This is a genomic window from Enterobacter chinensis, from assembly GCF_034008295.1.
Taxonomy (GTDB): domain Bacteria; phylum Pseudomonadota; class Gammaproteobacteria; order Enterobacterales; family Enterobacteriaceae; genus Enterobacter; species Enterobacter chinensis.
Genome location: NZ_JARDVI010000007.1, coordinates 1 through 230131 on the forward strand (window position 1 = coordinate 1; position 230131 = coordinate 230131).

General features: G+C 54.6%; 225 protein-coding genes, 1 tRNA gene, 1 pseudogene and 1 other annotated feature (1 of these 228 cut by a window edge). Of the genes and pseudogenes, 124 read left to right on the plus strand and 103 right to left on the minus strand.

Annotation, left to right across the window (positions count from 1 at the left end; all coding sequences use genetic code 11):
- The first annotated feature begins 292 nt into the window (after positions 1–292).
- Complete coding sequence (locus tag PYW49_RS19040; RefSeq protein WP_047347397.1) at positions 293–1000, plus strand: FadR/GntR family transcriptional regulator; 708 nt, start codon at positions 293–295, stop codon at positions 998–1000.
- Positions 997–2430 (plus strand): multidrug transporter subunit MdtD, encoded by a 1434-nt coding sequence (mdtD, locus tag PYW49_RS19045; RefSeq protein ID WP_134348221.1) that lies wholly within the window; start codon positions 997–999, stop codon positions 2428–2430. Before PYW49_RS19040 ends, mdtD begins: the two co-directional genes overlap by 4 nt.
- Here mdtD and rbsR read toward each other — a convergent pair.
- From rbsR to kup, 7 genes are all read right to left on the minus strand, one after another.
- Positions 2396–3388 carry a ribose operon transcriptional repressor RbsR gene (rbsR, locus tag PYW49_RS19050; protein WP_320387236.1) on the minus strand — a complete coding sequence of 331 codons (993 nt, stop codon included), beginning with the start codon at positions 3386–3388 and terminating at the stop codon, positions 2396–2398. The two genes, mdtD and rbsR, sit on opposite strands and share 35 nt — an antisense overlap.
- Positions 3389–3391: 3 nt before the next feature.
- The gene (gene rbsK, locus PYW49_RS19055) at positions 3392–4321 is read right to left on the minus strand and encodes a ribokinase (protein ID WP_320387377.1); all 930 of its coding nucleotides are present in this window, start codon (positions 4319–4321) and stop codon (positions 3392–3394) included.
- Positions 4322–4427: 106 nt separating this feature from the next.
- Complete coding sequence (gene rbsB, locus PYW49_RS19060) at positions 4428–5318, minus strand: ribose ABC transporter substrate-binding protein RbsB (RefSeq protein ID WP_047347400.1); 891 nt, start codon at positions 5316–5318, stop codon at positions 4428–4430.
- A gap of 27 nt (positions 5319–5345) precedes the next feature.
- Positions 5346–6311: a ribose ABC transporter permease gene (gene rbsC, locus PYW49_RS19065; protein ID WP_134348223.1), complete on the minus strand. Its 966-nt coding sequence runs from the start codon at positions 6309–6311 to the stop codon at positions 5346–5348.
- Positions 6312–6315: 4 nt separating this feature from the next.
- Positions 6316–7821: a ribose ABC transporter ATP-binding protein RbsA gene (rbsA, locus tag PYW49_RS19070; RefSeq protein ID WP_320387378.1), complete on the minus strand. Its 1506-nt coding sequence runs from the start codon at positions 7819–7821 to the stop codon at positions 6316–6318.
- Between the two features lie 7 nt (positions 7822–7828).
- Entirely contained in the window at positions 7829–8248 is a 420-nt protein-coding gene (gene rbsD / locus PYW49_RS19075; protein WP_320387237.1) for a D-ribose pyranase, read from the minus strand.
- Between the two features lie 194 nt (positions 8249–8442).
- Positions 8443–10311, minus strand: a complete 1869-nt coding sequence (gene kup / locus PYW49_RS19080; protein WP_134348225.1) for a low affinity potassium transporter Kup — start codon at positions 10309–10311, stop codon at positions 8443–8445.
- Positions 10312–10533: 222 nt separating this feature from the next.
- Between kup and ravA the strand changes: the two genes are divergently transcribed.
- Together ravA and viaA are read left to right on the plus strand one after the other, a co-directional pair.
- Positions 10534–12030 (plus strand): ATPase RavA, encoded by a 1497-nt coding sequence (ravA, locus tag PYW49_RS19085; protein WP_320387238.1) that lies wholly within the window; start codon positions 10534–10536, stop codon positions 12028–12030.
- On the plus strand, positions 12024–13475 hold the full coding sequence (gene viaA, locus PYW49_RS19090) for an ATPase RavA stimulator ViaA (RefSeq protein WP_134348227.1): 1452 nt from the start codon (positions 12024–12026) through the stop codon (positions 13473–13475). Before ravA ends, viaA begins: the two co-directional genes overlap by 7 nt.
- On the opposite strand, the gene asnA is transcribed toward viaA, so the two are convergent.
- Positions 13476–14468: an aspartate--ammonia ligase gene (gene asnA, locus PYW49_RS19095; RefSeq protein WP_320387239.1), complete on the minus strand. Its 993-nt coding sequence runs from the start codon at positions 14466–14468 to the stop codon at positions 13476–13478.
- A 151-nt stretch (positions 14469–14619) separates the two neighbouring features.
- On the opposite strand from asnA, the gene asnC reads away from it, so the two are divergent.
- From asnC to phoU, 20 genes are all read left to right on the plus strand, one after another.
- Positions 14620–15078, plus strand: coding sequence for a transcriptional regulator AsnC (gene asnC / locus PYW49_RS19100; protein WP_008500198.1), 459 nt, complete (start codon positions 14620–14622; stop codon positions 15076–15078).
- Positions 15079–15168: 90 nt separating this feature from the next.
- A complete protein-coding gene (gene mioC, locus PYW49_RS19105; RefSeq protein WP_023333917.1) occupies positions 15169–15618 on the plus strand; it encodes an FMN-binding protein MioC in 450 nt (149 codons plus the stop codon).
- Between the two features lie 374 nt (positions 15619–15992).
- Positions 15993–17882 carry a tRNA uridine-5-carboxymethylaminomethyl(34) synthesis enzyme MnmG gene (gene mnmG / locus PYW49_RS19110; protein ID WP_320387240.1) on the plus strand — a complete coding sequence of 630 codons (1890 nt, stop codon included), beginning with the start codon at positions 15993–15995 and terminating at the stop codon, positions 17880–17882.
- A 106-nt stretch (positions 17883–17988) separates the two neighbouring features.
- Complete coding sequence (rsmG, locus tag PYW49_RS19115; protein WP_320387241.1) at positions 17989–18612, plus strand: 16S rRNA (guanine(527)-N(7))-methyltransferase RsmG; 624 nt, start codon at positions 17989–17991, stop codon at positions 18610–18612.
- A 616-nt stretch (positions 18613–19228) separates the two neighbouring features.
- Positions 19229–19609 carry a F0F1 ATP synthase subunit I gene (atpI, locus tag PYW49_RS19120; protein WP_008500194.1) on the plus strand — a complete coding sequence of 127 codons (381 nt, stop codon included), beginning with the start codon at positions 19229–19231 and terminating at the stop codon, positions 19607–19609.
- Between the two features lie 8 nt (positions 19610–19617).
- Positions 19618–20433, plus strand: coding sequence for a F0F1 ATP synthase subunit A (atpB, locus tag PYW49_RS19125; protein WP_023309789.1), 816 nt, complete (start codon positions 19618–19620; stop codon positions 20431–20433).
- A gap of 49 nt (positions 20434–20482) precedes the next feature.
- The gene (atpE, locus tag PYW49_RS19130) at positions 20483–20722 is read left to right on the plus strand and encodes a F0F1 ATP synthase subunit C (protein ID WP_000429386.1); all 240 of its coding nucleotides are present in this window, start codon (positions 20483–20485) and stop codon (positions 20720–20722) included.
- Between the two features lie 48 nt (positions 20723–20770).
- Complete coding sequence (gene atpF, locus PYW49_RS19135; protein WP_014072436.1) at positions 20771–21241, plus strand: F0F1 ATP synthase subunit B; 471 nt, start codon at positions 20771–20773, stop codon at positions 21239–21241.
- A gap of 14 nt (positions 21242–21255) precedes the next feature.
- A complete protein-coding gene (atpH, locus tag PYW49_RS19140; protein ID WP_047347410.1) occupies positions 21256–21789 on the plus strand; it encodes a F0F1 ATP synthase subunit delta in 534 nt (177 codons plus the stop codon).
- 12 nt (positions 21790–21801) lie between these two features.
- Positions 21802–23343, plus strand: a complete 1542-nt coding sequence (gene atpA / locus PYW49_RS19145) for a F0F1 ATP synthase subunit alpha (protein WP_003862367.1) — start codon at positions 21802–21804, stop codon at positions 23341–23343.
- 51 nt (positions 23344–23394) lie between these two features.
- Positions 23395–24258 (plus strand): F0F1 ATP synthase subunit gamma, encoded by an 864-nt coding sequence (gene atpG / locus PYW49_RS19150; protein WP_134348231.1) that lies wholly within the window; start codon positions 23395–23397, stop codon positions 24256–24258.
- A gap of 26 nt (positions 24259–24284) precedes the next feature.
- Positions 24285–25667, plus strand: a complete 1383-nt coding sequence (gene atpD, locus PYW49_RS19155) for a F0F1 ATP synthase subunit beta (protein WP_014072438.1) — start codon at positions 24285–24287, stop codon at positions 25665–25667.
- A 20-nt stretch (positions 25668–25687) separates the two neighbouring features.
- Positions 25688–26107, plus strand: coding sequence for a F0F1 ATP synthase subunit epsilon (locus tag PYW49_RS19160; RefSeq protein WP_006177560.1), 420 nt, complete (start codon positions 25688–25690; stop codon positions 26105–26107).
- A gap of 138 nt (positions 26108–26245) precedes the next feature.
- Positions 26246–27616 carry a bifunctional UDP-N-acetylglucosamine diphosphorylase/glucosamine-1-phosphate N-acetyltransferase GlmU gene (gene glmU, locus PYW49_RS19165; RefSeq protein WP_320387242.1) on the plus strand — a complete coding sequence of 457 codons (1371 nt, stop codon included), beginning with the start codon at positions 26246–26248 and terminating at the stop codon, positions 27614–27616.
- A 225-nt stretch (positions 27617–27841) separates the two neighbouring features.
- Complete coding sequence (gene glmS, locus PYW49_RS19170) at positions 27842–29671, plus strand: glutamine--fructose-6-phosphate transaminase (isomerizing) (RefSeq protein WP_134348233.1); 1830 nt, start codon at positions 27842–27844, stop codon at positions 29669–29671.
- A 321-nt stretch (positions 29672–29992) separates the two neighbouring features.
- Positions 29993–31033: a phosphate ABC transporter substrate-binding protein PstS gene (pstS, locus tag PYW49_RS19175; protein ID WP_008500186.1), complete on the plus strand. Its 1041-nt coding sequence runs from the start codon at positions 29993–29995 to the stop codon at positions 31031–31033.
- Positions 31034–31159: 126 nt separating this feature from the next.
- Positions 31160–32119 (plus strand): phosphate ABC transporter permease PstC, encoded by a 960-nt coding sequence (gene pstC, locus PYW49_RS19180; RefSeq protein ID WP_024907883.1) that lies wholly within the window; start codon positions 31160–31162, stop codon positions 32117–32119.
- Positions 32119–33009 (plus strand): phosphate ABC transporter permease PstA, encoded by an 891-nt coding sequence (gene pstA, locus PYW49_RS19185; RefSeq protein ID WP_134348234.1) that lies wholly within the window; start codon positions 32119–32121, stop codon positions 33007–33009. Before pstC ends, pstA begins: the two co-directional genes overlap by 1 nt.
- A 47-nt stretch (positions 33010–33056) precedes the next feature.
- Positions 33057–33830, plus strand: a complete 774-nt coding sequence (pstB, locus tag PYW49_RS19190) for a phosphate ABC transporter ATP-binding protein PstB (protein ID WP_134348235.1) — start codon at positions 33057–33059, stop codon at positions 33828–33830.
- Between the two features lie 26 nt (positions 33831–33856).
- Positions 33857–34582, plus strand: a complete 726-nt coding sequence (gene phoU, locus PYW49_RS19195; protein WP_008500182.1) for a phosphate signaling complex protein PhoU — start codon at positions 33857–33859, stop codon at positions 34580–34582.
- A gap of 44 nt (positions 34583–34626) precedes the next feature.
- Here phoU and yieH read toward each other — a convergent pair whose 3' ends face one another.
- A complete protein-coding gene (gene yieH / locus PYW49_RS19200) occupies positions 34627–35292 on the minus strand; it encodes a 6-phosphogluconate phosphatase (protein WP_320387243.1) in 666 nt (221 codons plus the stop codon).
- A gap of 165 nt (positions 35293–35457) precedes the next feature.
- Between yieH and adeP the strand changes: the two genes are divergently transcribed.
- Complete coding sequence (gene adeP, locus PYW49_RS19205) at positions 35458–36795, plus strand: adenine permease AdeP (protein ID WP_320387379.1); 1338 nt, start codon at positions 35458–35460, stop codon at positions 36793–36795.
- 90 nt (positions 36796–36885) lie between these two features.
- Here adeP and PYW49_RS19210 read toward each other — a convergent pair whose 3' ends face one another.
- The 9 genes from PYW49_RS19210 to rpmH all read right to left on the minus strand — a co-directional run bounded on the left by PYW49_RS19210 (position 36886) and on the right by rpmH (position 44405).
- Positions 36886–37452, minus strand: a complete 567-nt coding sequence (locus PYW49_RS19210) for an NADPH-dependent FMN reductase (protein ID WP_014833835.1) — start codon at positions 37450–37452, stop codon at positions 36886–36888.
- 36 nt (positions 37453–37488) lie between these two features.
- Positions 37489–38235, minus strand: coding sequence for a 4'-phosphopantetheinyl transferase family protein (locus PYW49_RS19215; RefSeq protein WP_134348238.1), 747 nt, complete (start codon positions 38233–38235; stop codon positions 37489–37491).
- A 122-nt stretch (positions 38236–38357) separates the two neighbouring features.
- On the minus strand, positions 38358–39329 hold the full coding sequence (yidZ, locus tag PYW49_RS19220; RefSeq protein WP_320387244.1) for an HTH-type transcriptional regulator YidZ: 972 nt from the start codon (positions 39327–39329) through the stop codon (positions 38358–38360).
- Complete coding sequence (locus PYW49_RS19225) at positions 39298–40473, minus strand: MFS transporter (RefSeq protein ID WP_320387245.1); 1176 nt, start codon at positions 40471–40473, stop codon at positions 39298–39300. The genes yidZ and PYW49_RS19225 overlap by 32 nt, the downstream gene beginning before the upstream one ends.
- A gap of 111 nt (positions 40474–40584) precedes the next feature.
- On the minus strand, positions 40585–41949 hold the full coding sequence (gene mnmE, locus PYW49_RS19230; RefSeq protein ID WP_032662070.1) for a tRNA uridine-5-carboxymethylaminomethyl(34) synthesis GTPase MnmE: 1365 nt from the start codon (positions 41947–41949) through the stop codon (positions 40585–40587).
- Between the two features lie 72 nt (positions 41950–42021).
- The gene (gene yidC, locus PYW49_RS19235) at positions 42022–43665 is read right to left on the minus strand and encodes a membrane protein insertase YidC (RefSeq protein ID WP_134348241.1); all 1644 of its coding nucleotides are present in this window, start codon (positions 43663–43665) and stop codon (positions 42022–42024) included.
- A gap of 2 nt (positions 43666–43667) precedes the next feature.
- Positions 43668–43925, minus strand: coding sequence for a membrane protein insertion efficiency factor YidD (yidD, locus tag PYW49_RS19240; protein ID WP_001307474.1), 258 nt, complete (start codon positions 43923–43925; stop codon positions 43668–43670).
- Positions 43889–44248, minus strand: coding sequence for a ribonuclease P protein component (gene rnpA / locus PYW49_RS19245; protein WP_014072458.1), 360 nt, complete (start codon positions 44246–44248; stop codon positions 43889–43891). The genes yidD and rnpA overlap by 37 nt, the downstream gene beginning before the upstream one ends.
- Before the next feature lie 16 nt (positions 44249–44264).
- Positions 44265–44405: a 50S ribosomal protein L34 gene (gene rpmH, locus PYW49_RS19250; RefSeq protein ID WP_003849659.1), complete on the minus strand. Its 141-nt coding sequence runs from the start codon at positions 44403–44405 to the stop codon at positions 44265–44267.
- Between the two features lie 637 nt (positions 44406–45042).
- On the opposite strand from rpmH, the gene dnaA reads away from it, so the two are divergent.
- The 6 genes from dnaA to PYW49_RS19280 all read left to right on the plus strand — a co-directional run bounded on the left by dnaA (position 45043) and on the right by PYW49_RS19280 (position 52409).
- On the plus strand, positions 45043–46437 hold the full coding sequence (gene dnaA, locus PYW49_RS19255) for a chromosomal replication initiator protein DnaA (protein ID WP_010426558.1): 1395 nt from the start codon (positions 45043–45045) through the stop codon (positions 46435–46437).
- A 4-nt stretch (positions 46438–46441) separates the two neighbouring features.
- Positions 46442–47542 carry a DNA polymerase III subunit beta gene (gene dnaN, locus PYW49_RS19260; RefSeq protein WP_134348244.1) on the plus strand — a complete coding sequence of 367 codons (1101 nt, stop codon included), beginning with the start codon at positions 46442–46444 and terminating at the stop codon, positions 47540–47542.
- A complete protein-coding gene (gene recF / locus PYW49_RS19265) occupies positions 47542–48615 on the plus strand; it encodes a DNA replication/repair protein RecF (protein WP_134348245.1) in 1074 nt (357 codons plus the stop codon). The genes dnaN and recF overlap by 1 nt, the downstream gene beginning before the upstream one ends.
- A 28-nt stretch (positions 48616–48643) precedes the next feature.
- Positions 48644–51055 carry a DNA topoisomerase (ATP-hydrolyzing) subunit B gene (gyrB, locus tag PYW49_RS19270; RefSeq protein WP_134348246.1) on the plus strand — a complete coding sequence of 804 codons (2412 nt, stop codon included), beginning with the start codon at positions 48644–48646 and terminating at the stop codon, positions 51053–51055.
- Between the two features lie 245 nt (positions 51056–51300).
- Positions 51301–52005 (plus strand): hypothetical protein, encoded by a 705-nt coding sequence (locus PYW49_RS19275; protein WP_320387246.1) that lies wholly within the window; start codon positions 51301–51303, stop codon positions 52003–52005.
- A gap of 2 nt (positions 52006–52007) precedes the next feature.
- Entirely contained in the window at positions 52008–52409 is a 402-nt protein-coding gene (locus tag PYW49_RS19280) for a hypothetical protein (RefSeq protein WP_134348248.1), read from the plus strand.
- A gap of 9 nt (positions 52410–52418) precedes the next feature.
- Here the strand turns inward: PYW49_RS19280 and PYW49_RS19285 are convergent, their stop codons facing one another.
- Entirely contained in the window at positions 52419–53354 is a 936-nt protein-coding gene (locus PYW49_RS19285; protein ID WP_320387247.1) for a LysR family transcriptional regulator, read from the minus strand.
- 110 nt (positions 53355–53464) lie between these two features.
- Between PYW49_RS19285 and PYW49_RS19290 the strand changes: the two genes are divergently transcribed.
- From PYW49_RS19290 to PYW49_RS19325, 8 genes are all read left to right on the plus strand, one after another.
- Complete coding sequence (locus tag PYW49_RS19290) at positions 53465–54490, plus strand: zinc-dependent alcohol dehydrogenase family protein (RefSeq protein ID WP_320387248.1); 1026 nt, start codon at positions 53465–53467, stop codon at positions 54488–54490.
- 114 nt (positions 54491–54604) lie between these two features.
- A complete protein-coding gene (gene yidA / locus PYW49_RS19295) occupies positions 54605–55417 on the plus strand; it encodes a sugar-phosphatase (RefSeq protein ID WP_134348251.1) in 813 nt (270 codons plus the stop codon).
- A gap of 226 nt (positions 55418–55643) precedes the next feature.
- Positions 55644–56333: a D-galactonate utilization transcriptional regulator DgoR gene (gene dgoR, locus PYW49_RS19300; protein WP_003861109.1), complete on the plus strand. Its 690-nt coding sequence runs from the start codon at positions 55644–55646 to the stop codon at positions 56331–56333.
- Entirely contained in the window at positions 56330–57208 is an 879-nt protein-coding gene (locus PYW49_RS19305) for a 2-dehydro-3-deoxygalactonokinase (protein ID WP_320387249.1), read from the plus strand. Before dgoR ends, PYW49_RS19305 begins: the two co-directional genes overlap by 4 nt.
- Positions 57192–57809: a 2-dehydro-3-deoxy-6-phosphogalactonate aldolase gene (locus PYW49_RS19310; protein ID WP_134348253.1), complete on the plus strand. Its 618-nt coding sequence runs from the start codon at positions 57192–57194 to the stop codon at positions 57807–57809. The genes PYW49_RS19305 and PYW49_RS19310 overlap by 17 nt, the downstream gene beginning before the upstream one ends.
- Positions 57806–58954, plus strand: a complete 1149-nt coding sequence (dgoD, locus tag PYW49_RS19315) for a galactonate dehydratase (RefSeq protein WP_320387250.1) — start codon at positions 57806–57808, stop codon at positions 58952–58954. The genes PYW49_RS19310 and dgoD overlap by 4 nt, the downstream gene beginning before the upstream one ends.
- Before the next feature lie 73 nt (positions 58955–59027).
- Positions 59028–60365 carry an MFS transporter gene (locus PYW49_RS19320; RefSeq protein WP_320387251.1) on the plus strand — a complete coding sequence of 446 codons (1338 nt, stop codon included), beginning with the start codon at positions 59028–59030 and terminating at the stop codon, positions 60363–60365.
- A gap of 51 nt (positions 60366–60416) precedes the next feature.
- The gene (locus PYW49_RS19325) at positions 60417–61646 is read left to right on the plus strand and encodes a DUF3748 domain-containing protein (protein ID WP_320387252.1); all 1230 of its coding nucleotides are present in this window, start codon (positions 60417–60419) and stop codon (positions 61644–61646) included.
- Here PYW49_RS19325 and PYW49_RS19330 read toward each other — a convergent pair.
- Positions 61643–61975 carry a YceK/YidQ family lipoprotein gene (locus PYW49_RS19330; protein WP_134348257.1) on the minus strand — a complete coding sequence of 111 codons (333 nt, stop codon included), beginning with the start codon at positions 61973–61975 and terminating at the stop codon, positions 61643–61645. The genes PYW49_RS19325 and PYW49_RS19330 overlap by 4 nt on opposite strands.
- Positions 61976–62223: 248 nt before the next feature.
- Positions 62224–62295 (plus strand) — a sequence feature (ROSE (Repression Of Heat Shock gene Expression) occurs in the 5'-region of heat shock genes and acts as an RNA thermometer to modulate expression.).
- Between PYW49_RS19330 and ibpA the strand changes: the two genes are divergently transcribed.
- From ibpA to PYW49_RS19345, 3 genes are all read left to right on the plus strand, one after another.
- Positions 62289–62699 (plus strand): small heat shock chaperone IbpA, encoded by a 411-nt coding sequence (gene ibpA / locus PYW49_RS19335; protein WP_008500162.1) that lies wholly within the window; start codon positions 62289–62291, stop codon positions 62697–62699. Its footprint overlaps the feature before it by 7 nt.
- Positions 62700–62835: 136 nt before the next feature.
- Complete coding sequence (gene ibpB, locus PYW49_RS19340; RefSeq protein WP_134348258.1) at positions 62836–63264, plus strand: small heat shock chaperone IbpB; 429 nt, start codon at positions 62836–62838, stop codon at positions 63262–63264.
- A 172-nt stretch (positions 63265–63436) separates the two neighbouring features.
- Positions 63437–65098, plus strand: coding sequence for a putative transporter (locus tag PYW49_RS19345; RefSeq protein ID WP_320387253.1), 1662 nt, complete (start codon positions 63437–63439; stop codon positions 65096–65098).
- Here the strand turns inward: PYW49_RS19345 and PYW49_RS19350 are convergent.
- Complete coding sequence (locus PYW49_RS19350; RefSeq protein ID WP_320387254.1) at positions 65066–65812, minus strand: GntR family transcriptional regulator; 747 nt, start codon at positions 65810–65812, stop codon at positions 65066–65068. The two genes, PYW49_RS19345 and PYW49_RS19350, sit on opposite strands and share 33 nt — an antisense overlap.
- Before the next feature lie 222 nt (positions 65813–66034).
- On the opposite strand from PYW49_RS19350, the gene PYW49_RS19355 reads away from it, so the two are divergent.
- The 4 genes from PYW49_RS19355 to PYW49_RS19370 all read left to right on the plus strand — a co-directional run bounded on the left by PYW49_RS19355 (position 66035) and on the right by PYW49_RS19370 (position 69753).
- Positions 66035–67657, plus strand: coding sequence for an alpha-glucoside-specific PTS transporter subunit IIBC (locus PYW49_RS19355; RefSeq protein WP_320387255.1), 1623 nt, complete (start codon positions 66035–66037; stop codon positions 67655–67657).
- Positions 67654–68976 carry a 6-phospho-alpha-glucosidase gene (locus PYW49_RS19360; protein WP_320387256.1) on the plus strand — a complete coding sequence of 441 codons (1323 nt, stop codon included), beginning with the start codon at positions 67654–67656 and terminating at the stop codon, positions 68974–68976. The genes PYW49_RS19355 and PYW49_RS19360 overlap by 4 nt, the downstream gene beginning before the upstream one ends.
- Before the next feature lie 92 nt (positions 68977–69068).
- Positions 69069–69416 carry a YidH family protein gene (locus PYW49_RS19365; RefSeq protein ID WP_024907384.1) on the plus strand — a complete coding sequence of 116 codons (348 nt, stop codon included), beginning with the start codon at positions 69069–69071 and terminating at the stop codon, positions 69414–69416.
- Positions 69406–69753 (plus strand): DUF202 domain-containing protein, encoded by a 348-nt coding sequence (locus tag PYW49_RS19370; RefSeq protein WP_320387257.1) that lies wholly within the window; start codon positions 69406–69408, stop codon positions 69751–69753. Before PYW49_RS19365 ends, PYW49_RS19370 begins: the two co-directional genes overlap by 11 nt.
- Before the next feature lie 32 nt (positions 69754–69785).
- Here PYW49_RS19370 and dsdA read toward each other — a convergent pair whose 3' ends face one another.
- Together dsdA and dsdX are read right to left on the minus strand one after the other, a co-directional pair.
- Positions 69786–71072 carry a D-serine ammonia-lyase gene (dsdA, locus tag PYW49_RS19375; protein WP_320387258.1) on the minus strand — a complete coding sequence of 429 codons (1287 nt, stop codon included), beginning with the start codon at positions 71070–71072 and terminating at the stop codon, positions 69786–69788.
- Between the two features lie 17 nt (positions 71073–71089).
- Positions 71090–72427 (minus strand): D-serine transporter DsdX, encoded by a 1338-nt coding sequence (gene dsdX, locus PYW49_RS19380; RefSeq protein ID WP_320387259.1) that lies wholly within the window; start codon positions 72425–72427, stop codon positions 71090–71092.
- A gap of 204 nt (positions 72428–72631) precedes the next feature.
- On the opposite strand from dsdX, the gene dsdC reads away from it, so the two are divergent.
- Together dsdC and PYW49_RS19390 are read left to right on the plus strand one after the other, a co-directional pair.
- Positions 72632–73558, plus strand: coding sequence for a DNA-binding transcriptional regulator DsdC (gene dsdC / locus PYW49_RS19385; RefSeq protein ID WP_320387380.1), 927 nt, complete (start codon positions 72632–72634; stop codon positions 73556–73558).
- 84 nt (positions 73559–73642) lie between these two features.
- The gene (locus PYW49_RS19390; protein WP_320387260.1) at positions 73643–74731 is read left to right on the plus strand and encodes a cellulase family glycosylhydrolase; all 1089 of its coding nucleotides are present in this window, start codon (positions 73643–73645) and stop codon (positions 74729–74731) included.
- On the opposite strand, the gene emrD is transcribed toward PYW49_RS19390, so the two are convergent.
- The 4 genes from emrD to tisB all read right to left on the minus strand — a co-directional run bounded on the left by emrD (position 74634) and on the right by tisB (position 77490).
- Positions 74634–75818, minus strand: a complete 1185-nt coding sequence (emrD, locus tag PYW49_RS19395) for a multidrug efflux MFS transporter EmrD (protein WP_320387261.1) — start codon at positions 75816–75818, stop codon at positions 74634–74636. The two genes, PYW49_RS19390 and emrD, sit on opposite strands and share 98 nt — an antisense overlap.
- 175 nt (positions 75819–75993) lie before the next feature.
- Positions 75994–76827, minus strand: coding sequence for an EamA family transporter (locus PYW49_RS19400; protein ID WP_320387262.1), 834 nt, complete (start codon positions 76825–76827; stop codon positions 75994–75996).
- Between the two features lie 62 nt (positions 76828–76889).
- Positions 76890–77336, minus strand: coding sequence for a GNAT family N-acetyltransferase (locus PYW49_RS19405; protein ID WP_134348268.1), 447 nt, complete (start codon positions 77334–77336; stop codon positions 76890–76892).
- Between the two features lie 64 nt (positions 77337–77400).
- Positions 77401–77490 (minus strand): type I toxin-antitoxin system toxin TisB, encoded by a 90-nt coding sequence (gene tisB / locus PYW49_RS19410; RefSeq protein WP_047347446.1) that lies wholly within the window; start codon positions 77488–77490, stop codon positions 77401–77403.
- A 522-nt stretch (positions 77491–78012) separates the two neighbouring features.
- Here tisB and ivbL point away from each other — a divergent pair.
- The 7 genes from ivbL to uhpT all read left to right on the plus strand — a co-directional run bounded on the left by ivbL (position 78013) and on the right by uhpT (position 85215).
- On the plus strand, positions 78013–78111 hold the full coding sequence (gene ivbL / locus PYW49_RS19415; protein WP_057979964.1) for an ilvB operon leader peptide IvbL: 99 nt from the start codon (positions 78013–78015) through the stop codon (positions 78109–78111).
- A 102-nt stretch (positions 78112–78213) separates the two neighbouring features.
- Positions 78214–79902 (plus strand): acetolactate synthase large subunit, encoded by a 1689-nt coding sequence (gene ilvB / locus PYW49_RS19420; RefSeq protein ID WP_320387263.1) that lies wholly within the window; start codon positions 78214–78216, stop codon positions 79900–79902.
- A 3-nt stretch (positions 79903–79905) separates the two neighbouring features.
- Entirely contained in the window at positions 79906–80193 is a 288-nt protein-coding gene (gene ilvN / locus PYW49_RS19425) for an acetolactate synthase small subunit (protein WP_134348271.1), read from the plus strand.
- Positions 80194–80275: 82 nt separating this feature from the next.
- Complete coding sequence (gene uhpA / locus PYW49_RS19430; RefSeq protein ID WP_014881931.1) at positions 80276–80869, plus strand: transcriptional regulator UhpA; 594 nt, start codon at positions 80276–80278, stop codon at positions 80867–80869.
- A complete protein-coding gene (gene uhpB, locus PYW49_RS19435) occupies positions 80866–82371 on the plus strand; it encodes a signal transduction histidine-protein kinase/phosphatase UhpB (protein WP_320387264.1) in 1506 nt (501 codons plus the stop codon). Before uhpA ends, uhpB begins: the two co-directional genes overlap by 4 nt.
- The gene (gene uhpC, locus PYW49_RS19440; RefSeq protein ID WP_320387265.1) at positions 82364–83683 is read left to right on the plus strand and encodes an MFS transporter; all 1320 of its coding nucleotides are present in this window, start codon (positions 82364–82366) and stop codon (positions 83681–83683) included. Before uhpB ends, uhpC begins: the two co-directional genes overlap by 8 nt.
- A 140-nt stretch (positions 83684–83823) precedes the next feature.
- Positions 83824–85215 carry a hexose-6-phosphate:phosphate antiporter gene (gene uhpT, locus PYW49_RS19445; protein ID WP_134348274.1) on the plus strand — a complete coding sequence of 464 codons (1392 nt, stop codon included), beginning with the start codon at positions 83824–83826 and terminating at the stop codon, positions 85213–85215.
- Between the two features lie 63 nt (positions 85216–85278).
- Here uhpT and PYW49_RS19450 read toward each other — a convergent pair whose 3' ends face one another.
- Complete coding sequence (locus PYW49_RS19450) at positions 85279–86079, minus strand: MBL fold metallo-hydrolase (protein WP_320387266.1); 801 nt, start codon at positions 86077–86079, stop codon at positions 85279–85281.
- A gap of 197 nt (positions 86080–86276) precedes the next feature.
- Between PYW49_RS19450 and PYW49_RS19455 the strand changes: the two genes are divergently transcribed.
- Positions 86277–86729 (plus strand): DUF1198 domain-containing protein, encoded by a 453-nt coding sequence (locus PYW49_RS19455; RefSeq protein ID WP_320387267.1) that lies wholly within the window; start codon positions 86277–86279, stop codon positions 86727–86729.
- Here the strand turns inward: PYW49_RS19455 and PYW49_RS19460 are convergent.
- Positions 86726–87646, minus strand: coding sequence for a LysR family transcriptional regulator (locus PYW49_RS19460; RefSeq protein WP_134348277.1), 921 nt, complete (start codon positions 87644–87646; stop codon positions 86726–86728). The genes PYW49_RS19455 and PYW49_RS19460 overlap by 4 nt on opposite strands.
- Positions 87647–87983: 337 nt before the next feature.
- Here PYW49_RS19460 and PYW49_RS19465 point away from each other — a divergent pair, with 337 nt between their 5' ends.
- On the plus strand, positions 87984–89204 hold the full coding sequence (locus tag PYW49_RS19465) for an MFS transporter (protein WP_320387268.1): 1221 nt from the start codon (positions 87984–87986) through the stop codon (positions 89202–89204).
- A gap of 96 nt (positions 89205–89300) precedes the next feature.
- Here the strand turns inward: PYW49_RS19465 and PYW49_RS19470 are convergent, their stop codons facing one another.
- Positions 89301–90299, minus strand: coding sequence for an aldo/keto reductase (locus PYW49_RS19470; protein ID WP_320387269.1), 999 nt, complete (start codon positions 90297–90299; stop codon positions 89301–89303).
- Between the two features lie 207 nt (positions 90300–90506).
- Here PYW49_RS19470 and nepI point away from each other — a divergent pair, with 207 nt between their 5' ends.
- Positions 90507–91697, plus strand: coding sequence for a purine ribonucleoside efflux pump NepI (gene nepI, locus PYW49_RS19475; RefSeq protein WP_320387270.1), 1191 nt, complete (start codon positions 90507–90509; stop codon positions 91695–91697).
- A gap of 48 nt (positions 91698–91745) precedes the next feature.
- Here the strand turns inward: nepI and PYW49_RS19480 are convergent, their stop codons facing one another.
- The 6 genes from PYW49_RS19480 to PYW49_RS19505 all read right to left on the minus strand — a co-directional run bounded on the left by PYW49_RS19480 (position 91746) and on the right by PYW49_RS19505 (position 97657).
- Positions 91746–92651, minus strand: coding sequence for a DMT family transporter (locus PYW49_RS19480; protein ID WP_047347463.1), 906 nt, complete (start codon positions 92649–92651; stop codon positions 91746–91748).
- A gap of 134 nt (positions 92652–92785) precedes the next feature.
- On the minus strand, positions 92786–94165 hold the full coding sequence (locus tag PYW49_RS19485; protein WP_320387271.1) for a carbohydrate porin: 1380 nt from the start codon (positions 94163–94165) through the stop codon (positions 92786–92788).
- Positions 94166–94303: 138 nt separating this feature from the next.
- The gene (locus PYW49_RS19490) at positions 94304–94606 is read right to left on the minus strand and encodes a PTS lactose/cellobiose transporter subunit IIA (protein WP_320387381.1); all 303 of its coding nucleotides are present in this window, start codon (positions 94604–94606) and stop codon (positions 94304–94306) included.
- Between the two features lie 5 nt (positions 94607–94611).
- Positions 94612–95988, minus strand: a complete 1377-nt coding sequence (locus PYW49_RS19495) for a glycoside hydrolase family 1 protein (RefSeq protein WP_320387272.1) — start codon at positions 95986–95988, stop codon at positions 94612–94614.
- Between the two features lie 17 nt (positions 95989–96005).
- Positions 96006–97331, minus strand: coding sequence for a PTS sugar transporter subunit IIC (locus tag PYW49_RS19500; RefSeq protein WP_134348288.1), 1326 nt, complete (start codon positions 97329–97331; stop codon positions 96006–96008).
- 11 nt (positions 97332–97342) lie between these two features.
- Positions 97343–97657, minus strand: a complete 315-nt coding sequence (locus PYW49_RS19505) for a PTS sugar transporter subunit IIB (protein ID WP_010426508.1) — start codon at positions 97655–97657, stop codon at positions 97343–97345.
- Positions 97658–97950: 293 nt separating this feature from the next.
- Between PYW49_RS19505 and PYW49_RS19510 the strand changes: the two genes are divergently transcribed.
- A complete protein-coding gene (locus PYW49_RS19510; protein ID WP_320387273.1) occupies positions 97951–98901 on the plus strand; it encodes a LacI family DNA-binding transcriptional regulator in 951 nt (316 codons plus the stop codon).
- Between the two features lie 61 nt (positions 98902–98962).
- On the opposite strand, the gene PYW49_RS19515 is transcribed toward PYW49_RS19510, so the two are convergent.
- Positions 98963–99313: a YicS family protein gene (locus PYW49_RS19515; RefSeq protein WP_346417722.1), complete on the minus strand. Its 351-nt coding sequence runs from the start codon at positions 99311–99313 to the stop codon at positions 98963–98965.
- An 86-nt stretch (positions 99314–99399) separates the two neighbouring features.
- Here PYW49_RS19515 and PYW49_RS19520 point away from each other — a divergent pair, with 86 nt between their 5' ends.
- On the plus strand, positions 99400–99819 hold the full coding sequence (locus tag PYW49_RS19520; protein WP_320387274.1) for a GNAT family N-acetyltransferase: 420 nt from the start codon (positions 99400–99402) through the stop codon (positions 99817–99819).
- Between the two features lie 195 nt (positions 99820–100014).
- On the plus strand, positions 100015–100833 hold the full coding sequence (gene nlpA / locus PYW49_RS19525) for a lipoprotein NlpA (RefSeq protein WP_320387382.1): 819 nt from the start codon (positions 100015–100017) through the stop codon (positions 100831–100833).
- A 12-nt stretch (positions 100834–100845) separates the two neighbouring features.
- On the opposite strand, the gene PYW49_RS19530 is transcribed toward nlpA, so the two are convergent.
- Both PYW49_RS19530 and PYW49_RS19535 read right to left on the minus strand, forming a co-directional pair.
- On the minus strand, positions 100846–101526 hold the full coding sequence (locus tag PYW49_RS19530) for an EAL domain-containing protein (RefSeq protein ID WP_320387275.1): 681 nt from the start codon (positions 101524–101526) through the stop codon (positions 100846–100848).
- Positions 101527–101596: 70 nt separating this feature from the next.
- On the minus strand, positions 101597–102208 hold the full coding sequence (locus PYW49_RS19535) for a helix-turn-helix transcriptional regulator (protein ID WP_134348293.1): 612 nt from the start codon (positions 102206–102208) through the stop codon (positions 101597–101599).
- Between the two features lie 490 nt (positions 102209–102698).
- On the opposite strand from PYW49_RS19535, the gene PYW49_RS19540 reads away from it, so the two are divergent.
- Complete coding sequence (locus PYW49_RS19540) at positions 102699–103331, plus strand: LuxR C-terminal-related transcriptional regulator (protein ID WP_320387276.1); 633 nt, start codon at positions 102699–102701, stop codon at positions 103329–103331.
- Positions 103332–103355: 24 nt separating this feature from the next.
- On the opposite strand, the gene PYW49_RS19545 is transcribed toward PYW49_RS19540, so the two are convergent.
- The 4 genes from PYW49_RS19545 to PYW49_RS19560 are packed head-to-tail and all read right to left on the minus strand — an operon-like array spanning position 103356 to position 108273.
- Positions 103356–104420, minus strand: coding sequence for a fimbrial protein (locus PYW49_RS19545; protein ID WP_320387277.1), 1065 nt, complete (start codon positions 104418–104420; stop codon positions 103356–103358).
- Between the two features lie 12 nt (positions 104421–104432).
- Positions 104433–106928 (minus strand): fimbria/pilus outer membrane usher protein, encoded by a 2496-nt coding sequence (locus tag PYW49_RS19550; RefSeq protein WP_320387278.1) that lies wholly within the window; start codon positions 106926–106928, stop codon positions 104433–104435.
- A gap of 15 nt (positions 106929–106943) precedes the next feature.
- Complete coding sequence (locus PYW49_RS19555; protein ID WP_320387279.1) at positions 106944–107636, minus strand: fimbrial biogenesis chaperone; 693 nt, start codon at positions 107634–107636, stop codon at positions 106944–106946.
- 52 nt (positions 107637–107688) lie between these two features.
- Positions 107689–108273, minus strand: coding sequence for a fimbrial protein (locus PYW49_RS19560; RefSeq protein WP_134348298.1), 585 nt, complete (start codon positions 108271–108273; stop codon positions 107689–107691).
- A 374-nt stretch (positions 108274–108647) separates the two neighbouring features.
- On the opposite strand from PYW49_RS19560, the gene PYW49_RS19565 reads away from it, so the two are divergent.
- The 15 genes from PYW49_RS19565 to PYW49_RS19635 all read left to right on the plus strand — a co-directional run bounded on the left by PYW49_RS19565 (position 108648) and on the right by PYW49_RS19635 (position 123412).
- Positions 108648–109448 carry a winged helix-turn-helix domain-containing protein gene (locus PYW49_RS19565; protein WP_320387280.1) on the plus strand — a complete coding sequence of 267 codons (801 nt, stop codon included), beginning with the start codon at positions 108648–108650 and terminating at the stop codon, positions 109446–109448.
- A gap of 4 nt (positions 109449–109452) precedes the next feature.
- The gene (locus tag PYW49_RS19570; RefSeq protein WP_320387281.1) at positions 109453–109938 is read left to right on the plus strand and encodes a hypothetical protein; all 486 of its coding nucleotides are present in this window, start codon (positions 109453–109455) and stop codon (positions 109936–109938) included.
- Positions 109939–110167: 229 nt separating this feature from the next.
- On the plus strand, positions 110168–110791 hold the full coding sequence (locus PYW49_RS19575; protein ID WP_134348301.1) for a common pilus major fimbrillin subunit EcpA: 624 nt from the start codon (positions 110168–110170) through the stop codon (positions 110789–110791).
- 45 nt (positions 110792–110836) lie between these two features.
- Entirely contained in the window at positions 110837–111514 is a 678-nt protein-coding gene (locus PYW49_RS19580; RefSeq protein ID WP_134348302.1) for an EcpB family pilus assembly chaperone, read from the plus strand.
- A 6-nt stretch (positions 111515–111520) separates the two neighbouring features.
- Positions 111521–114115 (plus strand): CS1-pili formation C-terminal domain-containing protein, encoded by a 2595-nt coding sequence (locus tag PYW49_RS19585; RefSeq protein WP_320387282.1) that lies wholly within the window; start codon positions 111521–111523, stop codon positions 114113–114115.
- Positions 114093–115691 (plus strand): receptor, encoded by a 1599-nt coding sequence (locus tag PYW49_RS19590; protein ID WP_320387283.1) that lies wholly within the window; start codon positions 114093–114095, stop codon positions 115689–115691. Before PYW49_RS19585 ends, PYW49_RS19590 begins: the two co-directional genes overlap by 23 nt.
- Before the next feature lie 3 nt (positions 115692–115694).
- Complete coding sequence (locus tag PYW49_RS19595; RefSeq protein WP_455350761.1) at positions 115695–116351, plus strand: hypothetical protein; 657 nt, start codon at positions 115695–115697, stop codon at positions 116349–116351.
- Between the two features lie 72 nt (positions 116352–116423).
- Complete coding sequence (locus PYW49_RS19600; protein ID WP_134348305.1) at positions 116424–116618, plus strand: hypothetical protein; 195 nt, start codon at positions 116424–116426, stop codon at positions 116616–116618.
- Between the two features lie 23 nt (positions 116619–116641).
- A complete protein-coding gene (locus PYW49_RS19605; protein ID WP_134348306.1) occupies positions 116642–116827 on the plus strand; it encodes a hypothetical protein in 186 nt (61 codons plus the stop codon).
- A 65-nt stretch (positions 116828–116892) separates the two neighbouring features.
- Positions 116893–118989 carry a peptidase domain-containing ABC transporter gene (locus PYW49_RS19610; protein WP_320387284.1) on the plus strand — a complete coding sequence of 699 codons (2097 nt, stop codon included), beginning with the start codon at positions 116893–116895 and terminating at the stop codon, positions 118987–118989.
- Positions 118986–119735 carry a hypothetical protein gene (locus PYW49_RS19615; RefSeq protein ID WP_320387285.1) on the plus strand — a complete coding sequence of 250 codons (750 nt, stop codon included), beginning with the start codon at positions 118986–118988 and terminating at the stop codon, positions 119733–119735. Before PYW49_RS19610 ends, PYW49_RS19615 begins: the two co-directional genes overlap by 4 nt.
- Before the next feature lie 6 nt (positions 119736–119741).
- On the plus strand, positions 119742–120992 hold the full coding sequence (locus PYW49_RS19620; protein ID WP_320387286.1) for an HlyD family secretion protein: 1251 nt from the start codon (positions 119742–119744) through the stop codon (positions 120990–120992).
- Between the two features lie 89 nt (positions 120993–121081).
- Positions 121082–121861, plus strand: a complete 780-nt coding sequence (locus PYW49_RS19625; RefSeq protein WP_320387287.1) for an MBL fold metallo-hydrolase — start codon at positions 121082–121084, stop codon at positions 121859–121861.
- Positions 121862–121887: 26 nt separating this feature from the next.
- Entirely contained in the window at positions 121888–122847 is a 960-nt protein-coding gene (locus PYW49_RS19630) for a GlxA family transcriptional regulator (RefSeq protein ID WP_320387288.1), read from the plus strand.
- 235 nt (positions 122848–123082) lie between these two features.
- Positions 123083–123412, plus strand: a complete 330-nt coding sequence (locus PYW49_RS19635; protein WP_095441453.1) for a hypothetical protein — start codon at positions 123083–123085, stop codon at positions 123410–123412.
- Here the strand turns inward: PYW49_RS19635 and PYW49_RS19640 are convergent.
- From PYW49_RS19640 to PYW49_RS19665, 6 genes are all read right to left on the minus strand, one after another.
- A complete protein-coding gene (locus PYW49_RS19640) occupies positions 123390–124193 on the minus strand; it encodes a DUF4225 domain-containing protein (protein WP_320387289.1) in 804 nt (267 codons plus the stop codon). The genes PYW49_RS19635 and PYW49_RS19640 overlap by 23 nt on opposite strands.
- A gap of 159 nt (positions 124194–124352) precedes the next feature.
- Entirely contained in the window at positions 124353–125084 is a 732-nt protein-coding gene (locus PYW49_RS19645; RefSeq protein ID WP_320387290.1) for a carbonic anhydrase, read from the minus strand.
- Positions 125085–125188: 104 nt separating this feature from the next.
- Positions 125189–126277 carry an AAA family ATPase gene (locus tag PYW49_RS19650; protein ID WP_024906658.1) on the minus strand — a complete coding sequence of 363 codons (1089 nt, stop codon included), beginning with the start codon at positions 126275–126277 and terminating at the stop codon, positions 125189–125191.
- A gap of 145 nt (positions 126278–126422) precedes the next feature.
- Positions 126423–127382 (minus strand): YbgA family protein, encoded by a 960-nt coding sequence (locus PYW49_RS19655; RefSeq protein ID WP_320387291.1) that lies wholly within the window; start codon positions 127380–127382, stop codon positions 126423–126425.
- 102 nt (positions 127383–127484) lie between these two features.
- Positions 127485–127895, minus strand: a complete 411-nt coding sequence (gene uraH, locus PYW49_RS19660) for a hydroxyisourate hydrolase (protein ID WP_320387292.1) — start codon at positions 127893–127895, stop codon at positions 127485–127487.
- Positions 127896–127994: 99 nt separating this feature from the next.
- Complete coding sequence (locus PYW49_RS19665) at positions 127995–128720, minus strand: MerR family transcriptional regulator (RefSeq protein ID WP_320387293.1); 726 nt, start codon at positions 128718–128720, stop codon at positions 127995–127997.
- A gap of 117 nt (positions 128721–128837) precedes the next feature.
- Here PYW49_RS19665 and PYW49_RS19670 point away from each other — a divergent pair, with 117 nt between their 5' ends.
- The gene (locus PYW49_RS19670; protein ID WP_134348316.1) at positions 128838–129362 is read left to right on the plus strand and encodes a lipocalin family protein; all 525 of its coding nucleotides are present in this window, start codon (positions 128838–128840) and stop codon (positions 129360–129362) included.
- Between the two features lie 3 nt (positions 129363–129365).
- Here the strand turns inward: PYW49_RS19670 and PYW49_RS19675 are convergent, their stop codons facing one another.
- The 6 genes from PYW49_RS19675 to PYW49_RS19700 are packed head-to-tail and all read right to left on the minus strand — an operon-like array spanning position 129366 to position 135403.
- On the minus strand, positions 129366–130379 hold the full coding sequence (locus tag PYW49_RS19675; RefSeq protein WP_407057620.1) for a fimbrial protein: 1014 nt from the start codon (positions 130377–130379) through the stop codon (positions 129366–129368).
- Positions 130376–130894, minus strand: a complete 519-nt coding sequence (locus tag PYW49_RS19680; protein WP_134348317.1) for a fimbrial protein — start codon at positions 130892–130894, stop codon at positions 130376–130378. Before PYW49_RS19680 ends, PYW49_RS19675 begins: the two co-directional genes overlap by 4 nt.
- Positions 130885–133410, minus strand: coding sequence for a fimbria/pilus outer membrane usher protein (locus PYW49_RS19685; RefSeq protein ID WP_320387294.1), 2526 nt, complete (start codon positions 133408–133410; stop codon positions 130885–130887). Before PYW49_RS19685 ends, PYW49_RS19680 begins: the two co-directional genes overlap by 10 nt.
- Positions 133411–133433: 23 nt before the next feature.
- Positions 133434–134111, minus strand: coding sequence for a fimbrial biogenesis chaperone (locus PYW49_RS19690; RefSeq protein ID WP_134348319.1), 678 nt, complete (start codon positions 134109–134111; stop codon positions 133434–133436).
- Positions 134112–134164: 53 nt separating this feature from the next.
- A complete protein-coding gene (locus tag PYW49_RS19695; protein WP_320387295.1) occupies positions 134165–134749 on the minus strand; it encodes a fimbrial protein in 585 nt (194 codons plus the stop codon).
- A 51-nt stretch (positions 134750–134800) separates the two neighbouring features.
- Positions 134801–135403: a LuxR C-terminal-related transcriptional regulator gene (locus tag PYW49_RS19700; RefSeq protein ID WP_320387296.1), complete on the minus strand. Its 603-nt coding sequence runs from the start codon at positions 135401–135403 to the stop codon at positions 134801–134803.
- An 808-nt stretch (positions 135404–136211) separates the two neighbouring features.
- Here PYW49_RS19700 and PYW49_RS19705 point away from each other — a divergent pair.
- The 5 genes from PYW49_RS19705 to PYW49_RS19725 all read left to right on the plus strand — a co-directional run bounded on the left by PYW49_RS19705 (position 136212) and on the right by PYW49_RS19725 (position 140246).
- Positions 136212–137018 (plus strand): winged helix-turn-helix domain-containing protein, encoded by an 807-nt coding sequence (locus tag PYW49_RS19705; protein WP_320387297.1) that lies wholly within the window; start codon positions 136212–136214, stop codon positions 137016–137018.
- A gap of 1 nt (position 137019) precedes the next feature.
- Complete coding sequence (locus PYW49_RS19710) at positions 137020–137499, plus strand: hypothetical protein (RefSeq protein ID WP_134348323.1); 480 nt, start codon at positions 137020–137022, stop codon at positions 137497–137499.
- A gap of 241 nt (positions 137500–137740) precedes the next feature.
- A complete protein-coding gene (locus PYW49_RS19715; protein WP_320387384.1) occupies positions 137741–138622 on the plus strand; it encodes a GlxA family transcriptional regulator in 882 nt (293 codons plus the stop codon).
- A gap of 85 nt (positions 138623–138707) precedes the next feature.
- Positions 138708–139706, plus strand: a complete 999-nt coding sequence (locus tag PYW49_RS19720; RefSeq protein ID WP_320387298.1) for a class I SAM-dependent methyltransferase — start codon at positions 138708–138710, stop codon at positions 139704–139706.
- A gap of 102 nt (positions 139707–139808) precedes the next feature.
- Positions 139809–140246: an acetyltransferase gene (locus PYW49_RS19725; protein ID WP_320387299.1), complete on the plus strand. Its 438-nt coding sequence runs from the start codon at positions 139809–139811 to the stop codon at positions 140244–140246.
- A 38-nt stretch (positions 140247–140284) separates the two neighbouring features.
- Here the strand turns inward: PYW49_RS19725 and PYW49_RS19730 are convergent, their stop codons facing one another.
- The 5 genes and pseudogenes from PYW49_RS19730 to PYW49_RS19750 form a co-directional block, all read right to left on the minus strand.
- A complete protein-coding gene (locus tag PYW49_RS19730) occupies positions 140285–140872 on the minus strand; it encodes a hypothetical protein (RefSeq protein ID WP_320387300.1) in 588 nt (195 codons plus the stop codon).
- On the minus strand, positions 140869–141234 hold the full coding sequence (locus tag PYW49_RS19735; RefSeq protein WP_008500111.1) for a tlde1 domain-containing protein: 366 nt from the start codon (positions 141232–141234) through the stop codon (positions 140869–140871). Before PYW49_RS19735 ends, PYW49_RS19730 begins: the two co-directional genes overlap by 4 nt.
- 9 nt (positions 141235–141243) lie before the next feature.
- Positions 141244–141729, minus strand: coding sequence for an Hcp family type VI secretion system effector (locus PYW49_RS19740; protein WP_320387301.1), 486 nt, complete (start codon positions 141727–141729; stop codon positions 141244–141246).
- A 300-nt stretch (positions 141730–142029) separates the two neighbouring features.
- Positions 142030–142332: pseudogene (locus PYW49_RS19745) on the minus strand (hydroxyacid dehydrogenase); the annotation flags it as partial.
- A 58-nt stretch (positions 142333–142390) separates the two neighbouring features.
- A complete protein-coding gene (locus tag PYW49_RS19750) occupies positions 142391–142732 on the minus strand; it encodes a SymE family type I addiction module toxin (protein ID WP_320387302.1) in 342 nt (113 codons plus the stop codon).
- 136 nt (positions 142733–142868) lie between these two features.
- On the opposite strand from PYW49_RS19750, the gene PYW49_RS19755 reads away from it, so the two are divergent.
- A complete protein-coding gene (locus tag PYW49_RS19755; RefSeq protein WP_320387303.1) occupies positions 142869–143066 on the plus strand; it encodes a toxin-antitoxin system HicB family antitoxin in 198 nt (65 codons plus the stop codon).
- Positions 143067–143069: 3 nt separating this feature from the next.
- On the opposite strand, the gene PYW49_RS19760 is transcribed toward PYW49_RS19755, so the two are convergent.
- Together PYW49_RS19760 and PYW49_RS19765 are read right to left on the minus strand one after the other, a co-directional pair.
- Positions 143070–143633 carry a DUF6680 family protein gene (locus PYW49_RS19760; protein WP_320387304.1) on the minus strand — a complete coding sequence of 188 codons (564 nt, stop codon included), beginning with the start codon at positions 143631–143633 and terminating at the stop codon, positions 143070–143072.
- A gap of 75 nt (positions 143634–143708) precedes the next feature.
- A tRNA-Sec gene (locus PYW49_RS19765) sits at positions 143709–143803 on the minus strand.
- Positions 143804–144130: 327 nt separating this feature from the next.
- On the opposite strand from PYW49_RS19765, the gene yicI reads away from it, so the two are divergent.
- A complete protein-coding gene (gene yicI / locus PYW49_RS19770; protein WP_320387305.1) occupies positions 144131–146449 on the plus strand; it encodes an alpha-xylosidase in 2319 nt (772 codons plus the stop codon).
- An 85-nt stretch (positions 146450–146534) separates the two neighbouring features.
- Here the strand turns inward: yicI and PYW49_RS19775 are convergent, their stop codons facing one another.
- Both PYW49_RS19775 and xanP read right to left on the minus strand, forming a co-directional pair.
- On the minus strand, positions 146535–148223 hold the full coding sequence (locus tag PYW49_RS19775) for an AsmA family protein (protein ID WP_320387306.1): 1689 nt from the start codon (positions 148221–148223) through the stop codon (positions 146535–146537).
- Between the two features lie 119 nt (positions 148224–148342).
- Positions 148343–149734, minus strand: coding sequence for a xanthine/proton symporter XanP (gene xanP, locus PYW49_RS19780; RefSeq protein ID WP_014881972.1), 1392 nt, complete (start codon positions 149732–149734; stop codon positions 148343–148345).
- A gap of 225 nt (positions 149735–149959) precedes the next feature.
- On the opposite strand from xanP, the gene gltS reads away from it, so the two are divergent.
- Entirely contained in the window at positions 149960–151162 is a 1203-nt protein-coding gene (gltS, locus tag PYW49_RS19785) for a sodium/glutamate symporter (RefSeq protein WP_134348332.1), read from the plus strand.
- A gap of 2 nt (positions 151163–151164) precedes the next feature.
- Here the strand turns inward: gltS and recG are convergent, their stop codons facing one another.
- From recG to gmk, 5 genes are read right to left on the minus strand one after another with little or no spacing between them, the layout of a single operon-like run.
- Entirely contained in the window at positions 151165–153246 is a 2082-nt protein-coding gene (gene recG, locus PYW49_RS19790; RefSeq protein ID WP_320387307.1) for an ATP-dependent DNA helicase RecG, read from the minus strand.
- A gap of 3 nt (positions 153247–153249) precedes the next feature.
- Positions 153250–153939 (minus strand): tRNA (guanosine(18)-2'-O)-methyltransferase TrmH, encoded by a 690-nt coding sequence (gene trmH, locus PYW49_RS19795; RefSeq protein WP_320387308.1) that lies wholly within the window; start codon positions 153937–153939, stop codon positions 153250–153252.
- A 4-nt stretch (positions 153940–153943) separates the two neighbouring features.
- Complete coding sequence (gene spoT / locus PYW49_RS19800) at positions 153944–156058, minus strand: bifunctional GTP diphosphokinase/guanosine-3',5'-bis pyrophosphate 3'-pyrophosphohydrolase (RefSeq protein WP_134348335.1); 2115 nt, start codon at positions 156056–156058, stop codon at positions 153944–153946.
- A gap of 19 nt (positions 156059–156077) precedes the next feature.
- Positions 156078–156353 (minus strand): DNA-directed RNA polymerase subunit omega, encoded by a 276-nt coding sequence (rpoZ, locus tag PYW49_RS19805; protein WP_000135058.1) that lies wholly within the window; start codon positions 156351–156353, stop codon positions 156078–156080.
- 54 nt (positions 156354–156407) lie between these two features.
- Positions 156408–157031 carry a guanylate kinase gene (gene gmk, locus PYW49_RS19810; protein ID WP_010426438.1) on the minus strand — a complete coding sequence of 208 codons (624 nt, stop codon included), beginning with the start codon at positions 157029–157031 and terminating at the stop codon, positions 156408–156410.
- Positions 157032–157282: 251 nt separating this feature from the next.
- Between gmk and ligB the strand changes: the two genes are divergently transcribed.
- Positions 157283–158953: an NAD-dependent DNA ligase LigB gene (gene ligB, locus PYW49_RS19815; RefSeq protein ID WP_320387309.1), complete on the plus strand. Its 1671-nt coding sequence runs from the start codon at positions 157283–157285 to the stop codon at positions 158951–158953.
- A gap of 2 nt (positions 158954–158955) precedes the next feature.
- On the opposite strand, the gene PYW49_RS19820 is transcribed toward ligB, so the two are convergent.
- On the minus strand, positions 158956–159573 hold the full coding sequence (locus tag PYW49_RS19820; RefSeq protein WP_047347516.1) for a trimeric intracellular cation channel family protein: 618 nt from the start codon (positions 159571–159573) through the stop codon (positions 158956–158958).
- A gap of 203 nt (positions 159574–159776) precedes the next feature.
- Positions 159777–160640: a YicC/YloC family endoribonuclease gene (locus PYW49_RS19825; protein WP_134348337.1), complete on the minus strand. Its 864-nt coding sequence runs from the start codon at positions 160638–160640 to the stop codon at positions 159777–159779.
- Positions 160641–160765: 125 nt separating this feature from the next.
- Here PYW49_RS19825 and rph point away from each other — a divergent pair, with 125 nt between their 5' ends.
- Together rph and pyrE are read left to right on the plus strand one after the other, a co-directional pair.
- Positions 160766–161482, plus strand: coding sequence for a ribonuclease PH (rph, locus tag PYW49_RS19830; RefSeq protein WP_059310368.1), 717 nt, complete (start codon positions 160766–160768; stop codon positions 161480–161482).
- Positions 161483–161549: 67 nt separating this feature from the next.
- A complete protein-coding gene (gene pyrE / locus PYW49_RS19835) occupies positions 161550–162191 on the plus strand; it encodes an orotate phosphoribosyltransferase (protein WP_010426430.1) in 642 nt (213 codons plus the stop codon).
- Positions 162192–162273: 82 nt separating this feature from the next.
- Here the strand turns inward: pyrE and slmA are convergent, their stop codons facing one another.
- The 3 genes from slmA to coaBC form a co-directional block, all read right to left on the minus strand.
- On the minus strand, positions 162274–162870 hold the full coding sequence (slmA, locus tag PYW49_RS19840; protein WP_008502690.1) for a nucleoid occlusion factor SlmA: 597 nt from the start codon (positions 162868–162870) through the stop codon (positions 162274–162276).
- Between the two features lie 120 nt (positions 162871–162990).
- Positions 162991–163449: a dUTP diphosphatase gene (gene dut / locus PYW49_RS19845; protein ID WP_008502691.1), complete on the minus strand. Its 459-nt coding sequence runs from the start codon at positions 163447–163449 to the stop codon at positions 162991–162993.
- Positions 163427–164638: a bifunctional phosphopantothenoylcysteine decarboxylase/phosphopantothenate--cysteine ligase CoaBC gene (gene coaBC / locus PYW49_RS19850; protein ID WP_320387385.1), complete on the minus strand. Its 1212-nt coding sequence runs from the start codon at positions 164636–164638 to the stop codon at positions 163427–163429. The genes dut and coaBC overlap by 23 nt, the downstream gene beginning before the upstream one ends.
- 170 nt (positions 164639–164808) lie before the next feature.
- On the opposite strand from coaBC, the gene radC reads away from it, so the two are divergent.
- From radC to mutM, 4 genes are all read left to right on the plus strand, one after another.
- Positions 164809–165477: a RadC family protein gene (gene radC / locus PYW49_RS19855; RefSeq protein ID WP_134348338.1), complete on the plus strand. Its 669-nt coding sequence runs from the start codon at positions 164809–164811 to the stop codon at positions 165475–165477.
- Positions 165478–165695: 218 nt separating this feature from the next.
- A complete protein-coding gene (gene rpmB / locus PYW49_RS19860; RefSeq protein WP_002436699.1) occupies positions 165696–165932 on the plus strand; it encodes a 50S ribosomal protein L28 in 237 nt (78 codons plus the stop codon).
- Between the two features lie 22 nt (positions 165933–165954).
- A complete protein-coding gene (rpmG, locus tag PYW49_RS19865) occupies positions 165955–166122 on the plus strand; it encodes a 50S ribosomal protein L33 (protein WP_003024094.1) in 168 nt (55 codons plus the stop codon).
- Positions 166123–166194: 72 nt separating this feature from the next.
- Positions 166195–167004: a bifunctional DNA-formamidopyrimidine glycosylase/DNA-(apurinic or apyrimidinic site) lyase gene (mutM, locus tag PYW49_RS19870; protein ID WP_134348339.1), complete on the plus strand. Its 810-nt coding sequence runs from the start codon at positions 166195–166197 to the stop codon at positions 167002–167004.
- Between the two features lie 2 nt (positions 167005–167006).
- On the opposite strand, the gene coaD is transcribed toward mutM, so the two are convergent.
- From coaD to PYW49_RS19890, 4 genes are all read right to left on the minus strand, one after another.
- Positions 167007–167486, minus strand: coding sequence for a pantetheine-phosphate adenylyltransferase (coaD, locus tag PYW49_RS19875; protein ID WP_023334018.1), 480 nt, complete (start codon positions 167484–167486; stop codon positions 167007–167009).
- A gap of 3 nt (positions 167487–167489) precedes the next feature.
- The gene (locus tag PYW49_RS19880; protein WP_134348341.1) at positions 167490–168260 is read right to left on the minus strand and encodes a glycosyltransferase family 2 protein; all 771 of its coding nucleotides are present in this window, start codon (positions 168258–168260) and stop codon (positions 167490–167492) included.
- On the minus strand, positions 168260–169534 hold the full coding sequence (gene waaA, locus PYW49_RS19885) for a lipid IV(A) 3-deoxy-D-manno-octulosonic acid transferase (protein WP_320387310.1): 1275 nt from the start codon (positions 169532–169534) through the stop codon (positions 168260–168262). The genes PYW49_RS19880 and waaA overlap by 1 nt, the downstream gene beginning before the upstream one ends.
- A gap of 66 nt (positions 169535–169600) precedes the next feature.
- A complete protein-coding gene (locus tag PYW49_RS19890) occupies positions 169601–170584 on the minus strand; it encodes a glycosyltransferase (protein WP_320387311.1) in 984 nt (327 codons plus the stop codon).
- A gap of 158 nt (positions 170585–170742) precedes the next feature.
- Here PYW49_RS19890 and PYW49_RS19895 point away from each other — a divergent pair, with 158 nt between their 5' ends.
- Complete coding sequence (locus tag PYW49_RS19895; RefSeq protein WP_320387312.1) at positions 170743–171846, plus strand: glycosyltransferase family 4 protein; 1104 nt, start codon at positions 170743–170745, stop codon at positions 171844–171846.
- On the opposite strand, the gene PYW49_RS19900 is transcribed toward PYW49_RS19895, so the two are convergent.
- The 5 genes from PYW49_RS19900 to rfaD are packed head-to-tail and all read right to left on the minus strand — an operon-like array spanning position 171825 to position 177004.
- Complete coding sequence (locus tag PYW49_RS19900; protein ID WP_320387313.1) at positions 171825–172934, minus strand: glycosyltransferase family 4 protein; 1110 nt, start codon at positions 172932–172934, stop codon at positions 171825–171827. The two genes, PYW49_RS19895 and PYW49_RS19900, sit on opposite strands and share 22 nt — an antisense overlap.
- On the minus strand, positions 172931–174040 hold the full coding sequence (gene rfaQ, locus PYW49_RS19905; protein ID WP_320387314.1) for a putative lipopolysaccharide heptosyltransferase III: 1110 nt from the start codon (positions 174038–174040) through the stop codon (positions 172931–172933). Before rfaQ ends, PYW49_RS19900 begins: the two co-directional genes overlap by 4 nt.
- Positions 174033–175019, minus strand: coding sequence for a lipopolysaccharide heptosyltransferase RfaC (gene rfaC / locus PYW49_RS19910; RefSeq protein ID WP_320387315.1), 987 nt, complete (start codon positions 175017–175019; stop codon positions 174033–174035). The genes rfaQ and rfaC overlap by 8 nt, the downstream gene beginning before the upstream one ends.
- A gap of 3 nt (positions 175020–175022) precedes the next feature.
- Entirely contained in the window at positions 175023–176069 is a 1047-nt protein-coding gene (gene rfaF / locus PYW49_RS19915; protein ID WP_134348347.1) for an ADP-heptose--LPS heptosyltransferase RfaF, read from the minus strand.
- A 2-nt stretch (positions 176070–176071) separates the two neighbouring features.
- The gene (rfaD, locus tag PYW49_RS19920) at positions 176072–177004 is read right to left on the minus strand and encodes an ADP-glyceromanno-heptose 6-epimerase (protein WP_008502707.1); all 933 of its coding nucleotides are present in this window, start codon (positions 177002–177004) and stop codon (positions 176072–176074) included.
- 215 nt (positions 177005–177219) lie between these two features.
- Between rfaD and kbl the strand changes: the two genes are divergently transcribed.
- The 6 genes from kbl (at position 177220) to PYW49_RS19950 (ending at position 184381) form a co-directional block, all read left to right on the plus strand.
- On the plus strand, positions 177220–178416 hold the full coding sequence (gene kbl, locus PYW49_RS19925) for a glycine C-acetyltransferase (protein ID WP_320387316.1): 1197 nt from the start codon (positions 177220–177222) through the stop codon (positions 178414–178416).
- Between the two features lie 9 nt (positions 178417–178425).
- A complete protein-coding gene (tdh, locus tag PYW49_RS19930) occupies positions 178426–179451 on the plus strand; it encodes an L-threonine 3-dehydrogenase (protein ID WP_320387317.1) in 1026 nt (341 codons plus the stop codon).
- Between the two features lie 177 nt (positions 179452–179628).
- The gene (locus PYW49_RS19935) at positions 179629–181209 is read left to right on the plus strand and encodes a phosphoethanolamine transferase (protein ID WP_320387318.1); all 1581 of its coding nucleotides are present in this window, start codon (positions 179629–179631) and stop codon (positions 181207–181209) included.
- A gap of 68 nt (positions 181210–181277) precedes the next feature.
- Positions 181278–182534 (plus strand): O-antigen ligase family protein, encoded by a 1257-nt coding sequence (locus PYW49_RS19940; RefSeq protein WP_320387319.1) that lies wholly within the window; start codon positions 181278–181280, stop codon positions 182532–182534.
- Between the two features lie 71 nt (positions 182535–182605).
- Positions 182606–183454 (plus strand): glycosyltransferase, encoded by an 849-nt coding sequence (locus tag PYW49_RS19945; RefSeq protein WP_320387320.1) that lies wholly within the window; start codon positions 182606–182608, stop codon positions 183452–183454.
- Between the two features lie 15 nt (positions 183455–183469).
- Positions 183470–184381, plus strand: coding sequence for a capsular polysaccharide synthesis protein (locus tag PYW49_RS19950; protein ID WP_320387321.1), 912 nt, complete (start codon positions 183470–183472; stop codon positions 184379–184381).
- 37 nt (positions 184382–184418) lie between these two features.
- On the opposite strand, the gene PYW49_RS19955 is transcribed toward PYW49_RS19950, so the two are convergent.
- From PYW49_RS19955 to gpmM, 3 genes are read right to left on the minus strand one after another with little or no spacing between them, the layout of a single operon-like run.
- The gene (locus PYW49_RS19955; protein WP_320387322.1) at positions 184419–185351 is read right to left on the minus strand and encodes a divergent polysaccharide deacetylase family protein; all 933 of its coding nucleotides are present in this window, start codon (positions 185349–185351) and stop codon (positions 184419–184421) included.
- A gap of 3 nt (positions 185352–185354) precedes the next feature.
- Positions 185355–186614 carry a murein hydrolase activator EnvC gene (envC, locus tag PYW49_RS19960; RefSeq protein ID WP_286164255.1) on the minus strand — a complete coding sequence of 420 codons (1260 nt, stop codon included), beginning with the start codon at positions 186612–186614 and terminating at the stop codon, positions 185355–185357.
- Positions 186615–186647: 33 nt separating this feature from the next.
- Positions 186648–188192 (minus strand): 2,3-bisphosphoglycerate-independent phosphoglycerate mutase, encoded by a 1545-nt coding sequence (gene gpmM / locus PYW49_RS19965; RefSeq protein WP_134348353.1) that lies wholly within the window; start codon positions 188190–188192, stop codon positions 186648–186650.
- Between the two features lie 245 nt (positions 188193–188437).
- On the opposite strand from gpmM, the gene PYW49_RS19970 reads away from it, so the two are divergent.
- The 5 genes from PYW49_RS19970 (at position 188438) to cysE (ending at position 191547) form a co-directional block, all read left to right on the plus strand.
- Entirely contained in the window at positions 188438–188869 is a 432-nt protein-coding gene (locus tag PYW49_RS19970) for a rhodanese-like domain-containing protein (protein WP_023309913.1), read from the plus strand.
- A gap of 11 nt (positions 188870–188880) precedes the next feature.
- Complete coding sequence (gene grxC / locus PYW49_RS19975; protein WP_023309914.1) at positions 188881–189132, plus strand: glutaredoxin 3; 252 nt, start codon at positions 188881–188883, stop codon at positions 189130–189132.
- A 32-nt stretch (positions 189133–189164) separates the two neighbouring features.
- Positions 189165–189632 carry a protein-export chaperone SecB gene (gene secB / locus PYW49_RS19980; protein ID WP_106995460.1) on the plus strand — a complete coding sequence of 156 codons (468 nt, stop codon included), beginning with the start codon at positions 189165–189167 and terminating at the stop codon, positions 189630–189632.
- A complete protein-coding gene (gpsA, locus tag PYW49_RS19985) occupies positions 189632–190651 on the plus strand; it encodes an NAD(P)H-dependent glycerol-3-phosphate dehydrogenase (protein WP_320387323.1) in 1020 nt (339 codons plus the stop codon). Before secB ends, gpsA begins: the two co-directional genes overlap by 1 nt.
- Positions 190652–190725: 74 nt before the next feature.
- Positions 190726–191547: a serine O-acetyltransferase gene (gene cysE, locus PYW49_RS19990; protein WP_008502718.1), complete on the plus strand. Its 822-nt coding sequence runs from the start codon at positions 190726–190728 to the stop codon at positions 191545–191547.
- A gap of 32 nt (positions 191548–191579) precedes the next feature.
- Here the strand turns inward: cysE and trmL are convergent, their stop codons facing one another.
- The 5 genes from trmL to lldP form a co-directional block, all read right to left on the minus strand.
- On the minus strand, positions 191580–192050 hold the full coding sequence (gene trmL / locus PYW49_RS19995; RefSeq protein ID WP_134348355.1) for a tRNA (uridine(34)/cytosine(34)/5-carboxymethylaminomethyluridine(34)-2'-O)-methyltransferase TrmL: 471 nt from the start codon (positions 192048–192050) through the stop codon (positions 191580–191582).
- Positions 192051–192095: 45 nt separating this feature from the next.
- Positions 192096–193436 (minus strand): MFS transporter, encoded by a 1341-nt coding sequence (locus PYW49_RS20000; protein WP_320387324.1) that lies wholly within the window; start codon positions 193434–193436, stop codon positions 192096–192098.
- A gap of 182 nt (positions 193437–193618) precedes the next feature.
- On the minus strand, positions 193619–194806 hold the full coding sequence (lldD, locus tag PYW49_RS20005; protein ID WP_320387325.1) for an FMN-dependent L-lactate dehydrogenase LldD: 1188 nt from the start codon (positions 194804–194806) through the stop codon (positions 193619–193621).
- On the minus strand, positions 194803–195576 hold the full coding sequence (gene lldR / locus PYW49_RS20010; protein ID WP_045400284.1) for a transcriptional regulator LldR: 774 nt from the start codon (positions 195574–195576) through the stop codon (positions 194803–194805). Before lldR ends, lldD begins: the two co-directional genes overlap by 4 nt.
- Positions 195573–197228 (minus strand): L-lactate permease, encoded by a 1656-nt coding sequence (gene lldP, locus PYW49_RS20015; protein ID WP_148243799.1) that lies wholly within the window; start codon positions 197226–197228, stop codon positions 195573–195575. Before lldP ends, lldR begins: the two co-directional genes overlap by 4 nt.
- A gap of 442 nt (positions 197229–197670) precedes the next feature.
- Between lldP and PYW49_RS20020 the strand changes: the two genes are divergently transcribed.
- From PYW49_RS20020 to PYW49_RS20060, 9 genes are all read left to right on the plus strand, one after another.
- Positions 197671–198366 carry a fimbrial biogenesis chaperone gene (locus PYW49_RS20020; RefSeq protein ID WP_320387326.1) on the plus strand — a complete coding sequence of 232 codons (696 nt, stop codon included), beginning with the start codon at positions 197671–197673 and terminating at the stop codon, positions 198364–198366.
- A 26-nt stretch (positions 198367–198392) separates the two neighbouring features.
- Positions 198393–198968 carry a fimbrial protein gene (locus tag PYW49_RS20025; RefSeq protein WP_320387327.1) on the plus strand — a complete coding sequence of 192 codons (576 nt, stop codon included), beginning with the start codon at positions 198393–198395 and terminating at the stop codon, positions 198966–198968.
- A gap of 82 nt (positions 198969–199050) precedes the next feature.
- Positions 199051–201408: a fimbria/pilus outer membrane usher protein gene (locus PYW49_RS20030; RefSeq protein ID WP_320387328.1), complete on the plus strand. Its 2358-nt coding sequence runs from the start codon at positions 199051–199053 to the stop codon at positions 201406–201408.
- A complete protein-coding gene (locus PYW49_RS20035; RefSeq protein ID WP_134348363.1) occupies positions 201387–202223 on the plus strand; it encodes a fimbrial protein in 837 nt (278 codons plus the stop codon). The genes PYW49_RS20030 and PYW49_RS20035 overlap by 22 nt, the downstream gene beginning before the upstream one ends.
- 224 nt (positions 202224–202447) lie before the next feature.
- Positions 202448–202798: a hypothetical protein gene (locus PYW49_RS20040; RefSeq protein WP_134348364.1), complete on the plus strand. Its 351-nt coding sequence runs from the start codon at positions 202448–202450 to the stop codon at positions 202796–202798.
- Positions 202798–203121, plus strand: coding sequence for a hypothetical protein (locus PYW49_RS20045; RefSeq protein WP_320387329.1), 324 nt, complete (start codon positions 202798–202800; stop codon positions 203119–203121). Before PYW49_RS20040 ends, PYW49_RS20045 begins: the two co-directional genes overlap by 1 nt.
- 234 nt (positions 203122–203355) lie before the next feature.
- The gene (locus PYW49_RS20050) at positions 203356–204102 is read left to right on the plus strand and encodes a winged helix-turn-helix domain-containing protein (RefSeq protein WP_320387330.1); all 747 of its coding nucleotides are present in this window, start codon (positions 203356–203358) and stop codon (positions 204100–204102) included.
- A complete protein-coding gene (locus PYW49_RS20055; RefSeq protein ID WP_320387331.1) occupies positions 204095–204574 on the plus strand; it encodes a FidL-like protein in 480 nt (159 codons plus the stop codon). Before PYW49_RS20050 ends, PYW49_RS20055 begins: the two co-directional genes overlap by 8 nt.
- 538 nt (positions 204575–205112) lie before the next feature.
- Positions 205113–205484, plus strand: coding sequence for a hypothetical protein (locus PYW49_RS20060; protein ID WP_320387332.1), 372 nt, complete (start codon positions 205113–205115; stop codon positions 205482–205484).
- A 101-nt stretch (positions 205485–205585) separates the two neighbouring features.
- On the opposite strand, the gene PYW49_RS20065 is transcribed toward PYW49_RS20060, so the two are convergent.
- A complete protein-coding gene (locus PYW49_RS20065; protein WP_320387333.1) occupies positions 205586–206755 on the minus strand; it encodes an HD-GYP domain-containing protein in 1170 nt (389 codons plus the stop codon).
- A 267-nt stretch (positions 206756–207022) separates the two neighbouring features.
- Here PYW49_RS20065 and PYW49_RS20070 point away from each other — a divergent pair, with 267 nt between their 5' ends.
- Positions 207023–207778, plus strand: a complete 756-nt coding sequence (locus tag PYW49_RS20070; protein ID WP_134348370.1) for a winged helix-turn-helix domain-containing protein — start codon at positions 207023–207025, stop codon at positions 207776–207778.
- 194 nt (positions 207779–207972) lie between these two features.
- The gene (locus PYW49_RS20075) at positions 207973–208260 is read left to right on the plus strand and encodes a FidL-like protein (RefSeq protein WP_320387386.1); all 288 of its coding nucleotides are present in this window, start codon (positions 207973–207975) and stop codon (positions 208258–208260) included.
- A gap of 66 nt (positions 208261–208326) precedes the next feature.
- Here the strand turns inward: PYW49_RS20075 and PYW49_RS20080 are convergent, their stop codons facing one another.
- From PYW49_RS20080 to PYW49_RS20095, 4 genes are all read right to left on the minus strand, one after another.
- Complete coding sequence (locus PYW49_RS20080) at positions 208327–208689, minus strand: YibL family ribosome-associated protein (RefSeq protein WP_029742228.1); 363 nt, start codon at positions 208687–208689, stop codon at positions 208327–208329.
- Between the two features lie 58 nt (positions 208690–208747).
- Positions 208748–209338, minus strand: a complete 591-nt coding sequence (gene mtlR, locus PYW49_RS20085) for a mannitol operon repressor MtlR (RefSeq protein WP_134348372.1) — start codon at positions 209336–209338, stop codon at positions 208748–208750.
- Complete coding sequence (gene mtlD / locus PYW49_RS20090) at positions 209335–210483, minus strand: mannitol-1-phosphate 5-dehydrogenase (RefSeq protein WP_320387334.1); 1149 nt, start codon at positions 210481–210483, stop codon at positions 209335–209337. The genes mtlR and mtlD overlap by 4 nt, the downstream gene beginning before the upstream one ends.
- 100 nt (positions 210484–210583) lie before the next feature.
- Complete coding sequence (locus PYW49_RS20095) at positions 210584–212491, minus strand: PTS mannitol transporter subunit IICBA (protein ID WP_320387335.1); 1908 nt, start codon at positions 212489–212491, stop codon at positions 210584–210586.
- 659 nt (positions 212492–213150) lie between these two features.
- Between PYW49_RS20095 and PYW49_RS20100 the strand changes: the two genes are divergently transcribed.
- From PYW49_RS20100 to aldB, 6 genes are all read left to right on the plus strand, one after another.
- Entirely contained in the window at positions 213151–213507 is a 357-nt protein-coding gene (locus PYW49_RS20100) for a DUF3302 domain-containing protein (RefSeq protein ID WP_134348374.1), read from the plus strand.
- A gap of 2 nt (positions 213508–213509) precedes the next feature.
- Complete coding sequence (locus PYW49_RS20105) at positions 213510–214646, plus strand: HlyD family secretion protein (RefSeq protein WP_134348375.1); 1137 nt, start codon at positions 213510–213512, stop codon at positions 214644–214646.
- Between the two features lie 91 nt (positions 214647–214737).
- On the plus strand, positions 214738–215346 hold the full coding sequence (locus PYW49_RS20110; protein WP_134348376.1) for a glutathione S-transferase: 609 nt from the start codon (positions 214738–214740) through the stop codon (positions 215344–215346).
- 103 nt (positions 215347–215449) lie between these two features.
- The gene (selA, locus tag PYW49_RS20115) at positions 215450–216835 is read left to right on the plus strand and encodes an L-seryl-tRNA(Sec) selenium transferase (RefSeq protein ID WP_320387336.1); all 1386 of its coding nucleotides are present in this window, start codon (positions 215450–215452) and stop codon (positions 216833–216835) included.
- Entirely contained in the window at positions 216832–218679 is a 1848-nt protein-coding gene (selB, locus tag PYW49_RS20120; RefSeq protein WP_320387337.1) for a selenocysteine-specific translation elongation factor, read from the plus strand. Before selA ends, selB begins: the two co-directional genes overlap by 4 nt.
- Positions 218680–218765: 86 nt before the next feature.
- Complete coding sequence (gene aldB, locus PYW49_RS20125; RefSeq protein ID WP_134348379.1) at positions 218766–220304, plus strand: aldehyde dehydrogenase AldB; 1539 nt, start codon at positions 218766–218768, stop codon at positions 220302–220304.
- Here aldB and PYW49_RS20130 read toward each other — a convergent pair.
- Positions 220301–221266, minus strand: coding sequence for a LysR family transcriptional regulator (locus PYW49_RS20130; protein ID WP_320387338.1), 966 nt, complete (start codon positions 221264–221266; stop codon positions 220301–220303). The two genes, aldB and PYW49_RS20130, sit on opposite strands and share 4 nt — an antisense overlap.
- A gap of 117 nt (positions 221267–221383) precedes the next feature.
- Here PYW49_RS20130 and PYW49_RS20135 point away from each other — a divergent pair, with 117 nt between their 5' ends.
- Complete coding sequence (locus PYW49_RS20135; protein WP_134348381.1) at positions 221384–222124, plus strand: MipA/OmpV family protein; 741 nt, start codon at positions 221384–221386, stop codon at positions 222122–222124.
- A gap of 85 nt (positions 222125–222209) precedes the next feature.
- Here PYW49_RS20135 and PYW49_RS20140 read toward each other — a convergent pair whose 3' ends face one another.
- Positions 222210–224159: a glycoside hydrolase family 127 protein gene (locus PYW49_RS20140; protein ID WP_320387339.1), complete on the minus strand. Its 1950-nt coding sequence runs from the start codon at positions 224157–224159 to the stop codon at positions 222210–222212.
- A gap of 10 nt (positions 224160–224169) precedes the next feature.
- Positions 224170–225570: an MFS transporter gene (locus PYW49_RS20145; protein WP_320387340.1), complete on the minus strand. Its 1401-nt coding sequence runs from the start codon at positions 225568–225570 to the stop codon at positions 224170–224172.
- 225 nt (positions 225571–225795) lie between these two features.
- Here PYW49_RS20145 and PYW49_RS20150 point away from each other — a divergent pair, with 225 nt between their 5' ends.
- Positions 225796–226614: a helix-turn-helix domain-containing protein gene (locus PYW49_RS20150; protein WP_134348384.1), complete on the plus strand. Its 819-nt coding sequence runs from the start codon at positions 225796–225798 to the stop codon at positions 226612–226614.
- Here PYW49_RS20150 and araD read toward each other — a convergent pair whose 3' ends face one another.
- The 4 genes in view from araD to PYW49_RS20170 are tightly spaced (at most 2 nt apart) and all read right to left on the minus strand, a layout consistent with a single transcriptional unit that may run on beyond the window.
- Positions 226615–227310 (minus strand): L-ribulose-5-phosphate 4-epimerase, encoded by a 696-nt coding sequence (araD, locus tag PYW49_RS20155; RefSeq protein ID WP_134348385.1) that lies wholly within the window; start codon positions 227308–227310, stop codon positions 226615–226617.
- On the minus strand, positions 227304–228164 hold the full coding sequence (locus PYW49_RS20160) for an L-ribulose-5-phosphate 3-epimerase (RefSeq protein ID WP_047347612.1): 861 nt from the start codon (positions 228162–228164) through the stop codon (positions 227304–227306). Before PYW49_RS20160 ends, araD begins: the two co-directional genes overlap by 7 nt.
- A gap of 2 nt (positions 228165–228166) precedes the next feature.
- Entirely contained in the window at positions 228167–228820 is a 654-nt protein-coding gene (gene ulaD, locus PYW49_RS20165) for a 3-keto-L-gulonate-6-phosphate decarboxylase UlaD (RefSeq protein WP_320387341.1), read from the minus strand.
- Positions 228817–230131: the 3' portion of an FGGY-family carbohydrate kinase gene (locus tag PYW49_RS20170; RefSeq protein ID WP_320387342.1), read on the minus strand. 191 nt of this gene lie beyond the right edge of the window; the window shows 1315 of its 1506 coding nt (coding positions 192–1506); the start codon falls outside the window, past its right edge; its stop codon occupies positions 228817–228819. The genes ulaD and PYW49_RS20170 overlap by 4 nt, the downstream gene beginning before the upstream one ends.

The window sequence follows — 230131 nt, forward strand, 5'->3', positions numbered from 1 at the left end:
ACCGTTGCGAGGTCCCGTATATTACGTTTTCCTCATTCAGAGTCAAGCGCTTATTTTCGCTTTTCTCTGCTGACCCGGCGGCGTGTGTGCCGTTGTTCCGTGTCAGTGGAGGCGCATTATAGGGAGTTATTCTTAGGTGACAAGGGGAAATTTAAAAAAAGTTTCTAACCGTGTCTTTTTTCACCAACAGCGGTGAAATCAAGCTACAAATTGTTCTATTTGATGTATCTGCAACCACAATCACATTCGAGATGGCATAATTATCAGCATGAATCATTAAGGAATAAAAGCGATGCCATTAAGCGCACAACAGCTGGCCGCCCAAAAAAACCTGTCGTATGTGCTGGCAGAAAAGCTGGCTCAGCGGATTTTAGCGGGTAAATATGCCCCGGGCAGCATCCTGCCGGGTGAAATGGAGCTGGGTGAGCAGTTTGGGGTAAGCCGAACCGCCGTGCGCGAAGCGGTGAAAACCCTAACGGCAAAAGGTATGGTGCTTCCACGTCCTCGTATTGGCACACGCGTGATGCCTCAGAGTAACTGGAATTTTCTCGATCAGGAGCTGCTCTCCTGGTGGATGACGGAAGACAACTTTCATCAGGTCGTCGATCACTTTCTGGTGATGCGCAGCAGCCTTGAACCCCAGGCATGCCTTCTCGCCGCCACGCTCGGGACGGCAGAGCAGAAAGCGCAGCTTAACGCGTTGATGGAAGAGATGGTGTTCCTGAAAAAACACTTCAACCGCGAACGATGGGTTGAAGTCGATATGGCCTGGCATGAACATATCTATATGATGAGCGCTAATCCGTTCCTCACCTCTTTTGCCTCTTTATTCCATTCGGTGTACCACACCTACTTTACCTCTATTACACAAGACGAAGTGGTAAAACTGGATTTGCATCAGGCGATAGTGGATGCCATTCAGGAAAGCGACGGGCAGCGAGCCCTGAATGCGTGCCAGGCATTGCTGGCTGCGCCAAACCACCAGCAGGTAAATAAATGACAACGAAAAAAGCGCGCAGCATGGCCGGATTGCCGTGGATTGCAGCCATGGCGTTTTTTATGCAGGCACTGGATGCCACCATCCTCAACACAGCGCTTCCCGCTATTGCGCAAAGCCTCAACCGCTCCCCGCTGGCGATGCAGTCCGCCATTATCAGCTACACCCTGACGGTCGCAATGTTAATCCCGGTCAGCGGCTGGCTGGCTGACCGCTTCGGCACCCGCCGAGTTTTCATGTTGGCCGTGGCGCTCTTTACGCTCGGTTCGCTGGCCTGTGCGCTCTCCTCATCCTTAACAGAGCTGGTTATCTTCCGCGTATTACAGGGCATTGGTGGTGCGATGATGATGCCCGTGGCGCGCCTTGCATTGCTGCGAGCCTATCCACGAAGCGAACTGCTTCCCGTGCTCAACTTCGTCACCATGCCGGGTCTGGTCGGCCCGATACTTGGCCCGGTACTCGGTGGCGTGTTTGTCACCTGGGCAAGCTGGCATTGGATCTTCCTGATTAATATTCCGATTGGCGTAGCCGGGCTGCTTTATGCACGTAAATATATGCCGAACTTCACCACGCCAAGGCGCAGCTTCGATATGGGCGGCTTTTTCCTGTTTGGCCTGAGCCTGGTGCTCTTCTCAAGCGGGATGGAGCTGTTTGGTGAGAAGATCGTGGCAACATGGATTGCGCTCTCCGTTATCCTCAGCGGTGTTCTGTTGTTCCTTCTTTATATACGTCACGCACGCCGTCACCCGACGCCGTTAATCTCCCTCGGACTCTTTAACACCCGCACGTTTTCCGTAGGGATTGCGGGCAACATTGCGTCACGCCTGGGGACAGGCTGCGTACCCTTTTTAATGCCGCTCATGCTGCAGGTCGGGTTCGGATACCCAGCGCTGATTGCAGGCTGCATGATGGCCCCTACCGCAATGGGCTCTATTCTGGCCAAATCAACCGTTACGCAAGTGCTGCGCTGGTTTGGCTATCGTAAGACGCTGGTTGGCGTGACGGTATTTATCGGTCTGATGATTGCGCAGTTCTCGCTACAATCTGCCTCGCTTCCCGTCTGGATGCTGATCCTGCCGCTGTTTGTGCTGGGCATGGCGATGTCGACGCAGTTCACATCGATGAACACCATCACCCTCGCCGATCTGACTGACGAAAACGCCAGTAGCGGCAACAGCGTGCTGGCGGTAACGCAACAGCTGTCGATCAGTTTAGGGGTTGCCGTGAGTGCAGCGGTGCTGCGATTTTATGAGGGTTTTGACAGCGCGAATACCGTTGAGCAGTTCCACTATACCTTTATCACCATGGGTGCGCTCACCGTGGTTTCGGCGCTGGTCTTTATGCTGTTAAAACCGAAAGATGGACGCAACCTGATCAAAGAACGCCATAAAGCAAAGTCTAAACCGAACCCCGTTCCATCAGAACAGGAGTAAGCTGCAGACGTTGCTGTTGCAGCGTGGGCTGCGCCATACGGTGGATCAGTACATCGACGGCCAGCTCGCCCAGTTCATCCTTCGGCTGATGAATAGTGGTCAGCGGCGGCGTCATGTAGCTTGCCAGTTCGATATCATCGTAGCCGATCACCGCCATATCGTCCGGCACGCGCAGGCCTGCCTGGTACAACGCCTGATAGGCACCAAACGCCATCGCATCGTTGCCAATAAATACGGCCTGTGGACGCTGCGCTTGCTCCAGTAATGTCTGCATCGCCTCAAAGCCACCGTGAAATTCAAAATCACCGGTAATACGGTAGCCTTCAGGAATGGCAAGCCCCGCCCGCGCCATCGCCGAAAGATATCCCTCCAGACGCAAACGCGCGGGAGTTTTATCCAGCGGACCGGTAATGCAGGCGATACGGGTATAGCCTTTATCGATCAGATACTGGGTTGCCATGTCCCCGCCCAGCAGGGAGTTATCCTGAATCAGATCGCTGGTGCCGTCGAAGGGCGCCCAGTCCATCATCACCGTTGGAATAGAAGGGTAGCGCTGAATAATCTCTTTCGAGGGCTGATGCGTTTCGGTGCAGAGCAGCAGTAACCCGTCGACGCGTTTTTGCATCAGCGTTTCCAGGTTACGATTCATGCGCTGCTCATCCCCTTCGGTATTGCACAGCACCAGGCTGTAGCCGCGCTCGAAGCAGCTGCGCTCTACGCCGCGAACCAGCTCAGAATAAAAGGGGTTGGTACTGGCGGTGATGAGCATGCCGATAGTACGCGTCTGGTTCAGTTTGAGGCTGCGCGCCAGGGCCGACGGCGCATAGTTGAGATTTTTAACTGCCGCTTCGACCTTCTCCCGAATCGCCTCGCTGACGAAGCGGTCGTTATTAATCACGTGAGAGACTGTCGACGTAGAAACACCCGCCAGGCGGGCGACATCTTTCATTGTGGCCAAGCGTTACCCCTGCTGACTTAAGAATTCATCTATCTCTTTACGCCATGGAACGGAAGGCTGGGCACCTTTGCGCGTCACCGCAATCGCTGCAGCAGCATGCGCGAAGCGGATCGCATCATCCATTCTCTTGCCTTCCAGCAGCGCGGTCACCAGAGCACCATTGAAGGTATCTCCCGCCGCGATAGTATCAATCGCCTTCACCTTAAAGCCCGGCACGCGACGGCCTTCACCATTTACGCTTGCCCACACCCCACGGCTGCCCAGGGTGATAATCACGGTACCAATGCCTTTATCGTGCAGTACTTTTGCCGCACGCGCTGCGTCGTCATCATTTTCAACACGAATGCCCGTCAGTTTTTCAGCTTCGGTTTCGTTTGGCGTGATGATGTCCACCAGCGCCAGCAATTCGTCTGATAATACACGGGCAGGCGCAGGATTAAGTACAACAGTGGTATGATTTTCATGCGCAATGCTGGCAGCGGCCAGCACGCTTTCCACTGGCGATTCCAGCTGCATCAGTAACGCTTCGGCATTCGCAATACACTCACGTTGCGCTTCAACACGATCGGTAGTTAATGCGGCGTTAGCGCCTGCATGAATACCGATGACATTCTCACCTTCCGCGTTGACGAAAATCAGCGCTACGCCGGTAGATTCCCCTGCAACAACGCTGACCGGTGCGATATCAATGTTATCGCTGGCGAGCTGTTTGCGCACTCGCTCACCGGTATCGTCATCACCCGTGCAGGCGATAAACGCGATATTCGCCCCGCTGCGCCCGGCGGCAACGGCCTGGTTGGCACCTTTACCGCCGAATGCCACCTGATAATGGTTACCCGTGACGGTTTCGCCCGGCGTCGGGAACGATTCAAGGTTAAGAATGTGATCGGCATTGATACTGCCAAGGACGACGAGGTTGCCTGCGGTTTTCATGGTTGGGTTGTCCATCTGAGAGCGCCACCGGTGTTACCCGGTGGCGTATGCCACACTTTTCTTTATTGGTGTCCCTCAGGCAGCCAGCGACTGCCTGATTCGCCTTTTACTGCTTGATGACCAGCTTCAGGTCAACCGGGTATTTGGCCTGAACTTTTTCGCCCTTCAGCACTTTGTCAGCAGTTTGTACGCCAGTCGCGCCAATCTGCTCAGGCAGCTGAGCGATGGTCGCAGCCAGTTTGCCATCATTTACCGCTTTTTCACCATCTGGCGTGCCGTCAAATCCGACAACCATCACATCAGATTTACCTGCAGTCTGCAGGGCACGCAGCGCGCCCAGCGCCATTTCGTCGTTCTGCGCGAACACAGCCTGCACGTCAGGATGTGCGGTCAGCAGGTTCTGCATAACGTTCAGACCTTTAGTACGGTCGAAGTCTGCTGGCTGGCTCGCCAGCACGTTAAATTTGTGCGCTGCCACAGCCTGCTGGAAGCCTTCGCCACGCTCACGGGCTGCGGAAGTACCGGCAATCCCCTGCAGTTCGATAACTTTCGCGCCTTCACCTGCTTTCTTCGCGATGTAGTCACCGGCAATTTTACCGCCCAGCACGTTATCAGACGCAATGTGGCTTACAACTTCGCCTTTCGTTGCCTGACGGTCCAGGGTGATTACCGGGATCTTCGCCTGGTTTGCCATCTTAACGGCGTTACCGACGGCGTCAGAATCGGTTGGGTTGATCAGCAGAATTTTGGTCCCACGAACGGTTAAGTCCTGAACGTTAGCCAGCTCTTTCGCCGGGTTGTTCTGTGAATCCAGCACCACCAGGTTGTAGCCCAGTTTGTCCGCTTCTTTCTGCGCACCGTCCTTCAGGGAGACAAAGAACGGGTTGTTCAGGGTAGAGACAACCAGCGCGATGGTGTCTTTCGCCATGGCGTTAGCACTTACGGTTGCGCTCAGCGCGACAGCAGAAACCAGGGTAGCCAGTTTTTTCATGTTCATATCTAAGATGTCCTGTAGTGTCGTCAGTTACTGTTTTTTGTTGTCTACCAGTACCGCCAGCAAAATCACCACTGCCTTAACGATCATCTGGTAATAGGAGGAAACACCTAATAAATTCAAACCATTATTCAGGAAACCGAGAATCAGTGCGCCGATCAATGTCCCAACAATGCGACCTTTACCGCCCGCAAGACTCGTACCGCCCAGAACCACTGCCGCAATGGCATCCAGCTCATAACCCGTACCCGCCGTTGGCTGCGCGGAAGAGAGGCGCGCCACTTCGATGATGCCCGCCAGAGACGCCAGCAGACCGCACAGCGAGTAAACGATAATTTTGACTTTATTAACGCTGATGCCAGACAGACGGGTTGCCGCTTCGTTGCCACCCAGCGCATAGATATAACGACCCAGACGGGTGTGATGCAGCATGTACCATGCCGCCAGGAAGACAATAGCCATGATCCAGACCGGCGTCGGGACACCCAGCGGACGACCGATACCGAACCAGCCAAACAGATCGGCGTTATCGGTAAAGCCCGTGTTCACCGGGCTGCCGTTGGTATAAACCATGGTCACACCGCGCAGCAACAGCATCATCACCAGCGTGGCGATGAACGCCTGAACGCGGCCTTTCGCCACAATCACACCGGTAACGGCACCAATCGCCGCGCCCGCTGCCAGTGCAGCTGCAACGGCCACCAGCGCGTTGACTTCAATCCCTACAATCGAAGCGGCAATCGCACCGGTGAGCGCCAGCAGGGAACCGACGGACAGATCGATACCCGAAGTCAAAATCACCAGCGTCATCCCAACCGCCATAATGGCGTTTACGGACGTCTGCTGAAGAATGTTGAACAGGTTATTTACGGTGAAAAAGTTCGGGCTCATGGTGGACACAATCGCGATCAGCACCAGCAGGGCAATCAGCGATTTTTGTTCCAGCAGCCATGCCTTGGTGAAATAACGGCGACCAGAAACAGCCTGGGTAGTCATCTTCTTACTCCTGATTCACGCGATTAAGCTTGCCCACAGCGGCAGCCATCAGAACTTCCTGGGTGGCCTGCTCGCGAGTGAATTCACCGCCGAGATGCCCTTCATGCATGACGATAATGCGATCGCTCATGCCTAATACTTCTGGCATCTCGGAAGAGACCAGAATGATGCTCAGACCGTCGGCCTTGAACTGGTTAATCAGCTGATAAATCTCTTTCTTAGCCCCGACGTCCACGCCGCGGGTTGGCTCATCAAGGATCAACACTTTCGGGCGCGTCATCAAGCCACGTGCAATTGCCACTTTCTGCTGATTACCGCCGGACAACAGGCCAATAGCCTGCTCCATTGACGGGGTTTTGACGTTAAAGAGACGAATAAAATCGCTGACCGCCTGCTGTTCGTCCTTGTGTTTCAGGGTACCGCCGCTATGGCTAAAATAGCGCAGCGCGGTAAGCGACATGTTCTCTTTTACCGACATGCCGAGCACTAAGCCATCGCGCTTGCGGTCTTCGGAGATATAGACGATACCGTTCGCGAGGCCATCCTGCGGCGAGCGAGTCACCACTTCATGACCGTCGAGGGTGACATACCCGCTGGATCGCGGCAGCGCACCGTAAAGCACTTTCATCAGCTCGGTACGGCCGGCGCCCATCAGGCCCGCCACGCCCAGGATCTCGCCCTGGCGCAGGGTAAAGGTCACGTCGTTCACACCCGGACCGCAGAGATTGTCCACCTTCAGGCGGATCTCACCAGGCGCTTTGTTCAGATGCGGATACTGATCTTCGAGCTTACGTCCCACCATCATTTCAATCAGCGAATCTTCGGTCAGCGTCGCCACTTCACGTTCGGCAATAAACTGCCCGTCGCGGAAGACGGTAACGTCGTCGCAGATTTCGAAGATCTCTTTCATGCGGTGAGAGATATAGACAATCCCGCGCCCCTGCGATTTCAGCTCGCGGATGACGCGGAACAGAGATTCGGTTTCGGTATCGGTCAGGGCGTCGGTCGGTTCATCCATAATGATGACCTTCGACTCAAAGCTCAGCACCTTCGCGATTTCCACCATCTGCTGATCGCCAATGGAGAGATCGCCAACCAGGCGGTCGCTCTTAAAGCGCAGGTTCAGCTTCGCCAGCAGCTTGTCTGCTTCGGCATACATGGTTTTCCAGTCGATTTTGCCAAACCGGTTAACAAACTCACGGCCGAGGAAGATGTTCTCCGCAATCGTCAGCTGCGGGATCAGGTTCAGCTCCTGGTGGATAATACCGATGCCCGCTTCCTGAGAAGATTTCGGGCCGTTGAAGGTGGTCTCTTTACCCAGCCAGACGAGTGAACCGGCATCGCGTTGATAGATACCGGTCAGCACTTTCATCATGGTGGATTTGCCGGCGCCGTTCTCACCCACCAGCGCCATCACTCGCCCGGGGTAGACGTTCAGCGCCGCGCCGGAGAGGGCTTTTACGCCCGGGAACGACTTATCGATCCCTTTAAGTTGCAGTAATGCGTCCATGATGGCCTCAGAAGGTGACGCCAGCACAGAGAATAATATTCGCATACGGGGAACACTCCCCGCTGCGAATCACCGCCTGACTGTCTGCGGTTTGTAGTTTGAATTGTTCGTGCGTTGTGTAACGAATTTCTATGGTGTTTCCCTGGTGTTGTTGCAGCTGCTCAAGGTGGCTGAGCAACGTTTCGTGGAGTTGCGGATTATGTTGTTTGATTTCTGCTGCGAGAATGGCCGCCTCAACCTGCATCTCCGCGGTCACCACGTCCAGTACCTGCATAAACGAGGGTACGCCCTGCGTTAATGCCATATCGATACGGGTTGTGCTGCGCGGAACCGGTAAGCCTGCATCGCAAACCACCAGCGTATCGGTATGCCCAAGACGGGAAATAACCGATGAGATTTCTGAGTTAAGTACCGTGCCTTTCTTCATTTTCTTGCTCCACTAGCGAAACGTTTCGCTGACATCAGTTTAATCTCAAGAATGTTCAGAAAACCATCATGACGTAACAGATTTGTGATCGACGTCGAAACGTTTCGCTAAGTGAAATGAAAAGTAAATTTAGGCGGGGGTATTGAGTGTGAGTAGGCCGGGTAAGCGAAGCGCCACCCGGCATTTTAAGGAGCTTAAATCTCGACCTGCGTTCCCAACTCAATGACGCGGTTAGGCGGGATCTCAAACTGGTCCGGCGCGCGCAGGGCGTTACGCTGCAGGATAAGATACAGCTTGCCGCGCAGGCGCAGATACCACGGGCGCTTGCCGATAATCAGCGATTCGTGGGACATAAAGAACGACGTCTCCATCATACGGCAGCTCAGCCCTTCCAGACCGCAGCGGTGGAACACCTCTTCCACGTTCGGCGTTTCACGCCAGCCGTAGCTCGCCACCACACGCCAGAATGTCGGCGAAAGCTGCTCGATTTGTACGCGACGCACGTTGTGAACATACGGCGCATCTTCGGTGCGCAGCGTCAGCAAAATGACGCGTTCGTGCAGCACTTTGTTGTGCTTGAGGTTATGCATCAAAGCAAACGGGATCACGTTCAGGGCACGAGACATATACACCGCGGTGCCAGGCACGCGAACCGGCGGTGATTTCTCCAGCGAGGCAATCATCGCCTCCAGGGAGTTACCGTGCTCATGCATGCGGCGCAGCAGACGGAAACGCTCGCTTTTCCATGTAGTCATGACGATAAACATCACCAGACCCAGCGTCAGCGGCAGCCAGCCACCGGAGACAATTTTGTCGAGGTTCGCAGAGAACAGCGGCACGTCGATGCACAGGAAGCCCACCAGAATCATCGCCACGAGGAATTTATTCCAGTGCCAGTTTCGGTACGCCACCGTGGTGGAGAGAAGCGATGTCAGCACCATCGTACCGGTTACCGCAATGCCGTACGCCGCCGCCAGGTTGCTGGAGTGCTCGAAGCTAACGATGACAATGACAACAGCGAAATAGAGCAGCCAGTTAATGAACGGGATGTAAATCTGGCCCGACTCCATCTCTGAGGTATGGATGATGCGCATCGGTGAGAGATAACCCAGACGCACGGCCTGGCGCGTCAGAGAAAACACGCCGGAAATCACCGCCTGAGAGGCAATAACGGTCGCCAGCGTCGCCAGGATCAGCATCGGCACCAGCGCCCAGTCAGGCGCCAGCAGGAAGAATGGGTTCTTAATCGCTTCCGGGTTTTTGAGCAACAGCGCACCCTGACCGAAGTAGTTCAGCACCAGCGACGGCAGTACCACAATAAACCATGCCACGCGAATAGGCAGTTTGCCGAAGTGACCCATATCAGCATACAGCGCTTCAACCCCGGTGATGGAGAGCACGACCGCCCCCAGCGCCACGAAGGAAACCACTTTGTACTCAAGGAAGAAATGCACCGCCCAGTAGGGGTTCAGCGCGTGCAGCACTTCCGGGTTAGCAATAATGCTGCGTAAACCAAGCGCCGCAAGGATCAGGAACCAGGCCAGCATAATCGGTGCAAACAGTTTGCCCACCAGCCCTGTACCGTGCTTCTGGATCATGAACAGCAGCGTCAGGACAATAATGGCCAGCGGAACCACCCATGAATCAAGTTGCGGAGCAATAATCTCCAGCCCCTCTATCGCCGAGAGCACCGAAATAGCGGGCGTTATCACCACTTCCCCGTAGAAGAAGCTGCCGCCAATCAGGCCAATAATGACCAGCACAGACGTCATTCTGGCTGACGTATTCCGCCCTGCCAGGGACATCAGGGTCAGGATCCCGCCTTCACCTGCGTTATCAGCACGCATCACGAAGGAGAGATATTTAACAGAAACCACCAGGATCAGCAGCCAGAAGATGAGTGACAGGAAGCCAAACACGGCATCGCGCTCAACACCAAAGCCAAACTGGCCAGACAGACATTCACGAAGCGTATAAAGCGGGCTGGTGCCGATATCACCGTAGACAACCCCGATCGCCGCAAGCGTTATTGCGGGTAATGATTGCTTATTATCAGTGCTCATAGACTAGTCTTTTCGTTTAAATAACAAATGTGTGCCTAGTCCCTTGGCCCACAAAAAGCGCACAGTATGCACGATTCATTGCAAAATCGTACCCCTAAATGCAACCGCATTAATGTAGCGCAAAGAAAATTGCGCCGCACTTCAGTCTATTACCAGCCCTAACTGAAACGTCTATACTCGCTTCAATTGGCCGCCACGACGGCGAAAGGATGCAAAACTATTATGGCTCACTCACATTTATTAGCAGAAAGAATTTCCCGCCTCAGCGGCGCGCTGGAGAAAGGTCTATTCGAGCGCAGCCACGCCATTCGCCTCTGTTTACTGGCGGCGTTGAGCGGTGAAAGCGTATTTTTGCTGGGTCCACCGGGCATTGCCAAAAGCCTGATTGCCCGCAGATTAAAGTTTGCGTTTCAGAACGCCCGCGCCTTCGAATACCTCATGACCCGGTTTTCCACTCCAGAAGAAGTTTTTGGCCCGCTCTCCATTCAGGCGCTGAAAGACGAAGGGCGCTACCAGCGTCTGACAGAAGGGTATCTTCCGGAAGCGGAGATTGTTTTTCTCGATGAAATCTGGAAAGCGGGACCGGCTATTCTGAACACCCTGCTCACGGCGATAAACGAACGCCGGTTCCGCAACGGCGCCAGTGAAGAGAAAATCCCGATGCGCCTGCTGGTGGCCGCCTCAAACGAACTGCCTGAAGCCGACAGCAGCCTGGAAGCGCTGTATGACCGCATGCTGATCCGCCTGTGGCTGGAGAAAGTACAGGATAAATCCAACTTCCGCTCCATGCTGGTCAGCCAGCAGGATGAGAGTGAAAACCCGGTATCCGCTTCGCTTCAGGTGACGGATGAGGAGTATCACCAGTGGCAACAGGATATTGGCAAAATCAAACTGCCGGACGCCGTCTTTGAGCTGATCTATCTGCTACGCCAGCAGCTCGATCTCCTTCCTTCTGCGCCCTATGTCTCCGATCGCCGCTGGAAAAAAGCGATCCGCCTGCTGCAGGCCAGCGCCCTGTTTAGCGGGCGGGATGCCGTTGCGCCAATCGATCTGATCCTGCTGAAAGACTGCCTCTGGCACGACGCAGAAGGTATGAATCTGATGCAGCAGCAGCTTGACGTTTTGATGACCGGACACGCCTGGGGACAGCAGGCAATGCTCAACCAGCTGGGGGCGATTGCCCAGCAGCGCATTCAGCTCCAGCAGCAGCAAAGTGACAAAACCGCGCTGAAAGTGAATCGCCTGGGGGGAATGTTCGCCCGCAAACCGCACTATGAGCTACCCGCTGAACTGACCAGCCCAACGCTGACGCTGTTGCTCCAGCAACCGCTCAAACTGCATGATATGCAGGTGGTGCACGTCTCTATTGAGCGCGAGACGCTGGCACAGTGGCTGGATAAGGGCGGGGAGATCCGTGGAAAGCTCAACGGCATCGGTTTCGCGCAGCCGCTGAATATGGAAGTGGACAGCAGCCAGCATCTGGTGATCCGCGACGTAAGCCTGCAGGGCTCGCGTCTTGCCCTTCCAGGAACCGCCTCTGACAGCGTCCCCGACGTGATTAAACAGCAGCTGGAAGCCCTGGATACAGAATGGCACCAGCAGCACACCCGCTTTAGCGAACAGCAAAAATGCCTCTTTATTCATAGCGACTGGTTAGGTCGCATCGAAGCCAGCCTGCAGGATGTAAGCGCACAGATCAAACAGGCGCGTCAATGCTAACTCTGGATACACTTAACGTTATGCTGGCCGTCAGCGAAGAAGGGTTGATCGAAGAAGTGGTCATAACACTTCTGGCTTCGCCGCAGCTGGCGGCCTTTTTTGAAAAATTCCCGAAGCTTAAAAAAGCGATGACGGACGATCTGCCGCGCTGGCGGGAAAACCTGCGCCAGCGGTTCAAAGAGACCGAGGTTCCGCCAGAGTTAACGGACGAGGTGGCCTGCTATCAGCAGTGCCAGCGCCTTTCCACGTCGCAGTTTATCGTCCAGCTCCCGCAAACCCTGACGTTGCTCGATAAAGTACATTCCCCTTTTGCCAGCCAGGCCCGGGCGCTGGTTACGGATAACGCTACCTTTACCCCCGCCCTGCATACCCTCTTTTTACAGCGCTGGCGTCTCAGCCTGGTGGTTCAGGCCACGACCCTAAACCAGCAACTGCTGGATGAAGAGCGTGAACAGCTACTGAGTGAAGTTCAGGAACGCATGACCTTAAGCGGCCAGCTGGAACAGGTGCTGGTGGAAAATGAGAACGCCGCAGGGCGTCTCTGGGATATGAGCGCCGGTCAGCTTCGGCGCGGGGATTATCAGCTGATCGTCAAGTACGGCGATTTTCTGGCGCAGCAGCCCGAGCTGATGAAGCTTGCAGAACAGCTGGGACGTTCAAGGGAGGCAAAGTCGGTCCCAAAGAAAGATGCCCCGATGGAAACTTTCCGCACTCTGGTGCGCGAACCGGCTACCGTGCCCGAACAGGTGGACGGGCTCCAGCAGAGCGATGACATTTTGCGTCTGCTGCCCACGGAGCTGAGCACGCTCGGGATGACCGAGCTGGAGTATGAATTTTACCGTCGGCTGGTGGAAAAGCAGCTCCTCACCTACCGGCTGCACGGCGAAGCCTGGCGCGAGAAGCTCAGCCAGCGGCCGGTCGTTCATCAGGATTTTGATGAACAGCCGCGCGGGCCATTCATTGTTTGTGTGGATACGTCCGGATCGATGGGCGGGTTTAACGAACAGTGTGCAAAGGCGTTCTGTCTGGCTCTGATGCGCGTGGCCCTCGCCGATCGCCGTCGCTGCTTCATTATGCTTTTCTCCAGCGAAGTGGTGGGTTATGAACTGACGAACCAGCAGGGACTCGAACAGGCGATCCGCTTTTTAAGCCAGCGTTTTCGCGGTGGTACCGATCTGGCCAGCTGCTTTCGCAGCATCGTTGAGCGGATGCAGGGGGGCGACTGGTACGACGCTGACGCGGTGGTGATTTCTGATTTTATTGCCCAGCGACTGCCGGATGACGTGGTCAATAAAGTGAAGGAGTTACAGCGGGTGCATCAGCACCGTTTTCATGCAGTGGCAATGTCCTCCCATGGAAAACCCGGCATCATGCGCATCTTCGATCATATATGGCGCTTTGATACCGGGTTGCGTAGCCGCCTGCTCAGACGCTGGCAGCGTTAGTTACAGAAGAGAGCCGACGCTTTCGCGAACCTGCTGCGGCCAGACACCACACTGAACCTGACCGATATGCGGTAACTGAAGCAACAGCATGGTCAGGCGGGACTGGCCGATACCGCCACCTATCGTCTGTGGCATTTCACCGCGCAGCAGCGCCTGGTGCCACTCTAGCTTGAGACGATCTTCATCGCCGGTGACCGCCAGCTGGCGCTTCAGCGCGTCAGCATCCACGCGGATCCCCATAGAAGAAAGCTCGAATGCGTCTTCCAGTATCGGGTTCCAGACCAGAATATCGCCGTTCAGACCGGCAAATTCTCCCTCACCCGCAGTGCTCCAGTCATCATAATCCGGCGCACGAACGTCGTGACGTTTGCCATCAGACAGTTTGCCGCCGATCCCGATCAGGAACACGGCACCTAATTCTTTGGCGATCGCGCGCTCGCGGCCTTTGGCATCCAGATCCGGGAAACGGCTCAGCAGTTCCTGGCTGTGGACAAAGTGGATCGACTCCGGCAGGAACGGTGCCAGGCCAAACTCTTTGCTTACTGCCGCTTCGGTCGCTTTGATCCCGGCGTAGATCGCCTCAACGGTAGATTTCAGCGTACCGACGTGGCGCTCACCGTCACCCATTACGCGCTCCCAGTCCCACTGGTCAACGTAAACGGAATGAATCGGAGACAGGCGGTCTTCATCGGGGCGAAGGGCCTTCATGTGCGTGTAGAGCCCTTCGCCCGCGCTGAAGTCGTGTTGTCCCAGGGTTTGACGCTTCCATTTCGCAAGGGAGTGGACCACTTCGAACTGGGCGTCTGGCAATGTTTTCACTTTTACCTGTACCGCTTTTTCGCATCCAGAGAGGTTATCCTGCGTCCCGTCGCCCACACGGCTGAGAATAGGTGCCTGAACTTCAATCAGACCCAGCTTGTCTTCCAGCTGGCGAGAAAAATGGGATTTAACGAAACTGATCTGGCGTTGTTTTGCGATGTAAGCGGTTTTCATTATTTATACTCCTGCGTCCTGTTGGTATTGATTAAGCAACAGAAATGGCACCTTATTCAATAACCCATCAACAAAAAGCCACCTTCACTTTTGATTCGCTAAAATTAGACGCTAGAATAGAGTGATTCATTAATCTTCATAAGAAAAAGCTATGGAAAATTATCAGATCGACAATCTCGACCGCGGCATTCTGGAGGCGTTAATGGCCAATGCCCGTACCGCCTATGCCGAACTGGCGAAACAGTTTGGCGTCAGCCCGGGAACCATTCACGTTCGCGTAGAGAAGATGAAGCAGGCGGGGATCATTACCGGCGCACGCATTGACGTCAGTCCTAAGCAGTTGGGTTACGACGTCTGCTGCTTCATCGGCATCATCCTAAAAAGCGCTAAAGACTACCCCTCCGCCCTGGCGAAGCTAAACGCGCTGGATGAAGTCACCGAGGCGTACTACACCACCGGGCACTACAGCATCTTTATTAAGGTCATGTGCCGATCCATCGACGCCCTCCAGCAGGTACTTATCAACAAGATCCAAACAATCGATGAAATTCAGTCCACCGAGACACTGATCTCCCTGCAAAACCCGATCATGCGTACCATCCGCCCGTGATCGGGCAAATTCATTCCCACATTTTCCACAGGTAGATCCCAGCTCGTTCACAGCGTACAATGGCCCCCTCTTTATCTGGGCGAGCGATCAATGGCGGACATTACCCTTATCAGCGGCAGCACCCTTGGCGGTGCGGAATACGTAGCGGAACATCTGGCTGAAAAGCTGGAAGATGCGGGCTTTTCCACACAAACCCTGCACGGCCCGTTGCTTGAAGATCTCCCGGCTGACGGGGTCTGGCTGTTGATCACCTCCACGCACGGCGCGGGCGATCTTCCGGATAATCTGCAACCTTTATATGACGAACTGCTTGAACAGCAGCCCGACCTGTCAAACGTCCGTTTTGGCGCAGTAGGGATCGGCAGCCGTGAATATGACACCTTTTGCGGGGCAATAGAGAAAGTCGAAGCCGCTGTCACCTCTTGCGGAGCAAAACAGCTGGGTGAAACGCTCAAGATCAACATCCTCGATCATGACATTCCGGAGGATCCAGCCGAGATCTGGCTCGCGGAATGGAAAAATTTACTCAAAAACGATTAAAGATCGCGCGAACAGATGTGGATAACTCTGGTTAAAAGCTCGTATTAACCCGTAGTTATCCCAAGAACAACTGCCGCTTAGTTTTTGTCCTGTGTATAAAGTCGCGATCTGATCCCAGCTTATACTGTCCAGGATCACCGATCATTCACAGCAAACGATCCTTTCTAACCTCATGATCTTCTTTATGAGATCGGACTTATCCACACAGGTTCGCGATCCTAATAAGAGATCACAATAGAACAGATCTCTAAATAAAAAGATCTTCTTTTTAATAGCCCAGGATCCCAATGCTTTCTCGAAAGACTAAAGTTGAGTAGAATCCACGGCCCGGGCTTCAATCCATTTTCATACCGCTTTATGCGAGGCAGACCACCATGTTTTATCAGGATCCTTTTGACGTCATCATCATTGGCGGGGGTCATGCAGGCACTGAGGCCGCAATGGCCGCAGCGCGTATGGGTCAGCAGACCCTGCTTTTGACACACAATATCGACACGCTGGGACAAATGTCCTGTAATCCGGCGATTGGCGGCATTGGGAAAGGACACCTGGTAAAAGAAGTGGATGCACTTGGCGGCCTGATGGCGAAAGCGATCGATCAGGCGGGCATTCAGTTTAGGATACTAAACGCGAGTAAAGGTCCCGCCGTACGTGCGACCCGTGCTCAGGCAGACCGCGTGCTTTACCGTCAGGCTGTGCGTACCGCCCTGGAGAACCAGCCTAACCTGATGATCTTCCAGCAGGCTGTTGAAGATCTTATCGTTGAGAACGATCGCGTAGTGGGTGCCGTGACCCAGATGGGCCTCAAATTCCGCGCGAAAGCCGTGGTGCTGACTGTGGGCACATTCCTGGACGGTAAAATTCATATCGGTCTGGATAACTACAGCGGTGGCCGTGCTGGCGATCCACCGTCTATTCCACTGTCTCGCCGTCTGCGCGAACTGCCACTGCGCGTTAGCCGCCTGAAAACAGGCACGCCTCCGCGAATTGATGCGCGCACCATTGATTTCAGCGTGCTGGCGCAACAGCACGGTGATAACCCAATGCCGGTCTTCTCGTTTATGGGCAATGCGGCGCAGCATCCGCAGCAGGTTCCGTGCTACATCACGCACACCAACGAGAAAACCCATGATGTGATCCGCAATAACCTCGATCGCAGCCCAATGTACGCAGGAGTGATCGAAGGGATCGGCCCACGATACTGTCCGTCGATCGAAGACAAAGTGATGCGCTTTGCCGATCGTAACCAGCACCAGATCTTCCTGGAGCCTGAAGGGCTGACGTCCAACGAAATTTACCCGAACGGTATCTCCACCAGCCTGCCGTTCGATGTGCAGATGCAAATTGTTCGCTCAATGCAGGGTATGGAGAATGCGAAAATCGTTCGCCCTGGCTACGCTATTGAGTACGATTTCTTCGATCCACGTGACCTGAAGCCGACTCTGGAGAGCAAATTCATCCACGGTCTGTTCTTCGCGGGTCAGATTAATGGCACCACCGGCTACGAAGAAGCGGCTGCACAGGGTCTGCTTGCCGGTTTGAATGCCGCACGTTTCTCAGCCGAGAAAGAGGGCTGGGCACCGGGTCGTTCTCAGGCCTATCTGGGCGTGCTGGTTGACGATCTCTGCACCCTGGGTACCAAAGAACCGTACCGTATGTTTACCTCTCGCGCAGAATATCGCCTGATGCTGCGTGAAGATAACGCCGACCTGCGTCTGACCGAAATGGGACGTGAGCTGGGTCTGGTCGATGACGAGCGCTGGGCGCGCTTCAACGAGAAGCTGGAACGCATTGAACAGGAACGTCAGCGCCTGAAAACGACATGGGTGAATCCACAGGCGGAAACCGCAGCTGAAGTGAACGCTCACTTGACTGCGCCGCTCTCGCGTGAAGCCAGCGGTGAAGATTTGCTGCGTCGCCCTGAAGTCACCTACGAGAATCTGGTAAAACTGAGCGCATTCGCGCCAGGCCTGGAAGACGCTGAAGCGGCAGAGCAGGTTGAGATTCAGGTGAAATACGAAGGTTACATCGCGCGTCAGCAGGATGAGATTGAAAAACAGCAGCGCAACGAAAATACGCTGCTGCCGGAAATGCTGGACTACCGTCAGGTAACAGGCCTTTCCAACGAAGTCATCGCCAAGCTGAACGATCATAAACCGGTATCAATCGGCCAGGCGTCCCGCATCTCGGGCGTTACCCCCGCGGCGATTTCGATCCTGCTGGTATGGCTGAAAAAGCAAGGTATGCTGCGCCGCAGCGCGTAACATGTGTAATTCGCCCGGTGGCGCTGCGCTACCGGGCCTACAGAACTCCGTAGGGCGGGTAAGCGAAGCGCCACCCGCCACTTAAGTCTCTCAACAGGTATTCACCGTGCTTAATAAACTCTCTCGTCTGCTGGATCTGGCAGGTATTTCGCTCACCGATCACCAGAAAAATCAGCTGGTGGCCTATGTCGATATGCTGAACAAATGGAACAAAGCGTACAACCTGACGTCTGTTCGCGACCCCAACGAGATGCTGATTCGCCATATTCTCGATAGCATCGTGGTTGCGCCGTATCTGAAAGGTGAGCGTTTTATCGACGTGGGTACGGGCCCTGGTCTGCCGGGCGTTCCGCTGTCGATTGTTCGACCTGAGAGCCATTTCACACTGCTGGATAGCCTTGGCAAGCGCGTACGCTTTTTACGTCAGGTACAGCATGAATTGAAGCTTGAGAACATCACGCCTGTGCAGAGCAGGGTAGAGGAGTTCCCGGCGGCGCCGCCGTTTGACGGTGTTATCAGCCGCGCGTTTGCTTCACTCAATGATATGGTGAGCTGGTGTAAGCATTTGCCCGCAGAAAATGGCCGCTTCTATGCGCTGAAAGGGCAGTTGCCAGGTGAAGAAATTGAACAGCTTCCGGACGGTTTCGCTGTTGAATCCATCGAGAAATTAAACATTCCTCAGCTCGATGGGGAACGTCATCTGGTGATAATTAAGCCAAACAATTTTTAAAAAATTAATAAAAAATGTGGAATTTGTGCTGTTCTTACCATGTTAAAAAACAGCACAACTACCGGGGACTTACCGGTGAGCTTTTAACCTCTTTTTCACTAAGGTTTTTCTTACGGTTAACGTAGTGGCTATTATTTACCGTGAAGATAGTCATCTGTGAAAATATAAGTCTGCTAAAAGTGGAAGGCAGCAACCAGAACGGAATGTTAATTATTTATTAAGAATGTCAATAAAAGGTTTTTATTGTGTACTGGGCTGTTTTGAAAATAGTTACGACATTTTTCGTTTAATTTCATAAAGATAAATTTATGCGATCTGCGTCTTTGATAAATACAACCTTATCGCAAATGTGTGTTTTGTGATCTCGTGCACGCTTTATCGTCAACGTTTTCGCGCTGTTTGCAGTTTTGGTCGAAGGTTTGCGCTTTCAGCGAAAGTTAAAAAATAGCGGTGGGGAAAAATATTTAAACATTTATTCACCTTTTCGCTACTTAATGTTTGAAATCACGGGTGCGCACCGTATAATTTGACCGCTTTTTGATGCTTGACTCTGAGCCTTAAAGGACGTTTTATACGACACGCGGCATACCTCGAAGGGAGCAGGAGTAAAAACGTGATGTCTGTGTCGCTCTTGAGTAGAAACGTTGCTCGTAAGCTTCTGTTCATTCAGTTTCTGGCTGTGATAGCAAGTGGACTGCTGTTTAGCCTCAAAGACCCCTTCTGGGGCATCTCCGCTGTGTGCGGGGGTTTGGCGGTTGTGCTGCCAAACGTGTTGTTTATGATTTTTGCCTGGCGTCATCAGGCGCATACACCCGCCAAAGGCCGCGTGGCCTGGTCCTTCGCCCTCGGCGAAGTGTGTAAGGTGTTGCTGACCTTTGCTCTACTGGTGATGGCGCTGGCGGTTTTGAAAGTGGTCTTCATGCCGCTGATAGCAACGTGGGTTTTGGTGCTGGTGGTACAAGTTCTGGCTCCAGCTGTAATCAATAACAAAGGGTAAAAGGCATCATGGCTTCAGAAAATATGACGCCGCAGGATTACATAGGTCACCATCTGAATAACCTTCAGCTGGACCTGCGTACATTCTCGCTGGTGGATCCACATAACCCCCCGGCCACCTTCTGGACGATCAACATCGACTCCATGTTCTTCTCGGTGGTTTTGGGTCTTCTGTTCCTGGCCATGTTCCGCGGTGTTGCTAAAAGAGCGACCAGCGGTGTTCCAGGGAAATTCCAGACCTTCATCGAAATGATCATCGGCTTCGTCCATGGCAGCGTCAAAGACATGTACCATGGTAAGAGCAAGCTGATTGCTCCGCTGGCCCTGACCGTATTCGTTTGGGTCTTCCTGATGAACCTGATGGACCTGCTGCCAATCGATCTGCTGCCGTTTATCGGCGAGCACATCTTCGGCCTGCCTGCGCTGCGTGTTGTACCGTCTGCAGACGTGAACATCACCCTGTCGATGGCGCTGGGCGTGTTTATCCTGATTCTTTTCTACAGCATCAAAATGAAAGGCGTAAGCGGCTTTGTGAAAGAGCTTACCTTGCAGCCGTTCAACCACTGGGCGTTTATTCCGGTCAACCTGATCCTGGAAGGCGTTAGCCTGCTGTCCAAACCTGTTTCACTGGGTCTGCGACTGTTCGGCAACATGTATGCGGGTGAGCTGATTTTCATTCTGATCGCGGGTCTTCTGCCGTGGTGGTCACAGTGGATTCTGAATGTGCCATGGGCCATTTTCCACATCCTGATCATTACGCTGCAAGCCTTTATCTTCATGGTTCTGACGATCGTCTATCTGTCGATGGCGTCTGAAGAGCACTGATTTTTTACCAACACTACTACGTTTTAATTGAAACAAACTGGAGACTGTCATGGAAAACCTGAATATGGATCTGCTGTACATGGCTGCCGCTGTGATGATGGGTCTGGCGGCTATCGGTGCTGCGATCGGTATCGGCATCCTCGGGGGCAAATTCCTGGAAGGCGCAGCGCGTCAACCTGATCTGATTCCTCTGCTGCGTACTCAGTTCTTTATCGTTATGGGTCTGGTGGATGCTATCCCAATGATCGCTGTAGGTCTGGGTCTGTACGTGATGTTTGCTGTCGCGTAGTAGTAGTTTTAAAACCCTAAGCCACAGAAATTAAAGAGGTATTGTGCTGTGAACATGAACGCAACAATCCTCGGCCAGGCCATCGCGTTTATTCTCTTTGTCTGGTTCTGCATGAAGTATGTATGGCCGCCTTTAATGGCTGCCATCGAAAAACGTCAGAAAGAAATTGCTGACGGTCTGGCTTCTGCAGAACGCGCTAAGAAAGATTTGGACCTTGCACAGGCCAACGCGACAGACCAGCTGAAAAAAGCGAAAGCGGAAGCTCAGGTAATCATTGAACAGGCTAACAAACGCCGTTCTCAGATCCTGGACGAAGCCAAAGCTGAAGCAGAACAGGAACGTACTAAGATCGTGACACAAGCTCAGGCTGAAATTGATGCAGAGCGTAAACGTGCCCGTGAAGAACTGCGTAAGCAGGTTGCGATTCTGGCTGTTGCTGGCGCCGAGAAGATCATCGAACGTTCCGTGGATGAAGCTGCTAACAGCGACATCGTGGACAAACTTGTCGCTGAACTGTAAGGAGGGAGGGGCTGATGTCTGAATTTGTTACGGTAGCTCGCCCCTACGCCAAAGCAGCTTTTGACTTTGCTGTCGAACACCAAAATGTCGATCGCTGGCAGGATATGCTGGCGTTTGCCGCTGAGGTGACGAAAAACGAACAAATGGCTGAGTTGCTGTCTGGTGCTTTAGCGCCTGATACCCTCGCCGCGTCGTTTATCGCCGTGTGCGGAGAGCAACTGGATGCCAATGGCCAGAACCTGATTAAGGTCATGGCTGAAAATGGTCGTCTGCGTGTGCTCCCGGATGTTCTCGAGCAGTTTGAGCACTTACGTGCGCTGAGTGAAGCTACTGCCGAAGTCGAAGTGACTTCTGCAACTGAACTGAGTAATGAACAGCTTGCGAAAATCACCGCCGCGATGGAAAAACGTCTGTCACGCAAAGTTAAGCTGAATTGCAAAATCGATAAGTCTGTAATGGCAGGCGTAATCATCCGTTCGGGTGATATGGTCATTGATGGCAGCGTACGCGGCCGTCTTGAACGCCTTGCAGACGTCTTGCAGTCTTAAGGGGACTGGAGCATGCAACTGAATTCCACCGAAATCAGCGAACTGATCAAGCAGCGCATTGCTCAGTTCAATGTTGTGAGTGAAGCTCACAATGAAGGTACTATTGTTTCTGTAAGTGACGGTGTTATCCGCATCCACGGCCTGGCCGATTGTATGCAGGGTGAGATGATTTCCCTGCCGGGTAACCGTTACGCTATCGCACTGAACCTGGAGCGCGACTCCGTAGGTGCAGTTGTGATGGGTCCATACGCTGACCTCGCCGAAGGCATGAAGGTTAAGTGTACTGGCCGTATTCTGGAAGTGCCGGTTGGCCGTGGCCTGCTGGGTCGCGTTGTTAACACCCTGGGTGCGCCAATCGACGGTAAAGGTCCGGTTGAGCACGATGGCTTCTCCCCAATCGAAGTTATCGCACCAGGCGTTATCGACCGTCAGTCCGTAGATCAGCCTGTTCAGACAGGTTATAAGTCCGTTGATGCCATGATCCCAATCGGTCGTGGTCAGCGTGAACTGATCATCGGTGACCGTCAGACCGGTAAAACCGCAATGGCTATCGACGCCATCATCAACCAGCGTGACTCCGGTATCAAATGTGTGTACGTGGCCATCGGCCAGAAAGCGTCCACCATTTCTAACGTGGTTCGTAAACTGGAAGAGCACGGTGCACTGTCTAACACCATCGTTGTGGTAGCAACTGCTTCTGAATCTGCTGCACTGCAATACCTGGCTCCATACGCCGGTTGCGCAATGGGCGAATACTTCCGTGACCGCGGTGAAGATGCGCTGATCGTATACGATGACCTGTCTAAACAGGCTGTTGCTTATCGTCAGGTTTCCCTGCTGCTCCGTCGTCCACCAGGACGTGAAGCATTCCCAGGCGACGTATTCTACCTCCACTCTCGTCTGCTGGAGCGTGCATCCCGCGTTAACGCGGAATACGTCGAGAACTTCACCAAAGGTGAAGTGAAGGGCAAAACCGGTTCTCTGACTGCTCTGCCAATCATCGAAACCCAGGCGGGTGACGTTTCTGCGTTCGTTCCGACCAACGTAATCTCTATTACCGATGGTCAGATCTTCCTGGAAACCAACCTGTTTAACTCCGGTATTCGTCCGGCAGTTAACCCAGGTATCTCCGTATCCCGTGTGGGTGGTGCCGCTCAGACCAAGATCATCAAGAAACTGTCCGGTGGTATCCGTACCGCGCTGGCACAGTATCGTGAACTGGCTGCGTTCTCTCAGTTCGCATCCGATCTGGACGAAGCAACCCGTAAACAGCTGAGCCACGGTCAGAAAGTGACCGAGCTGCTGAAGCAGAAACAGTACGCTCCAATGTCTGTTGCTCAGCAGGGCCTGGTGCTGTTCGCGGCTGAACGCGGTTACCTCGAAGATGTGGAACTGGCGAAAATCGGTAGCTTCGAAGCCGCTCTGCTGGCTTACGTCGACCGTGATCACGCTCCGCTGATGCAAGAGATCAACCAGACCGGTGGCTATAACGACGAAATCGAAGGCAAGCTGAAAGCTATCCTCGATTCCTTCAAAGCAACCCAGTCCTGGTAATCGTCCGGCGGCTTGTCTCACGACAAGCCGCCTGGCATTGAGGAGAAGCTCATGGCCGGCGCAAAAGAGATACGTAGTAAGATCGCAAGCGTCCAGAACACGCAGAAGATCACTAAAGCGATGGAGATGGTCGCCGCTTCCAAAATGCGTAAATCGCAGGATCGCATGGCGGCCAGCCGTCCTTATGCAGATACCATGCGCAAAGTGATTGGTCACCTTGCGAACGGTAATCTGGAATATAAGCACCCTTACCTGGAAGAACGCGACGTTAAGCGCGTGGGCTACCTGGTGGTGTCGACCGACCGTGGTCTGTGTGGCGGTTTGAACATTAACCTGTTCAAAAAACTGCTGGCGGATATGAAAGCATGGTCCGAGAAAGGCGTTCAGTGCGATATCGCAATGATCGGCTCTAAGGGCGTGTCTTTCTTTAACTCCGTGGGTGGCAACATTGTTGCCCAGGTGACCGGTATGGGTGATAACCCGTCCCTGTCCGAACTGATCGGTCCGGTTAAAGTGATGTTGCAGGCCTATGATGAAGGCCGTCTGGACAGACTGTACGTTGTCAGCAACAAATTCATTAACACAATGTCTCAGGTTCCAACGCTCACTCAGATGTTGCCTTTACCGGCATCAGAAGATGAAGAGCTGAAGCAAAAAGCCTGGGATTACCTGTATGAACCTGATCCGAAACCGCTGCTGGATACTCTGCTGCGTCGTTACGTTGAATCACAGGTTTATCAGGGTGTTGTAGAAAACCTGGCCAGCGAGCAGGCCGCACGTATGGTGGCGATGAAAGCCGCGACCGACAATGGCGGCAGCCTGATTAAAGAGCTGCAGTTGGTATACAACAAAGCTCGTCAGGCCAGCATTACTCAGGAACTCACCGAGATCGTCGGTGGTGCATCCGCGGTATAACCAGGTTAATTCGTAGAGGATTCAAGATGGCTACTGGAAAAATTGTCCAGGTAATCGGCGCCGTGGTTGACGTCGAGTTCCCTCAGGATGCCGTACCGCGCGTGTACGATGCTCTTGAGGTACAGAATGGTAACGAGAGCCTGGTGCTGGAAGTTCAGCAGCAGCTCGGTGGTGGTATCGTGCGTACCATCGCAATGGGTTCTTCCGACGGTTTGCGTCGTGGTCTGGAAGTGAAAGACCTTGAGCACCCGATCGAAGTCCCGGTAGGTAAAGCAACACTGGGTCGTATCATGAACGTATTGGGTCACCCAATCGACATGAAAGGCGACATCGGTGAAGAAGAGCGTTGGGCTATCCACCGCGCAGCACCTTCCTACGAAGAGCTGTCCAGCTCTCAGGAACTGCTGGAAACCGGTATCAAAGTTATCGACCTGATGTGTCCGTTTGCGAAGGGCGGTAAAGTTGGTCTGTTCGGTGGTGCGGGTGTTGGTAAAACCGTAAACATGATGGAGCTGATCCGTAACATCGCGATCGAGCACTCCGGTTACTCCGTGTTTGCAGGTGTTGGTGAGCGTACTCGTGAGGGTAACGACTTCTACCACGAAATGACCGACTCCAACGTTCTGGACAAAGTATCCCTGGTTTACGGTCAGATGAACGAGCCACCAGGAAACCGTCTGCGCGTTGCGCTGACCGGCCTGACTATGGCTGAGAAGTTCCGTGACGAAGGCCGTGACGTTCTGCTGTTCGTTGATAACATCTACCGTTACACCCTGGCCGGTACGGAAGTATCTGCACTGCTGGGTCGTATGCCTTCTGCGGTAGGTTACCAGCCTACGCTGGCGGAAGAGATGGGTGTTCTTCAGGAACGTATCACCTCTACCAAAACCGGTTCTATCACCTCCGTTCAGGCGGTATACGTACCTGCGGATGACTTGACTGACCCATCTCCAGCAACCACCTTTGCTCACTTAGATGCAACCGTGGTACTGAGCCGTCAGATCGCGTCTCTGGGTATTTACCCAGCCGTTGACCCGCTGGATTCCACCAGCCGTCAGCTGGATCCACTGGTTGTTGGTCAGGAACACTACGACACCGCGCGTGGCGTACAGTCCCTGCTGCAGCGTTACCAGGAACTGAAAGACATCATCGCCATCCTGGGTATGGATGAGTTGTCTGAAGAAGACAAACTGGTGGTAGCACGTGCGCGTAAGATCCAGCGCTTCCTGTCCCAGCCGTTCTTCGTTGCGGAAGTATTCACCGGTTCTCCGGGTAAATACGTTTCCCTGAAAGACACCATCCGTGGCTTTAAAGGCATCATGGAAGGCGAATACGATCACCTGCCAGAGCAGGCGTTCTACATGGTTGGTTCCATCGACGAAGCCGTGGAAAAAGCCAAAAAACTTTAACGCCTTAATCGGAGGGTGATATGGCAATGACTTACCACCTGGACGTCGTCAGCGCAGAGCAACAAATGTTCTCTGGTCTGGTCGAGAAAATCCAGGTAACGGGTAGTGAAGGTGAACTGGGTATTTTCCCGGGTCACGCACCGCTGCTCACCGCCATTAAGCCTGGTATGATCCGCATCGTTAAACAGTTCGGTCACGAAGAGTTTATCTATCTGTCCGGCGGCATTCTTGAAGTGCAGCCTGGCAGTGTGACCGTTCTGGCCGATACCGCTATTCGTGGCCAGGATCTCGACGAAGCGCGAGCCCTGGAATCGAAGCGTAAGGCTGAAGAGCACATTAGCAGCTCTCATGGTGACGTGGATTACGCTCAGGCGTCTGCGGAGCTGGCCAAAGCGATCGCGAAACTGCGCGTTATCGAGTTGACCAAAAAAGCGATGTAACACCGGCTTGAAAAGCACAAAAGCCAGTCTGGATACCAGGCTGGCTTTTTTTTTATGTCTTAATTCATGATGAAAAAGATGTAGAATTTTAGGCATCAAACGTTTTTACTTCTCACTCAAACTACCGTCAGGATGCGTATGTCAAACAGAGCGATGAGCGTGGTGATCCTTGCCGCAGGCAAAGGTACTCGCATGTATTCCGATCTGCCTAAAGTGCTTCACACGCTGGCAGGAAAGCCAATGGTGCAGCATGTCATTGATGCCGCTAATGAATTGGGTGCCCGTCAGGTTCACCTGGTCTACGGCCACGGCGGCGATCTGCTTAAAAAGACGCTGAGCGATGACAAACTCAACTGGGTACTTCAGGCTGAACAGCTGGGTACTGGCCATGCAATGCAGCAGGCAGCGCCATTCTTTGCGGATGACGAAGACATTCTGATGCTCTACGGCGACGTCCCGCTGATTTCCATCGATACGCTGACCCGCCTGCGTGAAGCTAAACCGCAGGGTGGCATCGGTTTGTTAACCGTCGTGCTGGACGATCCTACCGGTTATGGCCGAATCACCCGTGAAAACGGCAACGTAACGGGAATTGTTGAACACAAAGATGCCAGCGACGAACAGCGTCAGATTCAGGAAATCAACACCGGTATCCTGATTGCCAATGGCGCGGACATGAAGCGCTGGCTGTCGAAACTCAACAACAACAACGCGCAGGGTGAGTACTACATCACCGACATCATTGCGATGGCGTACCAGGAAGGGCGTGAGATTGCGGCAGTGCATCCGGCGCGTATCAGCGAAACTGAAGGGGTGAATAACCGTCTTCAGCTCTCCCGCCTGGAGCGCGTTTATCAGTCCGAACAGGCTGAAAAACTGCTTCTGGCTGGCGTGATGCTGCGCGATCCGGCACGTTTCGATCTGCGTGGCTCGTTATCTCACGGGCGTGACGTTGAAATTGATACTAACGTTATCTTCGAAGGTAACGTCACGCTGGGCAATCGCGTCAAAATTGGTACCGGCTGCGTGATTAAAAACAGCATCATCGGTGACGATTGCGAAATCAGCCCATACAGCGTGGTAGAAGATGCCCGTCTGGACGCGGCTTGTACTATCGGTCCGTTTGCGCGTCTGCGCCCGGGTGCTGAGCTGCTGGAAGGTGCTCACGTGGGCAACTTCGTTGAGATGAAAAAAGCGCGTCTGGGTAAAGGTTCCAAAGCGGGCCATTTAACCTATCTGGGCGATGCGGAAATTGGCGACAACGTGAATATTGGTGCAGGGACCATTACCTGTAACTATGACGGCGCGAATAAGTTTAAAACCATTATCGGCGATGATGTGTTCGTCGGTTCCGACACGCAGCTGGTGGCGCCTGTTACCGTGGGTAACGGCGTAACGATTGCCGCCGGGACGACGGTGACACGTGACGTAGCGGATAACGAGCTGGTATTAAGCCGTGTGCCGCAGGTCAGCAAGCAGGGCTGGAAACGCCCGGTGAAGAAAAAGTAATAACAAGGCGGGTGGCGCTACGCTTACCCGCCCTACGATTGAGTAGGCCTGATAAGGCGTAACCGTCATCAGGCAAACCCGGGAGAGGAGATAAATATATATCTCCCCCCACAAGCAGTACCCATAAAAATAACCCCACTCTCTACAAGGCTCGGGGTGCCCGGAAAGGGCAAATACAGGTCAGCGACAACGCAGGCATAATGCCTAAATTCGGAATCTAAAATTATGTGTGGAATTGTTGGCGCAGTTGCGCAGCGTGATATTGCTGAAATCCTTCTCGAAGGTTTACGTCGTCTGGAATACCGTGGTTACGACTCTGCCGGTCTGGCTGTCGTCGATGCAGAAGGTCATATGACCCGTCTGCGTCGTCTCGGTAAAGTACAGATGCTGGCCCAGGCCGCGGAAGAACATCCGCTGCACGGTGGTACCGGTATTGCGCACACCCGCTGGGCGACGCACGGCGAACCGTCTGAAGGCAACGCGCACCCGCATGTGTCTGAACACATCGTGGTGGTACATAACGGCATTATCGAAAACCACGAACCGCTGCGCGAAGAACTGAAAGCGCGCGGCTACACCTTCGTCTCTGAAACTGACACCGAAGTGATTGCTCACCTGGTGCACTGGGAGCTGGAGCAGGGCGGTACACTGCGTGATGCAGTGCTGCGTACTATCCCTCAGTTGCGCGGTGCGTACGGTACGGTGATCATGGATTCCCGCGATCCGTCTACGCTGCTGGCAGCACGTTCCGGTAGCCCGATGGTTATCGGTCTGGGCATGGGTGAAAACTTTATCGCCTCTGACCAGTTGGCTCTCCTGCCGGTTACCCGTCGCTTTATCTTCCTCGAAGAGGGTGATATCGCTGAAGTGACTCGTCGCAGCGTGACCGTATTCGATACCAAAGGCGAGCAGGTGAAGCGTCAGGAGATCGAATCAAACCTGCAGTACGACGCGGGCGACAAAGGCGCTTACCGTCACTACATGCAGAAAGAGATTTACGAGCAGCCAAACGCCATCAAAAACACCCTTACCGGGCGCATCAGCCATGGTGAAGTGGACCTGAGCGAGCTGGGCGCAAACGCGAACGAACTGCTCGGCAAGGTTGAGCATATTCAGATCGTGGCCTGCGGCACCTCCTACAACTCCGGTATGGTCTCTCGCTACTGGTTTGAATCCCTGGCGGGCGTGCCGTGTGATGTGGAAATTGCGTCTGAATTCCGCTATCGCAAATCTGCGGTGCGTCGTAACAGCCTGATGATCACCCTTTCCCAGTCCGGCGAAACGGCGGATACCCTGGCAGCGCTGCGTCTGTCTAAAGAGCTGGGTTACCTGGGCTCTCTGGCCATCTGTAACGTCCCGGGTTCATCGCTGGTGCGTGAGTCCGATCTGGCGCTGATGACCAAAGCGGGCACCGAAATCGGCGTGGCCTCCACCAAAGCGTTTACCACTCAGCTTACCGTTCTGCTGATGCTGGTGGCGAAGCTGGCGCGTCTGAAAGGCGAAGATGCTTCCGTTGAGCATGACATCGTTCATGGTCTGCAGGCGCTGCCGAGCCGTATTGAGCAGATGCTGTCTCAGGACAAACGCATTGAAGCGCTGGCGGAAGATTTCTCTGACAAGCATCACGCCCTGTTCCTGGGTCGTGGCGATCAGTATCCGATTGCGCTGGAAGGCGCGCTGAAGCTGAAAGAGATTTCCTACATTCACGCTGAAGCCTATGCGGCAGGCGAGCTGAAACACGGCCCGCTGGCGCTGATTGACGCGGATATGCCGGTCATCGTTGTGGCTCCTAACAACGAACTGCTGGAAAAACTGAAATCTAATATCGAAGAAGTACGCGCCCGCGGTGGCGTCCTGTACGTCTTCGCCGACAAAGATGCCGGTTTTGTCAGCAACGACAACATGCACATCATCGAGATGCCGCATGTGGAAGAGGTGATTGCACCAATCTTCTACACCGTTCCGCTGCAGTTGCTGGCCTATCACGTTGCGCTGATCAAAGGCACCGACGTTGATCAGCCGCGTAACCTGGCGAAATCGGTTACCGTAGAATAATCCCTTCAGGCTCCGCCTTCGGGTGGAGCTTTTTTATCCCGCCCGGTTTGTTTTTAATCAATCCTTTCTCGTTTTTAATAATGACAATTTGTCATCTTCAGCTACTTTTTTCAGTGTCACATAAAGAAAATATTTCTGAAAACGTCTTGTCATAAAAGTGGCTAACACGATGAAAAATAAGCATTGTTTTGCTGTTTTTTAAGTGAAATTTTCGTTGTCATAAAACTGTCATAATTCGTACATTTATCTGTCACCTGTTTGTCCTATTTTGCTCATCGTAGCCACTAAACAACGATTTACGAAAATCTTGCAGGAGACATTATGAAAGTTATGCGTACCACTGTCGCAACTGTTGTCGCCGCGACCTTATCTCTGAGCGCGTTCTCTGTATTTGCAGAAGCAAGCCTGACTGGCGCTGGTGCAACCTTCCCTGCGCCGGTGTATGCCAAATGGGCGGATACCTACCAGAAAGAAACCGGTAACAAGGTTAACTATCAGGGTATCGGCTCCTCCGGTGGCGTTAAACAAATTACCGCGAACACTGTTGATTTCGGCGCATCAGACGCTCCGCTGTCTGATGACAAACTGGCTCAGGAAGGCCTGTTCCAGTTCCCTACCGTAATCGGTGGTGTGGTTCTGGCTATCAACCTGCCGGGCGTTAAGTCGGGTGAGCTGGTGCTGGACGGCAAAACGCTGGGTGATATCTACCTGGGCAAAATCAAAAAATGGGATGACGAAGCGATCGCTAAACTCAACCCAGGCCTGAAGCTGCCTTCTCAGAACATCGCCGTGGTTCGCCGCGCGGATGGTTCCGGTACCTCTTTCGTGTTCACCAGCTACCTGGCGAAAGTGAACGAAGAGTGGAAATCTAAAGTCGGCTCCGGCTCTACCGTTAACTGGCCAACCGGTCTGGGCGGTAAAGGTAACGACGGTATCGCTGCGTTCGTACAGCGTCTGCCAGGCTCAATTGGCTACGTAGAGTATGCGTACGCTAAGCAGAACAACCTGTCCTACACCAAACTGGTTTCAGCCGATGGCAAACCGGTTAGCCCGACCGAAGAAAACTTTGCTAACGCCGCGAAAGGCGCTGACTGGAGCAAATCGTTCGCGCAGGATCTGACTAACCAGAAGGGCGAAGGTGCATGGCCAATCACCTCTACCACCTTCATCCTGGTTCACAAAGAGCAGAAGAAACCTGAGCAGGGCGCTGAAGTGCTGAAGTTCTTCGACTGGGCGTACAAAAACGGCGGCAAACAGGCTAACGCCCTGGATTACGCCACCCTGCCGGACAACGTGGTTGAGCAGATTCGTGCTGCATGGAAAACCAACGTGAAAGACAGCAGCGGTAAAGCATTGTATTAATTTAGCATTCTGACGAAAATGGCGGGTGGCGCTTACGCTTACCCGCCCTACGGTTCCGACTGTAGGCCGGGTAAGCGTAAGCGCCACCCGGCGATTTCGTAAACGCGTTTAACAGAAGAGTAATTTATGGCTGCAACCAAGCCTGCATTTAACCCTCCGGGTAAAAAAGGTGACATGATTTTCAGCGCGCTGGTAAAACTGGCTGCGCTGATTGTGCTATTGCTGCTGGGCGGCATTATCGTGTCTCTGATTTTCTCCTCCTGGCCGAGCATCCAGAAATTCGGTTTCTCCTTCCTGTGGACCAAAGAGTGGGATGCACCGAACGATATCTACGGTGCGCTGGTGCCGATTTACGGCACGCTGATGACATCGTTCATCGCCCTGCTGATTGCGGTTCCGGTAAGCTTTGGTATTGCCCTGTTCCTGACGGAGCTGGCGCCGGGCTGGCTGCGTCGTCCGCTGGGGATCGCCATCGAGCTGCTGGCGGCTATTCCGAGTATCGTATACGGCATGTGGGGCCTGTTTATCTTTGCGCCGCTGTTCGCAACGTACTTCCAGGAGCCTGTAGGTAATGTTCTCTCCGCCATTCCGTTTGTGGGTGCCCTGTTCTCTGGCCCGGCTTTCGGTATCGGTATTCTGGCGGCAGGTGTGATCCTCGCCATCATGATTATTCCGTACATTGCGGCGGTCATGCGCGATGTCTTCGAACAAACACCGGTGATGATGAAAGAGTCGGCCTACGGCATCGGCTGCACCACCTGGGAAGTTATCTGGCGCATTGTCCTTCCGTTCACCAAAAATGGGGTGATTGGGGGCGTGATGCTGGGATTAGGTCGTGCGCTGGGTGAAACCATGGCGGTGACCTTTATTATCGGTAACACCTATCAGCTCGACAGCGCATCGCTCTACATGCCGGGTAACAGTATTACCTCTGCGCTGGCGAATGAATTTGCGGAAGCGGAATCGGGACTGCACGTCGCGGCACTGATGGAACTGGGGCTGATTCTGTTCGTTATCACCTTCATTGTTCTGGCGATTTCCAAGCTGATGATTATGCGCCTCGCTAAAAATGAGGGGGCACGCTAATGGCAACTCTCGAAATGCAAAACACCGCTGAGCTGGCGGAATCCCGCCGCAAAATGCAGGCCAGACGCCGCATGAAAAACCGCATTGCGCTGACGCTCTCTATGGCGACGATGGCGTTCGGTCTGTTCTGGCTGGTCTGGATCCTGTTCTCAACCGTCGTGCGCGGTATCGACGGTATGTCGCTGGCGTTGTTCACCGAAATGACGCCTCCGCCGAACACGGCGGGTGGTGGCCTGGCGAATGCCCTGGCGGGCAGCGGGTTGCTGATCCTGTGGGCGACGGTCGTTGGTACACCGCTGGGCATCATGGCAGGTATCTATCTGGCGGAATACGGTCGTAAATCCTGGCTGGCGGAAGTTATTCGTTTCATCAACGACATTCTGCTCTCTGCCCCGTCTATCGTAGTGGGTCTGTTTGTTTACACCGTGGTGGTGGCCCAGATGGAACACTTCTCCGGCTGGGCGGGTGTGATTGCACTTGCGCTGCTGCAGGTGCCGATTGTTATTCGTACCACCGAGAACATGCTGAAACTGGTGCCGGACAGCCTGCGTGAAGCGGCTTACGCGCTGGGTACGCCGAAATGGAAGATGATCTCTGCGATTACGCTCAAGGCGTCCATCTCCGGGATCATGACCGGTATCCTGCTGGCGGTTGCGCGTATCGCAGGTGAAACGGCGCCGCTGCTGTTTACGTCTCTCTCCAACCAGTTCTGGAGCACGGACATGATGCAGCCGATCGCCAACCTGCCGGTGACGATCTTTAAATTTGCGATGAGCCCCTTCGCGGAATGGCAGCAGCTGGCCTGGGCCGGGGTGCTGATCATTACCCTTTGCGTACTGTTGCTGAACATTCTGGCGCGCGTCATTTTCGCGAAGCAGAAACACGGTTAATTTTTTACGGCGCGGCAGTTCGCGGCGCCGAATGAGGAAATGAGTCAATGAGTATGGTTGATACTGCCCCGGGTAAGATTCAGGTTCGTGATTTGAACTTCTACTACGGCAAATTCCATGCCCTGAAGAACATCAACCTGGATATCGCGAAGAACCAGGTCACGGCATTTATCGGTCCGTCCGGCTGTGGTAAATCCACGCTGCTGCGTACCTTTAACAAAATGTATTCGCTCTATCCGGAGCAGCGTGCTGAAGGTGAAATCATCCTGGACGGCGAAAATATTCTGACCCAGGCTCAGGATATCGCCCTGCTGCGTGCCAAAGTGGGGATGGTGTTCCAGAAACCGACGCCGTTCCCGATGTCCATTTATGACAACATTGCATTTGGCGTGCGCCTGTTTGAAAAGCTCTCCCGTACTGATATGGACGAGCGCGTGCAGTGGGCTTTGACCAAGGCCGCATTATGGAACGAAACCAAAGATAAGTTACACCAGAGCGGTTACTCTCTCTCCGGTGGTCAGCAGCAGCGTCTGTGCATTGCGCGCGGTATTGCTATTCGCCCGGAAGTGTTGCTGCTGGATGAGCCGTGTTCAGCGCTCGACCCGATCTCAACCGGTCGTATTGAAGAACTGATCACCGAGCTGAAGCAGGATTATACCGTGGTTATCGTGACCCATAACATGCAGCAGGCTGCGCGTTGTTCCGATCACACGGCGTTTATGTACCTGGGTGAGTTGATTGAGTTCAGTAACACGGACGATCTGTTCACTAAGCCCGCCAAGAAACAAACCGAAGATTATATTACTGGCCGCTACGGTTGATTTGCCTTAGTGCATGTGGAGAAACCATGGACAACCTCAATCTTAATAAACACATTTCAGGCCAGTTCAACGCAGAGCTGGAAAGTATTCGCACGCAGGTGATGACCATGGGTGGCATGGTTGAGCAGCAGCTTTCTGATGCGATCACGGCGATGCACAACCAGGACAGCGAGCTGGCGAAGCGCGTTATTGAAGGCGACAAAAACGTCAACATGATGGAAGTCGCTATCGATGAAGCCTGCGTACGCATTATCGCGAAACGTCAGCCGACGGCGAGCGACCTGCGTCTGGTGATGGCGATCATCAAAACCATCGCCGAGCTGGAACGTATTGGTGACGTTGCGGATAAAATCTGCCGCACTGCGCTGGAGAAGTTCTCTCAGCAGCATCAGCCGCTGCTGGTGAGCCTCGAGTCGCTGGGTCGTCACACCGTGCAAATGCTGCACGACGTGCTGGATGCCTTTGCGCGTATGGATCTTGACGAAGCGGTGCGTATCTACCGTGAAGACAAGAAAGTCGACCAGGAGTATGAAGGAATCGTGCGCCAGCTGATGACCTACATGATGGAAGACTCACGTACGATCCCAAGCGTATTGACGGCCCTGTTCTGCGCGCGCTCTATCGAGCGTATCGGTGACCGTTGCCAGAACATTTGCGAATACATTTTCTACTTCGTAAAAGGTCAGGACTTCCGTCACGTGGGCGGCGACGAGCTGGACAAGCTGCTGGCGGGTAAAGATCCGAAAGAGTGATGTGTGTGGCGGGTGGCGCTAGCGCTTACCCGCCCTACGTTAATTTAACGCGTAATATTCCAACCGCGAGCCTTCCACAACGCCGGCAATTGCGCCAGATCGGTAAAGGTCGTCACTTTTGGATGATCGATTGGCTTGTTGTGCGGGTCGGCACAGAAGTAAAACACCTCCATCCCCGCATCAATCCCCGATTGCGCGCCCGCAGACGAGTCATCCACCAGAATGCAGTTTTCTACATTAACGTTCATCGCTTTCGCCGCATGGAACATCAGCGCCGGATCGGGCTTCCAGCGCTGGATATCGTAGCCGCTGAACAGTTTTTCCGGGAAGTGGTGCAACATCTCAAGCTTACCCAGCGAGTGCTGCATTTTGCTGACCGGACCGTTGGAGACCACGCAGACCGGCACCGTCATCGCATCCAGTAGCGCATGCGCACCTGCGATAACTTCCAGCTCAGAGTCGAAGAGGCGTGCGACCTCGGCGCGGTACACCGGTTCCAGATCCGCTTTCGCCAGACTGACACCGTGTTCTTCGTTAATGATGTCAATGATCTCGTAGAGCTTCACGCCCTTAAAGCGTTTAAACACCTCTTCGAGTTCCAGCGTAATGCCAAACTCCTGGAACATAGTGACATACGCGCGGGAACAAATGACCTCACTGTCGACCAGCGTACCGTCGCAGTCGAAAAATACCGCTTCAATTTCGGACATGCCTTTCCCTTTTAACAAGTTTAACGTTTACGTAGGGCTGTTTAACGAGACGCAATCGTTGCCGTATAAGCAAAATCAATGAAAAAAGTATCTCGTAACCGCCACTATTGTCGCATTTTGGTATAGGATAGCGACGAATTTTCCCTCCTTGTTCGGAAATTGATGATGAGTCAACAACACACTACCCAGACATCTGGTCAGGGTTTGCTTGAGCGCGTGTTCAAACTGCGCGAGCACGGCACAACGGCACGCACCGAAGTGATCGCCGGTTTCACCACCTTCCTGACGATGGTTTATATCGTTTTTGTTAACCCTCAAATTCTGGGCGTTGCTGGCATGGACACCAGCGCCGTCTTTGTGACCACCTGCCTGATCGCTGCGCTTGGCAGCATTCTGATGGGCGTGTTCGCTAACCTGCCGGTCGCACTGGCGCCAGCAATGGGCCTGAATGCGTTCTTCGCGTTCGTGGTTGTTCAGGCGATGGGCCTGCCGTGGCAAGTCGGTATGGGCGCTATCTTCTGGGGCGCGGTTGGCCTGCTGCTGCTGACCATTTTCCGCGTGCGTTACTGGATGATTGCGAACATTCCTGTCAGCCTGCGCGTGGGCATCACCAGCGGTATTGGTCTGTTCATCGGTATGATGGGGCTGAAAAACGCCGGTGTAATCGTGGCGAACCCGGATACGCTGGTGAGCATCGGTCACCTGACCTCTCATAACGTGCTGCTGGGCGTGCTGGGCTTCTTTATCATCGCGATCCTGGCTTCCCGTAATATTCACGCGGCTGTTCTGGTGTCCATCGTGGTCACCACCCTGCTGGGCTGGATGCTGGGTGACGTTCACTACAACGGTATCGTCTCCGCGCCACCGAGCGTCTCTACCGTCATTGGCCACGTTGATCTGGCGGGTTCCCTGAACCTGGGGCTGGCGGGCGTGATTTTCTCCTTCATGCTGGTCAACCTGTTTGACTCCTCCGGTACGCTGATTGGCGTGACCGACAAAGCGGGTCTGGCGGATGAGAAAGGCAAATTCCCGCGCATGAAGCAGGCGCTGTTTGTGGACAGCGTCTCCTCCGTGGCGGGCTCTTTCATCGGAACCTCTTCTGTTACCGCTTACATTGAATCCTCTTCCGGGGTTTCCGTGGGCGGCCGTACCGGCCTGACGGCGGTAGTCGTGGGGATTCTGTTCCTGCTGGTGATCTTCCTTTCTCCGCTGGCGGGCATGGTTCCACCGTATGCGGCAGCGGGCGCGCTGATCTATGTGGGTGTGCTGATGACCTCCAGCCTGTCACGCGTGAAGTGGGATGATTTAACCGAAGCGGTGCCGGCGTTTATTACCGCCGTGATGATGCCGTTCAGCTTCTCGATTACCGAAGGTATCGCGCTGGGCTTTATCTCTTACTGCGTAATGAAGATCGGCACCGGTCGCTTCCGCGACCTCAGCCCATGCGTGATTGTTGTGGCGCTGCTGTTTGTGTTGAAGATTGTGTTTATTGACGCACATTAAGGTGCTGGTGGTGTCAAGTGGCGCTTCGCTTACCTGACCTACGGGCAAAGTTCCCTCTCCCTGCGGGAGAGGGTTAGGGTGAGGGCAAGCTTACGCCTTCACCCGCTTAATATAATCCCCAAACGCCGTCAGCTGTCCAGAGAGATGGTCGCGCGTGCTCTGATCCACCACTTCACCCGTCTGCGGGTCGACCTTGTTCTGAATCACACCACCCATAAATTCCGGCTTGTTCATTACCATCGCATCCAGGAAGACCAGGATTTGACGCAGATGATACTGGCAGCGCGCGCCGCCAATGGCGCCCATAGAACTGGTCTGGATCAGTACCGGTTTGCCTGACAGCGGCTGTTCAGGTAAACGGGACAGCCAGTCGATGGCATTCTTCAGGCCACCCGGAACCGAGTAGTTATACTCCGGCGTGACAATGACCACGCCGTCGGCCTGGCGGATCTGCTCTGCCAGTGCCTCAACGCTCTGCGGGAAGCCCTCTTCCTGCTGGACATCCGCATCATAAAGTGGGATATCACCAATCGATGGCAGGGCGCTAATCTCCATACCTGCTGGTGCCAGCTGTGGCAGCGTGCGGGCAACCATCCCGTTAAATGAACCTTTGCGCAGGCTTCCCAGTAACGTAACTACTTTCAACGTATCAGACATGATTACTCCTGTTTCATCATGATGACCCTGATTGGATCAGCTAAGGGTGAATGCTTTTTCTGCCGGTAAACTGGTTAAACGCATCAGGCGTGCGGCGGGCTCGTTGGCGCGCTCGGGCACATCAGGAAGGCTACGCCATCCCTGTTGACTGTCAAATTCCCAGATTTTCATGCGTTCGATGGCGGGGGTAACCGCAATGGACCAAATGAGCACATCCTCTGCGTCACTGAGCGCCTCAACCAGCGTGGCTTGGGTTGCACGCAGCCGTCCGGAGCCTGGTAGCAGCTGCAGCAGGCTGGCGTCGTCTGAGGCGCATCCACAGAGCTTGCGAATACTCTGGCGCAAGGTAATGAGCTGGGCTCTGGCCTCTATGGGATCGTTCTGGTTGCGGACCCATAGCTTCTCATTGCTGGAGAGCGGATAGTCTTCATGCGCATTCCCACCATGGAAGCTGCGAGTTGCGCGCTGAAGTTCCATATCCAGCCCGCAATCCCCTTCGGTGGTCAGCGCGACGCCAATGATATTGCCCGTGTAGGCAATGGAAAATCGCGGGAGATCCGGGTCGGCAAAGACCGGGCGGCCTTCTGGTTGGGTAATGATGTCTGGCAGTTCGCTGGTGCCGTACAGCATAAACAGCAGTTCAGCGAGAAGCGCTCGGGACGCTAAAAAGCGCGTCCTGCGGTGTTCTGGAAGTTTGCGTGCTTCACTGTGGCAGGATGAAGATATTCTGGCCGATACGAGACGTCCTTCTGTAAGTATCCCTCTTGCAAAGTGCGTTGCCATTGTTCGCTCCTTGATAATGGTCGTAATCGGTTAAACGGTTACATGATTATCGCTTAACTTGACTCCTGTTTTAATCAGTAAATGGGAGTAAGAGAAGCCTTAGGACCGAACTTTACATTTTCTTAGGCAAAAATTGGATCGCTCGCACCGTACAGCGCCTTGATGATCTCCCGCAACCAGAGAATTTTCGGATTATGGCTGTTCCGTTTATGCCAGATCAGCGTGAAGGGAACGGTGAGCTTTTCAGCCTGCATTTCGTCAATGGGAATGGGCAGCGCGATCAGCTTCCGCTGGTGGAGTTGATTGTAGTGGTGGCAGTAGTGCGGAGCCGTGGCGATATAGTTATGCCCTGGCTGGGCTGCCATAAACATCGCCTGTTCGAAACCCGGCAGGCACATGGCGATATTGCGCTCACGTCCCATCTCTTTTAGCACTTCATCAAGCGCCCAGGTGTCGCTGCGTTCCCAGAAGATACTGATATGCGGGTAGCGCAGGAAGGTTTCCAGATTCCACGCTTCCTGAAGCGCGGGGTGATCTTCACGCAGATACACACACGGGCGGTCGCTGAACAGGATCTCGTAGTCGATAAACCACGGCAACAGCTTCAGCAATTCACGCGAGCGCGGATGCGTTTCGCGTCCGGTAAAGCCCAGATCAACCTCTCCACGCGTAATGGCATCCAGCGAGTCGTAATCCCAGTGACGCATCTTCACCGTAGCCTGCGGATAGCGCTGATTTACCTGCTCCAGCAGTGCGTTAAAGCGGATCAGCATCAATGGCGTTTCGGCGGCCAGCACGAACGTCAGCCCGCCCGGAGAGTCATGGTGGAATTTATCGAGGATTTGGTTGCCGATTTGCATCCAGTCGGCCAGATCCTGCTCCAGGCTTACCGTCAGCGGCGTCGGCAGCAGTCCTAACGGCGTTTTGACAAACAGCGGGTCGTCGAACCAGTCACGCAGCTTGGCCAGTGATTTACTCACCGCCGACGGCGTCACGTTCATCCGCTTCGCCGCTTTGGTGACGCTGCGCTCCTGCAGCAAAAGCTGCAGGCAAAGCAACAGGTTAAGATCGAGACTGCTGATGGGCTTCTTCATAATGCGCCGCGGGCTGGATGACCATAAGTAAGGTAATGCACAGTATGCTACAGCCAATCAGAACCCCGATCAGCATATTCATCGCGTTAAGCCCGATGACCGCCGCCAGCCAAATCCACAGCGACGAGCCGCAGACCTGCGCGATCCCCAGCACCGAGCTTGCCACGCCTGCCCGCAGCGAGAATGGGCCAAGCGCCTGACTCATCGCCACGCCAAAGCCAACCGAGAACCCGGCACAAATAAGGGTAATACCCACCAGCATCACCGCATGTGAGCTGGCGGTCGCCAGGATGATGCCTGCTGCGAGGAATAAAACCTGTGAGGTCAGCATCAGCGTGCGCTGGCGGAAGATGTTCAGCGCAAACGGTGTTGAGAACGACACGGCCATACTGACCATCGCGGTTAATGCCATCACCGTTGAATACTCACCGCGGTCGAAGCCCATGGTTTCCATGAGTAATACAGGGGAAACGTTTACATAGGTCAGGATCACCGCCACGCTTAACGTCGTCACGGCCAGACGGCTGAGGAAGAAGCGGTTAAGCAGCTTCTCGGCTGGGTGAATTGTTGGGATATGACCGGTATTCTGCGAGCCGGGTTGGGTCTCTTTCAGCACGGCGATGGACAGCACAAACACCAGCGCGCCCATCGCTGCCATAGTCCAGAACAGACTCTGCCACGGGAATTTCAACATGATCAGATACCCCACGACCGGGGCCAGCACCGGGATGATGCAGGTTATACCGTTCAGCATCGACAGCACCTTAGCGCGACGCTGGGCACTTAAGGTATCGCGCAAAATCGCGAAGGCGACGACGTAGCAACCGCCCGCGCCAATCCCCTGGATAAATCGCCCTGACAGGAACAGGGTGCTGTCTTGCGCCAGCGAGCAGAGTACTGACGCCAGTGCAAAGATGATGGCGCCCGTGATAGCGACAGGCTGACGGCCTGCTTTATCCGCGATCTTCCCGGCAAAAACCATCGACGATGCCATCCCCGCGAGGTATGCCGAAAACGCGATGTGTAGCTGCGCTTCGCTAGCACCCAGATCGCGCGCGATGTGCGGTAATCCCACCAGATACATATCAATGCCAGATGGATAAAGCAGAACCAGCGCAAAACTACAAAACAGAAAACGAGCCATAAACCCCCCATAGATGCAGGCAAGCAGGATAGGGGGATAAAGGGGATTAGGCGAGTTGCCATTTGGACAATGGTGATTTCCTACGAGGAAATCACCATTGATCAGCGGTAGTTACTTACCAATACAGAAGCTCGAGAAGATCCTTCCCAGCAGATCGTCCGACGTAAACTCCCCGGTGATCTCGCTCAGATTCTGCTGCGCCAGGCGCAGCTCTTCCGCCAGCAGTTCACCCGCCCACGCGCCAATCAGCTGCGCTTTACCCTGAACAAGGTGGTTTGCCGCCTCTTCCAGCGCCTGCAGGTGACGACGACGCGCCAGGAAACCGCCTTCCATGCTGGTGTCAAAACCCATGCTCTGCTTGAGATGGTTACGCAGGTCGTCCACGCCCTCGCCGGTACGCGCCGACAGGCGAATAAGTGAGTGACCATTCACATCGCTGATGCCCAGCGTTTCGCCCGTAACGTCTGCTTTGTTACGCACCACGGTGATCGGCAGCTTAGCCGGCAGGCGGGCAATAAAGTCCGGCCAGATGTCAGCCGGGTCAACGGCGTCGGTCGTGGTGCCGTCCACCATAAACAGCACGCGGTCAGCCTGCTCGATCTCCTGCCAGGCGCGTTCGATACCGATGCGCTCAACTTCGTCGCTGGCATCGCGCAGACCGGCGGTATCAATGATGTGCAGCGGCATCCCGTCGATATGAATATGCTCGCGCAGCACATCGCGGGTGGTGCCGGCAATGTCGGTCACGATCGCTGCTTCACGGCCCGCCAGGGCGTTCAGCAGGCTCGATTTTCCGGCGTTAGGGCGTCCGGCGATGACTACCTTCATCCCTTCCCGCAGCAGGCTGCCCTGGCGCGCTTCGGCACGCACGGCGTCAAGATCGTTCATCACCTGGTTGAGCTGGGCTTCGATTTTACCGTCAGAGAGGAAGTCGATCTCCTCATCCGGGAAGTCGATAGCCGCTTCGACGTAGATTCGAAGGTGAGTGAGTGCTTCCACAAGGTGATTCACCCGCGCGGAGAATGCCCCCTGCAGCGAGTTCAGCGCGGAGCGGGCCGCCTGTTCAGAACTGGCGTCGATCAGGTCAGCAATCGCCTCGGCCTGTGCCAGGTCGAGCTTGTCGTTGAGGAAGGCACGTTCGGAGAACTCGCCAGGCTTCGCAATGCGCAGGCCTGGCAGGGTCAGAATACGTTTTAACAGCAGGTCGAGGATGACCGGGCCGCCGTGGCCCTGCAGCTCGAGCACGTCTTCGCCGGTAAAGGAGTTCGGGCCGGGGAACCACAGCGCAATGCCCTGGTCCAGCGGCGTGCCGTCGGTATCTTTAAATGGCAGGTAATCAGCGTAGCGCGGCTTTGGCAGCTTACCCAGTACCGCTTCGGCGACCTCGCGCGCTTTCAGGCCGGAGATACGCAGAATGCCTACACCACCGCGTCCCGGTGGGGTTGCCTGGGCGACGATAGTGTCGTTATGGCTCATGGTTGGTCTCGTTCAATACAAATAAAAAAGGCGGTCAATCGACCGCCCTTATTTTAGCGTTAACTTAACGGATCAGGACTTTTTCTTTTCGCGGCTATGCAGGCCACGTTTTTCCAGACCACGGTAAATCAGCTGCTGCTGGATGATGGTCACCAGGTTGCTGACGATATAGTACAGCACCAGACCTGACGGGAACCACAGGAAGAACACGGTGAAGATGACCGGCATAAAGGTCATGATCTTCTGCTGCATCGGGTCGGTCACGGTGGTCGGAGACATCTTCTGGATGAAGAACATCGTCACGCCCATCAGGATCGGCAGGATGTAGTACGGGTCCTGTGCAGACAGGTCATGGATCCACAGTGCGAACGGCGCATGGCGCAGCTCAACGGAGCCCATCAGCATGTAGTACAGCGCAAGGAAGATTGGCATCTGAATCAGCAGCGGGAAGCAGCCACCCAGTGGGTTCACTTTCTCTGCTTTATACAGGGCCATCATTTCCTGGCTCTGACGCTGTTTGTCATCGCCCAGACGCTCACGCATCGCCGCAATCTTCGGCTGCAGCATACGCATCTTCGCCATGGAGGTGTACTGCGCTTTAGTCAGCGGGTACATGATGCCACGAACGATGAAGGTGATAACGATGATGGAGAAGCCCCAGTTACCCAGGAAGCTGTGGATGAACTTCAGCAGCTTAAACAGCGGCTGAGAGATGAACCACAACCAACCGTAGTCGACGGTCAGATCCAGGTGCGGCGCAACAGCGGCCATTTTGTCCTGAATTTCCGGGCCGACCCACAGGGTGCTTGCCATCTTACCGGTTTGACCCGGCTGAACCAGAACCGGCTGAGATTTGTAGCCGATGGCTGCAAGACCGTTACCCAGGTTCGCGGTGTAGAAGTTGTTGGTACCGTCGTTATTTGGCACCCACGCAGTGGCGAAATACTGCTGCAGCATTGCCACCCAACCGCCTTTAGCGCTGACGTTCAGGTTTTCGTTATCGGCAATGGTGTCGAATTTGTATTTCTCATACTTCGCGTCAGGCGTGGAGTACGCCGCGCCACGGAAGGTATGCAGCGCAAAGTTGCTGCTTCCGGTGTCACGGTGAGACGGCAGATTGATGGACTGCTTCAGCTGGCCAAAGGTCGACAGTTCCAGCGGTTTCGCACTGGTGTTCTGTACGCTGTAGCCCACGTTCACCGCATACTCACCGCGTTTCAGGGTGAAGGTTTTGGTGAAGGTGTTGCCTGCGGCGTCGGTGTACGTCATCGGGATAACGAGTTCGTTCTGACCATCAGCCAGCACAAAGGTGTCGTTCTCGACGTTATACAGTGGACGCGCACCGTTAGCCGGGTTATCCGGGCCATCACGACCGGTCAGGCCGCTCTGCGCCTGGTAGATAAACTCAGGCGTGGTTTCCAGTAACTGGAACGGTTCGTTAGACTTCAGCTCTTTCGGGTAGGTCAACAGCAGCGCCTGCTCAACATCACCACCACGGGTGTTGATAGTCAGCTCAAGCACATCGGTCTTAACCGTAATCTGTTTCCCCTGGCCACTGGCCGGTACGCCCTGGTCGGCGGCGCTACCCGCTGCGGTGGTCGTAGTCTGCGTGGTCTGCTGCTGGGGTTGAGGATTTTTATCCTGCTCCCATGCCTGCCAGATCATGAAAGACACGAACAACAAAGCGATGATAAGAAGATTGCGTTGCGAATCCATCGTTAGTGTTCTCTGGTATCAAAGGGTCCTGGGGGGACGGGGTCGTCTCCACCGGGATGTAAAGGGTGGCATTTTAATACGCGTTTCACCGTCAACCAACTGCCTTTTATCACTCCAAACCTGCGCAATGCCTCAATTCCGTAGCTTGAGCATGTTGGTGTGAAACGGCAATGCGGCCCGAGTAGCGGACTAATCAGGCGTTGATAGACCCGAATGAGGGCTATCAGGACCCGTGAGCCAGGCGACAGTGGCGGCGCCATAATTTTTCCAACGCTTCCGAGAGAGCACGGTTATCGAGGTCGGCAACCCCTTTTTTAGCCACCACCACGAAATCCATAGAAGGCAGTTCGTGCTGACGTAAACGGAAGCTTTCACGCGTCAGACGTTTAATCCGATTGCGTTCATGCGCACGCTTAACATTTTTCTTGGCGACTGTGAGACCGATGCGGGGATGCCCCAGCGAATTTTGGCGGCCGAGGATGGTGATTTGCGGCGTGCCAGCCCGTTGTGGCTGCTGGAAGACGAATGTGAAATGAGTGGGAGTTAACAAACGTAACTCCCTGGGAAATGCTAGCTTAACCACTCAGGGGTTAGCTTTATTACTTGGAAACGGTCAGACGAGAACGGCCTTTAGCACGACGACGTGCCAGAACCTGACGACCATTTTTAGTAGCCATACGAGCACGGAAGCCGTGAGAACGGTTGCGCTTCAGTACAGACGGTTGAAAAGTGCGTTTCATGGCGATTTCTACCTAAACTTGAATAAATTCACTGACTTTTGCGTATACCCGAACGAGTTTCGAACGACTAACGCCTCAGCGTGGGTGATTAAAGAGGCCGGATTGTAATAATTGTACACTCCGGAGTCAATTCTCTTTCCTTATTTCCCGCGTATTTCCGCACGTTTTCGCGTGGAAAATGAGCAACGGACGACGCAGGAAGATGAGCATCACGCGCCGGGTCGAGGATTATACGGCCTCGCCAACAAAGCGCAAGGATCGTCCCGGATCTTCGTTAGATCATTTAAGCAATAAATTGTCTGTGCTCATTAATTTTTCCAATATGCGGACTAAATCGCGGGGCACTCGCGCCAGGATCGTTTACACTTACCCGGTTCCGGATCTTCCTGTGGATAAATCGGGAAGAATCTGTGAGAAACAGAAGATCTCTGGCTCAGTTTAGGCTATGATCCGCGGTCCCGATCGGGATCCAGCGATCCTGGCCGGGCATAAACACAATATCGTTCAGATTGTATCAACGATGGCGTGTATAACCGCAGATAGCGGTTCGCACATCCCCCTCATTGGGTCATGTCGATGTGCGCCAACAATCATGAATATTCAATAGTTTTCTTTTATTGTTCGAGTGGAGTCCGCCGTGTCACTTTCGCTTTGGCAGCAGTGTCTTGCCCGATTGCAGGATGAGTTACCAGCCACAGAATTCAGTATGTGGATCCGCCCGTTGCAGGCGGAGCTGAGCGATAACACGCTGGCTTTGTATGCGCCAAACCGTTTTGTGCTCGATTGGGTAAGGGACAAGTACCTTAATAACATCAATGGACTGCTGAACGATTTCTGCGGGTCAGATGCCCCGCAGCTGCGCTTTGAAGTGGGCACAAAGCCGGTCACCCAAACCGTTCGTGAAACCGTGAATGTGGCTGCGCCTGCTCAGGCCGCGCCCGCGCCGGCCCCTCGCGTCGCACCCGCTCGTCAGGGCTGGGATAATGTCCCTGCACCGGCTGAACCAACCTACCGCTCTAACGTTAACGTGAAACACACGTTCGATAACTTCGTTGAAGGTAAGTCGAACCAGCTGGCGCGCGCGGCGGCTCGGCAGGTTGCTGATAACCCCGGTGGGGCCTACAACCCGCTGTTCCTTTATGGCGGCACGGGCCTGGGTAAAACGCACCTGCTGCATGCGGTGGGTAATGGCATTATGGCGCGCAAGCCCAATGCCAAAGTGGTGTATATGCACTCCGAGCGCTTCGTTCAGGACATGGTAAAAGCCCTGCAAAACAATGCGATCGAAGAGTTTAAACGCTACTATCGTTCCGTTGACGCCCTGCTGATCGATGACATCCAGTTCTTTGCCAATAAAGAACGATCGCAGGAAGAGTTTTTCCACACCTTCAATGCCCTGCTGGAAGGAAATCAGCAAATCATATTGACCTCGGATCGTTATCCAAAAGAGATCAACGGCGTTGAAGATCGTCTGAAATCCCGCTTCGGCTGGGGCCTGACCGTGGCGATCGAGCCACCGGAGCTGGAAACCCGCGTTGCGATCCTGATGAAGAAAGCCGATGAAAATGACATTCGCCTGCCGGGTGAAGTGGCGTTCTTCATTGCCAAGCGTCTGCGCTCCAACGTGCGTGAGCTCGAAGGGGCACTGAACCGCGTTATCGCCAATGCCAACTTTACCGGTCGTGCGATCACCATCGATTTTGTGCGTGAAGCGCTGCGTGATTTGCTGGCATTGCAGGAAAAACTGGTCACTATCGACAATATTCAAAAGACGGTGGCTGAGTACTACAAGATCAAAGTGGCAGATTTACTGTCTAAACGTCGTTCCCGCTCGGTGGCGCGCCCGCGTCAGATGGCGATGGCGCTGGCAAAGGAGTTAACCAACCACAGTCTGCCGGAAATCGGGGATGCGTTTGGTGGCCGTGACCATACGACCGTGCTGCACGCTTGTCGCAAGATTGAGCAGTTACGCGAAGAAAGCCACGACATAAAAGAAGATTTTTCCAATCTAATCAGAACATTATCATCGTGACGCTATGAAATTTACCGTTGAACGTGAACATTTATTAAAACCGCTGCAACAGGTGAGTGGCCCATTAGGTGGCCGCCCAACGCTGCCTATTCTCGGAAACCTGCTGCTTCAGGTCGCGGACGGTACGCTGTCGCTGACCGGTACAGATCTGGAAATGGAAATGATCGCGCGCGTTACGCTGACTCAGCCGCACGACGCAGGCGCGACCACGGTTCCGGCACGTAAATTCTTTGATATCTGCCGCGGGCTGCCGGAAGGCGCTGAAATCGCCGTGCAGCTGGAAGGCGACCGTATGCTGGTGCGCTCTGGCCGCAGCCGTTTTTCGCTCTCTACGCTGCCAGCTGCGGACTTCCCGAACCTGGACGACTGGCAAAGTGAAGTTGAATTCACCCTGCCGCAGGCGACGATGAAACGTCTGATTGAAGCCACGCAGTTCTCCATGGCGCATCAGGACGTTCGTTACTACTTAAACGGCATGCTGTTCGAAACCGAAGGTGAAGAGCTGCGTACCGTGGCCACCGACGGCCACCGTCTGGCGGTCTGTTCCATGCCGATTGGCGTTTCACTGCCAAACCATTCGGTGATCGTGCCGCGTAAAGGGGTGATTGAGCTGATGCGTATGCTCGACGGTGGCGACACGCCGCTGCGCGTGCAGATCGGCAGCAACAACATCCGCGCACACGTGGGTGATTTTGTCTTCACATCGAAGCTGGTTGACGGACGTTTCCCAGATTATCGCCGCGTATTGCCGAAAAATCCGGACAAAACGCTGGAAGCGGGTTGCGATAGCCTCAAGCAGGCCTTTGCCCGTGCGGCGATTCTCTCGAACGAGAAATTCCGCGGTGTGCGCCTGTATGTGAGCGAAAATCAGATCAAAATCACCGCTAATAACCCGGAGCAGGAAGAGGCAGAAGAAATTCTGGACGTCACCTACGCCGGAACCGAGATGGAAATCGGCTTTAACGTTAGCTACGTGCTGGATGTGCTGAATGCGCTGAAATGCGAGAACGTGCGCATCCTGCTGACCGACTCCGTTTCAAGCGTACAGATTGAAGATGCCGCATCACAGTCGGCTGCCTATGTTGTCATGCCAATGAGACTGTAATGTCGCTCACCCGTCTGTTGATCCGCGACTTTCGCAATATCGAAAGCGCGGATCTCGCTTTATCCCCTGGCTTTAACTTCCTGGTTGGCGCAAACGGCAGCGGCAAAACCAGCGTGCTTGAGGCCATTTATACGCTCGGCCACGGTCGGGCGTTTCGCAGTTTGCAGATTGGTCGCGTCATCCGCCACGAACAGGAATCTTTTGTTCTGCATGGGCGTTTGCAGGGCGAAGAGCGGGAAACCGCCATCGGCCTGAGTAAAGACAAGCAGGGTGACAGCAAGGTGCGCATCGACGGTACCGACGGCCACAAAGTGGCCGAGTTGGCGCTATTGATGCCGATGCAGCTGATTACGCCAGAGGGGTTTACTTTACTCAACGGCGGCCCCAAATACAGAAGAGCGTTCCTCGACTGGGGATGCTTTCACAACGAAGCCGGTTTCTTTAACGCCTGGAGCAACCTGAAGCGCCTGCTCAAGCAGCGTAACGCCGCGTTGCGCCAGGTAACGCGTTACGCCCAGCTGCGTCCGTGGGATATGGAACTCATTCCCCTTGCGGAACAGATCAGCCGCTGGCGTGCCGAATACAGCGCGGGTATCGCCGAAGACATGGCCGATACCTGCAAACAGTTTTTACCCGAATTCTCTCTCACCTTCTCTTTCCAGCGCGGCTGGGAGAAAGAGACGGATTATGCCGAGGTGTTAGAGAGAAACTTCGAGCGCGACCGCATGTTGACCTATACCGCGCACGGCCCGCACAAGGCGGATTTCCGCATTCGTGCCGACGGTGCTCCGGTGGAAGATACGCTGTCGCGCGGGCAGCTCAAGCTCCTGATGTGCGCGCTGCGCCTGGCGCAGGGGGAGTTTCTCACCCGCGAGAGCGGGCGACGCTGCCTGTACCTGATAGATGATTTTGCCTCGGAACTTGACGACGCGCGGCGCGGGCTGCTTGCCAGCCGCTTAAAAGCCACGCAGTCGCAGGTTTTCGTCAGCGCCATTAGCGCTGAACACGTTATAGACATGTCGGACGAAAATTCGAAGATGTTTACCGTGGAAAAGGGTAAAATAACGGATTAACCCAAGTTGAAATGAGCGAGAAACGTTGATGTCGAATTCTTATGACTCCTCCAGTATCAAAGTCCTGAAAGGACTGGATGCGGTGCGTAAGCGCCCGGGTATGTATATCGGCGACACGGATGACGGCACCGGTCTGCACCACATGGTATTCGAGGTGGTAGATAACGCTATCGACGAAGCGCTCGCGGGTCACTGTAAAGACATCGTGGTCACCATCCATGCGGATAACTCCGTCTCCGTCACCGATGATGGTCGTGGCATCCCAACCGGTATTCACCCGGAAGAGGGCGTATCTGCGGCAGAAGTGATCATGACCGTCCTGCACGCAGGCGGTAAGTTCGACGATAACTCTTATAAAGTTTCCGGCGGCCTGCACGGCGTAGGCGTTTCCGTGGTTAACGCCCTGTCGCAGAAGCTGGAGCTGGTTATCCAGCGCGAAGGCAAAATTCACCGTCAGCTCTATACCCACGGCGTGCCGCAGGCTCCGCTGGCGGTAACGGGCGATACCGATAAGACCGGTACACTGGTGCGCTTCTGGCCGAGCCACGAAACCTTCACCAACGTCACCGAATTCGAATACGACATTCTGGCGAAACGCCTGCGTGAACTGTCGTTCCTGAACTCCGGCGTGTCTATTCGCCTGAAAGACAAGCGTGACGGCAAAGAAGACCACTTCCACTACGAAGGCGGAATCAGGGCGTTCGTTGAGTATCTGAACAAGAACAAAACGCCAATTCACCCGAATATCTTCTACTTCTCCACCGAAAAAGACGGTATCGGCGTAGAAGTGGCGCTGCAGTGGAACGACGGTTTCCAGGAAAACATCTACTGCTTTACCAACAACATTCCACAGCGTGACGGCGGTACTCACCTTGCGGGCTTCCGTGCGGCGATGACCCGTACCCTGAACGCCTACATGGACAAAGAAGGCTACAGCAAAAAAGCGAAAGTCAGCGCCACCGGTGACGATGCCCGTGAAGGCCTGATTGCCGTTGTCTCCGTGAAGGTACCGGATCCGAAGTTCTCCTCACAGACCAAAGACAAGCTGGTCTCTTCTGAGGTGAAATCGGCGGTTGAACAGCAGATGAACGAACTGCTGAGCGAATATCTGCTGGAAAACCCGTCCGATGCGAAAATCGTTGTGGGCAAAATTATCGATGCGGCGCGTGCCCGTGAAGCGGCGCGTAAAGCCCGTGAGATGACCCGTCGTAAAGGCGCGCTGGACTTAGCTGGCCTGCCAGGCAAACTGGCTGACTGTCAGGAACGCGACCCGGCGCTGTCCGAACTCTACCTTGTGGAAGGGGACTCCGCGGGCGGTTCTGCGAAGCAGGGCCGTAACCGTAAGAACCAGGCTATCCTGCCGCTGAAGGGTAAAATCCTTAACGTTGAGAAGGCGCGCTTCGACAAGATGCTCTCTTCTCAGGAAGTGGCGACGCTGATCACCGCGCTGGGCTGCGGCATTGGCCGCGATGAGTACAACCCGGACAAACTGCGCTATCACAGCATCATCATCATGACCGATGCGGACGTCGACGGCTCGCACATCCGTACGCTGCTGTTGACCTTCTTCTACCGTCAGATGCCTGAAATCGTTGAGCGTGGCCACGTCTACATTGCCCAGCCGCCGCTGTATAAAGTGAAAAAAGGCAAGCAGGAGCAGTACATCAAAGACGACGAAGCGATGGATCAGTACCAAATCGCGATCGCGCTTGATGGCGCTACCCTGCACGCGAACTCTCACGCTCCTGCGCTGGCTGGTGAGCCGCTGGAGCGTCTGGTGTCCGAGTTCAACGCCACGCAAAAAATGATCACGCGTATGGAACGCCGTTATCCGAAAACGCTGCTGAAGGAGCTGGTCTATCAGCCAACTCTGTCCGAAGCCGATCTGAGCGACGAACAGACCGTAACCCGCTGGGTGAACGCCCTGGTGACCGATCTGAACGAGAAAGAGCAGCACGGCAGCATGTGGAAATGCGATATCCAGCAGAACGCCGATAAGCAGTTCGAGCCTATTATTCGCGTGCGTACCCACGGCGTTGATACCGACTATCCGCTGGAGCACGAATTTGTGACCGGTCCGGAATACCGTCGTATCTGCACGCTCGGCGAAAAGCTGCGCGGCCTGATCGAAGACGATGCGTTTATCGAACGTGGCGAGCGTCGTCAGCCGGTTGCCAGCTTCGAGCAGGCGCTGGAATGGCTGGTGAAAGAGTCCCGTCGTGGCCTCGCGATCCAGCGTTATAAAGGTCTGGGTGAAATGAACCCGGATCAGCTGTGGGAAACCACCATGGATCCGGAAAGCCGTCGCATGCTGCGCGTCACCGTTAAAGACGCGATTGCTGCTGACCAGCTGTTCACGACGCTGATGGGCGATGCGGTTGAACCACGTCGTGCCTTCATCGAAGAGAACGCGCTGAAAGCGGCAAATATCGATATTTAACGGTTGTTATTGTGGGGTCTCATTCCAAATGAAATGATGTCTCATAAAGAATGCAGTTGGCTAAGAACAAAAAAGAGAGGGGCATGATGTCCCTCTCTTTTTTTGCTTAAATTTGTGTATCAATAGAACAAAGTCGATCTCATTGACATAATCCTCTACCAGGAGAATATATCCCGAACATACCCTGACGATGAGTATGGTGGTCTGTTAGAGTTGAAATCGTTACGGAAAAAGGAATACACCGAATGAGCAGCAGGAGCGATATTATCGGGGCCGATGAATGGCAGGTAACGACCCGCAGCGGCCTCGTCTACAGTGAGGTCCTCGGTTGGATCGACCTGGGGCATGCCAGGGGCGAAGATATTTCCCTGCTTCTGGCTGATTTCAGCAGCGGCGAAGCCAGTGGCAGACCTTATTACACGATTGCATACAATCAGAGAATGAATATCGGGAAAGGACTGGCCGGAACGGGTAAGTTTGTTCGCTGGGAAATAAAACGTGGGCGCTCGATGTCAGAAATTAACAGCATTGCCCTAGCCATGATGATGGATACCGCGAGAAATTTTGAAAATTACCAGTCCCGCGCTTTTTTCAGCTGGTACACCGATAGCGGGTTCAGCGGAGAAGACCTGGTGTCGGATCTGCTCGGTTTTTACAGGGCGCTGATTCCTTCGGATTACCGGGCTCAGTTGCGGCCTGTCAGTCGTGAAAGCGCACTACGCCGCTGGGATCATTACGGACCGATCGGTAATTTCAAGAACCGGGGTTTTCTTCCATTGATGTTTCCCGACCCTGATGACCTTAATATCCGGCATGAACCCTATAAAGGCCCGCTTCCCCGCTTTATGAGGTGGGTAACGCCGTTTGATAACTTCAGTTCAGACATTGTTCGTATTCTTAACGATAACGGCACATATCATTCCTTCTTTACCCACTCAGGACGACGTTGAGCATGAAAAAGTTAGCCATATTCTCAGGGCTGGCCATTGTGATTGTCACGGTCATATACCTCCTTTTGCCGTATGAGCCTGAGATGACATACCGTGAATCAGATAGGGTTCGCTATCATCTTTACACCCCAGAATCGATTAAGCAGGCACCACGCCTTTCACCGGATTATACCTTCAGCCACTCTGCTGCAAATGGACAGCCGGACACCGCTGGGGTGTGCTTTAGCGGGGTATCTGATACCGCTGCACTTAAACAATATCTTGTTTTGCGTGGCTATTCCTTTGCGAGAAAAGCCCCGGCCGGGGAGCTGTGGACGTCAGAACGTAGCCAGGATGTGTACTTCACTGTTATAAGCAGAGTTTCGCCTGGTAAGCAGGTTTGCCTGTATGAATCAGATCGTTAATCTGCGCTTTTAGCGCGGCTTTTTTATGGGCGCAGGCATCTCCAGCGACAGCACTGACGGTAAACGGCTGGCGAGCGTATCGACGGCAATTCTGACTCTCAGCGGCAGATGCGGCGTCTGCTGCCAGACCGCATGAACGTCGAAGCGCACATCCGGCGCCTGCTTTAACAGTGGGACGAGTTTTCCCTGATGAATTTCTCTGCTGGCCATCCAGCAGGGCAACCATGCAATGCCGTGCCCCGCCAGCGCAGCGTCACAGATTGCCTGCAAATCATCCATATTGAGTGATGAGCGGGGAGTAAAGGTGTGCGACGTCCCTTCGTTATCCATCAGTTGCCAGGGGAGCACTCTGCCTGCTCGCAGATAGTTAATGGCCGCATGGTGGGGTAAATCAGCAACGGTTTCTGGCAGACCTCTTTTCTGTAGATAATCCGGCGCGGCGCACAGCACCATGCGGTGTTCACCCAGCCTTCTGGCGACCAGCACGCTGCTGTCCTGCAGCGTGCCGTTACGCACTGCCATATCAAACCCTTCCTCGACGAGATCCACCACGCGGTCGCTGAATGACATTTCCAGTTCAAGTCCGGGGTGTTCCTGCGCCAGTTCTATCAGCAGCGGGGCGACGCACTGGCGACCAAACAGCACCGGCATGGCAACGCGCAGGCGGCCGCTGACCTGCTGTTTCCCTGTTTCAAGCAGCGACTCTGCGCCCCGAATTTCCTCCAGCGCGCGCAGGCAGCGTTCATAAAAAAGGGCACCGTTATCGGTCAGGCTCTGGCTGCGGGTGGTGCGTTGAAACAGGCGTACTCCCAGTCGTTGTTCAAGACGAGCGATGCTTTTTCCTACCGCCGAGCGTGACAAATGCAGACGGATTGCGGCCTGAGCAAAGCTTCCCGCCTCAACAGCGGCTACAAAAACAGGAATATCCTTCAGCGTATCGGTCATGAATTGTATCTATTAAGGCGTCAATAAAGAGAAAACTTATCGCCACTGGTGAGTGGAAGTCAACGGTAGACTGTCAGTCTTAAAGCTTATTTGATGGCAGGAGAGAAAAAATGACAGAGACAATGCAGCGCTGGTCCATGAACGCCCTCGGGCGCGAGAGCCTCAAACTCATTCAGGAACCTGTTCCACAGCCCGGCCCGGGTGAAGTGCGCATACGGGTAAATGCCGTTGCGCTCAACTATCGCGATAAAATGGTGATTGAAGGCACGATGCCGATTCCGCTTTCCTTCCCGTTTACGCCGGCGTCTGACATGGCGGGCGTGGTGGAAAGCATCGGCGAAGGCGTTACGCGTTTCAAACCCGGCGCGCGCGTCATCTCAACCTTCTTCCCTGAGTGGATCGACGGTAAGCCGCAGGCGGACGCGCGCAATTTGCCCTATAAAACGTCCGGCGGCTACTTCCAGGGCATGCTGGCCGAATATGTGATTGTGAATGAAGATGCGCTGGCGGCATCCCCGGAGACCCTGGATGACGCAGAGGCCAGCACCTTACCCTGCGCAGGGCTAACCGCATGGTTCGCGCTGGTGGAGCGCGGTCATCTACGTGCCGGGCAATCGGTACTGGTGCAAGGTACCGGTGGCGTGGCGATTTTCGCTTTGCAAATTGCAAAAGCGCACGGCGCAGAGGTGTTTGTCACCTCGGGAAGTGATGAAAAACTGGCGCTGGCCAAAAAACTGGGGGCCAGCCAGGGTATCAACCGGCTGAAAGGCGACTGGGCTGAAGATACGCTGGCACTCACGCAGGATCGCGGCATCGACCATATTATCGAAACCGTGGGTGGGGAGAACCTGAAGCATTCCCTGCGCGCCGTTGCCGTTCACGGACGTATATCGGTCATTGGCGTGCTGGCCGGGACGGACATTTCGCTGTCTGCTGGCGAACTGTTGCTGAAATCCCCGGTCATTCAGGGGATTGGCGTGGGACATCGCCGGGCGCTGGAAGATTTCGTCCGTGCCGTTGACGTCACGGGTTTGAAACCGGTGATTGAGCATCGCTACCGCTTCGATGAACTTGAACAGGCGCTCGAACATCTGGATCGTGGCGCGTTTGGTAAAATCGTTCTCACCCGCGAGTGAGTCGTCGTTCTCCGGGATGAGCATAAAAGGGGGTTTTTGTTGCGCAATGTAGCTCTATTTTTGTGTGCTTAATCGCGTTAGCATGAGGCAGCACTCATTTATCCCGGGGAACTCATGGCTATCAAACTCATTGCAATCGATATGGACGGCACGCTGCTGCTGCCTGACCACACTATCTCTCCAGCCGTTAAAAACGCGATCGCCGCAGCACGCGCAAAGGGCGTGAATGTGGTCCTGACCACGGGTCGTCCGTATGCCGGCGTGCACAGCTATCTGAAAGAGCTGCACATGAATCAGCCTGGCGACTACTGCATTACCTATAACGGTGCGCTGGTGCAGAAAGCCGCGGATGGCAGTACGGTTGCGCAAACCGCGCTGAGCTACGATGACTACCTGTTCCTGGAAAAACTGTCACGTGACGTGGGTTCCCACTTCCACGCACTCGATCGCAATACGCTCTACACCGCCAACCGCGATATCAGCTACTACACGGTACATGAATCCTATGTCGCGACCATTCCGCTGGTGTTCTGTGAAGCCGAGAAGATGGATCCGGCCACTCAGTTCCTGAAAGTGATGATGATCGACGAGCCAGAGATCCTGGATAAAGCGATTGCGCGCATCCCGGCTGAGGTAAAAGAGAAGTACACCGTGCTGAAAAGCGCGCCGTACTTCCTCGAAATCCTCGATAAACGCGTCAATAAAGGTACGGGCGTAAAATCGCTGGCCGACGCGCTGGGCATCAAACCTGACGAGATCATGGCGCTGGGCGACCAGGAAAACGACATCGCGATGATTGAATACGCGGGTATGGGTGTGGCGATGGATAACGCCATCCCGTCGGTGAAAGAAGTGGCTAATTTTGTTACCAAATCCAACCTCGAAGACGGCGTGGCATACGCCATTGAGAAGTTTGTGCTGCAGTAACGCTCATTTTCAGTCATCAGCCTCGGTTATTAACCGGGGCTTTTTTTTGCGCTGAATTTATTGAATTGTTCTTTTTGTGATCTGGATTGTAGTACAACATTAAATTATTGTACTACATTACCACCACAGCAAAGACGAACGCCCTCACGTTTGTACTGCAAAAGTGAGGTGAAATTCAGCGGTCGCGGTAAAGTAGTGATGGACATACAGAGCACAAGGACTCTCCATGACTCTCAATAAAACCGATCGCATCGTCATCACGCTGGGCACCCAGATTGTGGGTGGGAAATACGTTCCCGGTTCGCCGCTACCGGCAGAGGCTGAACTGTGTGAGGAATTTGAAACCTCGCGCAACATCATCCGGGAAGTCTTCCGCTCGCTGATGGCGAAGCGGCTGATTGAAATGAAACGCTATCGCGGCGCGTTTGTCGCTCCGCGCAACCAGTGGAACTACCTCGATACCGACGTTCTGCAGTGGGTGCTGGAAAACGACTACGACCCACGGCTTATCGGCGCGATGAGCGAGGTGCGAAACCTGGTTGAACCGGCCATCGCTCGCTGGGCGGCGGAGCGCGCAACGTCAGGCGACCTGGCGCAGATTGAGTCGGCCCTGAACGACATGATCGCCAATAACCAGAACCGGGAGGCGTTCAACGAGGCGGACATTCGCTACCACGAAGCGGTGCTGCAGTCGGTGCATAACCCGGTATTACAGCAGCTTAGCGTGGCGATCAGCTCGCTGCAGCGAGCGGTATTTGAACGTACCTGGATGGGCGATGAGGCCAACATGCCGAAAACGCTCCAGGAACATAAAGCGCTGTTCGATGCGATACGGCATCAGGACGGCGATGCGGCAGAGCAGGCGGCGCTCACCATGATTGCCAGCTCGACACGAAGGCTGAAGGAAATCACATGACATCTCGCTACATCGCAATTGACTGGGGATCGACCAATCTGCGCGCCTGGCTTTATCAGGGCGAGCAGTGCCTGGAGAGCAGGCAATCGGAAGCAGGCGTTACGCGTCTGAACGGGAAATCCCCCGAAGCGGTGTTAGCAGAGATAACGCAAAACTGGCGCGATGGCGCCACGCCGGTGGTGATGGCGGGGATGGTCGGCAGTAACGTAGGCTGGAAAGTCGCGCCTTATCTACCGGTTCCCGCCCATTTCTCCGCTATTGGCGAGCAGTTAACGTTCGTTGGCGACAATATCTGGATTATTCCCGGCTTGTGCGTCTCTCGCGACGATAACCACAACGTGATGCGCGGCGAAGAGACGCAGCTGCTTGGCGCGCGCACGCTTTCTCCTTCTTCTGTCTACGTCATGCCCGGAACGCACTGCAAGTGGGTCCAGGCCGACGCTGAGCAAATCCACGATTTTCGCACTGTGATGACCGGCGAATTACACCATTTGCTGCTCAATCACTCGCTGGTGGGCGCCGGTTTGCCGGAGCAAGAAGCCTCGTCAGAGGCGTTTGCTGCCGGGCTTGAACGTGGGATCGCTTCCCCTGCCGTTTTGCCGCAGCTTTTTGAGGTTCGCGCCTCGCACGTGCTGGGAAATCTCCCGCGCGAGCAGGTTAGCGAGTTTCTTTCTGGCCTGCTGATTGGCGCAGAGGTCGCCAGCATGCGTGATTTCATCGCGTACGAGCAGGCCATCACCATTGTCGCCGGCGCATCGCTAACGTCGCGCTACGAGCAGGCGTTTCGCGCCGTTGGGCGTGATGTTGCAACGGTATCCGGCGACACGGCATTTCAGGCAGGAATAAGGAGCATCGCTCATGCAGTGGCAAACTGATCTTCCCCTTATCGCGATTTTGCGCGGCATTACGCCCGGTGAAGCGCTAGAGCACGTTGGCGCGGTTATCGACGCCGGGTTCGACGCGGTGGAAATCCCGCTCAACTCCCCGGAATGGGAAAAAAGCATTCCGGCGGTGGTGGATGCCTATGGCGATAAAGCGCTGATTGGCGCGGGTACCGTGTTACAGCCGGAGCAGGTGGACAGGCTGGCGAAGATGGGCTGCAAACTCATCGTCACCCCCAACATCAACCCCGAGGTCATCCGCCGCGCGGTGGGCCATGGCATGACCGTGTGTCCGGGATGTGCGACGGCTACCGAAGCCTTTATTGCCCTCGATGCGGGCGCGCAGTCGCTCAAAATTTTTCCGTCTTCGGCCTTTGGCCCTGACTACATCAAAGCGCTGAAAGCGGTCTTACCCGCCAGCGTGCCGGTCTTTGCCGTGGGCGGCGTAACGCCAGAAAACCTGGGCCAGTGGATGAACGCTGGCTGCGTGGGCGCGGGGCTGGGCAGCGATCTCTATCGCGCTGGACAGTCCGTGGAACGTACCGCACAGCAGGCGACAGCATTTGTGAAAGCGTATCGAGAGGCAGTGAAATGAAAATAACCAAACTCACCACGTACCGTTTACCCCCGCGCTGGATGTTCCTGAAAATCGAAACCGACGAAGGCGTGGTTGGCTGGGGCGAACCGGTGATTGAAGGGCGTGCGCGCACCGTTGAAGCTGCGGTGCATGAGCTGGGCGAGTACCTGATTGGTCAGGACCCTGCGCGCATCAACGACCTGTGGCAGGTAATGTACCGCGCGGGTTTCTACCGCGGAGGCCCGATCCTGATGAGCGCGATCGCAGGCATCGACCAGGCGCTGTGGGATATCAAAGGCAAAGTGCTGAACGCGCCGGTCTGGCAGCTAATGGGTGGCCTGGTGCGCGACAAAATCAAAGCCTACAGCTGGGTGGGCGGCGACCGCCCTGCGGAAGTGATCGACGGCATCACGCAGCTGCGCAACATTGGCTTTGATACCTTCAAGCTCAACGGCTGCGAAGAGATGGGCGTTATCGACAACTCGCGCGCGGTCGATCGTGCCGTGAATACCGTGGCGCAAATCCGTGAAGCCTTCGGCAACGAGATTGAGTTTGGTCTGGATTTCCACGGACGCGTCAGCGCGCCGATGGCCAAAGTGCTGATTAAAGAGCTGGAACCGTATCGCCCGCTGTTTATCGAAGAGCCGGTGCTGGCCGAGCAGGCGGAGTACTATCCGAAGCTGGCAGAACAGACCCATATTCCGATCGCGGCGGGTGAACGTATGTTCTCGCGCTTCGAGTTCAAGCGCGTGCTGGAAGCGGGAGGTATTGCGATTCTGCAGCCGGATCTCTCCCACGCAGGCGGCATCACCGAATGCTACAAAATTGCCGGGATGGCAGAAGCCTATGATGTGGCGCTGGCCCCGCACTGCCCGCTTGGCCCGATCGCGCTGGCTGCCTGTCTGCACGTCGACTTTGTTTCCCGCAACGCCGTGTTCCAGGAGCAAAGCATGGGCATTCACTATAACAAGGGCGCAGAGCTGCTCGACTTTGTGAAAAACAAAGACGATTTCAACATGGAAGGCGGTTTCTTCAAACCGTTAATGAAGCCTGGCCTTGGCGTGGATATTGACGAAGCCAAAGTCATTGAGCTGAGTAAAAACGCGCCGGACTGGCGTAATCCCCTGTGGCGTCATGAAGATGGCTCCGTAGCGGAGTGGTAACTCTCCGGCTGGCGCTTCGCCACCGGGCAAAAATCGTAAATACAAAAATATAACCCTCTGTAAATTACAGGGCATGGTGAGCGGCTTCGCTATGCCCAAAATCTGGAGACAGATTGCGATGGATATTCCAGTTACTGCTGCAAAAACCGGGCGTCGCCGCTACCTGACGCTAATCATGATCTTTATTACCGTGGTTATCTGCTATGTTGACCGCGCCAACCTTGCCGTGGCATCGGCTCATATTCAGGAAGAGTTTGGCATCACCAAAGCGGAAATGGGCTACGTCTTCTCGGCGTTTGCCTGGCTTTATACGCTGTGCCAGATCCCCGGCGGCTGGTTCCTTGACCGCGTCGGCTCACGTCTGACCTATTTTATCGCCATTTTCGGCTGGTCCGTGGCGACCCTGTTCCAGGGCTTCGCGACCGGGCTGATGTCGTTGATTGGCCTGCGCGCCATCACCGGTATTTTTGAAGCGCCGGCATTCCCCACCAACAACCGTATGGTGACCAGCTGGTTCCCGGAGCACGAACGCGCTTCCGCCGTCGGTTTTTATACCTCCGGACAGTTTGTCGGCCTGGCGTTCCTGACGCCGCTGCTGATCTGGATCCAGGAGCTGCTGAGCTGGCACTGGGTGTTCATCGTCACCGGTGGGATTGGCATTATCTGGTCGCTGATCTGGTTCAAGGTTTACCAGCCGCCGCGTCTGACCAAAAGCATCACCAAAGCCGAGCTGGACTACATCCGCGACGGCGGTGGCCTGGTGGATGGCGATGTGCCGGTGAAAAAAGAGGCGCGTCAGCCGCTGACCAAAGCGGACTGGAAGCTGGTCTTCCACCGTAAGCTGGTAGGCGTGTATCTGGGCCAGTTTGCGGTTACCTCAACGCTGTGGTTCTTCCTGACCTGGTTCCCGAACTATCTGACGCAGGAGAAGGGGATTACCGCGCTGAAGGCGGGCTTTATGACCACCGTACCGTTCCTGGCGGCCTTCTTCGGCGTACTTCTTTCCGGCTGGCTGGCCGATAAGCTGGTGAAAAAAGGCTACTCGCTGGGCGTGGCGCGTAAAACGCCGATTATCTGCGGGCTGCTGATCTCAACCTGCATCATGGGTGCCAACTACACCAACGATCCGGTGTGGATTATGACCCTGATGGCGGTGGCGTTCTTCGGGAATGGTTTCGCCTCTATCACCTGGTCGCTGGTGTCGTCTCTGGCACCGATGCGGCTGATTGGCCTGACCGGCGGCGTATTTAACTTCGTTGGCGGGCTGGGCGGCATCACCGTGCCGCTGGTTATCGGCTACCTGGCGCAGGACTACGGCTTCGGCCCGGCGCTGGTCTATATCTCGGCGGTTGCACTGGTCGGTGCGCTCTCCTACATTCTGCTGGTGGGCGACGTTAAACGAGTAGGCTAAATCCCGCTGATGTTTTACCCTGATGCGAAAACCGCGCATCAGGGTATCCCCATGAAACAAATCACCTTCGCTTCCCGTCACCACCAGCTCACCAATATCAATACCTGGACGCCGGACAGCCAGTGGCTGGTCTACGATGTGCGCCCGTCAGGCGCGTCGTTCACCGGTGAAACCATTGAGCGGGTTAACGTCCATTCAGGCGAAGTGGAGGTGGTTTATCGCGCCACTGACGGCGCGCACGTCGGCGTGGTGACCGTTCATCCTGCCCAGGAGAAATACGTCTTTATCCACGGCCCGAAAAATCCGGATGCAGACTGGCACTATGATTTTCATCATCGCCAGGGAGTGATTGCGCATCATGGCCAGGTGAGCAATCTGGATGCGATGGATATCACCGCGCCTTACACCGCAGGCGCGCTGCGCGGCGGCAGCCACGTCCATGTCTACAGCCCGAACGGGCAGTTCGTCAGCTTTACCTATAACGACCATGTTCTGCACGCGCGCGACCCTAAGCTTGATTTACGCAACGTCGGCGTGGCTGCGCCTTACGGCCCGGTGAACCCGAAGGGGAACCATCCCCGTGAGTACTCGGGCACGTTCTGGAGCGTGCTGGTCACCCGCACGACGCCCGACCCGCAGCCGGGCAGCGATGAGATCAACCGCGCCTATGAAGAGGGCTGGGTGGGTAACGACAGGCTGGCGTTTATCGGCGATACCCTTTCTGCGCAGGGCGAAAAAGTGCCTGAACTGTTTATCGTCGACCTGCCAGAAGACGAGCAGGGCTGGAAGCGTGCGGGCGATACGCCGCTGCAGGGCACGGCAGAAACCCTGCCTGCGCCACCCGCGGGGGTGATGCAGCGCCGGTTAACCTTTACCCACCAGAACCGCTATCCGGGTCTGGTGAACGTACCGCGTCACTGGGTTCGCAGTAACCCACAGGGGACACAGATTGCATTCCTGATGCGTGATGATAACGGTATTGTGCAGCTGTGGCTGATCTCTCCTGAGGGCGGCGAGCCGCACCCGTTAACCCATACTGAGAGCGGCATTCAGTCTGCGTTTAACTGGCATCCTTCCGGCAATCATCTGGGGTTTGTGCTCGAAAATCGGATCGCCTGCTGCGATGTACGAACCGGCAAGGTGACGTTTTTGACGTCCGATCACGGCAACCCGCCGTCTGCTGATGCGGTGGTGTTTTCGCCGGACGGGCGCTTTATCGCGTGGATGGAAGAGACAGGCGGTTTCCGTCAGCTTTGGTTAACGGAAACCGCGCAGAACTAGCGTGGAGGCATTGCTGCGGGCGGGATGACGGCGTTTGTCGCCAGGTTTTCCTGCTCGCTTTTTTCTACCCGTGAGCGCACGGAGTTGTCCTTACGAAATATATCCCACGGCAGCAGAAGCGTATCCGCCACAGCCGTAAACGGCATATCCAGGATAACCAGGGATTTGGTGCCCCAGTTTGTATCGTCATCGGAGATCATCGCCGCGCTGGCGCGCGTCCCCGGATATGTTCCTTCTTTACCGCCGGTGTGAGACATCACGCTCGAACACCCGCAAAGTAAAACTACCCCGCTGAACGTCGTCAGCTTTATCAGAACATTTTTCATCATCACTCAGTCATCGTTAATGGCACTGCATAGACCTGCAACTCAGGGTTATAGCGAGCCTTATCCAAAATGGATAGCCCGATAACCCCGCACTGTGGCAGCCATCGCAATTTAACCCTTTGTGCTGTTGTCCCAGTCTAAGCGAGATGCACAAAAGTGCAAAAAAAAGTGCAGTCGTCGTGCTTGAAAAGCCCGATTGCAGACCCATTTTAATAACGTGGCCCGATAACGAACACGCCTGATGGGTGTTCGGGGGCGCAAAGGCCTGTCCATGGTGGAAGGCTACATTTTCTCGCTGATTTCAGGAGTTTTATTTATGCGTAACTTCGATCTTTCTCCGCTATACCGTTCTGCAATTGGTTTTGACCGCCTGTTTAACCATTTAGAAAATAACCAAAGCCAGAGCAACGGCTACCCTCCATACAATGTTGAGCTGGTTGACGAAAACCACTACCGCATCGCCATTGCCGTCGCCGGTTTTGCAGAAAACGAACTGGAGATCACCGCGCAGGACAACCTGCTGGTGGTGAAAGGTTCTCATACGGCTGAGCAGAAAGAACGTACCTACCTTTACCAGGGCATCGCCGAGCGCAACTTTGAACGCAAGTTCCAGTTAGCCGAGAACATTCACGTGAAAGGCGCGAACCTGGTCAACGGTCTGCTGTTTATCGAACTGGAACGTGTGATTCCGGAAGAGAAAAAACCGCGTCGTATCGAAATTAACTAATTATGCGGGTCGCGCGAGCGGCCCACCCAGACTTGCTTGCCGTAATGGGAGCATATGTGAATCCGTCAGGATTTGCAGGAACAACTGCGCACAAAATTAAACTGTGCCGAACTCGCTTCTCAGAAGGAGATTTAGTATGCGTAACTATGATTTATCCCCCTTACTGCGTCAGTGGATTGGTTTTGACAAACTGGCTAACGCCCTGCAAAGCAGCAATGAGCAACAGACGTTTCCGCCTTACAACATCGAAAAAAGCGATGATAACCACTATCGCATCACTCTGGCGCTGGCCGGTTTCCGCCAGGAAGATCTGGATATCCAGCTTGAAGGCACGCGCCTGACCGTGAAAGGGTCGCCGGAACAACAAGAGACCGAGACCAAATGGCTGCATCAGGGGCTGGTTAATCAGCCGTTCAGCCTGAGCTTTACTCTGGCAGACCATATGGAAGTATCTGGTGCAACGTTTACCAACGGGCTGCTGCATATCGACCTGCTCCGCAACGTGCCGGAAGCCATCGCGCCGCAGCGTATCGCCATTAGCGATCGGCCAGCGTTGAACAGTTAACAAGCCCGCCGATCCTGTAGGTCGGGTAAGGCGTAGCCGCCACCCGACAATACTCACAGACAGCACGAAGCCCTGCCCCGGCAGGGCTTTTTTGTGCGCCATCGCCCATACAATCACCCCCGGCTCTGAGAGAATCCTTAGCATAACTAAGGTTATGCTAAGGAAGGGGATCATGAGTGATATCGCGTTAACCGTCAGCGTGTTGGCCCTGGTCGCCGTCGTTGGGCTGTGGATTGGTAATATCAAAATCCGCGGCGTCGGGTTTGGGATTGGCGGTGTGCTGTTTGGCGGTATTTTTGTCGGGCATTTTGCCGACAAGCTCGGGCTGGTCCTCAGCGCCGAAATGCTCCACTTTACTCAGGAGTTCGGCCTGATCCTGTTCGTCTATACCATTGGCATTCAGGTGGGACCGGGCTTTTTCGCCTCTCTTCGGGTTTCCGGACTACGGCTCAACCTCTTTGCCCTCGGTATTGTGGTGATGGGCGGGCTGGTCACCGCGATTCTGCACAAGATCTTTGATATCCCGCTGCCCGTCGTGTTGGGCATTTTCTCCGGGGCGGTTACCAACACGCCAGCGCTCGGTGCGGGGCAGCAAATCCTGCGCGATTTGGGCATCGAACCCGGCATTGTCGACCAGATGGGGATGAGCTACGCCATGGCCTATCCGTTTGGGATTTGCGGCATTCTGCTTTCCATGTGGCTGGTACGCGTCCTGTTTCGCATTAACGTCGACAAAGAGGCGAAGGACCACGAAACCACGCTCACCAACGGCCATATGCCGATCAAAACCATCAACATTCGGGTCGATAACCCCAACCTGAACAATATGGCGATTCAGGACGTGCCGATCCTGAACAGCGCCAACATTATCTGCTCGCGCCTTAAGCGCGACGAGATGCTGATGGTGCCCGCGCCGGGCACCGTTATCCAGCAAGGCGATCTGCTGCACCTGGTCGGCCAGCCAGGCGATTTAAACAACGCGCGGCTGGTGATTGGTCAGGAAGTGGATACCTCGCTCTCCACCCGCGGCACCGATATGCGCGTGGAACGCGTTGTGGTGACTAACGAGCACGTTCTGGGCAAGAAAATACGCGATCTGCAGGTCAAAGAGCGTTATGACGTGGTCATCTCCCGGCTTAATCGCGCGGGTGTCGAGCTGGTTGCCAGTCCTGAGGCCAGCCTACAGTTCGGCGATATCCTTAATCTGGTCGGGCGTCCGTCGTCCATTGACGCTGTCGCGGATATGGTGGGTAACGCCCAGCAAAAACTGCAGCAGGTGCAGATGCTGCCGGTGTTTATCGGCATCGGGCTTGGCGTCCTGCTCGGCTCCATTCCGGTATACGTGCCGGGCTTCCCGGTCGCGCTCAAGCTGGGCCTGGCGGGCGGGCCGCTGATTATGGCGCTGATCCTCGGGCGTATCGGCTGTATCGGTAAGCTCTACTGGTTCATGCCGCCGAGCGCCAACCTCGCGCTGCGCGAGCTGGGCATTGTGTTGTTCCTGGCAGTGGTTGGCCTGAAATCCGGTGGGGATTTTGTTGATACCCTGGTCAGGGGGGAAGGGATGAGCTGGGTCGGCTACGGCATATTTATCACGGCGATCCCGCTGCTGACGGTAGGCATACTGGCGCGTATGTTCGCTAAAATGAACTACCTGACGCTGTGCGGCATGCTTGCGGGCTCCATGACGGACCCGCCCGCGCTGGCCTTTGCCAACAACCTGCACGCCACCAGCGGTGCGGCGGCGCTGTCCTATGCCACCGTCTACCCGCTGGTGATGTTCCTGCGCATCATCACCCCGCAGCTACTGGCGGTGCTGTTCTGGGGGATTAGCTAGCAGGTCGTCCGGGTGGATGCGCCGCAGATGGTAGTCCACCTGGTAATCGCTGGTATTTCGGAACATGACGGAATAGTTGAGGAACTCGCCGCTGTCGCTGTAGGAAAGGGAAGTGATCCGCAGCAGCGGCGTTTGTTCCGGCAGGTTCATATAGCCAGCCAGCTGTTTATCTGCCAGCACCGGCGTCAGGCTCTCGTAGTTGCCGCTGATGGTGATCCCGCACTCCTTCTCGATGTAATCAAACTTTGACCCTTCAAGATGCGCCAGAGACAGGTTGCGGAACAGCTTCACCGGCATAAAGCTGTCCTCCAGCATCAGTGGCTTTCCGTCCACGTAGCGCACCCGCCGTGAAAAATAGATCCGCTCATCCACCTGAATCCGCAGCTGGCTGGCGATGGCGGGCGGGGCGGGCATCACTTCGAACTGCAGCACCTTGCTCTGCACCTCTTTCCCCTGCTGGCGCAGCACCTCCACCAGCCCGGTCAGGTTAGTGGTTTCGTGGTGAACGTCTTTACGCGAGACAAACGTGCCGCTGCCGTGCCGCCGCTCAACCAGACCCCAGCTCACCAGCAGATCCAGCGCCTTGCGGATGGTCATTCGCGCCACGCCAAACTCCTGCGCCAGCGCTTTTTCGCCCGGCAGCGGGCTGCCGATGTTGTAGTCCGACGAATTCAGCCGCAGCCGCAATCTGTCGGCGATTGATTTGTAGATCACCAGTAGACCTCTCTGCCCTTATCAGGGCGTGGATGGCGTCCTGACATGTCCATATTTACAGCAAAAAGTAGACCTGATTGGTCAAAATAAAACCATGAATGCGATCACGAATCGCAGCGGCACGCCATGTTCGCGCATCAGTAAGTTCTTATGCTCACCTCAGGCCAGCAAAAAAACATAAAGGCCTCTACCCCCTACAGGTTGTTACGTGAGGATTTAAAAATGCTCAGTCAAATACAACGTTTTGGCGGTGCCATGTTTACCCCGGTGTTGTTGTTTCCGTTTGCCGGGATCGTGGTGGGAATCGCCATTATGCTTCGCAACCCGCTGTTTGTCGGCGAAGCGTTAACGGCCCCCGATCATCTTTTCGCGCAGATTGTTCACATCATTGAAGAGGGCGGCTGGGCAGTGTTTCGCAATATGCCGCTGATTTTTGCCGTCGGCTTACCGATTGGCCTGGCGAAGCAGGCGCAGGGCCGCGCCTGTCTGGCGGTGCTGATTAGCTTCCTGACCTGGAACTACTTCATCAACGCGATGGGCATGACCTGGGGCCATTTCTTTGGCGTCGACTTCTCTGCTGAACCTACCGCCGGAAGCGGGCTGGCGATGATTGCCGGAATCAAAACGCTCGATACCAGCATCATCGGTGCCATTGTGATTTCAGGTATCGTTACCGCCATCCACAACCGCTATTTTGACAAGCCACTGCCGGTCTTTCTGGGGATTTTCCAGGGCAGCTCGTTTGTCGTTATCCTCGCGTTCTTCGTCATGATCCCCTGCGCCTGGCTGACGCTGCTGGGCTGGCCGAAAGTGCAGATGGGCATCGAGTCCCTGCAGGCTTTCCTGCGCTCTGCCGGTGCGCTGGGCGTGTGGGTGTATACCTTCCTGGAACGCATTCTGATCCCAACCGGGCTGCACCACTTCGTCTACGGTCCGTTCATCTTCGGTCCGGCGGCGGTGGAAGGGGGGATTCAGGTCTACTGGGCGCAGCACCTGCAGGAATTCAGCCAGAGCACGCTGCCGCTGAAAACTCTCTTCCCGGAAGGCGGATTCGCGCTGCACGGCAACTCTAAGGTGTTTGGCTCGGTCGGGATTGCGTTGGCCATCTGGTACACCGCGTCGGCGGAAAACCGCGTTAAGGTGGCGGGGCTGCTGATCCCGGCTACGCTCACCGCCGTGCTGGTGGGTATTACTGAGCCGCTGGAATTCACCTTCCTGTTTATCTCACCGCTGCTGTTTGCCGTCCACGCCGTGCTGGCGGCGACCATGGCGACGGTGATGTACCTCTTCGGCGTCGTGGGGAACATGGGTGGCGGCCTGCTGGACCAGTTCCTGCCGCAAAACTGGATCCCGATGTTCCACAACCACGCGTCAACGGTATTCACCCAGATCGGCATTGGCGTCTGCTTCACCGGTCTCTATTTCGTGGTCTTCAAAACGCTGATTGAGCGGCTGAACCTGAAAACCCCGGGCCGGGAAGAGAGCGAAATCAAACTCTACAGCAAGGCTGACTATAAGGCGGCGCGCGGGCAAACCACCGCCCCGGCGGCGGCCAGCCAGCAGGTTGGACAGGCCGCCGGATTCCTGCAGGCACTCGGCGGTGCGGCCAACATCGAAAGCATCAACAACTGCGCCACCCGCCTGCGCATTGCGCTGGTCGATATGGCGAAAACCCAAAGCGACGACGTCTTCAAAGCCCTTGGCGCACACGGTGTGGTGCGACGCGGCAACGGCATTCAGGTGATTGTTGGTCTGCACGTTCCCCAGGTGCGCGACCAGCTTGAATCGCTAATGAAAACCCCTTTAACGAACGACCAAACTACCCTGACAGAGGCTATATCATGAAAAAATTCTCAGTTGTCATTGCAGGCGGCGGCAGCACGTTTACGCCTGGTATCGTCCTGATGCTGTTAGCCAACCGTGACCGTTTCCCGCTGCGCGCCCTGAAGTTTTATGACAACGACGGCGCGCGTCAGGAGACCATCGCCGAAGCGTGCAAAATCATCCTCAGAGAGCAGGCTCCGGAGATTGAGTTCAGCTACACCACCGATCCGAAAGCGGCGTTTACTGATGTGGATTTCGTGATGGCGCATATCCGCGTGGGCAAATACCCGATGCGTGAAAAAGATGAGAAAATCCCGCTGCGCCACGGCGTGCTGGGCCAGGAAACCTGCGGACCGGGCGGGATCGCCTACGGCATGCGCTCTATCGGCGGCGTGCTGGAGCTGGTGGATTACATGGAGCAGTACTCCCCGAACGCGTGGATGCTGAACTATTCCAACCCGGCGGCGATTGTCGCGGAAGCCACGCGCCGCCTGCGTCCGAACGCCAAAATCCTCAACATCTGCGATATGCCGATCGGCATTGAAGGACGCATGGCGCAGATTGTCGGCCTGAAAGACCGCAAACAGATGCGCGTGCGCTACTACGGACTGAACCACTTCGGCTGGTGGACATCTATTGAAGATCTTAACGGTAACGATCTGCTGCCAAAACTGCGCGAATACGTGGCGAAAAACGGCTATGTTCCACCTTCTGAAGACGTACATACCGAAGCGAGCTGGAACGATACCTTCGCCAAAGCAAAAGACGTGCAGGCGCTGGATCCGGACACCATGCCGAACACCTACCTGAAGTATTACCTGTTCCCGGACTACGTGGTGGCGCACGCCAACCCGGAACGGACCCGCGCCAATGAGGTCATGGATCACCGCGAGAAGCATGTGTTCAGCGCCTGCCGGGCGATTATCGAAGCCGGAAAATCCTCCGCCGGTGAGCTGGAAATCGATGAACATGCGTCGTACATCGTCGATCTGGCGACGGCCATTGCCTTTAACACCCAGGAGCGGATGCTGCTGATTGTGCCAAACAACGGGGCCATCCATAACTTTGACGCCGACGCGATGGTGGAAATTCCGTGTCTGGTGGGCCATAACGGGCCGGAGCCGCTCACGGTGGGTGATATTCCACACTTCCAGAAAGGGCTGATGAGCCAGCAGGTGGCGGTAGAGAAACTGGTGGTGGATGCCTGGGAACACCGCTCGTACCAGAAACTCTGGCAGGCGATTACCCTGTCGAAAACCGTGCCGAGCGCGTCCGTTGCGAAAGCGATTCTGGATGACCTGATCGAAGCCAACAAAGAGTACTGGCCAGAGCTGCATTAACCTTCCAGACCGGCATCGCCCGATGCCGGTCTCCTTGTCCTGGTCGATTTACGCTATGCTGAAGCCTGCCTGTAGCACGACAAGGAACCTTCATGAAAATTTCCCGCCTCGGCGAAGCGCCGGACTACCGCTTCTCGCTGGCTAATGAACGCACGTTCTTAGCGTGGATCCGCACGGCGCTCGGTTTTCTGGCGGCAGGCGTCGGCCTCGACCAGCTCGCGCCTGATTTCGCCACGCCGCTGATTCGCGAAGTGCTGGCGCTACTGCTGTGCCTGTTTGCGGGCGTGCTGGCGATTTACGGTTACCTGCGCTGGCTGCGCAATGAGAAGGCGATGCGTCTGAAGCAGGATCTGCCCTATACGCGCGGATTACTCATCATCAGCGCAATCCTGCTGGCGGTAGCGGGCGTGGTGATGGTGCTGGTGTTCTATGGCGGATAGCCGCAAAGCGCGGCGCGAAGCGGACCCCGGCCTGCAGCCGGAGCGGACGTCCCTCGCGTGGCTGCGCACGCTGCTGGGGTATGGCGCGCTGATTGCCCTGGCGATTAAGCACAACTGGCACCGCACCGGGGTGCCGTTCTGGATCTCTGTTGTTGTGCTGGCGCTGGTGGCCCTCATTTTATGGCGCTATACCCGCAGCCGTAACCTGATGGACGTGGCGCAGGACGATTTTGTGCAGCCGAAAGCGGTGCGCGATAAGTTCCTGATCGCGCTCGCTGTTCTCTCGCTGTCGCTGTTGTTTGCGGTAACCCACATTCAACAAATTTTGCACCTGTAGACCGGGTAAGGCGCAGCCGCCACCCGGCATAATTACTTCCCTTTAGCCAGATACTTCGCCATCTCGTCTTCCGGCACCATGCCGCCGCCGGTCGCCCACACCAGGTGAGTGACGCTGGCATCCGAATGCACGCGCAGCGGGCCGGCCATGCCTGCCAGCGCGGACGGCTCCAGGCGAATCCCTTCCTCCTGCGCCAGCCAGCCCAGCATGTCGTACATGCTCTGATCGGAGAGGGTGTAGAACCCGTCAAGCAGGCGCTCCATCGCGCGGCCCACGAAGCCCGACGCGCGTCCTACTGCCAGCCCATCCGCTGCCGTGACGTTATCAATGCCCAGATCCTGCACGGCAATCTCATCATGCAGGCCGGTGTAGACGCCCAGCAGCATGCACGGAGAGTGCGTAGGCTCCGCAAAGAAGCAGTGCACGTTATCGCCAAAGGCCAGCTTCAGGCCAAACGCCACGCCGCCAGGGCCGCCGCCGACGCCGCACGGCAGGTAGACATACAGCGGATGCTCCGCATCCACCACGCGGCCCTGTTCGGCAAACTGCGCCTTCAGGCGCTCGCCTGCAACCGCGTAGCCCAGGAACAGGGTGCGGGAGTTTTCATCGTCGATAAAGAAGCAGTTCGGATCGCTTTCCGCCGCTTTTCGTCCCTGCTCCACCGCTACGCCGTAATCCTGCTCATACTCCACGACAATGACGCCGTGGCTGCGCAGTTTGGCTTTCTTCCACTCGCGGGCATCGGCGGACATATGCACCGTGACCTTAAAGCCAATACGAGCGCTCATAATGCCGATGGACATCCCAAGGTTGCCGGTTGAGCCCACCGCGATGCTGTACTGGCTGAAGAAGTCCTTAAAGCGCGGTTCCAGCAGAATGCTGTAGTCGTCTTCGGTGCTTAGCAATCCGGCTTCCAGCGCCAGCTTTTCCGCGTGGGTCAGCACCTCATAGATGCCGCCGCGCGCTTTAATCGAGCCGGAGATTGGCAGATGGCTGTCTTTTTTCAGCAGCAGCGTGCCGGGAATGGATTTGCCAGATTCTTTCTCCAGCCGCGCCTGCATTGCCGGAATGGCGACCAGTTCGGATTCAATAATTCCCTTCGTGGCGGCCGTCTCCGGGAAGGCTTTCGCCAGATACGGCGCGAAGCGGTTGAGACGAGCATGCGCATCGTCCACGTCGGCTTTGGTCAGCCCGACATACGGCAACCCTTGTGCAAGCGTGGTGGCGTTCGGGTTGAGCCAGGTCGTTTCTTTCAGGGCAATCAGATCCTCAACCAGAGGAAACTGTGCGGTTAAAGTAGTGATAGTTGCGTTTTCCATAATACGTCTCGTCGCGCTCAGATAATGAAAGAAAGCAGGAATGTGCCGCCAAGTGCAAGCACCGAGGCGATAAACGTCGCCGTCGTATAGTATTTGAAGGTCTCATTCAGGGTCGCGCCGCAGTATTGCTTCACCAGCCAGAAGAGAGAATCGGTCACGATCGTGCAGCCAATAGCGCCGGAACCGATGGCAATGGTGATAATCTCCGGGCTTACGTTCGGATAGAGCGGCAGCATCGGCGCGACTATCGCCGTCGCCCCCATCATCGCGACCGTAGCGGAGCCAACGGCGGCATGCAGCACCAGCGCCACCAGCCAGGCGAGCAGGATAGGATGCATGTGCAGGTTCGAGAGAATATGCGCCAGTGAATCCGCCAGTCCGCTGGTTTTGAGAATGGCGTTGAACGCGCCGCCCGCGCCGATAATCAGCAAAATGTTGGCGATAGAGCCGAAGCCGTGCTCGGTGTGCGTCAGCATCGTGCCCATGCCCATATGCTGGCGGATCCCCAGCAGGTAGTAGGCGACAAACACGGCGATAAACATCGCGGTGATTGGGTTGCCGATAAACTCCAGCAGGGTATACAGCGTGCCTTCTTTTGCCATATTCAGCTCGGCGATGGTTTTCACCAGCATCAGGGCAATCGGCAGCAGCACGGTAAACAGCGTCGCACCCAGCGACGGCAGAGTGTGCTCTTCACGCACCTTCAGGTCTGAAAATTCCGCCGGAACCGGTTTAAACGGCAGACGGTTGCCGAGCAGTTTCAGGAACAGCGGGCCACCGACCAGAGAGGCCATCAGGCCCACCATCAGACCGTAGACAATCACCGTTCCGACGTCCGCACCTAATTTGTTGGTGACAAACAGCGCAGCCGGATGCGGAGGCACCACGCAGTGCACCGCCATCAGTGCGGTGCAGAGCGGAATGGCAAGCTTGAGCAGCGACGTGTTGGTCTTTTTGGCGATGGAAAACGCCAGCGGGATCAGCAGTACCACACCCACTTCCACGAACAGGGTAATGCCGCAGATAAGGCCCACCAGCACCATAATCACGTCTGCTGACAGCCAGCGGCAGCGCTGCAACGTAATCCCGATGCGCTCTGCCGCGCCGGAAACTTCCATCATTTTGCCGAGAATAGTGCCAAGGCCGATAACCGCCGCCAGGAAGCCCAGCGTACCGCCAATTCCGCTCTCAATGGCGTTCACCATATCCAGCGGGCTCATCCCCATCATCGCGCCGACGAAAAAGCTCGCCAGCAGCAGCGCGAGGAACGGGTGAAACTTCAGTTTTACGATGGTTAAAACAATCAACACGATGCTGACAAGCAGCGTTGCCACAACCCAGACCTGAGATCCCATATCTCACCTCACCCTTATGTCATCTGGGGGTATTGGACGAAAAAACGGCGTGGGCTGACAAACGATATAAATTGGCGTTCAGGTGAGCCAGATTGGATCAAGTGAGTGACTGAACTCTAAAAAGCACACTTATTTCGTCATTGGTTCACATTAATTCATGCTTGAGCGGTATGCTGAGCGCAGAAATAACGTGTGAGAATTGTGATGACCGATGCGAATGAAGCCAGAAACCGGATGTTAAACGGCTGGCAGCTGTCGAAAATGTACACCTTTGAAGTAGCTGCCCGGCATGAGTCCTTCGCACTGGCGGCGGAGGAACTCTCGCTCAGCCCCAGCGCGGTGAGCCACCGCATCAACCTGCTGGAAGAGGAGCTGGGCATTCAGCTGTTTGTCCGCTCACACCGTAAAGTTGAGCTGACGCAGGAGGGAAAGCGCGTTTACTGGACGCTGAAATCGTCTCTCGACACCCTGAATCAGGAGATCCTGGATATCAAAAACCAGGCGCTGTCCGGTACGCTAACGGTGTACTCCCGGCCGTCGATTGCTCAATGCTGGCTGGTGCCGATGCTGGGGGATTTTACCCGCCGCTACCCGTCGATTTCACTCACCATCTTGACCGGCAATGATTACGTTAATATGCAGCGAACGGGCGTCGATCTGGCGCTCTATTTCGACGATACGCCGCCAAACCACCTTTCTCATCACTTTTTGATGGACGAAGAGATTTTGCCCGTCTGCTCGCCGGCGTATGCCCGCGAACATGAACTGCTTAAAAACCCCCATAACCTCAGCCACTGCACGCTGCTGCATGACCGTCAGGCCTGGAGCAATGATTCCGGCACGGACGAATGGCTGAGCTGGGCACAGCACTTTGCGGTGAATATGCCGCCATCATCGGGCATTGGTTTCGATCGTTCCGATTTAGCGATTATTGCGGCCATCAACCACGTAGGCGTCGCGATGGGAAGAAAGCGGCTGGTGCAGAAACGGCTCGAGCGGGGCGAGTTGATTGCGCCGTTTGGTGAAAAAACCCTCAAATGCCATCAGCATTATTACATCTCAACGCTTCCCGGCCGCCAGTGGCCGAAAATTGACGCCTTTATCGGCTGGCTGAGAGAACTTGCAAGGTGAAGAATTATTACGCTTTGACGCTACACCAAATGTGAAAAAGCGTGCTAAATACAGGTAATGCTTTTGATTTATCCAGGGTAAACCGTGTTAAAGCCTTTTATTGCCTCTGCGTTACTGATCTCTTCCGGCTGGGCGGTTGCCGCTGAGCCGCCGCTGACGGCTGCCCACTATGCGCAGCAGCTGGGCGTCGGAATGGATGTGGACTGGGCGCGCACCGAGCGCGGTATTCGCGAGTTCGATCCGCTGGTGGTTCGCGATTTCCGTGCAAAAGGCATTACCCATGTGCGTATCCGCGTGGCCGATGAACCGACGGAAGCGCGGCTGATCCACCTGCGCAAGCTGGTGGAAGCCTGCGAGCAGTATGGCGTGATCCCGATAGTCGCTTATCAGGCTGATGAATACAAAAACGACCCGAAAGCCGATAACGAGAAAGAGACGATCAACTGGTGGATTGCCGTGGCGCACTATTTCGGCCAGAGCTACCCTCTGCTGGGGTTTGATCTCATCTATGAGCCGGCTGACAAGCTCAATCACAACCTGGCGTCGTTAAACCGCGTCTATGAAAAAACCATTAAAGCGATCCACGACATTGACCCGCAGCGCATGATCTTCATCGCACCGCGCCTGCGCGCCGCGCCGGAGGATTTAACCAGCCTGAAGCTGCCTGCCCATAGCCAGAACTACCTGCTGGCGGAGTGGCATGTTTTCCCGTGGGGGCCGCTGAAAAATAGCGGTAAATATCCGTGGACGTCCGGCACGGCGGCGGAGAAAGCGGCTATCCATAACCGCATCAATACCGCGCTGCGCTGGCAGCAAAAAACCGGACACGTTAGCTGGGTCGGAGGCTGGGGCGTTGGGGAGTCAAGCCGCTTAACGCCGACTGCGTCACAAATGGCGTTTGCCACGTATATGGCCTGCGAGCTGCAAAAGGCGAAAATTCCGTATGCGCTTAACGCGGATTTTCAGTTTTACGACGGAGAAGAGGGCGCCTGGCGGCCTGCGCCAGAGCCGTTATTACAGGCTATGATCGCACCTGTCTGTGAAAAGCCCGGCGAGAAGCCGGGCCATCATGCGGTTAAACCGGCTGCTCGTGATGCGGGACACGCGACGCCAGCGGCAGCCAGCACAGTAAAATCAGCAGCCCCATCAGCGTCATCAGTAACCCCAGACTAGCCTGCCCGGTCTGCGGCATCATCGCGGAGAGCCAGGCCAGCGCGCCGGAACCGATGTTCTGCAAACCGCCCACCAGCGCGCCCGCCGTGCCTGCAAGGAACGGGAACGGCTCCATCGCGCCGCTGGTGGCGAGCGGGAACAGCATGCCCGCGCCGAAGAAGAACAGCGCCGCCGGGATCAGCAGCGTCCAGACGGTCATCACGCCGAACAGCCCCGGGAGCCACATCATTACGCCAGCCAGCAGGCAGCTGATCACCGACTGCCACATCAGGGTTGAGAAACGCTTGTTCTGACGTCCGGCAAACCAGGCGCCAAAGAACGCTGCCGGGATTGGCAGAATAAACAGAATACTCACCACCATGCTGCTCAGGCCAAGACCCGCGCCCAGCAGCACGCCGGAACAGGCTTCGAACACCGCAATGCCCGCCAGACCGCCGATCAGCATCAGCAGGTAGCAGGTAAACGATCCGTTACCGAACAGCGTTTTATAGCTGGTGATGAGCTTCGTGCGTGGCGCGTCCTGCGGGCGCGTTTCCGGCATCCAGCGCGCCATGCTGAAGGTCACAATGATGCAGAGCGTCAGCAGGAAGGCGTAGCAGGCGCGCCAGGACCACATCGTGTCCAGCAGGCCGCCAATCAGCGGTGCCAGCAGCGGGCTTACCAGAATCCCCATATTCAACAAGCTGTTGGCATGGCGGAGCTGGGTGCCCTGATACATATCACGCGGTAAGGTTCGCGCCATCACACCGCCGACGCCGGTACCGACGCCCTGCAGGGCGCTGGCGGCAATCAGTACGGTCAGGTTGTGAGTGGTCATCGCAATCACCGTCGCGACCATGAAAATGCACATGCCGACTAAAATCACCGGACGGCGGCCGATACGGTCGGAGAGCGGACCATAGAACAACTGCGAAACGCCATAGGTCAGCAGGTAGGCTGCCATCACGCTTTGTACTGCGCCCTCGCGGACGTTAAGTTCCTTTGCCATATCGGCAATCGCCGGAATGTAGATGGTTTGCGCCATCTGACCGACGGCCACCAGTAACACCAGCATCAACAATAAGTTAACGTTCCTTTGTTTTTTCATGTCGCTGAATACTTTTGCCAAAAGAGAAAAATGAAGAATAAGTGACTGCGCATTCCCATAAATGCGCGAGGAATCTACCACAGTGAGATGACAAATTAAGCATTACTGTGATGAATGGAGAAACAAGACAAGGCAGGATTTGTAAACAAGATCGGCAACTAATGTTGCCAGTGATTTACGCCAGGCGCAGCAGAATCGCACCGCCCGCAATTCCCAGCGCCGCAGCAATACGCAGGCCCGCAACCCGCTCTTTTAAAAGCATAAAAGCGATAAGCGCCCCAAAGAGAATGGAGGTTTCACGCAGCGCCGCGACCACCGCCAGCGGTGCCTGCGTCATTGCCCAGAGCGCCAGGCCATAAGAGCCCATGGTTCCCACGCCGCCGAGCAGCCCCTTTTTCCAGTGCAGACGGAGATAGCTGGACGCTTCACGCCGACGCGCGACCATCGCCCAGCTCAGCAGGCAGAAGCCGTTCATAAAGAAGGTCCACAGCGTGTAGCCCAGCGCGGTGTCCGAGAGCCGCACGCCGGTGCCGTCCACCAGCGTATAGCCCGCGATAAAACAGGCATTCAGCAGCGCCAGCCAGATCCCTTTTCGCGACTGCATGCGTCCGTTCATCGCCATCGCCAGTATCGACAGGCAGATCACCCCGATGCCGGACCAGGCGAGCCACGAGAGGCTATCGCCGAGCGCCAGCACGCTTACCAGCGCCACCAGCAGCGGCGCGGTGCCGCGCATCAGCGGATAGGTCTGGCTCATATCGGAGACCTGATAGGTCTTCGCCACCAGCACCGTGTACACCACCTGTAAGGCGCAGGAGACAATCAAAAACGGCCAGCTTGCGGCAGAAGGCTGCGGCGAGAAGGGGAGCAGCACCAGGGCAATCAGCGTGGCGGAGCCGCTGACGCTGATTGCAGAATAGAGCTTGTCCGTTCCGGCTTTGACGATGGCGTTCCAGCTGGCATGCAGCAGCGCGGCGAAGAGTAAAATGCAGAAAACGGTGATGGTCATGGCGTGTCGGGTGGTGAGTTGTCACTTAACTGTAACATTCGCAATCCGATGCCGCCAGCCGCTCAAATTGCGCAAAACAGACGGTGCGTCACCCGCGGTTCGTCAGACACCAGCGTAAAACCCGCCTGACGATAGAAACCGTACGCGGCGTCCGGCGCATGGGTATTGAGGAAATCAAACCAGATGCTGGCATCGGCCATCACCACGGTCAAAAGCTGTTTGCCAATGCCCAACCCGCGGCACTTCTCGCTGACGTAGAGATGGCGAATGCGGCCGGCGCGCGGCTGCTGGCTGAACGGATCGCGGTTAAGACCGCATACGCCCACCAGCTTGCCGTTGAGAAAGGCGCCCAGCAGCTTTTCGCCCGGCGCGTTAAAGCGGTTTTCACCCCGCTGCCAGTTCTCTTCCAGCCTGCGCAGCATGTTGAAATTCAATGCGATACTTTCAGCCTTCAGGGCGATGTACCCTGGCTCTTCTGGCGTAACAGGCTCAATTAACAGACGCGACATAGCATTCCCTCGTTATTAAAGAGGGGCGGTTTCCCGCCCCTCTCAGGTGCGACTTGAACCTGAATCAGCGAATGAATTTCAGGACAGCATCAAGCAGTTGCAGTACAGCAACAATGAGTTTGAGGATAAGTATCACCATATCCACTACGCTCATACGCGTCTCCTTTTGGTTAAAAGGAGCACGATGCTGGCGTACCTTTCCGCCGCCTGTTGCCAGCACCTGGATTGACGTAACACAGTGTGCTCACTTCAGGGGTTAAGGCACTGACGGCACCACCCGTTTCAGCCAGGACTTCGTTGCGCCGGTAGAACTGCGGCCCCCTCGCTCACTGCGAACATCCTCATTATAGATAAATACTGTATGTATGAACAGTATTTTTTGGACAGAACACGAAACCCCATCCATACTCAAAAACGTCAAAATCCGTGCCTGAATTGCGCGTTCGTCTTCGATCGCGTATACTTTTTTGCGTTGACGTAACACAGTGTGTTCTGCGGCGACCAACCGCAAAACCCTGATAAAAACCTCGCTCCGGCGGGGTTTTTTGTTTTTATCACTTAACAAACGAAACGTGATCCCTGACGCATTTTTGCGCAGATGAAAATATTTCCATTGTCACGCCGAAAAACCTGTGTTTGTATAAATTCAATCAATGAATCCAAACACAGGTCCCCAATGACTTCATCCATCTTCACTTCGACCCTACTAAAAACTGCGCAACCAGCCGCAGTGGTAGTCGTGCGTGTGGTGGTGGTCGTCGGCAATGCGCCGTAGGGACTGGATCAACACACGAATCCAAAACCCCGCCGGCGCAAACCGGGCGGGGTTTTTAGTTTAAACGCCTCCCGGAAAGTCGGCCCATAAAAGGACTGGAGCATGGCAATTTCGGGCACAACATCCACCAAGACGCGTTTCACCGGCGCGCAGCTGATCGTTCATTTGCTGGAACGGCAAGGTATCACCACGGTTGCGGGCATCCCTGGCGGCACGGTGCTGCCGCTGTACGATGCGTTAAGCCAAAGCACGCAGATCCGCCACGTGCTGGCGCGCCACGAGCAAGGGGCAGGCTTTATCGCTCAGGGCATGGCGCGTACCCAGGGCAAACCGGCGGTCTGTATGGCCTGCAGCGGCCCGGGTGCAACCAACCTGGTGACCGCCATCGCAGACGCGCGCCTCGACTCCATTCCGCTGATCTGCATCACGGGTCAGGTGCCGTCCTCGATGATCGGTACCGATGCATTCCAGGAAGTGGATACCTACGGCATCTCTATCCCCATCACCAAACATAACTATTTAGTTCGCGACATCGCCGAGCTTCCTCAGGTTATCAGCGATGCGTTTCGCATTGCGCAGTCTGGCCGTCCAGGCCCGGTGTGGATAGACATTCCTAAGGATGTCCAGACCGCGGAAATTGAGATCGACGTGCTGCCGGAGCCGGGCGACCGTGCGCCCGCGCCAGAATTCAGCGCTGAGAGCGTGCGCGATGCCGCCGCCATGATTAACGCCGCCAAACGTCCGGTGCTCTATCTGGGCGGTGGGGCAATTAACGCCGCAGATGAAATCCGTCAGTTTGCAGAAAAAGCCAATCTGCCCACCACCATGACCCTGATGGCGCTCGGCATGCTGCCCAAAGCGCACCCGCTGTCTCTGGGAATGCTGGGCATGCACGGCGCGCGCAGCACCAACTACATTCTGCAAGAGGCTGATTTACTGATTGTTATGGGCGCGCGTTTTGATGACCGGGCGATTGGTAAAACCGAACAGTTCTGCCCGAATGCCAAAATCATTCACGTGGATATCGACCGCGCCGAGCTGGGCAAAATCAAACAGCCGCATGTGGCTATTCAGGGGGATGTGGCGGAAGTGCTGGCGCAGCTGATCCCGCAAACTGACGCAACTGACCGCGCCGACTGGCGTCAGCTGGTGGCCGATCTGCAGCGCGAGTTCCCTGGCGCCATCCCAACCGAAGGCGACCCGCTGAGCCACTACGGGCTGATTAACGCCGTTGCCGCCTGCGTGGACGACAGCGCGATCGTTACCACCGACGTTGGGCAGCACCAGATGTGGACTGCCCAGGCGTACCCGCTGAACCGTCCGCGCCAGTGGCTGACCTCTGGCGGCCTGGGTACCATGGGCTTTGGCCTGCCCGCCGCCGTGGGCGCGGCGCTGGCCAATCCGGACCGTAAGGTGATCTGCTTCTCCGGTGACGGCAGCCTGATGATGAACATTCAGGAAATGGCGACCGCAGCCGAAAACCAGCTGGACGTGAAAATCATTCTGATGAACAACGAGGCGCTGGGGCTGGTACACCAGCAGCAAAGCCTGTTCTACAAGCAGGGGGTATTTGCCGCGACCTATCCGGGGATGATTAACTTTATGCAGATTGCCGCCGGTTTTGGCCTGCACACCTGCGATCTGAACGCGGAAGAGGATGCCCACGCGGCACTGCAGGAGGCGATCTCTCGCCCTGGTCCGGCGCTGATCCACGTGCGTATCGATCCTGAACAAAAAGTGTATCCGATGGTGCCGCCAGGTGCGGCAAATACTGAGATGGTGGGGGAATAAGCCATGCAGAAACAACATGATAACGTCATTCTGGAACTCACCGTCCGCAACCACCCTGGCGTCATGACTCACGTCTGCGGGCTGTTTGCCCGCCGCGCGTTTAACGTGGAAGGCATTCTCTGTCTGCCGATTCAGGGCAGCGAGCACAGTCGCATCTGGCTACTGGTCAATGATGACCAGCGTCTGGAGCAGATGATGGCTCAGATCGACAAGCTGGAAGACGTCACCAAAGTGGCACGCAACCAGTCCGATCCCGCCATGTTTAACAAAATTGCGGTGTTCTTCGAGTAAATCGCTTAAGGTAAGCGTCTTTCGCTCTTGTAGGCCGGATAAGCGCAGCGCCATCCGGCTTTTTCAGACCGCAGGAACTCACATGACCACCATCGCCCTTATCGACGACCACCTTATCGTCCGCTCCGGATTTGCCCAGCTTCTCAACCTCGAACCCGATTTTCAGGTCGTGGCCGAGTTCGGCTCTGGTCGCGAAGCGCTGGCGGGCCTGCCGGGGCGCGGCGTGCAGGTCTGTATCTGCGACATCTCGATGCCGGATCTCTCCGGGCTTGAGCTGCTAAGCCAGCTTCCAAAAGGCATGGCGACTATCATGCTGTCGGTCCACGACAGCCCGGCGCTGGTGGAGCAGGCGCTTAACGCGGGGGCACGCGGGTTTCTCTCAAAACGCTGTAGCCCGGACGAGCTGATCGCCGCCGTGCGTACCGTCTCCACCGGCGGCTGCTATTTAACTCCGGATATCGCCATCAAGCTGGCGGCCGGACGCCAGGATCCGCTCACAAAGCGCGAGCGTCAGGTTGCGGAAAAACTCGCGCAGGGGATGTCGGTAAAAGAGATTGCCGCCGAGCTGGATCTGTCCCCGAAAACCGTGCACGTTCATCGCGCCAACCTGATGGAAAAACTTAACGTCAGCAACGACGTCGAGCTGGCGCGCCGCATGTTCGACAGCTGGCAATGAGTCCCGTCTTTTCGCGGCTAATCGCCGTCGTTGCCAGCTTCTTTATCTTCTCCGCCGCCTGGTTCTGCCTGTGGAGCATCAGCCTGCACCTGGTGGAACGCCCGGAGCTGGCGGTGCTGTTGTTTCCCTTCGGTCTGCGTCTGGGGCTGATGCTGCAATGTCCGCGCGGCTACTGGCCCGTTTTGCTGGGTGCTGAATGGCTGATGCTGGTCTGGCTGTCGCAGGAAGTCGCCCTCGCGCATCTGCCCTTATTGATGACCGGAAGCCTGCTCACGCTTCTTCCGGTTGCGCTTATTTCCCGCTATCGTCACCAGCGCGACTGGCGCACGCTGCTGCGTCAGGGGGCGGCGCTGATTGCCGCAGCCTTGCTGCAGTCCTTGCCGTGGATGGGGGAAAAGGAGATGCTCAACGCGCTGCTGCTGACCCTCACCGGCGGCCTGACGCTGGCCCCGACCTGTCTGGTTATCTGGTATTACCTCACCAGCACCGTCTGGCAGCCGCTTGGCCCGGCGCTGGTATCTCAACCCGTGAACTGGCGCGCCCGGCATCTCATCTGGTATCTGCTGCTGTTTGTGGTAAGCCTGTGGCTTCAACTGGGTTTACCGGCCGAGCTTTCGCGCTTTACCCCATTTTGCCTGGCGCTCCCAATTATCGCACTGGCCTGGCACTATGGCTGGCAGGGAGCGCTGATCGCCACGCTGATGAACGCCATCGCGCTGATTGCCAGCCAGACCTGGCACGACCATCCGGTGGACCTCCTGCTTTCCCTGCTGGCCCAGAGCCTGACCGGGCTGCTGCTGGGGGCGGGCATTCAGCGCCTGCGCGAGCTGAACCAGTCCCTGCAGACCGAACTGGCGCGCAACCGTCGTCTGGCGGAGCGCCTGCTGGAGACCGAAGAGAGCGTACGGCAGGAGGTTGCCCGCGAGCTGCACGATGATATCGGCCAGACCATCACCGCCATCCGCACGCAGGCGGGCATCATCCAGCGTCTGGCGGCGGAAAACGCCGGCGTGAAGCAGGGCGGGGCGCATATCGAACAGCTTTCGCTGGGGGTCTATGACTCCGTTCGCCGCCTGTTAGGACGGCTGCGCCCGCGCCAGCTCGATGACCTGACGCTGGAGCAGGCGGTACGCTCCCTGATGCGCGAGATGGAGCTGGAAAGCCGCGGCATTGTCAGCCATCTCGACTGGCGCATCAATGAAGCCACCCTGAGCGAAGGCCAGCGCGTGACGCTGTTCCGCGTCTGTCAGGAAGGGCTGAACAATATCGTCAAACACGCCAACGCCAGCGCGGTGACGCTGCAGGGCTGGCAGCAGGATGAAAGCCTTAAGTTGGTGATAGAGGACGACGGCTGCGGCCTGCCGCCGGGCTCCGGCCAACAGGGCTTTGGCCTGGCGGGCATGCGCGAGCGCGTGAAGGCGCTCGGCGGCACGCTGAACATCTCCTGCACCCACGGGACGCGCGTCAGCGTCAGCCTGCCGCTAAGGAGCCACCATGTTTAAAACCCCTGTTAACGCCGCGCCGATAGGCAATAAAGCGGAAATCGACGCCCGCTACCGCTACTGGCGTCGCCATATCCTGATCACCATCTGGCTCGGCTATGCGCTGTTCTACTTCACCCGCAAAAGCTTCAACGCCGCCGCGCCGGAAATCCTCGCCAGCGGCGTGATGACGCGTACCGATATTGGCCTGCTGGCGACGCTGTTTTACATCACCTACGGCCTGTCGAAGTTCTTCTCCGGCATCGTCAGCGACCGCTCCAACGCGCGCTATTTCATGGGCGTTGGGCTGATTGCCACCGGCGTGGTGAATATCCTGTTTGGTTTCTCCACTTCTCTCTGGGCCTTTGCTCTGCTGTGGGCGCTGAATGCGTTTTTCCAGGGCTGGGGCGCGCCGGTCTGCGCCCGCCTGCTCACGGCGTGGTACTCGCGCAACGAGCGCGGCGGCTGGTGGGCAGTCTGGAACACCGCGCATAACGTCGGCGGGGCGCTGATCCCGATGGTGGTGGGCGCGGCGGCGCTGCACTACGGCTGGCGCGCTGGAATGATGATTGCCGGCGGGCTTGCCATTCTCGCCGGGCTGTTCCTCTGCTGGCGCCTGCGCGACAGGCCACAAACCGTTGGTTTGCCCGCGGTGGGCGACTGGCGGCACGATGAGATGGAAATGGCGCAACAGCAGGAGGGGGCGGGGCTGACGCGTAAAGAGATCCTCACCAAATACGTGCTGCTAAACCCCTATATCTGGCTTCTCTCGCTCTGCTACGTGCTGGTTTACGTGGTGCGTGCGGCCATCAACGACTGGGGCAATCTGTACATGTCCGAGACGCTCGGCGTGGACCTGGTGACCGCCAACTCGGCGGTGACGATGTTCGAGCTGGGCGGGTTTATCGGCGCGCTGGTGGCGGGCTGGGGCTCGGATAAGCTGTTCAACGGCAACCGCGGCCCAATGAACCTGATTTTCGCCGCCGGGATTTTGCTCTCCGTCGGCTCCCTGTGGCTGATGCCGTTTGCCAGCTACGTGATGCAGGCGGCGTGCTTCTTCACCACCGGTTTCTTCGTGTTCGGCCCGCAGATGCTGATCGGCATGGCGGCGGCGGAGTGTTCCCACAAGGAGGCGGCCGGCGCGGCGACGGGCTTTGTCGGGCTGTTTGCCTACCTCGGCGCGTCGCTCTCCGGCTGGCCGCTGGCGCGGGTGATCGACATCTGGCACTGGAGCGGTTTCTTCGCGGTGATCGCCATCGCTGCGGGGATTTCTGCCCTGCTGCTGCTGCCGTTTTTGAACGCGCAGGCGCCGCGCGAGTCCAGCGTGATGTGATGCGCCTCACCTTTTCGCCCCGAATGGCATAAAACTAAGAAATTTTCCCGGTTTTACCTGGACGCTGTCTCAGGCGTCTCTCCCGGCTGATTTTTACAATGCCTGCCATTCGCAGGTAAAAATCAGCTCAGGAGCAAACCATGCTGGCCTTCCTCAATCAGGTGCGTAAGCCGACCCTGGATCTGCCGCTCGACGTGCGGCGCAAAATGTGGTTCAAACCGTTCATGCAGTCTTATCTGGTGGTCTTTATCGGCTACCTGACCATGTACCTGATCCGCAAGAACTTTAACATCGCGCAGAACGACATGATCTCGACCTACGGGCTGAGCATGACGCAGCTGGGGATGATTGGCCTGGGCTTCTCCATCACCTACGGGGTGGGGAAAACCGTTGTGTCCTACTACGCGGACGGCAAAAACACCAAGCAGTTCCTGCCGTTTATGCTGATCCTCTCCGCTATCTGTATGCTCGGCTTCAGCGCCAGCATGGGCACCGGCTCCGTTAGCCTGTTCCTGATGATCGCCTTCTACGCCCTGAGCGGTTTCTTCCAGAGTACCGGCGGGTCGTGTAGCTACTCCACCATCACCAAATGGACCCCGCGCCGCAAGCGTGGTTCGTACCTCGGCATGTGGAACATCTCCCACAACCTCGGCGGGGCGGGTGCGGCAGGCGTGGCGCTGTTTGGCGCGAACTACCTGTTCGACGGCCACGTGATCGGCATGTTTATCTTCCCGTCGATTATCGCCCTGATTGTCGGCTTTATCGGCCTGCGCTTCGGCAGCGACTCCCCGGAATCCTACGGCCTCGGCAAAGCTGAAGAGCTGTTCGGCGAGGAGATCAGCGAAGAGGACAAAGAGACCGAAGAAAACGAGATGACCAAATGGCAGATCTTTGTTGAGTACGTGCTGAAAAACAAAGTGATCTGGCTGCTCTGCTTCTCGAATATCTTTCTGTACGTGGTGCGCATCGGTATTGACCAATGGTCGACCGTGTATGCCTTCCAGGAGCTGAAGCTTTCTAAAGAAGTGGCGATTCAGGGCTTTACCCTGTTTGAAGTGGGCGCGCTGGTCGGCACCCTGCTGTGGGGCTGGCTCTCTGACCTCGCCAACGGCCGTCGCGCGCTGGTAGCCTGCGTCGCGCTGGCGCTGATTATCGCCACCCTTGGCGTGTACCAACACGCCAGTAACCAGTACGTTTACCTGGCGTCCCTGTTCGCGCTCGGCTTCCTGGTGTTTGGTCCGCAGCTGCTGATCGGCGTAGCCGCAGTTGGCTTCGTACCGAAAAAAGCGATCGGTGCCGCCGACGGGATTAAAGGCACCTTCGCTTATCTGATTGGTGACAGCTTCGCCAAGCTGGGTCTGGGGATGATTGCCGACGGCACGCCAATTTTCGGCCTCACCGGCTGGGCAGGCACCTTCGCGGCGCTGGATGCGGCAGCGATTGGCTGTATCGTTCTGATGGCGATGGTTGCGGTGCTGGAAGAACGTAAAATTCGCCGTGAAAATCGTGCGCAGAAATTAAAAATAGCCTGAGTGTGCAGGTGACTTCTTTGCCCGGTGTGTGATGCCGGGCTTTTTTATTCGCTGAATTAAGACCTACCCCAGAACAAAAATATCCCCTGTTGACGGGGTGACAGTGCCCGGCAACCACAAATTGCCCCATTTACCCGTACAATGGCAGCCCATTATTTTGTCGGGCTGTAAGCCGTGCAGAAACTGCCTGGCTGCCCAGAGCTTACGCGGTGACGCACAGCGAAGATGGAAACCGCCGAAAATTGCATGGATATGATTGATGCCGGTTATTCTCTGGCAATGACGCACAATATCAATCAGCCCTCGGTGCCCACAGCCGATAAAAATGACCAGGCCACGGTCAGATTTATAAATCAGAACCCCTTCATCTTTTACATAATCCGTATTCGCATTTTTACTGCCGATAACACCGTAGGCGTGCGGTTTGGCGACAGGGATCTCCCCTGACCATATAAAGCGCTCCCCAATCTGGAGCGGGGTACTGCTGTATTCCATGCGGTAGCGTGAATAATCATTATTCAGCGACAATTTTTTTAGTCTGGCGGTATACCCTGAAAACTGTATTGCCGAGTAGCGCTCGCAGGCCACGTGGGGATGGCATACGATCCGGCAATTATCCGGTAGCCACGGAACGCCGCCACAGTGGTCATAGTGCCCGTGAGAAAGTACCGCTGCGGTCAGGCGAGTCAAATCGACCCCCATCAGACCCGCGTTATGCAGGAAGCTATCATCAGGACCGGTATCAAACAGAATGGAATCATTTTCATCCTGTATAAACAGGCTGAGCCCTGCTTTAGCCCGCAATAAGTTTTTAGCGCCGGGGTTAGGTCGGTTCTCCAGCAGGACACTGATTGTTATGGACATGTTCGCTCTTTCCCTGAAGTAATGATTCGTTACCGCCAGCCGTTGACCATACACCGTGGATATACAATCGTCCCCATAAAAACTAAAACGATTTTCCTGCCCTTTTTCCAGCGCTTTTCAGTTCACTATTATGCTTCTGCCCGCTGTTGACGCCCTGCGTTTCCCGCTATGATGAGCGGCTAGTCTAAGGAGAACGCATGGTCTGGATAATGCTGGCAACGCTTGCCGTGGTGTTTGTGGTCGGATTCCGTATCCTGACCTCAGATTCCCGCCGCGCCATCAAACGCTTAAGCGAGCGGCTGGGGATCACCCTGATGCCGGTCGAGTCGATGATCGACCAGTTCGGTAAAACGCCCGGCAATGAGTTTATCCGTTATCTTGAACGCCCCGACGAGGCGCATCTGCAAAACGCCGCGCAGGTGCTGTTGATCTGGCAGGTCTGCATTGTCGACGGCAGCGAAGAGAACCTGCATACGTGGCACCGCTTGCTGCGTAAAGCCCGCCTGGCCGCGCCCATTACCGATGCGCAAATTCGTCTGGCACTTGGCTTTATGCGCGAGATGGAGCCCGATCCGCAGGAGCTGAATGCCTTCCAGTTACGCTATAACCAGCTCTTCCTGCCGGAAGAGGGTGTGTTTTATCTGCATTAAGCCGTTTTTCCGCACAGGATATTTTGAGCGTTAAGAATTTCTTCTCTGTTTTCATTGAGGCGGGTGGCGGCATAGATATCTATGTTTAACCTTTTTGCCTCCGCGTCCGTGAGTTCACGGTAGCAAAGTCCTTCCTGATTAAAGGTGCATTTCGACTGAGGCAGCAGCGCAAATCCTTTCCCTCTTGCGATACGGCTTAGCATCACGAGGGTATCATCCGGCTCTTTTATCCGCTTCAGCGGCGTTTTCATCGTATCAAAGTAGCTTTCGCATTTGTCGTAGAATGACGGGTTAGCACTTCTGGAAAACCAGAAAATGGGAAGATCGCTAATATCCTCCAGCGCGACTTTCTCTTTCAGGCTGGCAGGATGTAAAGAGGGCATTGCGATGAGCAACGGTTCCTGGCAGACCCAGCGGTATTGAACAATGTCTTCATGACCCGTTCCTTTTTCACCGGTCAGCACCAGATCCAGCATATTTTTTGACAAGCTTTGCAGCAGTTGGGCAGACGTCAGGTCCGGCGTTTCGACATCATCTCCCGCGTTCATTTTTTGAAGCTGGGTATTCACGGGTTCAATATATTCAAAATTAAGCGTCCGCGTGAGCCCGATACGCAGGCTCGTTTCAGAAGAGAGAGGATCTTCTTTTAGATTACTGATGTCTTTAAGTATTTTTTCTGCCTGAACAACCAGCGCACGACCTGCTTCAGTGAGGCTAACGTCATGCGTGCTGCGGCTGAACAACTGACGTTTCAGAACCGCTTCCAGACACTTTATCTGACGCGTCAATGGCGGTTGAGTCATGCGTAGACGTTCGGCAGCCTTACGGAAATTCAGTTCATGTGCAACAGCGAGAAAGCATTGTAATTGTTTGATACTGGGCAGGTTATTGCTGATTAAATGTTCTGCTGTGGCCATACGTGAGTCCTGAATGCGAAAAGGTATTTAGTCTTTTTTCGATTTTGATATTACACGCTAATGCTATGAAGAAAAACCTCATTTAATAGTAATACAAAAAGTATATTACAAATTTAATAATTCCACTTGCGCGCTGAGCTGATAAATTCATTTCTGCTTTTTCTTATTTTTATCACAAGGATATCTCTGTTCTAAAGTATCCCGAGGAACATAAAAAAGGCTCGCGGAAATATCAACGTTGGCACAAAGATATCGGGTTCCACAGTTTGTGGGTAACAACATTTAATATTTTTCTGATTCGCAAAAATTTACTGATTATTATATTGAGGTGGCGAGTATGGCTGTAGAACGTTTTCCGCAAAAAATGACCTTAAAGTCATGGCTTGCTTTATTTATTCTGGCTATTTCAACGTTTACTATTGTTACCACTGAACTGGCGCCAGTAGGTTTATTAACGCCAATCGCAGAGGGGCTACAGTCTTCAGAGTCCGCGGTGGGCATGACCGTGTCGCTTTATGCCTGGGTAGGGGCGTTGAGTGCGCTGTTTGCTTCAGTCTTTTTAGGGAATGTGTCCAGAAAGCGGCTTTTACTCGTGCTCACCGTGGTGCTTCTGATCTCCAATATTATGGCCGCAACGGTAACGAGCTACAGCATGCTGCTTAGCGCCCGCGTACTGGGTGCACTTGCTCATGGAGCATTCTGGGCGATGATCGGCGCGACGGCGGTAGCCATCGTACCTGCCAGATATATTGGGGTGGCGACGTCAATCGTATTTGGAGGCGTTTCCGCAGCAAGCGTTTTTGGCGTGCCGGTATCTAACTATATTGGTATTCACTTCGGCTGGCGGCAGGCATTCTGGATGATGGCCGCGTTGAGCGCAATTGCCTTTGCAGGCATTAGCGTTCTTATTCCCCACATTACCAGTAAAAGTGCGCTTGGTCTGGATGCGTTAAAGAGCGTGTTGAGATCGTCTACCTTATGGAAAATATATTTAGCAACTATGCTGGCTGTGACGGCCCACTTTGCTGCCTTTACGTATATTGAACCCTGGCTACATACGCAGAGTTTACTGTCCAACGCCTTTATTCCTGCGGTGCTTTTTGTTTACGGTATTTCGGGGCTGGCCGGTAATTTCCTGACCGGCGTGCTGATTGATAAGTATCTCAAGCTGACGGTCTCTATGTCTGTTCTGTTGATCTGTGCAGTGCTGTTCTTCCTGGGCCTGTCAGATTCATCGCTCTCTACTGGGCTGATATTCACCGGCATGATTATCTGGGGTGTGGCCGTGTCAGGAATATTTGTCGGCTTCCAGACGTGGGTTTTACGTATGGCGGAGGATAAAACCTTCCCGGCCTCTGCAATCTACGTGTCGTTTTTCAACACCGCCATTGGTATCGGCGCGTCAGTCGGTGCCTGGATGGTTTCATCATTTTCACTGCCGCTCCTGTATATCGTCGCCGCCACGGCCATCGGCCTTTCCGTTCTGCTTGTCGCGTTTATTCCTGCCACGTTGAGCGCAAAACCATTCCGGATGGAGAAATCGTATGAGTCCAGTTAACGCCCGCACCCGCATACGGCATGGATGAAAAATTATCATTGCCGACAACGAATAAAAAAACCGGGGAAACCCGGTTTTTTATTTCATGATGAGGTATCAGGCGTTCACGCCCTTCATACCCTCGGCGGAATAGCGATCGCCTTTGATCGCTATCCGGCGATGAAGGTTATTCAATGATTCAATGTCATTCATCTCAAGCACAATGTCGGCAGCTTGCGCATTCTCGGTCAGATAGTTGAGGTGCTTAGTGCCAGGAATGGGCACAAGCTTATCGTATTGCGCTAACAGCCAGGCAAGGGCAATCTGACCTGCGGTACAGCCGTACTTCACCGCCAGCGGGTGGATGACATCGAGCAGTTGGCGATTATGATCGAGGCTGGACTGAACAAAACGTTCGTTATTTCTACGGAAATCACCTTCTGCAAAGTCGCTATTGTTCAGGTATTTTCCCGTCAGGAAGCCTCTGCCAAGAGGCGAGTAGGGTACCAGACCGATGCCTAACTCTTTCACGACCGGCAGAATGCTTTCCTCGATGTCGCGTGTCCACAGAGAATATTCCGTTTGCAGTACGGTGACTGGATGTACCGCATGGGCCCGTTGCAGCGTTGCAGCCGACACTTCGCAAAGGCCGATGTGGTTGATCTTGCCCTCTTTAACCAGGGTGCGCAGACAATCCATACTCTCTTCGACCGGTGTGGCGTTACTCAGTCTGTGTAGATAAAAGAGGTCGATTCGCTCCACGCCAAGCCGCTTGAGGGACTCATTACAGCAGCGGATGATATAGTCAGGCGTATTGTTGATGGTGCGGGCGTAAGACTCGTCAGGCGAGCGGTCGATGCCGCACTTCGTGGCTATTTTGAACTGCTCGCGAGTGCTTTTATCCAGCCCGGCAAGAAAATGACCGATTAGTCTTTCATTATGACCACGGCCATATAAATTTGCGGTATCAATAAACGTCACGTTCAGATCGATGAGGCTATGCAATACCTGCAGTGAGGCTTTGTCATTAGTCTGGCCATAAAATTCACTCAGGCCCATGGCACCATAGCCGACAGCACTGACGGTAAGATTTTGAGATAAAGTACGTGTTTTCATAGTTTCTCCTTTTCAGACGCTATGATTGTTTCACCTCAAATGTGGATACTGAATTTTCATTTTCGTTATGCTGAAAAGGTATCAGTCGACGACGCTCTCCCTCCTGGTTCATTAAAAACGTCAAAAGTTGTCTAAACGTTAAATCCGTCACACTTTTGATGATAAACTGCGCGACTTTTCCGCACGTTTTTATCTTCAGGTGACGCCATGACAGAACATATCCAGCCCTCGACCAGACCGCAGACCAAAGAGGTTGCTCGCCCCAACTGGTCGGCGGTTTTTTCCGTGGCGTTCTGCGTCGCCTGCCTGATTACCGTTGAGTTTCTGCCGGTGAGCCTCCTGACGCCGATGGCGCAGGATCTGGGCATTTCTGAAGGCGTGGCGGGGCAGTCCGTCACCGTGACGGCCTTTGTGGCGATGTTCGCCAGCCTGTTTATCACGCAGGTGATTGGCGCGATTGACCGCCGTAAAGTGGTCATTCTTTTCAGCGTCCTGCTGACGCTCTCCTGCCTGCTGGTCTCCTTCGCTGAAAGCTTCACCTTACTGCTGCTGGGGCGCGCCTGTCTCGGACTGGGGTTAGGCGGCTTCTGGGCAATGTCCGCCTCGTTGACCATGCGCCTGGTGCCCGCGCGTACCGTGCCAAAAGCCCTGTCCGTTATCTTTGGCGCGGTCTCTATCGCGCTGGTGATTGCTGCGCCGCTGGGTAGCTTCCTCGGCGGGATTATCGGCTGGCGTAACGTCTTTAACGCGGCGGCGGTGATGGGGCTTCTCTGCATTATCTGGGTGTGGAAAGCGCTGCCGTCGCTGCCGGGCGAAGCGGCGCATCACAAACAGAACATGTTCAGCCTGCTTAAACGTCCTGGCGTGCTGGCGGGGATGACCGCCATCTTTATGGCCTTTGCCGGGCAGTTTGCCTTCTTCACCTATATCCGTCCGGTGTTTATGACCATGGCGGGCTTTGACGTGGACGGTCTGACGCTGGTGCTCCTGAGCTTCGGTATCGCCAGCTTTGTCGGCACCTCGCTGTCGTCCCAGTTCCTGAAACGCTCCCTGAAAGTGGCGCTGGCGGGGGCGCCGCTGGTGCTGGCTGTCAGTGCAGCAGTGCTGGTGCTGTGGGGCAGCGATAAGTGGGTGGCCTCTGCGGTTGCGATTATATGGGGCTTTGCCTTTGCGCTGATCCCGGTGGGCTGGTCGACGTGGATTACCCGAACGCTTGCCGATCAGGCCGAAAAAGCCGGGTCGATTCAGGTGGCGGTGATCCAGCTGGCGAATACCTGCGGCGCGGCGGTGGGCGGCGTTGCGCTCGACCATCTGGGGCTGACGTCACCGCTGGTGATTTCCGGCACGCTGATGCTGCTGACGGCGCTGCTGGTGGCGGGGAAGGTTAAGGCGAAGTAGTACTTTTCTCCCTCTCCCGTGGGAGAGGGGTGGGGTGAGGGCATCAGGCTACGCCGATGCCTTAACCCTTCTACGCGAATCCATCGAAATCAGCACCACCGACGACACAATCAGCAGCGTGCCCAGCCAGTCTGGCAGGGTGAACGCCACGCCCAGCAAAATCACCGACAGTAACGCGCTGCTCAGCGGCTCGGCGCAGCTCAGAATGCTCGCCTTCGGCCCGCCGATCATCTGCGCGCCTTTCAGGTACAGGCTGAACGTCAGCGCGGTGCCAATCACCACCAGATAGAAAAACGCCAGCAGCAGGCTGCCGTCAATCACGAACGTGGTCCCGCGCCCGGCGTAAAACGGCGTCAGCATCAATCCGGCAATCAACATGCTCCAGCCGACAATCGGCAGCGTGCCGTAGCGGGCAATCAGCGTTGACGGATACGTGGTGTAAAACGCCGCGGCAAAGGCCGAGGCGATGCCGAAGAACAGCGCGGCAGGGGAGATGGAGAGCGACGTCGGATCGCCGTGGGTGACCAGCAGGAAGGTGCCGACAAGCGACGTCATGATGGCCGACAGCACAAACACGCCGGGGCGCTTTTTTCGCGCCAGCGCGAACCACGCCACGATAATCGTCGGCGACAGAAACTGCAGCACGGTGGCGGTAGCGGCGTTGGATTTTTCAATCGTCAGCAGGAAGGTGAGCTGCACGGTGAGCGCGCCGACCAGCGAGAAAATCAGCAGGCTGATGGCGTCTTTGCGATGCTTGATGACTGAGAAAATCTTGTCGCCGTGAACGAAGGAGAGCGTCAGCAGGATCACGCCGGTAAACAGCAGGCGAACCATGGTCAGATAAGGCGAAGAAATGTGGCTTTTCTCCATGATGTACTGCGCGCAAACGCCTGAACTTCCCCATAAAACGGCGGCGATCAGGACGTTTAGCATCCCTTTACGTGTGGAACCCATGTTCTCCCCTGTTATGTTTGTTTTTTTGTAGCATAACATGGGATCTTGCCGGGTGGCGCTGCGCTTACCCGGCCTACAAGGTTTTGTAGGCCCGCGCAAGCGCAGCGCCGCCGGGCGAAAAAAACGGCGCTGTACTAGAACCACGCCTCCCACATCGCGCCGACGTTGAAGTCGTCGAGCGTTTCGTCTTTGGTGCCGTTCACGCGCGCGGTGCGCTCGTTATCCACTTTGCCGCCGGTCACGTAGAAGCGCAGCATCGGGCGGAACTCCGGCCCCATGGCGATAGACATGTTCTGCGACAGGGTCAGCTTCCAGCCCTTGTTATCGCCCCCGTTGTCGTAATCAACGTGCTGCCAGCCCGCTTCCAGCCAGGTGGAGTGAACGTCGTTCCACCAGTGCATTGGGCGCACGATGGCGTTGTAGTTCTTGCGGTTGTCGGTCTTATCGCGGCTGTTGTCGTAGTCGTGGAAGGCGAGGATGTACTCCACCTGCGTCGCCTGGGTGAATTTGTACAGCCCTTCAAAGCTGGCGTAGACCGTGGTCAGATCCTCGGTTTTGTTGAACACGCTGTTGTCCGCGTTATCAGAGTAACGGGCGATCACCTTGTTCACGCCGCTGTCGTTGGTGTGGCTCAGCACCACGCCGCCCTGCCAGGCGTTCAGACGTTCATCGCTCTCCACCGCCTTGGAGTCAAAGCCGTAGTTGGCGTACAGCTCCATGTCGATCGGGCCGATCTTCATGCCGTGGATTTTTGAGGTCGCGGCGTAGTTACCTTTGTCGCCCGTGCCGGAACCGCCGGTACAGGTGATGCGCGACGGGTTCGCTTCATCTTCCATCACTTCCGGGCTACAGGATTCCACTGCCGCCACGGTGGCGACGTCAAACTGCACGCCGCCGATATCGAAGTTCTTCACCCCGGCGCCCTGGCCGTCGTGGTTCATCCAGAAGTAATCGTTGATGCCCTGCTGCGGACGCTGGTGGAAGTCACGGCCGGCCCAGAAGTAGGCGTTCGGGTTGGAGGCCATAATGTTGGTCACCCCGGCGTAGGCCTTTTTCAGGTTAACTTCGTCGCCCCAGTGGTCGATCATCACGTTGATGTCCCAGATGGCGCCGTTTTCACCCTTAAAGGCTTTGGAGAGCTGGAATTCCCCGCCGTTGCCTTCGTTACCGAGACGACCAATGGCGGACGCGCCGTTATAGGAACCGTCTACCGCCACGTATTTCTGATCGGCCGCCTGGAAGTGCGCGCCGTAGCGGGCGTAGCCAGTAAACTTAATGCCGAATGGAATCGCCATATCCGGTGATTGCGCCGCGCTTTGCGGCTCGGTCACCACGTCGGCTTTTTTCGCGACGGCGGCATCCATTTTGGCCTGACGCTCAGCCAGCGCTTTGTCCACCGCTTTTGCCACAATGGCGTCGATTTGCTCCTGCGTGAATTCTTGTGCGAGCACGGAAATTGGGCAAAGCGCGGCGATAACCGCCATGGTTAATGGAAGTTTTTTAATCGTATTCATGGTTATCTCAATATAGTTTAGTTTTATTCAGACAATAACCATCCCGCTCCGATCTGACAGAGTATGTCGCTATCATCAGAACAAGTGGAATTCTATTTAAGGTACAGAGGTATTACATTAACATTATTTCGCCATAGACTATCTCTGATATAAATGAATAATTTCTTCAGACAATTCACGCGCTAATAGCGAATTCATTAAATGATCCTGCGCGTGCACCATAATTAAGGTCATCGGCTGGCGGGCTTCACCCGCATCCTGCTCGATCAGTTTGGTCTGCATCTTGTGCGCCTGGCGCGCGTAGCCGTCGGCTTCGCGCAGCAGGCTTTTGGCTTCGTCAATGTTGCCCCGACGCGCCGCGTGCAGTGCCTCAAAGCACAGGCTGCGGGACTGGCCGGCATTGACGATAATTTCCATTACGGCTTCTTCTAGTGCGATCATCACAATTACTCTCTGTCAAAACTGTTATTCAACGCGGTGGCGGCAAACCACTCCCCGCTTTTCTTAATGGTGCGCTGCTGCGTCTTTAAATCGAGCTGGATAAATCCGTAGCGATTTTTATACGCATTGCACCACGACCAGTTATCAATAAATGTCCACATATGGTAGCCAAGGCAATTGCACCCTTCGCTAATGCCCTTATGCAGCCAGGCTAAATGTTCGGAAATAAACTCGATGCGGTATTGATCGTTAATCTGGCCATTTTCAATAAAGCGCTGCTCGTTTTCGACGCCCATGCCGTTTTCAGAAATAAAGCAGCGTGGGTTGCCGTAATTGTCGCGCAGGTTAACCAGAATATCGTAAATACCCGGCTCGTAGATTTCCCAGCCGCGGTACGGGTTCATCTTGCGGCCCGGCATCTCGTAGCTATCAAAGAACCACTCCGGCATAAACGGCGCCTGCGGGTTCACCGCGCTGTCGCGGCACTTCACGCGACGCGGCTGATAGTAGTTAATGCCGAGCAGGTCGATTTTCCCTTCCGCAATCAGGAAACCGTCATCCGGTTTACAGGCGGGTAATTGATCGTAGGATTTCAGCAGCGCCACCAGGTCTGCCGGGTATTCACCGCGCAGGACCGGGTCAAGGAAGCTGCGGTTAAACATCAGATCCGCAACGTGCGCCGCTTTCACGTCAGCCGGGTTTTGCGAACGCGGGTATGACGGCGTCAGGTTCAGCACGATACCGATCTCACCCGCGTAATGTCCGGCGCGGTAAGCCTGAACGGCCTTCGCGTGGGCCAACACGGTGTGATACGCCACGGTAGCCGCCCGACGGAAATCCACCACGTTCGGGTAGTGGAAGTCGTAGAGATAACCGCCCTCTACCGGCACGATCGGCTCGTTGAAGGTAAACCAGTGCAGCACGCGGTCGCCAAACAGGTCGAAGCAAATTTGCGCATAGCGGGCGTAAGCGTCCACCACATCGCGGTTTTCCCAGCCGCCGATTTCCTGCATCGCCATCGGCATGTCGAAATGGAACAGGGTGATAAACGGCGTGATGCCCTGTTCATTCAGCTCATCAATGACCTGATTGTAAAAATCGACTGCTTCCGGGTTCACTTCACCGATACCGTCGGGGATCAGGCGCGCCCAGCTAATCGAGGTACGAAAGCTGTTGTGGTTCAGCTGCTTTAACAGCTGAATATCCGTTTTCCATTGCTGATAAAACGTGGAGGTCTGCTGCGGCCCCACGCCGTTGTGAAAACGGTTCGGCTCGCGGGCAAACCAGTAATCCCACGTGGTTTCACCCTCTCTTGCCCCTTCCGTCTGGAGAGCGGAGCTTGCGCTGCCCCACCAGAAGTTATCGGGAAATGCGTATTTCATAACTCTTCCTCTTTGACTTAATGGCTTGCTGTTTCAGCGGCACCGACGGTCGCCTGAGCTTTCTGCTCTTCGTTTTTGATGAGCGTACGCTCATAGGCACGCAGGAACGGCAGGTACATCAGCGCGGACATCACCATACACACCAGGCACATCACCACCGGGCTTAGCGCCCAGTTGGCGGCCCACGAGGCACCAATCGGCGCGGGGGTGGTCCACGGCGTTAACGACACAACCTGTGCCAGCCAGCCGAGCTTCGTTGCGCCGTACGCCAGGCAGGCGTTCACCAGCGGAACAAACACGAACGGGATAAACAGCATCGGGTTCATGATGATCGGCGCGCCGAACAGAATCGGTTCGTTGATGTTAAAGAAGCTTGGCACAATGCCCATTTTTCCGATGGTACGTAAGTGCGTTGCGCGGCTGCGCAGCAGCAGAAAGGCCAGCGGCAGAGTAGAGCCCACGCCGCCAATCAGCAGGTAGTGATCCCAGAAGCCCTGCAGGTAGACGTGCGGCAGCGCGGCACCCGCGGCCAGCGCCGCCTGGTTTGCCGACAGGTTTGCCATCCAGAACGGGTTCATGATGCCGGTGACAATCAGCGAGCCGTGGATACCGGCGAACCAGAAAATCTGGCACAGCAGCACGGAGAGCAGAATGGCTGGCAGAGAGTCCGACGCAGAGACCAGCGGCTCCAGCAGGTGCATAATCGCCTGCGGAATAATCATCCCGGTCTGCGCTTCAATGAACAGGTTTAGCGGATGCAGAGTGCCGATCACCACAATCACCGGGATCAGGATCTCAAACGAGCGCGCCACGCCGGTCGGCACTTCTTTTGGCAGGCGAATGGTCACGTTGTTCTGCTTCAGCCACGCGTAAACGCGGGTGGAGTAAATCGCGGTGATCAGTGCGGTGAAAATCCCCTGGCCGGACAGATACTGAGTGGAAATCTTACCGTCTGCATACGGTGCGGCCACCAGCAGGAAGGCCATAAAGGCCAGCAGGCCGGACATCACCGGGTCGAGGTTAAACTGACGCCCCAGGCTTGCCCCAATCCCCACCGAAATGAAGAAGGTCATCACGCCCATGCTGAGGTTAAACGGCAGCATCAGCTGCTCGCGGTAGGTCTGGGAGAAATCCAGCCAGCCGCGGGCGAAGCTGTTAGTGGTATCCGCCGAGAACGGCGGGAAGATGAACACCAGCATAAACGAGCCGATGATCATAAACGGCAGCGCGGCGGTAAAGCCGTCGCGGATTGCAATCACATACTTTTGCTGTCCAAGCTTTGCGGCCAGCGGGGTAATTGACTGCTCAATCACCGCGACCATTGATTGATATAACGAACTCATGTGAACACCTTTTAGTGTGCCGCTTCGATAAGCGACAGAGCATAGTCCAGTACTTTATCGCCGCGTTGCATGCCGTAATCCATCATATCAATGGGTTGCACTGGAATGCCTTGCGTCGCCGCCTTGTCTGAGAGTGTCTTTAACATGTATTTCACTTGCGGTCCGAGAAGGACGACCTGGTATTGCGGAAACTGCGTATCAAATTCGGAAACACCGTACGCATCTATCTTCACCGGCAAACCACGTTCTTTCGCGACATCGACCATTTTGCTGACCAGCAGGCTGGTGGACATCCCGGCAGAGCAGCACAGCATAATCTTGAACATCAACAACCATCCTCTAAATGTAAAAAGTTATTGCGAGGATGATTGGACATTATACGGAAACCGGTTTCCATTCATAAAAGACAGAAGTGTGACAACCATCAAGATCCCTTACTTATGAGGCTAATTAACCGGATGCATGTCACAGAATTTGGCTGTTTTGACATCATTTTGAGTGGAAACGGAAAATCGGTTTCCATGAAAAACGGAAACGGATATACTCCGTTCTGGCTATAATGTGAGCCGAAGCGGTCATGGAATTTGCAGGCGAAAGGTAAGCCTGTCAGGGGAAAGAGATGTCGACAATCAATGATGTATCACGTCTTGCCGGGGTGTCTAAAGCCACGGTATCGCGAGTGTTGAGTGGGTCGCGTGGCGTAAAGGAAGCCAGCCGTCAGGCCGTTCTGAAGGCCGTGGATGAACTTAACTACCGCCCAAATGTGATTGCGCAGTCGCTGCTGAGCCAGTCGACGGGCTGTATCGGGGTCATTTGCGCGCAGGAAAACATTAACCAGACCACCGGTTATCTCTACGCACTGGAAAAACAGCTAAGCCAGCATCAAAAACACCTGCTGTTGCGCTTCGCGCATAGCAAAGCGGAAGTGATGCACGCCCTTGAAGAACTCTCCTGCGGGCTCTGTGATGACATCCTGGTGATTGGCGCACGTTTTCCGCTGGACGTCGATATGGACAACGTCATCCTGGTTGACTGTATGGAGTCTGATAATTCCAACAGCATCCAGTTCGATCACGCCTTTGCCACCGAAACCGCCTGTAACTACCTGACCAGCCAGGGTCGACGCCAGATTGCCCTCATCCACCCGCACGGCAGCGGTTTTGCTGACCAGGTTCTGCTTGGCTACAAACACGCGCTGGAGAAAAATTTCCTGCCCTTTAATCGCAACCTTGTTTTTATGGACGCGACCTCCTCATCCGTTGCGCTACAGGAGCTGCTGAATAACGCCAGCACCCTGAATTTCAACGCGCTGCTGGTGGCGGACGAGCAGGAAGCCCAGCGGGTGATCCCGCAGCTTCAGGCGTTCAATAAATCCGTGCCGGACGACATTATGATCTTCAGCCTTGCCGGATCGCTGCACCTGCCGGGTATCCCGGTGATCCCGGCTATTGAATATTCAATGGATGCGATGGCAGCGCGTATCGTGAGCTGGCTGACGGAAAAAACGCAGATGCTCGGGTCCTACGTTCTGCGCGGGGATTTGATTATTCCGGATGTGCGTAAGCGTTAAAAATGTTGTGTAGGCCGGGTAAGGCGCAGCCGCCACCCGGCGAGAAGCACGTTTCCAGCCCTCAATAATCTTCCATACAATCCACCTGGCCAATCGCTGCCCAGTAGGCGTCCAGGTTGTCGCGCTTGACGGCGGTAATGGCGTTTTTGATCAGCAGCTGATTGGCCTCAGACGACAAAATCATCTCCTGCCAGGCCTTATCGCTCTGTTTTTTCTGTGGCGTACAGGTTTTCTTCACATCTCTAAGAACCTGTTGCTTGATTTGCGCCTCTTTCGCCGGGTCGTCCTTTTCCTGAGCATGGACAAACGCAGCGAAGAGCAGACAAACCAGCAGGCAGACCAGGTGCGCAGCTTTCATCGAAACCCCCTTTAAGAGACACATGCTTCCCATGAAATATATCGTTACATTCAGTGTAGCGACGCCATCCGAAAGTATGAATTTTCTCCAGAAAATATCTGTGAGATAGTCAAACCGCACACAAAAACAGGGAGAACGCTATGCAACTGAGTATTACCACTACGGTTACGGGGCAGGAAAAAGAAGAGTTATTAGTGGGATTAAGGGCCTACAACGCGCAGTTTTTGGATATGGCGACCTTTAGCGGCGATATTGGTGTGTACGTACGAGATGAAAAAGGCGTGATGCTGGGCGGGTTAATCGGCGTACGAAAAGGCGACTGGCTGAATATTGATTATCTGTGGGTGAGCGACACCGTGCGGGGTAGCGGCGTTGGCAGCCAGCTCATCAAAACGGCGGAAGATGAAGCCAGACGTAAAGGCTGCAAGCACGCGCTGGTGGATACCGCCAGCTTCCAGGCGCGTCCGTTTTATGAAAAACAGGGGTATCAGCTGCAGATGTCTTTGCAGGATTACCCCTATGCGGGTATGCAGAGACACTATCTGGCGAAAGCCCTTTAAGCCCGGTTCTGTCATTAGGCATCGAGATTCATCGCCCGGTGGCGCTACGCTTACCGGGCCTACACTTCCCCGTCATGTAGGCCGGGTAAGCGCAGCGCCACCCGGCAACAGACCGCATATAACTTATCCTTCTTATTGATTCTTTTTCGGTTTTTATTTCACCGTCTCGTTGTCGATATAGTCACTACAACATTAATCAAAAGGAACTGTCTTGTGAAACGTCGATTGGGTGCTCTGGTTCTCGCGGGTCTGCTGCTGGCAGGATGCGATCAAAGTGGCAGCGATGCCAAACACATTAAAGTCGGCGTCATCAATGGCGCTGAACAGGACGTGGCGGAAGTCGCCAAAAAAGTGGCAAAAGAGAAATATGGCCTCGATGTGGAGCTGGTGGGGTTCAGCGGTTCGCTGCTGCCTAACGATGCCACCAACCAGGGTGAACTGGATGCCAACGTCTTCCAGCATCGCCCGTTCCTCGCAGAAGATAACAAGGCGCATAACTATAAACTGGTCGCCGTGGCGAACACCTTCGTCTTCCCGATGGCGGGCTATTCCCGCAAAATTAAATCCGTGACCGATCTGAAGGACGGAGCGACCATCGCCATTCCAAACGATCCGACCAACCTTGGTCGCGCACTGCTGCTGCTGCAAAAAGAGAAGCTCATTACCCTGAAGCCGGACACCGGTCTGCTGCCAACGGCGCTGGATATTACCGCCAACCCTAAGCACCTGAACATTATGGAACTGGAAGGCGCGCAGCTGCCGCGCGTGCTGGATGACCCGAAAGTGGACGTCGCCATTATCAGCACCACCTATATTCAGCAAACCGGGCTGTCGCCGGTGCATGACAGCGTCTTTATTGAAGATAAAAACTCTCCGTACGTGAACATTGTGGTCACGCGCGAAGACAACAAAGACGCGGAAAACGTGAAGGCGTTTATCCAGTCTTATCAGTCGCCTGAAGTGGCAAAAGCGGCTGAGACTATCTTTAACGGCGGGGCGGTACCGGGCTGGTAACGCCACCGGCTTTTACGCCGTCACGCTGGCGTCTATCCGGCTTTCTGGCCAGAGAAAACCCTGGCCAAACCGGGCGCCCGACGCGCGGGCTCGCTGCAGATCCTGCGCGGTTTCAATCCCTTCAACGACGACAGCCCTGGCAATCTTATCTCGGACGAAGTGAACGAGTTCGTCAAACCGGCCAGCGGTGTTGAGCTCTGAGCGGTCAAGTTTGATGCCATCAACCGGCAGGGCAAGTCGCGCATAATCGTCTGCCAGCTCGTAAGTCAGGTCGTCCAGCCAGATTTTCCAGCCCGCCGCTTTAAGCCGATGCAGGTTTTTATGAATGCTGCGTTGCTCTGCGGTACTCATACGGGTCAGGGTTAGCGGGTCCTGAATCTCAATCGTTAAGCGTTGCTGGTGACGTAGCGCAAGCAACAGATCGATGGATCTGGGGTCAAGCAGCTGATCTGTCGGAAAATTAAGCCAGTACTGGCCTTTATCCTGCCTCTGTAATAGCGTCTTAGCCTGCCAGAAAAAGATTTGCAGCGCACAGCGGGTGGGCAGCGAAGCAAACAGCACATCAAGATTGACGTTGTGGATCTCTACAAGAACCTCATGCGCCACGGCCTGGCCGGAATGAAAATCCACTAAAGGCTGAAACCGCAGCCCCGTGATGGTATGCAGCATGGGAGAGGGAAGAACGGTGTACATGACGAGGCCCTGAGAAAAAAAAGGTTCCCGCGGACGCGGGAACAAAGGCAAACGACACACGGTCGAGAAGTTAATTCAGGATCCAGCGAATGCTCTGATAGAACGAGGGTCCCCGGACGGCCTTGAGCTTATTCATGGCGTTGTTTTTGTAGAAGTAGACCAGCCTGACGTTGCAGCCCAGCTGGCGGGCAATTTGCTTGGTTTTCAGATTACATGAGTAACCCCGAAGCACGCTGGCCTCCTCATTAGAGAGTCTTGCAGGGCGCTGTCGCGTCGTAATACTGACGTTGTAATGGTTTAATGCCTTTGGCGTCTGGCTCATCAGGATTTGCCACATCGCCTTGATATCCCCCAGCGAAACACGCTTATTGATGATCCCATCCACATGCTTAAACTTCAGAAAACCAGCGGATAACGAATAGATATATATCCTCGCTTCAGGCTGTATTTCTTTCATGCGCAGAATGTCTTCATTTGGCGTGATCATAAAATTGCCGGTATTTAGCGGATCGTAAATCACGATGTCCCACACCCGTTCGCTGAGAAGAAAGTCTTCAATATTGCTAAATCCATGGAAAATAACATCCCGATGCTCGTCAGGTTCGCGGTTGCCAAGATATTGCAGGCCAATCATTGTGAATTCGCAACTATCAACAACCGCCACATATATTTTTTCTTTCATGGTCATTCTCCTTTAGCTGAGCACCAGGTCCCTGTAAGCGAAAAAGTCATTCGAATGTAGTCGTCACCCATTAATGTGTGGTGGGATGATGCGTAAAATGTATGCCAGAGGAACATAACGAGTAAAGGGAATGTTTTTTATTAGAGGGAAATAAAATTCAAAAAATATTTTAATGTCAGAACCAATGTCTTTAATCTTCTAATAATATTGCAAACAGATTTTTATTCTGAAAAATAGCGAAGATTAAGATTTGGTCTGGTGCAAAGTGGCTGTGAAGGTCGATTTTTGTGGGGGGTATGGCTCTTTCGGTCCCGAAAATCTTTACCCTGGCCTAGTGTTTTTCCCCGCTGCAGATTTTTATCGCCATAGCCGTTAAAATCCTGGAGGGAATAAGTTGTGAGCGTGATTTTATTAAATTACTATCACTCTTCTTTATTCGTGTTAGCAATGAAATAATATGATTTATACTGAATTAACCGTCAGGATCCTTGTGTTTTATCGAGTCAATATTCTGCAGGAGATGATAAGCGATGCGCTACAGAAATTACTGCCTGAATATTCCCTGCACATAACGATAGTTGAATCAACAGAGCAGCTCTTTGATGCGATTATCGATCGCCAGGTTGATATTGTGATAACCGAGTTCAGTTATCTGTTTAATCATAAGGCGTGGGGTGTACAAACCAGTAACAGGCTTAATATGTTGTGTCATACGCATAACGTAAAGCGTGTGCTGTTTGTTCCGGAATTACAGTACGGTTTATTAAAAAAAGTGCTGGAGATGAAGTATGAGCTGACACTTTCTCTGCAGGATGCGCCCGGGGAGTTAAAAACTGAATTGCGGGCGCTGCTGACGACAGAAGACGTTAAGCCGCGGATCTCATCTTTTCTGAAGGGGATGATGCGTGCCGGCGCGCGATCGCGTTCGGTGCTATCCGCCAGGGAATGGGAGGTTCTTCATCTTATTGTGGAAGGCTATACGGTGACCGAAATTGCCCACCTGCGAAGCCGCTCTGCCAGTACCATCGCCACCCAAAAGCACAATGCGATGAAGAAGCTCAACCTCGCCAACCACAGTGAACTGATCAAGTACCTGCAGATGGCGGGGAAAATCGGGAATTAAGCGAGAATGTCTCATGATTGCGTATTACGGGTAGATAATATTCAGCGTGGCCGAGGTATTCAGCTTGCCCTGGCTGACCTTCGCCGGTGCCCAGACATAATACGACGCCGCCATTGGCAGGGTGAAGGTCTTGCTCAATGCCTCGCCCGCCGCCACGCTAAACAGCAGCGTGGCGCTCCCCCGGCTGGTGGTCGAGGTTGAGAAGACGACCGGCAGCTGCGGGTTGTTCCTCTGAATCAGCCGCAGGCCAACGCCCTGCGCGGCGCTGCTGCTGGTGTCGACCAGCACGGAACTGTCGGTCGACAGCAGTTGGGTGCTGGAGAGGAACATCTCAATCGACCGGTCAGAACTCCCGTTCGTCGCCAGATTCTGGCAGCTCATATTGAGCGTAAAGGGGGTCAGCCCTGGCTGAGCAGAGGCACTCAGTTGGGGAATACCGAGCGTAGGCAAATGAACCGTCAGCCCCGCGTTATCGAACGAGCAGGTCGTCAGCTTCGGCGCATATTTGATGGTCATCGGCTGACCAAACATATCGCGGTTATCGTATGGCCACTTAAAGCCGTTAAACAGCCACTGCACAATTTTCACCAGCTGGTTTATCGGCCAGGTAACGATCTCCCAGAACGACATGCCGCTCATATCGCTGACGAAAAGCACATCGCTCATGGTCGCCGTGTCGCCCGTGAGCGTGGTGCCGCTCTGGTTAACCAGCGTAAAGCGCACGGTAAACGGCGTATTCAGCTCAGAGGCCGTATGGTTACCGCCCGCGGTCAGCGTTTTGTTGGGTTGCGTGCTGGTGATCTCCGCCCGCACCCTATATTTATCGTTGCTGAAGCCCAGAATGGTGGCGTACTTACTGTCGGTCGAGAGGATCGGCGTGTAGGAAAACTCGCTGTTGCCGGTTGAACAGTTAAACGAGCCGCTGTACTGGGTGCTGAAGCTCCCGGTCCAGGTCGGTGTGGCCGGCGTCAGCTTATCCGACAGGTCGATGCTGATCGGCGGGCCATAGGAAATACTGCCCCCGGAACAGGTGGCATAGCTTGCCCCGCTAACACAGGCGAGAAACAGAAAGGTCAGTAACCGTATCATGTTGATGTTCCGTTAGTTATGGCAAACAGAGGACGGGCTTTCCAGTCCCCACGCCGGAGTGGCGATAGTGCAGTTTCCGCCACGCAAATGAACGTTAAGCTCGCGTGGTGGTTGTTCCGCGCGGATATAGAGCACGCTGGCCTGGCCGACATAACCTACCGACTCGCCGCGCTCATTCAGCACTTCGGTGCCAAACGGCAGCGGCGCCCCGTCTGGACGGCTGGCGCGAAGCATCCAGGACTGGCGTTGGTCGGTGTCGAAGCGGATGTAGTTCACTGCGCCATCGTATGGGGCGACGTTAGCGATGTTGCCGCGCACTTCCGCCCCACGGCTGTTCGCCGTTTCGGACAGGGTGATGGCGTTTTTACGGTACGGCGTGGCATAGGGAACCAGCGCCACGCCATCACGGTTGGTCACGATGCTTTCATCGCCGTTGACCATCAGCCCTTCAGCCTGTGGAGCATCCACAATCGTCATGGTGGTGCCGGTTTCGTTCGAGGCAAGCAGATGCCACGGCACGGCCACCAGGCTGCCGCGCCCGTTCAGCCCGGTCTGGCGGTAGTCGGAGGATTCACTGTATGAGCCGCCCAGCGTGGCGAAGTTTGCACGGTATGCGGTGTTCACGCTGGCCGTGTTATTCCCGCCCCGGGCATTGCTGCCGGAGAGCGTATAGCTCAGGCGGTTTGACTCCAGCGCGTTGCCGCTCATGCTGATATTGCTCTGTTCGTAATGCGAATCGCTGGCCGTCAGGCTGGAGGTGATCCACGCGTTATTATCAAATAGCGAGAACGGCAGGCTGAGGGAGAGGTAAAAACGCGTCTCTTCTTCACGCTCGCTGTTGCGCACCCGGCTGGCGGAGACGGTATAGCTGGCCCGGCCGATATCGTTGGAGTAGCCGGCCTGATATTCGCGCGAGGTTTGCCCGGAATTCCAGTAGTCGCGCTGCGTGCCGGAGATAAATACCGTGCCCCAGTTATTGAGCAGCCGCTGGTTCAGGTTCAGGGTGAAGGTATTTTTAGGCTGCGCGGCGCGCAGGGCATCCCAGGTGCTCATCGTCATCTCCGGGGCGACCCCGAAGCGATCCTCATACTCGTTATACTGCGCTTTCAGGCGTTGATACCCGTCCCGGGAGTAGAGCGCGTCGCTAAAGCTGTAATAGCCTTTTGTGGAATAACGGTAGGCCGCCAGCGTGAAGTTGGTGGCAGTGGTATCGATAAACTTACTGTACGACACGCGAAAGCTTTGGCCGCTATCGGTTCTGTCCTGCAGCGTCGTCTTTGCATGGGTGACGTCAACGGAGACCGCGCCGAACGGTAAGTTCCAGCCGGTGCCGATAAGCCCGGCCTGATAATCGTCGCTCACGATCGTACCGGTATAACCTGTCATCAGGTTATTAAAGCCATAGCGCAGCGTGGCCTGCAGGAAGGTCGGTTCCGCCTCAAGGGTGCTCTGATGGACTTTACCGGCGACCACGCTGTACTCGCTCACGCCTTCTTTAAGCATACCGGGCACGGCAGAGAAGGGCACCGTGAAGGATTGCTGTGAACCGTCGGCTTCACGCACGACCACCAGCAGGTCGCCGGCCGACCCGGTAGGTTGAATACTGTCGAGGGTAAACTGTCCCGGCGGAACGTTTTCCTGATAGATGACGTTACCGTTCTGGATCACTTTGACCAGGGCGTTGGTGCGCGCCACCCCGTGCACTACCGGCGAAAAGCCTTGCTGTGAGTTGGGACGCATTTTTATATCTGATGCCAGCGAGACGCCGCGCACGCGCAGGGAATCAAACAGATCGCCCGGAATATAAAAGTCACCCAGCGTCAGGTTAGATTTCAGCGCCGCCAGCGGGCGGCGCAGGTAACGGGTGTTGTTCTGCCAGCTGCTGTCGCCGCTCGCGGATTTGCGCCACGTGCTGCTGTCGCGAAACTGCCAGCCCAGCAGGTTGGCTCCGGAATCCAGCCCGGCGTAAAAATCGTCATTGGTCTCTTTCGCTGAGCCTTTCGTCCGCGTGTTGTACCAGGTGGTGTTCCAGGAGAGCATGAGTGCCGGGATCCCTTCATCCCAGAACTGGGGGGCAACATAGCCCTCTTCCGTGTGCAACACGGCCGCCTGCGGCACGGTGAGTGCCAGGCTCAGGGTACCGGTATCCGTTTTCACCTCGCCACCCTGAACGAGATCGTGCAGTTGCACTTGTCCCTGAGCAATGGCGGGCGCCGGGATCGCTTTGGTGTTGATCCCCAGCATCAGGGCATCTTTCCACGCAAGGCGAACGTCATCCTGTTGTTCGCCATAGGTCACCGTATAGCGTCCTTTCCAGTCCCCGTTGACGTAAATATCCATCTCCTGCGGGCCGGCAGGCATGGCGTTGTTTTCGTAAAAGCGTGACAGATCGGACTCACCGGATGCGCCAGCAAGCAGGGAGGTATCAAACGATACCGCCCCCGATTTATGCGAAAGCAGAAGCGAGCAGACAGCCAGCATACAGAGCCTGTTTTGTTTCAATTTCATGGTGAGTCTTTCCGGTCACTGGCTGATGAGCGTGCGGGTTTTGTAAGCACCCAAATCGTCCACATACATCAGCTGGTAGGTTTGGCCGCGTTTCACCGCGTTTTTCGCCGCAACGGTGAGCTGACCGAATGGCGATACCATCGGTGATTCCTGCAGTAATTTGGTTTTGCCCTGGGAAATATTGGCGACCGTAATATGGAAAGGACTCTCATTTACGATGCGAAACTGTTTTCCGCTGGCAATCAGCGTCAGTTTTCCCGTCGCGTCATCCAGCGTGCCGGTTAACGCGGCCGGGCGATAAAACAGTTTGATGCGTGATTTAATCGCCAGCTGAACGGTATTCTGGTTTTGCACATTTTCCGGCTTCGGGGGAATATCGAGCACGTTCAGGAAAAAGACCGATTCACGATCGCCCGGTAAATTCGCAGGCAGCTTTTTAATACGCAGTTGCTGACCATTATGTTCGCTGACCTTCACCACCGGCGGTGATGACAGAAACGGAACGTTTGCCGTTTCCGGTGTGGAATTAATATCGCCGTCATCAATCCATGATTGCACCAGTGCAGGGGCATCACCCGTATTGATTAACTGAACAATCACCTCTTTGTTATTCTCAGGGTAAAGAACACGCGTGCCATTAATGACAATATTGGCGCATGCGTGGCCCGCGCTGAGCAACAGAGATGCCAGCATAATAATCTTACGCATAATGGTAACCTTAAAAACAGGCTTCGCAGGGACGAAGCCTGTTTAACTGAAATTACAGATAGGAAATGGTGTACGTCACGTTAGAGCTCAATGCACCGACCGTTGCGGCAGCGGCGTTGGTTTTATAGTAATAAACGTCCAGCGTCAGCGTTTCAGAATCTGGCGCTGTTGCGGTACCCATAATGCTGGTGGTGTAAGCCTGATTAAGCGTAACAGGCGTTGATTTACCCGGTTCCACTAATGCGAAACCTACGTTACGCGCCACGCTGGCATCGTTTTCATTTACGCTGTTATTCAGCAGGTATTTACCGTCGGTAGAAATATTATCGGCGCTGGAGAAGTACACTTTCAGCGGCGTGCCGGTCGTACCCGCTGCTGGCGTACAGCCGGAGAAGGTTAACGCAATAGATTTTTTATTTTTAGTAATCAGGCCAACCGTCGTTCCGGCATCCTTAACCGAAATTGGTGAGAGGGCGACGGTCATATCGGCGCTTTTACCGCCATTAATCGTACAGGTGGTATCGGTAATGGCTCCGGTAAAGTTAATTACGCCACCTGCTGAGTTATCGGCGGCAATCGCGTGAGTAGATGCAATGGCTGCGCCAAGCACAGATACGGTCATGATCGTTTTGAACATGATAAACTCCATAATGTTTTGTTTTATATAAAAAAGAATGTTTCCCGGCTGCGCAACACACTGTTACCGGCTAACGCGCATAGCGACCTGAGTACGAGCCTTGACGATATTATGTTGCATCAAAAAGACACATAACAAAACATTATTCCGGTAAACTCAATATAATAAGATTATAATCTTGATATAATATTTTTTTAAAGATCATAATCTAAACACCTTCATTCGAAGCTCTTAATTAATGAATTAATAATTGTGAATTTATGAAATTTTCTATGCCGCATCCTCAAATAATATTTGATGACTTGACCACACACCCTTTAGACCTATTATTGCGAGACAAATACAGTCGTTTATAACAGTGGTGTAATAATCATATGAAGTATCTTATTGATCTCGCAATGCTTTATGAAGTGGACTCCGGTGTGATCATGATAAATGGAGAAGAGGAATCTTCAATTAAGTTATCCAATCAGGCGGCACGTTTGTTATATGAACTCATCATTAATAATGGCAAAACCCTCGACAGGGACGACCTGATTAAGAAAGTCTGGGAAGACCGCGGTTTTTCCGGTTCCTCGGTCAGTCTTAATGTTGCCATCAGTGAAATCAGGAAAGCCTTTCGTAGTTTAGGACGTGACCCTCTGCTGATTAAGACCATTCGGGGTAAAGGTTTTAGCCTGGCCGCGCATATTGAACATCACACGGTGAGGCCACCCGTTTCTGCCCCGGAGAAAATCGCGGCGGAGGCATCCGATGTTGTGACTCAACAGCGAGACCCGCCAGCACGCCTGCGTCGTCGGGACAGCGGCTTTACCACGCTGTGCGTGATGGCGCTGGTCGCCATTGCCGGTATTACGGCACTTCTTTTCTATCAAAACATGCGCGTGACCGAACGCCCGAAAGAGTCCGATATCCATCTGCTGGGCAAAATTGATCGCTGTACGGTTTATCTTATCGATAAGAATATGTATCAGTCGCAACAGACCTGGTTTAGCCTGGCCAAAGAGGCCATTACACGTCAACAAATAGACTGCGAACATCAAACCGCTGATGCGTATTATTCAAAATTTAAAAAGTCACAACTGGAAAATGATTTCCTGGCTGTCTGTTATCGGCAGGATAGTGGCGATGGCTATAAAAATTGCATCTCTTACAGAAGCCTGACAGGGAGTTAAGAACATGTCAAAGAGATACCTGAGTATATTATTGAGCGGGGTACTGCTGCTTGCTGTTATCGCCATTGCCCTGTTTTATCCTGAAAAAAACCAGGAGAAAGGATTTGGCTGTCAGTCTGATACCATTTCCAGGAAAACCTATTCAACGGGAGAGACAACCGGTCTGTCATTAACGACGCTACTTCTGTTTAATAGCAAAGATATGATCACGGTGATCCATAAAGGCGTATTCACTCGCGGAGGCAAGCGCTATTTAATTGAACGCAACTATGTGCTTAATGTTGAGAAAGTTGCGGGGAGTGATATTTACTATATTAAAGGAAAAAAGCTGCACAAATCTGAGGATGATGTTGCACCGGATGGTATTGTCAATGAACTGCTGCTGGATGGTATCGACTTCTTTTATGTTACCCAAGTGAAGAGTCGTGTCTGGCTAATTAAAGGGCTGGTATTGCCTATAATGATGTGCGTGGCCGTGCCGACATCCTGATATTCTGCAAAATAATAAGAATAGATGTTTGTCTATTAATCAAAAAGTCTCAATTTTATTCATTATGTAACAACAAGATGCAAAAGCATTCTGTTATTTTTCATCTTTTCCTGTGAGGGGAATGAAATTTTCTGTATTGCCTCATTATTTTTGGGGTGACTATACTCCGCCTCGAAAAAGGGGCTCCCCTTTTTTAAACATCTGGATTCTTTTTTGAAGGACTAAATAAATGAATAAACTGAACGCTATCGTTCTGGGCTCACTGCTGTCTCTTTCCGCCCTGAGCGCTGTTAATGCAGCGGAAACTACCGCTTCTGCAACCTGGCAGGCTTCTGCAACGAAAGACAGCGATTCCGATCTGGTTGTTACGCCGACGCGTGCACTGAACTTCGTTTACAGCGCAAACACGAAAGCTTTTAACACCGACACCGGTCTGTTTGATGTGGTAATTCGTGGTGACCACTCTTCTGCTACCAACTTCAAACTGGAAGCGATCGTTGATGACTCTGACAACACCCTGTTCAGCGTTGGCGGCGAAACAACCAAACTGAAAGTGGGCGCGCGCTTTGGCGGTACCGATCTGGGTTCCATCGGTGGCACTGTGGGTGCGAAATCAACAGCGTGGACTACGCTGGTTGACTCTTCAAACAACACTGGCGTCTCTTCTGGCCTGTGGAACCTGACCACCAGCGCAGGCGCAACGGCGAATACCGAAGTGACCGGCCAGGACAAATTTGTGTTCTACGTCGATTCTGCACAGGACAACACCGGTGCAACGAAAGCGTTCAAAGACCTGACCAACAGCCTGTGGGAAGGTACTGTATCCGTTGCGTTCCGCGCAACCTGGAGCTAAGAGCTGACAGTCACAGGGGCGTAAGCCCCTGTTTAGGGAAATATCATGTTTAGCCTTAAACCCATCTTCTTCTCTTTATTATTTATCTCCTCCTCCGCGCTGGCGATTAATGTTGGCAAAGTCACCACCATTATTCCTGCCAATGCGGACTCCATCGCCAAGGAATTAAAAAACGAAGCGGATAGCGTGCGCATTATTTCCATCAGCGCCCAGCGTATCAGCAGCCCGATGGATGAAGGCGTGGTGATTAATCCGGAGAAAATAGACGAACTGTTGCTGACGCCTACCCGCATGGTCATGCCCGCCGGGACCAGCAATATCGTCAAATTTTACTACCACGGTAAGGCCGATGACCGGGAACGCTACTACCGCATTACCTTCATTGATGAAGGGGTCAGCGAAGATCTCGATAACGGCACGCAAAAGAATGGCAAAGGGATGACCCGCGCCGTGGTGAGCACCATTCTGGTGGTACAGCCCCGGAAGAAGAACGTCGATTTTGTCTACGTGGCCGGAAAGATAACCAATAAAGGCAATACCGCGTTTCGCGTTAATGCGAGCGGGACATGCCTGAAACCCAACCCGGAATCACCGACCACACCGTGCGTTAAAAACTTTTACCTGATGCCGGGTACCTCTCGCGCGATCGACGATATCAACGTTACGGACAACCATTTTCATCTCGGAATTTGGGACCTGAAACAGTTCATTCCTGTTAAGTAAGGATGCATGGTGAAAAATAAATTAGTGTTGCCGGTGATGATGGCGTGCGCATCCGGCCTTTTGCCCGCGTCTGCGCATGCTGCCTCCAGCTCCGTGGTTATCGCTAATTACCGTTTTCCCGACTCGCTCTATGCCCTGCTGGAGCAGGGGATCAAAATCCCGGTTTATTTGGTCAATACCCGCCCGAATGCAACGCAAAAGGCGGGCAGCGCAAATGATGTGAGCGAATATGTCCGTATTGGCGACGTGACGATCTACGCGAAAGATCGGCAACTCGGGCTGCGCGATGTTCAGGTCCAGGAGTCAGACAACGGTATTCGTCTGTCGAAAGCGATGCGGACGTTGCTGCAAAGCATCAACGGCAAGCAGTTTGACGACCACATGCGTATTCCGGTGAACGCCGGGTCGGCGTTCGAACTGGATCAGAAAAAGATGCGCCTGTTGCTGAACCTCTCTCAACGTGATTACGGGGTGAATATTCGCCCGCGTGAAGTGGATATCGATGCCCCTGAATCAGACGACCTGAGCGGCACGCTCTCCTATAACCTCGGCGCGTATCATACCGAGACCGGCTACGGCGACAGCTGGTCTTCCGGCTATCTCAACGCCAAAAGCTGGATCTCGATGGGGGTCGATCACCTGCTGGTCGATGGCTCAGGCTATGTTAACGAGAACAGCAGCGACACCCAGATGAACGCGGTGATGTGGGAACGCGACTATCAGGGCATGCGCTACGCCGCCGGGATGCTGAACGGCTGGGCGATGCAGTCTCTGGCCAGCGTCAGCGGTATCTCCGGCGGGGAAGTGTACGGCGTATCGGTAGGGAACCAGGCCAACTCGCGCAAGCGGGACAATACCCTCTCCCTGACGCCAGTGGTGGTCTATTTCCCGACCGCCGGGGAAGCGCGCATTCGTCGTGACGGCCAGCTTATCGGCATTCAGCGCTTTGACGTGGGCAACCACGAAATTGATACCAGCGCGCTGCCCTACGGTATCTATAGTGTAGAAGTGGAAGTGGTCAGCGGCAGCCGCACCGTGTCGCGCAGCATGTACACGGTGAACAAACCTTTCAGCAATAACGTGTCGGAGTCGCTGCGCTGGCAGACGTGGGGCGGTATTTATAGCCGCGACAAATCCGTCGTCAATTATAAAAAGTACGCCAAACGGAAAAACGAGCAGGACAACAGCTACTACTACGATTACGACACTAAACATAAAGACACCATGTCGCTGGTCGGCACCTCCTTCAGCAAGCGCAGCGGGATGGTCGACTGGAACGCGTCCGGCTATATGATGCGCGAGCACGTGGTCAGCGAACTGTGGGCCTCCCTGAACCTGACCGGGTATTTCTCGGTAAATACCCAGACGATGGCCGCCTCTGACGGCACGTACCGCGCCAACTACGGGGCTAACGTCAGCCTGCCGTGGAATATCGGTTCGGTCTGGTACTCGCATGAACAGCTCTCCAGCGGCAAATTCCTCGATATCTATGAAAACAAAGGCAACACGTGGGGCGCGTCGTTCAGCCTGCCGTCGTTCGGTCTGCCGTCTGCCGGGAACCTGAGCCTGATGCGGCAGGAAGACGACGTATACCGCTACAAACGCTATCAAATTGACTACTCCCAGGGGGTGTACGCCGGTCGTTACGGCACGGCGCGCCTGCGGGTGGGAATGTCGCGCAATAAATACGAGGGTTATTACGAAGAGAAAGACCGCTACGTGATGCTCGACTTCGCCATCCCGCTGGGTAACACCGTCTCCGTGGGCGTTTCCCATAACCGCGATACCGGCACGGCGCTCAACGTCAGCGCCAGCCGCCAGTTCGAAGGGGATTACCTGAAGTCGGTCACCGCCAACGTCTCGCGGGCCTTCAGCAGCAACCAGGATCGCACCGTGAGCGGCGGGGGCAGCGTGAGCTTCGACACGCCGTGGAACAGCAACATTCTTAGCGTGCAGAGCGGCACCAGCAAAGGCTGGAACTCCACGCTGACCAGTGACGGCAGCGTCGGCTGGTCGAAAGAGGCGATTGCGGCGGGTAAAGGTACCGACAGCGCGGGGGTGATTGTCAGTACCGGGCTGAAATCCGACGAGTCGCTCACGCTGAAGCTCAACGGTCGTACGGAGCGGATTAAGGGCGATAAAACCTGGCTGTCGTTGCCGGCCTATCAGGCCTATGACCTTGAGGTGATGAACAGTGAAACCGGCACCGAAAGCTATGACATTGGCGCGAATGCCCGTCGTCATATCACGGTCTACCCGGGGAACACGGTGGTGATGAAGCCGCAGGTGAAAAAAATCGTCACCCTGTTTGGTCGCCTTGTTGATGCCAACGGTAATCCGGTGAGCGCCACGCAAATCAAAAACCACGTTGGGCTGACCCGCACCGAAAACGACGGTCGCTTCGTGATTGACGTGGACAAGAACAATCCGGTTCTCAGCATTGCCACACCGGACAACAGCGTCTGCGAGGTGCGTCTGGATATCGAGTCCAACCGCGGCGCGCTGTGGCTTGGAGACATCTCCTGCGATAAGGGCGATTTCGTCTGGCAGGAAGCAAAAGGAACACGGGAACGTGACGATGAAAAAAATATTCGCTCTTAATCTGCTGCTGATAAGCGCGGCGGCGCAGGCGCAGCAGATGCCCTATTTCGCCATCAACAACCCGGATAACAACGGGACGGGCAACACGGCTGCGCTGTTCAGCCTGAACAGCACCTCGACCGCGTTTTTACATGGCTCGCGGGAGTGGCCAACCCTGAGCGCCAAAACCAACAACGGGATTGCCACGTATATTCCGGATAACAGCTTTAACGGCCCTGCGGGCAGCGCGTTGACCATTAACTTCAGCGTCACCGGCTCCAGCGCCTCGCCGTTCTTTAAGGGCACCGCGTGTTCTTCAGGCTGCGGCACCACGGGCTATACCGCAACGACCAGCTATACCGACACCTCAATGGTGGTGAAGCCCCCGGTCGTTGAGCCGGGCAGCTCTTATGGCCGCTGGGTGCTGGGGGATCCGTTCTTTAACTATCTGCTCAATGCGGCCCCCGGCAACGAGGTGACCATTACCTCCACGCCGCAGACCTCCTCTATCAATAAGGTGACCACCACCAACACGCTGCACAAGGTGGGGACGTTGACCATGACCAACTCGCGGGCGCTGGATCTGGGGATAGACCCGATCAGCGGCGAGGTCACGATTGTGGATGGAACAACCGGGGCGACCTGTACCAAATACACCCGTAATACGGTGTCGGGCGTGCTCTGCTCGCTGCTGGAATATACTTTCGTCGGAGAAGATATCACCGGCTATAGCCCGGGCCTGGCGCTGACGTCATCCCGCGTTAACGGCGTGCTGCAGTCGCACATGAGCGGCGGAACGGGTCTGTCGGCGGAAATCACCTTTGATGAGAGTAACTGGTACAGCATCTCGGGCGGCATTATGAGCGACACCCGCGTGCTGGCGAATACCTTCCTCGCTGCGCCGCAAAAAAACGGCGGTAAGGCCTACCTTAAAATCTTTTTACCGAAGGCGCTGATTTTGAGCGTGGCGCAGGCGGGAGATGGCAGCAACATTGGCAATATTGTCAGCCTGTGCCTGACGCCGGGCAACAGTTCGCTGGCGGCGGATTTCTGCTTCCAGCCGGGTGGGGGACTGGTCATTAACCCTATCCAGCCAGGACTTGCGATTGTGCCGGATAGCCCGGACTACACGCTCGACCCTAACGGCCTTGGCGGCTCCGGAAAAGGGACAATTGGCGAGGCGCCGATTGAGATCCCCTACACTATTACCTACAGCGGCGCGCAGAAAGACGCGGCGATCGCGGTAACGGTGAAGATCACCGGGCCGACGCAGAGCCTGAACGGCGTGGACTACTGCGCCTTTAGCGGCAACGGCTTCACCGTGCCGATACCCGGCAATGTGCTGGTGGGCAAAAGCCACACGCTGAAGGCGCATAACTGCAAAGGCGACGTGCTGTCCATTCCTGCCCCCGCCAGCCATGCGGAAGAGTGGGACAAAATAAGCTCAGGGGTGACGGACATGTGGCTGTGGAAAACGCCGCTGGTATTGCAGTTTGTGATGAATAACCCGGTCTCGAAAACCACCTATGACGGTAATAGCTGGTTTGGTGAAGTCACGGCACAGGGGCGAATTGATGTCAGCGCTTCCTGGAATTAAATGATGATGACTGGAAAATTCCTGGCTATTTTTGCAATAAATTACTTCATTTCTGCAAGCGCAAATGCTTTAATTATTGAAAGCCTAAATATTGATTTTCTACCCGAAAAAGAAGTTGTTTTTCAGCCAATAAAAAACGATACCAGCGTCCGACAGAATTATACTGTTTCGCTTATTCAGGTCGATGTTCCTAAAGAGCACGGGAAAGAGACTGAAATAAAAGATGGCGAGGTGATGTTCTCGCCGAAACAGTTAACGCTGGAGAGCGGCGGGCAGGCCGGTTTTAAGTTTTATTACACCGGCCCGCACGACAGCAAGGAGCGCTATTATCGCGTTAAATTCACCGAGACGCCGCTCCAGGCGCGGGTTGTGATGAGCAAAGGCCAACGCATTCAGTCGGATGTGGTGGTTTCGCTTGAGGCTATTTTAATTGTCCGGCCATGGACAAGACATTTTGATTATGCGTTTAGCAACGGGGTGGTGAGTAATACCGGGAATACCTGGTTTAAATATGTTTCCTCGCAAGGATGTAGCTCACAATATAATGATTCAAAATATCTTCCGCCGGGTCAACGGCTGGAAATAGATAATTACGCGCAGCCCGCAAGGCGGATGATTATTTACGGAAATAAAATCATCCCGCTTTCAAGCTGCCCGTAACAACCGCTTTCCTTCATAAAAGGAAATTAACCTTTGGCGCAAGCTGAAGATTTACAACTACAGGAGAATAAAATGAAAGCGATTTCATTCGTAGAAGCGAAAGACATTATCGGTGGGGCATTAAACCCATTCGCTGGCCTCGTTAAGGGCGCACAGCTGGGTTACGACACCGGTGCAGGCATCATGGGTATGGTAGGTGGTGTGGCTGGTGGAATTCTGGGTGGCGTAATGGGCTTCCTGGGTGCGCTGGTTGGCAGCTACAACTAATTCAGATTAACAGGAAGACAATCATGCAAGTTATCGATTTCAAAAAAGCACAGGCCATCATCGGTGGTTGGGATCCGTTCGCTGCTGCCATTCAGGGCGCGAGCGCAGGTTATAACGCAGGCAGCCAGATGTTAGGCGCGCTGGGCGGCACCGTCGGTGGTGTGTTTGGCCTGCTGGGCGGCTTCATCGGCGGCTTCTTCAGCGCATAAGTTGTTGACCTATGCACCTATGGCCCGCTTGCCGGGCCATTTTTTTATTTCAGCCACGGATAATTATGTTTTCGCTTTTTCAGTATAAAAAAAAGGGTAAGACACCCGTTATTCGCCAGCATGAATTTACCGAATGCGGACTGGCTTGTCTGGCGATGGTGCTGGGGCACTATGAACACCACGTCTCCGTCAGCCAGCTGCGCAGGGAGCTTTCAGTCTCTGCCGACGCGGGAACCTCAATGGCGGAATTAATGACCCTCGCCAGCGATAAAAATATGACTGGCCGGGTGCTTAAGGGCGAACTCACTGAAATTGAAAGTGCCGAACTGCCGCTTATCGCCTTCTGGCGCGGCAATCACTTCGTGGTGATCGTGAAGGTCGACGGCCGCAGCGTGACGGTTCACGATCCGGCCAGCGGCGTGCGTCGCTACAGCCTCAAAGAGGCGCAAAAACTCTTTACCGGCTACGTGCTGGAGCTAAAGCCAACGCCGCGCTTCGACAAAAAAACGCCTGACGAGACGCTCACGCTGGGACGGTTGGCCAATAAATCCCCGAGTTTATTCCAGCGGCAGGTGCTGCTGTTTGTGCTCTCGATTTTTACCCTCATCACCATGCTGGCCAGCCCCACCTACGTGCAGCTGATCATGGATGAGGCTATCTCGCGCAACGACAACGATCTGGTGATCTTACTCACCGCGATTTTCGCCATCGTTTTTATTTTTGAAGTCATTGGTAAATTCCTCAAGCAGATACTTGAGATCCTGATGCGCAACATTGCCTATGACGACCTCAGCCAGTCGGTACGCCGCTATATGCTGCGCACCCAAACCGGCTGGTTCCGCAGCCGCCCGCCGGGCATTGTGCTGGCGATTGAAAAATCACTCCATGCCTGCGCGGAGTTCATCAGCAATGGCTATGTGCAGATCCTCTTTTCCAGCCTGATCGCCTTCACCAGCCTGCTGTTTATGCTGCTGTATAACGTGAAAATCGCCGTGCTGACGATGCTGCTGATGGGGGTTTTCTTCCTGATCCGTTTTTCGCTGATTGGCCCTTACCAGCGTGCGGTGGACGACTCCATCGAGCGCACCGCGAAGTATGAATCGCTGCTGGTGGAGACGCAGAAGGGGATCATCACCCTGAAGGCCAACAACATGGAGCAGGCCCGGGACGCGGTGATGGACAAATCCCAGCGCGAACACATTGCCGGCCTGATGCGCAAAGAGCGCCTGCTGGCCCGCTTTGATATCGCCTCGCTGCTGGTAATTAACGCCGAGCAACTGCTGGTGGTCTGCTTCGGCGCCTGGCTTATCCTGGAAGGGCAGATGAGTATCGGGATGCTCTACGCCTACATAAGCTACAAACGCTATTTCTCCGATGCGATGGTGCAGGTGGCGCAAAAGCTGCTGGACAAAAATGCGCTGAAAGGGCCGCTGGATCGCGTTGGCGACCTGCTGTTTGCCCCCTCCGAAGCCAGCCAGTTCGGCCGGAAGATTGTTACCTCGCCCGTCAGTCTGGAGTTTGAGGATGTCTCTTTTGCCTACCCGGGGCGTGAGGCGACGCTTCAGCACATCAACATGACCCTGAAGCAGGGAGAAGAGGCGGTGATTGTCGGCCAGAGCGGTTCCGGGAAAACCACGCTGCTGCGTCTGATCTCCGGGATGTTGCTCTCCACCTCGGGCAGTTTGCGGATCAACGCGATCCCCATTACCGAGTGCGATCTCTCCTCGCTGCGCCAGCATATTCGCATCGTGCACGCGGACGATATTCTCTTTACCGGCTCAATCCTGGATAACCTCTCCTGTTTTGATAGCGCCCCGGACAAAGAGCGGGTGATTGCCGCCTGCCGTCTGGCGGAGATCGACCACGTTGTGGCGCGTCTGCCGCACGGCTATGAAACGGAGCTGCTGCCGGGGAACACTTTTTTCTCCGCCGGGGAGATGCAGCGTCTGGTGCTGGCGCGCGCGCTGTACAGCCAGCCGAAGCTGCTGCTGTGCGATGAAGTGACGGCAAACCTCGATAAAACCACCGCGCAGAAGGTGCTGGCGAACCTGCGTGGTCTGGGAATTGGCCTGGTCTTTGTCACCCACGCGCCGGAGGTGGTCGGCTGCCATGGACGGCTCTACACCATGGAAAACGGCACGCTGCGGGAGAATGAGCAATGATGTTTCTGCCCCGTCTCTATGCCCGACTTTGCGCCCGACAGGCCGGACGCACGCTGCTGGCAGGCCGGATCACGCAAAACTACAGCCAGTTTATGCGCTGCCCGGAGGCCGACGTCCCGGCCGATTTCCTGCGCCAGAACGCCCGGGAGATGAGTGGTTTTAACTTCGTGGAGCAGATCTTCCCGCCCGCGCTGTGGCAGCGCAACGTGCGTTTCGATCTGCACGCCCGCGTGGCGGAATTCACCCGCGAGCAGGATTTCTATTCCCGGCCTCGCACCCTGCTGCTGGGCATGCGCTGGGCAGGTTTTGGCCTGATCGCGGATGCGCTGCTTGCCACCGCGCCAGAAGACGTGCGCTTTCAGTTTGTCACCCGCCATCCTGCGCTGCACAAGCTCATGGCCGCTCACGAAGGGCGCCGTGCAGGGGCGTTTTTCGCTCCACAACGGCTGGTGACCGTGCTGCTGATGGATGAACGCCTCCCGGATGCGCCTCTGTTCATGACCCACGCGGGCGACCAGAAAGCGTGGCTAACGGATGTGTCGACGCGTTTTTTAACGCGCTACGGATACGCGATTCGCACGCTGCTGCCTGCCTGTTCGCTGCACTCGACGGAATTTGGGTTAGAGAGCCAGACGTATGCGCCAGCGGACTACCGCCAGGCTGCCACCGCCACGCTGAATGCGCTGCGTAAAACCCCCACGCTCTGGAGTGCATGGGACGATCTTTCAGTGATTTATCATGGATGACATGTCGTGAAATTAAAAAACCGAAACCGACAACGTCGGGCGCTAATCCCGCACCATTTTTCAAAGAGCTACGAGATCAACGCCCCGCGGCTGAAAAGCGTGCTGACGCTGTTTATCTCCTTTTTCCTCTGCCTGCTGGTCTTTTCTATCGTCTTTAATTTTTCGGAGACCACGCTGGCGCGCGGCGTGCTGATCCCGGCCCAGGGCGATGTGGAAGTCCGTGCCAGAGAGTCTGGCACCATCGTTGATTTTGCGGTGCGTCCGGGCCAGTACGTGAAAGAGAATGACCCGCTTTTTACCGTTTCGCAGGACTACGGCGGCAAACAGGGGTCGGTTGTGCAGTTCGACCGCGAGCAGATGGAAGCAGAGAAAAAGCGCAGCGAGCAGCGCGTGCAGACCATCGAAGATTCTATCGCTGCGTACCGTAAAAACCTGGCGCAGCAGCTGGATATTGCCGACCGGCAGATAGTGGTCTCCCGTGATAAGGTGAAAAAGCTGCGTGCATTACTCAAAAACAGCACCGACACCTATGAGGCGTGGAAAGCGATATCCGGTAAAGGCTATGTTTCAAAGGTGGATCTCGATAAAAGCCACAACGATGTGCTTAACGCCCAGCTTAATCTGACCCTGGAAGAGAGCAGTATTCTCGACCTTGAGGCGCGCAAAACCAGCCTCACCGACAGCACCCAGTCGCAAATCGACTCCCTGAGCCAGGAACAGCTGTATGTGAGAAACCGGATCAGCGAAATCGACCGCAACCTCTCCAGCCGGGGCAGCTCAACGATGGCGATGCTGGCTCCTGCCGACGGCTACGTGGTGGCGATCAACTTCCCGCCGGGCCGGGCCATTACGCAAAACAGCGAAGTGGTGGTGGTGATCCGTAAAAATACTGCCGCCTCGATGGAGGGGTATCTCTATGTGCCTGCCACGGGGGTGGGCCGGGTGGCGAAAGGGGATAAAGTGAAGCTGCGCTTTGACTCCTGGCCGGTGGATAAATATGGCTCGGTGGAGGCAACCCTGTCTGATTTCTATGAAGTGAATATCGATGCCCATTCGGCGCTCATCCCGCTGCAGGAGGGGCAGAACTACTACCTTGCCAAAGTGCAGGTTCCTTCCTGGTTTACCGACCCGGACAAGAAAAAGCGTCTGCTGATGGGCGGGATGACGGTTAATGCCGATATCGTTATCGATCGTAAGCCGCTCATCAACCTGCTTATTGCGCCGCTGGAGCGAGTGCGCAAGCGGTTTATCGATTGACCCGATTTCATCGGTTATCGCCCTTTAACCCACATTGTTAAGCCGGGTAACGGGCTATCCTCCTTATCACACCAACCGGAGGATAGCCCATGAACATCACCCATATTCGTAACGCCACCCAGCTGATTACCTACGCCGGAAAACGTCTTTTAATCGACCCGATGCTCGCCCCGAAGGGCGCTTATCCAGGTTTTCCCGGTACGGCGCATGCCGACCTCCGCAACCCGCTGGTCGAGCTCCCCGTAGACGTCAACACCCTGCTGGACGCCGACGCGGTGATCGTCACCCATACCCATGACGATCACTGGGATCGCACCGCAGCGGAACTGATCGCCAAAGACAAACCGATCTACGTGCAAAACGACAGCGACGCCGCGCTGCTGCGCAGCCAGGGGTTTAGCAACCTGACGGTCATGACCGATGCGACTACCTTCGGCGACATTCAGATTGCGAAAACCCACGGCGGCCAGCACGGTACCGACCGCGCTTACGCCGTGCCTGAGCTGGCGGAGCGGCTGGGCGAGGCCTGCGGCGTGGTGCTGCGCCATCCTGATGAGAGGACGCTCTATCTGGCAGGGGATACCGTCTGGCGCGAAGAGGTGGTAGCCGATCTGCAAAAGCACCAGCCGGATGTGGTGGTGCTGAACGCCGGCTATGCCCACGTCATTGGTTTTGGGCCAATTATTATGGGTCAGGAAGACGTGCTCAACGTCCATTTCCTGCTGCCGCAGGCTAAAATCGTGGCGAGCCATATGGAGGCCATCAACCACTGCCTGTTGACCCGCAGCGCGCTGCGTGAGTACGTTGAAGCCAACCAGGTGAGTGACGCGGTGAGCATTCCCCAGGACGGTGAAACCGTTATATTCTGAGTGTGTTAAAGGGAAGGGAGAGGCAGATGTCGCTAATCAACGTCGCAATTGTCGCGGTGGACGGGTTCAGCCCGTTTCACTACTCTGTTCCCTGCATTCTGTTTGGCGATTCGGTCTCCGGCGAAAAGCGCTTTAACGTCACTATCTGCGCCGAAACGCCAGGTTTTCTCACGTCAAAAGACGGATTTGCCCTCAACGCTACGGAGGACTACTCCGCCATTGGGCTGGCCGATATTGTCGTCGTTCCCTACTGGCAACACGTCCTTGAACGCCCGCCTCAGACGCTGCTCGACAGCCTGGTACAGGCAAGAGACAGCGGCGCGGAGATCGTCGGGCTGTGTCTTGGGTCGTTTGTGCTGGCCTATGCGGGGATCCTCGACGGCAAACGTGCGGCCACCCACTGGGAGTTCGAACGCCAGTTTCAGTCGCTCTTCCCGAACGTCCGGCTGGATATCAACGCCCTCTACGTGGATGACGGCAATATCATCACTTCCGCAGGCACTGCCGCCGCGCTGGACTGCTGCCTGTATATCATTCGCCAGCGCTTTGGCAGCGTGGTCGCAAACCAGATTGCCCGCCGGATGATTGTTCCACCCCACCGCGAGGGCGGGCAGGCGCAATTCATTGCCCAGCCGGTGCCGAAAGATACCCGGGACGGACGGATTAACTGCCTGATCGACTATCTTCAGCAGCACATCACCGAACCGCATAGCCTAGACTCGCTGGCGGAGGTGGTCTCAATGAGCCGCCGCACGCTGACCCGTCACTTCGTTAAAGCCACCGGGATGAGCGTTGCCGACTGGCTTACCGCCGAACGCCTGCGGCGCAGCCAGCTCTTGCTTGAAGCCGGAAATATGCCCGTTGAAAGCGTGGCCGAGCTGGTGGGGTTTAATTCCGCTGTTACCTGGCGACAGCAGTTTAAGGCGCGTTTTGGGGTCAGCCCGGCGGAGTGGCGAAAGACGTTCCGTGTTCAGCCGTCTTTATAATTCTGTCTCGATGGAATAAAAAGGCGTGGGCGGCATCTTCTGGCTGACGGTTACGAGCGATCCTAACGAGAGCGCTTTAAACACCGTAATCTATTGTTTTCTATTTTGGCGCCAGTGTCTTTTTAGCGTGATCCTGTTTTTTTGCTGTTTAATGCTGATGTATCAGACGGGTTACAAGACGCATCTCTTCCGGTTAAGATATTCCACGTTACTTTCCAGAAGAAAAGGTAGTGGCATGAACAATATTGAAACGCAGTTACTTGAATCAGGTTTCACCGTAAAAGAGTTAGCGTATCTGAACCGAAACATCAGTCGTTATGGTTCATCCTTGCTCGAGGTCGTGCTTGAGTTAGGTAAGCGATTTATCATGGTTCTGTGTATTACTGCGGCTGTGGCTCTGATTTTCCTGGCGCTTCTTTTTTTCGCTGAACATTACAATCTTGTTTCCGGGGGCATTTCTCTTTTCATAGTGTTGGTGATTGTCTGGTTTTTTCAACCCCCGGTCATTACTTACAAAGCCTGGCGCTACAGAAAGAAATACATTAGTTCTGGCCAGACGCATTAGAAATTAAATCAAACGAGACTTTTGCAGAGACACCCCAGCCTACAATTTTCATAGTGAGCGCTGCGCGATTCATTCCGTCGACCTTGCGGTAGAAATCCAGCGGGAGATAGCGAAACAGACGCCATGATTCGGGTTTTCGGATGGCGCCAAATACCGTATAGACGCTTGCTGCCAGGCTTACGCTGTTGAATACTCCCAGTGCTGATTCACGTTTAAATCCCATAAACTGAGCGATATCCATGACGCCATCTGCCAACATACCTTCAGAATTTGGTTGATGTTGAAGCGTTCTGTTAATTTCTTTTGAAATGGCATTTGCACCATCCATAACCAGAATCGCTCCTGCAAGCGCACCCACTGGATTCATTGTCATCATTGCACCAACACCTGCAACAATCTGTAACCCTGAAAGTACAACCTTAATCGACGAGATAACGTAACCGACGACTTTGTTATTTTCTTTAACCAGTTCAATCTGAGCAAAAAGCTGAGCTGTACGTGAGCGCAGCATTCTGCTTTGATCAAGAAGACTTTCGTTCTCAGCCCGGATGTTTTTCAGGCATTCCATGCACTCCTCATGACTTCTGGCCGCCCGGGTAGCGCTAAATTGTTGCATCACAAACTGCCGAATATCATCCATAAATTTAATCCGTGCGAGTCCGTCGCTGAGATGTTGCCCTCCGACAATATTCGCAGTATTGATAAGCTTCCGTGCTTCAAGGTTTATCATTGTTTCAGCCCATGCACGGGCGTTCTGACCAGGGAAAAGTGCAATATCCATTTTAATTTTCTCATCTGATAACCAACGTTTACAGATTATCCTGCCAGCATAAACTGGCAACCATAAATTGAAAATTGTATTGCGAACTGAACGTGCCTAACGTACATGACTGAAGAAAGTATTCTGTAATTATCCCGCCAGTACGGCGGGATTTTTGTGTTACTGAACGATAACCCGACCATTCAGCGGCTGTAGCGGGCGGTTATTGCTGTGTTCAAGCGCCTGCTTAAATGTCTCCAGCTGTTTTTCTGACAGCGTGACGGTATTTTTCATCACTATCCAGCGCAGCCCTTCGGTGCAGGGTGGGGTAGTTAGTGAACCACTGAAGCGATAGTAGTGAAGATCGTCCGGAAACAACGGACGCAGATTGAAGCGTTTGTCGATCGAGACCTCGCGGTTCTTTTCTTTCGGAAGACGTTCCAGCAACGGGGTCAGCGCGGAGTTCTCCGGTCCAGTCTCAAACATGACGGCAAGCACCGCGATGTCACCGTTTTCGCTGGCATGGACAAAGTGTGCCTCAAGCGGGAAGGATTTACCGTTAATCCGGTTCTCGCTCGGGGTATGGAAATGGTACTGGCGCAGGATGAAAGTGGTGTCATCCAGACGGAATTCATCTTCATCTCCAGCGGTGACCAGAAGAGTGTGGCCGTTGTTAACCAGTTTTTCGGCTGCGGTATGGAAATCCAGCGTCAACGGTGGCAGCGTGGCGTCAAAGGGATGACGGATATCAATAGGGGACTGGTATTTACCGGTCTTGCAGGTGGCAAACGTGTCACTGAGTTTCCCCCAGTTGTCAGGGCCACCTTTACCTTCATACGCCCAATGCGGGGTCGATTCCGCAAAGGCGGAAACAGACAGGGCAAACAGGGATACGGTAAGGAGTCGTTTCATGATATGTCTCAGTAGTTAAAGTAGGTAAAGATAGAGATGACATCGCATTCACTCCTACAAGACCCGTCCTGAAACGTGATTTTAAAAGTGGGGAATGAAAGGCGCTAACCCAGCCTCTCCACCCTCGTCTCCCCCTCCACCATCGACAGCTGGTACAGCGAGAACGACCTCTGCTTCTCAATCAGCTTCGCCAGCTCCGGCGAGTGGCTGGTGAGCCAGATCTGCGAGTAGCGGCTGGCCTCGGCGATTAAGCTCGCCAGTGCGGGCAGCATCTGCGGGTGCAGGCTGTTTTCCGGTTCGTTCAATGCGATAAACGCTGGTGGGCGCGGGCTTAACAGCGCCACCGCCAGGCACAGAAAGCGCAGGGTGCCGTCGGAGAACTCCGCCGGTTCCAGCGGCCTGCTCAGCCCCTCGCGCTGCATCATCATGCGGAAACGTCCGCCGGTGTTGTCGCTGTAAAACACGCAGCCGGGGAAGGCCTGGTCGAGGATGCGCATCAGCAGCAGCTCGTCGCCAATCTCCACGATGGTCTGAAACGCCGCCGCCAGGTTGGCGCCGTCGCTGGCCAGTACCGGGGAGCGGAAGCCGACCTGCGGGGCGCGCATCGCCGAGCCGGATGAGACGGAAAACTCATGATAAAATCGCCAGTTACGCAGGGACTCGCGCATCTGCGACACTTCCGGGTAAAGGTGCGGTTCGCCGAGCTGTCCGAATACCGATTCATTCTCATACAGCGTGCCGCTGTGGGTCACTTTCTCGTGATGCACGTTATTCAGAAACACCGCCTGATTTTTACGCTTCATCAGCTGTGACGAAGGTCGACGGTGCTGGCCGCTCAGCCAGATGGACTCCTCTTTGATAACCGGGTCGAGCTGAAACTGCGAGGGATAGGGCAGCTTCTCCACAAACCCGACCTGCAGCTCGTATTCGTAGGTCTCTGTTTCCACCGCCAGGTTCATCCGCCTGAGCTGGTCGCTGCGGGTTTTGCCTGCCCAGAACACCTTCAGAATGCCGCCTTCGTTCGCCAGCGCCTGGGAAAATTGCCCCTGCGCGGCGCTGTGCATCAGGTGTATCGCCTTGTAGATATTCGATTTCCCGGTACCGTTCGGCCCGAAGACGATGTTGAGCTGCTCCAGCTCCAGCGACATCTCGCGGATGGAGCGGTAGTTTTGGATGTGCAGGGTGTTAATCACAGGCAGGCCCCTTTCTGCAGAATAAGCCTGTATATAATCACAGCCTTTTAGATAAAATGCAAAAAAGAGACGACAGTGAGGGTGTCGTCTAAACGGGGTACTGCTTTGGGCCTCTAAGGGTCAATGGGCCTTCGCATTTTTATGATCACTTAACAGCCAGACGCAGACCCAAATCATCAGGATAGGGATCAAAGTAGTTTTGCGTCATCAGATACCGGTCAGGGTATTCGGCCAGATAATGCTTCAGCAGCGTGATCGGCGCGAGGATGGGCAGCAGCCCGTCGCGGTAGTGCAGGATCACGTCGCGCAATTCGCCGCGCTGGCGGCTGTTGAGCTGGTTACGGAAATAGCCCTGAATATGCATCAGCACATTGGTGTGGTTTTTCCGCGAAGCGGGTTTCTTCAGGATGGCCATCAGCTTATCGCGGTACGCCACAAAGAAGGCGTCCAGGTCTTCCCACTCGTGCAGCGAGGCGACGAACGGGCCGATTTCGCGGTAGCCCGCCTGATGGTGCGCCAGCAGCTGGAGTTTATAGCGGCTGTGGAAATCCAGCAGCGCGCGGCGCGTCATGCCGTTGGCGCGCAGCGTGTTCAGTTCGTGGAGGGCGAAGACGCGTTCAATGAAGTTCTCCCGCAGCACCGGATCGTGCAGACGACCATCTTCTTCCACGGGTAGCCACGGCCGGGTTTCAAGGAGCGCGGCGGTGAACAGCCCGACACCCTCCTTGCGGCCCTGGTTGCCGTTTTCATCATACAGCCGCACGCGTTCCATGCCGCAGCTTGGGGATTTCGCACAAACGATAAAGCCCGCGAGATCGCCGATTTTCGGCAGGTATTCCGTCGTAAAGTCGGCCATTTTTTGCGTGACATCGTCGTGAGGCGGCTTGCTAAAGCGCATTTCGAATTCACCGCGGGTGGTTACCGTGAGGCGCAATGCTGGCCGGGGCGTTGGCAGGCCAATCGCCATTTCCGGGCAAACGGGCCTGAAATTCACCCACTGGGCCAGCTCGTCCATGACAAAGCCCATACGCTTGTGTCCGCCGTCAAAGCGAACGGCGGATCCGGTCAAACATCCGCTAATACCCAGTACAGGTTTCGTTGTCATGGTGTGTACCTCCAGTTCTCATACTTAAAACTTACACAATATGACTATTTTGTCCAAGTATTGGCGGAATTATTTTTTATACTCTTTAATAATCAATGCTGTTTAGCTGCCTTTGTAGGTCGAGTAACCGTACTGGCTCAGCAGAAGTGGAATGTGCAGTTTCTCGTTGGTGCGGGTCACGGTGAACAGCACCGGGACTTCCGGGAAGAAGGAGTCCAGCTTTTTGGTGTGGAAGTAATCTGCGGTTTTGAACGTCACTTTATACACGCCAGGCTGCATGTCCTGATCCTGCGGATAGAGCGATTTGATACGTCCGTCATGGTCGGTTTTGCCGCTGGCAATCGGGGTCCATTTGTCCTGCTGCTGCTTCTCCAGCGTAACGGTAACGTCTGACGGTGGCATCCCGGTTTGCTGGTCGAGAATGTGTACGCTCAGCGTGCCGGCAGGGGCGCTAAAGGCAGCAGGGGTAAAGGCCATCGCGGCCAGGATCAACAGAGGGGCAGTTTTTTTCATGGTGTTTTCCTGTGGAGTTATTCGTCACAGGAAAACGTTAGCATCTGCGGCGCGGGAAAATATTCAACTTTTCGTGAAGATTCCCGCAGGAGAAAATTATCAGAGGATAATCACTTCAAGCGATACCTGCTGCTGCCACTGCTCCAGCTGCTTTTTCCGCCCGGCGGTGAGTTTGCCGCTGGTAACCAGAAGCCATTTACGCTCCGGGAAAATTTCCGGTGCCAGCGCATCAGGCGGAACCGGCAGGATGTCGATCCGGTGGCCCTGCCCGGTGCGCGTTAAGGCTTCGAGCCAGATCTCGCACGGGTCGTTCAGGTGCCAGCCGCTGAGCAGAATATTATCGCCCGGCGCTTTTTTATCACCCTCAAGGCAAAACGAGGTGTAGGCGATGATGATGCCGTCGAGGATCGCGCGCAGGGTCATGGCGGCGGCGACGTTAGCTGAAACCTGGCTGCGCACCGGGCGCAGCACGTTCGCGACCAGCTCCGGCCTTGGGTATTCGCGTCCGGCGTCGTAAATCATCTGGCGCAGGGACTCGACTTTGCCGTCCTGCAGGCGTTGCAGCATGTTCTGTTGCAGGGTTTGCCAGTTGTTGGTCCGGCCCGGCGTGGGGCGTTCCAGCAGCGGTTTGACCTGGCCGATCGGGACGCCTTTTTTTACCCAGTCGAGGATTTTTAGCGCCTGCTGGACGTCTTCATCGCTGTACTGGCGGTGGCCGCCTTCCGTGCGCTGTGGCTTGAGTAAACCATAGCGACGCTGCCACGCCCGTAGGGTGGTGGCGGTGATGCCGCTGAGTCTGGCGAATTCGCCGATGGAGTAAGCCATGTCCGTGTCCAGAGTGGAGGAATACTCTCAATATACTACGAATTCTCCCGAACGGGATGAAGCACCGAAACGGTGCACTACACTTAACATCCAACCGTGCAAATGAAAGGAATTCTCATGAAGCTATGGCCTGTTGTGACCGGTGTTGCCATTGCCCTGACCCTGGTTGCCTGCAAATCCCCCACGCCGCCGAAAGGCGTGCAGCCGATTTCCGGTTTTGACGCCAGCCGCTATCTCGGCAAATGGTATGAAGTCGCCCGTCTGGAAAACCGCTTTGAACGCGGGCTGGAGCAGGTAACCGCCACCTACGGTAAACGCAGCGACGGTGGCATTAGCGTGCTGAATCGGGGGTACGACCCGGTGAAGAACAAGTGGAGTGAGAGCGAAGGCAAAGCGTATTTTACCGGCGAACCGACCACGGCCGCGCTGAAGGTGTCGTTCTTCGGCCCGTTCTACGGCGGCTATAACGTGATCAAGCTCGACGATAAGTACCAGTACGCGCTGGTGAGCGGCCCGAACCGTGATTATCTGTGGATCCTGTCGCGCACGCCAACCCTTCCTGAGGCGGTGAAGCAGGATTACCTGAACACCGCGCGCAGTCTGGGCTTCCGGGTTGACCAGCTGGTGTGGGTGAAGCACTAACCCCTACTGGTAGGAAAACGTAATGCTTGCCAGGGCATTGGCCGAACCGGGGACCAGTTCGCCGGTTCGGATGTACTGCGCCTGGAACGGCAGCGACAGGGTTTGTGCCGCGGTGGTGCTCTGGATAAAGAACTGGTTCGTTGTGCCCGCCGCCGAGCTGTCTGGCCCCATCATCAGCGGGCCGGTGCCGTTGTAGAAAAACTGCACCCCAACGCCGGACGCCGTGGAGTCGCCGGTCAGTGTCACCACCGACGAGGTATTCGACGGCGTGGTCTGATCGGTCATCACCGCGTTAACCGCCACGTTCGCGTCGCAGGTCAGGCTGACGTTAAACGACCCGGAAGGTGACGTGCTGCCCACGGTGGTCAAGGTGCGGATATCAATCGTGCCCAGATCGACATTCGCGCTTTTTGTTCCCACCGTACAGCCGCTCGCCGTCACGGTAATGGCGGTGGGGTTAATGATCACTTTTGCCGTTTTGACCTCGTTGTTATATGCGGTCAGGACCGCGGCGTTGATGGTGGGGATCTGGTAAACCCCTGATTTCAGCGCCGTGCCGGTCTTAATAAAGGTCACCTTGGCGGACCAGCCCAGATCGGTGGCGTAGCCATTGGTCCCGTCCGCCGGGTAGCTTTGCGTAATACCGCTCTGCAGCGGTATCCAGGCGGAGCCGTTAAAATCCTTCAGCCCGATGATATAACCCACGCCTGGGACCCCAGTTTCAAAAATGGTGTAGTTAACCCCGTCGACGGTGACCGTCATCCCGCTCGAGATGGCGCTGCTGCTCGGCTCCAGCGTGCCTTTGGAGCAGGTAAAAACAAGCCCGCACCAAAACACCTGCTGCACGCTGGCGGTGGCGCTCCAGGTCGATCCGATTATGTTGCCCGGCACCACCGAATCCGCTGGCCCGTTGTAGGTCATCGGCTGAGGGGAAAGGGTAATATCCGATTTCCACTCCATCGCCTGTACGCTGGCGCAGAGCAGTAATCCGGTGATAAAAAACACTAAACGCATCATTGATACTCCGTAGTCCAGGTCGCGAAAGCAGAGACGTCTCCGGCATTGACGGGCGCGCCCGTGGCGGCCAGTCGGGCATAGAAGGTCATCTCTACGCTGTCATCGCCCGGTGTGCCCCAGGCGGTGGTTTGCGTGTTCAGTGGGAGCAGCACGCTGTCTTTATCGAGGATCTGCACCGCCACGCCGGTTGCGCCGCCGTCGGCAATTTTAACCAGCTGCGGGTCGTCATTGTCCGGCGTGCCGCTGAAGCGGATTTTTACCCCGGCAAAGGTCGGCCCGCAGGCTTCAAGCCTGATCGTGAAGGGCGTTTTGATATTGCTTACCGCCCCTGCGCGGGCGAACTGTTTCATCCCAATGGTCCCCAGCGGTACCTCTTGCTCTTTGGAGTCCGCGGCGACAACACAGGTGTTGCCGATCAAATTCCCGGTGACGGAAACCAGCACGTCATAGCCGCGAACGGGGAGAGTAAAAAACAGCAGCAGGACGATGCTGGTCATCCGGAGCGTTACTGACATACCACCTCCTGTGAATAAAGGCCGGTGCGGGCATTATAATTTTGCTTATTTAACGCATAGTTAATGGTGCAGCGCTGGTCTCTGTTGCGGCCCCACACTGCGCTCAACATACCCTTAACGGGCAAGCCGGACAGATACAGACTGCCGCCGTCGCCAACGATGCCGCTGGTTTTGTCATCACTGAGTGAGACCAGCGTGCCGAAGGGGAGCACGTCGTTGCCGTGACGCACGATAAACATCGCTTTTGCCCCCTGACGCGTGACGATGGTGGCACGAGCCAGGGCGCCGTCGGTGGGCGTTTTGTTGACGATGGCATTCTCGAGCTCCACGTCGTTGCCCGCCGTGGTGACGTCCAGCGCAACCTGATTGACGCGATACGGCGTGGCGTAGGGGATCACCGCGTATCCCCGGCTGTCAGTTTTGATGCCCTTATGATTAAGCACGGAAACGTTGCTGGCCCCGGGAGCTTTAACCAGAATATTGGTATTGCCGAGCGGCTGGCTTAGCGTCAGGCCATCTTCATGCAGCACCGCGCCGCCGCTCATCCCGTAGCTGAGGTTTTGGGAATCCCGGGTGTAGCTGTAGCCGAGGTTATAGTCTCCGCGCGCACCTTCGTACTGCAGGGCGACATCACCGCCGTACTGTTGCTGCTTGCTGTAGCGCTGGTTAACGCTATAAAACAGGTTCTCCTGGCCCGGCAGATATCCGCTCACGCCGGTGCTGGCGGTGGTGCCGGTAGAATCCGCATGGGTGGTTGTAAACCGGGCGCGCGTGGCGAGCTGCGGGTTACCAAACGGCACCGACAGGGAGAGCGCCAGAAGGTTCTCTTTCTTGTTGTCATACAGGCTGGCGCTGCGCTGAACGCTGACGCCAAGCGACACGTTACGAAACGTGGCGTTCCACGCGAACTGCAGGCTTTGCGTGGTGTTTGACGTGTTCCAGTAGGTTTGCTGATCCCACGACAGTGACAGCGAGCCGTATTGCCCCATCGGCTGCGACAGCAGCAGCTGGTTCTTGGCTTTACGCGACATCCGCAGGTTGTACACGGTGTCGTAATGGGTGGTGACGGTGCCATCGTCTTCCACAATCTGCTTTGGTGACCCGCCCGCCATCCCTTTGTACGTGGTATCGCTGAGGGTATAAAACCCCTCCGTGGAGTAGCGCAGCGAGAAGAAGTTTACCCGCGTACCGGTGTCGTTCAGCAGCTTGCTGTAGCGCAGTCGCACGGAATCGCCTGTGTATTGCCGATCGTCCGCCAGCCGGCTGCGGGCGTGGGTCAGGTCAATGGAGTAGGCACCAAAGCGGCCAAGGTTTTGCCCAACCCCGAACGCCAGACCGTTATAGCGATCGGCAAACTGCGCCCCGCCGTAAAACGTCAGGCCATAGCGCCAGCCGTAGAACAGCTCGCCCTGTGCGAAAGAGGGTGACGCCTGATCCCCCATCGGGCGATAGGTCCCGGCACCGAAGGCATATTTCACCTGCCCGTTACGCACCAGGTTCGGCACGCTGGCAAAGGGAAGCGTGTATTGCGTCTGGCTGCCGTCGTTCTCCTGAATGGTGACCGCGAGATCGCCACCTGACGATGTCGGGTAGAGATCTTTCAGCACAAACGCCCCCGGCGGAACGGAGGTTTGATAGATGATGTTGCCGTTCTGGCGAACCGTCACTGTGGCGTTGCTGCGCGCGATGCCGCGGACTTCCGGCGCGTAGCCACTCAGGCTGGCAGGCAGCATGTTGTCATCGGTTTTCAGGGCAATACCGCGCAGGCCCACGGAGTCAAAGACCTGTGCCGAGGTATAGGTTTCACCGGCGTACGCCTGGGCATTCAGGCCGGGGATATCCCTCTGCAGCCAGGTTTGCACGTGAGTGAGCTCGTTGTTGTCTTTGGTCCACGTGGTGAAATCACGCAGCCGCCACGCGCCGAGGTTGATGGCGCTGTTCAGGCTTGCAAACAGCTGCCGATCGCGCGTGCGCGTCTCGCCCTGATATTCATTGTTCGAACCATTCACCACATAATTCAGCCACGCGGCAGGAATGCCTGCCTCCCAGCTTTCCGGGCTGACGTACCCGCGCGGTAAATTGCGCATCGCACTTTGCGGCACGGTGAAGTTCAGGGTGAGCGTCTGCTGGTCAAAATCAAACCGGGCATCGGCAAATGCCTGTGTCAGGAAGACGCAGCGCTGCGCCAGCGGCAGTGCGCCGCCTTTTGCCTGCTTGCTATCGATGCCCAGCGCGGCGATTTGTTCAGGTGTGAGGCACGGCAGGGCTTCTCCCGCCGTATTTTCAGCAATGCGGAACGTGACATTCCCGGTGAACGCGTAGTTGTTATTGATATACACGTTGAGGTTGTAGTCTCCTGGCGGCAGCGCGCTCCCGGCGTTAACCCAGGCGAGATCGGCGCTGTTTGCGCTCTCGCCGTTGAGAAACGCGGGGTTAAATTGCAGTTCGCTTTCGGCCGCTACGGCTTGCCGAATCACCAGGGAGATCACCGTGGCGCACAGGATTTTTCTTTTCACGTGGTCACGCCTTACTGTTTTTATTATTGGGATAACGACGCGCGCGTGGCGGGGGTCCATGCCCCAAAATCGTTAATGGTCTGATAGCTCATGCTGCTTGCATGGCTGAAGGTTTCGGCCAGCGTCAGGCTGGATTTCGGCGGTACCATTACCGGCTGTACCGGCATACCATCAATTTTCACGTTGATAGTGGTGAGGTAGTACGGCGTTGGGTTCGTGAGCGTGACTTTCCCGGCGCGATAGGCGCCAGAAAGGCTTTTCCATGCCTCGCCTGCGCCTTGTCCGAGGCTCTGCGGGCGATAAAAGACCTTGATGCGGTTTGCTGACGCAAACTGCAGCGAATTGCCTGAACCGCTTTTGGTCTGCTGCGGGATGGCTTTGACCGTCATCCAGTAGAGCGTTTCGCGATCTTCCGGCAGGGCCTTACCGTTAAACATGATTTTCACCGCACTTTCGCTGGCGGGTTTCATGACGAACAGCGGTGGTGTAATCACGAAATCGTTGGTTTTCTGTCCTTTCTCGTTTTCCACCCATGACTGGATCAGGAACGTGGCATCGGGATGTGTGTTCCTGACCTGCAGCATGGACTGGGTGGTGGCGCTGGAGTAGACCATTCGCGTTGCGCCCAACCCCACGCCGCCGGCATACGCGGCGGTTGAACATACTGTGGCAGCCAGGCAAATCCAGGTGTTTACGCGCATAGTGACGCTCCTCAAAGCTGAGCCAGGCCCGGCCAGCAGACCGAGCCTGAAAATTACGAATAGGTAACGGTGTAGGTCGCGACAGCGCTGGCATCACCCGCGGTGGCACCGCCCTGCGGCGAGTAATATTTCGCGCTGAAGTTCAGGGTGTTGGCGCCTTTACGCAGAGGGATGGCCGCAGCAGGTTCACCCAGCTTCACTACCTTGCCCTGTTCGTCATAAAGGCGAATCGCCACATGCTGCGCGGAACTGGCGCTGCCGTTTGCCCCAACGGCCAGGCTATTGGCATCGGAGGTGTCCGGCGTACCGGTGAAGGTGACGGCCACGGTTGTTGCGGCAATCGGGTTCTCATCCGTTGAGGCTGAGGTATCGGCGATTTCGCAATCTTCCAGGGTGATGGCAAACGCTTTTGCCGTGCTGGCTTCACTCCCTGCGGCCGCCAGCGTTGCGGTACGCACTTCGCCCATATCAACGTCAATGTTGGCGCTTCCTGCGCTGATGGCGCAGGCGGAGGTCACGACTTTGCCGCTGAAGTTCACCGTACCGCCGCTGGTAGTTGCCGCCATGGCGGAACCGGCAGGCAGCAGAGCGGCAATGCTTAATGCCAGGAGTGAGCTGTGTTTTACGTGTGCTTTCATTTTTTAATTCCTTTGTTGTTATTGATGAGATTTGCTCTGAAAGCGGCAGGTCTAACTGGTTAAAAAGACCAGCAAATCTGTCTTATTCCTGAGCCCGAGTTTTCGTATCGCGGAGCTTTTTAAAGCGCTAACCCGGCGATAAGAAAGCTTCTCTATTTCTGCGATGTAACTCATATCCAGTCCGTTCCGGATTTCCTTTAAGACCCTCCACTCTCCGGGCGTCAGCGATAACGCCGTTGGTTTCATTTTTGGGCGATAACGGCTATCGACCATTTTTAATAATTTTGCCCGCCAGTGATAAACCGATTCATGCAGCGAGATATAGGCATCGATATCGCCTCTGATCCATTGCGATGAATGCGCAGGGGCGGAGTACATACAAACAATTACGCCGGGATATTTCGCTTTTATTCTTTTTAGCCCATTAAGATAATCATATCCCGTGTGATATTTGTCAGATCCTGATAACAGGAGAATATCAATGGGTGTGGTTGATAATACGTTATCAAGCTGCTGAAAATCCCCGACTGTAATTTCAATGTGAGATTCTGGCGTAATACTCCTTAATAATGTGATGATGCCCTTTCGTGCAAAATGGTCGCCACCCATTAACACGATGCGTAAATGTTGTTGTGTTTCATTCTTATTCGCCATGTTAGTCCCTCGATTTATAATAGTAATAAGACAAACCGATACGGTTAAGGTTGGTCTGTATTCTCGAAGTAATCACGCTATGCATGGTGTAGGCCTACTATACGCCGGCCATAAAAGAGGTAATCTGAATTAATCTTAACTTGTATTAATTATCGATTCTGATACCGCTGATGATCGGACATCCTGTTAATGTTTCTCCTCGTTATTGCCTGTAAATAATCATAACCACTTTTTTTTATTAATATCTGGCTTTGTTAAATGTTGTGTAAGGGAAGTGTCTGTTGGTGTCAGTGCGGGTGCTGAAGTGCTTACGGAGGATAACAATTTCCGAGTGTTATCATCGATTTATACTGATGATACCGCGGGGTGAATATTGCTAAAAATAGCGTTATCTATTGATTTTAAAGGAGGTTAAGAAAACTTAAGCGTTAAGCGCTCTGTATATTTCAGACGTCCATGTCCAAGGTGTTCAATTGCGTGTTTTGTATGGTTTTGTCAGTGTCAAGCATGACGGACTACTCCTTCTCTGCCGCCTTGTTTATTCATCACTTCAGAAAACTTCAGTGATAGAATGTCGGGCCCAGCCAGAGCGCGCCAGAGCGGCGTTTAACGCGTCTCACGCTTCAGTGAAGCGACAGAGAGAAGAGAGGAAAATAAGATTTTTCGCCAATTGCTGATATATACAGCATAAGCTTTATCAGCCACATTAATCCTTAAGTTATGTGGCGAACGTATTCAACATTCGCCGGTGTACTGATATGTCGTCGTGAAGAACGGCGCAATTGAACGGAGAACACTCACCAACGCTATGCATAAGCATTACATCATAAATAATAGAGTTGAGTTTCATCCCGCGGCCAGTACGCTGAGGGATATCGCCAGTCCCGATCGGGTTGTGGTTTTAAATTCCCCGGCAGGCCGATGTCTGTTGTTATTAATAGAAAGAGCCGGGACCATTGTCACGCAACAGGAATTTCTGGATATTGTCTGGCAGCGCCGCGGTATGCTGGTCTCGCCAAATACTTATTATCAAAACATCTCTATTCTGCGAAAAGGGCTGAAAAAGATTGGCTTTGAGGTTGACCCCATCGTCACTATTCCGCGCATTGGGTTAACGCTGGCGAGCGATACGCAAATCGTGATTAAAGACGCCCATCCTCGCCCAACGGAGCTACCAGAGGAAGAGGCGCCTGAGCCACGCGTCATGACCACGCCTGCCGTGCCGCCACCGTTGTTGGCGGAACCGGTAGCCGTAACCGGCGCGTCCGTGCATCGCTCCCGGTGGCTGACCGGTATCCTGATCGCCCTGCTGGTGCTGGTTGGAGCTGGTATCGTGGGTCACAGCAGCGCGCGTGAAAATCGCTTTATCGATGATTATCGGTTTGCTGCCATGGTCGGGGCGTGTCATGTCTATCTTGCTCAGGATATTCAGACCCAGAATGAGCGGTCGAAAGCCCTGACGTATGTGACGCAGTTTAAGGACGCGTGCACGAGCTATCCGTGGGTGTATATCAGCTGGTACCCCCTGCTGCCGCGTGCGTCCGTGATTCGGTGTGACAGATCGATGAAGGAGCCGAATCGCTGCATCTCTGACTATTTTATTGAGGAGCGCTAGCATGACCCGTTTTCGTCAGCTGCTGTATTTGTTCACCGCATGCCTGCTGTTGGGAGTAATGCTTTCGGGTTATTACCTGTGGCACCGGTATTACGTGCAGCCTTTTTCGTGTCAGGCGAATCTGGTACAGCATCATCCCGAAGAGAAACTCTCTCTGTGGCTGAATTACATCTTTGACGGCAACAGCGGGACGCTCAGTATGAATGCCAGCGTTGATAGCGACCCGACAAAAATTATCGACCGGAAAATATTCTTCCGGGTGGAGCGCAAGGATAATGTCTTTTTACTGACTTCCGTGCGGCATATGAAATTCCCGGACGATAATGTTACCGATAACTGGCTCGAAAAATATGAGCCGCAGTTCTTCGTTTACCCTGGGAAAAGTATTTATTTCCGGATTAATGAACAACAAAATGGTAACTATATTTTTACGTTAGGAACATTACCGACATATGTATGCCGAAGTTCAAAAAAAGGATAAGCGTATTTAGTTAACATTTATCAAAACCGCCATTTTCATTTATGCTTGATTGAGAGCTTGAGGATTATCTTAGGAATATAAATAGCAGCCACGCGTTGCAATAATGCTGTTCTAATTCAAATTTGGCAAGAAAATGAAAACTCTCTTTGACTCTTCCGGTGGAGGTATATCTGCGTCGGAAACGCAGTTGCATGTTGGGTTACTGCTGTGGCCACGATATTCACTGTTAGCCTTGTCCGGCTTGCTGGAAGCGTTGCGATATGCAACCAAAGCCCAGAAGAAAAAAACATTTAAAATCAGTTTACTCAGCGAGCAGCCTGATAACCCCATCACCAGCAGCTCCGGGGTGAGCATCAGGCCCGATGCCGCGTATGTGCCGCCGGAGACGTTTAACTACATTGCGACCATCGGCGGCGAGCTGGAGTACCTGTCGCAGGGTTACCCCGGGGACAGAGAATACCTCGCCCATGCCCACCATATGAATATCCCGCTGATTGGGATCGGCACCGGCAGTTTTGTGCTGGCGCAGGAGGGGTTTTTGAACGAGCGGCGCGCATCGATCCACCCTTTCCATCTTGAGCGATTCCGCCACGCCTTCCCGCAGGTATACGCCGAACAAGGCTATGATTTTATTGACGAGGGGGATGTCCTGACCTGCCCCGGCGGGATTTCAACCATCACCCTCGCGACAGAGCTTATCCGCGCCCACGCCGGCAATGAGATCGCCCATAGCGCCTGCCAGCGCCTGTCCCTGACGGCGCATGAGACGGCCACGCCCCGGCCTGCCAACATTGCCCTGATCCCGGACTCACGCCTGCGCCGTGCGGTCATGATGATCGAGCAGTATCTGACACGCCCGCTCAGCACCGCCGGGCTGGCGAGTGAAGTGGCGCTCAGCGAGCGTCAGCTTAACCGCCTGTTTCACGCCGAGTTTGGCAAAACGGCGCGGGAATTCATCCGCAGCGCCAGGCTGCGCTACGCCTGCTGGCTGCTGAAGAACTCGCAGCAAAGCGTCACGGACATTGCGCGGCGGATGGGCTTTAGCGACTGCGCGCACTTTATCCGTCACTTCCAGACCGAATACGGCTGTACGCCTGGGGCATGGCGCACGTCTCAGAGCTAATGCCCCGATTTCGTGCTTTCTTCGTAGGGTATTACTGGCTCGCCTGGATAGACTTCCGTTAAAAGCCCAACGGAGGGAAGACGACATGAACTGGCAGCCTTTTCGCGGCGATGCACCGGAAAATATGACGATTTTCAGTGCGTCATTTCCCGACATCAGCGACCAGTGGCCGATGAAAGACGATGCTGCCCGTGAAATCGCCACCCTTGACCGGGCGCTGAAAGCCGAGCCTGCGCTCCGGCCTCCGCTTGTTGAATACGAAGAGGGGGGACAGGCCGTGCTTGTCCCACAGAACCGCTATTCCGAACAGGCTTTTCGCAACCGTCCGGCGCTTACCGCGTGGCGAACCCGGCTGGTGCCCTCCGCGCTGGCGCTGTTTGTGGTGCAAAATCCGCTGGAAGACCGCCTGCCCGACGGAACCAAAATGGACAGCGACAGCCGCCAGTGGTTTATCCACGCTAACGATGCGGTAGGCGTACGCTCCCGCGCCCGGGTGCTGGCCGCGCTGGTGGATAAGTACATTCATAATGAAAGCGAGAACAACTGGGTCAGCCTGGCGAGCGGGGCCGCCATTCCGGTGCTGGAGGCGCTGCGCGAAGCAAAGCTCGACGGCCAGCAGGTATATCTGACGCTGGTGGATAAAGACCCCGTGGCGCTCAGCTGGGCCGAAACTATGGCGGCGCAGGAGGGCATTGTGGTGGGCGAACAGCTGACCCTGCTCCGGCGCAACCTGGTCCATACGCTGGTGCGTAACGAAGATTTACTGCTGGAGCTGGGCGAGCATCAGGCCGAACTGGTCGACGCGCTGGGAATTTTCGAATACTTCAACGATACCGATGCGGTGATTTTCCTCCAGCGCGTGCTGCGGCTGGTAAAGCCCGGCGGGGCGGTGATTGTGTCGAACATGCTGACCAGCAGCCCGCAGATTGACTTTGTGCTGCGCGGTATTGGCTGGGAGGATATTCACCCGCGGTCGTTACAGCAGCTGCAGGATATCCACATCGCGGCGGGCGTCCCGGTTGAAAACGTCACCGTGGTGGTGCCGAAGGATGGGGTGTACGCGGTGATGGAGATTAAAGCGTAGCTCGGTCGGTTTCCTCTCCCTTGAGGGAAAGGATTAGAGTGAGTGGGAACAGGCCGCACAGAGTGACTTGAATTATTTTGGTTTTCCAAACATGATCCCCCCATGAAAATAGAAACCGCACACCCCTCACATTTCGAGCGCCTGGTCGCCATCTGGGAATCTTCCGTTCGCGCCACCCATCACTTTTTACAGGAAAGCGATATTGCGGCGCTGCGTCCGCTATTGCTCAACGCGTATCTGCCAAACCTCACCGTCGTGATGGCCCGCGATGACGCAGGCGTTATTCACGGTTTTTTAGGCGTGGATGAAAACCGCATTGAAATGCTGTTTGTTGATGACGCGAGCCGGGGAAAGGGCATCGGGAAATTACTGCTGAAATATGCCATCGCAGAGTTTGGCGTAAACGAAGTGGATGTGAATGAGCAGAACCCGCAGGGCGTGGCATTTTATCGCCATATGGGGTTTGAGCAGATCGGACGCTCGGAAGTGGACGGGCAGGGAAATCCGTTTCCGCTGTTGCATATGCGGTTAGTTGAATAGCCTTCACTCCCTCTTCCTGCGAAGAGGAAGCCTGCAAGCTAGTTACTGGTAATTTGCCCGATGATGACGCCACGCACTTTTTCGCCATCGAAGTAATAAGAGACAGTATTACTCTGGGTGAATCCATTCTGTACTGGCGTCTCCTGATAAAAAAGCATCGCGTTGTTTTTGGCGATCTCTTTCTTACCGAACAATTCGACTAAGTTCCCATACGTCGCATTTAACAATGGAAGATGAGCCACTGAGACTTTGACATGCTCCGTTGTTTTCGCACACTCGCTATGGATGCCATCCTGGGCTATAGCGAGCGCAGTTAGCAATCCTGCACCCATTTCGTTATCAGAAATGAACCAGTAATTCGTTCCATCGTCGTCATGAAGGCAGACCCAGCGTGCGGAACTGCCTTTCTGAACTGCTGTGCCGGAGATATCTGCCAGAGGAGTAACCTCCATCTGAACGGTTTTCTTTCCGATTACGATGGTGGGGGAGAGGGACATTGTCGTTGAAATTTCTGCCAGCGTTCCGTCTTCGTCGTAATACTGGGTAGCAAAGCCGGTCATTTCAGTTGCTAAGACATGCGTACTGGCTGCAACGAGTAATGGCAATAAACAAAATAAACGCTTCATTTGACAATAAGTACCGTATCGTTGCTTTTCCAGATACTCCTCCTGGCACTTAGAGGGGCAATGATGCAGCCCTCTGAAGAATCATCAGGGTGCAAACTGCTTTTACCATGAATCTTAAAAGCATCCCTACCGCACATATCATTTGTCGAGTAAGGCGTAAGGCTGAGAGTATATTTTCCAGTATGCGCTGAATTATGGGGTGAACCGATTGTGTAGGTTCCTCTGGGAAGAGGTCCGCTGTTTTTTACACATTCTTGCGAAGGATCGTTTTTATAACCACTTGCTCCTGCATAATCCGCATCAAACTGATATACACCATCCAGGTAAAATTTGTGCTCTTTTACATCATATTCCCAGGACATACTTTCTCCTTAAGCGCGTTCTTTCCATGTGTCAGCATGAATGATGTTTCCATCAATATAGTGCCATGTTATTTTTTCGTATGTCAGATCAACATATTCATGGTGTGTATAATGTTCATTCTGTGGGTGTTTAATATCAAACATGATAGGTTCAATTTGTACTACTCTTGCATTTTCTAATGTAGTCTTAAAGTAAGCCTCCTCTAGCCCGTTATAGTTGATCCTGTAGAATATAAATTCTGCTTTTTTTAGCGTTTGTCCAGTGGTCAAGGCTTTGTATAGATAAGAGGATGATGAATCAATCTCTTTCATGAATGCATAGGTACTACAAATGCGTTTTGCTGTGATTTTCCCAAAAAACTTATCGATAGGTTGTTCAACAGAGTGCATCAACTCAATCACTTCAATTGAACCTTCACGATTTTTTACTTCGACAGAACCTTTAATTCTCCGGCCTGCATCATCCTCAAGCCATAAGTAAACAGGTATAGCCATCTCAATCTCCTTTTATAGACTGAGGGAAACTACTCTTCATTAATTATTTAAATTGTGACTTATGTTTCAAAATGGAAATGCTGAAAAACTTTGGCTGGTTAAAAAGAAAATGATCGTTGCGAGATATATGTGGCGTGAATTGATGTTAAAAAAACATAAAATTGATTTATAGTTGCTCTTCCATCGCAAGAATAATAATAACTAAAAAATAGTATCAAGTATTAAAATGGTGAATGTCATAAAATAACGGACATGTACCGTAATTATCGATTAGTCTGCTTATCCCATTTTAATAAACCGACGATAGCCGATGGCGAGAATGACGGGCAGACTAAAACATTGAACGTTATATACTTTACCATCGCTGGCAGTTGTTCGGTAAAACCGAACAACTGAATTATCGACCAGTTCACCCTCATCAAAAATATTCTTGATATGCCCACTGATCGTTGCTTTGGCTTTGCCGTATAACTCACAAATCGTAGCCTGTGAGAGCCACAAAGTATCGCTTTCGAAGCGGCATTCAATGCGAGCTTTCCCATCTTTGCTAGCAAACATGACGAACTCACCGGCTGGTGAATTGATTAATTCTTCATATGTCATGCTGCCCCCACCTCATAAGGCTGATGTCGGTAAGTTCGTAGTATGCCAGAAACAGCCGCTAAGCCAGGTGGTTTGTATTTGATTTTGCGAGGCGCTTTCCAGCATGCGGAATTTGGATCGCTGCAAGCGCGTTCTCTATCTCAACGAGCTTTGCTTTCGTCCGTTTATAATCATCCTGCAACCTCTGCTCCTGCTCGTTATACGCCACCAAAACGATGCATCCTTTCATGACTTTTATTGTGATCTGCTGTCCGGTATCAAAGCCCGCCGCGCGCAGCCACTTGCCGGAAAGGATGATTTTCGGCGTGGATTTGTCGAAAACATTCGGGCGGTATCCCACAATTAACGAACGCTCGGTTCCGGATTGGTCGGTGTCTGGGGTAGAATGCGAATCAGCCATAATCAACTCCTTGATAGTTGGTGAGGTTAGCTCTCGTCCGGTATTGCGAGTACCTGGCGAGGGCGTTTCATTCTCAGATACACGTGTGTTAAGGTACGTACCTGAATGATGATATCTTGCTCTTGTAGGTACGTACATGTCAACAGCCAAACGTGACCCTAATCAGTCAAAATCCGGAAAAGCACCGACTTTTCAGATTCGCATTACGCCGGAATTGAAGGCGCAGTTTGAGGAAGCTGCGAAGGCTGAAGGGATGAGTTTGGGGAATTGGCTTAAAACTCTAGGACGTCAAGAACTAATTCGTTTAGGACATAAGCCATTTTCAGGAGGATGATATTTATTTTTTATTCTTATCTTGTTTGCTAGTTAATTCAACCTTAATTGGATTATCTCCTGAAAGGAGAGAAGCTAAACCTTTTCTTATTTTAATTTGATCAAGATTCATATCACCATGCGCAGTGGGAGAATATATGGCGTTTTCCAAATGGACCTTGTCAAAGTCATATCCAATATCATTTGCCATCTCATAAAGCAAGCTCAAAAAAAGTTGATTGCTTTTTTGATTCCATAATTCAACCCCAGATTGCGTTAGGGGTACAGTTGAGCAAAGGTGAGCGAAATATTCCTTCCAAGCTAATGTGACTTTTTTTTCTGAATCGGAACGCTTTACTTTCCCGCGTTTTATATCTCCATAAAAGGCTAAGTCAATCATATTTAATGCTTGAACATGTTCAGGGAGTAAACGAGATGAAATAGCCCGAGTAGCCATAAGCTGAGAGAATATTTTAACTTTTATTGTTTGTTTTTCTGATTTCTTCTCTAAGTATTTTTGTACTCTAACAGCTATTAATGGGCTAAAAAGGGTAGCAAAGACAGTAGCGATAGCTAGAGCTAAATTCATTTTTTATTCTCTTACGCTAAAAAATTAATTTAAGAGAATAATAGACGATGTTTATTAGCGTGAGAAGGTTTATTTTGGCGGAAGATCACAGGAGTCGAACCTGCCCGGGAACGCTGGCGTCCCCAACTGGATTTGAAGTCCAGCCACCTCACCGGAGATGACGATCTTCCGCGCCTGCATTGCTACATGGAGGCGGGGCGCATTATAGCTACTTTCAGGCATTTACCACATACCCCGACACACTTTTTTCACCTCTCTTTTGACCTGAATGGCCCCCTTTCAGTTAATTCTTAAGAAAATCCTCATGTTAGCCCTGCGTGCTGCCAACATTTATCCCGATCACAAAAAACAAGAAACGTAATTTGCTAACCAGAAAACGCAATACTCGCCCCTGGAACAATGGTTTAAAACCTCTGTAACCGGTCTCAGTGCCCTCATCGCCACACGGCAGGCGCCTGACGACCAGCAAAGGATTACAGAACCAGGAGGACGAAAGTATGAAAATCAGTGATGGAAACTGGCTTATTCAACCGGGGCTGAACGTGACGTATCCGGTGCAGGTGTTCGACGTGGAGCAGCAGGGCAACGACCTGGTGGTCTACGTGGCGCCGCGCGACGTTCGGGAACGCGCGTGGCAGCTCGATACGTTGATGTTCACCGTCCGGCTTTTCGCACCGCAGGAAGGGATTGTCGGGGTGCGCATCGAGCACTTCCAGGGCGCGCAGGATAAAGGCCCGCACTATCCGCTCAACGTGCTGAAGGATGTGAAGGTCGAGACGGTAAACAACGCGGAGTTTGCCGAGCTGAAAAGCGGCAACGTCAGCGTGCGCGTCACCAAAGGCGAGTTCTGGGCGCTGGATTTCCTGTGCGACGGGCAGCGCATCACCGGCAGCCAGCTGAAAAACAACGGCTACGTGCAGGACGACACTACCGACCGCAATTACCTGTTTGAACGCCTGGATCTGGGCGTGGGGGAAACGGTCTACGGTCTGGGTGAGCGCTTTACCGCCCTGGTGCGCAACGGTCAGCGGGTCGATACCTGGAACTGCGACGGCGGCACCAGCACCGACCAGTCCTACAAAAATATCCCGTTTTATCTGACCAACCGCGGCTACGGCGTGCTGGTCAATCATCCGGAAAACGTCTCCTTCGAAATTGGCTCGGAGAAAGTCTCCAAAGTGCAGTTCAGCGTCGAAGGGGAATTCCTGGAGTACTTCGTGATCGACGGCCCGACGCCGAAAGAGGTGCTGAACCGCTATACCCGCTTCACCGGGCGTCCGGCACTGCCGCCGGCGTGGTCGTTCGGCCTGTGGCTGACCACCTCGTTCACCACCAACTACGACGAAGCGACGGTAAACAGCTTTATCGACGGCATGGCCGAGCGCGACCTGCCGCTGCACGTCTTCCACTTCGACTGCTTCTGGATGAAGGCCTTCCAGTGGTGTGATTTTGAGTGGGACCCGGTGACCTTCCCGGACCCGGAAGGGATGATCCGCCGTCTGAAAGAAAAAGGGCTGAAGGTCTGCGTGTGGATCAACCCCTACATCGGCCAGAAGTCACCGGTATTCCAGGAGCTGAAAGAGAAGGGCTACCTGCTCAATCGCCCGGACGGCAGCGTGTGGCAATGGGACAAATGGCAGCCGGGGCTGGCGATTTATGACTTCACTAACCCGGATGCGTGCCGGTGGTATGCCGACAAGCTGAAAGGCCTGGTGGATATCGGCGTCGACTGCTTCAAGACCGACTTCGGCGAGCGTATTCCGACGGACGTGCAGTGGTTTGACGGGGCCGATCCGCAGAAAATGCACAACCACTACGCCTTCATCTATAACGAGCTGGTGTGGAACGTGCTGAAAGAGACGGTGGGCGAGGAAGAGGCGGTGCTGTTTGCCCGCTCCGCGTCCGTCGGAGCGCAGCAGTTCCCGGTTCACTGGGGCGGCGACTGCTATGCCAACTATGAATCGATGGCCGAAAGCCTGCGCGGCGGGCTGTCGATTGGTCTGTCCGGCTTCGGGTTCTGGAGCCACGATATCGGCGGGTTCGAAAACACCGCCCCGGCGCACGTCTACAAGCGCTGGTGCGCGTTTGGTCTCTTCTCCAGCCACAGCCGCCTGCACGGCAGCAAATCCTACCGGGTGCCATGGGCGTACGATGACGAATCCTGCGACGTGGTACGCCACTTCACCGAGGTGAAATGCCAGCTGATGCCGTACCTGTATCGTCAGGCGGCGCTGGCCCGCGAGTTCGGCACGCCGATGCTGCGGGCGATGATGCTGGAGTTCCCGGACGATCCGGCGTGCGATTACCTCGACCGCCAGTACATGCTGGGGGATTCGGTGATGGTCGCGCCCGTCTTCTCCGAGGTGGGTGACGTGCAGTTCTACCTGCCGGAAGGACGCTGGACGCACCTGTGGCACAACGATGAAATCCAGGGCAGCCGCTGGCATAAGCAGCAGCATGATTTCATGAGCCTGCCGGTTTACGTGCGCGACAACACGCTGCTGGCGCTGGGCAACAATAAACAAAAACCGGACTACGCGTGGAACGAGGGGACGGCTTTCCAGCTGTTTAACCTGGATGATGGCACCACGGCGGTGAGCGAGGTGCCTGCGGCGGACGGTTCTGTAGTATTTACGCTGAAGGCATCTCGTCAGGGCGATACCGTGACCTTTACCGGCGCGGGCGACGCGCGGAACTGGTCGGTCTGCTTGCGCAACGTGCAGAAGGTGAGCGGCGTGAAAGGCGGTTCACACGCAGGCAGCGAGTGGGGCGTGGTGGTGAAAGCAGAGGGGAATGAGGTAGTGGTTCACTTCTGAGCCGCAAAAATGCCCGGTGGCGCTTCGCTTACCGGGCCTACATGGGATCGTAGGCCGGGTAAGGCGTAGCCGCCACCCGGCTTGTTTATTGCACTGGCGTTGAAACTACACCACCCGTCATCGTCTGCTGCACCTGCTGTTTATCCATATTCACCGCGTTCAGCTTGCCGTTCACCGTTGGCTTCAAGGGCGCACTGGCCTGCACGCTGCCGCTGGCGGTGAGCTGAATATTGCCGTCGCCCGCAATCGGCAGCGCAGGCCAGCCCCACTGCTGCAGCACGCTGAGCGGCACGCCGCGCCCGTTCAGGCTCACGGTAGCCTGTCGTTGCGGAAGCTGTGAAACCGTTGCGGTCGCTTCAAGTATTCCTTTCTCGGTAAACGCGCTCAGGTCGGTAATATTCACCGTGGCGGCGTTGGCATTCAGCGCCAGCGACGGACGACGCACGTCCACGCGGTTAAAGGTTGCCGCCGCGCCGTTCAGGGTTGCGCTGCCGCCCCAGACGCCCCACTGGCGATCTTTCACCAGCTGCAGGTTTGCGCCATAGCCATCCAGGGACGTGATCTGCCACGGGAAGGCAGGATCGATGTCGATCACCAGGTTACGGCTCAGGCCGAATTTTTGCAGCGTGACGCTGTTCAGCCATTCCGGCAGAGGCTCCATCCACAGCGTTTTCCAGTTTTCGGGCAGGGTGTACTCCAGCCCGGCGATGGCGACATCGTCCAGCACCAGCGCTTTGCCGTCGCGCAGCCAGTTACCGGAGGTACGCACCATGCCGCCTTCCCAGCGGGAGGTGAACTGGCGCAGCGCCATGCCTTGCGGAGAGAATTCCGCATTCAGGATAGGGTCGAACAGATGCAGTGAACCGTAGATGAACTCGCTGGCGTTCATGGACAGGCGGCCTTCCTGGCTCTGCCAGTCACCTTTGCTCAGCGTCAGATTGCGCAGGCTCAAATCAAGGTCGGTTACCGCCCAGTCCGGGCCCTGCAGCCGGGCGTCGGTAACATCCAGACGACCAATCTGCAGAGAAGGGATGGTCGTCAGCGGCGCGAAGAACGCCATCAGCGTTTTATCGCTCTGCAGGCGGATTTCGTTCAGACGCAGGGTATCGATAATCCAGCTCCCGTCGGCGTTGCGCAGGGCAGAGCCGGTGAGCGAGCCGCGGGCCATATCGGCACCAATGGTGTTCAGCACCACTTCCTGGCCGTTAAGCTGGCCCTCGATCAGCACGTTGGTGGCCGGTACGCCGTTCAGGGTCAGCGAGCCAGCGCTCATCTGAATCTGCGCATTTTTACCCAGCACGTTCCCTGCTTCCGGTTGCCACGGGCTGACGCCGCCCGTCACCTTTTGCGCGCTCAGATCCCACTCGGTATTGGGGCTGTTGAACGCCATATTGCTCAGCTGCAGGCGATCCGCCTGTAAGGGCAGCGGCGCGGTTTGCGGGGAGAGATTCAGCGTGCCGTCGAACAGCGTAATGGTGTCCATATGCAGCGGATCGGTTATCTGACGGCTGCTCAGGCCAATATCAACTTTTTTGGCAACCAGCGTGGCGGGTTTACCGTCCCGACCGAAGGTGACGTTTTCCAGAATGATGTGGGAAGGCGACGAAAAGTGGTGGTTCATTTTGTCGAAACTGAGTTCGTAGTCGGTATTCACCGTCACCCAGCTGCTGACCTGAGCCGCGCCCCAGCGGGTCTGGAGCAGAATATAGAGCGCCAGTATCACGATGAGCAGGGCGACAAGAAGATAGACGAGTAGCTTTCCAATAAATTTCATGGTCTTCCATCCCGCAAAACACACATAGAGGAGTTATGCACGATTTATGCGCAATCCTCAAGGCGGGAATGGTGTAATGAGATGTCACGGCAGGCATTGACTGCCTGCCGTGAGAGAAATCAATTTTTCTCAGGCGGGAAAACGAGGTTCAGAACGATAGCGGTGATACCGCCCGCGGCAATGCCGGAAGAGAGCAGGTTTTTCACCCAGTCAGGGGCAAACTGCAGGATTAACGGCTGCTGAGAAACACCCAGACCGACGGCCAGCGACAGCGCGATAATCATAATTGCGCGGCGGTTCAGTGGCTCGCGGGAGACGATACGCACGCCAGAGGCCGCGATCGTCCCGAACATGACCAGCGTTGCGCCGCCCAGCACCGGCTCTGGAATGTGCTGCACGAAGCCGCTCACTGCCGGGAACAGGCCGAGAACGATCAGCATCAGCGCCACCACGAAGCCAACGTAGCGGCTGGCCACGCCGGTCAGCTGGATCACGCCGTTGTTCTGGCCGAAGCAGGAGTTCGGGAAGGTATTAAATACCGCAGAGACAAACGAGTTCAGGCCGTTCGCCAGCACGCCGCCTTTCAGACGCTTCATGTACAGCGGGCCTGAAACCGGCTGCTCGGAGACGTCGGAGGTGGCGGTGATATCGCCGATAGTCTCCAGAGACGTGATCATAAAGACCAGCATCAGCGGCAGGAGCAGACCCCAGTCAATGCCCAGGCCGTAGTAGAGCGGCGTTGGGACGGTGATCAGCGCGCTGTTGGTCGGCGCGGTGTTCTCCGGCAGCATGCCCAGCGCCCACGCCAGCAGATAGCCTGCCGCCATGGCGATCACCAGCGAGGCGACGCGCAGGTAAGGGTTACGCTGACGGTTAAGCAGAATAATGATTGCCAGCACGACACCCGCCAGCAGCAGGTTTTTCGGTGCGCCAAAGGTGTGGTCGCTCATTGCGGCATAACCCCCGCCGATGGAGGTGAGACCTACCTGAATCAGCGACAGGCCGATAATCATGACGACCACGCCGGAAACCAGCGGGGTGATGACGCGACGCGCCAGATGCAGAACGCGGGAGATCACCATCTCCGTGCAGCTTGCCAGCATCAGGGTACCAAACAGCGCCGCCATCATGGTCGGGACATCCGCACCGCCGGTTTTCAGGGCTGTACCGCCCATGATCAGCGGCGCCACGAAGTTAAAGCTGGTGCCCTGAATCGACAGTAATCCCGACCCCACCGGACCCCACGCTTTAATTTGAATAATCGAGGCCACGCCGGAGGCGAAAAGAGACATGCTGATGATGTGCTGCGTGTCCTGCGCCGGTAAGCCGAGCGCCTGGCAAATCAACAGCGCCGGGGTGATCACCGCAACAAACATCGCCAGAAGATGCTGGCAGGCGGCGAAAAGCGTCTGCGGCAGCGGCGGGCGGTCTTCAAGGCGGTAAATCAGTTCGCTATTTTGCTTCTGCGCAATCGGTTGCGCATCAGGCGACTCTATGGTGTTAACGGACATCGGCGGCAATCCCACGGTGGAAAAGCGGGCATTTTATCTGACCATCTGGTAAAAGCAAACGATTGCCAGCAAAAAAAGACAAGAAAATCTGCCGCTGTGAGCAGGTTTTCTACAACCCATCGGGAAAAAAAATTACACTTTTTGCGCCGGGAGCTCATGAAGAGCGCAAACCGGCCCAGGATAACGCCGCGTGTGTATGGAACACGCGCAAAACAGGAGCCTTTTATGATTCATCTCGATACGTTGTCGACCCTTGTTGCCGCAACGCTGGTCTTACTGCTTGGCCGTAAGCTGGTACATAGCGTTTCCTTTCTGAAGAAATACACCATTCCCGAACCTGTCGCCGGCGGCCTGCTGGTAGCGCTGGCCCTGCTGGTGCTGAAGAAAAGCATGGGCTGGGAAATTGATTTTGATATGTCCCTGAAAGACCCGCTGATGCTGGCCTTCTTTGCCACCATCGGCCTGAATGCCAACCTGGCGAGCCTGCGGGCGGGCGGCAAAGTGCTCGGCGTATTTTTGATTGTGGTGGTTGGGCTGCTGCTGATGCAAAACGCTATCGGCATCGGGATGGCGACACTGCTGGGGCTGGATCCGCTGATGGGGCTGCTGGCAGGGTCAATTACGCTGTCAGGTGGTCACGGTACCGGGGCGGCGTGGAGTAAATTGTTTGTCGAGCGCTACGGGTTTGAAAACGCGACGGAAGTGGCGATGGCCTGTGCGACCTTTGGTCTGGTGCTGGGGGGACTGATTGGCGGCCCGGTGGCGCGTTATCTGGTGAAGCACTCCACCACGCCGGACGGCAGACCGGACGATGAGCTGGTCCCGACCGCATTTGAAAAGCCGGACGTCGGGCGCAGCATTACCTCGCTGGTGCTGATTGAAACCATCGCGATGATCGCCATCTGCCTGACCGTGGGCAAACTGGTTGCGCAATGGCTGGCGGGCTCAGCGTTTGAACTGCCGACGTTTGTCTGCGTGCTGTTTATCGGGGTGATCCTGAGCAACGGCCTGGCGCTGATGGGCTTCTACCGCGTGTTTGAACGGGCGGTCTCGGTGCTCGGCAACGTCTGTCTGTCGCTGTTCCTGGCGATGGCGCTGATGAGCCTCAAACTGTGGGAGCTGGCCTCGCTGGCGCTGCCGATGGTGGCCATTCTGGCGGTTCAGGCTCTGTTTATGGCGCTCTATGCCATGTTCGTCACCTGGCGCATGATGGGTAAAAACTACGATGCGGCGGTGCTGGCGGCGGGGCACTGCGGGTTTGGTCTGGGGGCAACCCCTACGGCTATCGCCAACATGCAGGCGATCACCGAACGATTCGGGCCATCGCACATGGCGTTTCTGGTGGTTCCGATGGTCGGGGCGTTCTTTATTGATATCGTCAACGCGCTGGTGATTAAGCTGTACCTGATGCTGCCGATGTTTGCCTGAAATCAGGCGTTGGAGTAGCGTTCGGTTTCCGGCATCCAGCGCTCAATTAACGCTGCCGCCTGTTCGGGGTAGCGTTCGTGAATATGGCGGGCAAGGCGCTGAACCTCGGGGATCATGGCCTGATCGCGCAATAAATCCGCGACTTTGAATTCCGCGTTCCCCGTCTGACGCGTGCCCAGCAGTTCTCCCGGGCCGCGGATCTCCAGGTCTTTTTGCGCAATCACAAAACCGTCGTTGCTGTCGCGCAGCACCTGCAACCGCATCTGGGCGGTTTTCGAGAGCGGAGCTTTGTAGAGCAGGACGCAGTGGGACGCCACCGCGCCGCGGCCAACGCGCCCGCGCAGTTGGTGGAGCTGGGCAAGGCCCAGACGCTCCGGGTTTTCGATGATCATCAGGCTGGAGTTTGGCACGTCCACGCCGACCTCGATCACCGTGGTGGCAATCAGCAGATGTAAATCACCCTGTTTAAACGACTGCATCACCGCCTGTTTTTCGGCAGGCTTCATGCGTCCGTGAACCAGACCCACGTTCAGCTCTGGCAGAGCCAGCTTGAGCTCTTCCCACGTGGCTTCTGCAGCCTGCGCTTCCAGCAGCTCAGACTCTTCAATCAGCGTACACACCCAGTAGGCCTGACGTCCTTCATGCGTGCAGGCGTTGCGCACGCGGTCGATGATATCGCTGCGGCGCGTGTCCGGAATGGCGACCGTCGTCACCGGCGTACGACCCGGCGGCAGTTCGTCGATGGTGGAGGTGTCCAGATCGGCGTAGGCCGTCATCGCCAGGGTGCGCGGAATGGGCGTGGCGGTCATGATCAGCTGATGCGGGTGGAAACCCTGCTGCAATCCTTTTTCCCACAGCGCCAGACGCTGGTGCACGCCAAAGCGGTGCTGCTCATCGATAATCACCAGCGCAAGGCCGTTAAACTGCACCTGCTCCTGGAAGATGGCGTGCGTGCCGACAATCATTTGTACCTGCCCGCTGGCAATGGCGTCCTGTTGCGCAAGGCGCGCTTTGCCTTTTTGCTTCCCGGCAAGCCAGCCCACTTCAATGCCCAGCGGCGCGAACCAGGCGCGGAAATTGTTGGCGTGCTGTTCGGCAAGCAGTTCGGTCGGCGCCATCAGCGCCACCTGTTTGCCGTGGGCAATCGCGCGCAGGGCGGCCAGGGCGGCAACCAGCGTTTTACCGGATCCCACGTCGCCCTGCACCAGCCGCATCATCGGCACGTCGAGCGCCATATCGCGTTCAATCTCGGCGGTGACGCGCGCCTGTGCGCCGGTGGGTTTGAACGGCAGCGAGGCCAGCAGCTTATCTTTGAGCTCATCGCGCAGGCTTAAGGGCTGGGCATGGAAACGCTGTGCGCCTGCACGAAGCGCCAGCATGCTCAGGTTATGTGCCAGCAATTCCTCAAGGATAAGACGCTGTTGGGCGGGGTGTTTGCCGCTTTCTAAATCGCTGAGCTGCAGCGTTGGCGGCGGGCGGTGCAGGGTACGCAGCGCCTCGGGCAGGCTCATCATCCCCTGCGCCAGCTCTGGCGGCAGCAGCTCGGTAATGGCGCAGGTATCCAGCAGCTCCAGCGCCTGATCGGTGAGCTTACGCAGCGTCGCCTGCTTGATGCCTTCGGTTGTCGGGTAGACCGGAGTGAGGGTCTCCTGCATCTCCGGCGTGCTGAGATCGCCCTGCACGCGGTACTCCGGGTGGATCATCTCTGCGCCGTATTTCCCACGTTTGGCTTCGCCATAGGCCAGCACCCTGCGGCCCGTCGCCAGGCTGTTTTTCATCGCCGCGCTGAAGTTGAAAAAACGCATGGTGAGAATGCCGGTGCCGTCGCTGATCTGACAGGTCATCATCCGGCGTCCGCCGAAAGTGATGTTGCAGTTCAGGACTTCGCCTTCAACGGTGGCATAAATGGCGGGCAGCAGATCGCCAATTTTGTAGAGCTGAGTGCGGTCTTCATAGCGCAGGGGGAGGTGGAGCAGGAGATCCTGCACCGTGTGCAGGCCGATTTTAGCCAGCTTACTGCTTTGCGCCGCGCCCACGCCCGTCAGGCTATTGAGCGGGATGGCATCCAGCAGGCGGCCTTTCATCGGTTACCCAGCGTACTGCATGGTGGCCCACCACTCGGCATCGGCTTCGATCTCGCCCTGCGCGTTGACGTGGGGGTAAGGCAATTTTTTCTGCTTCGCAACGCGAGCCAGTACCGGATAACCACCTTCAAACAGCAGGCGCTGCTGTTCATCTTCCGGCAGCATGCTGTTGCTGCGCTCGTACATCCCGGCGTTTTGACGCTGGCGCTGCGCTTCATACAGAATGAGCGCGGAGGCCACGGAGACGTTGAGGGACTGAACCATGCCGGTCATCGGAATGATGATGTCCCGATCCGCCAGATCCAGCGCTTCCTGGGTGATCCCGGTTTTCTCCTGACCCATCAGAATGCAGGTCGGGCGGGTGTAGTCGATCTCGCGGAAATCCACGGCTTTAGCGGACAGGTTGGTGGCAAGGATCTGCATACCGCGTCCTTTCAGGTGCGAGACGGCTTCACCAATGGTGTGATGATTTTTGACAGACACCCAACTGTTGCTGCCTGCCGCCGCCGAGACCGTATTTCGCATACGGCCGTCCGGCCAGATGGCGTGCACTTCATGCACGCCGACGGCATCTGCGGTACGGACGATAGCAGACACGTTATGAGGTTTATGGACCTGCTCCATGCAGACCGTCAGGTCAGGCTGACGCCTGGCGAGCATGTCGCAGATCCGTGCATAACGTTGTGAATTCATGCCACTAGTTTCGGTTACGGGTGACTTTAATCACGTCCGGCATGACGCGAATCTTGCGCATAATATTCGCCAGATGCACGCGGTCGCGGGCGGTCAGACGAATAAAGGCGCTATAAACGCGGCCATCTTTTTCTTCCGTGTTCAGGCTTTGAATATTGGAAGACGCCGTGTTGATCGCTGCCGTCAGGTTCGCAAGGGCACCCTGGTGGTTGAACATATCCACCTTAATTTCGGTGATAAACTCCTGCGCGGTCTCTTTATCCCACTCGACCGCCATAAACTTCTCCGCTTCTTTTTGATAGCCGCGGATGTTACGACAGGATTCATGGTGGATAACCAGCCCTTTACCCGGGCTGACGTGCGCAATAATCGGGTCGCCAGGGATTGGACGGCAACATTTTGCGAACGTGATAAGCACCCCGTCCGCGCCTTTAATCGGCAGGTGTCCGTGGCTTTGTGTGGTGGCAGGCACGGCCGTCGTGTCGCCTTGCTGCAGGTTCTTCGCTACCACCACGCTCATGGCGTTGCCGAGGCCAATCTCTGCCAGCAGATCGTCAAGCGACGCGAGCTTCATGCGCTCCAGCTCATGCTGGATATTTTCCTGCGGGATTTCAGCCAGCTTGCGGCTACCACCCAACGCGTGGTTGAGAAGACGACGCCCAAGGCTGACGGAATCATCACGCTTGAGGTTTTTCAGCAGCTGGCGGATTTTGGCGCGCGCTTTGGAGCTCACGACAAAGTTCAGCCAGGCCGCGTTCGGACGTGCGCCCGGCGCGGTAATGATTTCCACCGTCTGGCCGCTGGAAAGCGGCTGAGACAGCGGGTAAGGCTGTCTGTCGACGCGCGCGCCCACGCAGGCATGCCCGATATCGGTATGCACGGCGTAAGCGAAGTCGACCGGCGTTGCGCCCGCAGGCAGTTCGACAATGCGCCCTTCTGGGGTGAAAACGTAAATCTCATCCGGGAATAGATCGGATTTGACGCTCTCGATAAATTCAAACGAGCTACCCGCACTCTGCTGCAGTTCCAGCAGGCTCTGCATCCAGCGCTGGGCGCGGATTTGTGCGGTCGTGCTGCTTTCGCCACCGTGCTCTTTATAGGCCCAGTGTGCGGCAACACCCATCTCCGCCATCTGGTCCATGTCTTCGGTGCGAATTTGCACTTCAACAGGCACGCCGTGTGGCCCGATCATCGAGGTATGCAAAGATTGATAGCCGTTCGCTTTTGGAATGGCGATGTAATCTTTCATGCGACCCGGACGCGGTTTATACAGGCTGTGCATCTGCCCCAGCACGCGATAACACGTGTCGGAGTCGTGGACAATTACGCGGAAGGCGTAGATATCCATGATCGAGTGAAAACGCTGCTCTTTGAGCACCATTTTGCAGTAGATGGAGTAAAGATGTTTTTCGCGACCGCTGACGCGGCATGGAATGCCTGCTTCCTGTAAGCGCCCTTCAATTTCCGAGAGGATCTTTTGAATCATCTCTTTACGGTTACCGCGTGCGGCTTTAACCACCTCTTTAATCACGCGATAGCGGTTCGGGTACAACGCTTCAAAACCCAGCTCTTCCAGCTCGGTTTTAATGTGATGAATACCTAAACGGTGCGCCAGCGGACTGTAGATTTCGAGGGTTTCACGGGCAATGCGGCGACGTTTGTCCGGGCGAAGTGAGCCCAGCGTGCGCATATTGTGGGTACGGTCAGCGAGTTTGATGAGAATGACGCGGATATCCTGCACCATCGCCATAATCATCTTGCGGAAGTTTTCGGCTTGCGCCTCTTTCTTGTCGCGGAAATTCAGCTTATCAAGCTTAGAGACCCCTTCCACCAGTTCGGCAACGCTTTTGCCAAACAGCTGTTCCATGTCCTGGTAAGTGGCAGGGGTATCTTCAATCACGTCGTGCAGCAGAGCGGCCATCAGCGTTTCGTGGTCGAGTTTCATCTCGGCCAGAATACAGGCCACCGCTACCGGGTGCGTGATATAGGGTTCACCGCTTGAACGTGTCTGGCCCTCGTGAGCGTCACGTGCAACGAGATACGCCTGCTGAAGACGCTTAATCTGGTCTTCAGGCAGGTAGGTTTGAATCAGTTGATTCAGGCTTTCAAACAGATACAAGGGCGACCCGCAGGTTTAATTAACGACGACCTTCAGCAATAGCGGTTACGGCCTGCAGTTCTGCGGCTTCCTGCTCTTGCTGCTCCTGGCGCTCACGCACGTCGAGGATCTGGTTGTTGATCAGACCTTCTTCGATTTCGCGAAGTGCAATAACGGTGGTTTTATCGTTTTCTTCCGGTACCAGCGGATCTTTCCCGCCTACCTGCATCTGACGAGCGCGACGCGCGGCGACCAGCACCAGGTCAAAACGGTTACCAATTTTCTCTACAGCGTCCTGAACAGTTACGCGTGCCATACTTAAAATGCTCCACAGGTGAAGAAATGACTGGGCATGATACTGAATGTGGGTTCAGTCTGCCAACAGTTTGGTGATTAATGCGTCATGTCGCTGCTTCTGGCGGCTCATACGCAGACGTTCTGCGCGAAGAATGGTTTTGAGATCGCTCAGCGCGGCATCAAAATCATCATTCACAATAAGGTAATCATATTCCGCGTAATGGCTCATTTCTGCAACAGCCTGTTCCATACGCTTTGCGATCACTTCTTCGCTGTCCTGACCGCGGCCACGCAGGCGGCGATCCAGCTCATCTTTCGATGGCGGTAAAATAAAGATACTGCGCGAGTCGGGCATTTTCTTGCGAATTTGCTGTGCGCCCTGCCAGTCGATGTCCAGGAACACATTCACGCCCGTGGCCAGAACCTGCTCAATGGTTTCACGCGAGGTGCCGTAGTAATTACCGAAAACTTCAGCGTGTTCAAGAAACGCGTCTCTGCCGATCATTGCTCTGAATTCGTCGTGATCCACAAAGAAATAGTGTTCACCGTGCACTTCACCCGGACGCGGCGCTCGCGTGGTGTGAGAAACAGAAACCTGTGTGTCGTACAACGGTTGGGTTTTTAACAGTGCCTGAATAAGGCTGGATTTACCCGCGCCACTAGGGGCAGAAACAATATAAAGCGTGCCTTGAGCCATGAGAGTCTTTTGTATGTGTTAGCGAAGAAGTCCTACATACGGGCTTATTATACACGTCACCGCCGTGTGACGTAGCCTTTGTCACACTTTTTCCCCTGGATTATTGAATTTTGCGTACCGTTTTCAGGTTTTATCTGTGGTTTACAGCAACAAAAAGAAATACCGGATAGCGCCTCGCACAGTGAAACGTTGTGGTTAGCGTTGTTTTAGACATCGCGGTATACCTCCTGCAACGCAAAGGAGGAGTAGCGATGTGGCGATGGATAAGCGGGTTAATGTTGTTGTGGTGCGGCTATGGCGCGGCGGTGTGTCCGGTGTGGTCGCAGGCAAAAGCAGAGAAAGAAATCGCGTCGTTAAGCGCGCAAATCAAACGCTGGGATGATGCTTACTGGAAGCAGGGCGTGAGCGAGGTCAATGATGAGGTTTATGACCAACTTAACGGGCGGTTAAAACAGTGGCAGCGTTGTTTTGATACTGTTCTTTCTGAGAACACCCTTCCAGCACTGGCGGGAAACGTAAAACATCCAGTCGCCCATACGGGAGTCCACAAAGCTGCCAGCAAAGAAGCACTTAATAATTGGATGCGCGGTCGGAGCAATCTCTGGATGCAGCCAAAAGTCGACGGCGTAGCAGTCACACTGGTGTATCGCGACGGAAAGTTAACCCAGGCCACTAGCCGTGGTAATGGGCTAAAAGGCGAAGACTGGACTTCGCAAGTGCGTTTAATTCCGTCTGTGCCCAAGGACGTATCTGGCGCGCTGGCAAACAGCGTTTTACAGGGGGAGCTTTTCTGGTTACGTGAGGGGCATGTTCAGCGGCAGATGGGCGGCATGAATGCTCGCGCAAAAGTAGCGGGTGCGATGATGCGACAAAAGGACAACGCGCTTCTGAACCAGACAGGGATATTTATCTGGGCCTGGCCGGATGGGCCGAAAGGCATGCAGAACAGGTTGTATGAGCTTTCCAGGGCAGGATTTTCTCTGACTGCACGTTATACCCTGCCGGTTGAGGCCGTGGATGCCGTCGAAAAACAGCGTTCGGCATGGCAAAACACAGCATTACCCTTTGCCACGGATGGCATTGTGGTTCGGTCAGCAGATGCACCCCCGGGTGAAAATTGGTTGCCTGGGGAAGGCAGTTGGGTCGTCGCATGGAAATATACTCCTGCAGCACAGGTCGCTGAGGTCAGTGATATTCATTTTTCCGTGGGGCGAACGGGCAAAATTTCCGTTGTCGCGGCGCTTGAACCTGTAAAGCTGGATGATAAACAGGTGCAGCGGGTGAGTCTGGGGTCGGTCGCGCGCTGGCAAAGGCTAGATATTGCCCCGGGAGATCAGATACAAGTCAGCCTGGCCGGGCAGGGGATCCCCCGGTTTGATAAGGTTGTCTGGCGAGGGACGGACCGACATAAACCCGAGCCTCCGGCCGCGCGTTATCATGCTCTAAGCTGTTTTTATGCTTCGCCTGAGTGTATGGAGCAGTTCTTTGCCAGGCTGACGTGGCTCAGCTCAAAGCAAGTGTTCGATATTGAAGGATTAGGCGAGTCAGGATGGCGTGCGCTCTGGCAGGCGCATCAGTTTGAACATCTCTTCTCATGGCTGTTATTAACTCAGGCGCAACTGCAGGCTACACCGGGATTTTCCTCAGCACGCGGGCTGGCGCTCTGGCATCGATTTAATCTGGTGCGTGAGCAACCGTTTATCCGCTGGCTTATGGCATTGGGTGTTCCGCTGACGCAGGCTTCATTGAAGGCGATGGGGGATATAACGTGGCAGAAGATGAGCGGGCGTAACGCAAAGGACTGGCAGACCTTGCCGGGAACGGGAGAGGAAAAGGCCAGGCAAATTGTTAACTGGATACATGCGCCAGAAGTTGATGTGCTGGTCAGATGGCTTGCTCAGCAGCACATCAACGGGTTCTGAAATTAGTGTGCGCTGTGCTTGTAATGAAAAACGGGTAGCCCGAGCTTCAGACGCAGCGCGAGCATGCGGGCCGTAAAGCCAAACAGCAATGTGGAGATGACCACCACATCCTGGTTAGAAACATAATGCTGCAGGGCGATATAGAGCACCGCTGCAGCGAAGGATATACCTGCATACAGCTCTTTCTGGAAAACCAGGGGAATGCGTTTGCAGAACATATCCCGCAGCACACCACCGAACACCCCTGTGACCACGGCAGCAATGGTGGCGATGACCGGCCCTTCACCCATATCGAGCGCAATTTGTGCGCCGATGATTGAAAAGACGATCAGCCCCAGCGCATCAAGCACCAGGAACAGGCGGCGTAGATGGGGCATAACGGGTGCCACAATGGTGGTTAATACGGCAGCTGTCGCCACGATAATCACATACTCAGGGTGTTTAACCCAGCCGAGTGGGTAATGGCCCAGCAGAATATCGCGCACGGAACCGCCGCCCAGCGCGGTTGCTGTGGCAATAATGATCACGCCGAAGGTGTCCATCCGGCGACGCCCGGCGGCCAGTGCGCCGGTCATGGCTTCTGCGGTGATACCAATGAGATAAAGAATGTGAAGCAGCATATACCCTCCGGTGTGAACGCGTGGAGGTTAGCGATTTGTGCGCAAGATCACGATTGAGATTTTCTAAGGTGACTCAGTTTGCCATATAAAATTTTATCAATTTATGTTGAACAGGCTTGATGAAAGAGGGGTTATTGAGAAAAAAAGCAATTAGATGGATTAGAAATAATAATGGGTGGTGCCGGCTGCACCACCCGTAAACGTTACTCGATATTCTGAATCTGCTCGCGCATTTGCTCAATCAGAACCTTGAGTTCAATCGCTGAATTGGTCACCTCAGCGTTGATCGACTTAGACGCCAGCGTGTTCGACTCGCGGTTGAACTCCTGCATCATAAAGTCGAGGCGGCGGCCTACCGCTTCTTTCTTCTTCAGAATGTTGTAGGTTTCTTTAACGTGCGCTTCCAGACGGTCCAGCTCTTCAGCGACGTCAACGCGCTGCGCCATCAGGACCAGCTCTTGTTCCAGACGGGTGTTTTCCAGCTGAACTTCCGCTTCTTCTAGTTTGGCGACCAGGCGCTCGCGCTGCCACTGCAGCACTTCTGGCATATGGGTGCGCACTTTCGCGACTTCAGCGGTTACGCCTTCAAGACGCTGCTCAATCATCCCTTTCAGTGCCTGGCCTTCGGTTTCGCGGGCAACGATAAAGTCGTCCAGGGTACCGTCGAGGGCTGCAAGGATTTCGGCGGCAATGGCATCCAGATCCTGCTCACCGGCGGCCATGACCCCAGGCCAGCGCAGAATATCAACCGGGTTGATTTCGCCTTCATCGCTCTGCATTTTGACCCAGTTCGCCGCATTCACGAGCTGTTTCGCCAGTTTTTCGTTGAGGATCAGCTCACCCTGCGAGCTGGCATCAGGCTCGAAACGCAGGTTACATTCCACTTTACCGCGCGTCAGACGCGTACGGATACGCTCGCGTACAACAGGCTCAAGGCTGCGGAACTGCTCCGGCATACGGAAATACGTTTCCAGGTAACGCTGGTTTACCGAGCGCATTTCCCATGTGGCGCTACCCCAGCTACCCTTGATTTCACGCCGGGCGTAGGCGGTCATACTGCGGATCATAGACATTCCCGTTTTTAAAGGAGAGATGGGGGGATTATAGCTTTCGGGGGCTTCTCAGGATAGGAATAAGCGTCCTTTATCCGTATAATGCGCAGCCACATTCGTTTCAAGCCGGAGAATCCATCATGCGTCCATCAGGTCGTAGCGCCAACCAGGTGCGTCCCGTCACCCTGACCCGTAACTATACAAAACACGCTGAAGGCTCCGTGCTGGTTGAGTTTGGTGATACCAAAGTACTGTGCACCGCGTCCATCGAAGAAGGCGTTCCGCGCTTCCTGAAAGGTCAGGGCCAGGGCTGGATCACCGCAGAGTACGGCATGCTGCCGCGTGCGACCCATACCCGTAACGCCCGCGAAGCGGCAAAAGGCAAGCAGGGCGGCCGTACCATGGAAATTCAACGTCTGATCGCGCGTGCGCTGCGCGCCGCCGTTGACCTGAAAATCCTCGGTGAATTTACCATCACGCTGGACTGCGACGTGATTCAGGCAGACGGCGGCACGCGTACAGCCTCCATTACCGGCGCATGCGTGGCGCTGGCGGATGCCCTGAATAAACTGGTTGCGGCCGGTAAGCTGAAAACCAATCCAATGAAAGGCATGGTTGCGGCGGTCTCCGTGGGCATTGTTAACGGTGAAGCGCTTTGCGATCTGGAATATGTTGAAGATTCCGCTGCCGAGACGGACATGAACGTGGTGATGACCGAAGATGGTCGCATCATTGAAGTGCAGGGCACGGCAGAAGGCGAGCCGTTCACCCATGAAGAACTTCTTGCCCTGCTGGCTCTGGCCCGGGGGGGAATTGAATCTATCGTCACGACGCAGAAAGCGGCGTTAGAAAATTGATTTTAAAGGCGACCAATGAGTCGCCTTTTTTTTGCCTGTAAGACAGAAAAACCAAAGGAGCAAATCCATGAAATCGTATCAGCGCCAGTTTATTGAGTTTGCGCTTAACAAGCAGGTACTTAAGTTTGGCGAGTTTACGCTGAAATCCGGGCGTAAGAGTCCCTATTTCTTCAACGCCGGGCTGTTTAATACCGGGCGCGATCTGGCACTGTTAGGCCGTTTCTATGCCGAAGCGCTGGTGGATTCCGGGATTGATTTTGACCTGCTGTTTGGCCCGGCCTACAAAGGCATTCCGATTGCGACCACCACCGCGGTTGCGCTGGCGGAACACCATGACCGCGATGTGCCGTACTGCTTTAACCGCAAAGAGGCTAAAACCCACGGTGAAGGCGGTAATCTGGTCGGCAGCGCGTTGCAGGGCCGCGTTATGCTGGTCGACGATGTGATCACTGCAGGCACGGCGATCCGCGAATCGATGGAGATTATTCAGGCCAACGGTGCGACGCTGGCTGGCGTGCTGATTTCTCTGGATCGTCAGGAGCGTGGTCGTGGTGAAATTTCTGCTATTCAGGAAGTGGAGCGTGATTACAGCTGCAAAGTGACGTCGATTATCACCCTGAAAGACCTGATTGCGTATCTGGAAGAGAAGCCTGAGATGGCGGACCATCTGGCAGCGGTACGTGCATACCGGGAAGAGTTCGGGGTTTAATTGCATTGCCCGGTGACGTCAGGTTTACCGGGCAATGCAACCTGTAGGCCGGATAAGGCGAGGCCGCCATCCGGCAATGATGTTACTGCAACTGCGCAGCCACTAACGGCCAGCGGGCGTCAAAATCGTCCGTTGGACGGTATTTGAATTCGCTGCGCACAAAACGTGAGAGCATGCCTTCGCAAAACGCCAGTATCTGGCTTGCCAGCAGCGTTTCATCAATACTGTATCCTTCGCCTTCACGCATTTTCTTCTCGCGCAGTACCTGACGCAGCTGTGCTTCAATACGTTCGAAAAGCTGGTTAATGCGGCCCTGCAGTCTGTCCTGCTCGAACATCAGCGCGTGACCGGTCAGGATACGGGTTAAACCCGGGTTGCGTTCACCAAAGCCCAGGATTAACAGCACAATCAGACGCAGACGCGCGGTGGTGTCTTTTTCGTCTTTCAAAATCAGGTTGATGCGCGTGATCAGGCTGTCTTCAATAAATTCGATCAGGCTGTCGAACATCCGGGTTTTGCTCGGAAAATGACGGTACAGCGCCGCCTCAGACACGCCCACAGAGGCGGCCAGTTTAGCGGTAGTGATGCGTTGACTGCCATCGCTGGATTCAAGCATCAGAGCCAGAGATTGAAGTATTTCTTCGCGACGATTCCTTTTCGCGGTTTGTTTTTCTGCCATGTTACAAAATACCCCTGAAAATAAGCACTTGCCAGGCTGTCATCCACACAGCGACCGCAAACTGAAGTTTGCGGTTTGTTATTGCATTATGGCGCTGTGGGAAACGTCTCTGTCGGGCGGTTATTTGCGCCCGGAATGGCCGAAGCCGCCTTCGCCACGGTCGGTGGCGTCAAAGTCTGCCACCAGGTTAAATTCTGCCTGTACCACCGGTACAAAGACCATCTGCGCGATACGTTCGCCGGGCTCAATGGTGAAACTGTCCTGACCACGGTTCCAGACGGAGACCATCAGCTGACCCTGGTAGTCAGAGTCAATCAGGCCAACCAGGTTACCCAGCACAACGCCATGCTTATGGCCCAGGCCAGAACGCGGCAGAATCACCGCCGCCAGAGACGGGTCAGCAATGTGAATGGCCAGGCCAGTCGGCACCAGGGTAGTGGCACCCGGCGCCAGTTCTACGGCGTCATCGAGACAGGCGCGCAGGTCAAGTCCGGCAGAGCCGGAGGTGGCATAGGTTGGCAGCGGGAATTGCTCGCCAACACGCGGGTCCAGAATCTTAACGTCGATTTTTTTCATCATAACGGGTAACGATCTCGTCGAGTAATTGTTGGCCCAGGAGTTCCTTGCGCTCAAGCGGTAAGACTTTATCTCCATCCTGCCAGAAAAGGTGCAGTGCGTTGCTGTCGCTGTTAAATCCTTGTGTGGCCAGCGATACGTCGTTCGCGCAAATCAAATCGAGGTTTTTGCGGGTACGTTTTTGCCGGGCATATTCTTCCACATTATTTGTTTCTGCGGCAAACCCAACAACGTAAGGACGATGGCTTTTTAGTGCGGCGACGCCGGCGACAATGTCCGGGTTTTTCACCATTTTTAGTGTTAATTCATCACCTTGCTTTTTTATTTTAGCCTCGGCGATGGTCTCAGCGCGATAGTCTGCGACGGCCGCACAGCCGATAAATATCTGCTGGTTTTGCGCGTGTGCCTGCACGGCGGCTTCCATCTCCAGCGCGGTGGTGACGTCAACTCGCTTTACAAACGCAGGTGTAGGCAGCGATACCGGGCCACTCACCAGCGTGACGTTTGCGCCGCGCTTTGCCGCAGCGGCGGCAATGGCAAAGCCCATCTTACCGGAGCTGTGGTTAGTGATATAGCGCACCGGATCCAGCGGCTCGCGCGTGGGGCCCGCGGTAATCATGATGTTGAGATGTTGCAGATCGTTGACAGGCGAAAAATGGGCGGCGGCCATATCAACAATCGTCAGCGGATCAAGCATGCGACCCGGGCCAACGTCACCACAGGCCTGGCTGCCGCTGTCCGGTCCCCAGATAAGCAGGCCGCGTGCAGCCAGCGTCTCCAGATTGTGCTGGGTGGCCGCGTTGCGGTACATCTGCTGGTTCATGGCAGGCACGACGGCAACAGGCGCAGGCGTGGCCAGGCAAATGGTGGAGACCAGGTCGTTTGCCATACCGGCTGCCACCCGCGCGATTAAATCCGCTGTGGCGGGGGCGAGGATAACCAGGTCAGCCCATTTTCCAAGCTCAATATGGCCCATTGCAGCTTCGGCGGCCGGATCGAGCAGGCTGTCAGATACCGGGTACCCTGAAACCGCCTGCAGGCTCAAGGGAGTGATAAAGGCTTTACCGCCTTCGGTGATCGCGACCCGCACATCTGCCCCGCGCTCGCGCAGACGACGCACCAGCTCCGGCGCTTTATAGGCAGCAATACCGCCGCTCACGCCAAGAACGATTTTTTTACCGGCCAGGCTCATCATGATTCTTTCCTGTTGGGTTTCACCAGAGAGCGGGCATTTTATCACAATCCCCAAAACGAGGTGATTTTGTCCTTCGGACACTTTGCGAGGCGCTACGCAAGTACGCAACGTGGTCGTCGAGCCACTGACTGGCCTGTGGCAGCATGCGGTAAAAAAGGAGAAAGAGCATGGATGAAGAGGATGAGCAGCTGCTACCGCGCGAAAAACTACTGCGCTATGGCGTCACCCTGTTAAAAGACGATGAGCTGCTGGCGCTCTTTTTACGTACCGGAACGTCCGGGAAGACCGTATTTACGCTGGCAAAAGAGCTGATAGCGCATTTCGGTTCACTGCATGGGTTGCTGACCGCCGATCTGGCGCAGTTTAAGCACGTCGAGGGGATCGGCGTGGCAAAATATGCTCAGTTGAGAGGCATTGCTGAACTGGCCCGCCGTTTTTACAAGGTCCGCATGGAGGAGGAAGATCCGATCCTGACGCCCGCGATGACGCGTGAATTCCTGCAAAGCCAGTTAACCGATGCCGAGCGTGAGATCTTTATGGTGATCTTTCTCGACAACAGAAACCGGGTGCTGAAACATAGCTGCCTCTTTGCGGGCACGTTAAGCCACGTCGAGGTGCATCCGCGTGAAATTGTGCGGGAAGCGATAAAAGTGAATGCAGCGGGCGTGATCCTCGCGCATAATCACCCCTCTGGCTGTGCAGAACCGAGCAGAGCTGACAAAGAAATCACCGAACGCATTATCAAATGCTGTCAATTCATGGACATTCGTGTGCTGGACCATCTGATAATTGGCCGCGGAGAGTACATTTCTTTTGCAGAACATGGCTGGATTTAGGCTATTTCTCGCGATCCATCGGGATCTTTGTCTGTTCGGGACTTGAGCACACCGCCGAGTCAGCGTATACTACGCCACCTTTGAGAATCTCGGGTTTGGCATTTGGGCCTGGCAATCGAGAGTTCACTTAGAACTATGCGATGACCGGGCTGTAAAGCCTGACGAGGCGCCGATACCCCATACGAAGCTCGAGCTAATTTGATTTTTGGAGAATAGACATGTCCCGAGTCTGCCAAGTTACTGGCAAGCGTCCGGTGACCGGTAACAACCGTTCCCACGCACTGAACGCGACTAAACGCCGTTTCCTGCCGAACCTGCACTCTCACCGTTTCTGGGTTGAGAGCGAGAAGCGTTTTGTCACCCTGCGCGTATCTGCTAAAGGTATGCGTGTAATCGATAAGAAAGGCATCGATACAGTTCTGTCTGAACTGCGTGCCCGTGGCGAAAAGTACTAAGTACTTAAAGAGGAAATAAATCATGGCTAAAGGTATTCGTGAGAAAATCAAGCTGGTTTCTTCTGCTGGTACAGGTCACTTCTACACCACCACGAAGAACAAACGTACTAAGCCGGAAAAACTGGAACTGAAAAAATTCGATCCAGTTGTACGCCAGCACGTACTGTACAAAGAAGCTAAAATCAAATAATTTTAGTCTCCTTGTATTGAAAAACCCCGCAACTGCGGGGTTTTTTGCATTCTGCATCTCAACGGAGGAACCATGCCTGAATTACCTGAGGTAGAGACCAGCCGCCGCGGCATTGAGCCCCATCTGGTCGGCGCGACTATTCTTCACGCGGTTGTCCGTAATGGGCGCTTGCGCTGGCCGGTATCCGATGAGATCCATGCCCTGAGCGATAAACCCGTCCTTAGCGTGCAGCGCCGCGCTAAATACCTGCTGCTGGAACTGCCCGACGGCTGGATTATTATCCATCTGGGGATGTCCGGTAGCCTTCGCATTTTGACCGAAGAACTGCCTGCGGAAAAGCACGACCACGTCGATCTGGTGATGAGCAACGGCAAAGTGCTCCGTTACACCGACCCACGGCGCTTTGGTGCGTGGCTGTGGACGAAGGAGCTGGAAGGACATAACGTACTGGCGCATCTGGGCCCGGAGCCGCTCTCAGACGCGTTTAACGCGGAATACCTGCAAGCGAAGTGTGCGAAGAAGAAGACTCCGATTAAGCCCTGGCTGATGGACAATAAGCTGGTGGTCGGCGTGGGAAATATCTACGCCAGCGAATCGCTGTTTGCGGCCGGGATCCATCCCGATCGGCTGGCCTCTTCGCTGTCGGCGAAGGAGTGTGAACTGCTGGTCCGGGTGATTAAAGCTGTATTACTGCGCTCGATTGAGCAGGGTGGGACAACGTTGAAGGACTTCCTGCAAAGCGACGGCAAGCCGGGCTATTTTGCCCAGGAGCTGCAGGTGTACGGGCGCAAAGGCGAACCGTGCAGAGTCTGCGGCACGCCAGTTATTGCCACGAAGCACGCCCAGCGCGCGACGTTCTACTGCCGCCAGTGCCAGAAATAGCGCTACTTTAGCTTTTCCATCAACGCCTGGTGGACGTTAGTCGGCAGGAAATGGGTAACGTCCCCGTGATGGCGCGCCACCTCTTTTACCAGCGTGGAAGAGATAAACGACCACTCTTTGGAGGGCATCAGGAATACGCTCTCCAGCTCCGGCATCAGGTGGCGGTTCATGTGCGCCAGCTGCATCTCATATTCGAAGTCTGCCACAGCGCGTAAACCACGGATCAGAATGTTTGCCTGCTGAGCGCGGGCGAAGTTAGCCATCAGGTCGCTAAACCCGACCACCTCAACATTCGGCAGGTGCGAAATGGCATCGGTGGCAAGCTGTACGCGCTCGTTGAGGTCAAACATCGGTTTTTTGCTGGGGCTGGCGGCAATGGCCAGGATCACCTTGTCGAACATGCACGCCGCACGGGTGATGATATCAAGATGACCGTTAGTGATCGGATCGAAGGTACCCGGATAAATCGCTTTTGTGCTCATGGCTCACGTTTTCTCTGAGTAGCCGCGGCAGAGCGCCCACAGCTCGGTGTATTTGTTGAAAGTATACTGGGCATTCACCACCGCCAGTAACCACCCCTGTTTACCGTCCAGTACGCCACCACGCAGCAGGAGCGTTTTCAGAAACGCGCCCAGCGTATGGGTGAAGATACCGCTCAGCGTGGCCTTCTTGCCGCGCTGGTGGCGCTCCTGCGCCCATGCGGTGGCATAGTTAAGCTGTTTACGCTGGAAGCTGGCGAAATCCCGACAGGTCAGGTGCAACAGATCGCCCGCCAGAGGGATCACCTGGGCGCTATCGCAAGCCAGGGATTCATGGACCAGGTTGTCGTTGTACTGATACCGCTCGCGCTCGTAGAGGCGCATCACGCGGTCTGGATACCAGCCGCTGTGGCGCATAAAACGGCCGAGGAAGTAGTTGCGGCGGGCGATGCTGTAGACCGCACCAGGCTGAGGCGAGGAAAGCACCGCCTGAATGGCCTGCTGAAGTTCTGGCGTGATGCGTTCGTCGGTATCGAGCATCAGGACATAATCGCCAGTGGCGTACCCCTGCGCGCGCTGGCGCTGGATGCCATAGCCTTGCCAGTCGGTGTTGATAAAGACCTTTGCGCCCGCTGCGCGGGCAACGTCCACCGTATTGTCCGTGCTGCCGGAATCGAGCACGACGATTTCGTCAGCCCAGGCGACGGAGGCCAGACAGTCCGGAAGCAGGTCGGCGGCGTTTTTGGCGATCATCACGACCGACAGACGCGTTGACATTAGTGGCTCCGCTGAGGCAAATAAGGTTGCAGAAGTTGCAGCAGGCGGGTCAGTGCGCCCTGGTTCTGATGCAGCACCTCGACGGCATGACGCCCGTACCACAGGCGATAATCTTCGTCAGTCAGAAGGGTCGAGACCTCCTTGACCACCGAATCCGCATCAGTCACGGTAATTAAACCATCGGCCTGCTGCAATTTAGCGCAGATATCTTTGAAGTTAAACGTGTGTGGCCCCATCAGCACCGGAATGGCGTGGGCTGCTGGCTCCAGCGGGTTATGACCGCCGCGCGCCACCAGGCTGCCGCCAACAAAGGCCAGATCGGCAATGCCATAAAGTAGCATCAGCTCGCCCATGGTATCGCCAATCACTACCTGAGTGCTGCCGGAAGGGATCTCACCGCTGCTGCGCAGGGTGTAGCTGAAACCGCCTTTCTGCACCATGTCGCGGGCATCTTTAAAACGCTCCGGATGACGTGGAACGAGGATCAGCAGTAAATCGGGGAATTTTTCCAGCAACTTACGGTGCGCCTGGAGGATGATCTCTTCTTCGCCGTCGTGGGTGCTGGTCGCAATCCAGACCTGACGACGCGGAGCCCACTGGCGACGCAGTGTGATCGCACGGGCGGCGAGTTCAGGCGTGACGGAAATATCGAATTTAAGGCTGCCCGTTACCGCAAGCTGGTTGCGTTTCAGGCCTAGCGCGATGAAGCGCGCCGCATCTTCTTCATTCTGCGCCGCAATCAAGGTGATTTTACTCAGCAGGCGACGCATAAATTTGCCCAGCTTGCCGTACCCTTTTGCCGAGCGCTCAGACAGGCGGGCATTAGCGATAACCAACGGGATCTTACGGGCATGCAGGGCGGAAATCATGTTCGGCCACAGTTCGGTTTCCATCACGATCACCAGTTTCGGGCGAACGGTATTCAGGAAACGATTCATGGCGCAGGGCAGATCGTAAGGGAGATAGACGTGTTGAACGTCTTTGCCAAAAGCGGATAACGCGCGCTCCGACCCGGTCGGCGTCATTGTCGTGACGGTGATCGGCAGAGACGGGTAGCGGTGGCGCAGGGCGCGAACCAGCGGGATCGCCGCCAGCGTTTCACCGACAGAAACGGAATGCAGCAAAATACCGTCCGGTAAGACTTTATTGCGGCAGAAGCCATAGCGCTCAGCCCAGCGTTTACGATACGCAGGCGCTTTACGGCTACGAAGCAACAGTCTCAGCCACACCAGTGGCTGAATGATGTAGAGCAGAGCGGTATACAACAATTCCAAGCGATTATCCGTTTTTTTAGTTTCGGCGGGCAAATTCTAAGCATTTAAGCCGGGTAAAGCTATCTCTTATGCCAGATACCGTTTCAAACGGAAATAACGGCGGCCAAGTCGCCAGCGCTGGCGCAGCCCACGGGCATTTTTCCAGATGAGTGCCCAGATACCTCGGTCGAACAATTCACGAATAATTTCGCGTTTTTTACTGAGATCGCCGATGTTGTTAATGGCGTGCAGAATGCCCAGCCCCTCTTTTGCAATCTGCCACCGGCAGGCCGGTACCCGGCGTACGGCTTCCGGGTAACGCTGGTTGATAACATCCAGCATTTCCAGGATTTTCATGTAGTGACGAGCGTTACGCATGCGCGTGTCATCTGTCCCTGGCGTGTGCGAGACGGAGGCGGAATGAATCAGGTAGTCATAGAAGGTTTCGTCAGTGTACTGCACGCGTTTGGCCGTCAGCAGCACTTCGGTGGTCCACGGGATATCCTGGTGTCGCAGCCCATGTTCAAAGGTGAAACCCTGCTCTTTAATAAACGCGTGGCGATAAATATTCAGCCAGGTAACGTGCAGGAATTTACGCGACGCCAGCGCGCGCTGTAGCCACGTTGGGCCATCCAGTACGTCTGTGGATTGCAGTTTGTCGGACGGAAAGATTTTCTTCGACGGCCTGCCGTCATCGTAGATATACGTGCCGTTGCAGGTCGCCACATCGAGATCGTTCTTTTTAGCCATCTCAAGCAGGCGCGGATACATACCCGGGTAAATGACATCATCGATATCCGGGAATGCAACATACTCGCCTGTTGCTTGCGCGAGACCTGTATTACGGGCCGCTGAGACGCCCTGGTTAGCCTGGTCAATGACCTTGTAGAACGGAAATTCTCCGGCGTACTGAGCAATGATGGCGGAGGAGTTGTCGCTTGACCCGTCGTTCACAACGACCAGTTCCAGACTGTCCAGATGTTGAGCTTTGATGCTGTCGAAAAATGCACTGAGGAATTTTTCACCGTTATAGACGGCGACTACAAGGCTCAATAAAGGTTTGTCGGACATGCTTTCTCCGTTGTGTTCAGGGCAGGCCACCCAATATGGTGATACCATTCGTGCTGTATTATATCTGGTGGATACTAAAAACATATGCCTGGAGGGACAAAGATCCTTTTCAGGCGGCAAATTAGCGTCACGCGGACGAGATTCTTAACAGGAAATGTATGCATATTGTTCACACTGAAGCAGACGGCGGCAAAGGCGGACAGCCTCTGCGCATTATCAACGAATCGCTAGGGATGATTCAGCGTGGCCATCAGGTGACTATCCTTTGTCCGGAAACTGCGCCGCTGCACGCGCTGGCGCGCGATGCCGGGTTGACGGTTGTCACGATGCCGTTGAAGCGCAAGAACCTTAAAAATCTACAGTTGTTGCGTCGCTGGTTGAAGGATAATCGCCAGTCGATTGACGTCATTAATAGCCATAACTCCGCCGATACCTGGCTGGTGGCGCTGGCAAATCTTACGCTTTCCAACCCCGTGCCGCTGGTCCGCACCCGTCATGCGTCAGGTGTACCGCGCAACAACTGGACGACCCGCTGGCTGTTCCGCACGGCCTGCGCGCATATCGTGACCACAGGGGAGGCGTTACGTCATCAGGTGGCAAATATTGGTGTGCCGATGTCCCAGAGTACGTCGGTGCCAAGCGGTGTCGATACGCAGCGTTTTCACCCGGGAGATAAGCACGAAGCCCGCGCGCATTGTGGCTTATCGGAGTCAGATTTCTGGCTGGGCGTGGTGTCGCATTTACGTCCGAACAAAGGTCACAGCGTACTGCTGCGTGCCCTGGCGAAAATCGACAATCCGCAGATCAAGCTGGCGATTGTCGGCGAAGGCCCGCACAAAGCGACGCTCGAACAGGAAATTACAGCGCTGGGGTTACAGCAACGCGTGGTGATGGCGGGACATCAAACCGAGCCAGAACGCTGGTTCCCGGCGTTTGATATTGCGCTGAGCCCTTCGCACGATATGGAAGGTGTCCCGCAGGGCGTGCTGCAATCGTTAGCCTCCCGTATTGCAACCATTGCAACGGATGCCGGTGGAACGGGAGATGCGGTGATTAACGGGCAGACGGGATTGTTGATCGCGCAGCGCGACGAAAACGCACTGCACGATGCCATATTAAAACTCTATGACGACTCAGCCCTTCGCGAGGCACTCGCGCAACAGGGGTATGACTACCTGAGCACGCACTTTACCCGCGAATGTATGCTGGACGCGATGGAGAAGGTCTTCTCTGATGCCGCTCAGCGTAGCAAATCGCGATAAAGCGTTTGTAGCTCTCGCGCCATTCTGTCCAGGGTGAAAGGCTCCGCAGTTGCACGTGCAGCAGCGGAGTAATCGACACCCTGTTCGCGGCCTTTCAGCCACAGAGAGATGGCCTGCTGGTAGCCTTCGCTGTCCAGCGCATCGCGCACCCAGCCGTTTTGACCCTCGGTTATCCACTCTGCCGCGCCACAGCCGTGGCTGGTGAGCAGCGGCAAACCGCAGGCCAGCGCTTCCACGCAGACGTTCGGGAAGGGATCGTAGAGCGTCGGCAGGATAAGCGCATCCGCCGTGCCATACACTTCGCGCACGTTGGCAACGGGCCCCAGGAACTTCACGCGTGAGGAGACTCCCAGCGCTTGCGCCAGTTTTTCAAATTTCCGCGCATGTTTATCGCGCCCGGCAATCAGCAGCCAGACGTCAGGATGCGCCACAATGGCACGCAGCGCGGTGGCAACACCTTTACGGCTGAAACCTGACCCAACATACGCCAGCACCGGTGCTGCCTGGGGAATGCCCAGCGCATCACGCTGCGAAAGGGTGCGTACCTCAGGGCTGAACTGGGTAGTGTCGACGCCGTTATAGATCACCGTCAGCTTGTCATCCGACAGCCCGAAGCGGCGGGCGATATCGTCGCGCACCATCTTCGAATTACAGATCACCTTGCGCAGCTGCTGATGGGTAAACATTTGCGTCTCAGCCTGCAGAATGTAGCGGTGATAGCGGCTCAGAGATTGCGCCCAGCGCGCCAGCGGCGACAGAATACGACCATATTGCTCAAGCCAGGTGGCGTGAACTCCATCACCCGCCCGGAAGATGGTCGCTCCTGGTATGCGTTCGTGGCTTTGCACAATATCAAACTGCGCAAAATGCGCGGCGGCTTCGGTGGCAAAGCCGGATTCACGGGCGATGCGATTGCGAAACGGCGGATTGACCGTCAGCGTTTTCCAGCCTGCGGCATCTTCCCACTGGCGGGCAATCAGCGTGACGTCAAGCGAGGTATCCTGCGCCAGCACGTTAAGCGCACGTGAGACGAAACGCTCTGCGCCACCGTTGGGGTTGTAGGTCTGTCGAACAATCGCCAGCTTCATGCAGGTGTTCCCGTTTCCAGGAGCATCGTATCAATGGCGCTCAGCACCTGCTGCGGGGTGATGGCGGTGATGCAGTCTGAAACACCGCTGTCTCCGCAGCCCGCTTTGCCGCACGGCTGACAGGTAAACCCGGCCACAATCACACGGTAGTTCACCCCCCACGGTGCCCACTTGATGGCACCGGTAGGGCCAAAGATGGCGACGGTCGGCGTACCGACGGCGCTTGCAAGGTGCATCGGCATAGAATCCACACCAAAGTACACCCGCGCGTGCTTCATGAGCGCGCCCAGCTCTTTCAGGTTCAGCTGACCGCTTAAATCAAAGACCGGCTGGGTGAGGGCAGCGCGCAGCTCATCCATGTAGGCCTTCTCTTCTTTTGACGGTGCGGCGGAGAGAATAATCGGCAGGCCGCGCGCCGCCAGGTTATCAATAGTGGCTGCCAGCTTTTTGATATCCCAGGCCTTAAACATCCAGCGCGAGGTCGGGTGAACCAAAATGTAGGATTGACTCGCGAGCCCAAACCCGGCCAGTTTTTCGGCAACAGAGGCTTCTGCCGCGTCGCCAGGCACAAAGAGGGTATGTTTGTCTTCGTCGGACTGTGGATGAATGCCGATCCGGCGCAGGGCGTCCAGATTAACCTCCACCATATGACGGCTGTTGTCCTGAATCGCCGGGTAGAGCGTGGTGAACGATTTCACCCAGCGACGACGCGCCAGGCCCCCGCGTTTATCCGGCTTAAAGCCGACGGAGACGCGCGGTTTCAGGCGACGCGCCAGACGCGCGCCGTGCCAGTGTTCGGTCAGGTTAATCAGCACGTCATACTGACGGCCTTTCAGGGTATTGAGCAGCGCGCGGTAGAGGCGGAATTGTTCAAACCACCCCTTTTTACGCCAGTTGCGCCCGATAGTATGGACCTGGTCGATATGCGGGTGGCTGGTCAACATCGCCTGCGTGTCGTCATAGACCAGCGCATCGACTTCCACGTTCGGCCAGTTCTTCTTCAACACGGTGAACACCGGCGAAGTAAGCAGAACGTCACCGTGGTGACGCAACTTAACGATCAGCACGCGCTTTGGTGGACGCTCCGCTGAGAAAAAATCAGACATAGGCTCTCTCTGCTGCCAGCAAAGGCTCTAATTGCGCAAATACCGCAGCGGCACTGAGGTCGCTCAGCTGCGATGAGTATTCCGGGCGGCAGATATATTGATTTTTTCCATAGCCGCCGATAAGACCCGGGTCCGTTGGGCCGTAAAGCGTAATATTAGGTCGATCCAGCGCCGCCGTCAGGTGGCTGAGGCCCGTATCCACGGAGACCACTGCCGCAGCGCCTGCCAGCTCCTGGGCTACACCGTCAAGTTTCATGCGCGGCAGAACGTCCACGTAATCAAACCCTGCCGCCAGACGTTTGGCGCGTGCTTCTTCGTGTGGCGCGCCCCACGGAAGTTTGATACGTAGCCCAGAATTCCCCAGCAGGCCGATCAGTTCCCGCCAGTGCGCTTCCGACCAATGCTTGTCGTCGCGGGTCGTCGCATGAAGAAAAATCAGATAAGGCGAGTCTATTTGTTGCGAACTGTGCAGGAAATGCTGCGAAATGGCGTAATCACCCTGCGTTTCGGGTTTGGCATAGCCAAGACTCTTTGCAAACAGCTCGCGGGTACGTTCCACGGCGTGCTGTTGCTTCGCGATGTGGTGGCGGCGGTTATAGAACAGGCTCGCCAGCGGTTCGCGGGCGGTTTGCCAGTCCATGCCGTGCTTTACGCCGTGCGCCAGACGCGTCACCAGCGCGGCGCTTTTGACCAGCCCCTGCGCGTCGATGATGGCATCGTAACGTTGCGCCTGTACTGCCTCGCGGAAGGCTTTGCGTTCGGCTTTAATCGGGGCAGAAAACCATGCTTTGCGCCAGCGGCGAATCGCCACCGGGATCGCGCGGTCGACCGCTTCATGCCAGGTGGGGATTTGCGCGAAGCCCTCTTCCACCACCCAGTCAAAACGAATGCCGGGAATGGCCCGCATGGCGTCCGTCAGTGACGGCAGCGTATGCAGAACATCGCCCATTGACGAAGTTTTAACGATCAATACCCGCATTCGTTATCCTTCTTCGCTCAACAGCAGTTCGTTAAGCTCTTCAAGAACGCGCTGCGGGGTAATGTCGATCAGGCTCTGGTGATAACCTTCTGCGGCATCGCCTTTGCGCACTTTGTGATAGCCGGTGATCAGGCGGATGACGCGCGCTTTATGAGAAAGCGGTGGCGTGAAGTCCGGGCTGCTTGGGCCATACAGCGCAACCAGCGGGCGGTTGAGTGCAGCGGCGACGTGCATCAGGCCAGAGTCGTTGGTGACCACGGCGCTACAGGCGGCAATCAGGATAACCGCCTGCTCAAGCTGGGTTTCTCCCGCCAGGTTGCGGCACCATGCCTGCTGTTCGTTACTGAGCGTCGCGAGGATTTCATTGCCTGCCTCGTGGTCTTTTGCCGAACCGAACAGGACTATCTGGTAGCCTTCGTCAATCAGCTGTTTCGCCAGCTCCGCATAGTGGTAGTGTGGCCAGCGTTTTGCCGGGCCGAACTCGGCGCCAGGGCAGAAGCCAATCATCGGGCGTTCAGACGAAAGCCCAAACGCGTTGCAGGTCTGAGATTTTTCACCGTCGTTAACCTGAAGCTGTGGCCAGAGCAGCGGCTGTGGCAGGTCTTTCGCGCTGCGCATCACGCCTTTGTCATAGGCCAGCGCCACGTAGCGCTCCACCATCAGCGGCCAGGCCTCTTTATCCAGCACGCGCGCATCGTTCAGCAGGCCGTAGCGCATTTCACCGCGCCAGCCGGTACGGTGCGGGATGCCTGCAAAGAAGGGCACCAGGGCAGATTTAAAGGAGTTTGGCAGGACATACGCGCGGTCATAGCGCTTCTCGCGCAGGCTATGGCCGAGCTTGCGGCGTTCGCCAATTTCCAGCGCCCCGTGGCCAAGCGGCATCGGGATCGCCTCGTTAACTTCCGGCATACGTGATAACAGCGGACGGCACCATGCGGGTGCCATCACGTCGATTATCGCCTGGGGATAGCGCGCCTTGAGCGTGCGATAGAGACTCTGCGACATCATCATGTCGCCCACCCATGACGGGCCGATCACCAGAATTCTCATACTTACGCGTCGCGGTTCAGCCAGGCCATATACTCCGTTACGCCTTCGGCAACGGTCTTGAACGGCTTGTCATAACCCGCTGCACGCAGGTTGGTCAGATCGGCCTGAGTGAACGCCTGATAACGGCCTTTAAGCTTGTCCGGGAAAGGAATGTACTCAATGCTGCCTTTTTTGTGATACGCCAGCGTGGCATCAGCCACCGCCTGGAAGGATTCCGCGCGGCCGGTACCGAGGTTGAAGATGCCGGATACGCCGTTTTCCCAGAACCACAGGTTCACTGCGGCAACGTCGCCTACGTAGACGAAGTCACGCTTAAAGCCGTCGCTGCCTTCGAACAGTTTTGGACTTTCGCCGTTATTCAGCTGGGTGTTCAGGTGGAACGCTACGCTTGCCATGCTGCCTTTGTGGCCTTCACGCGGCCCGTAGACGTTGAAGTAACGGAAGCCCACAATCTGGGAATTCGCTTCTGGCAGAACCTGACGGACGTATTCGTCGAACAGGAACTTGGAGTAACCATAGACGTTCAGCGGCTGCTCATATTCGCGGGACTCGATGAAGTCCGACGTGCGGCCGCCGTAGGTTGCCGCAGAAGAGGCGTACAGGAAGGGAATTTCACGCTCGAGGCAGTAGTGCAGGATCTCTTTGGAGTACTGATAGTTGTTGTCCATCATGTACTTGCCGTCCCACTCTGTGGTGGAAGAGCAGGCACCTTCATGGAAGATAGCTTCGATCTCGCCGAACTCTTCGCCTGCCATAATCTGGATAAGGAAGTCTTCTTTATCCATGTAGTCAGCGATGTTCAGATCCACCAGGTTGACGAACTTGGTGCCATCTTTCAGGTTGTCAACCACCAGGATGTCGGTGATGCCTTTGTCATTGAGAGCCTTAACAATATTGCTGCCGATAAAGCCTGCGCCGCCGGTAACGATGATCATAACTGTAACCTTTGAAGTGTGAAGCCCGGGGACAATCCCGGACGCTAATGTTTCTATCATATCATTAGTATGGCTGCCCTTCAGCCATTCACCTTCATAGGGCAGGGGTACGCGTGATTTATGCTGCAAAAACGACAAGAGATAATGTGTCATCTCGTCATGAACTATAGGTTTGGGTAATATGTCCCGAAATTTGCCGAGTCTGGAGAATTGCAATGCGTGGTGATTTTTACAAACAGTTAAACAGCGACCTCGACACCGCACGTGCGGAAGGGTTGTTCAAGGAAGAGCGTATTATCACGTCTGCTCAGCAGGCGGACATCACCGTTGCCGATGGCAGCCATGTGATCAACTTTTGTGCGAACAACTACTTAGGTCTTGCGAATCACCCTGAGCTGATTGCCGCTGCGAAGAATGGCATGGACACCCACGGTTTCGGTATGGCCTCCGTGCGCTTTATCTGCGGTACCCAGGACAGCCACAAACAGCTTGAGAAAAAGCTGGCGAACTTCTTAGGGATGGAAGACGCGATTCTGTACTCCTCCTGCTTCGACGCCAACGGTGGTCTGTTTGAGACCCTGCTTGGTGCAGAAGATGCAATTATCTCCGACGCCCTGAACCACGCTTCCATCATTGACGGCGTGCGTCTGTGCAAAGCGAAGCGTTTCCGTTACGCCAACAACGACATGGCGGAGCTGGAAGCGCGTCTGAAAGAAGCGCGCGAAGCAGGCGCTCGCCATGTGCTGATCGCCACCGACGGCGTGTTCTCGATGGACGGCGTGATCGCCAACCTGAAGGGCGTGTGCGACCTGGCAGATAAATACGATGCACTGGTGATGGTCGATGACTCTCACGCGGTCGGTTTTGTCGGCGAAAACGGCCGTGGTTCCCACGAATACTGTGACGTGATGGGCCGCGTGGACATCATCACCGGTACGCTGGGCAAAGCGCTCGGCGGCGCGTCCGGCGGCTATACCGCCGCGCGTAAAGAGGTGGTTGAGTGGTTGCGCCAGCGTTCCCGTCCGTATCTGTTTTCCAACTCCCTGGCTCCGGCCATCGTTTCCGCCTCTATCAAAGTGCTGGAGATGGTGGAATCAGGCGCTGAACTGCGCGATCGTCTGTGGTCCAACGCGCGTCTGTTCCGTGAAAAAATGAGCGCCGCAGGTTTTACCCTGGCCGGTGCTGACCACGCCATTATTCCGGTGATGCTGGGCGATGCGGTTGTGGCGCAGAACTTTGCCCGCGAACTGCAAAAAGAAGGGATTTACGTCACCGGGTTCTTCTTCCCGGTGGTGCCAAAAGGTCAGGCGCGTATCCGCACCCAGATGTCTGCGGCGCATTCGCCTGAACAAATTGAGCGTGCGGTGGAAGCCTTTACCCGCATCGGCAAACAGCTGGGCGTAATTGCCTGAGGACGTGTGATGAAAGCGTTATCCAAACTGAAAGCGGAAGAAGGGATTTGGATGACCGACGTGCCGGAGCCGGAAGTCGGTCATAACGATCTGCTGATCAAAATTCGTAAAACGGCTATCTGCGGTACTGACGTTCACATCTACAACTGGGACCAGTGGTCACAGAAAACCATTCCTGTGCCCATGGTTGTCGGTCATGAGTATGTCGGCGAAGTGGTGGGTATCGGCCAGGAAGTGAAAGGCTTCAAAATTGGCGACCGCGTCTCCGGTGAAGGCCATATTACCTGCGGTCACTGCCGTAACTGCCGCGGTGGGCGTACCCACCTGTGCCGTAATACCATCGGCGTGGGCGTGAACCGTCCGGGTTGCTTCGCGGAATACCTGGTGATCCCGGCTTTTAACGCGTTCAAAATTCCAGACAATATTTCTGACGATCTGGCCTCCATCTTCGATCCGTTCGGTAACGCGGTTCACACGGCGCTCTCCTTCGATCTGGTCGGTGAAGATGTGCTGGTCTCCGGTGCGGGCCCCATCGGCATTATGGCGGCAGCGGTCGCGAAGCACGTCGGTGCGCGTAATGTCGTGATTACCGATGTAAATGAATATCGTCTGTCGCTGGCGCGTAAAATGGGCGTGACCCGCGCGGTAGATGTTTCCAAAGAGAATCTGAACGACGTGATGGCAGAGCTGGGCATGACCGAAGGTTTTGACGTGGGTCTGGAGATGTCCGGTGCGCCACCGGCGTTCCGCACAATGCTGGATACCATGAACCACGGTGGCCGCATCGCAATGCTGGGTATTCCACCGTCGGATATGTCTATCGACTGGAACAAAGTCATCTTCAAGGGGCTGTTCATCAAAGGGATCTATGGCCGCGAGATGTTTGAAACCTGGTACAAGATGGCGGCGTTGATTCAGTCTGGTCTGGATCTGTCCCCCATTATCACTCATCGTTTCTCCGTTGATGAGTTCCAGAAAGGCTTTGACGCGATGCGTTCAGGGCAGTCCGGGAAAGTTATTCTGAGCTGGGATTAAACCTGCCTGCTGGCACCGCTTTTACGGGTGCCAGCGCTTTTTCTTAGCGGTTTGACTTTCCAGAAGTTACTTGTTAACTTTTGGCGAAATTTTCTCCATCCTGTCTTCTCCGCACGTTCATTCTTGCAGTCAAAATGATTACGTCAGGAAAGATGTTGCCAGGCTAATCAGGTCATTATGTCCACACTGTTTTCACAGAAGTTGGTTGAGACTCCTTCGCGATTTACCGCTTTCTTTACAGTGGTTATTTCTCTGCTAATAGTCATTGGGGTTAATATTATACATGCTAAATATAACGCGGTAATTAACCGTGCGCTGGTCTTCGCGCTGATATTGCTGACGTTAAAATGTATAAAGAATAAATTAATCAGAAATGTACTGGCGATTATTTTATTAATTCCGGTTGCGGCAGATATTACTTTACAGTTATATGCCTGGAGTAATTTCAATTCTGCGTTTAGTTATGGGTTTGCGCTGAGCGTACTTAATACGACACCGGGTGAAGCAAGTTCGATGCTCGGCCTATACTGGCGCGATTGCCTGATTTTTGTCGCCCTCTCTGCGTTGTTCATTTATACCGCCAATACCGGGATGTGGCCTATTGCACCGCGTTTCCGTCGCTGGCCCGCCATTGCGCTTGCCGTCACGCTGCTGGCTTTTTATGGTCAGGCTTTGCAGCATCAACTCAGAAAAAGCAGTGTCGAAAGCCTGGCGCAGCGCGTGGTTCAGGCTACGCCTGTTAGCACGTCCAAAGTCTTTATGCAGGCCATTGAGGATAATGCAGTGGTGGCCAACATCGGTAACAATATTCCTGATTATAAAATCACACTATCTGATACCGGCATCGAGAACTATGTGCTGATTGTTGGCGAGTCCGAGCGTACGGCAAATATGGGTATCTATGGTTATCAACGAGATACTACTCCGGAGCTGGAGAAGCAAAAATCGCAACTCTTACTGTTCCGCAATGCCGTTACACCTGCACCTGTCACGATTATGGCGGTACCGCTGGCGTTGACTGCGGATACCGTGAATGCCCGCGATCCGCGCAAATATGGCGATAACGTCGTCAATATCGCTAACAAAGCAGAGTATGGTACTTACTGGTTTAGTCGCCAGGGCAAAGGTGGGGCGCATAACAACGTCATTACCGGTATTGCCCTGAACACGAAACAGCATGAGTGGATTGACGGGGGCTACGACGAAGACCTTCTGCCGCTGTTGCAGAGTGCGCTAAAAACGCCGGGCAAAAAATTGATTGTTCTGCATTTGTACGGAAGCCACGAGCCTTCCTGCCGACGTTTCCCAGCCAGCCAGGCGCTGCTGCACGGTGATAATGAAGCCGATGATTGCTATGACAATTCGGTGCGATACACGGATACGTTAATGGGTAAGATCTTTAGCCTGCTCGAAAACTCGCGCTCATCCGTCATGTATTTTTCCGATCATGGCCTGATTCGCGATCCGAAGCGTGCTGTAGCTTACTCCCACGGCAATGTTAATCCTCCGCGAGAGGCTCTGCATATCCCGGTGTTTATCTGGTACGGACATCAGGTAGATTCCGATAAGCAGTTCACCGGAGATTACAATACCGTCTGGTCTGCTGATGATATTAATACGCTGGCTGAGCTTTGGCTTGGGATCCATCGTCAGGGAGAACCTGTCCTGTCGGTACAGTCATGGCTTGCCGGTTACAATAAAAACGTAACCGTGCTGGACACGACCGGGAAGTCCTATGACTGGCGTAATATTCGTTAACACAGGTGCGATAAACTTGTTTTTTGCAGTGTGCTAGCCTGCTTTGCCTTTTAGTAAATGGAATGATGATGATTAATGTAGAACGAGATAAGGTCCAGTTTGTATTGCTGCAGCTACTCTTCGGACTGTGTGCTATTGCTTTGGGTTGCGTAGTTGTTTCTCCTAATTTATCCGCCAAAATTTTGGGCCTGGCGGGTGTTACCGCATTCATTATTTTCTTATTGGATATTAAAAACTTCAGAAAGAACGATGCATTCTGGCTTTGTCTGGTCCTGCTGATTATCGGGATTTGCGATCTGGTCTGGTACCGGATGTATAAGGTTGACAGTGAGGCGATCAACTCGTATCGCGCCTATCTGGAAGTCGGGAAAATCTGCGTTTTCGGGGCATTCTCCATCTTCGTGTTTGTAAACAGAAATCAGCTCAACGTCGGCAGCAATAAGATTCATATGTTGCTGGTCATCGCGCTGCAGGTGATGATTGTTGTCTACGCAGGGTACCAACACCTGTTTCTTGAAAACCAAAGGGTTACACTCTCCCTTGCCGGTGGGACGGATGCGACAGGGGCCGCTTATACCATTGCATTTATCTCGTTCTACACGATTCTGGTGCTCCAGCACAGTTCAAGCAGATGGAAAGAGCTGTTTATACTCGGACACTTTTTTATTACTTTCCTGGTACTGGTGGCGACAGAAACTCGGGCAGCCATTCTGACCTATCCGATTATTTTCTTCGCATTGCTGGTGGTGAAGTTGTACAAGGAAAAGCATATCCCGTGGAAGGGGGTTGCTGTTTTCCTGATTGCGCTGCTGGCTGGCGCCTTTATGATGAAAGACAACCTGGTTAAGCGTTATGACGACTTTAACAATGACATTGTTTCCTATGATAAAGCGAACAGTGCCACTTCGGTTGGTGCCCGTTTAGCGATGTGGAAGACGGGGCTGGCTGCCTCTAAAAACAATTATTTATGGCAGTCTACTGATGAGCGAAACGTAAAGATAATCGCAGAAGTTAATAAAGACCCAAGCCTGTCAGGCGCGCTGGGTTACATTCGCGGCCATCTTCATAATGAAATCGTTGAAACGCTTTCTGTAAAAGGTCCTTCAGGCGTTATTCTTTATATTCTGTTTGTGATATCGCTTGGCTGGTATGCATTACGCAAACGTAAAAGTATTATTCTATTCGCTTTCCTGGTTTCGATTGTTATGTTCGGCGTGGGTGGCGTGATGTTCTATTCAAAAACAACCCCTGTTGCCTGGATGCTAACGCTGATAATGTCGGTTGTTTTCCTGGAGCAAAACAAACACCGTACGGTCATTAAGTAATCGTTTTGATTCTCCATCGGGAAAAAGGTATTCTCCCGATGGAGAAATACCTTTTACCAGACGAGCACGCCATGAACGAACTGATTTCAGTAATCATCACCACCTACAACAGAGAGGAGTTGCTGGAACGTGCAATTCGTTCAGTTATTGCTCAGACATACCCCACGGTAGAATTGATTATTGTTGATGATTGTTCTAATGATAAAACCGCTCAACTTATCGAGCGTATGCGCGCAGAGTGTGAAGCGCGTTTTGTACATTTCATCTACGAACGTAATGAAAAGAACAGCGGTTCTAACTTCTGCCGTAACCGGGGCTATGCGCTTTCGCACGGCGTGTTTGTAACGGGACTCGATGACGACGACTATTTCTTGCCAGAACGTCTAACGAAACTCGCTGAGCGGTATGATGATAAGTATGCTTTCGTGACGGATACTCCCGCAAGGCTGGACAAAACCCACCGCACCTATCCGGATACTGATGATAAAAGACTCATTGAGCTGCAGGATATTTTGTGCGAAAACGTGGTGGGCAATCAGGTATTGACCACAAGAGAAAAACTGTTAGGTGTCGGCGGGTTTTCTCCTGAAATAAAACAACAGCAAGATCGCGATGTCTGGATTAAATTAATTCTGAAATATGGTCCAGGTATCAAATACAGCTTCAGTACGGCGATGGTGGATGCTGAACACGGAAGTAATCGCATTACGTCACAAGTAAAAAAATATAATGCGTACCGTAAACTCTATTTTAAATATCGCCAGCATATGTCTGAAGTGACTCGCAGTAATAATTTGTTCCAGCTTATGTCGTTTCGAGGTTTTAAATCAACGCGTATGAATTGCTTATTACGTGGGCGTAAAAAAGACGCTAAATTAAAAATGAAACTTTTTCGCCGTACGCTAAAAGAGCTATTCTGAAATTAACAAGGTGAAATGATGAATCTTAATGCAACGAATAAGCTCATCAAGAAAACCCGACGCTGGCACAAAAAAACGGGTTTTTCTCTTTTCCAGCGTGCGGCCAGCCATTTTGAGCGGAAGAAAAAAGAGACGATTTTTAGCGTTATTGATGATCTGAAGGTTCAGCCTGACGATGCGTACGCAACGGAACCGATGCAATCGCGCATTATCTGGATCTGCTGGTTCCAGGGGTTGGATAGTGCACCTGAGTTGGTGAAACGCTGCATTGCATCCGTACAACGTAACACGCCGGATGCGCAGGTCATTATCCTGACGGATGAGAATATTCCAGACCATCTCACTCTCCCTGAACACATCAAAACGAAATACCAGGCCGGTCTTATCAGTAAGGCGCAATACTCTGATATTGTTCGCTGTTCGCTGCTGTATCAATATGGCGGGATCTGGATGGACGCCACGGTGTTCATGACGAAGCCGTTACCGGAAACATTTTTTGAGAAGACCTTTTCATCGCTACGTTTTGAACCGTCTGAAAACGCATTGAGTGAGGGTTACTGGACGGCCTATTTTCTTGCAGCCCAAAAGGGAAACCCACTGGTGAAGATGGTGCGGGATATTCTGTATCGCTACTGGCAGCACCACAATACCCTGATTGAGTACTTCCTGATCGATTACAGTTTCTTATATGCGCGCGAGCGCTATCCGCAGTTTCGTCAGGTCATGGATCAACAACCGGTCACCGGGAATAATCGGTTTTTAATTCGCCAGTTCATCTCAGCGAAACCTGATATAGCGGCGATGAAGGCGCTAAATAATGATCCCGTGGGCATTTATAAGCTCTCGCACAAAGAGCAATACCGTACTGCAGACAACGGCCAGCCGACAGTATACAGCCAGATCCTCGAGGGCTCCTTCCACCTTTAGTAATAAAAAAGCCACCATGACGGTGGCTTTTTTATTATCACACTTTCTTACCCCATCCCTGCCACTGCTGCTGGACATATTTCACCAGCGTACTGTTGCTGATGCTGTCTCCGATAACAGAGAAGAAGCGGGTCGCGTAGACCGGTTCAAGCGGTTGCTTAGGTACGCAGCGCTTCACGCCGCGGAACGGATTACGTGGTGCTGTCGGGGCGGGCTGTGCAGAATTTGGTGTAGAAGTATCCACCTGCGGCTCGTTCAGCAGATCGCTCGGGCGAACCAGCGTGATATCGGCAGGCAAGGTCGGCAGCATTTGCTGCAGGACGCGAACGGTAGACGGGTGCGGGTGACCGATGGCAATGGCCGAGCCATTACGGCGGGCCAACTGTACCGCGCGGTTAAACTGCACGCGAATATCGGCTTCGTTCTGGGTATCATCCAGAAACACCTTGCGCTTAATCACTTTTACGCCCGTTCCCTGAGCGGCACGCATCGCCTGGCTGTTGCCGATGGTCATGCTGTCGAGAAAATAGAGGTTGTAACGCTCCAGCGCCTGCATCACTTTAAGCATCCCGTACAGGCTCGATGTCATCGCGCTGCCCATATGGTTGTTCAGCCCCACGGCATACGGCACTTTATTGTAGGCGTCGCGGATGATGCGTTCGATCTCATCGCTGCTCATATCCGGGCGCAGGGTATCTTTTTCCAGCGGCTGCTTGCTGAGCGGGGCCATGGGTAGATGGATGAGAACCTGATGCCCGGTGTTGTGGGCTTTGGTCGCCATCTCACGCGCGTGGGGCGCATTCGGAAGGACAGCGACTGAGATGGCTGACGGCATCGCCAGCACCTGGTTTTCATAGTGCGGACGATAACCGAAGTCATCAATCACGATAGCGAGCTTGCCTGCGTATACCGGTGCAGCCAGCGCCAGTGCGCTGACGACGGAGAGAACCATTCGACGAAATTGAAGCAAAACTTATCTTCCCAACCACGGCTGTGGATTGACCGCCTGACCCTGGCGACGAATTTCGAAATAGAGTGACGGGCGGCCCTGACCGCCACTGCTGCCCACAAGGGCGATGGGTTGACCTGCGCGCACCTGAGTGCCGACGCTGACCAGCGCGCTCTGGTTGTAGCCGTAAAGACTCATATCACCTTTACCGTGTTCGACCACCACCACCAGTCCGTAACCCTGCAGCCAGTCGGCCAGAATCACGCGGCCATCGGCGATGGCCTTTACTTCGCTACCTTCAGACGCACCGATAACTATCCCTTTCCAACGTAGCTCACCCTGCAGCTGTTCGCCATAGCGATGCAGAATTGAGCCGCGAACGGGCCAGAAAGCCTGACCGCGAGGAGAGCCTAAACCGCCGGTACGCGACATCAGGGAACGTTCGCTTTCGCTTGGCTTGTAGGTGGTCCCTTTGCGGGACGCTTCCTGCTGCTTGTCGCGAACGACCTGTGCCTCGCGGGCCTCTTTTTCGGCGCGCGCTTTCGCCGCGGCTTCCGCACGGGCGATACTGTTACGCAATTTTGATTCGTTAGCGCGCATTTCGCTCAGCTGGCTCTGTCCTTCCTGAATGGAGGACTCAAGACCAGAAAGGGTTTTCTTACGCTCGTTGCGTGCCTGCTCAAGTTTCGCCTGCTGAGCCTGCTGATCGTAGAGCAACGTCTGCTGCTGGCTCTGCTTCTCTTCCAGCTCGGCTTTTTGCGTGGTGACTTCTTCACGCGTCTGCTTCAGCTGCGCGATCGTTTCCTGACGCGCCTGGTTCAGATAGCCAAAGTAGGCCTGCAGGCGCTGGCCGCGCTGGCTCTCTTCACCGCTGAGGATCAGTTGCAGGCCGGTGTGTTCACCCTGACGGAATGCGGCATCAAGCTGAGCCGCAAGATTGCGCTCCTGTGCATCACGCTGACGTTCCAGTTTGGCAATCGACGCGTTCATCTCGTCGATCTGTTTATTCAACTGGGCGAGGGTGTTTTGCGTTTCACGTAATTGACGTGCGGCGGCGGAGATGGCTTCTTCCTGCTGCTTAAGCTGGGCGAGCAGAGTGGCGCGCTGCTGTTGCTGCTGGCGTACCGCACGCTCTTTGGCGGCGATATCGGCCTGAATGGATTTCAGCTGGTCGCGGTCATCCGCGTGGGCGGATGCGGCGCACAGCAATACGCCAGCGCTGAGTGCGCTGGCGTAAAACAGAGGTCTGACTGATAACCTAAGCGGCTTCACGACCCATGTGATTGAAAAAATCGCCTTTCCCCTCATGGGGAGCGATTATTCCACGATGAACAGCGGCTTACCAGTCATCTCTTCAGGGATCGGCATCCCCATCAGCGTCAACATGGTTGGCGCGATGTCTGAAAGCTTACCGCCTTCCACTGCTTTCAGTGATTTATCACCAACATAAATCAGCGGAACAGGCAGGTTGGTATGGGCCGTGTGCGCCTGGCCGGTCGCCGGGTCGCGCATCTGTTCAGCATTACCGTGGTCAGCGGTGATCAGCAGCTGGCCGCCAACGGATTCAACAGCTTTCGCGACCTGCTCAACGCAGTGATCCAGCGCTTCAACCGCTTTAACCGCGGCTTCCATTACCCCGGTATGGCCGACCATGTCGCCATTCGGGTAGTTACAGATGATGGTGTCGTACTTGCCGCTCTCAATGGCCGCAACCAGTTTTTCAGTCAGTTCGGCAGAGCTCATTTCTGGCTGCAGATCGTAAGTGGCGACTTTAGGCGAATTAATCAAAATGCGGTCTTCGCCTTTGAACGGCTCTTCAACGCCACCGTTAAAGAAGAAGGTCACGTGCGCATATTTCTCGGTTTCAGAGATACGCAGCTGTGTCTTATCGTTCTTCGCCATCCACTCACCGAAGGTGTTTGCCAGCGAGGCCGGCGGGTAAGCGCATGGGGCGTTGATATCGGCGGCGTATTCGGTCAGCTGGATGAAGTCGAGATTTACGACTTTCTTACGGGCGAAACCATCGAAGTCGCTGTTGACGAACGCACGGGTAATTTCGCGCGCGCGGTCAGCGCGGAAGTTCATGAAGATCAGCGCGTCGCCATCTTCCATGGCGGCATCGGCCTGGCCTTCAGTACGGATAACGGTCGCTTTCACAAACTCGTCATTTTCATCACGCGCGTAAGCGGCTTCAAGCGCTTCCACGGCGGTCGCGAACTGGAATTCACCTTTTGCCAAGGTCATCAGGTCATAGGCCTGTTCTACGCGATCCCAGCGATTGTCGCGGTCCATGGCGTAGTAACGACCAATAATGGATGCCACGCGGCCTTTACCCAGTGCGGCAAATTTGTCTTCGAAGGCTTTCAGAGAACCTTTCGCGCTGCGCGGGGGTGTATCGCGGCCATCGAGGAAGGCGTGCAGATAGATTTTTTCAGCACCACGCTCAGCGGCCAGCTCAACCATCGCCATGATGTGATCTTCGTGGCTGTGTACGCCGCCTGCAGAGAGCAGACCCATGATGTGTACGGCCTTGCCAGCAGCGACGGCTTTATCGACCGCGCCAGACAGCGTTGGGTTGGAGAAGAAGGTACGTTCTTTAATTTCAACGTCCAGACGCGTTAGATCCTGATACACGATACGCCCGGCGCCCAGGTTAACGTGACCCACTTCCGAGTTGCCCATCTGGCGGTCCGGCAGGCCCACTTCCAGGCCAGATGCGTCAATCAGCGTATGCGGACGTTTTGCCCACAGCGAATCCATGACCGGAGTTTTGGCGTTGAAAATAGCGTTATCCTGGCTGTCTTCACGGTAGCCATAGCCATCCAGAATCACCAGTACCATAGGTTTTTTAGAAACCGACATTGCGACAACCTCATGCTCAAGAGTCAAAATTTGCGTAATTTTACTACAGCTGAATCGATCAAATAGCCGCAGAAGATCAAAGAAAGCGCAGGGGCAAGGGGGAGACCAGACCATTTTGAGGCATTTTTTAGGTGGCATGCCGCAGAAAATGGATTAGGTTATGGTCGCTGGCTGTATTTGCCAGAACGCACAGGTATACTCCTGTCCTGGTTTTTTTATCACTTAGTCGGGAGTAGTTACCCTCCATGCAAGAAATTATGCAATTCGTTAGCCGCCATCCGGTTCTGAGCATCGCGTGGATTGGCCTGCTGGCTGCTGTGCTGTTCACCACATTTAAGAGCCTGACGTCTAAGATTAAGGTTATCACCCGTGGTGAAGCGACGCGTCTGATTAACAAAGAAGATGCCGTCGTTGTCGATCTGCGTCAGCGTGACGATTTCCGCAAAGGTCACATTGCGGGCGCAATCAACCTGCTGCCAGCTGAAATCAAAGCGAACAACGTCGGTGAGCTTGAGAAACACAAAGCCCAGCCGATTATCGTTGTTGATGCGACCGGCATGCAGGCACAGGAATCTGCCAGCGCGCTTCATAAAGCAGGTTTCGAAAACGTAACGGTGCTGAAAGAAGGTATTTCCGGCTGGAGCGGGGAAAATCTTCCTTTGGTACGCGGTAAATAAGGAGTTCAGTCATGGCCAATATTGAGATCTATACCAAAGCGACGTGCCCGTTCTGCCATCGTGCGAAAGCGCTGCTGAACAGCAAAGGCGTGACGTTCCAGGAACTGCCAATCGATGGTGACGCGATCAAACGCGAAGAGATGATCAAACGTAGTGGTCGTACGACGGTTCCGCAGATTTTTATTGATGCGCAGCACATTGGCGGCTGTGATGACTTGTATGCGCTCGACGCCCGTGGTGGACTCGATCCGCTGCTGAGCTAAGAGACTTTAGGACAATTTAAAAGGGTTTTTCCATGTCAGAACAAAACAACACCGAAATGACTTTCCAGATCCAGCGCATCTACACCAAAGATGTTTCTTATGAAGCGCCAAATGCGCCGCATGTTTTCCAGAAAGACTGGCAGCCAGAGGTTAAACTTGATCTGGATACCGCATCTACCCAACTGGCAGATGATGTGTATGAAGTCGTACTGCGTGTGACCGTTACCGCGTCTCTGGGCGAAGAAACTGCATTCCTGTGTGAAGTACAGCAGGGCGGCATCTTCTCTATCGGCGGTATCGAAGGCAACCAGATGGCGCATTGCCTGGGTGCGTACTGCCCGAACATCCTGTTCCCGTACGCGCGTGAATGCATCACCAGCCTGGTTTCTCGCGGTACATTCCCGCAACTGAACCTTGCGCCAGTTAACTTTGATGCGCTGTTCATGAACTATCTGCAGCAGCAAGCTGGCGAAGGTACTGAACAACATCAGGATGCCTGATGAGTACTGTTAATGCGTCAATGACTGTGATCGGTGCCGGCTCATACGGCACCGCTCTTGCCATCACGCTGGCAAGAAATGGTCACGAAGTGGTTCTCTGGGGCCACGATCCAAAACATATCGCCACGCTGCAGCGCGACCGCTGCAACGTCGCGTTTCTCCCGGACGTTCCGTTCCCCGACTCCTTGCACCTTGAAAGCGACCTTGCGACCGCGCTGGCGGCCAGCCGCAACATTCTGATTGTGGTCCCGAGCCATGTATTTGGCGAAGTGCTGCGTCAGATTAAGCCGCTGATGCGCCCTGATGCGCGCATTGTATGGGCGACAAAAGGACTGGAAGCTGAAACGGGACGCCTGCTGCAGGATGTTGCCCGCGAAGCGCTGGGTGAGGATATCCCGCTGGCGGTGATCTCCGGCCCGACCTTTGCCAAAGAGCTGGCCGCTGGCCTGCCAACGGCGATTTCGCTGGCATCAACCGATCAGACCTTCTCCGACGATCTGCAACACTTGCTACACTGCGGCAAGAGCTTCCGCGTCTACAGCAACCCCGATTTTATCGGCGTACAGCTGGGCGGTGCGGTGAAGAACGTGATTGCGATTGGTGCCGGGATGTCCGACGGCATTGGTTTCGGTGCCAACGCGCGAACTGCGCTGATCACCCGAGGGTTGACCGAGATGTCCCGCCTGGGCGAAGCGCTGGGCGCCGATCCGGCCACCTTTATGGGGATGGCGGGCCTGGGCGACCTGGTGCTGACCTGTACCGACAACCAGTCTCGTAACCGCCGCTTTGGCATGATGCTCGGACAGGGCAGCGATGTAAAAGGCGCGCAGGAGAAGATTGGTCAGGTGGTTGAAGGCTACCGCAATACCAAAGAAGTTCGCGAATTGGCGCACCGGTTTGGTGTCGAAATGCCAATAACCGAGGAAATTTATCAGGTATTGTATTGCGGAAAAAATGCGCGCGAGGCAGCATTGACCTTATTAGGTCGTGCGCGAAAGGACGAGCGCAGCAATAACTAGTCGGAACCGTTGTCACCTGAATGACCCAGCCAGCGCAGAACTGGCTGGTCATTAACTATCGTCTGGAGTAAGCAATGCCGTGTGAAGAACTGGATATCGTCTGGAACAATATTAAAGCCGAAGCCCGGGCGTTGGCCGACTGCGAGCCTATGCTGGCCAGTTTCTACCACGCAACGCTACTTAAGCACGAAAATCTCGGCAGCGCGCTGAGCTATATGCTCGCCAACAAGCTGGCTTCCTCGATCATGCCTGCTATCGCTATTCGTGAAGTGGTGGAAGAGGCTTACGCCGCAGACCCGGAAATGATCGCCTCTGCCGCCTGTGATATCCAGGCCGTGCGCACGCGTGACCCGGCAGTCGACAAATATTCTACGCCGCTGCTGTACCTGAAAGGCTTTCACGCCTTACAGGCCTACCGCATCGGCCACTGGTTATGGAACGAGGGCCGCCGCGCGCTGGCGATCTTCCTGCAAAACCAGGTCTCCGTGACCTTCCAGGTCGACATCCATCCGGCGGCGAAAATCGGCCGCGGGATCATGCTTGACCACGCCACCGGGATTGTTGTCGGTGAAACGGCGGTCATTGAAGATGACGTGTCTATTCTGCAATCGGTAACGCTGGGCGGTACCGGTAAAACCAGCGGCGATCGCCATCCGAAAATTCGTGAAGGGGTGATGATTGGCGCGGGGGCCAAAATCCTCGGCAACATCGAAGTAGGACGCGGCGCGAAGATCGGCGCGGGCTCTGTTGTGCTCCAGCCTGTGCCGCCGCATACTACTGCCGCTGGCGTGCCGGCGCGCATCGTTGGTAAACCCGACAGCGATAAGCCGTCCATGGACATGGATCAGCACTTCAACGGCATCCACCATACGTTCGAGTATGGTGACGGCATCTGAGATTTTGCCCGGTGGCGCTGCGCTTACCGGGCCTACCGTAATATGGCACCCGGGTAACCCAACTGGCGCCATGCTTCATAGACCACCACCGACACCGCGTTCGACAGGTTCATGCTGCGGCTGTCCGGCATCATTGGAATACGGATTTTCTGCTCAGCGGGCAGGGCATCCAGAATAGTGGCTGGCAGGCCGCGCGTTTCCGGACCAAACATCAGATAGTCACCGTCCTGATAGCTCACGGCGCTGTGTGCTGGCGTACCTTTGGTGGTCAGAGCGAACATGCGCTGTGGCTTTTCGGCTTCCAGAAATGCGGCGTAATCATGATGGCGAACCACGGCGGTAAATTCATGATAATCCAGCCCCGCGCGACGCAGGCGTTTGTCGTCCCACGTAAAGCCCATCGGCTCAATGATATGCAGGCGAAAACCGGTGTTTGCACACAGGCGGATGATATTGCCGGTATTCGGCGGAATTTCTGGTTCGAATAAAACGATGTTAAGCATGCTGCCCCCTTAATTGCGGGGGCAGAATAGCAGAAAAGAGAAGGACTACGCGACGCCGGGTTCCTGCGAGCGGCTATACAGCATTTTGTAGACAGTTGCCGCAGCAGCCACCAGTGCGGGCACGCTGAGGATCATTAAAATACTGTCTGCCTGCCACTGCATGGAAAGAAGCTGAGCGCTGGTCATGGTTCCCGCCACGCCGCCAAAGCGGCCGATCCCCTGCATCCAGGCGATGCCCGTCGCACGGCACTCGGTAGGGTAAAAGGTGGCGGCCAGGGTTTGCATGCCCGATTGCGCGCCGTTCATCGCGATCCCCATCAGGAAGATCAGCCCGCCAAACAGGGCGATATGATTATGCTCCATGCCGAGCAGCAGGATCAGCCCCATCGTCAGGACAAACCCGCCCGCGACCACTTTGTGCGCTTCCCAGCGGTCCATCATCCAGCCTGTAAGCAGAATGCCTGCGGTACCGCCGAAGGTGAACAGCGAAGTCAGCCATGCGGATTCCGCCAGAGCATAACCCATTCCCTGCATCAGCGTCGGCATCCAGCTCAGCAGGACGTAGTAAATCACCAGTCCCATAAAATAGGTCACCCACAGCATCAGGGTGCCGGGCAGCCAGGGCATGGAAAACAGCTGCGTCACGCTCCCTTTTTTAGAAGTGACTTTCTCCTCTGCCAGGAAAAAGCGCGTGACGCTCTCCAGCGTGCTGCGGGAGAATCGACTGGCGATACGACGAACCTGCATGACGTCTTTCCCGCGCTGCACCAGAAACTTCACCGACTCCGGCAAAAACAGCGCCAGCAGCAGCGTTAGAATCAGCGGAGCAATTGCGCCGGTCAGCAGCACGCTTCGCCAGCCATGGTGAGGAATAAGCCAGGAAGAGATCGCGCCGCCGCCCGCCGCACCCAGAGGGAAGCCGCAGTACATGGTATTAATCGCCATGGCGCGGCAACGTTGGGGGGCAAACTCGGAGATAAGCGTAATGGCGTTCGGCATGGCGGCACCCAGCCCCAGGCCGGTCAGGAAGCGCCATAGCGTCAGGGTATTCAGACTTTGCGCCCAGGCCGTCCCCAGGCTCGCGAGGCCGAAGAACAGGCAGGAGAAAACCAGCACGCGCTTGCGTCCCACCCGGTCCGATACCGGACCTGCGATCAGCGCACCCAGCGACAGCCCCAACAGCGCAGCGCTCAGTACCGGACCCAGATCCTGTTTATGTATCCCCCATTCTGCCGACAGCGTAGGCGCGATGTAGCCCATCGCCGCTGTATCAAAACCATCGATCGCCAGAACCAGAAAGCCCAGCACGATGAGAAGCCAGTGAAACCGTGAAAAGGGACTGTCGTCGATCACCTGCTGAATATCCACCTTACCTGAATACGTCATGCGCTCCCCTCCAATCTGATGTTGTTTTTGTGTTCTTGTATTTGCTTGTCTATACAATTGCGGACGGCAGGTGGATGTCAAATTTTCTTATCCAATATGTTATCTGGATGTTATTTTTGGCATAAAAAAGCGCCCGATGGGGAATCGGGCGCGTGAAAAAGAGGTGTTAACGGCGGGACAATTCAGGCCGCGTTATCCTGTGCAAGCGGAGCCAGCGCCGCCGGTAACTGACTTAATTCCTGCACCAGAGAGTCTTTGCTGATTTCCCCGATCGTTTTCGCACCGGTCAGCGTCATCGCGACCTTCATCTCTTTTTCGATCAGGTTAAGTAGATTTGCCACGCCTGCCTGGCCCGCCGTCGCCAGCGCATACAGATACGCCCGACCCAGCAGTACGCTGTCCGCGCCGAGTGCAATCATGCGCACCACATCAAGCCCGTTACGAATGCCGCTGTCGGCGAGAATAGCGATATCGCCTTTTACCGCATCAGCAATTGCCGGAAGGGCGCGTGCGGAAGAGAGTACCCCGTCAAGCTGGCGTCCACCGTGGTTAGAGACCACAATCCCGTCTGCCCCAAAGCGTACCGCGTCGCGGGCATCTTCCGGGTCGAGGATCCCTTTGATCACCATCGGGCCGTCCCAGAATTCGCGGATCCACTCCAGGTCTTTCCACGAGATGGACGGATCGAAGTTGTTTGCCAGCCAGCCGATGTAATCTTCAAGCCCGGTAGGTTTCCCGAGGTAAGCCGAGATGTTCCCGAGATCGTGAGGACGACCGTTCAGGCCGACATCCCAGGCCCACTGCGGGTGGGTCACTGCCTGCCAGTAACGACGCAGGGCGGCATTCGGGCCGCTCATGCCGGAGTGCGCATCGCGGTAGCGCGCGCCGGGTGTCGGCATATCGACGGTAAAGACCAGCGTGGAGCAGCCCGCCGCTTTGGCGCGCTCCAGCGCGTTGCGCATAAAGCCGCGGTCGCGCAGGACGTACAGCTGGAACCACATTGGGCGCTTGATGGTCGGGGCGACCTCTTCGATCGGGCAGACGGACACGGTTGAGAGAGTAAACGGAATGCCTTTGGCATCCGCCGCTGCAGCCGCCTGGACTTCGCCCCGGCGGGCGTACATGCCGCACAGACCAACGGGCGCAAGTGCCACGGGCATGGAGAGCGTCTCGTTAAACAGTTTTGTCTCAAGGCTCAGGTCAGACATATTTTTCAGCACGCGCTGGCGCAGAGCCACCTCAGACAGGTCTTCCACATTGCGGCGCAGGGTGTATTCGGCATACGCTCCACCGTCGATATAGTGGAACAGGAACGGCGGCAAAATGCGCTGCGCCGCGGCGCGATAGTCACTGGCTGCTGAAATGATCATGCTTTGTTCTCCCTGGAAATATCACTGTCGCCAGGCAGGCGGGTAATACGCGCCTGTCGGGCCTGGTCTTCATCGAATCGTTTAATCGTGGTGTGCACGAAGCCCAGATGCGCCATCATCGCTTTGCGCGCAGCCTCGGCATCACCCGCCAGAATGGCGTTGAGCACCGCCTCGTGCTGTTCTGTGAGCCGGGCAAACACCGGCGGAACCAGATACATGCGCTGGCGGCTCTGCTTCACGGAGGATTGCAGCAGGTCGAAGAACCCGCGCATGGTCTGGAGCAGGACCACGTTGTGCGATGCCTCGGCAATCGCCAGGTGAAAGCGCACATCCGCCTGGGAGGCGATATCCGGATCGCTGCTTTGCGTGGCCTCAAAGCAGGCGATGAGCTTCTCTTTGTCGGCGTCGGTTGCCCGCATGGCCGCGTGCCAGGCGGTACTGGTTTCGATGGCGTGACGCGCTTCAAGGATATCGAAGCTGTAGTCCGGATCGTTTTCCATCAGCGTTTTCAGCGGCTGAACGATGTTTTGCTCGGACCAGTCGTCATGCTGCCAGCGCACAAAGGTGCCGCCGCCGCGACGGCTCACCAGTACCCCTTCGCTGACCAGCGTGGCCAGCGCTTCACGCAATGAGTTACGTGATACGCCAAGCTGGGCAGCGAGCTGGCGTTCGGCGGGCAATTTCATGCCCGCTTCCAGCTGTTGTTCTTCAATCAGCGCCCGCACGCGAGAGGCAATCTCGTCGGACAGGCGTCTGGGCATCACTATCATGGGATCATCCAGGTTAAGACATAGGCCTGCAGGGTGGTGATCACCCCAACCATGCAGGTGAATATCAGGCTGTGTTTCACGGTAAAGCGGAACAGATCCGACTCTTTACCGACCAGACCTACCGCCGCACAGGCAATGGCGATGGATTGCGGCGAAATCATCTTGCCGGTCACGCCGCCGGTCGTGTTAGCCGCCACGAGCAGCACATCTGATACGCCGATTTGCTGTGCGGCGGTAGCCTGCAGGGCGGCAAACAGGGCGTTAGACGAGGTATCTGACCCGGTCAGGAACACCCCCAGCCAGCCGAGGAACGGCGAGAAGAAGGTGAAGGCGTGACTGGTATGGGCCAGCGCCAGTGCCAGGGTCGATGACAGGCCGGAGTAGTTCGAGATAAACGCGAACGCCAGCACCATGCCGATGGAGTAAATCGGCAGCATCAGCTCTTTAATGGTCGCCGCAAAGGTCTGCACCGCGGCTGCAGGCTTCATGCGCAGCCACACCACGGAAAGGATAGCGGCAAACAGGATGGCGGTACCGGTGGCAGAGAACCAGTCGAATTTATAGACCGCGGCATACGGCGTGGCGGCGTGCACCACCGGCGGCATACGAGCGACCATCTTGTCGAGGAACGGCACAGAGATATTAATCACCATGTCGTACAGCGCGCCGCCCGGGGCGAACAGGGCTTTAAACGGCGGGATGCTCCACAGCGTGACCGTTGCGGTCAGGAACAGGAACGGCGACCAGGCGCGTACCACCTGGCCTGCGGTATAGCCCGTACGCGCCAGGGTTTGATCCACCTGCGAAGCACCCATATCGGCGAAGCGGAAAATACGTACCGGCTGCCAGCGTTTCAGGAACAGGGTCAGACAGACCAGAGAGACCAGCGAAGAGATAATGTCCGGCAGCTCCGGGCCGAGGAAGTTCGAGCTGAGGTACTGCGCGATAGCGAACGAACCGCCGGCCACCATCACCGCAGGCCAGGTCTCTTTCACGCCGCGCCAGCCGTCCATAATCGCCATGATCCAGAACAGGACGATAATGGTCAGGAACGGCAGCTGGCGGCCAACCATCTGACCAATCTCAAAGCTGTCCAGCCCGGTCACCTGGCCTGCGACCAGAATCGGAATACCCATCGCACCAAACGCCACAGGCGCGGTGTTCACAATCAGACACAGGCCCGCGGCATACAGCGGGTTAAAGCCCAGGCCAACCAGCAGCGCAGCGGTGATCGCCACCGGCGCGCCAAAACCTGCCGCCCCTTCCAGAAACGCTCCGAAGGAGAAGCCGACAATCAGCATCTGCAGGCGCTGGTCCGGCGTGATGGAGAGAATCGACGAGCGGATAATGTCGAACTGCCCGGTTTTCACCGAGATTTTATAGACAAACACCGCCGCGATGATGATCCACGCAATCGGCCACAGGCCGTAGAAGAAACCATAAACGACAGAGGCCAGCGCGCGATCGACCGGCATTTTGTAGAAGAACAGTGCCACCATCAGGGCGATGGCAACGGTATATGTCGCGGCGAGGTAGCCCTTCAGCTTGAGCTTAATCAGCGCAAAGAAGAAGAACAGGATCGGAAGCGATGCGATCAGGCTCGAGAGCCAGATATTGCCGGCCGGGTCGTAGTTTTGTTGCCAGAGGCTCATGCAGGTCTCCTGGGGACCAGACAGCCTGCGCTGCGGGCGAGTCTCCGCTCATCTCTGCGTCACAGTCTGTGTAAAAGTGGTCCTGCCAATGTTGTGTTGTAGGGTTAATGACAATAAATGGTTAACTAAATGTTGAGTGTCGGCAATAGTTTTGTGATGTAAACGATGTTTTTGTGAATCATGGGGATTTTTTTCGTCTATTGGTAGGACCAATATCAGGATGGCATGTTTTCGTAGTGCGATTTTTTTAACATTTAGGTATTGATAGTTTCACTTATGCTGATAAACGTTCACCCGGCACAGCCTCCATAAAGACTATTTTTGAATCGTTTAGGAAACTTCTTTCCGAAAGACCTATTCTGCTTAAAAGGCGAAATTTCTATTTTGTGATGAGAGCGAACTGCTTCCAGGCATCTTCCCGGTATTTAGATAGGTTAACGATATGTTTTCTTGGAAACGTTTACGCAACGGAGCACTGCTGGTTATAGCGGTGCTGCTGCCGTTTTTTAACGCCAGAGCAGCGCTGGTGCTGAGTGGAACAAGGGTTATATTTCCGGCAAGCGAAAACCAGGTGTCAATAAAAGTTGATAACCCGACAGACAATGATTATTTAATGCAGAGCTGGGTGGAAGATGACGCAGGTAAACCGCAGCAAGATATTTTAGTTGAGCCGCCTGTCGCACAAATAAAAGCTAATCATAAAGTTGAGTTAAGATTTAGCCTGGTCGACCCAGCTTTAAAAAATAATAAAAGTGAGCAACTCTTCTGGCTCAACGTGAAAGAGATCCCTCGTGTTGATGCCAACTCTTCGAGTTCTGAACTGTTATTGGCGATGCAAACAAAGATAAAAGTATTTTATCGCCCCGCAGGCATTGAACCTGAATCTGGCGACGCATGGAAAAAATTAACGTGGCGGCGCGCGGGTAAAAACATTGAGGTAAATAATCCGACCCCTTATTTTATCACCATTGATCACGCGATGATTGATGGCCATACAAAGATTGACGTCGATATGATTTCTCCCTTTTCAACAAAAGCTGTGCAGTTGCAAGGTATGGCAAAAGTTAATTCTATCTCCTGGAACGCTATCAGCGATTTTGGTGACGTAACAGAGATGACTTCATCACAAATTCGATGAGTTCTTTATAAAAAAGTGGATATATAATGAAAAAATTGACTTCTTTGGCAATGGCGTTTGCTCTCACTGGTGTTGCCGGTTCTGCTTTTGCAGGCACGTCGACAGACAACGCCAATGCGACAGCTCTGCACGCTTCAACTACCGTTCATTTTAACGGGTTAGTTGAAGAGCCGACGTGTTCTTTTAAAGGTAAATCGATGAAGGTGGTGCTGCCTGTGGTGAGTACTGCGGCATTTGATAAACTGGCAGAGGGAGATCCAGCAATAAATACACAAAAGAAAGATTTTTCTCTCCATATTTCATGTGCAGACCACTTTCAAGCCAACAGGATGCATATGAAAATTACGGGGCAAGGAGAGAAAAATATTCTTGAAAATACCCACGGTACAGCGAAAGGAATGGGGTTGCAGATCTTTAGCGGCGACGGAAATACCGTCCTGCCAATCGGGCAAGAGTTAAATAGCGATACTGCTGGCCTTACTAACGCCTTCCAGAACAATGATAATACACTTCAACTTAGCACGAGATACGTTCGTGCATCTGGCGATGTCACTGGTGGTAAACTCGCTACCGATGCTGTATTTGAAATATATTATAAATAAACAGATGGACCCTGCCACGTAAGCGGCAGGGTTATTTGCTGCTCTTCTGTACCTGATTAATCTTTAAGCTGAACAGCATCACATGAAGAAAAATGCTATTTTTTCTCTTGTTTTCTTTATTTTTTCAACCGCCCACTCAGAAGAAAAATATGACCTCTCTTTCTTCGAGGATGTTGGCGGTGTAAGCATAAAGGATGCTGCTGAGTTTGATAAAGGAAATGACGTGTTACCAGGTGAATATTCCCTGACCGTCTATCTGAATGATAAAGAACTACCGGAGCAACAGATTACATATAAAAAAATCAGCGCTGATAAAATTAGCGCAGTTTTTTCCTGTAACACCCTCAAGCAGTGGGGCGTGGTAATTGAACACTGCTATGACGATCCCAGACCGCTAGAGGATTATATTCCAGAAACCAGCATGCAACTGGATCAGGGTGAAAACACACTCTCAATTACGATCCCGCAGAAATATCTGAATATCACCTCGATAAATGATATCGCGCCTCCTGAAAAATGGCAGGATGGTATCAATTCTGCGTTTACCACCTATAACCTTAATTACGATGATACGCGTAGCACGACGCATGTTAAATCATTTTACGGAAATTTCACTAACGGTATTAATCTGGCTGGATTTCAGTTCAGAAACAACGGGTTTATGACAAAATCCGACGACTCTGGAATGCACTACGTCAGCAGCACAAGTTATATCAGTCATGATATGGATGCATTACGAAGTACAGCCGTTGCCGGTGATTTCTTTACCTCGGGCGATCTGTTTCCCTCCCAGAATCTTCGTGGTGTGAAACTCGCCACAAGCACTGATATGCTCTCGAACGCTCAGCGAACCTATGCTCCGGTGATTTCGGGCGTAGCAAAATCGAATGCTACTGTCATTATTAAGCAAAACGACCTGGTAATCGCTACACGGAAGGTCACGCCTGGTCCCTTTGCCTTAAAAGATATCCCAGCCTCGTCAAATGCAGGGGATCTGGATATTTCAGTTATCGAGGCAAACGGCGAAAACCGACACTTCATCCAGCCTTACAATTCCGTCAACGTTCTGGTGCCTGAAAACGTCTTTCGCTACAGCGTCTACCTTGGACGTAACCGGACGTTATCCTCTGCTCCACAATTACTCGAAGCTAATGGCCTGTACGGTGTTTCGAACGCGATAACACTCATCAACGGTTTTCAATATGCAAACCACTACCTGAATGTTGCTGCTGGCACGGGAGCAAATATCAGATGGCTGGGTGGTATTTACGTGACGTTAAATAAAAGCCAAAGTGATTTCATACAGAAGAAACAAGGTTATGTCATTAAATCTGGCCTGACGCATAGCATTGGCCTGACAGACAGCTATCTCTATTTTACCGCGGAAAATAAATTATCCCAGGGCTATTCCGACTTCGAAGATGCGGTAAGGGCTTCGCCTAAAAGTGATTATAAATCGCGATATGCCTTACAGCTCAGCCAGCAGTTAGGCGCTGTAAACCTGACGCTAAACTACACGCAGCAGTATGGATTTAAGCGTGAAACGAGCAGGGAGATGGGCGGCAGCATGGTCTTTAGTCTCCGGGATATGCAATTCATTGCCAATATTACCCATCGCTATGGCGACAGTTCTGAAAACAGTGTCTCGTTCAATGCCTCAATACCGCTGGGTAAAGAGGAAAAATATTACGTCAACTATAGCCAGTCACATGGGACAGCAACAGATAGCCGCCTTTCGCTCTCGGGGAGTTTGCTCGATGACGACAGCCTGAATTTCGACTCTGGCGTATCGTCAACGGCGGGGCAGCAGCAATATGACTCCTCGCTGAACTGGAGCGCCGGTAAAGGAAACCTCAGCGCGGGCTGGAGCCAGGGGGGAGACAGCAAAGAGCTGAGCATCGGGTTGAATGGCTCCATGGTCGTTCATCATCATGGCATTACCTTTGGACAACCCCTTGGTGTGAGTAGCATCTTAGTCCACACCGATCGTATATCAGGGCTGCATATCACTGACGTTAATGACGTCACGACGGATTATTTCGGCAACGCGATTGTGAATGACGTCTCACCATATCGCTATAACGAAACATCACTCTCTTCCGAGGGGCTAAATCAACAGATCGAGATCGACAGTAACATCTATCAAACCGCTCCACGCGCGGGGGCCATTGTGGAAGTCGATACCAAAGCCAGGCGGGTACAGATTCAATATGCGCACATTTACAGTACAAAGGGCGATCCTGAACCGTTTGGGTCGCAAATTTATGATGCTGATAATCAACGTGTCGGGATCGTTTCAGCCGGGGGATTAATCGCGCTGGATATTCTTCAACATCGCTGGCCCTATCATGCCAGCGACTCGTCTACTCATGCCGTCTGTACTATTGATCTCAATGGAGTTAACAAGAAAAAGCACATATGGGAATTACAATGCCGATAAAAAACGGCGCTCTGCTGGCGCTGGTTGTCTCATTCTCCACCTCTGCCACGACTCTGATGCAAAATATGCCAGCAATAACATTGCAAAATATGGCAGGACAAGAGGATGGAACCCTGTTAAAAACATTACCCCTCTCTTCCCTGGCTGCCAGTGCGTTAAATGAAACACAGCTTTCCATTGCCACCGATGCCGGGATGTGGGACACCTCACGAAGTATTTTTAAAACAACTGTACCGGGAATTGGTTTCAGCCTTTGCGATAAAGACAACAATCGATGTATTTCGAGTCTTTCAGACTGGATCCCAGGAGAAAGTCTCTCTCTTCGTCTCTATAAAATTGGCAATCTCCATGGGGGACGGTACGCGATACCGTCACTGAGCATCTACGGTAAGACACATCCGCTGTTGCGCATAAACCCACCCGCGTTGATTGTTAACACCACGCTTTGCGGGGTGACAACTCAGCGAATCAAAGTCACTTTCCCGTCCTTCACGCTAAACAAGAACGGAGAAAATTTACCCAGTGTCGGCTTTAAAATCCCCGTTATTTGCCTGAACCCCAATGATTATGGAAAAGTTGATCTACAGTTCACCTACCATGGCGATCTTATCGATAGCAATACGCTACCGACTCAACTTGGCAATATTGGCATTCAGATTGCCGATGACCACAATATGCCGGTGGTGTTTAATACCGTGATCAGCCATGCTTCCCCGTCCTTTTCCTATCGCGCGCGTTTAATTACTGTCCCCGGAGAGACCGCCCATTACGGAAGATTTTCCGCTGATGCCACGGTTCTCATCACTCTCAAGTAGAACAAAAATCAATCAGTTAAATCGTATGTCATCCTGGATGGCATACGTTCTTGTGCTGGTACTGGATTCTGTTATCTCCTCATAACATCAGAGCTAATTTGTAAATCATGTTCTAAATACAGGATAAAAATCTAATTATATTCGATGGACCTTTTTATCTTGCTGTAAGCAGCGGCCAGTGGTGTTATTTGAGCCCGACGAAAATGATAATTCTGGGAGCTATCATGTGGTTAAGTAGTAGTAAATATGGCTTACTTATCACCATCTTCAGCAGCGTTGTGGCAACGTGCCTGATGGCGTGGGCCGTTTATTCCTCCAGCGATCTCTTTTTTTGGTGCAGTGCATTTGTCCAGATGAGCGGTGGTTACGTCATTTCATGGTCGAAGAAAAAAGACGATCGGGAAGGCAGCATTGTTAGTTGCGCAATTATTACCGGGGCAATAATGCTTACGGCAGTCGTGGCTAACTATGTATTCTTCGATATAAAACCGTCTCCAGGAGCATGTCTTGCCTGGATAATGCTACTGGCTGGTTTTTTCATCCTGATGAAGACAAAAGTAGAAGATTTTAATTGATGCAAACCGTACATTTAACCTGTTATTTTATTGTTACCATCATGACGCGTTCTTTAGGGGTGGCATTGCTCTCCGGCTCTCAGCGATTGAACAGAAAAATGGCGTTTTCTATTTATGTAGTCACTTTATTGTTGTCTTATTATACGTTATCAAGCTATGTCGCTTACCTGGATTTTGCACTTATCTGCATCACCATAGCAGGCGCCTGCTTGTGTATGAATATGATCTGGGTTGCTTTAAATGGAAATCTTAAATTGTCTCGTTTAAGGTTGCTTGGCACTGGATTGGTTCTTACCGGAGGGCTATTGCTTATCGTTCTATAAATTTTATGATCTGTGTATTTCATGAAAGATAAACGTAGGAATAAATCCACCCACATTAAGAGATTGTAAAATATAGTGGGTGAATGTTACCTCATGGCGTAAAGGAGCGAGGGTGTTTATTGTTGTTTAGGTTTCGTATAGCTACCGATCGTTTTCTCTCTTAGGGGATCTGATAAAGTTCGACTCCACTTTTTTTCAGTGATTGCGACTGTGCTTTATTACATATCTGACAACATGTTATTTAACCCCGCCGACCATACGATCGAATGCGGTGATAATGATGAATTTATTAAGCTCAGTATACCTGCAAGTCAGTTGCTGGAGCTGCTTATCTTGTCGGAAGGTGAGTTAGTTACCCGTGATTACTTGCTGACAGAGGTATGGGATAAAAATGGGCTAAGAGGGTCCAACAACAATCTCAATCAATACATGAGCATGCTTAGACGAACGCTTGCCAATCATGGGTGTGATAATCTGTTTATCACTATCCCAAAAATTGGTTTTCGTCTTAATACTGATATCAAGATTGAAACGCGTAGTGGTCCCGGTGATCAGGTTAATGAACCTGAAAATAGACCAATGCGTAAACAAAACGGTAAAGATCTTAAGATTCTGGTTATCGCTTTTCTATGTATTCTCGTTCCCTTAGCCGTTTTCATCGCCCTCAAGCAGTCTACGTCCCACTACGATATTGTCAGCAGCGATTTGGTTGAAGTTGCTCCGGGCTGTAAAGCGCTTTATTTACATAAATTTAGCGAGAATGAGAAAATCCGCGCGAAAGTTCAAATTAATGAGATGCTTAAGGACCTGAAACTTAAGTGCGATGCAGGAAATACTCTTCTGTTTGACAATGTCGACCCCATCCCGGATGAAAATGACTATGGACGGACTTTCTTTTCGTATTGCCATAATGTGAGCGGAAAAACGTTAGCAAATTGTACTGACTTTTTTTATTCGGACTGGAAAAGACATCATGAATAGAAAAAAATATGCCATCCTCTTCCTGAGTGCCCTTTTTCTTGTGGGGGTTGTATTTTCATTCTTTGAAACTAAAAGTGATGATAAGTACGAGGATTTTCGCTGCAATGGGCCAACGCGCTATTTCCTTGAGAATGAAGAAATCATGGTTAATCAGGATCTACGGGTATCGGGGCACGATACAGCTTATCTTACGCTGGAAGGATATGCTTCAACGAGTGAGGGACGAAAAAAACTGCATCGCATAATCTACATGAACAATGGGAAAAAAGCCTACAAACACTCGTGGCTCTTTAATATTACCAATATTCATAAATCTGTAAACGATACGTTAAGCGATCGGGAATTTGAGCCATTGTTGATGGAGCTAACAGGAGACAGTTCCCTTATTTCTTTTGATATCAACCACCTGTCTGAGAATCTTTATCTCATCGGCACGCCCCTCAGCTATATTTTTACCTGCAACGGCTACTAAATAATTTTTTTCTGATGAAAGCCACAATACCACTGGGATGAATTCATCCCTGCGGTGTGTGGCAAACCTGGTTATCAGTTTATCAATCGCCTTTCTTGCCGGATGGCACATCCCTCGCCACACTCTCATCATCTTTATCAATAAATAGCGCTGTTATTTGTCGCCTTTTGCACGTGTAGCGCCGCTGACAAAACCCGTACAACTCGCACTTTTGAAGCAGTCTGAGGGATGACTACATTCTTTTTATACCCCTGGATGCTGTTCATCTGAGACAGTTTGCCCGTTCTCTCTGTATCGTTCCCCAGTAATCACTTCCCGATGGCTTACAATGGCTACGTTGTTACGGTAATTTCTTCGCTTGCCGCCCCTTACATCTCCAGATGCACTCATTTTGATGATAAATGTCCAGGAGTAGTGGTATTTAGCAATCTCTCAGGAGATGAAAACAAGCATTTAATGCTTGTTTTTATTGTTAGAAATATAAAAACCAATATAAATATCTATATGTTTGAGCTGTGCAGCATAAGATACCACCTTGATGGCGATGTATGGTTATATAGATGCATCAGAGGTTGGCAGTGCAGCCAACCAGATTTTTCTAAAAGAGATGAATAAGATGCGTTATTTCCTGGCCCTGATGATTTTTGCTTTCGCTACCAACTGTTCAGCAGCATCACAAACATCCGTCTCATTTCAGGGGATGATTACCGAGGCGGTATGCCACATTTCTACGTCACACGGCAATATCAGCTCAAACTGCACTAAACAGAATGCACACCATACGGCTTCTTATCATGTTTCTTCTGTAGATAACCAGACGTTCGCCCTGCCAGGAAATGTAGGTCATATGCAGTTAAAGTGGCTGAACGCCGCACGTACTAAAGGATTACTTGTTGCCTTTTACCGCTAATGGCTCACCGGGTAAGCGGCATAAGCAGGCGTTAGAATTTCCCGGAACTTATCAGCAATATCCATATGATGTACCAGAACGAAATCAATACCGTAAAAACTTCAAATATAATCCTTAACATTATTTATTCCTTCCAGTAACTCATCAAACTTGATGCTTTTATAGGCATTCACATCTTCGTCTTTAATAACCATGTTCAGTGCGTTAACCACGTCAGGATCCAGTGAACCGGCTGCCGCTTTTATTTGCATCTGGCTGATTGCATCTGTAGTTGAGCATTGTGAACGGCCGTTAGCGCTAAAACGCAGAGAGACATACTCACAGGCGACTGAAATAATTCTGGCACTGAGATCTAGCTGTGTGCCGTATAAACCCTCAGGAAACCCCTTACCGTCAGGCTGTTCATGAGGGCTACTTGCAATCATTCCTGTCCTGAACATACCCGGTATTGAGGAAAGGATTTCGCGAGTCGTCATTGGGTACGCTTTTAAATATGCCATGGTGTTATCAGGCAAAGCGCACGACTTCGTAAGAAGCCCGGCGGGAAAAGCAAGTCTTCCTAGCCCATGAAGCAAGCCAGCCAGGCGCAGCTCCTTAATTCCCGACTGCGAGAAGCCGTACATTCGAGCAAGTTTTACACAATATTTAGCCACCAGAGGTGAATAGGGCACGCTATACAGGCAATGCAGGTCAACTATACTGGCGATGAGAGTTGCGACCTGGTTCAGGTCATCCTCAGTCAGCGTTCGGGATGAAAAGGGAGACAGTGCCCGAACATCATTTAATAAGTTGGGTGAGGCGAGCTTTCCCCTGATGTCAGGATAGTATTCAAGTTCGCGCAGAGAGAGGATGTCATCCAGTGAGTAGCGGGAGCCGATAGAATCGCACAAGGTTTCAATGGCAGATGTAGGATATTGACCTGGATGATGTTCATTCAAGGTGAGGAGATCAAAATTATCAACCAGGTCGAGTAAACGACAATGGGGATGTGGTTCATTTTTTTCAAATATAAGAGGCATACTGTCTGATATTATCGATACCTGGCTAAAAGCTTTTTGGCAATCGGATAAACCCCAGCTTCTTTTCGAACCTAGTTCATAAAGTAATGCTGCAACATATACCCTTTGTTGTACAGACTCACTGGCGCCTTGCTGACGTAAAAGAGTCATAGCGATAAAAGCGCGTCGTAATCCTCGGTTTCCACTTTCTGGAGTTAGCCGGTCGAGCGCTATGGAAAAGCCAGTTAAAAAATCGGTTAATGCAATATTCACAATTATGTTCCCGTTCAAAAGCATTTTTTTTAGCTTTCGCCTGCAGTTCTAGCCGCTGGCTCAGGAAACAATAATTGCAGTTCGCAAGCAATTTAATTCATAAATGATGAGATATATAGGTTTTTATTCCGGTGGGTTATATTTTCTTGGTTTTATATTTTGGATTGTAAGGCATTCCCGATCTCCCATTGCAGTGGATAGCAGAGTTCAGATCGCGACATTTAACCTGTATACTTCTTGCAGATGCGGCATGTAGATCAGGGCAAAATGAAATATCTCATTGATAGATTAGTTGTATTTAATACCGACGACGGCACCCTGCATTTGCCTTCCAGCGAGGATGTAATCAGGCTGGCTTTACCTGCTGCACGATTGCTGGAGACGTTTTTGTCGTCTGAAGGAAGAGAGCTGACGCGTGAATATCTTCTGGAAACCGTCTGGGATAAGCATGGCTTGCATGCCTCTGGAAATAACTTAAATCAATACGTCAGTATTCTTCGCCGTAACCTTTCTCTGCTTGGCTGTCATGAACTCATTATTACTTTGCCGAAACTGGGGTTCAGGCTGAATGCGGCTATCAGCATTGAGATTCTGGAAACGGATCCTTCTTCTCCGGACCCATCCCCATCCATTGTTACGCCTTCTGGCCATTTCCAGCGCCATTTTTTCATTGGTAGTATTATTCTTACTTTGCTTATAGGGGCGGCTTTCGGATACTTTTATTATGGTGATACAAATAACGGTGCGACGGTGCTTCATGAACAACACAATGAATGCGATATTTATTATCTAAAATATATTTCTGATGAAGAAAAGAAAGAAGCATTAAGCAAAATCATGAGCATCATGAAAAATAATGGCATTCAATGTAAAAAAAATGATGTGATCATCTATAACAGTGAAACAAGTCTGTCTGATAAAGTTGATTCAAGAGAGGTCTTGTCGTATTGCCATGCCGGGAAAGACCGCGTTGTTATTTCATGTGATAATTTCTACCGCTACAGATGGGATAAAACGCAATGAAGACAATATGGCTGAGTGTGGGATTGTTGGCAACGATTATGTTGATCTCTCTTACCCTTTTCCTGAGAGGCAATGAAATGGTGTCCCCTCTGAAATGCAAGGCATTTAGCAGAGCAACGATTGATGTGCAAAATGGCCCTTTAGTCTTTTCCATTGTTGAAAATTTACAGCTCTATAATGAAAGAAAGGAGGGTATGATCCATTACAATGGTTATGTGAAATCACCTGACGAAAATATGTATCTCGAGCGCACGATATATCTTTCTAATGGTATTAAAATCGATAAAGATACGTTCACTTATAAAATCAATAGAATCGTCGCAGCCCCGCTTGATACGACCTCGGATAATACATTTGATCAAATGTGGCTAGAAAACACCAGTGACAATAACACGTTAACGCTTAATATCAAGAACATAAGAGACAGTATATTCACTGTGAGTAGTCCTTACTCGCTGCAGTATACCTGCGTCAAATATTAGCCGGGTTCTCGATACGCGTTGATTGGCTTAATACAACCTCTGCCAGAGGCAGAGGTTGTAAGAGTATCAGAACGCGGTCTTACAAAAACCCGTCATCTCTTTCAGGCCCATTTCGCGGCCAAGTTCGGTCATCGGGTGCACGACCACCAGACCACGGACGCTTTTCTTCAGCTTGCCCATGTCGGCCTGCTCTTTTTTAGTGATCGCACGGCGGTGCGGCATGTCCATCAGCTTCTGCGCTTCTTTGCTCAGCTTCTGGCCTTTGACTTCGCGCAGGCGCTCGATTTCTGTCTCCAGCGTGGCGGCCTCTTTTTCCAGCTCGGCATACTTCTCGGCGGACTCGACCAGCGAGAGGCCAGCCATCTGGTGGCGGATGAGATCCAGGCGGTCGCTCAGGCGTTTAATTTCGTTCTTTTCGACTTCTTTCATGACAAATAACTCTGAAAACGGGGAATTTACAGGGAAGGATACACCAATGTGAGCAGGCTTACTTCTGAAACGCTTTTTTTAAGCTGATTCGGGAAATCAGCTCAGTCAGGGAGAGAACCATAGTGGAACGGACAACCTGTTGATAACGCAGCTTTTGCATCGCATATAGCTCTGGATCGCTATTATCAAACTGCGGAGCAGGGGGGAGTGCGGTAACGCAATGCAGCTCGCCGAAGGGCCCCAGAATCTCATCGTCGGTAAAGGTGTACTCGTTACCGTCATGGTTGAGCTCTTCGCGCAGCGCCATTAACAGCTCCGCATCTTCATACTCTTGTCGGTTCAACACGCCAAGACCATAAATCAGCTTCAGACGCACGGAGAGATCGCCCAGCGGTCCGTCTCCGTCCAGTAACGGTTCTACAGCATATTTTACCGCGTAGTCGTCTTTGCGAAACACCTGAAGCACCAGAATATTCACTGCCTCGGTCAGTAACTCGACGGCAGCAATCAGGAAGCTTCGTACGGTTTTGCCAGCATTCAGACGCTCAAGCACACGATTTTCAAAGGCCTGGGTTTGTTCCATTATTGCCTGCATATCTGACAATCTGTTATCTGGGCGCAGGCTAACCTGCGCCACATTGTGCATCATTTGGTTGCGTTGTATGCGTTAACCGCCTCCGCAACCACGTCGCTGTTGGCGTCCAGACCGGAAATCTGCGCCAGCGCAGCCTGTGCGCCTTTGTCATCAATCAGCTGAGCCAGCTCAATCGCCTGTGGGTCCTGTTCGCTGCGGTAGTGCATCGCGGCGGCAATCCCTTTCACCAGGTTGGCGTGCGGCAGACCGTATTCCAGCGTGCCGAGCAGCGGCTTAATCAGGCGGTCGCCGGCGCTCAGTTTACGCAGCGGCTGACGGCCAACGCGCTCAACGTCATCTTTCAGATACGGGTTTTCAAAGCGACCGAGGATTTTCTGGATGTATGCTGCGTGTTTCTCAGCATCAAAACCATAGCGTTTGATCAGTACCGCACCGCTCTCTTCCATTGCCCCTTTTACCACCGCACGGATCTTCTCATCGAGGATCGCGTCACGGATGGTCTGATGACCGGCCAATTTTCCGAGGTACGCGGTTATAGCATGCCCGGTGTTCAGCGTGAAGAGTTTGCGTTCGACAAATGCCATCAGGTTATCGGTTAATTCCATGCCCGGAATGGTCGGCAGCACGCCCTTAAACTGGGTTTTATCGACAATCCACTCGCTGAAGGTTTCGACGGTCACTTCCAGCGGGTCATTTGTGGCGGATTCTGACGGCGGCACGATACGGTCAACGGCGGAATCGACAAAACCCACGTGTGCTTCAACCCAGGCCTTGTCTTCGTCTGCTACAGCGTTGAGCACGTGGCCTTTCAGCTGCGTGGTGCCGCGCACCATGTTTTCGCAGGCAATGATGTTCAGCGGGGTGTCGATGCCCTGTGCTTTGCGTTTTGCCAGACCTTTTGCGACGGCAGGGGCGATGCGCTCCAGCACGACCGGGCCCACGGCAGTGGTCACCAGATCGACGCTGGCGATCAGGTCGATAACATCTTCGCCGATGCTGCTTACCGCGTTGACGCCAGATACCGTCTCAACCTGCTCGTTTTCTCCTACCACATGAACCTGATAGCTATGACGGGCATTCAGGGCATCCAGGACGACCTGATTCACATCGGCGAATGTCAGCGTAATGCCCGCGTCTGCCAGCAGTTTACCGATAAAACCACGACCGATATTACCTGCGCCAAAATGTAATGCTTTCATAGTGTTAACCTTTATCAATGTTTTTACCCGAGAGGGCTGGGGTCAGGAACTTTTCCCCTCACCCTAGCCCTCTCCCCATGGGGGAGAGGGAGGAGTACCGTTATTTGTTGAGCAGTGCCAGAACTTCTTCAACGCTTTCAGTCTGTGCCAGGCGCTCAATGACGGACTCATCATCCAGCGCGTTGGTCAGGCTGGTAATCACCTGAATGTGCTCGTTGTTGCGAGCGGCGATACCAATCACCAGACGGGCAATGTCATCTTCTTCTTCACCGAAGCGCACGCCCTGCGGGTACTGACAGAATACGACGCCGGTTTTCAGGACGCGATCTTTCGCTTCAACCGTTCCGTGCGGCACCGCGATGGATTCGCCCAGGTAGGTTGGCGTCAGTTTTTCGCGTTCCAGCATCGCGTCAACATATTCAGGCTGAACGTAACCGCCTTTCACCAGCTGCTCACCGGCAAAGCGAATCGCTTCTTCTTTGGTCGCCGCTGTACGACCGAGGAAGATGTTCTCGGCACCCAGTTTGAACAGGTGGGCGTTGCTCTCGTCAAAGCTGTCCTGCAGGCTGGAGCGTACTTTCACTTCGTTGTCTTCGTGACGCTGCGCGGCAACCAGACGTTCGGTCAGGTTAGTGTACAGACCGCTGTCGAGGAAGTTGGTCAGTGAGATGTGCTGTGCCTGCGGTACCTGGCGCATGGCGCGTTCGGTCAGGTCACGGTGCGTAATCACCAGGTCAACATCCGGTGGCAGGCTGTTAATGGCGCTGTTGGTCACGGAGATGTTGGTCAGGCCCGCATCCTGCACTTTCTTACGCAGCACGCCTGCACCCATTGCGCTGGAACCCATACCGGCATCACAGGCAACGATGATTTTACGCACGTGGCTCAGGTCGTTAGATACGTCGCCCGCCGCCAGTGGGGTCGCGCCTTTGGATTCGGCTTTCATGTCGTGCATACGACGCGTTGCCGCTTCGATATCGTCGTCTTCTTTCACTTTGCTGGTTTTCAGCAGGATAGAAGAGACAACGAAGGAGACCGCCATTGCCGCACAGATGGCCGCGATGTTCGCGAAGTAAGCCCCTTTTGGCGTCATCGCCAGTACCGCCAGGATGGAACCCGGGGAGGCAGGAGAAACCAGACCACCGCCCAGCACGCTCAGGGTGAACACGCCGGTCATACCGCCGAGGATAACGGCCAGGATCAGACGTGGGTTCATCAGCACGTACGGGAAGTAAATTTCGTGGATACCGCCCAGGAAGTGAATGATAGCCGCACCGCCAGCTGACTGTTTCGCGCTGCCACGGCCAAAGAACATGTACGCCAGCAGAACGCCCATACCCGGACCTGGGTTCGCTTCAATCAGGAAGAAGATGGACTTGCCGAGGTCATGAGACTGCTGAATACCCAGCGGCGAGAAGATACCGTGGTTAATGGCGTTGTTCAGGAACAGGATTTTCGCTGGTTCAACGAAGATAGACGCCAGCGGCAGCATGTCATGCGCCACCATAAAGTTAACGCCCGCTGCCAGAATTTTAGACAGCACTTCAACCGCAGGGCCAATGCCGAGGAACGCCAGAATCGCGAGGATCATCCCGATGATGCCCGCAGAGAAGTTGTTCACCAGCATTTCGAAGCCGGATTTGATCTTACCATCAACCCAGACGTCGAATTTCTTAATCGCCCAGCCGCCCAGAGGACCGGCAATCATCGCACCGAGGAACATCGGCATATCCGCACCGACGATAACACCCATGGTGGTGATAGCCCCCACGACGCCACCACGGTCACCGCCCACCAGACGACCACCGGTGAAACCGATGAGCAGCGGCAGGAGATAGGTAATCATTGGGCCAACAAGTTTCGCCAGCGTCTCGTTAGGCAACCACCCTGTCGGAATGAACAATGCAGTGATGATACCCCACGCGATAAACGCGCCGATATTTGGCATCACCATGTTGCTGAGGAAACGACCAAAGCTTTGAACTTTGATCTTGAAATCGGATGACATAAAACACCCCTTCTTATGTTTACGCTTAGGCTTGCGGCCCGAGGTTTATCGTTAATGTGCGGCGGCAGAGGTAGCCGGACCCTGTTCTGATGCTGTGAAATCTGGCACTGAATCGTTCAACTGTCCAGATAGCGAAAATTTGTGTGATGCGCATCACGTAAATGTAGGGGGTGTGGCATTCAATGAGGTGATCTGAATCACAAAAACAGTGGACAAAAAAAATACGATGCCGAGAAATAACGCAAAAACCACCTGTTTATGTGATTGTCGTCACGTTTTGGTATTGTGTGTTTGTTTCTGGATTGTGACTGATTTCACAAAATATTTTTATGCAGATTTCTCCAGCTGCGATCGGCGGCAAACTTTGCTTAGCGATTCTGTTTCAGGATGGCATAGCGCAACACGTAAAGCTAAAAAACCACTTTTGATGTGTGGTATGGCGAAAAGTTAAAAGGTGGATTACGCTCATATTGTAAGGTTAAGTCTATTATTATTCAGGATATATTTTGACACGCTTATAAACTTGCATGGAGATATTATAAAAACCCATACTCCCCGGCTCTGGAAATAATAAGTACCACCCCGTTTTTATAAAAATTAATTAGGTTGCGTACTGTTATATTAATTTAATGAATTGACGTTGTTTAAGTGAGGAGAATATGTTTCTCAACTATTTTGCGCTTGGCGTATTGATTTTTGTATTTCTGGTCCTTTTTTACGGAATCATCGCCATTCATGACATACCTTACAATATGGCCAAAAAGCGTAACCACCCGCATGCCGATGCGATTCATACGGCAGGGTGGATTAGCCTGTTTACGCTTCATGCCATCTGGCCGTTCCTGTGGATTTGGGCCACGCTGTACCGTGAAGACCGCGGTTGGGGCATGCAAAACCATATTACAAAGCCTGATGAGGTCCCGGGCATGGATGCGCTGGCCAAACGCGTGGCGGAACTCGAACAAAAGCTGGCCGTAGTACAGCCTACTGCTGATAAGAACACGCTGGAGCGCTAATCATGGATCTGTTGATTATTTTGACCTATGTGGCATTTGCCTGGGTGATTTTTAAAATATTCCGTATTCCGGTAAACCAGTGGACGCTTGCCACCGCGACATTAGGTGGTGTGTTTATTGTTGCCGGACTTATTCTGCTAATGAACTATAACCATCCGTATACCTTTACGGCGCAAAAAGCGGTTATTTCTATTCCGATCACGCCGCAGGTGACTGGCGTGGTAAGTGAAGTAACCGATAAAAATAACCAGCTCATTAAAAAAGGCGAAGTGTTATTTAAACTGGATCCAGGCCGTTATCAGGCGCGCGTTGACAGACTCCAGGCTGACCTGGTGACCGCGACGCACAACATCGATAATCTGAAAGCGCAGCTGGCGGAAGCCGTCGCCAATACCACGCGCGTCTCCGCTGAGCGCGATCGCCTGTACAAAGATTATCAGCGCTACCTGAAAGGCAGCCAGGCGAAGGTGAATCCCTTCTCTGAAAGCGATATCGACAACGCGCGGCAGAACTATCTGGCACAGGATGCGCTGGTAAAAGGCTCCGTTGCTGAACAGGTGCAGATTCAAAGCCAGTTAGACAGCATGGTGAACGGCGAGCAGTCGCAGATTGCCTCACTGCGCGCTCAGCTTGCTGAAGCCAAATACAACCTGGATCAGACCGTGGTGCGTGCGCCGAGCAATGGGTATATCACCCAGGTGCTGATCCGTCCGGGGACCTATGCCGCCGCGCTGCCTCTGCGCCCGGTGATGGTCTTTATCCCTGAACAGAAGCGTCAGATCGTGGCCCAGTTCCGCCAGAACTCGCTGCTGCGTCTGAAGCCGGGTGATGAAGCGGAAGTGGTGTTTAACGCGCTACCGGGCCAGGTGTTCACCGGTAAGCTCACCAGCGTTCTGCCGGTGGTGCCTGGCGGGTCGTATCAGGCTCAGGGCGCGCTGCAGGCACTGAGCGTCGTCCCGGGTACGGATGGCGTACAAGCGCTGATTGAGCTGGAGCCTAACGCCGACGTCGATGCGCTGCCAGACGGTATCTATGCCCAGGTGGCCGTCTATTCGGACCATTTCGCCCACGTGTCGGTCATGCGTAAAGTGTTGCTGCGTATGACCAGCTGGATGCACTACCTCTATCTCGATCACTAATCCCTCCAGGGCAGGAATGCGACACGCATACCTGCCCTTTTTTCATCGCTTGATCCATACTGACGTTTTTTCCGGCATCAAGGATCAGGCAATGAAACTCATCGGCAGCTACACCAGTCCCTTCGTGCGAAAAATTTCGATTCTCCTGCTGGAGAAAGGGATTGAATTTGAATTCATCAATGAACAGCCCTACAACGCCGAAAATGGCGTCGCGCAGTACAACCCGCTGGGGAAAGTCCCGGCACTGGTGACGGACGAGGGTGAATACTGGTTCGATTCCCCCATTATTGCGGAGTATATCGAGCTGTTGGGCGTTGCCCCGGCAATGCTACCCGCTGACCCAAAAGCGGCGCTGGCGGTGAAGCAAATTGAAGCCCTGGCAGATGGCATTATGGATGCGGCTCTCACCTCCGTGCGTGAACAGGCAAGGCCCGCCGCCCAGCAGTCAGAAAACGAACTACTGCGCCAGCGGGAAAAAATCAGCCGCAGCCTGGACAGGTGTGAACAGCTTATCCGGGAGGGGAAGATCGAAACCGACAGCCTGAACCTGGCGACAATCGCCATCGCCTGCGCCATTGGCTATCTCAACTTCCGCCGCGTTTCCCCTGGCTGGTGCGTAGACCGTCCGCTGCTGGTGAAGCTTGCAGACACGCTTTTTAGCCGCGAGAGCTTTGCCCGTACCGAACCACCAAAGGCTTGATGCGGGTTATAACACTTCGCCGCTGGAGGCGGTACAATCTCTCCACATGTTAACTCCCTCTCCCGTCGGGAGGGGGGAAGATATTTACTCGCCAGGCGCTTTCATGACTACTCATCATTCGCTGTACAGCCAGATCCCCGCTACCGACCGTCTTCTTCGCGAGCCCCGCATTCATGCTGCCGTTGAGCGTTTTGGCCATACCGCGACGGTGGAGATGTTACGCCTGCTTCAGGATGAAGCCCGAAGCGCTATTCAGTCAGAAAACGCCTTACCCGACTGGTGTGCAGCGTGGGAGCAGGAAGTTGAACGCCGGCTGGACGAGAAAGCGCAAAGCGCGTTACGCCCGGTGATCAACCTGACGGGTACCGTGCTGCATACGAACCTGGGCCGCGCGCAGCAGGCGGAAGAGGCTATTTCTGCGGTCGTGCAGGCCATGCGAGCGCCTGTGACGCTGGAGTACGATCTGGACGGCGCCGGGCGCGGGCATCGCGATCGCGCGCTGGCGGAGCTGCTGTGCCGGCTGACCGGCGCGGAAGATGCCTGCATTGTGAATAACAACGCTGCGGCGGTGCTGCTGATGCTGGCGGCCACCGCCAGCGGCAAAGAGGTGGTGGTTTCCCGCGGCGAGCTGGTGGAAATTGGCGGGGCGTTTCGCATCCCGGACGTGATGCGCCAGGCGGGCTGCACGCTACATGAAGTGGGCACCACTAACCGTACGCATGCGAAAGATTATCGCGCGGCGGTGAATGAAAATACCGCTCTGCTGATGAAGGTCCACACCAGCAATTACCATATCGAAGGCTTCACCAAAACGGTTGAAGAAGCCGAGCTGGCGGCGATTGGGCGCGAACTGAATATACCGGTGATTGCCGATCTCGGCAGCGGCTCGCTGGTGGATCTGAGCCAGTACGGTCTGCCAAAAGAGCCGATGCCGCAAGAGATGATTGCAGCGGGCGTCAGCCTGGTCAGCTTTTCCGGCGACAAACTGCTGGGCGGGCCGCAGGCCGGGATTATCGTGGGTAAACGCGAGCTGATTGCGAAGCTGCAGCAGCATCCGCTCAAGCGCGCCCTGCGTGCCGATAAAATGACCCTTGCCGCGCTGGACGCGACGCTGCAGCTTTATCTGCATCCCGAGAAGCTGGCCGACAGCCTGCCCACGCTGCGTCTGCTAACCCGTGATGCCGCCTCGATTCGCGCCCAGGCCGAGTTACTGCTGCCGCGCGTAGCTCCGCACTACCCCGATTTTGACGTGCGCATTGAGCCTTGCCAGTCTCAGATTGGCAGCGGTTCGCTGCCGGTGGACAGGCTGCCGAGCGAAGCGCTTACGTTCACCCCGCGTGACGGGCGCGGCAGCCGCCTTGACGCCCTGTCGTCGCGCTGGCGCGGTCTGCCGACGCCGCTTATCGGGCGGATTTACGACGGCCGAATGTGGCTGGATCTGCGCTGCCTTGAAGATGAAGAGCGATTTCTGGAGATGTTGTTGAAATGATTATTGCCACCGCCGGTCACGTCGACCACGGAAAAACCACGTTACTGCAGGCGATTACCGGCGTAAATGCCGACCGCCTGCCGGAAGAGAAAAAGCGCGGCATGACCATCGATCTCGGCTATGCCTACTGGCCCCAGCCCGATGGCCGCGTTCTGGGTTTTATTGATGTACCGGGGCATGAAAAGTTTCTGTCTAACATGCTGGCGGGTGTGGGGGGCATCGATCATGCCCTGCTGGTGGTGGCCTGTGATGACGGCGTCATGGCGCAAACCCGCGAGCATCTGGCGATCCTGCAGCTGACCGGCAACCCGCAGCTGACCGTGGCGCTGACCAAAGCCGATCGCGTGGACGACGCGCGCGTCAGCGAGGTGCGCGAAACGGTGCAGGCAACCTTACGAGAATATGGTTTTGCCGATGCAGCGCTTTTTGTCACCGTGGCAACAGAAGGGCGAGGTATCGACGAACTTCGCCACCATTTACAGCACCTTTCGTCACGTAGCCACGCCAGCCATCACCGTTTCCGTCTGGCCATTGACCGGGCGTTTACCGTCAAAGGCGCAGGTCTGGTGGTCACCGGTACGGCGCTGAGCGGTGAAGTAAAAGTGGGGGATAGCCTGTGGCTGACGGGCGTTAACAAACCGATGCGCGTGCGCGGCCTGCATGCGCAAAACCAGCCCACAGAGCAGGCCCACGCCGGGCAGCGGATCGCGCTTAACATTGCCGGGGATGCGGAAAAAGAGCAGCTTAACCGCGGCGACTGGCTGCTCGCCGATGCCCCACCTGAACCGTCTGAACGCGTCATTGTCTCCCTGCAGACGCACGCGCCCCTGAGCCAATGGCAGCCGCTGCATATCCACCACGCGGCCAGCCATATCACCGGGCGCGTGTCGCTGCTGGAAAACGACCTTGCCGAACTGGTTTTCGATTCGCCGCTTTGGCTTGCAGACAACGATCGTCTGGTACTGCGTGATATTTCCGCGCGCGAAACGCTGGCCGGGGCGCGGGTGGTGGTGCTTAACCCACCGCGACGCGGCAAGCGTAAACCTGAATATCTGCAATGGCTGGCAGCGCTGGCGCAGGCCAGAGAGGATAGCGCCGCGCTACAGGTGCATCTTGAGCGCGGTGCGGTGAGCCTTAAGGATTTTGCATGGGCACGCCAGCTGAGCGGGGAAGGTTTACGTCAGCTGACCCAGGAACCGGGCTTTATTCAGGCCGGAAACAGCTTGCTCAACGCCCCGGTTGCGGCAAACTGGCAGCGTAAGATACTGAACACGCTCGCAACTTACCATGAACAGCATCAGGATGAGCCTGGCCCGGGTCGTGAACGTCTACGACGCATGGCGCTGCCGATGGAAGACGATGCGCTGGTGCTGCTCCTGATTGAAAACATGCGCGAAAGCGGGGCGATCAAAAGCCACCACGGCTGGCTACATCTGCCGGATCACAAGGCCGGATTCACCGCAGAGCAAGAGGCTGTATGGCAAAAAGTGGCTCCGCTGTTTGGCGATGAGCCGTGGTGGGTTCGCGATCTGGCTCGCGAAACGAACGCCGACGAGCAGGTGATGCGTCAGGTATTGCGCCATGCGGCGCAGCAGGGGCTGATAGTCGCGATCGTGAAAGATCGTTATTACCGTAACGATCGTATCGTTGCGTTTGCGAACCTGATCCGCGAGCTGGATCAGGAGCGGGGCTCTACCTGCGCCGCTGATTTCCGCGACCGACTGAACGTGGGCCGCAAGCTGGCGATTCAGATCCTGGAGTATTTTAATCGCATCGGCTTTACCCGCCGTCGCGGTAACGATCATGTCCTGCGAGATTCGCTGTTATTTCCTGAAACTCCGTGACCCCCGTCGTAAACACCGTTACCGGCTGGCGAGAAAATCGCCAGCCGGAACTACCCTTGTTGTACACCAACAGCAAGGAGACGGTCATGACAAACAATCCTCCCTCATCGCGTATCCAGCCCGGCGAGTATGGTTTTCCCCTCAAGCTGAAGCCCCGTTATGACAACTTTATCGGCGGCGACTGGGTCGCTCCCGTCGACGGCGAATACTATTCCAACCTGACCCCCGTTACCGGCCAGCCGCTGTGTGAGATAGCAAGCTCCGGCAAGCGTGATATCGATCTGGCGCTGGATGCGGCGCACAAAGCGAAAGATAAATGGGGCCATACCTCCGTTCAGGACCGTGCGGCCATTTTGTTCAAAATTGCCGACCGGATGGAGCAAAATCTGGAGCTGCTGGCGACGGCAGAAACCTGGGATAACGGCAAGCCGATCCGGGAAACAATGGCGGCAGACGTGCCGCTGGCCATTGACCACTTCCGCTATTTTGCCTCCTGTATTCGCGCGCAGGAGGGCGGAATAAGTGAGGTTGACAGCGACACCGTGGCGTATCACTTCCATGAACCGCTGGGCGTCGTCGGGCAAATTATTCCGTGGAACTTCCCGCTGCTGATGGCTAGCTGGAAAATGGCGCCGGCGCTGGCGGCCGGAAACTGTATTGTGCTTAAACCGGCGCGTCTGACCCCGCTCTCGGTTCTGCTGCTGATGGAAATCGTCGGCGATCTTCTGCCGCCGGGCGTGATTAACGTGGTGAACGGTGCGGGCGGTGAGATAGGTGAATATCTGGCCACCTCAAAACGGATTGCCAAAGTGGCGTTTACCGGCTCGACGGAAGTGGGTCAGCAGATTATGCAGTACGCCACGCAGAACATCATTCCGGTGACCCTGGAGCTGGGCGGGAAATCCCCGAACATCTTCTTCGCAGACGTGATGGAAGAAGAAGATGCCTTCTTCGATAAAGCCCTGGAAGGGTTTGCGCTGTTTGCGTTTAACCAGGGCGAAGTCTGTACCTGCCCAAGCCGCGCGCTGGTGCAGGAGTCCATCTATGAGCGCTTTATGGAGCGTGCCATTCGCCGCGTCGAATCTATCCGCAGCGGTAACCCGCTCGATAACGTCACGCAGATGGGGGCGCAGGTCTCGCACGGACAGCTGGAAACTATCCTCAACTACATTGATATCGGCAAGAAAGAGGGCGCGGATATTCTGACCGGCGGTCGCCGTAAAATGCTGGGTGGGGATCTGCAGGAAGGGTATTACCTTGAGCCGACGATCCTGTTCGGTCAGAACAACATGCGCGTTTTCCAGGAGGAGATTTTCGGACCGGTGCTGGCCGTGACCACCTTCAAAACGATGGAGGAGGCGCTGGAAATTGCCAATGACACACCGTATGGCCTGGGGGCGGGCGTCTGGAGCCGCAACGGTAATCTGGCGTATAAAATGGGTCGAGGTATTCAGGCCGGGCGCGTATGGACCAATTGCTACCACGCCTATCCGGCACACGCGGCTTTTGGGGGTTATAAGCAATCGGGCATCGGTCGTGAAACCCATAAGATGATGCTGGAGCATTACCAGCAGACGAAATGTCTGCTGGTCAGCTACTCTGATAAACCGCTGGGGCTGTTCTAATCGCCCAGCTCAGGCCGTCCATGGGCGGCCTGAGCAATTTGCTGGCGCAGGCAGTTGAGGACGCCATCCAGAACGTATTGCACGCGCCAGGGCTGGTATTCGCGTTTGCGGAAAATGGCCGTCAGATCGAGCCACCACTCCTCCTGATGCGGGAAGCAGGGAACCAGCATGCCTTTTGTTAATTCTTTTTTCAGACTCTCTTTTGGCGCAAAAACAATCCCAAGGTTATTTCTTGCCAGCTCCAGGGCCGTCTGCGTATTGTCGCAAATATAATTACCGGTTACCCGGTAATCATGCACGTTATCACTGCCGTGCACGCGAAAGCGCCAGATGTTTGCATCATCGACCAGCATGGAGTCAATGAGAATGCAGGAGTGATTAATTAACTCTTCAGGTCCCGTCAGGGGATGTTTATTTAAATATTCAACGGTTGCAAATGCCGTAACGGAATATTTTGTCAACACGCTGGCGACCAGGCTTTCATCTTTCGGTTGAGCATAGGTAATTAAAATATCGCAGTCATCCGGAAAGGAAACACCTTCTGAAAATTCATTACGGTCCAGGTTGTAGGTTTTCAGGGAGATGCGGATGTCACCAATGTCCTCTATCTGATGGATCACGTGGCGCGCAAGATAGGTCACGATACCTGTTGGGGCATAGATCGTGACTTTCCCGCGCTTTTCATGCTTGTAATCAGCAATGAAGTTAACAAGTTGACTGTTCTTATCCAGCGTAGCATTCACGTAGGGGAGTAACGCTTCGCCAAACTGGGTAAGGGCCAGCTGACGAGTGGTACGCTCGAATACCTTGAGCCCCACCCGCGTTTCAAAATCAGACAGATATTTACTGACGTTGGCCTGCGCCATGCCCAGCAGGGCGGCGGCATCACCAATGCTGTGGGTTGCGGCAATGACGGAAATAATTTTTAATTCGCGTGGCTTTAGCTGTAATTTACTCATCATGCGCACCCATCTATATGATTTTATATATAATATTATATAAACCGCAGCGTTGCATTGGCAAATTTGTAACCATTATTATTCGCCTCGCTTGTTTGGCATTTAAATGGATTACATGTAATGACTATTAAATACAATTTACTCATCGCTGCCACGTTATTTGCAACATCCTCTGCAATGGCCGGTGACTTTTCACTTGGAGCGGGGGCTGTATTTAATGAGTCTCCTTACAAAGGATATAATGAAAATACCAGCGCAGTACCGTTAATTAGCTACGAAGGCGACAGATTCTATGTGCGCCAGACCACGGGCGGATGGATCCTGTGGAAAGACGCAAAAAATGAATTCAGCCTGACCGCGTCGTGGATGCCGCTGCATTTTGATCCTGATGATAACGACGACCATCAGATGAAGCAGCTGGACGAGCGCAAAGCATCCGCCTTCCTCGGCGGCGCCTACTACCGCCACGAGAGCTGGGGTTCCCTGAAAGTGGCCGTCTCTGGCGATGCGATGGATGAAAGCGGCGGCGTGATGGGCGAAGTATCGTACTTCCGTCCAATCAGAATGGAACGCCTGACTCTGACGCCATCGATCGGCGTTTTCTACAGCGATGAAAGCTATAACGACTACTACTACGGTGTATCCGGCAGCGAGTCTCGCCGCTCGGGTATGGATGAATACACCGCCGGCGACAGCTGGACGCCATACGTCGGCCTGGCGGCTAAATATCAGTTAACCCAGAAGCTGTATCTCAACGCCAGCGCGGTTTATACCGTATTACCTGACGACGTGAAGAACAGCCCGATGATCGACCGCGACGACAGCTTCGCGCTGATGACCGGCCTGACCTGGCGTTTCTGATGCAGTAAAGCCGGGTGGCGGCTTCGCCTTATTACTCCCTCTCCCGTGGGAGAGGGTTGGGGTGAGGGCAACAGGCCGCAGATATTCAGCCTTCATCTACCCAAATCCGCATTTCCCCTTCTCCCCGGTTTGCCCAACTGAACCAGGGAACAAAGGTCAGCGTCTGGGGCTGACGTTGTACCGGCGAGCGATCATACTGCCACAGCGCATCCGTATCCTTCACGTGACCCCCCATCCCCTCTGTCTGAATCAGCATCTTGTGTGCAAATATCCCGCGCCCTTCAAAGACCCGAAATTCGCTGCCAGCAGGCAGGGAGAGGTTATGTAAGTTCGCCCCGTTATCGGCCTCTTCCAGGCAGTAGACCAGCGGACCGCGCTGCAGGGCGACTTTGCCCGCCTGTTGGCGTACCTGCGGGTTTCCGTACACGCGGCGAACCGGCATCGGTAGCGTCAGCGTGACGACATCTCCTTCTTGCCAGGTACGGGTCAGGTAGAAATATCCCCGGGAGATTTCACCCGCAACGGTTTCACCGTTCAACGACACGGCAGGTGCCGCGCACCAGTCCGGGAGGCGCAGGGCCACGGTATGCCTCACCGGCACAGGCGAGACGATCTCGATATTCACCTCTTCCTGCCACGGATAATTGCCTCTAATTCGCAGCGCCAGGGTTTCGTCGCCAACCGGAATGGTGACATCGTTGCCCACGTAGAGATTTATAAACAGCGCATCCGGGCGAACGGTGTAAATGTAATGCCCCAGCGACGTCAGCACGCGCGCGATATTCGGCGGGCAACAGGCGCAGCCAAACCAGCGCTGGCGGACGGGTTTCACGTGATCGTAGATATGGTTGAATGCCTGGGTTTTCGGATGTACCTCCAGCGGGTTCACATAGAAGAAGTGTTTTCCGTCCAGCGCCATGCCGCCAAGCACCGTGTTGTATAGCGCGCGCTCCATCACGTCGGCGTAGTGGCCGTCGGCCTCCATCTCCAGCATCCGGCGGGCAAACATCATCAGACCGATGGAGGCGCAGCTTTCGGCATAGACCGTATCGTTGGGTAAATCATAATCGCGGCTGAAGGCTTCACCGCTGCTTTGCGACCCGATCCCGCCGGTAATATACAGCTGGCGCAGCGCCATGTTTTTCCACAGCCGCAGGCAGTCCTGTCGTTTACCCTCGTCATGGCTCAGGCGTGCCAGATGCGCCATGCCCGCCATCAGGTAGACAAAACGCACCGCGTGTCCAATAGCTGTTTGCTGTTCGGCAAGCGGCTGATGCGCCTGGCTGTAGGCTTTGTCTTTGACCATCCATGCCGGGCCATAGGTGTTCCAGTATGACGTTCTGCCGCGCTTCTCGTATTCGATATCGTAGAAGTGAGGCTGCACGCCGCGTTGTTCAATGAAATATTTCACCAGCGTGAGATAGCGTGGCTCCTGCGTGATGTCGTAAAGCCGCATCAGCGCCAGCTCGATTTCCGGGTGGCCTGGATAGCCGTGAAGCTGGCTCTCACCGGGGCCAAACACGCTGTCGATATGATCCGCCAGCCTGCACGCCACCTCCAGCAGACGGCGTTTTCCGGTTCCCTGAAAATACGCCACGCCGGCCTCAATCATATGCCCGGCGCAGTACAGCTCGTGGCATTCGGCCAGATTGGTCCAGCGCTCGTCGGGGGCCTTTACCGTAAAGTACGTGTTGAGATAACCATCTTCACACTGCGCTGCGGCAATCAGTTCAATGACCTCGTCGGCGGTTTTTTCCAGTTCAGCATCCGGTTTCTGGCACAGCGACCACGCCACGGCTTCCAGCCATTTCGCCACGTCGCTATCCTGAAACACCATACCGTAGAACTCGCCCTGCTCCTGGCCCGCCGCAATGCGGAAGTTGGTGATGGCGTGGCTGGGTTCGGCTTCCGTCACGCGATCGTTTAGCGCGTCCCACTGGTAGGGGATCACTACCTCACGTACCAGCCGTTGATACTGCCCGAGAAACGGGTCGTTAATTTTCAGTTGATGCAGGTCGGCTTCCATTATGGACATAGCGTTCTCCTCAGGACGGTACGTGACGCTGGCGCAGATCGGTGGCAATGCGCGACATCATGGGGTTAGTGAGTCTGCACCAGCGGATGGATACTGCCAGCAGCAGATGGAAAAGGGCGGGCAGAAGTGTCTCCATGGCGGTGATGCCCTGCAGTGAAGCAGGCGTCTGGTTATCCGCTCCCGGCTGATAGGCGACGGCGATAAACACCAGGCTGACGATCCCCGCGCTGGATGCCCACGCGAGCTTGATGAAAAACAGGTTAAAGGCGAAGTTCATGCCCGACGAGCGCACGCCGGTTTTCCACTCGCCGTAGTCGTCGGCAAACGCCATCAGCGAGAAGTGCAGCGGCAGGGTAAATCCGAGAATGACGCCATTGCTCAGAATGACGATCAGCCACAGCGCCTGGTGGGCCGGGCCGTCGGGCAGAAACCACATTCCCACCGCGAGCGCGGCGAGGACCAGGTTGGTATAATAGTAGAGTTTGACGGTATCAACGCGGCGAGAAAGGGGGTTTACGATCACCGCGCCCAGAATAGCCGCAAAGGTCACCATGGTGAAAAACAGCGACGTGTATGCGGTGCTGCCCTGCAGCACGTAGGTGATGAAGTACATGTAACCGCCGCCGCGAATGTTAAACACGTTGATCAGCAGGAACGACATCACCAGCATCAGCAGCAGCTGATCGTTTTTACGCAGGCCGGCCAGATGCTCGCGCAGGGTGAATTTGCCCATCAGCGCCAGCGGAACGCGCTCGCGTACCCAGAAAAAGCAGCAGAGGAACATCACCACTGCGATGGCGCACAGTACGCCTACACCCAGCTGATAGCCCCGCGCGGCGTTGCCCTGGCCCAGCGTTGCGACCAGCCACGGCAGGCCCACGGAGACCAAAAAGCCTGCCACACCGCACAGCACAAAGCGCCATGACTGGCAGGAGATTACCTCGCTGTGACGGGTCGTCATGGTGTTGATCAGCGCGCAGTAAGGAACGTTGATGGCGGTATAGCCAACGGACAGCAGCAAATAGGTGCCGAACGCCCAGGCGATTTTCACGCCCATGCTGGCTTCCGGAACGGTGAATGTCAGTACGCCTATAATTCCAATCGGGAAGGCGACCCACAGCTGCCACGGGCGAAAACGTCCCCAGCGGCTTTGCGTGCGGTCGGCAAGCACGCCCATCACCGGATCGGAAATGGCATCAAACACGCGCAGGGCGATAAACAGCGTACCCACGAGCGCCGGGGTCAGGCCAAAAATATCGGTATAGAAAAAAGTCAGAAAATTCATGATCAGGCAGGTAATCACCGTCCCGCCCGCATCACCCAGGCCGTAGCCAATTTTTTCGCGGACGGACAAGCGGCTATCTGTTGCCTCTTGCGTCAGGTCTGATTCTGTAATCGGTGTGGAAGTCATGAAGTAACTCCTCATTAATCGAATTTATTATCGTATTTGTGCAAGGTACTCATTTATTCTGCACCGAACGGAAAGGCCAACAAGGGAAGGGAAAAGTATAAAAAGATGACGATTCCGACCTGATGATAAAAATGTGATTCCGATCGGACAGTTATTCGAATATTGATTAATAATCAAAGCGTAATTTGAATATCAACGGCAATAAAAGCGGAATGGTGAATATCCATGCTTGAATTATCCATAGCGCTTCCGATTAACGTCCAGAATGGCGGGCTGTTTATTTCCAGGGGCGTGGGCCGCCACCCTGCGCGGAAGTTAACATCGTGGGAGATTATTTTTGTCGAAAAAGGGACATTAACGATCCAGGAAGAACAGCATGTCTTTGAGGTGAATGCGGGAGAAAGTTTACTTCTCTGGCCGGGCCGTCGACATGTGGGCGTGGAGGATTTCCCGGCGGACCTGCGCTTTTACTGGCTCCATTTTGAGGTTGAAACACAACATGGTTTGTTGCCAAATGCCGCCCCTCTGGCAATAGAGCAACACTGTCGTGTAAGGGACGCGCAATATGTCATTGCGCTATTTCGGCAATTCCTCAGCGAGCAGGAGAAATTACAGCGAAGCGTGGCGCTGGAGATGATTTTATTATTGATTCTACAGCAGTTGTCGAGCTCTTCGGGATATGAAGATAAAGCCGATGAGGCCGGTGCGGCGATGGCGTGGAAGGCGAAGCAACTTATTCGCACGCAGTTTCATTTGCCGCTTTCTACGTCGCAGCTGGCAAAAGAGTTGCACTGCAATGCTGATTACCTCGGACGCGTGTTTCGCCGGACTTTCCATTTAACCCTGACGGAGGCAATACATCGCCAGCGCGTCAGGGCGGCAGAAAAGCTGTTGCTGGATGGCTCTGCCTCGCTCACCGAAGTGGCAACCCGCTGCGGTTTTAATGACGTGGGCTATTTTCGGCAGATATTTTCAAAACACACGGGCTTAACCCCCGCCGTCTGGAAACGGCGGTACTGTAAAGAGCATATTAATTCCGGCTGATCACTGGCCGTAATAGGCATTCGCCCCGTGCTTGCGCAGGTAATGTTTGTCGAGCAGTTCCTGCTGCATAACCGGTAACTGCGGTGCCAGCTGGCGCGAGAACAGGCCCATGTACGCGCACTCTTCCAGCACGACGGCATTGTGGACCGCATCGGCAGCATCTTTACCCCAGGCGAACGGGCCGTGGGAGTGAACCAGAACCGCCGGGATCTGCATTGGACTGAGATCGCGCTCCTCAAAGGTTTTAATGATCACTTCACCCGTCTGGTATTCGTACTCCCCTGCAATTTCGGCCGTGGTCATCAGGCGCGTGCAGGGAATTGGCCCGTAGAAATAGTCGGCGTGCGTTGTGCCCCACGCCGGTAAATCCAGCCCCGCCTGCGACCAGATGGTGGCGTGGCGGGAATGGGTGTGTACGATGCCGCCAATCTCTGGATAACGGCGATACAGCGCAAGATGGGTCGGCGTGTCTGACGAGGGCTTTTTGCTACCTTCGACCACCTCTCCGGTGGCGATATTCACCACCACCATATCCTTTGCTGTCATCACCTCGTATTCCACGCCGGAGGGCTTGATGACCATCATGCCGCTTTCCCGGTCGACCGCGCTGACGTTTCCCCAGGTAAACGTCACCAGCTGGTGGGCAGGCAGCGCCAGGTTTGCCGCCAGCACCTCGTCTTTGAGTTTTTCTAACATGCCATGCCTCCTTCCTGCATACGGGCTTCAATCCAGCGGCGCGCCTGGATAATCTCCAGCACCGGCTCTTTTGCTTTTTCAGTCCACATTTCAATCAGAAATGCGCCGCGATAGTTCAGCTGATTGAGCGTGTTAAACACGCCAACAAAATCGACGCAGCCTTCGCCAAACGGCACATCGCGGAACTGGCCGGGGCTTTGCTCGGTCACGGGTTGGGTATCTTTCAGGTGGATCGCAGCGATGCGGTCAATACCCAGTGTCAGCTCGGCAGCCACATCGTTGCCCCATGCGCTCAGGTTGCCGACGTCCGGGTAAACGCTGAACCACGGCGAGGCGAGCATGTCGTCCCATTTTTTCCATTTGCTGATGGAGTTCATAAACGCGGTGTCCATGATCTCCACCGCCAGCATCACCTGCGCGGCAGCGGCTTGCTCTACGGCCCACGCCAGCCCTTCGGCAAAGCGCTGCTGCGTGCCCTCGTCGTGCTCTTCGTAGTACACGTCATAACCCGCAAGCTGGATGGTGCGAATGCCTAAGTCACGCGCTAGCTTAATGGCCTTCGTCATGATTTCTCGGGCCCGTTCGCGCACGGTTTCATCGCGGCTGCCAAATGGGAAGCGACGGTGGGCAGACAAACACATGGAGGGGATCGCCACACCGGTTTCCAGCATCGCTTCCACCAGCGAGGCGCGCTGCGTGGTGCTCCACTCAAGGCGCGATAATCGTTCGTCGGTCTCGTCGACGGACATCTCAACAAAATCGAACCCGCAGCTTTTCGCCAGAACCAGGCGCTCGGGCCAGGAGAGATCTTTCGGCAGCGCTTTTTCGTAGATACCTAACGGATGCTGACGCATGATTACGCTCCCCAGATGTCGCAGATTTGTGAGTGGAATGCCTGTGCCACCTGCGGTGGATTAGCGGCGCCTGCCAGCGCGCGTCCTGCAATGAAGGCTTTAACGTTGATCTGCTTAAACAGCGGCAGGTCGGCGGGAGTGATGCCGCCGGTAACCGAGAGCTGCAAACCGATGTCAGAGAGCGCTTTCATTTTCGCGAGATCCGCTTCACCCCACTGCTGTCCGCTGGCCTGTGCGTCGCGCCCGCGATGATAAATGGCCTGTTTCACGCCGACACGGTGCCAGGCGCGCGCGTCGTCTAGCGTCCAGTTGCCAAACAGCTCCATCTGGATTTCACCCCCACAGCGCAGTGCCACCTCGTGGCCTCTTTCAACGGTGGCCAGCGGTGCGGCACAGATGATGGTCATCCAGTTCGCGCCAGCGCCAAATGCCTGTTCTGCCAGCGTTTCTCCGGCGTCCGCCACTTTCCAGTCCGCCACGACGATCTTATCCGGGCACTGCTCGCGCAGGGCGCGCACGGCGTTTAGCCCTTCGGTCAGGCACAAAATGGTGCCCGCTTCGACGATATCGACGTGATCTGAAAGCGTCGCAACATCGCGCTGCGCGTCCTGAAGTGAAGTGTGGTCGAGCGCCAGCTGCAGTAATGGTCGGCTCATAGGTCGTACTCCTTAATTTGGGCGTGGTAACCCTGTAATGCTGAAATCAGTAACTGGTAGCGGTGATATTTGCGCTGGTAGGCCGCATGGGCGTGCATGTCGGGTTCGATGATCCGGATGTCATGTTTAAGCGCGCGCTGCGCGGAGTGGAAGTCGGTGAAAACGCCGGTGCCCACCATCGCAGCCAGCGCCGCGCCGGAACATCCCGTCTCTTCCACCTGCGGCAGTTCAATGGCCAGCCCGCTGACGTCTGCGAGCATTTGCATCCATACATCCGAATGGGTGGGGCCACCCGTCACGCGCAGGGCGTGTACGTGGGTAAAGCGTTCGAGCATGCGGTTGAGGTGGGTCAGGTGGCTAAACACCACACCCTCGTAAACCGCCTGGAGCAGGTGCGCACGAGTGTGTAGCGCCTGCATGCCGTATAAACCGCTGGTCATCTCCAGCCCGGCGTTGCTGCCGTAGAGGAACGGCAGGAAGAGCAGATCGCTTTCGGCTTTCGGCAGGCTGGCCACGGCGCGGTTGATTTCGCTAAATGGCATATCGCCCCACTGCGCGGTCAGCCACTCAAGGTTCCCGGACGAGGTCGGGCTGGCTTCGTGAACAATGTACTGCTGTGGGTGAACGTAACGCCCATACACATAGGGAAACGGTTCGTTGTCCCGAAGCGCATTGGCAATCCCGCTGGTGACGGCCCAGGTGCCCATCACGGCGTTCAGCGTATGTTCGTCGTGCAGTCCGGCACAGATCGCGGTGGAAACCACATCAAACAGTCCGCCAACGACAGGAGTTCCCGCCGCGAGACCGGTAAGCGCGGCTGCCTGAGCGGTGATTTCCCCGCAAATTTCTGCTGAACCGACAATCGGCGACAGTGCGCCATCAATCTCGCTGATACCGAGCCAGCGTGTAAGCTGCGGGTCATACTGGCCGGTATTCATGTTGTAGAGATTGGACTCGGAGATGTTGCTCTCCTCGCAACCTTTCACGCCGGTCAGACACCAGCGCAGATAGTCGTGTGCCATCATCACGCAGCCAATGTGCTGATACCGCTGCGGCTCGTTCTCTTTGACCCAGCGCAGAAGCGAGGCCGGATGCCCGGTCCACAGCGTCTGGCGCGTGTGCGGGTAGAGTTTTTCGGGGATGCCGTCCTGCTGCCAGCGCTGCACAATGTCCAGTGCCCGGCGGTCAGAGGAGAGGATGGCGTTGCCCAGCGGTTGGTCCTGTTTATCGAGCAGAAACAGTCCCTTGCCCTGTGCAGAAATACCGACACCTTTGATCTGTTTTCCGTTTACCCCTGAATTTTTGAGCAGC

Excerpts from the sequence above, each read along its gene's own strand:
- PYW49_RS19040 (WP_047347397.1), top strand. The coding sequence starts at position 293 with ATGCCATTAAGCGCACAACAGCTGGCCGCCCAAAAAAACCTGTCGTAT.
- mdtD (WP_134348221.1), top strand. The coding sequence starts at position 997 with ATGACAACGAAAAAAGCGCGCAGCATGGCCGGATTGCCGTGGATTGCA.
- rbsK (WP_320387377.1), bottom strand. The coding sequence starts at position 4,321 with ATGAAAACCGCAGGCAACCTCGTCGTCCTTGGCAGTATCAATGCCGAT.
- rbsB (WP_047347400.1), bottom strand. The coding sequence starts at position 5,318 with ATGAACATGAAAAAACTGGCTACCCTGGTTTCTGCTGTCGCGCTGAGC.
- rbsC (WP_134348223.1), bottom strand. The coding sequence starts at position 6,311 with ATGACTACCCAGGCTGTTTCTGGTCGCCGTTATTTCACCAAGGCATGG.
- rbsA (WP_320387378.1), bottom strand. The coding sequence starts at position 7,821 with ATGGACGCATTACTGCAACTTAAAGGGATCGATAAGTCGTTCCCGGGC.
- rbsD (WP_320387237.1), bottom strand. The coding sequence starts at position 8,248 with ATGAAGAAAGGCACGGTACTTAACTCAGAAATCTCATCGGTTATTTCC.
- kup (WP_134348225.1), bottom strand. The coding sequence starts at position 10,311 with ATGAGCACTGATAATAAGCAATCATTACCCGCAATAACGCTTGCGGCG.
- ravA (WP_320387238.1), top strand. The coding sequence starts at position 10,534 with ATGGCTCACTCACATTTATTAGCAGAAAGAATTTCCCGCCTCAGCGGC.
- viaA (WP_134348227.1), top strand. The coding sequence starts at position 12,024 with ATGCTAACTCTGGATACACTTAACGTTATGCTGGCCGTCAGCGAAGAA.
- asnA (WP_320387239.1), bottom strand. The coding sequence starts at position 14,468 with ATGAAAACCGCTTACATCGCAAAACAACGCCAGATCAGTTTCGTTAAA.
- asnC (WP_008500198.1), top strand. The coding sequence starts at position 14,620 with ATGGAAAATTATCAGATCGACAATCTCGACCGCGGCATTCTGGAGGCG.
- mioC (WP_023333917.1), top strand. The coding sequence starts at position 15,169 with ATGGCGGACATTACCCTTATCAGCGGCAGCACCCTTGGCGGTGCGGAA.
- mnmG (WP_320387240.1), top strand. The coding sequence starts at position 15,993 with ATGTTTTATCAGGATCCTTTTGACGTCATCATCATTGGCGGGGGTCAT.
- atpI (WP_008500194.1), top strand. The coding sequence starts at position 19,229 with ATGTCTGTGTCGCTCTTGAGTAGAAACGTTGCTCGTAAGCTTCTGTTC.
- atpB (WP_023309789.1), top strand. The coding sequence starts at position 19,618 with ATGGCTTCAGAAAATATGACGCCGCAGGATTACATAGGTCACCATCTG.
- atpE (WP_000429386.1), top strand. The coding sequence starts at position 20,483 with ATGGAAAACCTGAATATGGATCTGCTGTACATGGCTGCCGCTGTGATG.
- atpH (WP_047347410.1), top strand. The coding sequence starts at position 21,256 with ATGTCTGAATTTGTTACGGTAGCTCGCCCCTACGCCAAAGCAGCTTTT.
- atpA (WP_003862367.1), top strand. The coding sequence starts at position 21,802 with ATGCAACTGAATTCCACCGAAATCAGCGAACTGATCAAGCAGCGCATT.
- atpG (WP_134348231.1), top strand. The coding sequence starts at position 23,395 with ATGGCCGGCGCAAAAGAGATACGTAGTAAGATCGCAAGCGTCCAGAAC.
- atpD (WP_014072438.1), top strand. The coding sequence starts at position 24,285 with ATGGCTACTGGAAAAATTGTCCAGGTAATCGGCGCCGTGGTTGACGTC.
- PYW49_RS19160 (WP_006177560.1), top strand. The coding sequence starts at position 25,688 with ATGGCAATGACTTACCACCTGGACGTCGTCAGCGCAGAGCAACAAATG.
- glmU (WP_320387242.1), top strand. The coding sequence starts at position 26,246 with ATGTCAAACAGAGCGATGAGCGTGGTGATCCTTGCCGCAGGCAAAGGT.
- glmS (WP_134348233.1), top strand. The coding sequence starts at position 27,842 with ATGTGTGGAATTGTTGGCGCAGTTGCGCAGCGTGATATTGCTGAAATC.
- pstS (WP_008500186.1), top strand. The coding sequence starts at position 29,993 with ATGAAAGTTATGCGTACCACTGTCGCAACTGTTGTCGCCGCGACCTTA.
- pstC (WP_024907883.1), top strand. The coding sequence starts at position 31,160 with ATGGCTGCAACCAAGCCTGCATTTAACCCTCCGGGTAAAAAAGGTGAC.
- pstA (WP_134348234.1), top strand. The coding sequence starts at position 32,119 with ATGGCAACTCTCGAAATGCAAAACACCGCTGAGCTGGCGGAATCCCGC.
- pstB (WP_134348235.1), top strand. The coding sequence starts at position 33,057 with ATGAGTATGGTTGATACTGCCCCGGGTAAGATTCAGGTTCGTGATTTG.
- phoU (WP_008500182.1), top strand. The coding sequence starts at position 33,857 with ATGGACAACCTCAATCTTAATAAACACATTTCAGGCCAGTTCAACGCA.
- yieH (WP_320387243.1), bottom strand. The coding sequence starts at position 35,292 with ATGTCCGAAATTGAAGCGGTATTTTTCGACTGCGACGGTACGCTGGTC.
- adeP (WP_320387379.1), top strand. The coding sequence starts at position 35,458 with ATGAGTCAACAACACACTACCCAGACATCTGGTCAGGGTTTGCTTGAG.
- PYW49_RS19210 (WP_014833835.1), bottom strand. The coding sequence starts at position 37,452 with ATGTCTGATACGTTGAAAGTAGTTACGTTACTGGGAAGCCTGCGCAAA.
- PYW49_RS19215 (WP_134348238.1), bottom strand. The coding sequence starts at position 38,235 with ATGGCAACGCACTTTGCAAGAGGGATACTTACAGAAGGACGTCTCGTA.
- yidZ (WP_320387244.1), bottom strand. The coding sequence starts at position 39,329 with ATGAAGAAGCCCATCAGCAGTCTCGATCTTAACCTGTTGCTTTGCCTG.
- PYW49_RS19225 (WP_320387245.1), bottom strand. The coding sequence starts at position 40,473 with ATGGCTCGTTTTCTGTTTTGTAGTTTTGCGCTGGTTCTGCTTTATCCA.
- mnmE (WP_032662070.1), bottom strand. The coding sequence starts at position 41,949 with ATGAGCCATAACGACACTATCGTCGCCCAGGCAACCCCACCGGGACGC.
- yidC (WP_134348241.1), bottom strand. The coding sequence starts at position 43,665 with ATGGATTCGCAACGCAATCTTCTTATCATCGCTTTGTTGTTCGTGTCT.
- yidD (WP_001307474.1), bottom strand. The coding sequence starts at position 43,925 with ATGGCGCCGCCACTGTCGCCTGGCTCACGGGTCCTGATAGCCCTCATT.
- rpmH (WP_003849659.1), bottom strand. The coding sequence starts at position 44,405 with ATGAAACGCACTTTTCAACCGTCTGTACTGAAGCGCAACCGTTCTCAC.
- dnaN (WP_134348244.1), top strand. The coding sequence starts at position 46,442 with ATGAAATTTACCGTTGAACGTGAACATTTATTAAAACCGCTGCAACAG.
- recF (WP_134348245.1), top strand. The coding sequence starts at position 47,542 with ATGTCGCTCACCCGTCTGTTGATCCGCGACTTTCGCAATATCGAAAGC.
- gyrB (WP_134348246.1), top strand. The coding sequence starts at position 48,644 with ATGTCGAATTCTTATGACTCCTCCAGTATCAAAGTCCTGAAAGGACTG.
- PYW49_RS19275 (WP_320387246.1), top strand. The coding sequence starts at position 51,301 with ATGAGCAGCAGGAGCGATATTATCGGGGCCGATGAATGGCAGGTAACG.
- PYW49_RS19280 (WP_134348248.1), top strand. The coding sequence starts at position 52,008 with ATGAAAAAGTTAGCCATATTCTCAGGGCTGGCCATTGTGATTGTCACG.
- PYW49_RS19285 (WP_320387247.1), bottom strand. The coding sequence starts at position 53,354 with ATGACCGATACGCTGAAGGATATTCCTGTTTTTGTAGCCGCTGTTGAG.
- PYW49_RS19290 (WP_320387248.1), top strand. The coding sequence starts at position 53,465 with ATGACAGAGACAATGCAGCGCTGGTCCATGAACGCCCTCGGGCGCGAG.
- yidA (WP_134348251.1), top strand. The coding sequence starts at position 54,605 with ATGGCTATCAAACTCATTGCAATCGATATGGACGGCACGCTGCTGCTG.
- dgoR (WP_003861109.1), top strand. The coding sequence starts at position 55,644 with ATGACTCTCAATAAAACCGATCGCATCGTCATCACGCTGGGCACCCAG.
- PYW49_RS19305 (WP_320387249.1), top strand. The coding sequence starts at position 56,330 with ATGACATCTCGCTACATCGCAATTGACTGGGGATCGACCAATCTGCGC.
- PYW49_RS19310 (WP_134348253.1), top strand. The coding sequence starts at position 57,192 with ATGCAGTGGCAAACTGATCTTCCCCTTATCGCGATTTTGCGCGGCATT.
- dgoD (WP_320387250.1), top strand. The coding sequence starts at position 57,806 with ATGAAAATAACCAAACTCACCACGTACCGTTTACCCCCGCGCTGGATG.
- PYW49_RS19320 (WP_320387251.1), top strand. The coding sequence starts at position 59,028 with ATGGTGAGCGGCTTCGCTATGCCCAAAATCTGGAGACAGATTGCGATG.
- PYW49_RS19325 (WP_320387252.1), top strand. The coding sequence starts at position 60,417 with ATGAAACAAATCACCTTCGCTTCCCGTCACCACCAGCTCACCAATATC.
- PYW49_RS19330 (WP_134348257.1), bottom strand. The coding sequence starts at position 61,975 with ATGATGAAAAATGTTCTGATAAAGCTGACGACGTTCAGCGGGGTAGTT.
- ibpA (WP_008500162.1), top strand. The coding sequence starts at position 62,289 with ATGCGTAACTTCGATCTTTCTCCGCTATACCGTTCTGCAATTGGTTTT.
- ibpB (WP_134348258.1), top strand. The coding sequence starts at position 62,836 with ATGCGTAACTATGATTTATCCCCCTTACTGCGTCAGTGGATTGGTTTT.
- PYW49_RS19345 (WP_320387253.1), top strand. The coding sequence starts at position 63,437 with ATGAGTGATATCGCGTTAACCGTCAGCGTGTTGGCCCTGGTCGCCGTC.
- PYW49_RS19355 (WP_320387255.1), top strand. The coding sequence starts at position 66,035 with ATGCTCAGTCAAATACAACGTTTTGGCGGTGCCATGTTTACCCCGGTG.
- PYW49_RS19360 (WP_320387256.1), top strand. The coding sequence starts at position 67,654 with ATGAAAAAATTCTCAGTTGTCATTGCAGGCGGCGGCAGCACGTTTACG.
- PYW49_RS19365 (WP_024907384.1), top strand. The coding sequence starts at position 69,069 with ATGAAAATTTCCCGCCTCGGCGAAGCGCCGGACTACCGCTTCTCGCTG.
- PYW49_RS19370 (WP_320387257.1), top strand. The coding sequence starts at position 69,406 with ATGGCGGATAGCCGCAAAGCGCGGCGCGAAGCGGACCCCGGCCTGCAG.
- dsdA (WP_320387258.1), bottom strand. The coding sequence starts at position 71,072 with ATGGAAAACGCAACTATCACTACTTTAACCGCACAGTTTCCTCTGGTT.
- dsdX (WP_320387259.1), bottom strand. The coding sequence starts at position 72,427 with ATGGGATCTCAGGTCTGGGTTGTGGCAACGCTGCTTGTCAGCATCGTG.
- dsdC (WP_320387380.1), top strand. The coding sequence starts at position 72,632 with ATGACCGATGCGAATGAAGCCAGAAACCGGATGTTAAACGGCTGGCAG.
- emrD (WP_320387261.1), bottom strand. The coding sequence starts at position 75,818 with ATGAAAAAACAAAGGAACGTTAACTTATTGTTGATGCTGGTGTTACTG.
- PYW49_RS19400 (WP_320387262.1), bottom strand. The coding sequence starts at position 76,827 with ATGACCATCACCGTTTTCTGCATTTTACTCTTCGCCGCGCTGCTGCAT.
- PYW49_RS19405 (WP_134348268.1), bottom strand. The coding sequence starts at position 77,336 with ATGTCGCGTCTGTTAATTGAGCCTGTTACGCCAGAAGAGCCAGGGTAC.
- tisB (WP_047347446.1), bottom strand. The coding sequence starts at position 77,490 with ATGAGCGTAGTGGATATGGTGATACTTATCCTCAAACTCATTGTTGCT.
- ivbL (WP_057979964.1), top strand. The coding sequence starts at position 78,013 with ATGACTTCATCCATCTTCACTTCGACCCTACTAAAAACTGCGCAACCA.
- ilvB (WP_320387263.1), top strand. The coding sequence starts at position 78,214 with ATGGCAATTTCGGGCACAACATCCACCAAGACGCGTTTCACCGGCGCG.
- ilvN (WP_134348271.1), top strand. The coding sequence starts at position 79,906 with ATGCAGAAACAACATGATAACGTCATTCTGGAACTCACCGTCCGCAAC.
- uhpA (WP_014881931.1), top strand. The coding sequence starts at position 80,276 with ATGACCACCATCGCCCTTATCGACGACCACCTTATCGTCCGCTCCGGA.
- uhpB (WP_320387264.1), top strand. The coding sequence starts at position 80,866 with ATGAGTCCCGTCTTTTCGCGGCTAATCGCCGTCGTTGCCAGCTTCTTT.
- uhpC (WP_320387265.1), top strand. The coding sequence starts at position 82,364 with ATGTTTAAAACCCCTGTTAACGCCGCGCCGATAGGCAATAAAGCGGAA.
- uhpT (WP_134348274.1), top strand. The coding sequence starts at position 83,824 with ATGCTGGCCTTCCTCAATCAGGTGCGTAAGCCGACCCTGGATCTGCCG.
- PYW49_RS19450 (WP_320387266.1), bottom strand. The coding sequence starts at position 86,079 with ATGTCCATAACAATCAGTGTCCTGCTGGAGAACCGACCTAACCCCGGC.
- PYW49_RS19455 (WP_320387267.1), top strand. The coding sequence starts at position 86,277 with ATGGTCTGGATAATGCTGGCAACGCTTGCCGTGGTGTTTGTGGTCGGA.
- PYW49_RS19460 (WP_134348277.1), bottom strand. The coding sequence starts at position 87,646 with ATGGCCACAGCAGAACATTTAATCAGCAATAACCTGCCCAGTATCAAA.
- PYW49_RS19465 (WP_320387268.1), top strand. The coding sequence starts at position 87,984 with ATGGCTGTAGAACGTTTTCCGCAAAAAATGACCTTAAAGTCATGGCTT.
- PYW49_RS19470 (WP_320387269.1), bottom strand. The coding sequence starts at position 90,299 with ATGAAAACACGTACTTTATCTCAAAATCTTACCGTCAGTGCTGTCGGC.
- nepI (WP_320387270.1), top strand. The coding sequence starts at position 90,507 with ATGACAGAACATATCCAGCCCTCGACCAGACCGCAGACCAAAGAGGTT.
- PYW49_RS19480 (WP_047347463.1), bottom strand. The coding sequence starts at position 92,651 with ATGGGTTCCACACGTAAAGGGATGCTAAACGTCCTGATCGCCGCCGTT.
- PYW49_RS19485 (WP_320387271.1), bottom strand. The coding sequence starts at position 94,165 with ATGAATACGATTAAAAAACTTCCATTAACCATGGCGGTTATCGCCGCG.
- PYW49_RS19490 (WP_320387381.1), bottom strand. The coding sequence starts at position 94,606 with ATGATCGCACTAGAAGAAGCCGTAATGGAAATTATCGTCAATGCCGGC.
- PYW49_RS19495 (WP_320387272.1), bottom strand. The coding sequence starts at position 95,988 with ATGAAATACGCATTTCCCGATAACTTCTGGTGGGGCAGCGCAAGCTCC.
- PYW49_RS19500 (WP_134348288.1), bottom strand. The coding sequence starts at position 97,331 with ATGAGTTCGTTATATCAATCAATGGTCGCGGTGATTGAGCAGTCAATT.
- PYW49_RS19505 (WP_010426508.1), bottom strand. The coding sequence starts at position 97,657 with ATGTTCAAGATTATGCTGTGCTGCTCTGCCGGGATGTCCACCAGCCTG.
- PYW49_RS19510 (WP_320387273.1), top strand. The coding sequence starts at position 97,951 with ATGTCGACAATCAATGATGTATCACGTCTTGCCGGGGTGTCTAAAGCC.
- PYW49_RS19520 (WP_320387274.1), top strand. The coding sequence starts at position 99,400 with ATGCAACTGAGTATTACCACTACGGTTACGGGGCAGGAAAAAGAAGAG.
- PYW49_RS19530 (WP_320387275.1), bottom strand. The coding sequence starts at position 101,526 with ATGTACACCGTTCTTCCCTCTCCCATGCTGCATACCATCACGGGGCTG.
- PYW49_RS19535 (WP_134348293.1), bottom strand. The coding sequence starts at position 102,208 with ATGAAAGAAAAAATATATGTGGCGGTTGTTGATAGTTGCGAATTCACA.
- PYW49_RS19545 (WP_320387277.1), bottom strand. The coding sequence starts at position 104,420 with ATGATACGGTTACTGACCTTTCTGTTTCTCGCCTGTGTTAGCGGGGCA.
- PYW49_RS19550 (WP_320387278.1), bottom strand. The coding sequence starts at position 106,928 with ATGAAATTGAAACAAAACAGGCTCTGTATGCTGGCTGTCTGCTCGCTT.
- PYW49_RS19555 (WP_320387279.1), bottom strand. The coding sequence starts at position 107,636 with ATGCGTAAGATTATTATGCTGGCATCTCTGTTGCTCAGCGCGGGCCAC.
- PYW49_RS19560 (WP_134348298.1), bottom strand. The coding sequence starts at position 108,273 with ATGTTCAAAACGATCATGACCGTATCTGTGCTTGGCGCAGCCATTGCA.
- PYW49_RS19565 (WP_320387280.1), top strand. The coding sequence starts at position 108,648 with ATGAAGTATCTTATTGATCTCGCAATGCTTTATGAAGTGGACTCCGGT.
- PYW49_RS19570 (WP_320387281.1), top strand. The coding sequence starts at position 109,453 with ATGTCAAAGAGATACCTGAGTATATTATTGAGCGGGGTACTGCTGCTT.
- PYW49_RS19575 (WP_134348301.1), top strand. The coding sequence starts at position 110,168 with ATGAATAAACTGAACGCTATCGTTCTGGGCTCACTGCTGTCTCTTTCC.
- PYW49_RS19580 (WP_134348302.1), top strand. The coding sequence starts at position 110,837 with ATGTTTAGCCTTAAACCCATCTTCTTCTCTTTATTATTTATCTCCTCC.
- PYW49_RS19585 (WP_320387282.1), top strand. The coding sequence starts at position 111,521 with ATGGTGAAAAATAAATTAGTGTTGCCGGTGATGATGGCGTGCGCATCC.
- PYW49_RS19590 (WP_320387283.1), top strand. The coding sequence starts at position 114,093 with ATGAAAAAAATATTCGCTCTTAATCTGCTGCTGATAAGCGCGGCGGCG.
- PYW49_RS19595 (WP_455350761.1), top strand. The coding sequence starts at position 115,695 with ATGATGACTGGAAAATTCCTGGCTATTTTTGCAATAAATTACTTCATT.
- PYW49_RS19600 (WP_134348305.1), top strand. The coding sequence starts at position 116,424 with ATGAAAGCGATTTCATTCGTAGAAGCGAAAGACATTATCGGTGGGGCA.
- PYW49_RS19605 (WP_134348306.1), top strand. The coding sequence starts at position 116,642 with ATGCAAGTTATCGATTTCAAAAAAGCACAGGCCATCATCGGTGGTTGG.
- PYW49_RS19610 (WP_320387284.1), top strand. The coding sequence starts at position 116,893 with ATGTTTTCGCTTTTTCAGTATAAAAAAAAGGGTAAGACACCCGTTATT.
- PYW49_RS19615 (WP_320387285.1), top strand. The coding sequence starts at position 118,986 with ATGATGTTTCTGCCCCGTCTCTATGCCCGACTTTGCGCCCGACAGGCC.
- PYW49_RS19625 (WP_320387287.1), top strand. The coding sequence starts at position 121,082 with ATGAACATCACCCATATTCGTAACGCCACCCAGCTGATTACCTACGCC.
- PYW49_RS19630 (WP_320387288.1), top strand. The coding sequence starts at position 121,888 with ATGTCGCTAATCAACGTCGCAATTGTCGCGGTGGACGGGTTCAGCCCG.
- PYW49_RS19635 (WP_095441453.1), top strand. The coding sequence starts at position 123,083 with ATGAACAATATTGAAACGCAGTTACTTGAATCAGGTTTCACCGTAAAA.
- PYW49_RS19640 (WP_320387289.1), bottom strand. The coding sequence starts at position 124,193 with ATGGATATTGCACTTTTCCCTGGTCAGAACGCCCGTGCATGGGCTGAA.
- PYW49_RS19645 (WP_320387290.1), bottom strand. The coding sequence starts at position 125,084 with ATGAAACGACTCCTTACCGTATCCCTGTTTGCCCTGTCTGTTTCCGCC.
- PYW49_RS19655 (WP_320387291.1), bottom strand. The coding sequence starts at position 127,382 with ATGACAACGAAACCTGTACTGGGTATTAGCGGATGTTTGACCGGATCC.
- uraH (WP_320387292.1), bottom strand. The coding sequence starts at position 127,895 with ATGAAAAAAACTGCCCCTCTGTTGATCCTGGCCGCGATGGCCTTTACC.
- PYW49_RS19665 (WP_320387293.1), bottom strand. The coding sequence starts at position 128,720 with ATGGCTTACTCCATCGGCGAATTCGCCAGACTCAGCGGCATCACCGCC.
- PYW49_RS19670 (WP_134348316.1), top strand. The coding sequence starts at position 128,838 with ATGAAGCTATGGCCTGTTGTGACCGGTGTTGCCATTGCCCTGACCCTG.
- PYW49_RS19675 (WP_407057620.1), bottom strand. The coding sequence starts at position 130,379 with ATGATGCGTTTAGTGTTTTTTATCACCGGATTACTGCTCTGCGCCAGC.
- PYW49_RS19680 (WP_134348317.1), bottom strand. The coding sequence starts at position 130,894 with ATGTCAGTAACGCTCCGGATGACCAGCATCGTCCTGCTGCTGTTTTTT.
- PYW49_RS19690 (WP_134348319.1), bottom strand. The coding sequence starts at position 134,111 with ATGCGCGTAAACACCTGGATTTGCCTGGCTGCCACAGTATGTTCAACC.
- PYW49_RS19695 (WP_320387295.1), bottom strand. The coding sequence starts at position 134,749 with ATGAAAGCACACGTAAAACACAGCTCACTCCTGGCATTAAGCATTGCC.
- PYW49_RS19700 (WP_320387296.1), bottom strand. The coding sequence starts at position 135,403 with ATGGCGAATAAGAATGAAACACAACAACATTTACGCATCGTGTTAATG.
- PYW49_RS19705 (WP_320387297.1), top strand. The coding sequence starts at position 136,212 with ATGCATAAGCATTACATCATAAATAATAGAGTTGAGTTTCATCCCGCG.
- PYW49_RS19710 (WP_134348323.1), top strand. The coding sequence starts at position 137,020 with ATGACCCGTTTTCGTCAGCTGCTGTATTTGTTCACCGCATGCCTGCTG.
- PYW49_RS19720 (WP_320387298.1), top strand. The coding sequence starts at position 138,708 with ATGAACTGGCAGCCTTTTCGCGGCGATGCACCGGAAAATATGACGATT.
- PYW49_RS19725 (WP_320387299.1), top strand. The coding sequence starts at position 139,809 with ATGAAAATAGAAACCGCACACCCCTCACATTTCGAGCGCCTGGTCGCC.
- PYW49_RS19730 (WP_320387300.1), bottom strand. The coding sequence starts at position 140,872 with ATGAAGCGTTTATTTTGTTTATTGCCATTACTCGTTGCAGCCAGTACG.
- PYW49_RS19735 (WP_008500111.1), bottom strand. The coding sequence starts at position 141,234 with ATGTCCTGGGAATATGATGTAAAAGAGCACAAATTTTACCTGGATGGT.
- PYW49_RS19740 (WP_320387301.1), bottom strand. The coding sequence starts at position 141,729 with ATGGCTATACCTGTTTACTTATGGCTTGAGGATGATGCAGGCCGGAGA.
- PYW49_RS19750 (WP_320387302.1), bottom strand. The coding sequence starts at position 142,732 with ATGGCTGATTCGCATTCTACCCCAGACACCGACCAATCCGGAACCGAG.
- PYW49_RS19755 (WP_320387303.1), top strand. The coding sequence starts at position 142,869 with ATGTCAACAGCCAAACGTGACCCTAATCAGTCAAAATCCGGAAAAGCA.
- PYW49_RS19760 (WP_320387304.1), bottom strand. The coding sequence starts at position 143,633 with ATGAATTTAGCTCTAGCTATCGCTACTGTCTTTGCTACCCTTTTTAGC.
- yicI (WP_320387305.1), top strand. The coding sequence starts at position 144,131 with ATGAAAATCAGTGATGGAAACTGGCTTATTCAACCGGGGCTGAACGTG.
- PYW49_RS19775 (WP_320387306.1), bottom strand. The coding sequence starts at position 148,223 with ATGAAATTTATTGGAAAGCTACTCGTCTATCTTCTTGTCGCCCTGCTC.
- xanP (WP_014881972.1), bottom strand. The coding sequence starts at position 149,734 with ATGTCCGTTAACACCATAGAGTCGCCTGATGCGCAACCGATTGCGCAG.
- gltS (WP_134348332.1), top strand. The coding sequence starts at position 149,960 with ATGATTCATCTCGATACGTTGTCGACCCTTGTTGCCGCAACGCTGGTC.
- recG (WP_320387307.1), bottom strand. The coding sequence starts at position 153,246 with ATGAAAGGCCGCCTGCTGGATGCCATCCCGCTCAATAGCCTGACGGGC.
- trmH (WP_320387308.1), bottom strand. The coding sequence starts at position 153,939 with ATGAATTCACAACGTTATGCACGGATCTGCGACATGCTCGCCAGGCGT.
- rpoZ (WP_000135058.1), bottom strand. The coding sequence starts at position 156,353 with ATGGCACGCGTAACTGTTCAGGACGCTGTAGAGAAAATTGGTAACCGT.
- gmk (WP_010426438.1), bottom strand. The coding sequence starts at position 157,031 with ATGGCTCAAGGCACGCTTTATATTGTTTCTGCCCCTAGTGGCGCGGGT.
- ligB (WP_320387309.1), top strand. The coding sequence starts at position 157,283 with ATGTGGCGATGGATAAGCGGGTTAATGTTGTTGTGGTGCGGCTATGGC.
- PYW49_RS19820 (WP_047347516.1), bottom strand. The coding sequence starts at position 159,573 with ATGCTGCTTCACATTCTTTATCTCATTGGTATCACCGCAGAAGCCATG.
- PYW49_RS19825 (WP_134348337.1), bottom strand. The coding sequence starts at position 160,640 with ATGATCCGCAGTATGACCGCCTACGCCCGGCGTGAAATCAAGGGTAGC.
- rph (WP_059310368.1), top strand. The coding sequence starts at position 160,766 with ATGCGTCCATCAGGTCGTAGCGCCAACCAGGTGCGTCCCGTCACCCTG.
- pyrE (WP_010426430.1), top strand. The coding sequence starts at position 161,550 with ATGAAATCGTATCAGCGCCAGTTTATTGAGTTTGCGCTTAACAAGCAG.
- slmA (WP_008502690.1), bottom strand. The coding sequence starts at position 162,870 with ATGGCAGAAAAACAAACCGCGAAAAGGAATCGTCGCGAAGAAATACTT.
- dut (WP_008502691.1), bottom strand. The coding sequence starts at position 163,449 with ATGATGAAAAAAATCGACGTTAAGATTCTGGACCCGCGTGTTGGCGAG.
- coaBC (WP_320387385.1), bottom strand. The coding sequence starts at position 164,638 with ATGAGCCTGGCCGGTAAAAAAATCGTTCTTGGCGTGAGCGGCGGTATT.
- radC (WP_134348338.1), top strand. The coding sequence starts at position 164,809 with ATGGATGAAGAGGATGAGCAGCTGCTACCGCGCGAAAAACTACTGCGC.
- rpmB (WP_002436699.1), top strand. The coding sequence starts at position 165,696 with ATGTCCCGAGTCTGCCAAGTTACTGGCAAGCGTCCGGTGACCGGTAAC.
- rpmG (WP_003024094.1), top strand. The coding sequence starts at position 165,955 with ATGGCTAAAGGTATTCGTGAGAAAATCAAGCTGGTTTCTTCTGCTGGT.
- mutM (WP_134348339.1), top strand. The coding sequence starts at position 166,195 with ATGCCTGAATTACCTGAGGTAGAGACCAGCCGCCGCGGCATTGAGCCC.
- coaD (WP_023334018.1), bottom strand. The coding sequence starts at position 167,486 with ATGAGCACAAAAGCGATTTATCCGGGTACCTTCGATCCGATCACTAAC.
- PYW49_RS19880 (WP_134348341.1), bottom strand. The coding sequence starts at position 168,260 with ATGTCAACGCGTCTGTCGGTCGTGATGATCGCCAAAAACGCCGCCGAC.
- PYW49_RS19890 (WP_320387311.1), bottom strand. The coding sequence starts at position 170,584 with ATGTCCGACAAACCTTTATTGAGCCTTGTAGTCGCCGTCTATAACGGT.
- PYW49_RS19895 (WP_320387312.1), top strand. The coding sequence starts at position 170,743 with ATGCATATTGTTCACACTGAAGCAGACGGCGGCAAAGGCGGACAGCCT.
- PYW49_RS19900 (WP_320387313.1), bottom strand. The coding sequence starts at position 172,934 with ATGAAGCTGGCGATTGTTCGACAGACCTACAACCCCAACGGTGGCGCA.
- rfaQ (WP_320387314.1), bottom strand. The coding sequence starts at position 174,040 with ATGTCTGATTTTTTCTCAGCGGAGCGTCCACCAAAGCGCGTGCTGATC.
- rfaC (WP_320387315.1), bottom strand. The coding sequence starts at position 175,019 with ATGCGGGTATTGATCGTTAAAACTTCGTCAATGGGCGATGTTCTGCAT.
- rfaF (WP_134348347.1), bottom strand. The coding sequence starts at position 176,069 with ATGAGAATTCTGGTGATCGGCCCGTCATGGGTGGGCGACATGATGATG.
- rfaD (WP_008502707.1), bottom strand. The coding sequence starts at position 177,004 with ATGATCATCGTTACCGGCGGCGCAGGCTTTATCGGCAGCAATATTGTT.
- kbl (WP_320387316.1), top strand. The coding sequence starts at position 177,220 with ATGCGTGGTGATTTTTACAAACAGTTAAACAGCGACCTCGACACCGCA.
- tdh (WP_320387317.1), top strand. The coding sequence starts at position 178,426 with ATGAAAGCGTTATCCAAACTGAAAGCGGAAGAAGGGATTTGGATGACC.
- PYW49_RS19935 (WP_320387318.1), top strand. The coding sequence starts at position 179,629 with ATGTCCACACTGTTTTCACAGAAGTTGGTTGAGACTCCTTCGCGATTT.
- PYW49_RS19940 (WP_320387319.1), top strand. The coding sequence starts at position 181,278 with ATGATTAATGTAGAACGAGATAAGGTCCAGTTTGTATTGCTGCAGCTA.
- PYW49_RS19945 (WP_320387320.1), top strand. The coding sequence starts at position 182,606 with ATGAACGAACTGATTTCAGTAATCATCACCACCTACAACAGAGAGGAG.
- PYW49_RS19950 (WP_320387321.1), top strand. The coding sequence starts at position 183,470 with ATGATGAATCTTAATGCAACGAATAAGCTCATCAAGAAAACCCGACGC.
- gpmM (WP_134348353.1), bottom strand. The coding sequence starts at position 188,192 with ATGTCGGTTTCTAAAAAACCTATGGTACTGGTGATTCTGGATGGCTAT.
- PYW49_RS19970 (WP_023309913.1), top strand. The coding sequence starts at position 188,438 with ATGCAAGAAATTATGCAATTCGTTAGCCGCCATCCGGTTCTGAGCATC.
- grxC (WP_023309914.1), top strand. The coding sequence starts at position 188,881 with ATGGCCAATATTGAGATCTATACCAAAGCGACGTGCCCGTTCTGCCAT.
- secB (WP_106995460.1), top strand. The coding sequence starts at position 189,165 with ATGTCAGAACAAAACAACACCGAAATGACTTTCCAGATCCAGCGCATC.
- gpsA (WP_320387323.1), top strand. The coding sequence starts at position 189,632 with ATGAGTACTGTTAATGCGTCAATGACTGTGATCGGTGCCGGCTCATAC.
- cysE (WP_008502718.1), top strand. The coding sequence starts at position 190,726 with ATGCCGTGTGAAGAACTGGATATCGTCTGGAACAATATTAAAGCCGAA.
- trmL (WP_134348355.1), bottom strand. The coding sequence starts at position 192,050 with ATGCTTAACATCGTTTTATTCGAACCAGAAATTCCGCCGAATACCGGC.
- PYW49_RS20000 (WP_320387324.1), bottom strand. The coding sequence starts at position 193,436 with ATGACGTATTCAGGTAAGGTGGATATTCAGCAGGTGATCGACGACAGT.
- lldD (WP_320387325.1), bottom strand. The coding sequence starts at position 194,806 with ATGATCATTTCAGCAGCCAGTGACTATCGCGCCGCGGCGCAGCGCATT.
- lldR (WP_045400284.1), bottom strand. The coding sequence starts at position 195,576 with ATGATAGTGATGCCCAGACGCCTGTCCGACGAGATTGCCTCTCGCGTG.
- lldP (WP_148243799.1), bottom strand. The coding sequence starts at position 197,228 with ATGAGCCTCTGGCAACAAAACTACGACCCGGCCGGCAATATCTGGCTC.
- PYW49_RS20020 (WP_320387326.1), top strand. The coding sequence starts at position 197,671 with ATGTTTTCTTGGAAACGTTTACGCAACGGAGCACTGCTGGTTATAGCG.
- PYW49_RS20025 (WP_320387327.1), top strand. The coding sequence starts at position 198,393 with ATGAAAAAATTGACTTCTTTGGCAATGGCGTTTGCTCTCACTGGTGTT.
- PYW49_RS20030 (WP_320387328.1), top strand. The coding sequence starts at position 199,051 with ATGAAGAAAAATGCTATTTTTTCTCTTGTTTTCTTTATTTTTTCAACC.
- PYW49_RS20035 (WP_134348363.1), top strand. The coding sequence starts at position 201,387 with ATGGGAATTACAATGCCGATAAAAAACGGCGCTCTGCTGGCGCTGGTT.
- PYW49_RS20040 (WP_134348364.1), top strand. The coding sequence starts at position 202,448 with ATGTGGTTAAGTAGTAGTAAATATGGCTTACTTATCACCATCTTCAGC.
- PYW49_RS20045 (WP_320387329.1), top strand. The coding sequence starts at position 202,798 with ATGCAAACCGTACATTTAACCTGTTATTTTATTGTTACCATCATGACG.
- PYW49_RS20050 (WP_320387330.1), top strand. The coding sequence starts at position 203,356 with ATGTTATTTAACCCCGCCGACCATACGATCGAATGCGGTGATAATGAT.
- PYW49_RS20055 (WP_320387331.1), top strand. The coding sequence starts at position 204,095 with ATGAATAGAAAAAAATATGCCATCCTCTTCCTGAGTGCCCTTTTTCTT.
- PYW49_RS20060 (WP_320387332.1), top strand. The coding sequence starts at position 205,113 with ATGGCGATGTATGGTTATATAGATGCATCAGAGGTTGGCAGTGCAGCC.
- PYW49_RS20070 (WP_134348370.1), top strand. The coding sequence starts at position 207,023 with ATGAAATATCTCATTGATAGATTAGTTGTATTTAATACCGACGACGGC.
- PYW49_RS20075 (WP_320387386.1), top strand. The coding sequence starts at position 207,973 with ATGATCCATTACAATGGTTATGTGAAATCACCTGACGAAAATATGTAT.
- PYW49_RS20080 (WP_029742228.1), bottom strand. The coding sequence starts at position 208,689 with ATGAAAGAAGTCGAAAAGAACGAAATTAAACGCCTGAGCGACCGCCTG.
- mtlR (WP_134348372.1), bottom strand. The coding sequence starts at position 209,338 with ATGATGCACAATGTGGCGCAGGTTAGCCTGCGCCCAGATAACAGATTG.
- mtlD (WP_320387334.1), bottom strand. The coding sequence starts at position 210,483 with ATGAAAGCATTACATTTTGGCGCAGGTAATATCGGTCGTGGTTTTATC.
- PYW49_RS20095 (WP_320387335.1), bottom strand. The coding sequence starts at position 212,491 with ATGTCATCCGATTTCAAGATCAAAGTTCAAAGCTTTGGTCGTTTCCTC.
- PYW49_RS20100 (WP_134348374.1), top strand. The coding sequence starts at position 213,151 with ATGTTTCTCAACTATTTTGCGCTTGGCGTATTGATTTTTGTATTTCTG.
- PYW49_RS20105 (WP_134348375.1), top strand. The coding sequence starts at position 213,510 with ATGGATCTGTTGATTATTTTGACCTATGTGGCATTTGCCTGGGTGATT.
- PYW49_RS20110 (WP_134348376.1), top strand. The coding sequence starts at position 214,738 with ATGAAACTCATCGGCAGCTACACCAGTCCCTTCGTGCGAAAAATTTCG.
- selA (WP_320387336.1), top strand. The coding sequence starts at position 215,450 with ATGACTACTCATCATTCGCTGTACAGCCAGATCCCCGCTACCGACCGT.
- selB (WP_320387337.1), top strand. The coding sequence starts at position 216,832 with ATGATTATTGCCACCGCCGGTCACGTCGACCACGGAAAAACCACGTTA.
- aldB (WP_134348379.1), top strand. The coding sequence starts at position 218,766 with ATGACAAACAATCCTCCCTCATCGCGTATCCAGCCCGGCGAGTATGGT.
- PYW49_RS20130 (WP_320387338.1), bottom strand. The coding sequence starts at position 221,266 with ATGATGAGTAAATTACAGCTAAAGCCACGCGAATTAAAAATTATTTCC.
- PYW49_RS20135 (WP_134348381.1), top strand. The coding sequence starts at position 221,384 with ATGACTATTAAATACAATTTACTCATCGCTGCCACGTTATTTGCAACA.
- PYW49_RS20140 (WP_320387339.1), bottom strand. The coding sequence starts at position 224,159 with ATGTCCATAATGGAAGCCGACCTGCATCAACTGAAAATTAACGACCCG.
- PYW49_RS20145 (WP_320387340.1), bottom strand. The coding sequence starts at position 225,570 with ATGACTTCCACACCGATTACAGAATCAGACCTGACGCAAGAGGCAACA.
- PYW49_RS20150 (WP_134348384.1), top strand. The coding sequence starts at position 225,796 with ATGCTTGAATTATCCATAGCGCTTCCGATTAACGTCCAGAATGGCGGG.
- araD (WP_134348385.1), bottom strand. The coding sequence starts at position 227,310 with ATGTTAGAAAAACTCAAAGACGAGGTGCTGGCGGCAAACCTGGCGCTG.
- PYW49_RS20160 (WP_047347612.1), bottom strand. The coding sequence starts at position 228,164 with ATGCGTCAGCATCCGTTAGGTATCTACGAAAAAGCGCTGCCGAAAGAT.
- ulaD (WP_320387341.1), bottom strand. The coding sequence starts at position 228,820 with ATGAGCCGACCATTACTGCAGCTGGCGCTCGACCACACTTCACTTCAG.